The organism is Kitasatospora sp. NPDC051170 (assembly GCF_044455705.1).
Classification (GTDB): Bacteria; Actinomycetota; Actinomycetes; order Streptomycetales; family Streptomycetaceae; genus Kitasatospora.
In genome coordinates this window covers 1-228,850 of the sequence record NZ_JBITFA010000003.1, presented here as the reverse complement: position 1 = coordinate 228,850, position 228,850 = coordinate 1, and the positions used below count along the sequence as shown (strand labels likewise).

Annotated in this window: 198 protein-coding genes, 1 tRNA gene, 1 rRNA gene and 4 riboswitches (1 of these 204 cut by a window edge); of the genes, 120 read left to right on the top strand and 80 right to left on the bottom strand. The window is 73.6% G+C overall.

Annotated features, from left to right (window positions below; all coding sequences use genetic code 11):
* The 6 genes from ACIBCA_RS08080 to ACIBCA_RS08055 form a co-directional block, all read left to right on the top strand.
* Positions 1–2,665, top strand: the 3' portion of a protein-coding gene (locus ACIBCA_RS08080) for a nitrate- and nitrite sensing domain-containing protein (protein ID WP_396282003.1). Its footprint begins 251 nt before the window's first position; 2,665 of the gene's 2,916 nt are visible here — the last part of the coding sequence; its start codon lies off the left edge, out of view; it ends in the stop codon at positions 2,663–2,665.
* A complete protein-coding gene (locus ACIBCA_RS08075; RefSeq protein ID WP_396282002.1) occupies positions 2,662–3,081 on the top strand; it encodes a roadblock/LC7 domain-containing protein in 420 nt (139 codons plus the stop codon). Before ACIBCA_RS08080 ends, ACIBCA_RS08075 begins: the two co-directional genes overlap by 4 nt.
* A 278-nt stretch (positions 3,082–3,359) precedes the next feature.
* The gene (locus ACIBCA_RS08070; RefSeq protein ID WP_396282393.1) at positions 3,360–3,689 is read left to right on the top strand and encodes a DUF742 domain-containing protein; all 330 of its coding nucleotides are present in this window, start codon (positions 3,360–3,362) and stop codon (positions 3,687–3,689) included.
* Positions 3,670–4,305 carry a GTP-binding protein gene (locus ACIBCA_RS08065; RefSeq protein ID WP_396282001.1) on the top strand — a complete coding sequence of 212 codons (636 nt, stop codon included), beginning with the start codon at positions 3,670–3,672 and terminating at the stop codon, positions 4,303–4,305. Before ACIBCA_RS08070 ends, ACIBCA_RS08065 begins: the two co-directional genes overlap by 20 nt.
* Before the next feature lie 255 nt (positions 4,306–4,560).
* Positions 4,561–4,686: a hypothetical protein gene (locus tag ACIBCA_RS08060; protein WP_396282000.1), complete on the top strand. Its 126-nt coding sequence runs from the start codon at positions 4,561–4,563 to the stop codon at positions 4,684–4,686.
* 544 nt (positions 4,687–5,230) lie between these two features.
* Positions 5,231–5,974 carry a winged helix-turn-helix domain-containing protein gene (locus ACIBCA_RS08055; RefSeq protein ID WP_396281999.1) on the top strand — a complete coding sequence of 248 codons (744 nt, stop codon included), beginning with the start codon at positions 5,231–5,233 and terminating at the stop codon, positions 5,972–5,974.
* Positions 5,975–6,099: 125 nt separating this feature from the next.
* Here the strand turns inward: ACIBCA_RS08055 and ACIBCA_RS08050 are convergent, their stop codons facing one another.
* Positions 6,100–6,885, bottom strand: coding sequence for an IclR family transcriptional regulator (locus ACIBCA_RS08050; protein ID WP_396281998.1), 786 nt, complete (start codon positions 6,883–6,885; stop codon positions 6,100–6,102).
* Between the two features lie 411 nt (positions 6,886–7,296).
* On the opposite strand from ACIBCA_RS08050, the gene ACIBCA_RS08045 reads away from it, so the two are divergent.
* The 6 genes from ACIBCA_RS08045 to ACIBCA_RS08020 all read left to right on the top strand — a co-directional run bounded on the left by ACIBCA_RS08045 (position 7,297) and on the right by ACIBCA_RS08020 (position 13,251).
* Positions 7,297–8,349 (top strand): ABC transporter substrate-binding protein, encoded by a 1,053-nt coding sequence (locus tag ACIBCA_RS08045; protein ID WP_396281997.1) that lies wholly within the window; start codon positions 7,297–7,299, stop codon positions 8,347–8,349.
* Positions 8,350–8,536: 187 nt separating this feature from the next.
* On the top strand, positions 8,537–9,562 hold the full coding sequence (locus ACIBCA_RS08040; protein WP_396281996.1) for an NrtA/SsuA/CpmA family ABC transporter substrate-binding protein: 1,026 nt from the start codon (positions 8,537–8,539) through the stop codon (positions 9,560–9,562).
* Positions 9,559–10,422 (top strand): ABC transporter permease, encoded by an 864-nt coding sequence (locus tag ACIBCA_RS08035; protein ID WP_396281995.1) that lies wholly within the window; start codon positions 9,559–9,561, stop codon positions 10,420–10,422. The genes ACIBCA_RS08040 and ACIBCA_RS08035 overlap by 4 nt, the downstream gene beginning before the upstream one ends.
* Positions 10,419–11,204 carry an ABC transporter ATP-binding protein gene (locus ACIBCA_RS08030; RefSeq protein WP_396281994.1) on the top strand — a complete coding sequence of 262 codons (786 nt, stop codon included), beginning with the start codon at positions 10,419–10,421 and terminating at the stop codon, positions 11,202–11,204. Before ACIBCA_RS08035 ends, ACIBCA_RS08030 begins: the two co-directional genes overlap by 4 nt.
* 64 nt (positions 11,205–11,268) lie before the next feature.
* On the top strand, positions 11,269–12,174 hold the full coding sequence (locus ACIBCA_RS08025) for an ABC transporter substrate-binding protein (protein ID WP_396281993.1): 906 nt from the start codon (positions 11,269–11,271) through the stop codon (positions 12,172–12,174).
* 3 nt (positions 12,175–12,177) lie between these two features.
* Positions 12,178–13,251, top strand: a complete 1,074-nt coding sequence (locus ACIBCA_RS08020; protein ID WP_396281992.1) for an LLM class flavin-dependent oxidoreductase — start codon at positions 12,178–12,180, stop codon at positions 13,249–13,251.
* Positions 13,252–13,360: 109 nt separating this feature from the next.
* Here ACIBCA_RS08020 and ACIBCA_RS08015 read toward each other — a convergent pair whose 3' ends face one another.
* A complete protein-coding gene (locus tag ACIBCA_RS08015) occupies positions 13,361–14,350 on the bottom strand; it encodes an aldo/keto reductase (RefSeq protein ID WP_396281991.1) in 990 nt (329 codons plus the stop codon).
* A gap of 273 nt (positions 14,351–14,623) precedes the next feature.
* On the opposite strand from ACIBCA_RS08015, the gene ACIBCA_RS08010 reads away from it, so the two are divergent.
* From ACIBCA_RS08010 to ACIBCA_RS07975, 8 genes are all read left to right on the top strand, one after another.
* A complete protein-coding gene (locus ACIBCA_RS08010) occupies positions 14,624–15,199 on the top strand; it encodes a TetR/AcrR family transcriptional regulator (RefSeq protein WP_396281990.1) in 576 nt (191 codons plus the stop codon).
* Positions 15,200–15,233: 34 nt separating this feature from the next.
* Positions 15,234–15,890: a DUF4865 family protein gene (locus ACIBCA_RS08005; protein WP_396281989.1), complete on the top strand. Its 657-nt coding sequence runs from the start codon at positions 15,234–15,236 to the stop codon at positions 15,888–15,890.
* Positions 15,891–15,907: 17 nt separating this feature from the next.
* Positions 15,908–16,435, top strand: coding sequence for a carboxymuconolactone decarboxylase family protein (locus tag ACIBCA_RS08000; protein ID WP_396281988.1), 528 nt, complete (start codon positions 15,908–15,910; stop codon positions 16,433–16,435).
* Positions 16,432–17,370 carry a phosphotriesterase gene (locus tag ACIBCA_RS07995; protein ID WP_396281987.1) on the top strand — a complete coding sequence of 313 codons (939 nt, stop codon included), beginning with the start codon at positions 16,432–16,434 and terminating at the stop codon, positions 17,368–17,370. Before ACIBCA_RS08000 ends, ACIBCA_RS07995 begins: the two co-directional genes overlap by 4 nt.
* 117 nt (positions 17,371–17,487) lie before the next feature.
* Positions 17,488–18,150: a Pr6Pr family membrane protein gene (locus ACIBCA_RS07990; RefSeq protein WP_396281986.1), complete on the top strand. Its 663-nt coding sequence runs from the start codon at positions 17,488–17,490 to the stop codon at positions 18,148–18,150.
* Between the two features lie 10 nt (positions 18,151–18,160).
* Positions 18,161–18,634 (top strand): GNAT family N-acetyltransferase, encoded by a 474-nt coding sequence (locus tag ACIBCA_RS07985; protein WP_396281985.1) that lies wholly within the window; start codon positions 18,161–18,163, stop codon positions 18,632–18,634.
* Positions 18,635–18,786: 152 nt separating this feature from the next.
* A complete protein-coding gene (locus tag ACIBCA_RS07980; RefSeq protein WP_396281984.1) occupies positions 18,787–19,887 on the top strand; it encodes an ArsR/SmtB family transcription factor in 1,101 nt (366 codons plus the stop codon).
* Between the two features lie 126 nt (positions 19,888–20,013).
* Positions 20,014–21,174 (top strand): alpha/beta hydrolase, encoded by a 1,161-nt coding sequence (locus tag ACIBCA_RS07975; protein WP_396281983.1) that lies wholly within the window; start codon positions 20,014–20,016, stop codon positions 21,172–21,174.
* 146 nt (positions 21,175–21,320) lie between these two features.
* Here the strand turns inward: ACIBCA_RS07975 and ACIBCA_RS07970 are convergent, their stop codons facing one another.
* On the bottom strand, positions 21,321–21,650 hold the full coding sequence (locus ACIBCA_RS07970; RefSeq protein ID WP_396281982.1) for a MoaF-related domain-containing protein: 330 nt from the start codon (positions 21,648–21,650) through the stop codon (positions 21,321–21,323).
* Between the two features lie 349 nt (positions 21,651–21,999).
* Positions 22,000–22,166: riboswitch (cyclic di-AMP (ydaO/yuaA leader) on the top strand.
* A 1-nt stretch (position 22,167) separates the two neighbouring features.
* Between ACIBCA_RS07970 and ACIBCA_RS07965 the strand changes: the two genes are divergently transcribed.
* The gene (locus ACIBCA_RS07965) at positions 22,168–23,451 is read left to right on the top strand and encodes a family 16 glycosylhydrolase (RefSeq protein ID WP_396281981.1); all 1,284 of its coding nucleotides are present in this window, start codon (positions 22,168–22,170) and stop codon (positions 23,449–23,451) included.
* 89 nt (positions 23,452–23,540) lie between these two features.
* Here the strand turns inward: ACIBCA_RS07965 and ACIBCA_RS07960 are convergent, their stop codons facing one another.
* A complete protein-coding gene (locus ACIBCA_RS07960; RefSeq protein ID WP_396281980.1) occupies positions 23,541–24,191 on the bottom strand; it encodes a hypothetical protein in 651 nt (216 codons plus the stop codon).
* Positions 24,192–24,269: 78 nt separating this feature from the next.
* Entirely contained in the window at positions 24,270–25,067 is a 798-nt protein-coding gene (locus ACIBCA_RS07955) for an IclR family transcriptional regulator (RefSeq protein ID WP_396281979.1), read from the bottom strand.
* 168 nt (positions 25,068–25,235) lie between these two features.
* On the opposite strand from ACIBCA_RS07955, the gene aceB reads away from it, so the two are divergent.
* The gene (gene aceB, locus ACIBCA_RS07950) at positions 25,236–26,855 is read left to right on the top strand and encodes a malate synthase A (RefSeq protein ID WP_396281978.1); all 1,620 of its coding nucleotides are present in this window, start codon (positions 25,236–25,238) and stop codon (positions 26,853–26,855) included.
* A gap of 101 nt (positions 26,856–26,956) precedes the next feature.
* The gene (locus ACIBCA_RS07945; protein ID WP_396281977.1) at positions 26,957–27,343 is read left to right on the top strand and encodes a gamma-glutamylcyclotransferase; all 387 of its coding nucleotides are present in this window, start codon (positions 26,957–26,959) and stop codon (positions 27,341–27,343) included.
* A 245-nt stretch (positions 27,344–27,588) separates the two neighbouring features.
* On the opposite strand, the gene ACIBCA_RS07940 is transcribed toward ACIBCA_RS07945, so the two are convergent.
* The 7 genes from ACIBCA_RS07940 to ACIBCA_RS07910 all read right to left on the bottom strand — a co-directional run bounded on the left by ACIBCA_RS07940 (position 27,589) and on the right by ACIBCA_RS07910 (position 33,401).
* Complete coding sequence (locus ACIBCA_RS07940; protein ID WP_396281976.1) at positions 27,589–28,974, bottom strand: 8-oxoguanine deaminase; 1,386 nt, start codon at positions 28,972–28,974, stop codon at positions 27,589–27,591.
* Positions 28,975–29,073: 99 nt separating this feature from the next.
* Positions 29,074–30,558: a nucleobase:cation symporter-2 family protein gene (locus ACIBCA_RS07935; RefSeq protein WP_396281975.1), complete on the bottom strand. Its 1,485-nt coding sequence runs from the start codon at positions 30,556–30,558 to the stop codon at positions 29,074–29,076.
* A gap of 124 nt (positions 30,559–30,682) precedes the next feature.
* Complete coding sequence (gene pucL, locus ACIBCA_RS07930; RefSeq protein WP_396281974.1) at positions 30,683–31,603, bottom strand: factor-independent urate hydroxylase; 921 nt, start codon at positions 31,601–31,603, stop codon at positions 30,683–30,685.
* 27 nt (positions 31,604–31,630) lie between these two features.
* The gene (gene uraH, locus ACIBCA_RS07925; RefSeq protein WP_396281973.1) at positions 31,631–31,966 is read right to left on the bottom strand and encodes a hydroxyisourate hydrolase; all 336 of its coding nucleotides are present in this window, start codon (positions 31,964–31,966) and stop codon (positions 31,631–31,633) included.
* Between the two features lie 90 nt (positions 31,967–32,056).
* Entirely contained in the window at positions 32,057–32,560 is a 504-nt protein-coding gene (gene uraD, locus ACIBCA_RS07920) for a 2-oxo-4-hydroxy-4-carboxy-5-ureidoimidazoline decarboxylase (RefSeq protein WP_396281972.1), read from the bottom strand.
* A gap of 218 nt (positions 32,561–32,778) precedes the next feature.
* Positions 32,779–33,159 carry a helix-turn-helix domain-containing protein gene (locus tag ACIBCA_RS07915; RefSeq protein WP_396281971.1) on the bottom strand — a complete coding sequence of 127 codons (381 nt, stop codon included), beginning with the start codon at positions 33,157–33,159 and terminating at the stop codon, positions 32,779–32,781.
* Positions 33,156–33,401 carry a thiamine-binding protein gene (locus ACIBCA_RS07910; RefSeq protein WP_396282392.1) on the bottom strand — a complete coding sequence of 82 codons (246 nt, stop codon included), beginning with the start codon at positions 33,399–33,401 and terminating at the stop codon, positions 33,156–33,158. Before ACIBCA_RS07910 ends, ACIBCA_RS07915 begins: the two co-directional genes overlap by 4 nt.
* 211 nt (positions 33,402–33,612) lie before the next feature.
* Here ACIBCA_RS07910 and ACIBCA_RS07905 point away from each other — a divergent pair, with 211 nt between their 5' ends.
* The 12 genes from ACIBCA_RS07905 to ACIBCA_RS07850 all read left to right on the top strand — a co-directional run bounded on the left by ACIBCA_RS07905 (position 33,613) and on the right by ACIBCA_RS07850 (position 48,118).
* Positions 33,613–34,458 carry a hydroxypyruvate isomerase family protein gene (locus tag ACIBCA_RS07905; RefSeq protein ID WP_396281970.1) on the top strand — a complete coding sequence of 282 codons (846 nt, stop codon included), beginning with the start codon at positions 33,613–33,615 and terminating at the stop codon, positions 34,456–34,458.
* A gap of 80 nt (positions 34,459–34,538) precedes the next feature.
* Positions 34,539–35,426: a 2-hydroxy-3-oxopropionate reductase gene (locus tag ACIBCA_RS07900; RefSeq protein WP_396281969.1), complete on the top strand. Its 888-nt coding sequence runs from the start codon at positions 34,539–34,541 to the stop codon at positions 35,424–35,426.
* A 266-nt stretch (positions 35,427–35,692) separates the two neighbouring features.
* Positions 35,693–36,835 (top strand): glycerate kinase, encoded by a 1,143-nt coding sequence (locus ACIBCA_RS07895; protein WP_396281968.1) that lies wholly within the window; start codon positions 35,693–35,695, stop codon positions 36,833–36,835.
* A gap of 205 nt (positions 36,836–37,040) precedes the next feature.
* Entirely contained in the window at positions 37,041–38,471 is a 1,431-nt protein-coding gene (gene allB, locus ACIBCA_RS07890; protein ID WP_396281967.1) for an allantoinase AllB, read from the top strand.
* 9 nt (positions 38,472–38,480) lie between these two features.
* A complete protein-coding gene (alc, locus tag ACIBCA_RS07885) occupies positions 38,481–39,710 on the top strand; it encodes an allantoicase (RefSeq protein WP_396281966.1) in 1,230 nt (409 codons plus the stop codon).
* A gap of 68 nt (positions 39,711–39,778) precedes the next feature.
* Positions 39,779–41,239: a catalase gene (locus ACIBCA_RS07880; RefSeq protein WP_396281965.1), complete on the top strand. Its 1,461-nt coding sequence runs from the start codon at positions 39,779–39,781 to the stop codon at positions 41,237–41,239.
* 210 nt (positions 41,240–41,449) lie between these two features.
* Positions 41,450–42,229, top strand: coding sequence for an IclR family transcriptional regulator (locus ACIBCA_RS07875; protein ID WP_396281964.1), 780 nt, complete (start codon positions 41,450–41,452; stop codon positions 42,227–42,229).
* Between the two features lie 246 nt (positions 42,230–42,475).
* Positions 42,476–43,390, top strand: coding sequence for a metal-dependent hydrolase (locus ACIBCA_RS07870; RefSeq protein ID WP_396281963.1), 915 nt, complete (start codon positions 42,476–42,478; stop codon positions 43,388–43,390).
* A 190-nt stretch (positions 43,391–43,580) separates the two neighbouring features.
* Complete coding sequence (locus tag ACIBCA_RS07865) at positions 43,581–44,669, top strand: PDR/VanB family oxidoreductase (RefSeq protein WP_396281962.1); 1,089 nt, start codon at positions 43,581–43,583, stop codon at positions 44,667–44,669.
* A gap of 16 nt (positions 44,670–44,685) precedes the next feature.
* Positions 44,686–45,588, top strand: coding sequence for a M24 family metallopeptidase (locus ACIBCA_RS07860; RefSeq protein WP_396281961.1), 903 nt, complete (start codon positions 44,686–44,688; stop codon positions 45,586–45,588).
* Entirely contained in the window at positions 45,585–47,309 is a 1,725-nt protein-coding gene (locus ACIBCA_RS07855; RefSeq protein ID WP_396281960.1) for an SDR family oxidoreductase, read from the top strand. Before ACIBCA_RS07860 ends, ACIBCA_RS07855 begins: the two co-directional genes overlap by 4 nt.
* A gap of 194 nt (positions 47,310–47,503) precedes the next feature.
* A complete protein-coding gene (locus ACIBCA_RS07850; RefSeq protein ID WP_396282391.1) occupies positions 47,504–48,118 on the top strand; it encodes a LysE family translocator in 615 nt (204 codons plus the stop codon).
* Here ACIBCA_RS07850 and ACIBCA_RS07845 read toward each other — a convergent pair.
* From ACIBCA_RS07845 to ACIBCA_RS07820, 6 genes are all read right to left on the bottom strand, one after another.
* Complete coding sequence (locus tag ACIBCA_RS07845) at positions 48,099–48,416, bottom strand: hypothetical protein (RefSeq protein WP_396281959.1); 318 nt, start codon at positions 48,414–48,416, stop codon at positions 48,099–48,101. The two genes, ACIBCA_RS07850 and ACIBCA_RS07845, sit on opposite strands and share 20 nt — an antisense overlap.
* A gap of 84 nt (positions 48,417–48,500) precedes the next feature.
* Complete coding sequence (locus tag ACIBCA_RS07840; protein ID WP_396281958.1) at positions 48,501–49,685, bottom strand: XdhC family protein; 1,185 nt, start codon at positions 49,683–49,685, stop codon at positions 48,501–48,503.
* A gap of 107 nt (positions 49,686–49,792) precedes the next feature.
* Entirely contained in the window at positions 49,793–51,217 is a 1,425-nt protein-coding gene (locus ACIBCA_RS07835; RefSeq protein WP_396281957.1) for an NCS2 family permease, read from the bottom strand.
* A gap of 166 nt (positions 51,218–51,383) precedes the next feature.
* Positions 51,384–53,717, bottom strand: a complete 2,334-nt coding sequence (gene pucD / locus ACIBCA_RS07830) for a xanthine dehydrogenase subunit D (RefSeq protein WP_396282390.1) — start codon at positions 53,715–53,717, stop codon at positions 51,384–51,386.
* 29 nt (positions 53,718–53,746) lie between these two features.
* The gene (locus tag ACIBCA_RS07825) at positions 53,747–54,256 is read right to left on the bottom strand and encodes a (2Fe-2S)-binding protein (protein WP_396281956.1); all 510 of its coding nucleotides are present in this window, start codon (positions 54,254–54,256) and stop codon (positions 53,747–53,749) included.
* Entirely contained in the window at positions 54,253–55,140 is an 888-nt protein-coding gene (locus ACIBCA_RS07820) for an FAD binding domain-containing protein (RefSeq protein ID WP_396281955.1), read from the bottom strand. The genes ACIBCA_RS07825 and ACIBCA_RS07820 overlap by 4 nt, the downstream gene beginning before the upstream one ends.
* Before the next feature lie 342 nt (positions 55,141–55,482).
* Between ACIBCA_RS07820 and ACIBCA_RS07815 the strand changes: the two genes are divergently transcribed.
* Positions 55,483–57,141, top strand: a complete 1,659-nt coding sequence (locus ACIBCA_RS07815) for a PucR family transcriptional regulator (protein WP_396281954.1) — start codon at positions 55,483–55,485, stop codon at positions 57,139–57,141.
* Between the two features lie 72 nt (positions 57,142–57,213).
* Here the strand turns inward: ACIBCA_RS07815 and ACIBCA_RS07810 are convergent, their stop codons facing one another.
* On the bottom strand, positions 57,214–58,341 hold the full coding sequence (locus tag ACIBCA_RS07810; RefSeq protein ID WP_396281953.1) for an alpha/beta hydrolase: 1,128 nt from the start codon (positions 58,339–58,341) through the stop codon (positions 57,214–57,216).
* A gap of 309 nt (positions 58,342–58,650) precedes the next feature.
* Here ACIBCA_RS07810 and ACIBCA_RS07805 point away from each other — a divergent pair, with 309 nt between their 5' ends.
* From ACIBCA_RS07805 to ACIBCA_RS07775, 7 genes are all read left to right on the top strand, one after another.
* Positions 58,651–59,670, top strand: coding sequence for a substrate-binding domain-containing protein (locus ACIBCA_RS07805; protein WP_396281952.1), 1,020 nt, complete (start codon positions 58,651–58,653; stop codon positions 59,668–59,670).
* Positions 59,667–60,704, top strand: a complete 1,038-nt coding sequence (locus ACIBCA_RS07800) for an ABC transporter permease (protein ID WP_396281951.1) — start codon at positions 59,667–59,669, stop codon at positions 60,702–60,704. Before ACIBCA_RS07805 ends, ACIBCA_RS07800 begins: the two co-directional genes overlap by 4 nt.
* Positions 60,701–61,531 (top strand): ATP-binding cassette domain-containing protein, encoded by an 831-nt coding sequence (locus ACIBCA_RS07795; RefSeq protein WP_396281950.1) that lies wholly within the window; start codon positions 60,701–60,703, stop codon positions 61,529–61,531. Before ACIBCA_RS07800 ends, ACIBCA_RS07795 begins: the two co-directional genes overlap by 4 nt.
* Entirely contained in the window at positions 61,528–62,634 is a 1,107-nt protein-coding gene (locus ACIBCA_RS07790) for an ROK family glucokinase (RefSeq protein ID WP_396281949.1), read from the top strand. The genes ACIBCA_RS07795 and ACIBCA_RS07790 overlap by 4 nt, the downstream gene beginning before the upstream one ends.
* A 234-nt stretch (positions 62,635–62,868) precedes the next feature.
* The gene (gene ggt / locus ACIBCA_RS07785; RefSeq protein ID WP_396281948.1) at positions 62,869–64,656 is read left to right on the top strand and encodes a gamma-glutamyltransferase; all 1,788 of its coding nucleotides are present in this window, start codon (positions 62,869–62,871) and stop codon (positions 64,654–64,656) included.
* A gap of 220 nt (positions 64,657–64,876) precedes the next feature.
* Positions 64,877–65,680: an exodeoxyribonuclease III gene (locus tag ACIBCA_RS07780; protein ID WP_396281947.1), complete on the top strand. Its 804-nt coding sequence runs from the start codon at positions 64,877–64,879 to the stop codon at positions 65,678–65,680.
* A gap of 168 nt (positions 65,681–65,848) precedes the next feature.
* The gene (locus ACIBCA_RS07775) at positions 65,849–66,451 is read left to right on the top strand and encodes a hypothetical protein (RefSeq protein ID WP_396281946.1); all 603 of its coding nucleotides are present in this window, start codon (positions 65,849–65,851) and stop codon (positions 66,449–66,451) included.
* 70 nt (positions 66,452–66,521) lie between these two features.
* Here ACIBCA_RS07775 and ACIBCA_RS07770 read toward each other — a convergent pair whose 3' ends face one another.
* On the bottom strand, positions 66,522–67,229 hold the full coding sequence (locus ACIBCA_RS07770) for a lysoplasmalogenase (RefSeq protein WP_396281945.1): 708 nt from the start codon (positions 67,227–67,229) through the stop codon (positions 66,522–66,524).
* A 212-nt stretch (positions 67,230–67,441) separates the two neighbouring features.
* Here ACIBCA_RS07770 and ACIBCA_RS07765 point away from each other — a divergent pair, with 212 nt between their 5' ends.
* Entirely contained in the window at positions 67,442–69,151 is a 1,710-nt protein-coding gene (locus ACIBCA_RS07765) for a DUF2398 family protein (protein ID WP_396281944.1), read from the top strand.
* Between the two features lie 79 nt (positions 69,152–69,230).
* On the opposite strand, the gene ACIBCA_RS07760 is transcribed toward ACIBCA_RS07765, so the two are convergent.
* From ACIBCA_RS07760 to ACIBCA_RS07745, 4 genes are all read right to left on the bottom strand, one after another.
* Entirely contained in the window at positions 69,231–69,416 is a 186-nt protein-coding gene (locus ACIBCA_RS07760) for a hypothetical protein (protein WP_396281943.1), read from the bottom strand.
* Positions 69,417–69,537: 121 nt separating this feature from the next.
* A complete protein-coding gene (locus ACIBCA_RS07755; protein WP_396281942.1) occupies positions 69,538–71,181 on the bottom strand; it encodes a BCCT family transporter in 1,644 nt (547 codons plus the stop codon).
* Between the two features lie 209 nt (positions 71,182–71,390).
* Entirely contained in the window at positions 71,391–72,044 is a 654-nt protein-coding gene (locus ACIBCA_RS07750; protein WP_396281941.1) for a TetR/AcrR family transcriptional regulator, read from the bottom strand.
* Positions 72,045–72,195: 151 nt separating this feature from the next.
* Positions 72,196–73,092, bottom strand: coding sequence for an acyl-CoA thioesterase (locus ACIBCA_RS07745; protein ID WP_396281940.1), 897 nt, complete (start codon positions 73,090–73,092; stop codon positions 72,196–72,198).
* Between the two features lie 170 nt (positions 73,093–73,262).
* On the opposite strand from ACIBCA_RS07745, the gene ACIBCA_RS07740 reads away from it, so the two are divergent.
* Genes ACIBCA_RS07740 through ACIBCA_RS07730 form a run of 3 tightly spaced genes read left to right on the top strand, consistent with a single transcriptional unit; the run spans position 73,263 to position 77,527 of the window.
* Positions 73,263–74,675, top strand: coding sequence for an SWIM zinc finger family protein (locus tag ACIBCA_RS07740; protein ID WP_396281939.1), 1,413 nt, complete (start codon positions 73,263–73,265; stop codon positions 74,673–74,675).
* 3 nt (positions 74,676–74,678) lie between these two features.
* Positions 74,679–74,807 carry a hypothetical protein gene (locus ACIBCA_RS07735; protein WP_396281938.1) on the top strand — a complete coding sequence of 43 codons (129 nt, stop codon included), beginning with the start codon at positions 74,679–74,681 and terminating at the stop codon, positions 74,805–74,807.
* Complete coding sequence (locus ACIBCA_RS07730) at positions 74,804–77,527, top strand: DUF6493 family protein (RefSeq protein WP_396281937.1); 2,724 nt, start codon at positions 74,804–74,806, stop codon at positions 77,525–77,527. The genes ACIBCA_RS07735 and ACIBCA_RS07730 overlap by 4 nt, the downstream gene beginning before the upstream one ends.
* 83 nt (positions 77,528–77,610) lie before the next feature.
* On the opposite strand, the gene ACIBCA_RS07725 is transcribed toward ACIBCA_RS07730, so the two are convergent.
* The 3 genes from ACIBCA_RS07725 to ACIBCA_RS07715 form a co-directional block, all read right to left on the bottom strand.
* Positions 77,611–78,780: an MBL fold metallo-hydrolase gene (locus tag ACIBCA_RS07725; RefSeq protein ID WP_396282389.1), complete on the bottom strand. Its 1,170-nt coding sequence runs from the start codon at positions 78,778–78,780 to the stop codon at positions 77,611–77,613.
* A gap of 306 nt (positions 78,781–79,086) precedes the next feature.
* Positions 79,087–79,539, bottom strand: coding sequence for a MaoC family dehydratase (locus ACIBCA_RS07720; protein ID WP_396281936.1), 453 nt, complete (start codon positions 79,537–79,539; stop codon positions 79,087–79,089).
* Positions 79,540–79,674: 135 nt separating this feature from the next.
* A complete protein-coding gene (locus ACIBCA_RS07715) occupies positions 79,675–80,118 on the bottom strand; it encodes a pyridoxamine 5'-phosphate oxidase family protein (protein ID WP_396281935.1) in 444 nt (147 codons plus the stop codon).
* A 187-nt stretch (positions 80,119–80,305) separates the two neighbouring features.
* On the opposite strand from ACIBCA_RS07715, the gene ACIBCA_RS07710 reads away from it, so the two are divergent.
* The 13 genes from ACIBCA_RS07710 to ACIBCA_RS07650 all read left to right on the top strand — a co-directional run bounded on the left by ACIBCA_RS07710 (position 80,306) and on the right by ACIBCA_RS07650 (position 94,483).
* A complete protein-coding gene (locus ACIBCA_RS07710) occupies positions 80,306–81,151 on the top strand; it encodes a hypothetical protein (protein ID WP_396281934.1) in 846 nt (281 codons plus the stop codon).
* A gap of 352 nt (positions 81,152–81,503) precedes the next feature.
* Positions 81,504–81,911, top strand: a complete 408-nt coding sequence (locus tag ACIBCA_RS07705) for a hypothetical protein (RefSeq protein WP_396281933.1) — start codon at positions 81,504–81,506, stop codon at positions 81,909–81,911.
* Entirely contained in the window at positions 81,905–82,849 is a 945-nt protein-coding gene (locus ACIBCA_RS07700; RefSeq protein ID WP_396281932.1) for a hypothetical protein, read from the top strand. The genes ACIBCA_RS07705 and ACIBCA_RS07700 overlap by 7 nt, the downstream gene beginning before the upstream one ends.
* A gap of 164 nt (positions 82,850–83,013) precedes the next feature.
* The gene (locus tag ACIBCA_RS07695; protein WP_396281931.1) at positions 83,014–83,883 is read left to right on the top strand and encodes an SAF domain-containing protein; all 870 of its coding nucleotides are present in this window, start codon (positions 83,014–83,016) and stop codon (positions 83,881–83,883) included.
* Positions 83,883–85,241 carry a hypothetical protein gene (locus ACIBCA_RS07690; RefSeq protein WP_396281930.1) on the top strand — a complete coding sequence of 453 codons (1,359 nt, stop codon included), beginning with the start codon at positions 83,883–83,885 and terminating at the stop codon, positions 85,239–85,241. Before ACIBCA_RS07695 ends, ACIBCA_RS07690 begins: the two co-directional genes overlap by 1 nt.
* Positions 85,231–86,904, top strand: a complete 1,674-nt coding sequence (locus ACIBCA_RS07685; RefSeq protein ID WP_396281929.1) for a CpaF family protein — start codon at positions 85,231–85,233, stop codon at positions 86,902–86,904. Before ACIBCA_RS07690 ends, ACIBCA_RS07685 begins: the two co-directional genes overlap by 11 nt.
* Entirely contained in the window at positions 86,901–87,857 is a 957-nt protein-coding gene (locus tag ACIBCA_RS07680; RefSeq protein WP_396281928.1) for a type II secretion system F family protein, read from the top strand. The genes ACIBCA_RS07685 and ACIBCA_RS07680 overlap by 4 nt, the downstream gene beginning before the upstream one ends.
* Complete coding sequence (locus ACIBCA_RS07675) at positions 87,854–88,732, top strand: hypothetical protein (RefSeq protein WP_396281927.1); 879 nt, start codon at positions 87,854–87,856, stop codon at positions 88,730–88,732. Before ACIBCA_RS07680 ends, ACIBCA_RS07675 begins: the two co-directional genes overlap by 4 nt.
* 19 nt (positions 88,733–88,751) lie before the next feature.
* On the top strand, positions 88,752–89,072 hold the full coding sequence (locus ACIBCA_RS07670; RefSeq protein WP_396281926.1) for a hypothetical protein: 321 nt from the start codon (positions 88,752–88,754) through the stop codon (positions 89,070–89,072).
* A 38-nt stretch (positions 89,073–89,110) separates the two neighbouring features.
* On the top strand, positions 89,111–89,485 hold the full coding sequence (locus tag ACIBCA_RS07665; RefSeq protein ID WP_396281925.1) for a TadE/TadG family type IV pilus assembly protein: 375 nt from the start codon (positions 89,111–89,113) through the stop codon (positions 89,483–89,485).
* Positions 89,482–89,973: a TadE/TadG family type IV pilus assembly protein gene (locus ACIBCA_RS07660; RefSeq protein ID WP_396281924.1), complete on the top strand. Its 492-nt coding sequence runs from the start codon at positions 89,482–89,484 to the stop codon at positions 89,971–89,973. The genes ACIBCA_RS07665 and ACIBCA_RS07660 overlap by 4 nt, the downstream gene beginning before the upstream one ends.
* Positions 89,974–90,158: 185 nt before the next feature.
* Positions 90,159–90,635 (top strand): hypothetical protein, encoded by a 477-nt coding sequence (locus ACIBCA_RS07655; RefSeq protein ID WP_396281923.1) that lies wholly within the window; start codon positions 90,159–90,161, stop codon positions 90,633–90,635.
* Complete coding sequence (locus tag ACIBCA_RS07650; protein ID WP_396281922.1) at positions 90,635–94,483, top strand: LysM peptidoglycan-binding domain-containing protein; 3,849 nt, start codon at positions 90,635–90,637, stop codon at positions 94,481–94,483. Before ACIBCA_RS07655 ends, ACIBCA_RS07650 begins: the two co-directional genes overlap by 1 nt.
* A 39-nt stretch (positions 94,484–94,522) precedes the next feature.
* On the opposite strand, the gene ACIBCA_RS07645 is transcribed toward ACIBCA_RS07650, so the two are convergent.
* Positions 94,523–95,128: a dienelactone hydrolase family protein gene (locus ACIBCA_RS07645; RefSeq protein WP_396281921.1), complete on the bottom strand. Its 606-nt coding sequence runs from the start codon at positions 95,126–95,128 to the stop codon at positions 94,523–94,525.
* A gap of 99 nt (positions 95,129–95,227) precedes the next feature.
* Positions 95,228–95,647, bottom strand: a complete 420-nt coding sequence (locus ACIBCA_RS07640; RefSeq protein WP_396281920.1) for a hypothetical protein — start codon at positions 95,645–95,647, stop codon at positions 95,228–95,230.
* A 180-nt stretch (positions 95,648–95,827) separates the two neighbouring features.
* Here ACIBCA_RS07640 and ACIBCA_RS07635 point away from each other — a divergent pair, with 180 nt between their 5' ends.
* On the top strand, positions 95,828–97,855 hold the full coding sequence (locus ACIBCA_RS07635) for a hypothetical protein (RefSeq protein WP_396281919.1): 2,028 nt from the start codon (positions 95,828–95,830) through the stop codon (positions 97,853–97,855).
* 151 nt (positions 97,856–98,006) lie between these two features.
* Here ACIBCA_RS07635 and ACIBCA_RS07630 read toward each other — a convergent pair whose 3' ends face one another.
* The 4 genes from ACIBCA_RS07630 to ACIBCA_RS07615 all read right to left on the bottom strand — a co-directional run bounded on the left by ACIBCA_RS07630 (position 98,007) and on the right by ACIBCA_RS07615 (position 102,887).
* Entirely contained in the window at positions 98,007–99,401 is a 1,395-nt protein-coding gene (locus tag ACIBCA_RS07630) for a S8 family serine peptidase (RefSeq protein ID WP_396281918.1), read from the bottom strand.
* Positions 99,402–99,677: 276 nt separating this feature from the next.
* Positions 99,678–100,436, bottom strand: coding sequence for a 3-oxoacyl-ACP reductase FabG (fabG, locus tag ACIBCA_RS07625; RefSeq protein WP_396281917.1), 759 nt, complete (start codon positions 100,434–100,436; stop codon positions 99,678–99,680).
* Positions 100,437–100,480: 44 nt separating this feature from the next.
* Complete coding sequence (locus tag ACIBCA_RS07620; RefSeq protein ID WP_396281916.1) at positions 100,481–101,680, bottom strand: thiolase family protein; 1,200 nt, start codon at positions 101,678–101,680, stop codon at positions 100,481–100,483.
* Positions 101,681–101,723: 43 nt separating this feature from the next.
* Complete coding sequence (locus tag ACIBCA_RS07615; protein ID WP_396281915.1) at positions 101,724–102,887, bottom strand: acyl-CoA dehydrogenase family protein; 1,164 nt, start codon at positions 102,885–102,887, stop codon at positions 101,724–101,726.
* Positions 102,888–103,053: 166 nt separating this feature from the next.
* Between ACIBCA_RS07615 and ACIBCA_RS07610 the strand changes: the two genes are divergently transcribed.
* Complete coding sequence (locus tag ACIBCA_RS07610; protein ID WP_396281914.1) at positions 103,054–103,716, top strand: TetR/AcrR family transcriptional regulator; 663 nt, start codon at positions 103,054–103,056, stop codon at positions 103,714–103,716.
* Between the two features lie 5 nt (positions 103,717–103,721).
* Here ACIBCA_RS07610 and ACIBCA_RS07605 read toward each other — a convergent pair whose 3' ends face one another.
* The 8 genes from ACIBCA_RS07605 to ACIBCA_RS07570 all read right to left on the bottom strand — a co-directional run bounded on the left by ACIBCA_RS07605 (position 103,722) and on the right by ACIBCA_RS07570 (position 113,423).
* Positions 103,722–104,771, bottom strand: a complete 1,050-nt coding sequence (locus ACIBCA_RS07605) for a nitric oxide synthase oxygenase (RefSeq protein WP_396282388.1) — start codon at positions 104,769–104,771, stop codon at positions 103,722–103,724.
* Positions 104,772–105,202: 431 nt separating this feature from the next.
* Positions 105,203–106,630: a sugar porter family MFS transporter gene (locus ACIBCA_RS07600; protein ID WP_396282387.1), complete on the bottom strand. Its 1,428-nt coding sequence runs from the start codon at positions 106,628–106,630 to the stop codon at positions 105,203–105,205.
* Between the two features lie 119 nt (positions 106,631–106,749).
* Positions 106,750–107,724, bottom strand: a complete 975-nt coding sequence (gene egtD, locus ACIBCA_RS07595) for an L-histidine N(alpha)-methyltransferase (protein WP_396281913.1) — start codon at positions 107,722–107,724, stop codon at positions 106,750–106,752.
* Positions 107,725–107,790: 66 nt separating this feature from the next.
* On the bottom strand, positions 107,791–108,612 hold the full coding sequence (gene egtC, locus ACIBCA_RS07590; RefSeq protein ID WP_396281912.1) for an ergothioneine biosynthesis protein EgtC: 822 nt from the start codon (positions 108,610–108,612) through the stop codon (positions 107,791–107,793).
* On the bottom strand, positions 108,612–110,027 hold the full coding sequence (gene egtB, locus ACIBCA_RS07585; protein WP_396281911.1) for an ergothioneine biosynthesis protein EgtB: 1,416 nt from the start codon (positions 110,025–110,027) through the stop codon (positions 108,612–108,614). Before egtB ends, egtC begins: the two co-directional genes overlap by 1 nt.
* Complete coding sequence (egtA, locus tag ACIBCA_RS07580; RefSeq protein WP_396281910.1) at positions 110,024–111,418, bottom strand: ergothioneine biosynthesis glutamate--cysteine ligase EgtA; 1,395 nt, start codon at positions 111,416–111,418, stop codon at positions 110,024–110,026. Before egtA ends, egtB begins: the two co-directional genes overlap by 4 nt.
* Positions 111,419–111,634: 216 nt before the next feature.
* Positions 111,635–112,786: a MalY/PatB family protein gene (locus tag ACIBCA_RS07575; protein WP_396281909.1), complete on the bottom strand. Its 1,152-nt coding sequence runs from the start codon at positions 112,784–112,786 to the stop codon at positions 111,635–111,637.
* Positions 112,787–112,901: 115 nt separating this feature from the next.
* Complete coding sequence (locus ACIBCA_RS07570; RefSeq protein ID WP_396281908.1) at positions 112,902–113,423, bottom strand: SRPBCC family protein; 522 nt, start codon at positions 113,421–113,423, stop codon at positions 112,902–112,904.
* A gap of 218 nt (positions 113,424–113,641) precedes the next feature.
* Here ACIBCA_RS07570 and ACIBCA_RS07565 point away from each other — a divergent pair, with 218 nt between their 5' ends.
* The 3 genes from ACIBCA_RS07565 to ACIBCA_RS07555 all read left to right on the top strand — a co-directional run bounded on the left by ACIBCA_RS07565 (position 113,642) and on the right by ACIBCA_RS07555 (position 120,239).
* Positions 113,642–114,448, top strand: coding sequence for an SAM-dependent methyltransferase (locus ACIBCA_RS07565; protein ID WP_396281907.1), 807 nt, complete (start codon positions 113,642–113,644; stop codon positions 114,446–114,448).
* Between the two features lie 79 nt (positions 114,449–114,527).
* Complete coding sequence (locus ACIBCA_RS07560; RefSeq protein WP_396281906.1) at positions 114,528–116,657, top strand: putative bifunctional diguanylate cyclase/phosphodiesterase; 2,130 nt, start codon at positions 114,528–114,530, stop codon at positions 116,655–116,657.
* 183 nt (positions 116,658–116,840) lie between these two features.
* The gene (locus ACIBCA_RS07555) at positions 116,841–120,239 is read left to right on the top strand and encodes a hypothetical protein (protein WP_396281905.1); all 3,399 of its coding nucleotides are present in this window, start codon (positions 116,841–116,843) and stop codon (positions 120,237–120,239) included.
* 130 nt (positions 120,240–120,369) lie between these two features.
* Here ACIBCA_RS07555 and ribA read toward each other — a convergent pair whose 3' ends face one another.
* Positions 120,370–120,999, bottom strand: coding sequence for a GTP cyclohydrolase II (ribA, locus tag ACIBCA_RS07550; RefSeq protein ID WP_396281904.1), 630 nt, complete (start codon positions 120,997–120,999; stop codon positions 120,370–120,372).
* Between the two features lie 251 nt (positions 121,000–121,250).
* On the opposite strand from ribA, the gene gdhA reads away from it, so the two are divergent.
* The 4 genes from gdhA to ACIBCA_RS07530 all read left to right on the top strand — a co-directional run bounded on the left by gdhA (position 121,251) and on the right by ACIBCA_RS07530 (position 125,627).
* Positions 121,251–122,642, top strand: coding sequence for an NADP-specific glutamate dehydrogenase (gene gdhA / locus ACIBCA_RS07545; protein WP_396281903.1), 1,392 nt, complete (start codon positions 121,251–121,253; stop codon positions 122,640–122,642).
* A 114-nt stretch (positions 122,643–122,756) separates the two neighbouring features.
* Positions 122,757–123,632 (top strand): GyrI-like domain-containing protein, encoded by an 876-nt coding sequence (locus ACIBCA_RS07540; RefSeq protein ID WP_396281902.1) that lies wholly within the window; start codon positions 122,757–122,759, stop codon positions 123,630–123,632.
* Positions 123,633–123,909: 277 nt separating this feature from the next.
* Complete coding sequence (locus tag ACIBCA_RS07535) at positions 123,910–124,818, top strand: NADP-dependent oxidoreductase (protein ID WP_396281901.1); 909 nt, start codon at positions 123,910–123,912, stop codon at positions 124,816–124,818.
* Positions 124,819–124,850: 32 nt separating this feature from the next.
* Positions 124,851–125,627 (top strand): VOC family protein, encoded by a 777-nt coding sequence (locus tag ACIBCA_RS07530; protein ID WP_396281900.1) that lies wholly within the window; start codon positions 124,851–124,853, stop codon positions 125,625–125,627.
* Here the strand turns inward: ACIBCA_RS07530 and lnt are convergent.
* From lnt to ACIBCA_RS07515, 3 genes are all read right to left on the bottom strand, one after another.
* Positions 125,603–127,114 carry an apolipoprotein N-acyltransferase gene (gene lnt / locus ACIBCA_RS07525; RefSeq protein WP_396281899.1) on the bottom strand — a complete coding sequence of 504 codons (1,512 nt, stop codon included), beginning with the start codon at positions 127,112–127,114 and terminating at the stop codon, positions 125,603–125,605. The genes ACIBCA_RS07530 and lnt overlap by 25 nt on opposite strands.
* Before the next feature lie 273 nt (positions 127,115–127,387).
* Positions 127,388–131,026 (bottom strand): cobaltochelatase subunit CobN, encoded by a 3,639-nt coding sequence (gene cobN, locus ACIBCA_RS07520; RefSeq protein WP_396281898.1) that lies wholly within the window; start codon positions 131,024–131,026, stop codon positions 127,388–127,390.
* On the bottom strand, positions 131,023–131,247 hold the full coding sequence (locus tag ACIBCA_RS07515; RefSeq protein WP_396281897.1) for a hypothetical protein: 225 nt from the start codon (positions 131,245–131,247) through the stop codon (positions 131,023–131,025). The genes cobN and ACIBCA_RS07515 overlap by 4 nt, the downstream gene beginning before the upstream one ends.
* A gap of 47 nt (positions 131,248–131,294) precedes the next feature.
* A riboswitch (cobalamin riboswitch) is annotated at positions 131,295–131,379 on the bottom strand.
* Positions 131,380–131,556: 177 nt separating this feature from the next.
* Between ACIBCA_RS07515 and ACIBCA_RS07510 the strand changes: the two genes are divergently transcribed.
* From ACIBCA_RS07510 to ACIBCA_RS07500, 3 genes are read left to right on the top strand one after another with little or no spacing between them, the layout of a single operon-like run.
* A complete protein-coding gene (locus tag ACIBCA_RS07510; protein WP_396281896.1) occupies positions 131,557–132,879 on the top strand; it encodes a hypothetical protein in 1,323 nt (440 codons plus the stop codon).
* Complete coding sequence (locus ACIBCA_RS07505; protein WP_396281895.1) at positions 132,876–133,502, top strand: precorrin-8X methylmutase; 627 nt, start codon at positions 132,876–132,878, stop codon at positions 133,500–133,502. The genes ACIBCA_RS07510 and ACIBCA_RS07505 overlap by 4 nt, the downstream gene beginning before the upstream one ends.
* 8 nt (positions 133,503–133,510) lie before the next feature.
* Positions 133,511–135,064: a precorrin-2 C(20)-methyltransferase gene (locus ACIBCA_RS07500; protein WP_396282386.1), complete on the top strand. Its 1,554-nt coding sequence runs from the start codon at positions 133,511–133,513 to the stop codon at positions 135,062–135,064.
* Positions 135,065–135,227: 163 nt separating this feature from the next.
* Here the strand turns inward: ACIBCA_RS07500 and ACIBCA_RS07495 are convergent, their stop codons facing one another.
* Complete coding sequence (locus ACIBCA_RS07495; RefSeq protein WP_396281894.1) at positions 135,228–136,976, bottom strand: TIGR03767 family metallophosphoesterase; 1,749 nt, start codon at positions 136,974–136,976, stop codon at positions 135,228–135,230.
* Positions 136,977–137,290: 314 nt separating this feature from the next.
* Between ACIBCA_RS07495 and ACIBCA_RS07490 the strand changes: the two genes are divergently transcribed.
* Complete coding sequence (locus tag ACIBCA_RS07490; protein WP_396281893.1) at positions 137,291–138,433, top strand: cobalt-precorrin-5B (C(1))-methyltransferase; 1,143 nt, start codon at positions 137,291–137,293, stop codon at positions 138,431–138,433.
* Positions 138,434–138,606: 173 nt separating this feature from the next.
* The gene (locus tag ACIBCA_RS07485; protein WP_396281892.1) at positions 138,607–140,136 is read left to right on the top strand and encodes a UDP-N-acetylglucosamine 1-carboxyvinyltransferase; all 1,530 of its coding nucleotides are present in this window, start codon (positions 138,607–138,609) and stop codon (positions 140,134–140,136) included.
* 25 nt (positions 140,137–140,161) lie between these two features.
* Here ACIBCA_RS07485 and ACIBCA_RS07480 read toward each other — a convergent pair whose 3' ends face one another.
* The 7 genes from ACIBCA_RS07480 to ACIBCA_RS07450 form a co-directional block, all read right to left on the bottom strand.
* Positions 140,162–140,677: a protein phosphatase gene (locus tag ACIBCA_RS07480; RefSeq protein ID WP_396281891.1), complete on the bottom strand. Its 516-nt coding sequence runs from the start codon at positions 140,675–140,677 to the stop codon at positions 140,162–140,164.
* A gap of 76 nt (positions 140,678–140,753) precedes the next feature.
* A complete protein-coding gene (locus ACIBCA_RS07475; RefSeq protein ID WP_396281890.1) occupies positions 140,754–141,269 on the bottom strand; it encodes a DUF4913 domain-containing protein in 516 nt (171 codons plus the stop codon).
* A 98-nt stretch (positions 141,270–141,367) separates the two neighbouring features.
* Positions 141,368–142,108, bottom strand: coding sequence for a cobalt-precorrin-6A reductase (locus ACIBCA_RS07470; RefSeq protein WP_396281889.1), 741 nt, complete (start codon positions 142,106–142,108; stop codon positions 141,368–141,370).
* A complete protein-coding gene (gene cobM / locus ACIBCA_RS07465) occupies positions 142,105–142,866 on the bottom strand; it encodes a precorrin-4 C(11)-methyltransferase (protein WP_396281888.1) in 762 nt (253 codons plus the stop codon). Before cobM ends, ACIBCA_RS07470 begins: the two co-directional genes overlap by 4 nt.
* A complete protein-coding gene (gene cbiE / locus ACIBCA_RS07460; protein ID WP_396281887.1) occupies positions 142,863–144,140 on the bottom strand; it encodes a precorrin-6y C5,15-methyltransferase (decarboxylating) subunit CbiE in 1,278 nt (425 codons plus the stop codon). The genes cobM and cbiE overlap by 4 nt, the downstream gene beginning before the upstream one ends.
* Positions 144,141–144,316: 176 nt before the next feature.
* A complete protein-coding gene (locus tag ACIBCA_RS07455) occupies positions 144,317–144,766 on the bottom strand; it encodes a gamma-glutamylcyclotransferase family protein (RefSeq protein WP_396281886.1) in 450 nt (149 codons plus the stop codon).
* An 87-nt stretch (positions 144,767–144,853) separates the two neighbouring features.
* The gene (locus tag ACIBCA_RS07450) at positions 144,854–145,447 is read right to left on the bottom strand and encodes a dihydrofolate reductase family protein (protein ID WP_396281885.1); all 594 of its coding nucleotides are present in this window, start codon (positions 145,445–145,447) and stop codon (positions 144,854–144,856) included.
* Between the two features lie 164 nt (positions 145,448–145,611).
* On the opposite strand from ACIBCA_RS07450, the gene ACIBCA_RS07445 reads away from it, so the two are divergent.
* Positions 145,612–146,187 carry a TetR/AcrR family transcriptional regulator gene (locus tag ACIBCA_RS07445; RefSeq protein WP_396281884.1) on the top strand — a complete coding sequence of 192 codons (576 nt, stop codon included), beginning with the start codon at positions 145,612–145,614 and terminating at the stop codon, positions 146,185–146,187.
* 37 nt (positions 146,188–146,224) lie between these two features.
* Here the strand turns inward: ACIBCA_RS07445 and ACIBCA_RS07440 are convergent, their stop codons facing one another.
* The 7 genes from ACIBCA_RS07440 to ACIBCA_RS07410 all read right to left on the bottom strand — a co-directional run bounded on the left by ACIBCA_RS07440 (position 146,225) and on the right by ACIBCA_RS07410 (position 153,934).
* Complete coding sequence (locus tag ACIBCA_RS07440; protein WP_396281883.1) at positions 146,225–147,265, bottom strand: linear amide C-N hydrolase; 1,041 nt, start codon at positions 147,263–147,265, stop codon at positions 146,225–146,227.
* Between the two features lie 86 nt (positions 147,266–147,351).
* The gene (locus ACIBCA_RS07435; protein ID WP_396281882.1) at positions 147,352–147,915 is read right to left on the bottom strand and encodes an EF-hand domain-containing protein; all 564 of its coding nucleotides are present in this window, start codon (positions 147,913–147,915) and stop codon (positions 147,352–147,354) included.
* A gap of 250 nt (positions 147,916–148,165) precedes the next feature.
* On the bottom strand, positions 148,166–149,821 hold the full coding sequence (locus ACIBCA_RS07430) for a dipeptide ABC transporter ATP-binding protein (RefSeq protein WP_396281881.1): 1,656 nt from the start codon (positions 149,819–149,821) through the stop codon (positions 148,166–148,168).
* Entirely contained in the window at positions 149,815–149,949 is a 135-nt protein-coding gene (locus ACIBCA_RS07425; protein WP_396281880.1) for a hypothetical protein, read from the bottom strand. The genes ACIBCA_RS07430 and ACIBCA_RS07425 overlap by 7 nt, the downstream gene beginning before the upstream one ends.
* A gap of 24 nt (positions 149,950–149,973) precedes the next feature.
* Positions 149,974–150,966, bottom strand: a complete 993-nt coding sequence (locus ACIBCA_RS07420; protein WP_396281879.1) for an ABC transporter permease — start codon at positions 150,964–150,966, stop codon at positions 149,974–149,976.
* A gap of 120 nt (positions 150,967–151,086) precedes the next feature.
* Positions 151,087–152,835: an ABC transporter substrate-binding protein gene (locus ACIBCA_RS07415; RefSeq protein WP_396281878.1), complete on the bottom strand. Its 1,749-nt coding sequence runs from the start codon at positions 152,833–152,835 to the stop codon at positions 151,087–151,089.
* A gap of 94 nt (positions 152,836–152,929) precedes the next feature.
* Positions 152,930–153,934: an ABC transporter permease gene (locus tag ACIBCA_RS07410; RefSeq protein ID WP_396281877.1), complete on the bottom strand. Its 1,005-nt coding sequence runs from the start codon at positions 153,932–153,934 to the stop codon at positions 152,930–152,932.
* Positions 153,935–154,250: 316 nt separating this feature from the next.
* Positions 154,251–154,349: riboswitch (ZMP/ZTP riboswitch) on the top strand.
* Positions 154,350–154,370: 21 nt separating this feature from the next.
* Between ACIBCA_RS07410 and ACIBCA_RS07405 the strand changes: the two genes are divergently transcribed.
* On the top strand, positions 154,371–155,858 hold the full coding sequence (locus ACIBCA_RS07405) for a glycine hydroxymethyltransferase (RefSeq protein WP_396281876.1): 1,488 nt from the start codon (positions 154,371–154,373) through the stop codon (positions 155,856–155,858).
* 54 nt (positions 155,859–155,912) lie between these two features.
* On the opposite strand, the gene ACIBCA_RS07400 is transcribed toward ACIBCA_RS07405, so the two are convergent.
* Both ACIBCA_RS07400 and ACIBCA_RS07395 read right to left on the bottom strand, forming a co-directional pair.
* Positions 155,913–157,697 (bottom strand): APC family permease, encoded by a 1,785-nt coding sequence (locus ACIBCA_RS07400; RefSeq protein ID WP_396281875.1) that lies wholly within the window; start codon positions 157,695–157,697, stop codon positions 155,913–155,915.
* A 226-nt stretch (positions 157,698–157,923) separates the two neighbouring features.
* A tRNA-Leu gene (locus tag ACIBCA_RS07395) sits at positions 157,924–158,008 on the bottom strand.
* A gap of 370 nt (positions 158,009–158,378) precedes the next feature.
* Between ACIBCA_RS07395 and ACIBCA_RS07390 the strand changes: the two genes are divergently transcribed.
* Complete coding sequence (locus tag ACIBCA_RS07390) at positions 158,379–158,879, top strand: ATP-binding protein (protein ID WP_396282385.1); 501 nt, start codon at positions 158,379–158,381, stop codon at positions 158,877–158,879.
* Positions 158,880–158,943: 64 nt separating this feature from the next.
* On the opposite strand, the gene idi is transcribed toward ACIBCA_RS07390, so the two are convergent.
* Complete coding sequence (gene idi, locus ACIBCA_RS07385) at positions 158,944–159,588, bottom strand: isopentenyl-diphosphate Delta-isomerase (RefSeq protein WP_396281874.1); 645 nt, start codon at positions 159,586–159,588, stop codon at positions 158,944–158,946.
* Positions 159,589–160,133: 545 nt separating this feature from the next.
* Between idi and ACIBCA_RS07380 the strand changes: the two genes are divergently transcribed.
* The 15 genes from ACIBCA_RS07380 to ACIBCA_RS07310 all read left to right on the top strand — a co-directional run bounded on the left by ACIBCA_RS07380 (position 160,134) and on the right by ACIBCA_RS07310 (position 177,856).
* A complete protein-coding gene (locus ACIBCA_RS07380) occupies positions 160,134–160,889 on the top strand; it encodes a sugar phosphate nucleotidyltransferase (protein WP_396281873.1) in 756 nt (251 codons plus the stop codon).
* On the top strand, positions 160,877–161,938 hold the full coding sequence (locus ACIBCA_RS07375) for an iron-containing alcohol dehydrogenase family protein (RefSeq protein ID WP_396281872.1): 1,062 nt from the start codon (positions 160,877–160,879) through the stop codon (positions 161,936–161,938). Before ACIBCA_RS07380 ends, ACIBCA_RS07375 begins: the two co-directional genes overlap by 13 nt.
* 91 nt (positions 161,939–162,029) lie before the next feature.
* Positions 162,030–162,767, top strand: coding sequence for a CDP-alcohol phosphatidyltransferase family protein (locus tag ACIBCA_RS07370; RefSeq protein WP_396282384.1), 738 nt, complete (start codon positions 162,030–162,032; stop codon positions 162,765–162,767).
* Positions 162,764–163,663, top strand: a complete 900-nt coding sequence (locus ACIBCA_RS07365) for a glycosyltransferase family 2 protein (RefSeq protein ID WP_396281871.1) — start codon at positions 162,764–162,766, stop codon at positions 163,661–163,663. Before ACIBCA_RS07370 ends, ACIBCA_RS07365 begins: the two co-directional genes overlap by 4 nt.
* Positions 163,664–163,842: 179 nt before the next feature.
* Complete coding sequence (locus ACIBCA_RS07360) at positions 163,843–164,784, top strand: ABC transporter permease (RefSeq protein WP_396281870.1); 942 nt, start codon at positions 163,843–163,845, stop codon at positions 164,782–164,784.
* Complete coding sequence (locus ACIBCA_RS07355; protein ID WP_396281869.1) at positions 164,777–165,586, top strand: ABC transporter ATP-binding protein; 810 nt, start codon at positions 164,777–164,779, stop codon at positions 165,584–165,586. Before ACIBCA_RS07360 ends, ACIBCA_RS07355 begins: the two co-directional genes overlap by 8 nt.
* A gap of 235 nt (positions 165,587–165,821) precedes the next feature.
* Positions 165,822–166,823 carry a squalene synthase HpnC gene (gene hpnC, locus ACIBCA_RS07350; RefSeq protein WP_396282383.1) on the top strand — a complete coding sequence of 334 codons (1,002 nt, stop codon included), beginning with the start codon at positions 165,822–165,824 and terminating at the stop codon, positions 166,821–166,823.
* Positions 166,824–166,864: 41 nt separating this feature from the next.
* Entirely contained in the window at positions 166,865–167,722 is an 858-nt protein-coding gene (gene hpnD, locus ACIBCA_RS07345; RefSeq protein WP_396282382.1) for a presqualene diphosphate synthase HpnD, read from the top strand.
* Between the two features lie 139 nt (positions 167,723–167,861).
* Positions 167,862–169,295, top strand: coding sequence for a hydroxysqualene dehydroxylase HpnE (hpnE, locus tag ACIBCA_RS07340; RefSeq protein WP_396281868.1), 1,434 nt, complete (start codon positions 167,862–167,864; stop codon positions 169,293–169,295).
* Between the two features lie 254 nt (positions 169,296–169,549).
* Positions 169,550–170,638 (top strand): polyprenyl synthetase family protein, encoded by a 1,089-nt coding sequence (locus ACIBCA_RS07335; protein WP_396281867.1) that lies wholly within the window; start codon positions 169,550–169,552, stop codon positions 170,636–170,638.
* 7 nt (positions 170,639–170,645) lie between these two features.
* Positions 170,646–172,697: a squalene--hopene cyclase gene (shc, locus tag ACIBCA_RS07330; RefSeq protein WP_396281866.1), complete on the top strand. Its 2,052-nt coding sequence runs from the start codon at positions 170,646–170,648 to the stop codon at positions 172,695–172,697.
* On the top strand, positions 172,694–173,374 hold the full coding sequence (locus ACIBCA_RS07325) for a 1-hydroxy-2-methyl-2-butenyl 4-diphosphate reductase (protein WP_396281865.1): 681 nt from the start codon (positions 172,694–172,696) through the stop codon (positions 173,372–173,374). The genes shc and ACIBCA_RS07325 overlap by 4 nt, the downstream gene beginning before the upstream one ends.
* A gap of 2 nt (positions 173,375–173,376) precedes the next feature.
* On the top strand, positions 173,377–174,405 hold the full coding sequence (gene hpnH, locus ACIBCA_RS07320) for an adenosyl-hopene transferase HpnH (RefSeq protein ID WP_396281864.1): 1,029 nt from the start codon (positions 173,377–173,379) through the stop codon (positions 174,403–174,405).
* 126 nt (positions 174,406–174,531) lie between these two features.
* On the top strand, positions 174,532–176,442 hold the full coding sequence (gene dxs / locus ACIBCA_RS07315) for a 1-deoxy-D-xylulose-5-phosphate synthase (protein WP_396281863.1): 1,911 nt from the start codon (positions 174,532–174,534) through the stop codon (positions 176,440–176,442).
* Entirely contained in the window at positions 176,432–177,856 is a 1,425-nt protein-coding gene (locus ACIBCA_RS07310; protein WP_396281862.1) for an aspartate aminotransferase family protein, read from the top strand. The genes dxs and ACIBCA_RS07310 overlap by 11 nt, the downstream gene beginning before the upstream one ends.
* 2 nt (positions 177,857–177,858) lie before the next feature.
* Here ACIBCA_RS07310 and ACIBCA_RS07305 read toward each other — a convergent pair whose 3' ends face one another.
* From ACIBCA_RS07305 to fabG (ACIBCA_RS07295), 3 genes are all read right to left on the bottom strand, one after another.
* Positions 177,859–178,131, bottom strand: coding sequence for a DUF6343 family protein (locus tag ACIBCA_RS07305; RefSeq protein WP_396281861.1), 273 nt, complete (start codon positions 178,129–178,131; stop codon positions 177,859–177,861).
* Between the two features lie 50 nt (positions 178,132–178,181).
* Positions 178,182–179,099 (bottom strand): phosphatase PAP2 family protein, encoded by a 918-nt coding sequence (locus ACIBCA_RS07300; RefSeq protein WP_396281860.1) that lies wholly within the window; start codon positions 179,097–179,099, stop codon positions 178,182–178,184.
* Between the two features lie 245 nt (positions 179,100–179,344).
* Entirely contained in the window at positions 179,345–180,112 is a 768-nt protein-coding gene (gene fabG, locus ACIBCA_RS07295) for a 3-oxoacyl-ACP reductase FabG (protein ID WP_396281859.1), read from the bottom strand.
* Between the two features lie 462 nt (positions 180,113–180,574).
* Between fabG (ACIBCA_RS07295) and ACIBCA_RS07290 the strand changes: the two genes are divergently transcribed.
* The gene (locus tag ACIBCA_RS07290; protein WP_234327222.1) at positions 180,575–181,375 is read left to right on the top strand and encodes a MarR family winged helix-turn-helix transcriptional regulator; all 801 of its coding nucleotides are present in this window, start codon (positions 180,575–180,577) and stop codon (positions 181,373–181,375) included.
* A gap of 321 nt (positions 181,376–181,696) precedes the next feature.
* On the opposite strand, the gene ACIBCA_RS07285 is transcribed toward ACIBCA_RS07290, so the two are convergent.
* Positions 181,697–182,563 (bottom strand): aldo/keto reductase, encoded by an 867-nt coding sequence (locus ACIBCA_RS07285; protein WP_396281858.1) that lies wholly within the window; start codon positions 182,561–182,563, stop codon positions 181,697–181,699.
* A gap of 450 nt (positions 182,564–183,013) precedes the next feature.
* Here ACIBCA_RS07285 and ACIBCA_RS07280 point away from each other — a divergent pair, with 450 nt between their 5' ends.
* From ACIBCA_RS07280 to ACIBCA_RS07225, 12 genes are all read left to right on the top strand, one after another.
* Positions 183,014–184,804 carry an ABC transporter transmembrane domain-containing protein gene (locus tag ACIBCA_RS07280; protein WP_396281857.1) on the top strand — a complete coding sequence of 597 codons (1,791 nt, stop codon included), beginning with the start codon at positions 183,014–183,016 and terminating at the stop codon, positions 184,802–184,804.
* 11 nt (positions 184,805–184,815) lie between these two features.
* Positions 184,816–186,573, top strand: coding sequence for an ABC transporter ATP-binding protein (locus ACIBCA_RS07275; protein WP_396282381.1), 1,758 nt, complete (start codon positions 184,816–184,818; stop codon positions 186,571–186,573).
* 157 nt (positions 186,574–186,730) lie between these two features.
* Positions 186,731–186,976: a lipopolysaccharide assembly protein LapA domain-containing protein gene (locus ACIBCA_RS07270; protein ID WP_396281856.1), complete on the top strand. Its 246-nt coding sequence runs from the start codon at positions 186,731–186,733 to the stop codon at positions 186,974–186,976.
* Between the two features lie 47 nt (positions 186,977–187,023).
* The gene (locus ACIBCA_RS07265; RefSeq protein ID WP_396282380.1) at positions 187,024–187,752 is read left to right on the top strand and encodes an amino acid ABC transporter ATP-binding protein; all 729 of its coding nucleotides are present in this window, start codon (positions 187,024–187,026) and stop codon (positions 187,750–187,752) included.
* Positions 187,753–187,762: 10 nt separating this feature from the next.
* Entirely contained in the window at positions 187,763–188,689 is a 927-nt protein-coding gene (locus tag ACIBCA_RS07260; RefSeq protein ID WP_396281855.1) for a glutamate ABC transporter substrate-binding protein, read from the top strand.
* A gap of 12 nt (positions 188,690–188,701) precedes the next feature.
* A complete protein-coding gene (locus ACIBCA_RS07255; RefSeq protein ID WP_396281854.1) occupies positions 188,702–189,346 on the top strand; it encodes an amino acid ABC transporter permease in 645 nt (214 codons plus the stop codon).
* Positions 189,343–190,212, top strand: a complete 870-nt coding sequence (locus ACIBCA_RS07250) for an amino acid ABC transporter permease (RefSeq protein ID WP_396281853.1) — start codon at positions 189,343–189,345, stop codon at positions 190,210–190,212. The genes ACIBCA_RS07255 and ACIBCA_RS07250 overlap by 4 nt, the downstream gene beginning before the upstream one ends.
* Positions 190,213–190,364: 152 nt before the next feature.
* Positions 190,365–191,270, top strand: a complete 906-nt coding sequence (locus tag ACIBCA_RS07245) for a LysR family transcriptional regulator (RefSeq protein ID WP_396282379.1) — start codon at positions 190,365–190,367, stop codon at positions 191,268–191,270.
* A 136-nt stretch (positions 191,271–191,406) separates the two neighbouring features.
* A complete protein-coding gene (locus ACIBCA_RS07240) occupies positions 191,407–191,988 on the top strand; it encodes a cysteine dioxygenase (protein ID WP_396281852.1) in 582 nt (193 codons plus the stop codon).
* A gap of 86 nt (positions 191,989–192,074) precedes the next feature.
* A complete protein-coding gene (locus tag ACIBCA_RS07235) occupies positions 192,075–193,091 on the top strand; it encodes a YeiH family protein (protein WP_396282378.1) in 1,017 nt (338 codons plus the stop codon).
* Between the two features lie 140 nt (positions 193,092–193,231).
* A complete protein-coding gene (locus ACIBCA_RS07230; RefSeq protein WP_396281851.1) occupies positions 193,232–193,945 on the top strand; it encodes a spermidine synthase in 714 nt (237 codons plus the stop codon).
* Between the two features lie 47 nt (positions 193,946–193,992).
* A complete protein-coding gene (locus ACIBCA_RS07225) occupies positions 193,993–195,006 on the top strand; it encodes a TetR/AcrR family transcriptional regulator C-terminal domain-containing protein (RefSeq protein ID WP_396281850.1) in 1,014 nt (337 codons plus the stop codon).
* A 121-nt stretch (positions 195,007–195,127) separates the two neighbouring features.
* Here the strand turns inward: ACIBCA_RS07225 and ACIBCA_RS07220 are convergent, their stop codons facing one another.
* From ACIBCA_RS07220 to ACIBCA_RS07210, 3 genes are all read right to left on the bottom strand, one after another.
* Positions 195,128–196,930 (bottom strand): hypothetical protein, encoded by a 1,803-nt coding sequence (locus ACIBCA_RS07220; protein ID WP_396281849.1) that lies wholly within the window; start codon positions 196,928–196,930, stop codon positions 195,128–195,130.
* Positions 196,931–197,077: 147 nt separating this feature from the next.
* A complete protein-coding gene (locus tag ACIBCA_RS07215) occupies positions 197,078–197,929 on the bottom strand; it encodes a TetR/AcrR family transcriptional regulator (RefSeq protein WP_396281848.1) in 852 nt (283 codons plus the stop codon).
* 62 nt (positions 197,930–197,991) lie between these two features.
* On the bottom strand, positions 197,992–198,501 hold the full coding sequence (locus ACIBCA_RS07210; protein ID WP_396281847.1) for an NUDIX hydrolase: 510 nt from the start codon (positions 198,499–198,501) through the stop codon (positions 197,992–197,994).
* A gap of 83 nt (positions 198,502–198,584) precedes the next feature.
* Here ACIBCA_RS07210 and ACIBCA_RS07205 point away from each other — a divergent pair, with 83 nt between their 5' ends.
* Positions 198,585–199,787: a serine hydrolase domain-containing protein gene (locus tag ACIBCA_RS07205; RefSeq protein WP_396281846.1), complete on the top strand. Its 1,203-nt coding sequence runs from the start codon at positions 198,585–198,587 to the stop codon at positions 199,785–199,787.
* 195 nt (positions 199,788–199,982) lie between these two features.
* Here the strand turns inward: ACIBCA_RS07205 and ACIBCA_RS07200 are convergent, their stop codons facing one another.
* Both ACIBCA_RS07200 and ACIBCA_RS07195 read right to left on the bottom strand, forming a co-directional pair.
* Complete coding sequence (locus ACIBCA_RS07200; RefSeq protein WP_396281845.1) at positions 199,983–201,506, bottom strand: aldehyde dehydrogenase family protein; 1,524 nt, start codon at positions 201,504–201,506, stop codon at positions 199,983–199,985.
* A gap of 280 nt (positions 201,507–201,786) precedes the next feature.
* Positions 201,787–202,734, bottom strand: a complete 948-nt coding sequence (locus ACIBCA_RS07195; RefSeq protein ID WP_396281844.1) for a terpene cyclase — start codon at positions 202,732–202,734, stop codon at positions 201,787–201,789.
* Positions 202,735–203,043: 309 nt separating this feature from the next.
* Here ACIBCA_RS07195 and ACIBCA_RS07190 point away from each other — a divergent pair, with 309 nt between their 5' ends.
* The 7 genes from ACIBCA_RS07190 (at position 203,044) to ACIBCA_RS07160 (ending at position 213,721) form a co-directional block, all read left to right on the top strand.
* Entirely contained in the window at positions 203,044–206,046 is a 3,003-nt protein-coding gene (locus ACIBCA_RS07190; protein ID WP_396281843.1) for an ATP-binding protein, read from the top strand.
* 181 nt (positions 206,047–206,227) lie between these two features.
* Positions 206,228–207,310, top strand: a complete 1,083-nt coding sequence (locus tag ACIBCA_RS07185; protein WP_396281842.1) for an aldose epimerase family protein — start codon at positions 206,228–206,230, stop codon at positions 207,308–207,310.
* Between the two features lie 312 nt (positions 207,311–207,622).
* Positions 207,623–208,900 (top strand): extracellular solute-binding protein, encoded by a 1,278-nt coding sequence (locus ACIBCA_RS07180; protein ID WP_396281841.1) that lies wholly within the window; start codon positions 207,623–207,625, stop codon positions 208,898–208,900.
* Between the two features lie 80 nt (positions 208,901–208,980).
* Complete coding sequence (locus ACIBCA_RS07175) at positions 208,981–209,982, top strand: carbohydrate ABC transporter permease (RefSeq protein WP_396281840.1); 1,002 nt, start codon at positions 208,981–208,983, stop codon at positions 209,980–209,982.
* A 41-nt stretch (positions 209,983–210,023) separates the two neighbouring features.
* Positions 210,024–210,929, top strand: a complete 906-nt coding sequence (locus tag ACIBCA_RS07170) for a sugar ABC transporter permease (protein WP_396281839.1) — start codon at positions 210,024–210,026, stop codon at positions 210,927–210,929.
* A 46-nt stretch (positions 210,930–210,975) separates the two neighbouring features.
* The gene (locus tag ACIBCA_RS07165) at positions 210,976–212,676 is read left to right on the top strand and encodes a glycoside hydrolase family 13 protein (RefSeq protein ID WP_396281838.1); all 1,701 of its coding nucleotides are present in this window, start codon (positions 210,976–210,978) and stop codon (positions 212,674–212,676) included.
* Between the two features lie 25 nt (positions 212,677–212,701).
* A complete protein-coding gene (locus ACIBCA_RS07160) occupies positions 212,702–213,721 on the top strand; it encodes a LacI family DNA-binding transcriptional regulator (RefSeq protein ID WP_396281837.1) in 1,020 nt (339 codons plus the stop codon).
* A 61-nt stretch (positions 213,722–213,782) separates the two neighbouring features.
* On the opposite strand, the gene ACIBCA_RS07155 is transcribed toward ACIBCA_RS07160, so the two are convergent.
* The 3 genes from ACIBCA_RS07155 to ACIBCA_RS07145 all read right to left on the bottom strand — a co-directional run bounded on the left by ACIBCA_RS07155 (position 213,783) and on the right by ACIBCA_RS07145 (position 216,943).
* A complete protein-coding gene (locus ACIBCA_RS07155; protein ID WP_396281836.1) occupies positions 213,783–213,983 on the bottom strand; it encodes a hypothetical protein in 201 nt (66 codons plus the stop codon).
* 141 nt (positions 213,984–214,124) lie between these two features.
* Positions 214,125–215,420 (bottom strand): transglycosylase family protein, encoded by a 1,296-nt coding sequence (locus tag ACIBCA_RS07150; RefSeq protein WP_396281835.1) that lies wholly within the window; start codon positions 215,418–215,420, stop codon positions 214,125–214,127.
* Positions 215,407–215,572: riboswitch (cyclic di-AMP (ydaO/yuaA leader) on the bottom strand. It overlaps the preceding gene by 14 nt.
* A gap of 438 nt (positions 215,573–216,010) precedes the next feature.
* Positions 216,011–216,943, bottom strand: a complete 933-nt coding sequence (locus ACIBCA_RS07145; protein ID WP_396281834.1) for a hypothetical protein — start codon at positions 216,941–216,943, stop codon at positions 216,011–216,013.
* A 571-nt stretch (positions 216,944–217,514) separates the two neighbouring features.
* Between ACIBCA_RS07145 and ACIBCA_RS07140 the strand changes: the two genes are divergently transcribed.
* Positions 217,515–217,778, top strand: a complete 264-nt coding sequence (locus ACIBCA_RS07140; RefSeq protein ID WP_396281833.1) for a DUF397 domain-containing protein — start codon at positions 217,515–217,517, stop codon at positions 217,776–217,778.
* Between the two features lie 370 nt (positions 217,779–218,148).
* On the opposite strand, the gene ACIBCA_RS07135 is transcribed toward ACIBCA_RS07140, so the two are convergent.
* The gene (locus ACIBCA_RS07135) at positions 218,149–218,670 is read right to left on the bottom strand and encodes an ATP-binding protein (RefSeq protein ID WP_396281832.1); all 522 of its coding nucleotides are present in this window, start codon (positions 218,668–218,670) and stop codon (positions 218,149–218,151) included.
* A 421-nt stretch (positions 218,671–219,091) separates the two neighbouring features.
* Between ACIBCA_RS07135 and ACIBCA_RS07130 the strand changes: the two genes are divergently transcribed.
* Positions 219,092–219,958 (top strand): helix-turn-helix domain-containing protein, encoded by an 867-nt coding sequence (locus tag ACIBCA_RS07130; protein ID WP_396281831.1) that lies wholly within the window; start codon positions 219,092–219,094, stop codon positions 219,956–219,958.
* Positions 219,959–220,014: 56 nt separating this feature from the next.
* On the opposite strand, the gene ACIBCA_RS07125 is transcribed toward ACIBCA_RS07130, so the two are convergent.
* Positions 220,015–220,620 carry a TetR/AcrR family transcriptional regulator gene (locus tag ACIBCA_RS07125; RefSeq protein ID WP_396281830.1) on the bottom strand — a complete coding sequence of 202 codons (606 nt, stop codon included), beginning with the start codon at positions 220,618–220,620 and terminating at the stop codon, positions 220,015–220,017.
* Between the two features lie 237 nt (positions 220,621–220,857).
* Complete coding sequence (locus tag ACIBCA_RS07120; protein WP_396281829.1) at positions 220,858–222,402, bottom strand: MFS transporter; 1,545 nt, start codon at positions 222,400–222,402, stop codon at positions 220,858–220,860.
* A gap of 87 nt (positions 222,403–222,489) precedes the next feature.
* Between ACIBCA_RS07120 and ACIBCA_RS07115 the strand changes: the two genes are divergently transcribed.
* Positions 222,490–222,930, top strand: a complete 441-nt coding sequence (locus ACIBCA_RS07115) for a MarR family transcriptional regulator (protein ID WP_396281828.1) — start codon at positions 222,490–222,492, stop codon at positions 222,928–222,930.
* 79 nt (positions 222,931–223,009) lie between these two features.
* Here ACIBCA_RS07115 and ACIBCA_RS07110 read toward each other — a convergent pair whose 3' ends face one another.
* Both ACIBCA_RS07110 and ACIBCA_RS07105 read right to left on the bottom strand, forming a co-directional pair.
* Positions 223,010–223,957 carry a M56 family metallopeptidase gene (locus ACIBCA_RS07110; RefSeq protein WP_396281827.1) on the bottom strand — a complete coding sequence of 316 codons (948 nt, stop codon included), beginning with the start codon at positions 223,955–223,957 and terminating at the stop codon, positions 223,010–223,012.
* 192 nt (positions 223,958–224,149) lie between these two features.
* Complete coding sequence (locus tag ACIBCA_RS07105) at positions 224,150–224,749, bottom strand: DUF5134 domain-containing protein (protein WP_396281826.1); 600 nt, start codon at positions 224,747–224,749, stop codon at positions 224,150–224,152.
* Between the two features lie 337 nt (positions 224,750–225,086).
* Here ACIBCA_RS07105 and ACIBCA_RS07100 point away from each other — a divergent pair, with 337 nt between their 5' ends.
* The 4 genes from ACIBCA_RS07100 to ACIBCA_RS07085 all read left to right on the top strand — a co-directional run.
* Positions 225,087–226,487 (top strand): DUF6421 family protein, encoded by a 1,401-nt coding sequence (locus tag ACIBCA_RS07100; protein ID WP_396281825.1) that lies wholly within the window; start codon positions 225,087–225,089, stop codon positions 226,485–226,487.
* Positions 226,484–227,242: an SDR family NAD(P)-dependent oxidoreductase gene (locus tag ACIBCA_RS07095; protein ID WP_396281824.1), complete on the top strand. Its 759-nt coding sequence runs from the start codon at positions 226,484–226,486 to the stop codon at positions 227,240–227,242. Before ACIBCA_RS07100 ends, ACIBCA_RS07095 begins: the two co-directional genes overlap by 4 nt.
* On the top strand, positions 227,239–228,315 hold the full coding sequence (locus ACIBCA_RS07090; protein ID WP_396281823.1) for a threonine aldolase family protein: 1,077 nt from the start codon (positions 227,239–227,241) through the stop codon (positions 228,313–228,315). The genes ACIBCA_RS07095 and ACIBCA_RS07090 overlap by 4 nt, the downstream gene beginning before the upstream one ends.
* A gap of 443 nt (positions 228,316–228,758) precedes the next feature.
* A 16S ribosomal RNA gene (locus ACIBCA_RS07085) occupies positions 228,759–228,850 on the top strand; the annotation flags it as partial.

The following is a 228,850-nucleotide window of genomic DNA, read 5'->3' as shown; positions in this document are numbered from 1 at the left end:
CTTCGACCGCGCCAGGGCCGCCACCGACCGCAGCCTCGACGTGCTGCGGCAGAAGAAGGACAACTCCTCCGAGCAGCTCTCCCAGGGCCAGCGCGGCCGCTACCTGCAGATCATCGCCGCCGCCGACCAGCTCGGCCCGCTGCGCGCCCAGGTTGCCCGCGCCGCGCTCAACTGGGAGTTCGCACTCGTCCAGTACGGGGACCTCGTCAAACCCGTCTTCGGCTTCCGCTCCGCCTTCGTCGCCCGGCAGAGCGGCCAACTCCCGCGCCAGGGCACCATCCTGATCGAGCTCGTCCGCGCCCGCGAGTACCTCTCCCAGGAGGACGCGGCGATGGAGGGCCTGCGCACCAGCACCACCAAGCCCACCGCCGAGCAGTACCAGGTCGCACTCGACGCCCTGCACAACCAGCAGGCCCTGTTCACCGTCTACGTCGCCGAACTCGAAGCCGCCGACCAGTCCGACTACATCGCCCTGCGCGGCGGCGACGCCTGGTCCGCCCTCGCCCGCGCCGAGGCGGACTTCGTCGGCGCCGGCGGCCCCGACCGCGTCGCCCAGGCCCTCGCGGGCGACAACTGGCGCGAGACCGCCGACCGTTCCCTCGGGGACCTCAGCGCCATCAACGGCCGCATCGCCGCCGGGATCGACGAACGCCAGAACGCCGCCTCCATGTCCGCCCTGCTGCGCGGCGGCATCGCCGGCGCCGTCGGCCTCGTCGCCGTCGTGCTGTCCATCGTCATCTCCCTGCGGATCGGCCGGGGTCTGGCCCGCGAACTCATCGGCCTGCGCAACGCGGCCAACGAACTCGCGAGCACCCGGCTGCCGTCCGTCATGCTGCGCCTGCGCAAGGGCGAGGCCGTCGACGTGGCCGCCGAGGCACCCGAACTCCACTTCGGGGACGCGGAGATCGGCCAGGTCGGCCAGGCGTTCAACGCCGTCCAGCGCGCCGCCGTCGAGGCCGCCGTCGAACAGGCCGACCTCAGACGCGGCGTCTCCGCCGTCTTCGTCAACCTCGCCCGGCGCAGCCAGGTGCTGCTCCACCGCCAGCTCACCCTCCTCGACACCATGGAGCGCCGCACCGAGAACCCGGCGGAGCTGGAGGACCTCTTCAAGGTCGACCACCTCACCACCCGCATGCGCCGTCACGCCGAGGGCCTGATCATCCTCGCGGGCGGCTCGCCCGGGCGCGCCTGGCGCAAGCCCGTGCGGATGGTCGACGTGGTGCGCGCGGCGGTCGGCGAGGTCGAGGACTACGCCCGCGTCACCGTGCGGCCCTTCCCCGGCACCGGGCTGCTCGGCAGCGCCGTCGCCGACGTCACCCACCTGGTGGCCGAACTCGTCGAGAACGCCGCCGTGTTCTCCCCGCCCAGCACCCAGGTCACCGTCCAGGGCGAGGTGGTGGCGCACGGCTTCGCGCTGGAGATCGACGACCGGGGGCTCGGGCTGAGCGAGCAGCTGCTCGCCGAGATCAACGAACGCCTCGCCGTGGAGCAGGAGTTCGACCTCGCCGACACCGACCGCCTGGGCCTGTTCGTGGTCAGCCGGCTCGCGCGGCGGCACGGCATCCGCGTCCACCTGCGGCCCTCGCCGTTCGGGGGGACGACGGCGGTCGTGCTCATCCCGCGCGAGCTGCTCGCGGAGGCGCCGGACGGGCGGGCGGAGCCGCCGGGGGCCGAGGGGGCCTCGGGCGGGCGGCGCGGGCAGCGGGAGCTGGTGGCGGTGCCGGGGGCGGCTGCGGAGAGCGGTTCGGCGGGGCGTACGCGCAGTGGCGCGGCCGGCTCGGGTAGCTCGGGCAGCGGGGACGGCAGTGGCAGTGGCAGTGGGAGCGGCAGCGGGGGCAGGCACCGGGTGGCCGGTGGGCCCCGGCCGTCCGCGCCGGAGAGCGGGCGGACGGCGGGCGGGCTGCCGCGCCGGGCCGCGCGCGGGCGGGGCGGGCCGACGCTGGTCCCCACCTCGGACGGTGTGCCGGTCGGGCTGAACGGTGCGAACGGCTCGTCCGGGGCGGGCAGGCACCGGCGGTCGGAGGAGGCCGTGACGGGCTCCCCGGTGCCCGTGGACGACGCCGCGCTCGCGTCCACGCCCGTGTCCGCGCCTGTGTCCACGCCCGTGTCCGCATCCCGGACGGAGGGTGGGCTGCCCCGGCGCGTCCGGCAGGCGAACCTGGCGCCGCAGCTCAAGGAGCAGCGGGCGGAACGATTCCGCAGCGGTGGTGGTGGCGGCGAGCCCGAGGGCGGCCCGGCCGACGCGACCGACGGAGCGGAGACGCGGGAGCGCTCGCCGGAGGAGGCACGGGCGACCTTCGCCTCCTTCCAGCGCGGCTTCACCCGTGGGCGCGGCGCCACCGTGCCGTCCGCACCCGCACCCGCACCCGCACCCAGCCCCGCTCCCGTCCCGGCCTGGCAGCCGCCCGACACCTCACGGCGCGCGATCAGCCCCGCGCCCGCCCCGGCCGCACTGTCCGCCCCCACGGACGGCGCGGGCGCCAACGCGGCCCTGGCCCGCCGGGTGCCGCCCGGCCCGCCCGCCGTACCGCTGCGCCCGGGCGGCCCCGGGCCGTTCACGACTCCCGCAACACCGGCTCCATCCTCAACATCCTCAACACCCTCAATGCCCTCGGCACCGGCTTCACCCGCACCACCCGCTCCAGCGGAAGGAACTGACTCATGACCACTTCGACGCAGCCGCCCGGCGACCTCAACTGGCTCCTGGACGACCTGGTCGGACGCGTGGCGGCGCTGCGGCACGCGGTGATCCTCTCCAACGACGGCCTGGCCACCGGCGCCTCCCGCGACCTCGACCGCGAGGACGCCGAGCACCTGGCCGCCGTCGCGGCCGGCTTCCACAGCCTGGCCAAGGGCGCCGGCGGGCACTTCAAGGTCGGCGGCGTCCGCCAGACCATGGTGGAGCTGGACGAAGCCTTCCTGTTCATCACAGCCGCCGGCGACGGCAGCTGTCTGGCCGTACTGAGCGAGGCCGAGGCGGACATCGGCCAGATCGCCTACGAGATGGCGCTGCTGGTCAAGCGGGTCGGCGAGCACATGGCCGCCGAGCCGCGCACCGAAGCCGCGCCGCCCGGGAGGTAAGCGGTCCGATGGCGGATTCGAACGGCGAGACGGACGGGCCCCAGGTGCCGGTCATACGGGTGGTACCCGACCTACCGGACGGGCCGGACGGGCCGGACGCACGGGACGTCCCGGAGGTCCCGGACGTGCCCGGTGTTCCGGACGGGCCGGCCGCGGCGGCGGTGTTCGGGGAGCCGGCGGAGGACGACGACCCCGAGGTCGACCTCTTCCGCCCGCGCGCCCCGGTCGAAACACACTGGTTCGACGACGAGGCCGGCCCGGTCGTGCGGCTCTACTCGATGACCAGGGGCCGCACCCGGCCCGTCGAGGAGGGCCTGTTCGACCTGATCTCGCTGATCACCGCCGTCGAGCCCGGCCCCGCGGCCGGGGCCGTGCCCGCCCACGTCCTCGACCCGGAGCACCAGACCATCCTGGCCTGGTGCCGCCGCGAGCCGTTGTCCGTCGCCGAGCTGGGCTCGTACACCGACCTGCCGGTCAGTGTCGTACGGGTCCTGCTCGGCGACCTCTACGACGCGGACCTCATCAGCGTCACCCGACCCGTCCCGCTCGCCGAACTGCCCGACGAGCGACTGCTGCGAGACGTGATCAATGGACTCCGTGCGCTCTGACCAGGCCCGCTCTGACCAGACCCCCGCCACCGGCCCCCGCTGGCGGGGCGGCCCGGCCGCCGCCGTGAAGATCCTGGTCGCCGGGGGTTTCGGCGCGGGCAAGACCACCCTGGTCGGGGCGGTCAGCGAGATCCGCCCGCTGCGCACCGAGGAGGAGCTGAGCGAACTCGGCCGCCCGGTCGACGACACCTCGGGCGTGGAGACCAAGCGCACCACGACGGTGGCGATGGACTTCGGCCGGATCGACCTCAACGCCGGCGTCGCCCTCTACCTGTTCGGCACGCCCGGGCAGGACCGGTTCTGGTTCGTCTGGGACGAGCTGGCCCGGGGTGCGCTCGGCGCGGTCGTGATCGCCGACACCCGGCGGCTCGCCGACTGCTTCCCCTCCGTGGACTTCTTCGAACAGCGCGGCATCCCGTTCGTCGTCGCGGTCAACTGCTTCGACGGCGCCGAGCGGTTCGCCCCCGAGGAGGTCCGCGACGCGCTCGACCTCGACCCCGCGATCCCCGTCGTGCTCTGCGACGCGCGGCAGCGGGAGGACGGCAAGGAGGTGCTGGTCACCCTGGTCGAGCACGCCGCCGTGAACCGCCGTCGCGCCGCCCACGCGCGGGCCTGACCTGCGGTCATATCCTCACCGTCTCATTCCGGCGTCCACATTCCGGACGCTCGGCGTCCGGAAGGTTGCCTAGACCGGCCCGGCCGTGGAAGGCTCTGTCGACGAAGGCCGCCCCCGGCCGTGCCGTGGGGAGGGTCGCGCTCCCAGGGCGTGGCCGACCGGACTTCGACGAACCGGTGAGGCGACGCCGGCGCGCACCCCGTCGGGGTGGCCGCCGCGCGGACCGAGGGCAGGACGAAGGGGGAGGGCAGCAGGATGACCGTCGACCGACGACGCGAGACCGTCGCACCCGCACCCGAGATGTCCGCCGCCGTAGCCCCGGTGCTCACCGTCCGCCGCTACATCGACCACGCGCTGATCTGCAGCGCCTGTTGTCGCTGACCGGCCGACCCCATCCCCGCGGTACGTCCTAGGCGCCGAACTCCTTCCGGCGCCCTGCGACCTGCCGCCGATCCCGTCGACCAGGCCGTGGCGGACGTGTCGGACCAGCCGCCGACGCGTCCGCGGCCTTCCCGTAACCGGCCCCGCCTAGCGGAGAAACCACCAGTGAACAACGCCTGCTCCAGACCCGCCGCCCCCGGCACCGCCCGCCGCCGACCCCGCACACCCGGACGGCCGGCCCCCGCGATGCCCGTCGGCGACCGGCCCGGTCGCTCGCACGCCCACTGGCCCGGCCGGACGAGCGGGTGCGGACGCCACGCCCCGGTGCGCGGCGGCTCCGGCCGCACGGGCCTGACGGACCTCGAGCCGTTCTGGCCCTCGCGGCAGCCGCACCTGTTCGACCAGACGTGTCCGGGCTCGCCCGGCGCGTCCCGGCCCTCCGCCCGCTGACTCGGTCTCACCTCCGAGCCTGCACCCGCGGAACAGCCCGGTCGACGCGCAGACGACTCCACCCCGTCCGTCACGCGCGAAATGAGCGGTCACCATGTCTTCCTCCTCCACGGCCACCCTCCCCCTGCCCGCCGCGACCCCGCACCTGCGCGCGGTCCGGTCCTTCCCCAACGTCCTCCCCTCCGGCGGCGCGGTGCCGCAGGCCGGGCGCGGCCTGCCCAACTCCCATGCAGGGCACGGCCGTCCGGCTTCCGGCCCGGCTGCTCCCGCTGCGCCCGTCGTTCCCTCCGTGCCCTCCGTGCCGGTCGTGCCCGCCGCGCCGCAGGCGCTGCTCGCCGCGCTGCCGGAGGGGGCGACCGTCGTCGCGGCCCTGCCGCAGGGTGCGCTGCCGCAGGGTCTGCTCGCCCAGTACGGCGGGCAGTTCACCGGCGCGGCCGGCCAGCCGATGGTCGGGTACCTGGTGCTGGTGCCGGCCGAGAGCCCGGCCGCCGTGGCTCCGGCCCCGGCTCCTGCGGCTCAGGCGGCGGCGCCGCGCCCGGTGCGTCCGGTCGGGCGCGGCATCACCGTCGACACCGAGCGGCGCAACGCCTACGTCGACGGGCGGCTGCTCGACCTCACGTACCTGGAGTTCGAGCTGCTCTCCCACCTCACCGAGCACCCGCAGCGGGTGCACACCCGGGACCACCTGGTCTCGGCGGTGTGGGGGTACGGGCACGTCGGCGACGGCCGTACGGTCGACGTGCACGTCGCCCGGCTGCGGCGCAAGCTCGGCGCGGCCTACCGCGACAGCATCGTGACGGTCCGCCGGGTCGGCTACAAGTACACCCCGGCGAGCTGACCGGCCGCTCTTCCCCCGGCGGCGTCTCCTCGACCGCGCTTCCTCGACCGCTACGGCGGGTCGCCCCGGACGCTCGTCCGGCGGGCGGCCCGCCGTAGCGCGTTTTCGGAGGTCGGGGGCTCGGCTCAGGCGCGCTGGTCGGGCGGCAGCAGCAGGACGGCCAGGGCGTCGGCGCAGGCGCGGGCGTGGCCGAGGAACCAGTCGAGACGGTCGTCGGTGAGATGGGCCGGGGTCGAGCGGACGGCCAGGGCGAAGCGGGCCTGCCCGGTGATGTCCAGGACGGGCACCGCGACCGTGCGCACCCCGGCGGCCGACTCACCGTCGTTGACGGCGTACCCGAGGGCCCGGACCTTCCCCAACTCCTCCTCCAGCAGTGCCGGTTCGGTGATCGTCCGGTCGGTGAAGGAGCTCAGCCGGCCGAGGGCCGACAGCGCGGACTCGCCCGGGCGCGGCCAGGCCAGCAACACCTTGCCGAGCGCCGTGGAGTGCAGCGGCCGGCGCAGGCCGAGGCCCGTGTCCGGGCGGACGGAGCCGCCCACCAGGATCACCGCGTGCGAGCCGCTGCGGATGGCCAGGTCGGCGGTGGCGTTGGTGCGCTCGGCGAGGCGGTTCAACTCCGGTGCGGCCAGGTGGAGTCCGCGCTGGTGGAAGGTGAGCTGACCGAGTTCGGCTACCGCCGGGCCGAGCCGGTAGCGCGCCGTCTGCTCGTCCTGCTCCAGGAAGCCGGCGCTCACCAGCGTGCGGGCGAGCCGGTGCGCGGTCGAGACCGAGAGGTCCATCCGGCGGGCCAGGTCCGAGGCGCTCAGGTCCGGTCCGTTGTCGTGGAAACAGTGCAACAGCCCCAGCGCGCGCTGGACGGCCTGCGCACCGGCCGGCGGACTCTGGACGGCGGCGGTCGCGGCCTCGGCCATGGCACCTCGCGTTTCGGTTCGACGACTTCGAAGATCCGGCCGGTCCGCCGGAGGAAGTCTCAGCGTAGGCCAGCGGGTGCTGCGGGATTGTGTCGGCGTGGTTGCAATGGGATGGCGTTCGTGAACAACAGATCCCACGATGTGGCAAACCCTTGCCCCGGGCTCCGCCACCGTGGAACGCTCGACGCATCGCCCCGGAAGCCCTCGGCCCGGGCGTACCCGATTCGCGCCGACCGGCATCAACCGGCATCAACCGGCATCAACTCGCAGGAAGGAGAGGAGCCGTGACCATGCACCGGTGTCCCTCGCCCTGCGTCTGTCGTCCCTGACGCCACCCCTTCACACCGGTCGGGTGTCCGACCGCGCGTTCCCCGATCTCCGGCCTTCGACTTCCGCAGAGGACCACATCCCGTGTCCAGCCGTGCCCTTGGTGCCCGTGACTCCGCCCCCGACTCCGCCCCCGACACCCTCTGGTTCACCCGCTGCCCGGTGCCCACCGCGACCGGCATCGCCGCCGACCAGGGCTGGCTCGCGCGGGAGTTCGCCGCCGACGGGATCACCGTCCGCTCCCTGCAGGACGCGCCTCCGGAGGAGGCGGCCGACCACCACTACACCCACGCGCTCCCGGGCCTGTTCCGCGAGGGCGGCAACGTCCCCGCGCTGTGGGCGCGTTCGCGCGGCGAGGCGACCCGGCTGATCGGGCTCACCTGGATCGAGGAGCGCCAGGTGGTGCTGGTCCGGGCGGGCAGCGGGATCACCGAGCCGGCCCAACTGCGCGGTCTGCGGCTGGCGATCCCACATCATGGCATCGCCATCGACTTCTGGCGGGCCATGGCCCTCGCCGGCTTCCACGGCGCCCTGGGCCTCGCCGGGCTCACCCTGGACGATGCCGAGTTGGTGGACGTCCCCGCGCCGCGCGGCGGCGGGCAGTGGGCGGGCGAGCTGGCGGCGCTGCGGGACGGCGTCGTGGACGCCGTGTACGTGAAGGGGGCGCTCGCCGTGGAGGCGGCCCGGCGGATCGGCGCGGAGGTGGCCGTCGACCTGGACACGCTGCCGGACCGCCGGGCCCGGGTCAACAACGGGACGCCCCGGCCCGTGACCGTCCACCAGCGGCTGCTGGACGAGCGCCCCGATCTGGTGACCCGCTTCCTGGCCGTCCTGCTGGACGCCGCCGACTGGGCGGCCGACCGCCCGGAGGAGGTGGCGCGGATCCTGCGGGCCGAGACCGGCGCGGGCGCCGAGGGAGTCGCCGGAGCCTACGCGGCCGGCGGCCACCGCACCCTGCACCTCGACCTGTCGGGGGAGCGGCTGGACCTCCTGGCGCAGCAGGAACGTTTCCTCAGGGGGCGGGGATTCCTCGCCGCCCCGGTGGACATCGCCACCTGGGCCGCCCCCGAACCGCTGCGCGCCGCCCGTGAACTGCTGCGCGAGCGGCGGGCCGGGTTGAGCGCCGTGAACACCTGACGGCTGACAGCTGACAGCTGACAACTGACGACTTGCAGCGAACAGCTGACAGATGACAGCGAACGGATGTCAGCGAACAACCACTGAAATCCGTCATCCGACACCCGTCGTTTGACATCCGTCAGCTGCGACCCGCCCTTCCCCGCCCCCCGACTTCCGCCCCCCGACCTCCCCTGGAGTTCCTCGCATGACCCCCTCCGCCCGCCTCGCCCTCGCCGCCACCGCACTGCTCGCCTCCACCGCCCTGGCCGCCTGCGGCTCCTCCACCGAGGGGGGCAAGGCTTCCGCCGGCGGGGCCGGTGGGGCGGAGGTGGTGCTCCGGCTGCCCGATCCCGGCAACAACGGCTTCCTCGCCCGTGGCAAGAAGGACGGCACGCTCGACAAGGCCCTCGCCGCCGTCCACGCCAAGGTCGCCTGGACGGGCAGCGCCGGGCCGTTCGCCCCGGCCGCGCAGGCGCTCTCCGCCGACCAGCTCGACATCGCCCAGGGCTCGATCACCTCGGCGGTGGCCGCGCTCGCCCAGAAGCCGGGCTTCAAGCTCTTCGCCCAGACGGCCCCCGACGGCGTCGGCGAGGGAATCCTGGTCAAGAACGACTCGCCCATCAAGTCCGTCCAGGACCTGGTCGGCAGGAAGGTGGCCGTCTCCCAGGGCGGCACCAGTGAGTACCTGCTGCTCAAGGCGCTGGAGAAGAACGGCATCCCGGCCGACAAGGTCGAGCGGGTCTACCTGCGCGCCGACCAGACCTCCGGCGTCTTCAACTCCGGCCAGGTGGACGCCTGGGCGACGTGGAACACCTTCTCCACCCCCGCCGTCGCCAACGCCGGGGCCCACTTCCTGGTGAACGGCAAGGAGATCGGCTCCGACAACTACGCCGTCTGGGCGGTGCGCAACGGCTTCGCCGACAAGCACCCCGAGGTGGTGAAGACCTTCTACGCCTACCTGCGCGACAACGGCCAGAAGGAGAAGGCCGATCCGGCCGGATACCTCAACGTCTTCACTGACGCCGGCCCGACCGCCGTCACGCCCGCAGAGAAGGAGATCGCGGTGAACGTCAGCCGCCAGGGCGCCGTCGCCGACGTCATCTCCGAGGCCGACACCGCCCGCTTCGGCGTCGTCGCCACGTTCTTCGCCGACCAGAAGGTCACCAAGCAACTGGTCGACGTCAAGCCGTACCTGATCGACGTCAACAAGCTCGGAGACGGTGCCAAATGACCACCGCAACCCGTACCACCCCCGCCGACACCGAGGCGGCCCTCGCCGCGGGCCTGGTCGAGCCGCGCGCCAGGCGCCGCAGGCCCCGGTCCCGCGCGCTCGCGCTCACCCTGCGTACCCTCGGGCCGCTGGCCCTGCTCGCCGCCTGGTTCATCGCCTCCGCCACCGGCGCGCTCACCCAGGACGTCCTGGCCTCGCCCGCCCAGGTCGCCGAGGCGGTGGGGGAGTTGTGGGGCAACGGTCAGCTGACCGACGCCCTCGCCGTCTCCCTCACCCGCGCCGGACTCGGCCTGTTCTTCGGCGCCTCCGTCGGCCTGGTCCTCGGCGTGGTCACCGGATTCACCCGCCTCGGTGAGGAGTTGCTGGACTCGGCGATCCAAGTCCTGCGTACCGTCCCGTTCCTGGCGCTGGTCCCGCTGTTCATGGTGTGGTTCGGCATCACCGAGACCGCCAAGATCGCCCTGATCGGCGTCGCCACCAGCTTCCCGATGTACGTCTCTGCCTCCGGCGGCGTCCGCAGCACCGACCGCAAACTGGTCGAGGCCATGCACAGCTTCGGCCTCGGCCGCTGGGCCGTCGTGCGCACCGTCGTCCTGCCCGGGGCGCTGCCCTCGCTGCTCTCCGGGCTGCGGCTGTCGATGACGCTCAGCGTGATCGCCCTGATCGCCGCCGAGGAGATCAACTCCACCGAGGGCATCGGGTACTTGATGGCCCAGGCCCAGAACTACTCGCGCACCGACGTCCTCGCCGTCTGCATCCTGATCTACGGGCTGCTCGGCCTCGCCGCGGACCTGATCGTCCGCATCCTGGAACGCCTCCTGATGCCGTGGCGCCAGGCAGTCCAGGGAGCAGCCCGATGACCACGACCGTCCCGCCCCTCACGGACCCCGCCGAACCCGACCCCGAACCCGAACCCGACCCCGAACCCGACCCCGCCGCCGAGGTCGCCGCCCCGGCCGTCCATCTGCGGGGCCTGCGCCGGGAGTTCGGCACCCGGGCCGTCCTCGACGGCGTCGACCTGTCCATCGCCCGGGGCGAGTTCGTGGCCCTGCTCGGTGCCAGCGGCACCGGGAAGACGACCCTGCTGCGCATCCTCGGCGCGCTCGACCAGGCGGACGCGGGCACGGTGCTCGTGCCGCCGGTGCGGACGGTCGTGTTCCAGGAGCCCCGGCTGGTGCCGTCCAAGCGGGTGCTGGCCAATGTCACGGTCGGCCTGCCGCGCGGCGCCGCCACCCGGGAGACCGGGCTGCGGGCGCTCGCCGAGGTCGGCCTGGAGAAGCACGCCGACGCCTGGCCGGCGACCCTGTCGGGCGGGGAGGCGCAGCGCGTCGCCCTGGCCAGGGCGCTGGTGCGGGAGCCGCAACTCCTGCTCCTCGACGAGCCGTTCGCGGCGCTGGACGCGCTCACCCGGCTGCGGATGCAGGACCTGGTGGGGGACCTGGTCCGCCGCCACCGCCCCGCCGTCCTGCTCGTCACCCACGACGTGGACGAGGCCGTGCGTCTGGCGGACCGCGTGGCCGTCCTGCGGGGCGGCCACCTGATCCGCGACGAGGCGGTCGCCGTCGAGCACCCCCGCGACCCGGCCGATCCCGCCTTCGCCGCCCTGCGCGCCCGCCTGCTCGCCGACCTCGGCGTCCACTGACCCGCCCCGAAACACCCCGCCCCCCATCCCCCGTTCGCCGCACGTACCACCGGAGTTGAGAGCCATGACCGTCACCCTCGGCGTCCACGCCAGTAACCCGTCCCTCTACTATCTGGCCCGACTGCCCTACCTGGACGAGGAGTTGGCCCCGCTCGGTGAGAGCGGCGCCTTCCACCACTACACGGACGGCACCCGCACCGGCGCCCTGCTCGCCGAGGGCACCATCGACTTCGGCGGCACCGGTTCCACCCCGCCGATCACCGCCCAGGCGGCCGGCCACGACCTGGTGTACGCGGCCGTCTCCGCGCCCCGCCCCGACCACGGCGCCCTGCTCGTCCTGGACTCCGGCCCGGTTCGCACGGTGGCCGACCTCAAGGGCGGCACCGTCGTCCTCGGCATCGGCTCCTGGCAGACCCACCTGCTCGCCAAAGCCCTGGACGCGCAGGGGCTCTCGTACGGCGTGGACGTGACGCCCGCCCGCCCCGAGGCCGGGGCCGACCAGGCACAGCGGCTGCGCGACGGCGAGATCCTCGGGTGGATCGCCCAGGGCGCCGAACTCGCCGCCGCCCGCCGTGGCGGTGGGTTCCGGGAGCTGATCCGCACCGGCGACGTCATCACCGACCGCTCGGTGTTCTTCACCCGCCGGGACTTCGCCACCGCCCGCCCCGAGGTGGTCGCCGCGATCGCCGCCGCCCTGCGGCGGGCCGACGCCTGGGCGGCCGCCAACCCGGCCGAGGCCGCCGCGATCGCGGCCGAGGAGCTGGGCGGGCAGGCGGCCGACTGGGAGACCGCGCTGACCGCGCTGCCCTGGGAGTTGGAGCCCGCCACCGCCGGGTTCGTCGCCGAGCAGCAGGAGGCGGCGGACATCTTCCACCGGGTCGGGTTCGTCGACCGCGCGCTGACCGTCGCGGACGCCCATCTGCCCTCCCTCGAGGGCCCGGTGGCGGCCGCGCTCGCGAAGGCGGTCTGAGTCATGGCCTCCGAAGTCCTCTGGTACATCATCCCGCGCGAGGGCCACTACCCGTGGGAGCCCGCCGGGCGTCGCCCCGTCGACCTGCGCTACCTCCAGCAACTGGCGGGCAGCGTCGAGCGGTTGGGCTACACCGGCGCTCTGCTGGCCACCGACCTGTACGACGTCTGGACGCTCGGCAGCGCCCTCGCGGCCGCCACCACCCCGGCGTTCAAGCCGCTGCTGGCCGTCCACCCCGGGCTGATCTCGCCCACGTTGCTGGCGAAGTCGGCGCTCAGCTTCGACCAGCTGCACGGCGGCCGGCTGCGGTTCAACGTGGTCAACGGCTCCACCGCGCAGCTGCGCGAGTACGGCCTCGACGTGGAGCACGACGACCGCTACCGGCTCAGCGCCGAGTACTGGTCGATCGTCAAGCGCCTCACGGCGGGCGAAGTCTTCGACCACAAGGGCGAGTTCTACGACCTGAAGAACGCGGGCGCGAGCCTGCGGGAGCTCACCCCGGTGCAGCCGGGCGGCATCCCGCTCTGGTTCGGCGGCAGTTCGGCGGCCGGCATCGAGATGGCGGCGCAGCACGTGGACGTCTACCTGACCTGGGGCGAGCCGCCGCACCTGCTCAAGGAGAAGCTCGACCTGGTGCGCGAGCGGGCCGCCGCCCACGGCCGGAGCCTGCGGATCGGCCTGCGGCTGCACCTGATCGTCCGCGACACCGAGGACGAGGCGTGGGCGGCCGCCGACCGGCTGCTGGACGTCACGAGCGAGGCGACGTACGCGCGCCAGCTGGGCGGGGCGAAGGGCGAGGACGGGGTCGGCTGGCAGCGCCAGTTCCGCCAGCACGGCGGCAAGGTCCCGGCTCGGGCCCGGGAGCTGGAGTCCTCCCCGAACCTGTGGCCCGGGATGAGTCTGTTCCGCCCGGGCCCCGGCACGGCGGTGGTGGGTTCGACGGCGCAGGTCATCGAGCGGCTCCAGGAGTTCGAGTCCCTGGGCGTGGACACCTTCATCCTCTCCGGGAACCCCCTGCTCGAGGAGGCGCACCGGGTGGCGGAAACGGTTCTGCCGGCCCTGGGCATCAAGCGCTGACGGGACGCGGCGGGGTACGGCAGGCCCTGACGCGGCAGGACAGGACGGGACGCGGCAGGTCGGGACGGAACGAGGCGGGGGCCGGTGCGGTGGCCCCCGCCTCGGCGCCTCAGGCGCTCAGCCGGTCGATCTCCGCCAGCTCCTCGGCCGTCAGCGGGCCGCCGGCCAGCGCGTCGAGGTTCTGGTCGAGCTGGGCCACGCTGCTCGCGCCGATGATCACCGAGACCACCCGCGGGTCGCGCAGCACCCAGCTCAGCGCCAGCTGCGCCAGGGTCTGACCTCGGCCCTCGGCGACCTTGTTCAGGGCGCGCAGCTGCTCCAGCTTGGCCTCGGTCAGGGCCTCCTCCCGCAGGAACTTGCCGACCGACATCCGCGACCCGGACGGCACCTTCCCGGAGAGGTAACGGTCCGTCAGCAGCCCCTGGGCGAGCGGCGAGTAGGCGATCAGGCTGGTCTGGGTGTCGCCCACCGCCTCCAGCACCCCTTCCTCCACCTTGCGGTTGAGGATCGAGTACACCGACTGGTTGAGCAGCACCGGGGTGCCCATCTCCCGCAGGATCGCCACCGCCTCGCGGTGCTGCTCCGCCGGGTAGTTGGAGATCGCGGCGTACAGCGCCCTGCCCGAGCGAACCGCCGTGTCCAGCGCCCCCATGGTCTCCTCGACGGGGGTCTCGGGGTCGTAGCGGTGCGAGTAGAAGACGTCGACGTAGTCCAGCCCCATCCGGGCCAGCGACTGGTCGAGGCTGGCGAGCAGGTACTTGCGGCTGCCGCCGTCGCCGTACGGGCCGGGCCACATGTCCCAGCCCGCCTTGCTGGCGATGAACAGCTCGTCGCGGTACGGCCGGAAGTCCTGCGCGAACAGGTACCCGAAGTTGCGCTCCGCGCTTCCGTACGGCGGGCCGTAGTTGTTCGCCAGGTCGAAGTGGGTGACTCCCCGGTCGAAGGCGCGGCGCAGCACCGCGCGCTGCACGTCCAGCGGCTGGGCGTCGCCGAAGTTGTGCCAGAGCCCGAGGGAGACGGCGGGCAGCCGCACGCCGCTGCGGCCGGCCTTGCGGTAGGTCATCGAGGCGTAGCGGTCATCCGAGGCGAGGTAGGTCATGGCGGACATCCTGCCAGTCGCGTCCCGCCGGGCGCCCTGCGCCGACCGGCCTTCTGCGCGTCGCCGGAACGGGCCGGTCTGCAGGTCTCACGGACCGTCACGAGAACCACCGTGCGTGACGTGACGTGCGCCACCCGGTGAGGCGGAATGCCGCCTCGCAGTACGGGGGATGACGAACGGTCGAGGGGCCGTGGCCGCCGGGGGGCGGCGCACGGCCCTCGGTCGTGAATCGGTACTGGCGCTCTGTACCTACTGGTATGTACAGTGATCCACGTGACCACCCAGGACCGTCTCATCGAGAGCACCCAGGCCCTCCTCTGGGAGCGCGGCTACGTCGGCACCAGCCCCAAGGCCATCCAGCAGCGCTCAGGCGTCGGCCAGGGCAGCATGTACCACCACTTCACCGGCAAGCCCGACCTCGCCGCCGCCGCTCTGCGCCGCAGCGCCGACCAGATGCGCGCGATCGCCGAGGCCGACCTCGCCACCCCCGGCAGCGCCCACGACCGCATCGCCGCCTACCTCCGCCGCGACCGCGACGTGCTGCGCGGCTGCCGGATGGGCCGGATGGCCCAGGATCCGGACGTCGTCGCCGACCCGCAGCTGCGCGCCCCCGTCGAGGAGACCTTCGACTGGCTGCGCGGCCGCATCGCCGAGCTGATCGCCGAGGGCCAGGCGGGCGGCGAGTTCACCCCCGGGCTCGACCCGGCCGACACCGCCGCGGCCCTGGTCGCCGTCGTCCAGGGCGGCTACGTGCTCGCCCGCGCGGCGGACGGCCCGGAGCCCTTCGAGCAGGCCGTCCGAGGGGCGCTCGGCCTGCTCGCCGCCCACCGGGCCCCGGCCCGGTCGTAGCACCGGAACCCCCAGTGATCAGGGAGACCATGCCGTGCACGCCATGCAGTACGAGATCACCCTCCCCGCCGACTACGACATGGGGATCATCCGCCGACGCGTCGCCGAACGCGGCCACCTGCTCGACGGCCACCCGGGGCTCGGCCTCAAGGCGTACCTGATCCGCGAGCGCGGCCGCGACGCCTCGCCCGTCAACCAGTACGCGCCGTTCTACCTCTGGCGTACGGCCGAGGGCATGAACGGCTTCCTCTGGGGCCCCGGATTCCGCGGCCTGAGCGCCGACTTCGGGCGGCCCGCCGTCCGGCACTGGCTCGGCGCGGGCCTCGCGCACGGCTTCGGTGGCGACAACGGCGGCGACAACGGTGGGCAGGCGCCGAACAACGGACAGGATCTGCAATCTGTTCGGAGTCCGGATGCCGGCCGGATGCCGACCACCGCCACCCGCGACACCGTCCGGCTCCCCGAGGCCTCCGACCCGGCCGAGGCGGTCGAACGCGCCCTCGCCGAACTCCCCACCACACACCCCGCCCTGCACACCGCCGCCGTCGCCGTCGACCCCGACCGGTGGGAACTCCTCCGCTTCGCCCTCTGGCACGGCCCGGCCCCCGAGGACGTCCCCGGCACCCGGTACCAGGTGCTCCACCTCTCCCGCCCCGAACTCACCCGGCTGCCCGCCGGCCGTCACTGGTGAAAGGACCCACCACCACCATGTCCGCAGACATCGCCGACCTGACGCCCACCGACCTCGCGCCCACCGACCTCGCCCCCACTGGCCTGACGCCCGCAGGCCTGACGCCCGCCCCGCTCGACCGCGCCGCCGGCTACGCCGCGCTCGCCGAGTACGCGGGCCCGGCCGCCGCCGGCACCCTCGGCGGCCTCGAGGCCATAGCCCCCGGCTTCCCCGACTGGATCGTCACCGCCCTCTTCGGCGGCACCTACCAGCGCCCCGGCCTCACCCCGCGCGACCGCCAGGTCGCCAACCTGGCCGCCCTCACCGCCCTCGGCGGCGTCGAACCCCAGCTCGCCGACCACGTGCGCAACAGCCTGCGGATCGGGCTGAGCCGCGAGGAGATCACCGAGGTGATCGTCCACCTCGCCCCGTACGTCGGCGTCCCCAAGGCCCTCGCGGGCCTGCGCGTCGCCACCGCCACCTTCACCCAGGTCGAGCAGGCCGACCAGGTCGCGCAGGCCGCGCAGGCCGCCCAGACCTCCCAGGCCGAGCAGGCGAAGGCATGACCCCCGCCGCCCCCGCCGCCCGTACGGTCCGCACCGTCCTCGGCGACCTCGACCCCGCCGACCTCGGCCCCACCGACTCCCACGACCACCTCTTCATCCGCAGCCCCCTCCTGCCCGGCGAGGAACTGGACGACCCGACCGCCGCCGCCGAGGTCCTGCACGCCTTCGCCGAAGCCGGCGGCCGCACCCTCGTCCAATGGACCCCGTACGGCATGGGGCGCGGCGCCGCCCACCTCGCCGAACTCTCCCGCGCCACGGGCGTCCACCTCCTCGCCGCCACCGGCACCCACCAGGCCGCCCACCACGTCCCGCACACCACCCCGTACGGCACGCCGTACGAGAACCTCGCCGCCCGCTTCGTCGCCGACCTCACCACGGGCCTGCCCGGCGCCCCCGAGGGCGTCCGGGCCGGGCTGATCAAGATCGCGAGCGACCCCGGGCCGAGCACCGCCCACGCCCGCCGGGTCCGCGCCGCCGCGGCCGAGGCCCACCACGCCACCGGCGCCCCGATCGCCGTCCACCTGGAGGCCGCGGGCGACCCGCACGAGATCCTCGACGACCTGCGCGAGCACCACGGCGTCCCGGCCGACCGGATCGTCCTCGGCCACCTCACCCGGCTCACGGACCCGGCCCTGCACCGCGGCCTCGCCGCCGAGGGCGTCCACCTCGCCCTCGACAGCCCCTCCCGCGCCGGCCACCCCACCGACCTCCAGGCGTTCGACGTCATCGCCGACCTGGTCGACGCCGGCCACGCCGACCGCCTCCTCCTCGGCGCCGACACCACCACCCGCACCGCCCGCCGCCTCGGCGGCCCCGCCCGCCTCCTCACCGACCTCGCCCCCCGCCTGTCCCGCACCTTCGGCCCCGATCTGCCGCACCTGCTGCTCACCACCAACCCGGCCACCGCCTTCGCCACCGCCTGGCGCCGGCCGTAGCGGCACCCGCCGTAGCGGCGCCCGCCCGCACAGCGGACCACGCCTCCTGTGGCCGCCCGCCGCCACCCGGGTTTCAATCCGAGTAGCCCTGCCGGCCCCAGAGAGGCGGACCCGACGATGCCCCCGAGCACCCACGCCCGGCTCGCGCCCGTCCGGCTCGCCGTCGCCGCGTTCACGGCGGTCGCGCTCTGCTTCTCCGGGTACCACGCCGCCACCGACGTGACCGGGGTGGTGAACTTCTTCGGGTACTTCACCAACCTCAGCAACCTCGCCGCAGTCGCCGTGCTCGGCTACGGCGGCTGGGCCGGGCTCACCGGGCGGCCGCCGGTGCCGGGGGCGGTGCGCGGGGCGGTGGTGCTGTACCTGGTGATCACGGGGCTGGTGTACGGCACGCTGCTGCTCAAGTACCCGGACCTGCAGGTCATCCCGTGGGTCAACGACGTCGTCCACCGGGCGATGCCCCTCGTCCTGCTCGCCGACTGGGTGATCGACCCTCCGGCACGGCGCGTCGGCCCGAGGGCGGTGGCGGCCTGGCTGGTGTTCCCGCTGGTCTACCTGGTGTACAGCCTGCTGCGCGGGCACGCCGTCGACTGGTACCCGTACCCCTTCCTCGACCCGGCGCTGCACGGCGGCTACCGGCGGGTCGCGGGGGCCTGCGCCCTGCTGGCGGCGGCGTTCCTGCTGATCGGCGCGGGCATCGCCGCCCTCGGCAACGCCCTGGCGCGGCGGCGCCGGACGCGGCAAGGGGCCGTGGTCCGGCGGCGTCACGCCCGGGCGTAGCCTGGCCGTCGTGACCGATCTGCGCACCCTCACCCCCGCCGACGGCCCGCTCTGGCACGACCTGCGCGTCGCCGCGCTGACGGACGCGCCGCAGGCGTTCAGGGCGAGCCTGGCCGACTGGCACCACGGCGGCGCGCAGCGCTGGCGCGCCCGCCTCGACGATCCGCGCGCCCACCAGGTGGCGGCCTTCCTCGACGGCGCGGCGGTCGGCCTCGCCGCCGGCATGCCGGGGCCGGCGCCCGAGGTCCGGGAACTGCGCTCGCTCTGGGTCGCCCCGAAGGCGCGCGGCCGGGGAGTGGCGGACCTGCTCATCGCCGAGGTCGAGCGCTGGGCTCGCGAGGACGGCGCCACCACCCTGCACCTCGGCGTCCTCCCGGCGAACGAACCCGCTCTCGCCCTCTACCGCCGCCACGGCTTCACCCCGCTCGCCGAGCGTGCGGGCGAAATCGTCCTCGCGAAGCCGCTGCGCCCCGCCCACGCCTGACAGCGGACCCCGGCACCCCGGCACCCCGCCCGGTTCCCCGGCTCCCCGGCGCCCCCCGGCGGAACGGAATCCGGGGAACCGGGTGACGTGTCCACCCCCGGGTGATTCGATGCCTTCCGAGACTGTTCGAAGCCGTCCGAGGGGGCCCGCCCGTGATCCGGATCGACCTGGGCGTGCGAGGTCTGGGCAGGGTCCGGTTCGCGGCCTCGCCCCTCGACACGGCCAAGGATCTGCTCTTCACCCTCGCCCGCACCCCGCAGGTGCTCGGCCCGCGCTGGCGGGACAACGCCGTACGGGCCCTGGCGGAACGGAAGTTGGGCCTGCTGGCCGCCGTCGCGGGCGGCGGTCCGCTCGGCTATGCGCCCGACTTCCTGCGGCCGGAGTCGACGGGCTTCGACATGACGCTCACCGGCGGTCTGCACCTGGTGGCCACCACCCCGGCCGAGCGGGTCCGCTACGAGCTGTCGGCGGCGCTGGAGGGCCACGCCTGGGACCGCAGTCCGGCGCACCGCCCGCCCCGGCTGCTGCTGGCGGCCCTGGACCGGGGCGAGGAGTACCTGGCGCAGCGGATCGCCGGGGAGATGGAGCAGTTCTGGCACGCCGCCCTCGCCTCGCACTGGCCGGGCATCCGCGCCCGCCTGGAGGGCGAGGTCGCCATCCGCGCCTCCGCGATCGTCACCCGGGGGATCTCGGACACCCTCGACAGCCTCGCCCCCAACCTCCGGGAGCGCGACGGCGTCCTCATCCTGACCCCGCTCGTCCCCGACTCCCACCGCATCGACCTCGAGGCCGACTCGGCGGTGCTCGTCCCCAGCGTCTTCGCGGGAAGGGCGATCTTCTGCGGCGGCGAACCCCCGGGCACGCCCGCGCGCCGCGGGCCGCTGATCGTCTACCCGGCCGCGCCGACCGACTGCCTGCCGCGCACCGGCCGCGACGAACTCCTCGGCGCGACCAGGGTGAAGCTGCTCGCCGAACTCTCCCAGCCGCACTCGACGGCGGAGCTGGCCACCCGCCTGTGCCTGAGCCCCGCCACCGTCTCGTACCACCTGCAGATCCTCCACCGTGCCGGGCTGGTGCAGCGCACCCGCCGCTCGCGTACGGTGCTGTACCAGAGGCTGGTGCGCACCCCCGGATCCGCCGCCGTCCCCGGAGCCGCCGTTCCCGGATCCGCCGTCCCCGGATCCGCCGTTTCCGGAGCTGTCGCCGCCCCCGGATCCGCCGCCGTTCCCGACCGGGAGCACCCCTCGACCTGACATCCAGCTTTCTCCCAGGTGACGCTAGGGTTGGACCTCACGCCCCGGCGGGGGAACCGGGGTGACCTCCCCGGATGTCCTCCGCCCCGGGGGCGCGGAGGTACGAGGCGTGGGAGCAAGTGGGACATGGGTCTGACGAGCCACAAGGTGCTGGCACTGACCGTTTTGATCGCCGTCGTGATGATGATCGGCACGGTCTGGCTGTGGCCCAGACTGGCGGGGAAGAGCTGGCAGGCGGTGCTCGGCCGGATCGGCGCGCTGCTCGGCACCCAGCTCACCGTGCTCGCGGCGCTCGGCCTGGTGGCCAACAACTACTTCGCGTTCTACAGCAGTTGGGACGACCTGCTGGGCACCGGTGAGACCGGCCCGGTGGTCATCCACAACAAGGCCGACGCCTCCGGCCGCCTCGTGGTGGACACGATCGGCACCGCCTCGGTCAAGGGCGGCGGCGCGATGGGCCGCGAGCCCGCCCAGTCCGGCGAGATCCGCAAGGTCCGCATCGACGGGAGGATCAGCCGCCTCTCCACCGAGGGCTACGTCTACCTGCCGCCGCAGTACTTCCAGCCCGCGTACGCCGACAAGCAGTTCCCGGCCGTGATCGTCAGCACCGGCTTCCCGGGAATCGCCGAGAACCTGATCACCCGCTTCAACTACCCGGGCGCGGCGCTCAAGCTCCTCCAGGAGGGGAGGATGCAGCCGACCGTCATGGTCCTGGTGCGCCCCTCGCCGGCCCTGCCGCAGGACACCGAGTGCGAGGACGTCCCGAACGGGGCGCAGTCCGACACGTACTTCGCCAAGGACGTGCCCTCCGCGATCCAGGCCAGCTACCGGGTCTCCACCGATCCGCAGGCGTGGGCGTTCATGGGCAACTCCACCGGTGGCTACTGCGCCCTCAAGCTGGCCATGCGCCACCCGGACGTCTTCCCGACGGCCGTCGCCCTCTCCGCGTACTACGACGCCCCGACCGACGACCCGACCACCGGCGACCTCTTCGGCGGCAGCGAGCAGCGCCGCCACGAGGCGAACCTGCTGTGGCGGCTCAGGAACCTGCCGCAGCCGAAGGTGTCCGTGCTGCTGGCGGGCACCAAGAAGGGCGACGGGAACTACCGGCAGGAGACCGAGGCGTTCGTCGACGCGGTGCAGAGCCCGATGAAGGTCTCGTACAGCATGCTCGAGAACGGCGGCCACAACTTCGAGACCTGGAGCGCGCTGCTGCCCTCCTCGCTGGAGTGGCTCTCCCAGCACCTCAAGGTCCCGGACCGGCCGGCCGCGTCCGCCACCGCCTGACAGGGCAGCGGCGGGGCCCGGGACCGTACGCCGGTTCCGGGCCCCGCCGCCGTTCCGTTCGTACGGGAAGGCGCTCGGGAAAGCGCTCAGGCGGGCGCTCGGGAAGGCACTCGGGAAGGCGCCCAGGAAGGCGCTCAGGCGGGTGCTCAGCCCACCCGCTCCAGGGTCCCGGTGTGCAGCTGGCCGACGCGGCCGCCCTCGCCCTCGAAGGTCCAGAACGCCCGGACGGTGAGCCTGGCCAGGTCCATCACGTGGCTGACGGTGATGCCGCTGCGCTCCGTCCAGCTCACGAAGTAGATCTCCGGCGCGACCTCGGCCACATGCAGGCCCACGTCCTCCCACTGGCCCGCCGACTCACCGAGGCCCTCCCAGCGCAGCCGTGTGCCGTCGGCCGAGTAGGTGTTGCGGAACGCCGCGCCGTTGTCGACCCGGAAGACGTAGGTGCGGCCGGCGAAGCCGGGCAGGGACGTGGTCATGGTGGGGCGGCTCCTCGGTCGGGAGGTGGGCGGGCAAGGCGTCGGGCTGGTGGTCCCGGTGTTCCCACGCGCTCTTGTGCAGTGCGTAGGAGGACAGGCCTCCAATTTATCCGACTGGGCCCACACGGGCGGCGCCATTCTCCGGTATGGAGTCGGCCGGGCCCGTACGCGCCACCCCGGCGTGATCAACTCGCCCGCCACGCAGCGTGGTTGATCGACACCACTGTGAGGTGCGCGACAACGGGCCCCGGAGAGTTGTCCGCCCACGGACGAGTTGCCTAGCCTGCAACCGTCGTCCGCCCCCGCGGACCCCGCCGCCGGGACGCCGAGTCCCGTCCACCCGCCGGCGGGCAGTCGAGCACCACAGTGGACGGGAGCGGGGGAACCAAGGTCAGTGCCCGGCCCTGCGCTCCCGCGCAGCGGCCGCGGCTTGGGGTGAAGCCGCCTCCCACAGGCGGCCGGGCTTCCTCGGCCCGAACCCGACAGCTCACCTCGCAGGCGTCGCAGAGGACACACCATGCTCAAGCCTGCCCGGGCCCGCCGCGTCGCGCGCCACGCCCGCCCCTCCCACCGCGGCCGCAACGCCGCCCTCGCCGCCACCGGCGCGCTCGCCATCGGAGGCGCCGGCCTCCTCGGCCTCCCGGCCGCCACCGGCGCCCAGGCCGCGACCGCCCCGACCGTCACCCAGGACCGCCTGGCCCCGGCCACCATGGTCGCGAACAAGGCCACCACGGCCTCGCTCACCCTCCACTCCTCGGCCTGCTTCACCGCGAAGACCGTGGGCGTGGGCGTGCGCGACGCCGCCGGCACCAACCTGGACTTCCCCGGCAACGCCTCCAACGTGCGGATCTGCCCCAGCGGCCTGAGCTTCACCAGCGCCGCCCGCACCCTGCCCGCCGGCACGTACACCCAGTTCGGCTTCTGGCAGGACCAGGCCGGCGCCTGGCACAACCTGGCCTCGCAGAAGCTCGTGGTCTCCACCACCGCGACGCCCACCCCGAGCCCGACCCCGACCCCGACCCCAAAGCCCACGCCCACGCCCACGCCGACTCCGACTCCGACTCCGACGCCCACCCCGGCCCCGAACCCGCAGGCCGCGCCGATCGCCGGCAAGTCGATGGCCTTCTACGAGGAGTTCAACGGCCCGATCGCGTACGGCTCCCGCTGGACCGGCGACCAGAGCAGCTCGTACCACTACAAGACCCACAACCCGGACGACAACAAGCTCGACTGGATCGACCAGAGCAAGGTCTCCGTCTCCGGCGGCGTCGCCACCTTCACCGCCGCGCCCGGCAGTCACACCCTGGAGAACGGCAAGCAGGCGTGGGACGCGGGCCTGCTCACCACCGAGTACTCCAGCCAGGGCTTCAAGGTGAAGGCCGGCGACTACGCCGAGACCCGCGTCAAGCTCCCGGCGGGCACCGGCGCCTGGCCGGCGCTGTGGACCTGGAACGGCGACAGCGGCGCGCACGGGGAGATCGACTCCTTCGAGTACCACCCCGACAACCCGAACCTGCTCGAGCTGACCAACCACGTCAACCCCAGCAACCCCGAGTACTGGACCAACCCCAAGACCGTCGCCAAGGATCAGTGGGTCACCATCGGCACCTACTACGGCGCCAACTCGGTGGACTGGTACGTCAACGGCGTCAAGGTCCACTCCGACGGCAAGGGCGTCGGCGCCAACTGGTCCGCGTACCTGATCCTCAACCTGTCGGTGTCCGCCGGGAAGTACCACCCCTCCCCGCAGGGCAACACCCCGATCACCATGGCCGCGGACTACGTCCGCGTCTACCGCTAGGAAGCGCGGACGGGACGTACGGACTGTCAGGACGGACAGGTAGTACGGACTGTTGGGACGGACTGTCAGTACGGACGGCCCGGAGGACGTCACCCGGCAGCCGGTTCGGCGACCGTGAGGTCGTACGGCTGCCGGGTGCCCGCGTCCTCCGGGTCGTCCGCGCTGCGCACCGCGACCCAGCCGCCGCCGAGCCGGCCCGGGCGCAGCTCCGGGTCCAGGCGCACCGGCACCAGCGCCGTCGCGGTGCGCAGTGGCGGCAGCCCGGGGCCGAAGACGCAGCGCACCAGGCGGCCGCGGCGCAGCACCTCGCAGTCGGCGGGGAAGTACGGGCCCTGCGGGGAGACGCCCTGCGGCAGTGCGACCAGGACGGTGAAGGGGGAGGCCGTCGTCTCCGGGCCGCGGTTGGCGACGAAGGCGTGCACGGTGGTGGTGCCGCCGGGCGGGGCCGGGTCCGGGTCGATCCGGACGACCTCCAGCTTCGAGTCGGAGGCCGCGGGGGAGGGCGCGGGGGAGGCCTGTGCGACCAGGACGGGCGCGGGCGGTGCCAGGGACGACCCCGGGGTCAGGAGGGCGGCCGCGCAGACCGCCGCCGCGACGGTCCTGCCGACGACGACGCCTCCCTGTGCTCGTCCGCGCACCACCATGTCCGGCTCACCCTGCTCTCGTGCCGCGCCCGCCCGCACCGTCGCGGGCGGCGTCCGCACCAGGGTGGCGCAGCCGCCGCCGCGGCCCGGGTGCAACCCGCCCGTCGTCCGCCCGAAAGGGGGAGCGGGGGAGCGGGGACGGGGGAGCGGGCGGTTTGTGGTCGCGCCGGAGCGTCAGGGCGCGAGGACCTGCCCGAGCCGTGCGGCGATCCCTTGCATCACCGGCACCAGCGCGGCCGCTCCGGTCTGTTCCTCCAGCGCCCGGACGCGGGCCTCGGGGCCGGAGACGGACAGCGCGGTGGGCGTCGGCGCGCCCGGGACGGCGAGGGCGATGCAGCGTACGCCGATCTCCTGCTCCTGGTCGTCGACCACGTAGCCGCGCTCGCGGGCCTCGGCGAGCTGGCGCATCAGCTCCTGCGGGTCGGTGACGGTGAACCGGGTGTGCGCGGGCAGGGGGTTGGGGCCGAGGACGGCGCGTGCCTCGTCCTCGGGGAGCTGGGCGAGCAGCGCCTTGCCGACGCCGGTGCAGTGCGGCTGCACCCGGCGCCCGACCTCGGTGAACATCCGCATCGAGCGCCGCGACTGCACCTGCCCGACGTACACCACCTCGCCGCCCTCCAGCACCGCCAGGTTGGCGGTCTCGCCGGTGGCCTCCATGAGCTCGGCGAGGTACGGGCGGGCCCAGCTGCCGAGCAGGCGTCCGGCGGTCTCGCCGAGGCGGATCAGCCGGGGGCCGAGGGTGTAGCGGCGGGCGGTGTCCTGGCGGACGTAGCCCTGCTGGACGAGGGTGCGGACCAGCCGGTGGATGGTGGGCATGGGCAGGCCCGAGCTGCCGGAGAGCTCGCTGAGCGTGGCCACGCCGCCGGAGTCGGCCAGTGCCTCCAGGAGCTGGAAGGCGCGTTCGACGGACTGCACGCCGCCACTCGCGCGGTCGGCGCCGGTCGTCGATGCTGATTCGGGGGTACGGGCCACCGGAGTTCCCTTCGCTGTCGGGGCGGAGTAGAGTCCCGGCGATCTTTCAACAACCCGTTGAAATTCTGTATCGCGGAAACTAGTGTCCACCTTACAGAATCGGACTCGCCGACAGGTGGGTTCCGACCGCGGAAGTCAGGCTCAACCGTCTCTAGGAGTGTCCTGCTCATGGCTGCAGATCCCGTCACTGTCGCCGGTCCGAACATCCCCCGGGCGCAGGAGGTGCTCACCCCGGAGGCGCTCGACTTCGTCGCCGGACTCCATCGCGCCTTCGAGGGGCGACGGCAGGAACTGCTCGCCCGGCGCCGGGCCAGGCGCGCGGAGATCGCCGCCACCGGTACCCTGGACTTCCTCCCCGAGACCGCCGGCATCCGCGCCGGGGACTGGAAGGTCGCCGAGGCGCCCCGCGCCCTCCAGGACCGCCGGGTCGAGATCACCGGGCCCACCGACCGCAAGATGGTCATCAACGCCCTCAACTCCGGTGCGCGGATCTGGCTCGCCGACTTCGAGGACGCCACCTCCCCGACCTGGGAGAACGTGATCGGCGGTCAGATCAACCTGACCGACGCCTTCGAGGGCCGCATCGACTTCACCACCTACGCCGGCAAGTCCTACACCCTGAGGCCCGCCGCCGAACTCGCCACCGTCGTCGTGCGCCCGCGCGGCTGGCACCTCGACGAGAACCACCTGCTGGTCGACGGCACCCCGGTCGCCGGCGCGTTCGTCGACTTCGGCCTCTACTTCTTCCACAACGCCGCCCGGCTGCTCGCCAGGGGCGCCGAGGACCCGAACTCCGGCCCCTACTTCTACCTGCCGAAGACCGAGAGCCACCTCGAGGCCCGGCTCTGGAACGACGTGTTCACCCACGCCCAGGCCCGACTCGGCATCCCGCCCGGCACGATCCGCGCCACCGTGCTGATCGAGACCATCACCGCCGCCTTCGAGATGGACGAGATCCTCTACGAGCTGCGCGAGCACGCCGCGGGCCTCAACGCGGGCCGCTGGGACTACCTGTTCTCGATCGTCAAGAACTTCCGCGACGCCGGGCCGAACTACATCCTGCCCGACCGCAACACCGTCACCATGGCCTCGCCGTTCATGGCCGCCTACACCCGGCTGCTGGTGCGGACCTGCCACCGGCGCGGCGCCCACGCCATCGGCGGCATGGCCGCGTTCATCCCCAGCCGCAGGGACCCGGAGGTCAACGCGGTCGCCCTGGAGAAGGTCCGGGCGGACAAGGACCGCGAGGCCGGCAACGGCTTCGACGGCTCCTGGGTCGCCCACCCGGACCTGGTGCCCGTCGCCCGCGCCTGCTTCGACGCCGTGCTCGGCGAGCGCCCGCACCAGAAGGAGAACCCCGGCCCTGCGGAGCCGGTCACCGCCGCGCAACTCCTCGACATCGCCGGCGCCGGAGGCCACTGCACCCGTGCCGGGCTGCACAACGCCGTCCAGGTGGGCGTCCGCTACATCGAGGCGTGGCTGCGCGGGCTCGGCGCCGTGGGCATCTTCCACATGATGGAGGACGCGGCCACCGCCGAGATCTCCCGCTCGCAGATCTGGCAGTGGATCCACAACGGCGTCGTGCTCTCCGACACCGGCGAGAAGGCCACCGCCGAGCTGGTGCGGGGCCTCGTGGCCACCGAACTCGCCGAACTGCAGGAGGAGTTGGGTGAGGAGGAGTACGGGGCCGGCCGCTGGGAGGAGGCTGCCCGGCTCTTCGAGCAGGTCGCCCTGGCGGAGGAGTTCGTCGACTTCCTGACCCTCCCGGCCCTGCCGCTGCTCGGCTGAGCGCGACGCCCTTCCCCCCAACTCCGTTCCGTGCGGCGGTGATTCCGACTGTCCTCATCGCCGCCGTACGGAACGGCCCTCGGCAGCAGAGGAGTTCACGTATGGCGCGCATCTTCTTCAACGGGCAGGCGATGGTCGGCGGACCGTTCCACGCCAAGGTCGCCGACGGTCTGATCGGGCCGGCCAGGACGGCCCCCGGCTACCGCTTCTTCTCCATCGACGACGTCTGCCCGGGGCTGCTCGCCGACCCGGCCGTGGACACCGCCATCGAGGGCGAGCTGTACGAGATCACCCTGGAGCACCTGCGGGACGTCATCCTGCCCGGCGAGCCCCGGGAGCTGGAACTGGGCGTGATCGGGCTGGACGACGGCTCGGCCTGCCTGTCCATGCTGCTCGCCCGGGGCGAGCTGGAGCGTGGCGTCCACCGGGAGATCACCCACCACGGCGGCTGGCGCGCGTACCTGGCGACGCTGGGGCGCACGGCCTGAGGACGGCGGCGAACAGCTGACGGGTTTCAGCGAACGGATGACAGTTGGCAGCTGACGGATGTCACCGAACAGACGATGTTCGCTGACATCCGTCAGCTGTCAACTGTCGCCTGTCACGTGTCACCCGCCCGCATCGCGGCCCCGAACCCTCGCCGTGGGTTCGGGGCCGCGCTCCGTCCGTACCTGCCGGCCGGGCGGAGTCCGGGTCACGCACCGTCCCTGGGCGCCCCGGAGTCGTGGGGGTGTCACACCGGCCGGGCGGCCAGCTCCCGGGCGGCGCGGGCGCAGGCGAGGGCGATCCTGTCCTCGTCCACGGTGGTCAGCACGCCCTTCTCGACCACGGCGTTGCCGTTGACGAACAGCACCGACAGCGGTGGCAGCGCGCCGAAGGTCAGCGCCGCGACCGGGTCGGCGATCGAGGAGTGCATCACCCCGTCGACCTTCCACAGCGCCAGGTCGGCGAGCTTGCCCACCTCCACCGACCCGATCTCGTGCTGCCGCCCGAGCACCCGGGCGCCGCCCATGGTGCCCAGCCGCAGCGCCTGGCGCCCGGTGAGGGCGGCGGGGGAGCCGTGCAGCCGGTTGATCAGCAGCGCGTTGCGCAGTTCCGTGCCCAGCTCGCCGGACTCGTTGGAGGCGGTGCCGTCCACCCCGAGCCCGACCGGCACCCCGGCGCGCAGCATGTCGGGCACCCGCGCGATCCCGGCGCCGAGGCGGGCGTTGGAGGAGGGGCAGTGCGCGACGCCCGTCCCCGTCTCGGCGAACTTGGCGATGTCGGAGTCGTTCATGTGCACGCAGTGCGCCATCCAGACGTCCTCGCCGAGCCAGCCGACCGACTCGAAGTAGTCGGTCGGCCCCATTCCGAACAGCTCCTTGCAGAACCGTTCCTCCTCAGCCGTCTCCGACCCGTGGGTGTGCAGCCGCACGCCCTTGCGGCGGGCCAGCTCGGCGGACTGCCGCAGCAGGTCGGTGGAGACGGAGAACGGCGAACAGGGCGCGAGCGCCACGTGCAGCATGGAGCCGAAACCGGCGTCGTGGTAGCGGTCGACGGCGGCCTCGGAGGCGGACAGGATCGCGTCGAGGTCCTCGACGGCGTGGTCCGGCGGCAGCCCGCCGTCCTTGCGGCTGCGGTCCATCGAGCCGCGCAGCGCCGTGAAGCGCAGCCCCAGCTCCTGGACGGCCTCGACGGAGGCACCGAGCACGTCCCCGCCGTCCTTCGGGAAGACGTAGTGGTGGTCGGAGGCGGTGGAGCAGCCCGACTTGAGCAGGGCGGCGGCCGAGCCCTGGGCGGCGGCGTGGACGAGGTGCTCGTCGATGCGCGCCCAGGTCGGGTAGAGGGCGACCAGCCAGTCGAAGAGGATGGAGTTCTGGGCGAGGCCGCGGGTGATCCACTGGTAGAAGTGGTGGTGGGTGTTGACCAGCCCGGGGGTGACGAGGTGCCCCTCGGCGTTGATCCGCCGTACGACATCGTCCAGCCAGGCGGGCGCGGGGCCGTCGCCGACCGACTCGATCCGGTTGCCGCGGATCACCACGTGCCCGCGGGCGTACTCGGTGTCCTGGGCGTCGACGGTCGCGATGGCGGCGTTCTCGATGACGATCCGCTGCTCGGCGGGCGGTGGCTGGACGGACATGGTGTGACTCCTTGGGGGCGGGCCCGCGAGGCGCGGGCGGGGGCCGGGAGAGGCGCGTACCGGGGGCGTACCGGGGGGCGTGCGCCCCTCCCGGGCCGGTCAGGACGGTGTCGCCGTGGGCACCTTCGAACCGGAGGCCCGGCCGGATCCGGACCGGCGGGCGGCTCCGACGTGGTGGAAGAGCAGGTTGAGCAGGACGGCCGTCACGCAGCCGGCCGAGATCCCCGAGTGCATCAGGGTGCGGACGGCCTCCGGGAAGGCGTCGTAGAAGGTCGGTACGGCGATCGGCACGATGCCGACGCCGAGCGAGACCGACACCAGGATGGTGTTGCCACCGGATTCCATTCCGGCCTCCGCGAGGGTGCGGATGCCGCTGGCCGCGACCGTGCCGAAGAGCACGATCCCGGCGCCACCCAGGACGGGCTGCGGCACCACGGAGACGAGTGACCCGAGCACCGGGAAGAGCCCCAGCAGGATCAGGATGCCTCCGCCGGCCGCGACCACGAAACGGCTGCGGACCCGGGTCAGCGCCACCAGCCCGATGTTCTGGGCGAAGGCGCTGGCCGCGAAGCCGTTGAGGACCGGGCTGAGCGCGGTGGCCAGCCCGTCGGCCCGCAGGCCCGCGGCGAGGACGGGTTCGTCCGCCTCGCGGCCGACGATCCTCCCGAGGGCGAGCATGTCGGCGGTGGACTCGGTCATCGAGACCACCATGACGATGCACATCGAGGCGATCGCGGCCGCGTCGAACTGCGGGGCGCCGAAGTGGAACGGCGAGGGGAGCGAGAAGACCCGGGCGTCCCGGACGCCGCCGAAGTCGGTCAGGCCCAGGGGGAAGGCGGCCAGGGTGCCGACCGCCAGGCCCAGGAGCAGGGACAGCCGCTGCCAGAACCCGCGCAGCAGCCGGTTGCCGAGCACCACCGCGGTGAGGGTGACCGCGGCGAGGCCGATGGCCCGCATGGAGCCGTACCCGGGCGCGGACGGGGAGCCGCCGCGCGCCCAGTTGACCGCCACCGGCAGCAGGGACACCCCGATGAGGGTGATCACGGTGCCCTGGACGACCGGGGGGAAGAACCGGATGAGCTTGCAGAAGTACGGCGCCGCGAGGAAGCACAGGCTCCCCGCGACGATCACGGCGCCGAAGATCACCGGGAGGGCGTTCTGAGCGCCCCCGTCATGATCGATGCTGCCCCGTGAGACGGCGACCATGGGCGCCACGCCGGCGAAGGAGACGCCGTTGACGAACGGCAGTCGCGCGCCGATCCGCCAGACGCCCAGGGTCTGGAGCAGGGTGGCCAGCCCCGCGGTGAACAGGCTGGCCGATATGAGCAGGGCGAGGTCGGCGGGCGACAGCCCGACCGCGGCGCCGACGATCAGCGGGGGTGCGACGACTCCCGCGTACATCGCGGCGACGTGCTGCAGACCGGTGGTGAACAGCTTCACCGGCGGCAGCATCTCGTCCACGGGGTGGATCCCGGTCGTCCGGTCTGGCCCGGTCGTCCGGTCCGGCCCGGCCGGTGAGTCCGGCCCGGGGGTTCTCGCAGGGGTGGAGCCGCCGTCTGTACTGCTGGTGGTGCTGGGTTCCATGTCGAGCCCCTCTTGTGCCCGTGGTTCCCGGCGCGCCGAGGGCGCTGGAGACCGGCTGACGATGTGGGGGAGGCCGAGGGCGGGACGGCGGTGCAAGGGTCCCTCGGCCGGGGGTGGGCCTGGGTCAGACCACCGGGATGACCGGGGTGACGCCCTCGCGGTGCACGGTGCCCTCGATCAGGCCGTACATGCGGTCCGCGGCGTAGTAGACCTCGTTGTCGTTCTCGAGCCCGAAGGGTTCCAGGTCCACCAGGAAGTGGTGCTTGTTGGGCAGTTCGAGGCGGACCTCGTCCACCTCGGGGCGGTTGTTGAGGACCCTGGTGCCCATCGCGTGCAGGGTCTGCTGCAGCGAGTAGGAGTAGGTCTCGGCGAACGCCTCCAGCAGGTGGCGCCGCACCTGGGTGTAGGAGCGGTTCCAGTGGGGCTGGGCCTCGCCCTCGCGGCCGCTGTAGCCGTACTTCCAGCGGGCGGTGACCTGGGTGGCGAGGATGCGGTCGTACGCCTCCTTCAGGGTGGTGTACCGGTCCTTGATGTAGCCCCAGAACTCCGAGTTGGTGGAGTTCATGACGACCAGGTCCTTGAGGCCGGAGATCACCTGGACGCGCTCGCCGTCGTAGACGACCTCGGTGGTGCGGACCTCCTGCCCGCTGCGGACGAAGGAGTGGCCGATCTCCTCGGAGCCTATGAAGCGGGCGGAGCTGTCGGGCGTGCTGATCCGCTCCCAGGCGTACTCCTCGATCCGGATGCGGGCGCCGTGGACGACGCCGCGCTCGGTGTCGTCCACGAAGTGCCGGGCGAGGAGGACGCCGAAGGCCTCGGCGGACTCGATGCCGTGCGTCTTGGCGAAGGCGTACACGGTGTTCTTGGTGGTGTCGGTGGGAAGGCAGTTGGCGTTGGAGCCGGTGAGGTGGACATCCTCGAACTCGCCCTGGAGGGAGACCGAGACGTTCAGGTCCTTGATCTCGTGCCGGGTGGAGTCGCGCGTGACCCGGACGATGCGGTTCTCCGCCTTGCCGTACTGGTTCTGACCGAGCACGTGGGCCATGACTGGCTCCTAGGGTTCCAGGTCGGTCTAGCTTCCGCGGTAGACCGAGTATCCGAACGGATTGAGCAGCAGCGGCACGTGGTAGTGCGGCTGCGCGGGCGCGACCGTGAAGACGATCGAGACCTCGGGGAAGAACGGCGGCTCGGCGGACGCGCCCGCGTGGTACGCGGCCGTGTCGAAGAGCAGCCGGACGACCGAGCCCGCCTCCACGGCCGGCAGGTCCCTGACCCGGCCGTCGGAGTCCGTGGCGGAGGTGCCGAGCACCTTCCAGCCACCCTCGGTGCGCAGTGCGAGCTCGACGGGGACGCCCTCGGCGGGGAGGCCGAGGCTGGTGTCGAGCACGTGGGTGGAGATGCCAGTCATGGGCGAAGTGACCTTACTGATGGCAGAGGTGACGATGTGTCAGATCAGAGAGTGCGAGGGTTCGCCTCAGGGGGCATTCTTGACGATCCGTCAGGAAGCGTCGAGGAGGCGGCCCAGCCGGATGTCGTTGATCCTGCGCAGCTCGCCCCGGACGATCTCCGCCTCGGTGGCGGGGTCGTTGGGGTGGCGCTCGCGCAGGGCCGCGAGCATGGTGGTGGCGGTGCGGCCGGTCGCGCAGATGAGGAACACGTGGCCGAACTTCGCCTCGTAGGCGGCGTTGGCCGCGTGCAGGTCGTCGAGGACGGCGCGGTCCACGCCCCGGACGCCGGCCTGTTCGCGCTCGGAGGCGGCGTCGCCCGCCTTGGGCTCGCCGATCCGGGCGTGGCCGGACATCGCGTCGTGCAGGTCCTCGGTGGTCAGCCGCGCCATGGCCGCCGCGTTGGCGGCGAGCAGGGCTTCACGGCTGGACCAGGGCTTCGCCTCGGCGACCGCGGCGGCCCAGCGGGGGCTGGAGCATACCTCCAGCAGGATCTCGTCCAGCTCGGCCGGACCGGCCGCGGCCAGGGAGTCGAGGGTGTGGGGGTGGTTGGTCACGGGTGGACCTCCTGAAGAGTGGTGCCACCCGCAAAAGCTAGATCGACCCCACCCGGCCGTCAACAGTTTGTTGAACGGTTGGTTGTTACGTTTTGAATTTGCCCTTCCGGACCGGTGTCGGCCGGTGCTCCTCGAGCCGGCGCTTTTCGAGCCGGCGCTTTTCGAGCCGGCGCTTTTCGAACCGGCGTTTTTCGAACCGGCCCGCGCCGCCGGGTCGTTCAGGGCTTCGAGCCGTCCTGGCGGTTGAGGTAGTTGTACACGGTGAAGCGGCTGACGCCCAGGGCCGTGGCGACCGTCTCCACGCCGTGCCGGACGGTGAAGGCGCCGCGCTCCTCCAGCAGGGCCACCACCCGCTGCTTCTCCAGGCGGTCCAGCTCGGCGAGCGGACGGCCGTCGAACTGGCGGGCCATCTCGGCCAGCAGCCGGTCCAGGGCGCTGCTCAGGTGCGGTAGCCGGACGGCCAGGGCCGGGGTGCCCTCCCACTCCAGGACGACGTCCTCGGCCCGCGCCTCGTCCAGGGGGACGGGCGTCGCGCCGACCGCGTCCAGCAGCGGCTTCACGGCCGCGACGAGCGGGTGCTCCACGTGCTGCCCGCTCACGCCGTACCGCCCTCCTCGCCCAGCACGCTGACCTGGACGGAGATGCGGGTCGCCCCGGCGTCCAGGGTCTCGCGGAGCAGCTTGGTCACGGCGGCGAGCACCTGCTCGGCCTCGCCCTCGGCGCCGGTCCCGAACGGGCCGACCGAGACGTCCAGGCCGGCCGCGTCGACGGCCTCGCGGGCCGCCACGGCGTGCGCCGGGAACGTGTCCAGTTCGAACGGTTCTGTCGTGAACTCCACCATCAATCGCACGTGCTCACTCTAGCGAGCGGCCCCGGGGCGGGGCAGGGCCCGGCGCGGGCGCGGCGTCCGGCTGCTTCAACAAATTGTTGCGAGGGGCCTTGACACTCCTCCGGGCATCCGGAGATGCTTCCACCACACAGAATCCATCTTCCGCATCGTGGAAATCATCGATGGCGGAAGAGCCGCAAGAGAGTGCGGAAGAGAGTGAGAGGTGAAGGACGTGACGGCAGCCGCCAGACACAGCTTCACGGTCAACCTGTCGATCCTGTTCGGCGAACTCCCGCTGCTGGAACGCCCCGCCGCGGCCGCGGCCGCCGGCTTCACCGCCGCCGAACTGTGGTGGCCCTTCGGAGCCGAGCACCGGCCCGCGCAGGCCGAACTCGACGCGCTGCGCAAGGCGTTCACCGACGCGGGCGTGCGCCTCACGGGCCTCAACCTCGTCGACGACCTCAGCCTCGGCGCCCGGGGCACGGTCTCGCTGCCCGCCGAACGCGAGCGCTTCCGCGCCAACGTCCCGGTCGCCGCCGAGCTCGCCTCCTCCCTCGGCGCCACCGCCCTCAACGCCCTGTACGGCAACCGGATCGCCGGTGCCGACCCGGCCGAACAGGACGCCCTCGCCCTGGAGAACCTGGTGATCGCGGCGAGGGCCGCCCACGAGATCGGCGCCGTCCTCCTGGTCGAGGCCCTCAACGCGATCGAGTCCCCCGACTACCCGCTGGTGACCTCCGCCGCCGCCGTCGAGGTGGTCGACCGGGTCAACGCCGCCACCGGCCTGGGCAACGCCCGCTTCCTGTGCGACCTCTACCACCTGGCCCGGGGCGGTGAGGACCTGGCGGCCGTCATCGACGCGTACGCCGACCGCATCGGCCACGTCCAGATCGCCGACACCCCCGGCCGGGGCGAACCCGGCACGGGCGAGCTGGACTTCGAGGACCTCTTCGCCCGGCTCTCCGCCGCCGGGTACTCCGGCCCGATCGGCCTGGAGTACCGGCCCGCGGGCGGCGCCGGCTCGGACGCCTTCGCCTGGCTGCCGCGCGAGCTGCGTGCCTCCAGGTAGCCGGGGCCGAGCCGCGTAGCCGGCACCCAGCCGCCCGGCCCGGACCGGGCCACTCCCTCCCTCACGTAAGGAACCACGCGATGAGCCGCAAGATCGCCTTCGTCGGCCTCGGCATCATGGGCAGGCCCATGGCCGTCAACCTCCTCAAGGCCGGTCACCGGGTGACCGGGTTCGACCTCTCCCCGGCCTCCGTCGAAGCCGTGGTCGCGGCCGGTGGCCAGGGTGCCGGAAGCATCGCCGAGGCGGTGGCGGAGGCCGAGGTCGTCATCACGATGGTCCCGGCCGACCCGCACGTGGAGGCCGTCATCCTCGGCGAGGGCGGCGTCCTGGAGAACGTCCGCCCGGGCACCCTGCTGATCGACATGTCCTCGATCACCCCGCAGACCTCGATCAAGGTCGGCAGGGCCGCCGCCGAGAAGGGCGTGCGCACCCTGGACGCCCCGGTCTCCGGCGGCGAGGCGGGCGCCGTCGAGGCCGTTCTGTCGATCATGGTCGGCGGCGAGGCGGCCGACTTCGCCGAGGCCAAGCCCCTGTTCGACGCGCTGGGCACCACCGTCGTCCACGTCGGCCCCGCCGGCGCCGGGCAGACCGTCAAGGCCGCCAACCAGCTGATCGTCGCCGTCAACATCCAGGTGCTCGCCGAGGCCGTGGTGTTCCTGGAGAACGCGGGCGTGGACCTCACCGCCGCCCTGGACGTGCTCGGCGGGGGCCTGGCCGGGTCCACCGTGCTCGACCGCAAGCGCGAGAACATGCTCAAGCGCGAGTTCGCCCCCGGCTTCCGGATCGACCTGCACCACAAGGACATGGGCATCGTCACCGACGCCGCCCGCGCCGTGGGCGCCGCGCTGCCCGTCGGCGCCGTGGTCGCCCAGCTCGTCGCCTCCGCCCGCGCCAACGGCGACGGCTCGCTCGACCACTCCGCCCTGCTGCGCGGCGTCGAGCGGCTCTCGGGGCGCGAGGTCGCGTAGTCCCACGGGCCTCACAGGCTCCTCCTGGCGGCGTGTACCCATCCGGTCGTGCCCGCGCCGCCAGGAGGCACAACCCGACCGGTGGACGGACCGGGGCTCATCCGCCCGTCCGCCGGTCGACCCGACGCAGCGGCGGGGCCGCCGCCGGGCCTGATCCGGGCCCGGCCCGCGCCGAAGCCGGGGCTGGACCCGCGGCACGACCCACGGCACGATCAGGGGCACGCCGACGAACCACCGCCAGACCGTACGGAAGTGAGGACCGCGCCATGCCCGTCACCCCCCACCAGGGTCATGTGGTCGTAGCTCCCGACAAGTTCAAGGGCACCCTGGAGGGCGCCGAGGCCGCCGCCCGGATCGCCGCCGGCATCCGCCGCGCCGCGCCCGGCACCGAGGTGCGCGAACTGCCCGTCGCCGACGGCGGCGAGGGCACCCTGGCCGCCGCGCTGGCCGCCGGGTTCGCCCGCGTGCCCGTCAAGGTGGCCGGGCCGACCGGGCTGCCGGTGGACGCGGCGCTCGCCGTCCACGGGGACACCGCCGTGGTCGAACTGGCCCAGGCGTGCGGCCTCGCCCGGCTCCCCGGCGGCCGCACCGCCCCGCTCACCGCCGGCTCCTACGGCGTCGGCCAGCTGATCGGCCGGGCGCTCGCCCAGGGCGCCGAGCGGATCGTGCTGGGCCTGGGCGGCAGTGCGAGCACGGACGGGGGCGCCGGCATGCTGCAGGCCCTCGGGGTCCGGCTGCTGGACGCCGAGGGCGTCGAACTGCCGTCCGGGGGAGAGGCGTTGCGCCGACTGGCCGAGATCGACCCCGGCCCGCTGGCCGAGGTGCTGGCCGGGGTGGAGATCGTCGTCGCCTGCGACGTGGACAACCCGCTGCTCGGCCCGCGCGGAGCGGCGGCCGTCTACGGACCGCAGAAGGGCGCGGAGGACGAGGAGCTGGCCGTCCTGGAGGAGGGGCTGACGCGCTTCGCCGACCAGGTCGCCGCGCTGACCGGGCGCGACGTGCGCGAGGCCTCCGGCGCCGGGGCCGCGGGCGGGGTGGGCTTCGCCGCCCTCGCCCTGCTGGGCGCCACCATGCGGCCCGGCATCGAGCTGCTGCTCGAACTGCTGGGCTTCGACGCGGCCGTGCGGGGGGCACGCCTCGTCGTCACCGGCGAGGGCTGTCTGGACGCCCAGACGCTCCACGGCAAGGCCCCCGCCGGGGTCGCCGCCGCCGCCGCCCGGGCGGGGATCCGGGTGGCGGCGGTGGCGGGGAGGCTGGAGCTGTCCGAGGCCGAGTGGCGCTCGGCGGGCTTCGCCGCCGCGATCGCGCTGACCGACCTGGCCGAGGAGCCGGGGGACAGCCTGACCAGGGCCGGTGAGCTCGCCGAGGTGGCGGGGGAGCGGCTGGCGGCCGAGCTGCTGACGCGCTGATCGACTCCCCGTTCGGGGCCCGCACTCTCGTACGTTCCTCCATTGACGTTTTGTTGAAGGCGGGCCTAGGCTCCCGGCAATCCTTCGGTTCCACCTTGCTCCAGTGCGCCCACCGAGGGCCCCAACGGCCCTGCCACCCGGCGCTGTTCGGCGTGCCCGCTTCTCCTCTCCTCCTACGCACCCTCGTCCTGGTTTCGGAGGCCCCATGTCTGTCAGCACGCCCGTGGTGATCCGCTCCCTGAGGGTGGTCCTGCCCGAGGGTGAGCGCCCCGCGGACGTCCTGGTCCGGGACGGGCGGATCGCCCGGATCGCCGCCCACGGCACGCTGGCCGTGGACCGGACCGTCGACCACCCGGCGCAGCTCGTCGACCTCGGCTCCACCGCCCTGCTGCCCGGCCTGGTCGACACCCACGTGCACGTCAACGAACCCGGCCGCACCGAGTGGGAGGGCTTCGCCAGCGCCACCCGGGCCGCCGCCGCCGGAGGCGTCACCACGATCGTCGACATGCCCCTCAACTCGATCCCGCCCACCGTCACCGTCGAGGCGCTCGCCCTCAAGCGCAAGGCGGCCGAGGGGCGCGCCTTCGTCGACCTCGGCTTCTGGGGCGGCGCGATCCCCGGCAACACCGCCGATCTCGAACCCCTGCACCACGCGGGCGTGTTCGGCTTCAAGAGCTTCCTCGCCCCCTCCGGCGTCGACGAGTTCCCGCACGTCGAACCGCCGGACCTCGAAGCCGCGCTCGCCGAGCAGGCCAGGATCGGCGCGATGGCGATCATCCACGCCGAGGACCCGGCCGTGCTCGCCGCCGCACCGCAGCAACCCGGCGGCCGCTACCGGGACTTCCTCGCCTCGCGCCCCGCCGAGGCGGAGACCGGCGCCGTCGCCCGCCTGCTGGAGGCCGCCCGGCGCACCGGCGCCCGGGTGCACGTCCTGCACGTCTCCTCCTCCGCCGTCCTGCCGCTGCTGCGCCGGGCCCGCGAGGAGGGCGTCCGGGTGAGCGCCGAGACCTGCCCGCACTACCTGACCCTCGCCGCCGAACAGGTGCCGGACGGCGACACCGCCTTCAAGTGCTGTCCGCCGATCCGCGACGAGTCCAACCGCGACGCGCTCTGGCAGGCCCTGGCCGACGGGGAGTTCACCGCCGTCGTCTCCGACCACTCGCCCTCCACCCCCGACCTCAAGCTGCTGCCCGAGTACGGCGGCAGCGGGGACTTCGCCGCCGCCTGGGGCGGCATCGCCTCCCTGCAACTGGGCCTGCCCGCCGTCTGGACGGAGGCCCGCCGCCGCGGCCACACCCTGGCCGAGGTGGTGCGCTGGATGTCGGCGGGGCCGGCCGAACTGGTGGGCCTCTCCGCCGTCAAGGGCGCCATCGCGGTGGGCCGCGACGCCGACCTGGTCGCCTTCGACCCCGAGGCCGAATTCGCCGTCCGGGCCCACGCGTTGCACCACCGCAACCCCGTCACCCCGTATGCGGGGCGGACGTTGGCCGGCGCCGTGCGCACCACCTGGCTGCGCGGCCGGGAGGTCGACACCGGCCCCGGCGCCGAACCCTTCGGCCGGCTGCTGACCCGCCCGGTCAACCCCAGCCCCGCCAACCCCCGCCCCGCCAACTCCATTTCGCCCCAAGCCTTCTGAGGAGAGCCAGTGACCACTGCCGACACCCCGGGCGCCCCGTTCACCGAGCTGGTCAACCTGGCCTCCCGGCTGCTCGGCGCGGGCGTCGTCGCCACCAACGAGGACACGTTCGCGGACGCCGAGAACCTGCTGGTCGCCAGGCCCGCCGAGTTCCGCCCGCACACCTTCGGCCACAAGGGCCAGATCATGGACGGCTGGGAGTCCAAGCGCCGCCGAGGCGTCTCCGCCGGGCAGCCGCACCCCACCGACGAGGACCACGACTGGACGATCGTACGGCTCGGCGCCGCCGGTGTGATCCGCGGCGTGATCGTCGACACCGCGCACTTCACCGGCAACTACCCCGAGAGCGCCGTCGTCGAGGCCGCCTCCGTACCCGGCCACCCCTCGCCCGAGGAGGCGCGGGCCGCCGACTGGACCGTCATCGTGCCGCGCACCCCCCTGCGCGGGGACACCGTCCACGAGTTCGCCGTCGCCGACGACACCCGCTACACCCACGTGCGGCTCTGCATCTACCCGGACGGCGGCGTCGCCCGGCTGCGGGTGTACGGCGAGGTGCTGCCCGACCCGCGCGAACTGGACGGCCTCACCTTCGACCTGGCCGCCCAGGAGTACGGCGGCGTCGCCGAGGCCGCCTCCGACCGCTACTTCTCCTCCCCGCACAACCTGAACGCTCCCGGTCGCGCCACCGTCATGGGCGACGGCTGGGAGACCCGGCGTCGGCGCGACAAGGCCAACGACTGGGTGCAGATCGCCCTGGCCGGGGGCGGTGAGGTCCTGGCCGCCGAGGTGGACACCTCCCACTTCGTCGCCAATGCCCCCGGCTGGGCCGACCTGATCGGCTTCGACGCCTCGAGCGGACGCAGCCCGGCGGAGGGCGACTGGTTCGAACTCCTGCCCCGCACCCGCCTCCAGCCCGACACCCGGCACCGCTTCCGGCTGCCCGCCGGCCGTCCGGTCACCCACGTGCGGATCAACGTCCACCCGGACGGCGGGCTCGCCCGCCTGCGGCTCACCGGCCGCCTCACCGGGCCCGGCCGTGCGGCGCTCGCCCTGCGCTGGTTCGACGCCCTCCCCGCCGCCGAGGCCCGCGCCGCCCTCACCGAGGCCGGCCTGACCGGCGAGGACGCCGACGCGCTGACCGCCGCCCGCCCGCTGGCGCGGGGCGGCGTGGCCTCGCGGGCCCTCGCGGCGCTGGCACCCGCCGCCCGAGAGGCGGCGGCGGGCCTGCTGGGCCCCTGAGCCCGCTCCCTGCGATCGGCCGACTCCCCCTCCACGCACCGCCTGTATCGACATCCGAAGGACCCTCCATGTCCAAGATCCTGACCACGGAGTCCGGCGCGCCCGTCGCCGACAACCAGAACTCGGCCTCGGCCGGCGCGTACGGACCGCTGCTGATCCAGGACCAGCACCTGCTGGAGAAGCTGGCCCGGTTCAACCGCGAGCGCATCCCGGAGCGCGTCGTGCACGCCCGCGGCTCCGGCGCCTACGGCTACTTCGAGGTCACCGACGAGGTGACGCCGTACACCCGCGCGGCCTTCCTCTCCGCGGTCGGCAAGCGCACCGAGGTGTTCCTGCGCTTCTCCACCGTCGCGGGCAACCTCGGTGCCAGCGACGCGGTGCGCGACCCGCGCGGCTTCGCGCTGAAGTTCTACACCGAGGACGGAAACTACGACCTCGTCGGCAACAACACCCCGGTGTTCTTCATCAAGGACCCGGTCAAGTTCCCCGACTTCATCCACTCGCAGAAGCGCGACCCCTACACCGGTGTGCAGGAGGCGGACAACGTCTGGGACTTCTGGGCCCACTCGCCCGCCTCCACCCACCAGATCACCTGGCTCTTCGGCGACCGCGGCATCCCCGCCTCCTACCGGCACATGAACGGCTACGGCTCGCACACCTATCAGTGGGTCAACGCCGAGGGCGAGGCGTACTGGGTGAAGTACCACTTCAAGACCAACCAGGGCGTCCGCTCCCTGGACGGCGAGCAGGCCGCCGAGGTGGTCGGCGCCGACGCCGACTCGCACCAGCGCGACCTCCACCAGGCCATCGAGCGCGGGGTGTTCCCCTCCTGGACGCTGTACGTCCAGCTGATGCCCGTCGCCGAGGCCGCCGACTACCGCTTCAACCCCTTCGACCTCACCAAGGTGTGGCCGCACGCCGACTACCCGCTGGTCAAGGTCGGCCGCCTGGTGCTCAACCGCAACCCGGAGAACGTCTTCGCCGAGGTCGAGCAGGCCGCGTTCTCGCCGAACAACTTCGTGCCCGGCATCGGCCCCTCCCCGGACAAGATGCTCCAGGGCCGGCTGTTCGCCTACGCCGACGCCCAGCGCTACCGCCTCGGCGTCAACCACACCCAGCTGCCGGTCAACGCCCCGCGCGCCACCGAGGCGAACAACTACGGCCGCGACGGCCTCGGCGCGCTCAACAGGGGCGGCCGGGAGAAGAACTACGAGCCCAACTCCTTCGACGGGCCCGCCCAGACGGACGCCCCGCTGGCCGCCCCCGTCCGGGTGGAGGGCCACACCGGTACCTCCGTCACCCCGGCGCACAGCAAGGACGACGACTTCTTCCAGGCCGGGGAGCTGTACCGGCTGATGTCGGAGGGGGAGAAGGGCCGGCTGATCGGCAACATCGCGGGCTTCCTGGCGCAGGTCTCCCGCGACGACGTCGTCGAGCGGAACCTCGCCCACTTCCGGGCCGCCGACGAGGAGTACGGCGCCCGGCTGGAGGCGGCGGTCGCCGAGCTCCGTGCGGGCGACGAGGGCTGACACTCCGCCGGAGTCGGCCGCCGGGCCTCTGCGTCTCCGGCGGCCTCTTCGACCTCTTCGGCTTCTTCGGTCCGGGGCATTCTCGTGGGTGGTACGGCGACTGCACGGAATGTTCACCGATATTCACGGACAGCAGTTGCCGGGCCGTCGCGCTCGATAGGCTGGAGGGTGCCCGCGGTCGCTCCGTGGGGGACATCGGAAGGGGACGACATGTCGACACCAGCCACGGGTCGTCACGCCGCACTGGACCAGGGCCTCAGCGGCCCGTTCACCTCCCTGCGGTACGCCCTCAGACTGCTGGAGGCGGTCGACCGGCACCCGGACGGTGCGACGCTGGTCGCCCTCGCCCGGGAGACCTCCCTCGGCCTGCCCACCGTGCGCCGGCTCGCCGAGCTGCTGGAGGTCGAGGGCTACCTCCAGTGCCAGGACGGCGGTTGGGTGCTCGGCGGCACCTTCGCACTGCTGGGGCAGCACAACCGGGAGCAGCTGGTCAAGGCCCGCCTCAACCGCAAACTCGCCGAGCTGCGCGACGAGTTGGGTGCGGCCGTCTACTTCAGCCGGTACCACGACGGGGAGTTGTCGGTGGAGGCCGTCTCGGCCGCCGACCACGCGCCCGCCGTCCAGGAGTGGGTGGACTTCCGGGCCACGGCGCACGCCAGTGCGATCGGCAAGTGCCTGCTCGGCCAGCTCGACGCCGACGCCCTGCGTGACCACCTCTCCCGCCACCCGGTGGCCCGGCTCACCTCCCGTACCGTCACCGACGCCGACCAGCTGATGCACCGGCTGGAGCGGCAGCCGGCCACCGTGCCGGTGCTGGACCTCCAGGAGTACGCCCTGGGCACGGTGTGCGCGGCCGTGCCGATCACGGCGGGCAGCACGGTCGGCTGTCTGGCCACCTCGATGCCGGCGGACAACCTGCACAAGCTGAAGGCCGCCGCCGAACTGCTGGCGGCCCGGGCGGCGCCGCTGATGCTGGCGATGGCGGTCTGAGGACCCTCCTCGACGGGCCCTGTTCGGACGTTTCCCGTCCGGCGGGGTCCGTTCGCTTTCCGGTTGCGCTCCGGTTGCGTTCCAGCTGCTTTCGCGGGCCTTTCGTTTCCGATCGATTGGCATCGGCACCCCGGTCACTTATTAGACTCGATGTCGATAAGGGTGGTCGAAACTCTTGTCCCGGGAGCTACCCGCGAGTACGTTGCCCAGAGTCGAGCCGTCGCCCCCAGGTCAGGAGGGCCCCTCATGCCCCGAACCACCCCCGTCCCCGCCCTCGCCGCCCCCGCCGCGCGCGTGCACGACAGTCTCGTGCTGGAACCCCGGGACGTCCGCTTCGACTGGGCCCAGCTGCCGCTGCACTGGATTCCCGACGAGCCCATGGCCACCCACGTCATCAACGTCCTGCACCTGCTGCTGCCCGAGGGCGAGCGCTGGTTCGTCAAGGTGTTCAAGGAGGCGCTGCCGCTCATCCGGGACGAGGAACTGCGCGAGGAGGTCCTCGGGTTCATCGGGCAGGAGGCGATCCACGCCGAGGCGCACCAGGAGGTCCTCGACCACATGCTCGGCCAGGGGCTCGACCCGCGCCCGTACGTGCGTCAGATCGCCTGGCTCTTCCAGCGGGTCCTCGGGGACAAGCCCGGGCTGTCGGCCCGGCGGCGGCGCGAGAACGTCATCGAGCGGGTCGCCTTCATCGCGGCCATCGAGCACTTCACCGCCTTCCTCGGCGACTGGGCCCTCAACTCCCCGGGCCTGGACCGGGCGCAGGCCGACCCGACGATGCTCGACCTGCTGCGCTGGCACGGCGCCGAGGAGGTCGAGCACCGCAGCGTCGCCTTCGACCTGCTGGTCCACCTCGACCCGGGCTACGTGCGCCGGGTGCGGGGGATGCTCGTCTCGGGCCCCCTGCTCGTGCACCTGTGGGTGCGCGGCGCCCGCTTCCTCCTCGCCGCGGACCCGACCCTCCACGGCCGGCTCAGGCCCACCTGGCGCGAGGCCGGCCGCATCGCCCGCCGCGGGCTGCTGCCCGACCCGATCCGCTCGGTGCGCTCCGGGCTGCGCTACCTTCGCCCCGGCTACCACCCCACCCAGGAGGGGTCCTCCAGCCAGGCCATCGGCTACCTCGCCACCTCCCCGGCCGCCCGCGCCGCCGCCGGGCGCTGACAGCCGTCGGCGAACGGCTAACGACGAACAGCTAACGGCGAACGGCGAACGGATGACAGCGAACAGCGAACAGATGTCAGCTGACGAAAACCGTTCGCCGACATCTGACATCTGACATCTGCCATTCGACATCTGAAACCCGTCTGCTGAAACCCGTCACCCCCGACCCCACCCCAAGGACCCGCCCCGGATGGACCTGCTCACCCCGCCCCCCGACCTCTACGGCCGCCCCCGCGCCGACACCTTCATGCGCCGGCTCACCGCCTTCGCCGACCGCTACAGCCCCGCCCTGGGCTCGCCCCTCCTGCGCCGCAACCCGCGCCGCCCGTACAGCCGCCCCACCCCGCTGCTGCAGCTCGTCGTCACCGGCCGCCGCACCCTCGCCGCCGACGTCGTCGAGCTGACGCTCGCCGACCCCTCCGGCGGCCCCCTGCCCCACTGGCAGCCCGGCGCCCACCTGCGCCTGGCCCTGCCCTCCGGCCGCGAGCGCCACTACTCCCTCAGCGGGGACCCGGCCGACCGCACTGCCTACCGCATCGCCGTTCGCCGCCTGCCGGGCGGAGGCGGAGGTTCCGTCGAGGTCCACGACGCCCTCCACCCCGGCCGCCGGGTCACCGCCCGCCGCCCCCGCAACGGCTTCGCCTTCTGCGCCGAACCCGCCGTCCTGCTCCTCGCCGGCGGCATCGGCATCACCCCGCTGCTGCCCATGGCCCGCGAGGCGCAGCGCCACGGCCTCGACTGGCACCTCGTCCACGTCGGCCGCAGCGCCGACACCCTCCCGTACGCCGACGAGCTGCGCGCCCTCGACCCCCGACGCGTCCTGCTGCGCACCGACGACGAGCACGCCGGCGTCCCCACCGGCGCCGAACTGCTCGCCCACGCCCCGCGCGGCGCCGCCGTCTACTGCTGCGGCCCGGCCCCGATGCTCGCCGCCGTCCAGGGCGCCCTGGAGGAGTCCCCGGCCGCCTCCCTGCACTTCGAGCGCTTCGGCGCCGCCCCGGTCACCGGCGGCGCGCCCTTCGCGGTGCGCCTCGGCGCGGACGGCCCGACGCTCGACGTCCCCGCCGACCGCTCCGCCCTGGACGTGCTGCGCGAGCGGCGCCCGGACCTGCCGTACTCCTGTCACCAGGGCTTCTGCGGCACCTGCGAGGTCCGCGTGCTGTCCGGCACCCCCGAGCACCGGGATCGCCGCCTCACCCCCGACCGCCGCGAGGCCGGCGCCCTGCTGCCCTGCGTCTCCCGGGCCGCCGAGGGCGAGACCCTCGTCCTCGACCTCTAGAAGGAGAAGCCCCCCGATGGCAGCGACCCCCGCCTTCCGCTACACCGAGCGCGACCTCGCCCGCTTCCGCGAGACCCAGCAACTCGCCTACCACTGCGCCGAACAGGTCGCCGCCTGGATCGAGCCCGGCGTCACCGAGCGCCAGGCCACCGCCGAGCTGCGCCGCCGCCTGGTCGCCGCCGGGGTGCAGGACTTCTTCCACGTCCCCTTCGCCTGGTTCGGCGACCGTACGGCGTTCCGCCACTTCCACACCCCGCTGCAGTTCTTCGCCGGCAACCGCCGCCTGGAGGAGGGCATGCCGTACGTCCTGGACTGCGCCCCGGTCGTGGACGGCTACACCGCCGACATCGGCTACGGCGGCAAGGTCGGCGAGAACAGGGTCTGGGACCGCCTCGCCGCCGACCTCCAGGTCTACCGCGAGCTGATCCTCGCCGAGGTCCGCGCCCGCAAGCCGCTGAACGAGGTGTACGCCGCCGTCGACGCCCAGATCGCCGCCCACGGCTACGACAACCGCCACCAGGTGTACCCGGGCCGGGTGATCGGCCACCAGGTGACCCGCAACACCGCCCGCGGCCCGGCCGGGGTGAACGTGTTCGGCTTCGGCGTGCGCACCCTTCAGACCCTCGGCCGCGAGCTCATCTCCGAGCGACTGCACGGCCGTTCACCCCTGTGGGCGGACGGCCGCTCCTCCCGGCACGCCCCCACCCCGGGCCTGTGGGCGGTCGAGCCGCACATCGGCTTCCGCGGCGTGGGCATCAAGTTCGAGGAACTGCTGGTGGTCACCGAGGACGACGCCTACTGGCTCGACGACGACCTCCCGCACGTCCGCCGCTGGACCGGTACCGACACCGGCGCGAAGATCGACGCGACCGAAGCCACCGCCGAGCCCGCCGAGCCCGCCGAGGAGCCCGCCCGATGAGCAGCACCCCGCCCGTCCGCCGCCGGACCGTCCACTCCGGCGGCCTGCCCCTGGCCGTCTTCGAGCAGGGCGACCCGGACGCCCCCACCGTCCTGCTCGTCCACGGCTACCCCGACACCCACGTCGTGTGGGACGAGATCGCCGCCGATCTCGCCCGCGACCACCACGTCGTGCGCTACGACGTCCGCGGCGCCGGCGAGTCCGCCGCCCCCGCGGGCCGGGACGGCTACCGCCTGGAGCACCTCGCCGCCGACCTGTTCGCCGTCGCCGACGCCGTCAGCCCCGACCGCCCGGTGCACCTGCTCGCCCACGACTGGGGCTCCGTCCAGTCCTGGGAGGCCGTCACCGCGCCCGGCGCCGAGAGCCGGATCGCCTCCTACACCACCATGTCCGGCCCGAGCCTGGACCACATGGGCCACTGGCTGCGCCACCGCCTGCGCCGCCCCACCCCGCGCCACCTGCGCCAGATGCTGAACCAGGGCCTGCACTCCTGGTACATCACCGCCTTCCACCTGCCCTACCTCGCCCCCGGCGTCTGGCGCCTGGGCCTGGCCCGCGCCTGGCCGAGGGTGCTGCGCGACCTCGAGCACGTCACCCCCCGCGCCGGCCACCCGCAGCCCACCCTGCGCCGCGACGCCGTCCGCGGCATCGAGCTGTACCGCGCCAACTTCCGCCCCACGATGGGAAGTCCGCGCGAGCGGCGCACCGAGGTGCCGGTCCAGCTGATCACCCTCACCCGGGACCGCTACGTCGCGCCCTTCCTCTCCGAGGGGCTCGAACGCTGGGTGCCGAACCTGACGCGACGCACACTGCACGCCGGCCACTGGTCGGCGCTGCTGGAGAAGGGAGCCACCGTGGCCGGCCTGGTCCGCGAGTTCACCGCCCGCATCGAGCAGGGCGGTTCACCGGAGAAGGACGGCCGCCTGGTCGTCGTCACCGGAGGCGGCAGCGGCATCGGACGGGCCACCGCGCTCGCCTTCGCCGAGGAGGGCGCCCGCGTCGTGGTCTGCGACCTCGACCTGCCCGCCGCCGAGCGCACCGCCGAACTCGCCTCCCTGATCGGCCCGCAGGCCCACGCCTACCGGGTGGACGTCTCCGACGGCGCCGCGATGGACGCGTTCGCCCAGCAGGTCGCCGCCGAGCACGGCGTGCCCGACGTGATGGTCAACAACGCCGGCATCGGCCACTCCGGCACCTTCCTGCAGACCACCGAGAAGGAGTGGCAGCGCGTCCTGGACGTCAACCTGTGGGGCGTCATCCACGGCTGCCGCGCCTTCGGCACCCTGATGGCCGACCGCGGCCGGGGCGGCCACCTGGTCAACGTCTCCTCGGCCGCCGCCTACCTGCCCTCCAAGGCGCTCACCGCCTACGCCACCAGCAAGGCCGCCGTCTTCATGCTCTCCGACTGCCTGCGCGCGGAGTTCGTCGAGCACGGCATCGGCGTCTCCACCATCTGCCCCGGCATCGTCAACACCAACATCACCCACACCTCCACCTTCTCCGCCACCACCGCCACCGAACAGGCCGCCAAGCAGGCCCGGGCGGCCCGCCTCTACGCCCGCCGCGGCTTCCCGCCGGAGAAGGTCGCCGCCGCGATCGTGGGCGCCGTGCGCAGCGGCAAGCCCGTCGTCCCCGTCACCCCCGAGGCCAAGGCCGCCCGCTTCCTGAGCCGCCTCAGCCCGGGCCTGCTGCGCCTGGCGGCGCGCCTCAATGTCACCTGAAACCCTGGGAGTCGCAGGAACCCGCCAGACCCCGAGGAGCGCACGGCGCCACCCGTACGCTCCATCGGCAGGTCATCGACAGGTCGCCGACAGGTCGTCGGCAGGTCGCCGGCAGGTCACCGACGAGGGGAACAGGGACCAGCCCCGCCGCTTCGACCTGGGGGCCTCCTCGTACGATGCCTTCCATGGAGGAGATGACAACCGCTCTGTGGTCCTTCGCCCTCGTCGTGGGGCTGTTCACGCTCACGCCCGGGATCGACACCGCGCTGATCCTGCGGACGTCCGCGCTGGGGCACCGGCGGCAGGCGTGGGGGGTGGTGCTCGGGGTGCAGACCGGGTGTCTGCTGTGGGGGACGCTGACGTCGGCCGGGGTGACGGCGCTGCTGACCGCCTCGCAGGTGGCGTACGAGATCCTGCGGTGGGCCGGGGCGGCCTATCTGGTGTGGATCGGTGTGGGCCTGCTGCGCAGCCGCGCCGGTGGGGCGGCGGACGAGGAGGGCGGGCCGGCCGAGGGCGGGTTCGTGTACGGGTGGCGGCGCGGTACGGTCACCAATCTGCTCAACCCCAAGGTCGGCGTGTTCTACGTGGCCGTGCTGCCGCAGTTCATCCCGGCCGGGGTGCCGCACTTCGCCGCCGGTGTGGCACTGACCTGCGTCCACGTCGTGGAGGGCGTGCTGTGGTCGGCCGTCCTGGTCGCCTTCGCCCGGGCCCTGGGCGGCTGGTTGCGCCGTCCGGCCGCCCGGCGCCTGATGGACCGGGTGACCGGCACGGTCGTGATGGGTCTCGGTGTCAGGCTGGCGCTGGACTAGCGTCGGCCGCCGCGAGCCGCTTCAGTCCCTCGGCGAGGTCGTCGGCGTTCATGCACGGGTACAGCTCGACCTCGGCGCCGAGCTGTACCCAGAACGGCTCGCAGGTGGTGACGACGGACGGTTCGTCCTCCAGGTCGACGATCAGCACCATCGAGCGGCGGCCGTTGCGGGCGTGGAAGTAGGAAGCCTCGGGCTTGAGTTGGCCGAGGATCTGTTGGATGGCCTGGGCGGCCGTGCCGTCCTTGATGAGTTTGTTCGTGGTCTCGGTGTCGAGGTCGATCTCCAGCAGGGCACGCATGATCCCCTGCTCCTTCCCCGGGCTCGGGGCGAGTCCGCAACTCCAGCCTCCCGCCGCTGCGGTGGCCACGCAACGTGACGCGGTTCAGGCGGCGTGCGCCCCGGGCGCCGCGCCGTCGTCCTCGGCGGGGCGCGCGGCGTCGTGGTGGATCGGCCCCTCGCCCGCGCTCAGCGGCAGGCAGCTGCCGCCGCGCCGGTGGGCGACGATCTCGGCGGCGACGGAGACGGCCGTCTCCTCCGGGGTGCGCGCGCCCAGGTCGAGGCCGATGGGGGAGCGCAGCCGGGCCAGTTCGGTGTCGGTGAGGCCGGCCTCGCGCAGTTTGGCCAGCCGTTCGCGGTGGGTGCGCCGCGAGCCCATGGCCCCGACGTAGCCGACGGGCAGCCGCAGGGCGCGCTCCAGCAGCGGGACGTCGAACTTGGCGTCGTGGGTGAGCACGCACAGCACGGTGCGCCCGTCGATCCGGCCGAGCTGGGAGTCCAGGTAGCGGTGGGGCCAGTCGACGACCACCTCGTCCGCGTCGGGGAAGCGCCGCTTCGTCGCGAAGACGGGACGGGCGTCGCAGACGGTGACCCGGTAGCCGAGGAAGGCGCCGATCCGCGCCACCGAGGCGGCGAAGTCGATCGCCCCGAAGACCAGCATCCTGGGCGCGGGCACGTAGGACTCGACGAAGCAGGTGACGGTGCCGTGCCCGTGCTCGTCGCAGGGCCGCCCGTCGAGGCCGAGGACGAGCTGCCCGGTGCGCCCGGCGTCCAGCATGGCGCGGGCCTCGGCGGCGATGGCCCGCTCGAGCGGGCCGACGGTGGACGGCCCGACGGCCAGCGCCCCGTGCTGCCCGGTGGCGGTGACGGCCAGGGCCGCGCCGACGAGGTCGCCGGGCCCGGCGATGACGCGGGCGAGGGCGACGGGCTCGCCGTCGGAGATGAGCGCGAAGGCCGCGTCCAGGGCGGTGTCGGCGCCGGGGACGACGGGCTGCACGAACACGTCGAGGACTCCGCCGCAGGTCAGCCCGACGGCGAAGGCGTCCTCGTCGCTGTACCCGAAGCGTTCGAGCACCGGCTCGCCGCTCTCGACGGCCGCCCGGCACAGCTCGTACACCGCGCCCTCCACGCACCCGCCGGAGACGCTGCCCACCGCCTCGCCGTCAGCGCCGACGGCCAGCGCCGCCCCGGGATCGCGCGGGGCGCTGCCCGTCACCCCGACGACGGTGGCCACGGCGAACGCGCGCCCGGCCGCGTGCCAGGCCCGTAGCTGTTCGGCGATGTCCTGCATGACGTACCGCTCTCCTCACACATGGTCGACAGTAGCGGGGGCGCCGCCGTACGGGAAACGATCCCGTACGGCGGCGGGTGCCGGGGGGAACGCCCAGCCGGAACGATCTACTGAACGCCCAGCCACGACTTCACGGGCGTCAGCGCGAAGTACCCGACGAAGACGAGGGTCAGCACCCACATCAGCACCCCGGGCTCGCGCCACCGCCCCCGTCCGGCCTTGATCACGGTGTACGAGACGACCCCGGCCGCCACGCCCGCGGTGATGCTGTACGTGAACGGCATCAGTACGCAGGTCAGGAACGCGGGGACGGCGACGTCCCGGTCCGCCCAGTCGATGTGGCGGGCCTGGCTCATCATCATCGCGCCGATCACCACCAGCGCCGCCGAGGCGACCTCCACGGGGACGATCCCGGCCAGCGGCGAGAAGAACAGCATCAGCGCGAACAGCGAGCCGGTGACGACGGAGGCGAGCCCGGTGCGGGCGCCGTCGCCGACGCCGGTCGCGGATTCGACGAACACCGTCTGTCCGGAGGCGCCCGCCAGGCCCCCGACCGCGCCGCCGGCGCCGTCGACGAGCAGCGCCCGGGAGAGGCCGGGCATCCGGCCGCGGTCGTCCGCGAGCCCGGCCTCGGTGCCGACGCCGATGATGGTGGCCATGGCGTCGAAGAACCCGGCGAGGACGAGGGTGAACACGGCGACGGAGGCGCTGATCGCCCCCATCCCCCCGCCGCCCGAGCCCTGCGCGCCGAAGGCGCCGAACAGGTCGATGTGGCCGAAGAGTCCGAAGTCGGGGGCGGAGACCGGACTTCCCGGCCATACGGGCACGGAGCTCTTCCACTCCGAGGCGGGCACGTGGGCCAGCCTGTTGACGGCCACGGCGAGCACCGTCCCGCCGGCGATGCCGAGCAGGATCGCGCCCCGGACGCCGCGCGCCATCAGCACGAAGATCGCCAGCAGGGTGGCGCAGAAGACCAGCACCGGCCAGCCGGTCAGCTCCCCGGCGGGGCCGAGGGAGAGCGGGGTGGGCCCGCCGGTGTGCACGAACCCGGCCTTGTAGAGGCCGATGACGGTGACGAACAGGCCGATGCCGATGGTGATGGCGTGCTTGAGCGGCAGCGGGATCCCGTTCATGATCCTCTCGCGCAGCCCTGAGACCACCAGCAGCACGATCAGCAGCCCGTAGATCACGCACAGGCCCATGGCCTGCGGCCAGGTGGTGTGCGGCACGACGAGCGCGGAGACGGCGCCGGAGACGGACAGTCCGGCGGCCAGCGCCAGCGGCACGTTGCCGACCAAGCCCATCAGCAGGGTGGTGACGGCGGCGGCGAAGGCCGTGGCGGTGGTCAGCGCGGCGTGGTCGAGCTTGGCGCCGGTGACGTCGGCGCCGCCGAGGATGAGCGGGTTGAGCAGGATGATGTAGGCCATCGCCATGAACGTGGTGAGTCCACCGCGCAGTTCGGAGGCGAGGGTCGATCCCCGGGCGGAGATCTTGAAATAGGCGTCCAGAGCTCCGGTGGGTATCCGGGTCATGTCCACTCCCAAGTGTCAATGGGGGTTGGGGTGGGCGAGCCGACCTGACGGCTCGTCAACTCCGGACGGCGGTGCAGGGGGACGCTTCGGCTCACGATGGGTGGGGGTGTTCGGTGGCGTCGCCGCGCGCCCCGGCGTGGGCGCACGGCGACGGCAACTCCCGGAGCTAGCCGGGCTGTTCGGTGGTCAGGTGTTCCGGCCGGACGGGAATCCGGTTCAGGGCCAGACCGGTGGCGTTGCGGATCGCCGCCACGATCGAGGGCGTCGCCGAGACGGTCGGCGCCTCGCCGACCCCGCGCAGCCCGTACGGCGCGTGGGGGTCGGGCAGTTCGAGGATCTCCACCGGGATCGGCGGGGTGTCCAGGATGGTGGGGATGAGGTAGTCGGTGAAGGAGGCGTTGCGCACCTTGCCGTCCTTCACGATGATCTCCTCCATCACCGCGAGCCCGAGCGCCTGCGTGCAGCCGCCCTGGATCTGGCCGACGACGGAGAGCGGGTTGAGCGCCCGGCCGACGTCCTGGACGGCGGTCAGTTCGACGACCTTGACCAGGCCCAGCTCCACGTCCACGTCGACGACGGCGCGGTTGGCGCAGAAGGTGTACTGGACGTGGCCGAAGCCCTGCCCGGTGACCTTGTCGAACGCCTCGGTGGGCCGGTGGTGGTGCTCGCGGGTGAGGTCGATCGCCTCGTCCCCGAGCAGGTCCACGACGGAGGTGAGCACGCCCGCGCTCGCCGAGACGACCTTGCCGCCGGCCAGCGAGAGGTCCTGCTGCGTCCAGCCGTAGCGCCGGCGCCCCTTGTCGATCAGCTCGTGCCGTACGGCCTCGGCGGCCAGCTTCACCGCGCCGCCGGTCATGTACGTCTGGCGCGAGGCGGAGGTCGAACCGGCCGATCCCACCTCGGTGTTGGCGGGGTGGATGGTGACCCGTTCCACGCCCAGCTCGGTGCGGGCGATCTGCGCGTGCACGGTGACGCCGCCCTGCCCGACCTCGGCCATCGCGGTGTGCACCAGGGCGACGGGCTCGCCGCCGATCACCTCCAGCCGCACCCGGGCGGTGGAGTAGTCGTCGAAGCCCTCGGAGAAGCCGACGTTCTTGATGCCGACGGAGTACCCGACCCCGCGCACGATGCCCTCGCCGTGCGAGGTGTTGGAGAGCGCGCCGGGCAGCCGCCGCACGTCCGGGTGATCCGTGTCCAGCGGCGGAGGCAGCGGCATGTCCTTGACGCGGCGCAGCAGTTCGGCCACCGGCGCGGGCGCGTCGATCTCCTGCCCGGTCGGCATCCGGTCGCCCTGGGTGACGGCGTTGAGCTGCCTCAACTCGACCGGGTCCATGCCGAGTTCGGCCGCCAGCTTGTCCATCTGCGACTCGTAGCCGAAGGCCGCCTGCACCGCCCCGAAGCCGCGCATCGCCCCGCAGGAGGGGTTGTTGCTGTAGAGCGCGACGGCGTGCATCCGCACGTTGGGGATGACGTACGGGCCGTGCCCGAGCGAGGCCGCGTTGCCGACCACGGCCGGCGAGGCGGAGGCGTACGCGCCGCCGTCCAGCACGATCCGGCAGTCCGCGTAGACCAGCTTGCCGTCGCGGGTGGCGCCGTGCTCGTAGTGCATCCGCGCCGGGTGGCGGTGGACGTGGCCGAAGAAGGACTCGTCCCGGGAGTAGACGATCTTGACGGGCTTGCCGGTGTGCAGCGCCAGCAGGCAGGCGTGGATCTGCATCGACAGGTCCTCGCGGCCGCCGAAGGCCCCGCCCACCCCGGCCAGGGTCAGGCGGACCTTCTCCTCCGGCAGGTCGAGCACCGGGGCCATCTGCTGGCGGTCCACGTGCAGCCACTGGGTGGCGATGTACAGGTCGACGCCGCCGTCCTCGGCCGGCACGGCCAGGCCCGACTCGGGGCCCAGGAACGCCTGGTCCTGCATGCCGACCTCGTAGTCCCCGCTGACCACGACGTCCGCCAGGGCCCGCACCTCCTCGCTGACGCCGAGGCCCGAGACGAGGTGCTGCTCGTGGCAGATGTTGCCGTGCGCGTGGGACTTGTACTCGTGGGGCTCGTGCACGTACCCGTAGGTCTCCGGGTGAAGACACTGCTCCTCGGTCACGATCGGGTCGAGCACCTCGTACTCGACGGCGATCCTGGCCACCGCCCGCCGGGCCGTCTCCGGGTGGTCGGCGGCGACCAGGGCGATCGCCTCGCCGTGGTAGCGGACCTTGTCGATCGCCAGCGCGGGCTGGTCCGCGATCTCCAGGCCGTAGTACTTGGCGCCGGGGATGTCCTCGTGGGTGAGCACCGCGTACACCCCGGGCACCTTCAGCGCCTCGGAGATGTCCACGGACAGGATGTTCGCCCGGGGGTGCGGCGAGCGCAGGGCCATGCCCCAGAGCATGTCCTCGTGCCACAGGTCGGAGGAGTACGCGAACTCGCCGCGCACCTTGAGCGCCCCGTCCGGGCGCAGCGGCGAGCCGCCGATGCCGTCCCCGGCCGCCTGGTGGATGTTCTGCAGGTTCTTCTGGCCCTGGAGGCTGCGCGTGCTCACTTCGAACTCCCAGCGCTCTTCGAACTCCCGGTGTGCCCGGCGCACTTGCGGGCCGAGGCGAGCCGCACCGCGTCCATGATCTTCTCGTAGCCGGTGCAGCGGCACAGGTTGCCCGACAGCGCCTCGCGGATGTCGTCGTCGCCCGGCTGGGCGTCGCGCTCCAGCAGCGCGTCGGTCTGCACCAGCAGCCCGGGGGTGCAGAAGCCGCACTGCACGGCCCCGGCGTCCACGAACGCCTGCTGGACGAGGCCGAGTTCGCCCTCCTCACCGGCCAGTCCCTCGACGGTGCGCACCTCGCGGCCCTGCACCTGCCCGGCCGCGACCAGGCAGGAGCAGACCGGCACGCCGTCCAGGTAGACGGTGCAGGAGCCGCACTCGCCCTGCTCGCAGGCGTTCTTCGACCCGGGCAGCCCGACGCGCTCGCGCAGCACGTACAGCAGGCTCTCGCCCTCCCACACGTCGTCGGCCTCGACGGGCCTGCCGTTGGCGGTGAACGTGACCCTCATGCCGCGCTCCCAATCTGCTTGCGGTAGTCGTTCCAGCACCAGGTGAGGGTGCGCCGGGCCATGACGGCCAGCGCGTGGCGCCGGTACTCGGCGGTGCCCCGGACGTCGTCGATGGGGGAGGCGGCGGCCCTGACCAGCTCCCCGAAGCGCCGGACCACCTCGGGGCCCAGCAGGGCGCCGGTGGCCCACAGGCCGCGCTCGGCGAGCACGCCGGCCAGGTACTCCTCGGCCTCGACGGCGCGGCGCGGGGTGGGGGCGGCCGAGCCGATGCCCGTGCCGACCGTCCCGTCCTTCGGGTGCAGGGCGAAGCCGAACGCGCAGACCGCGATGACCATGGCGTTGCGGGTGCCGATCTTCGAGAACTGCTGCGGCCCGTCGGCGACGGGGATGCGCACCGCCCTGATCAGCTCGTCCGGCTCCAGGCTGTTGCGCTTCACGCCGACGTAGAAGTCGTCGATCGGGATGAGCCTGGTGCCGCGCACCGAGGCCGCCTCGACGTACACGTCCCGCCCGGCCGCCAGCAGCGCCGGGTGCGAGTCGCCGGCCGGGGAGGCGGCGCCCAGGTTGCCGCCGACGCTGCCGCGGTTGCGGATCTGCGGCGAGCCCACGGTGTGGGCCGCGAGCGCCAGCCCGGGCAGCGGCCCGGACAGCTCCTCGATGATCCTGGCGTACGGGACGGCGGCGCCCAGGCGTACGACGCCCGCCTCGATCGACCACTCGGTGAGCTCGGTGACGCGGTTCAGGTCGAGGATCGCGGCGGGCCGGTGCACGTCGAAGTTCAGCTCGACCATCACGTCCGTGCCGCCCGAGATCGCCGTCGCGCCCGGGTGAACGGCCTTCGCCGCGAGCGCCTCGTCCCAGGTGGCGGGCCGAAGGAACTCCATGCGGGTGTCTCCTCAAGTTCTCGCCCGCCGGGGCTCCGGCGGCGTGTCGCCCAGTGAACCGCTGTGACGCGGCCCACTGGCAGTCACCGGATGTATGAAGCCCCGGCTGTGGTCGGGCCCGGCATCCTGTACGTTCCTCTAAGCGGCACGTCTGCCGCGGCGCGGACGTTCTCCGGGTGCCACCTACGACCGTAATCCGGCCGTGACGAAGGGGCCACGGGCCCGTGATCCGATGGGTTCGCCGACTCGCTCACCCCGGCCCGGACGATCGGGCACACTGTCACCCCACCCCACCCCACCCCGACACCCCCACACCCCCAGCCCGTCCTAAGGAGTCCGCGGATGCGCGTCCGTGACCTGCTCGCCCCCGGCGCCCCCCGACTGCGCCTGCTCGCGGCCGAGGAGGAGCTGGACCGGCAGGTCGGCGGCGTGATGACCACGGACCTCCAGGACCCGGGCCGCTACCTGCACGGCGGCGAACTGGTGCTCACCGGCATGCTCTGGCGCACCGGCCCCGCCGACTCCGAGCGCTTCGTGCGCACCCTCGCGGCCGGCGGCGCCGTCGCCATCGCCGCCGGGGAGGCCGAGGTCGGCCCCGTCCCCGAGGACCTGGTCGAGGCCTGCCGCCGCCACCGGATGCCGCTGCTCGCCGTCCCCGACGACATCGCCTTCGGCACCGTCACCGAGTTCATCGGCCGCCAGGTCTCCGCCGACCGCGCCGCCGACCTCTCCGCCCTGGTCGACCGCCACCGCCTGCTGGTCTCCGCCGCCGGGGGCGGCGGGCTCGACGCCGTCCTCGACCTCCTCGGCGGCGACCTCGACCTCGACTGCTGGGTGCTCACCCCCACCGGCGCCGTGATCGCCGGCCCCGCCGAGCGGCTGAGCGGGGCCGACCGCGACCAGCTGGTGCGCGCCCACCTCGGCGCCCAGCGCCGGCGCAGCCGCCCCCCGCACCGGGCCCGCCTCGCCGACGGCTTCTACTCGCTGCTGCCCGCGCCCGCGCCCGTCCCGTCGGCCCCCGTCCCGTCAGCCCCAGTCCCGTCGGCCTCCGCCTCGGCCGACCCCGAGCGGCCGCCGGTCGACTGCCCGCTGGCCGACTGGATGCTCGTCGTCGCCGGGGACGTCACCGAGTGGACGCCCAAGCGCCAGCAGCTCGCCGAGAACCTCGCCCGCCTCGTCGCCGCCGAGCGCCACCGCCGCGACGAGGGCCGCCGGCTGCGCCGCCGCATCGCCGACGAGCTGCTCGCCCTGCTGCGCCGCGACGCCGACCCGGCCGAGATCGGCCGCGCCCTCTACGCCTCCTCGGCGATGGCCGCCCGCTACGAGGCCGCCGACCCCAAGTCCGAAGAGGGGGAGGGCTCCTGGCTGGTCCTCAGCGCCGAGGGCACGGGCCTGCCCGAGGGCGCGGTGCGGGCCGTCCTGGAGGAGGCGCTCGGCGGCACCACCGACCGCGCCCTGGTCGCCGGTACGGGCAGCGGCGCCGTGGTGGTGCTGCCCGCCGAGGAGGGCCCGGTGCCCGCCGACGCGCTGCGCGCCCTGCTCGCCCCGCTGGAGGCCGGGCTCGGCTCCGAGGGCCGCATCACCCTGGGCGTCTCCGCACCCGCGGCCGAGGCCGGGGGCCTGCGCGGCGCCCTGGAGGAGGCCCGCCACGCCCGCCGCATCGCCGCCGCCCGGATCGGCCGGGTCTGCGTGGCCGGCCCCGAGGAGCTGGCCTCGCACGTCCTGCTGCTGGCCGCCGTCCCGGACGAGGTCCGTCGGGCCTTCCGCGCCCGGCTGCTGGACAGGGTGATCGCCTACGACCTGGAGCACCAGGCGGACCTGGTGCGCACCCTGGAGGCGTTCCTGCGCTCGGACGGCTCCTGGACGCGCTGCGCCGGGCAGCTGCACGTCCACGTCAACACGCTGCGCTACCGCATCGGGCGGATCGAGGAGCTGACCGGCCGGGACCTGTCCCGGCTGGAGGACCGGGTGGACTTCTACCTGGCCCTCGAACTGGCCTGAGCCGCGGCCCCCGTACGCGGCAGGGCCCGCCGCGATCGCTCGCGGCGGGCCCTGCTCTGCTTACTGCGGCTGCTACTGCGGCGGGATGACCGTGGTCAGCCACTCGAAGACGCCCGGCACCATCGTCTTCCACATGTCGGTGGTGTGCGGGCCGTTGGTCTCCTGGATCTGCACCTTCGTCGGCTCCTTGGCCGCCGCGGCGACCGCCTGGGCGTCCTCCAGGCCGTCGCCCTTCTTGCCGGTGATCAGCAGCGAGACCTTCGGCGGGGTCTGGGCGGTCTTGAGGATGGTGACCGGGTTGTTGGCCTCGCGCAGCTTCGGGTCCTTGCCGACGAGGGAGTCCGGCTCGTTGGCCGGGTCGTTGTAGCCGGACAGCGAGATCGCGGCGCGGTAGCGGTTGGGGTGGGCCACCGCCAGCTTGATCGCGCAGTGGGCGCCCGCGGAGTAGCCGGCGATGCCCCAGCGGTCCGGGTTCGGGTCGGCGCGGAAGTTGTCCAGCACCATCTGCGGCACGTCCCGGGTGACCCAGGCGTCGGCGTTGATCTTGCCGGCGATGTCGGTGCAGCCCGCGTCCTGGTTGCTGCCCAGGAGCACGGTGCGCGGGGTGACGAGGATGAAGGGGGCGACCTTGCCCTGCTGCATCAGCGGCTTGAGCTGCTCGGAGACCTTGAGGCTGCCGTACCAGGTGGAGGAGGAGCCGGGGAAGCCGGGGATCAGCTCGACGACCGGGAACTTCTTGTCCTTGAACGCCGGGTCGTCGTACTGCGGCGGCAGCCAGACCAGCACCTCGCCGTCGACGCCGGAGACCTGGCCCTTGAGGTCGGTCTTCTGGACGTCCTTGGGGACCAGCCGGTCGTCGACCGAGCTGAACTTCTGGGTCACCTTCGGCTGCTTGGCGGGGTCACCGCCGCCGGCCTGGTGCCCGTTCGGGTCCAGCGGGGCCACCGAGGGCACGGCCCGGACGTGGTCGCCGGTGCCGAGGAGGTCGTCCCAGTTTCCGTAGATCAGGTTCGCGTTGTTCACCATCACGAAGACCATCAGCACGGCCGTCACCTGGCAGAACATGATCATGACCAGGCGGGAGAGGATGCGCACCGGATTCGGGCCGCGGACCTTGCCCCAGAACAGCAGCGCCACCGCGATGGACACCGGCACGAGGATGACGGTGAGGATGAAGAATGGCGTACCTGTGAGTTGCATCAAGTTCTCGTATCCGGGTAGCTGGCCGCCCGGGCCCCACTCGCCCGAACGCACTCCAATACATCAGACGGTGAGAAACCGGTGATCGGTTGCCGTCCGAATCTGGGCGGAACCTGAGAGGAACATCACGTGACCGTGCCGCCCCCCTTTCGGGTCGGCCCATAGTCTGCCACCCGGACGGAGGACGTCCCGACCGGATGCTCAGCGAACTTCCAGAATCCGTCCCCGGAGAACCCTACCCCGGGCGCGTCGCGCGCCACCGGGCGAGGCGGTGCGCACCCGCGCGGCCCGGGCAGAGAGACTATGGGGATGAGCACAACCCGCTTTCGCCCGTCCCGCCGCTTCTGGCCCGTGTGCGCCGTCCTGGCCCTCGCGGTCACCGCGGCCGGTTGCAGCAGTACCGGAGGCAGACGCGCCGAGGAGGCCCGCGCCAAGGCCGCGGCCGCCGGCGGCGGCGCCGTCACCACCCCGCGCTGGAAGGTCGCCATGGTGACCCACGCCGGAGCCGGCGACGCCTTCTGGGACAGCGTGCGCAAGGGCGCCGAGCAGGCCGCCGCCAAGGACAACATCACCTTCCTGTACTCCAACGACGCGCAGACCCAGAACCAGGTCCAGCTCGTCCAGGCCGCCATCGACCAGAAGGTCGACGGCCTGCTGGTCACCCTCGCCAAGGGCGACGCCATGGCCGAGGTCCTCGGCAAGGCCAAGGCCGCGGGCATCCCCGTCATCACCGTGAACTCCGGCCAGGAGTTCTCCGCGAAGTTCGGCGCCCTGACCCACATCGGCCAGGACGAGACCACCGCCGGCCAGGCCGCCGGCACCGAACTGGCCGCGCGCGGGCGCAAGAACGTGCTGTGCGTCATCCACGAGCAGGGCAACGTCGGCCAGGAGCAGCGCTGCGGCGGGGCCCAGGCCAAGGCCGGCGCCGGCTTCCAGACGCTCTACGTCAACGGCGTCAACATGCCCGACGCCCGCGCCGCGATCTCCGCCAAGCTCCAGGCCGACCCGTCCCTCGACACCGTCCTCACCCTCTCCGGCCCCATGGCCGCCACCGGTCTGCAGGCCGTCCAGGACGCCCACCGGGCCGTCGAGCTGGACACCTTCGACCTCGGGCCGCAGGTCGTCTCCGGGCTCAAGTCCGGCGCCGTCGGCTTCGCCGTCGACCAGCAGCCCTACCTCCAGGGCTACGAGGGCGTCGACCTGCTCTGGCTCTACCGCTCCAACCTCGACATGCTCGGCGGCGGCAAGCCCGTCGAGACCGGCCCGCAGATCCTCACCAAGGACGACGCCGACAAGCTCGCCGAGTACGTCGCGAGGGGGACCAGGTGAGCACCGCCGCCCCCGACCTGCTCGTCCAGGACCGCCCGGCCGCCCTGCGCCGCCTCCTCGCCCGGCCCGAACTCGGCTCGCTGATCGCCGCCGTCGCGGTGTTCACCGTCTTCGCCGCCGTCGCCGAGCCCTTCCTGCGGGTCTCCTCGCTGGGCACCGTGCTCTACGCGGCCTCCACCATCGGCATCATGGCCGTGCCCGTAGCCCTGCTGATGATCGGCGGCGAGTTCGACCTGTCGGCCGGCGTGCTGGTCACCACCGCCGCGCTGACCTCCTCGATGGTCTCCTACCAGTTCACCGCCGTCACCTGGGTCGGCGCCCTGGTCTCGCTGGCCGTCACCCTGGCGTTCGGCTGGTTCAACGGCTGGATGCTCGGCCGCACCGGGCTGCCCAGCTTCATCGTCACGCTGGGCACCTTCCTGATGCTCACCGGCGCCAACCTCGGTGTCACCAAGGCGATCTCGGGCACCGTCTCCACCAAGTCCATCGCCGACATGCAGGGCTTCGAGACCTGCCGGTGGCTGTTCGCCTCCGAGGTCGACCTCGGCGGGCTCACCGTCAAGGCCACCGTCTGGTGGTGGCTTGGCCTGCTCGCCGTCGGCAGCTGGGTGCTGCTGCGCACCCGCTTCGGCAACTGGGTCTTCGCCGTCGGCGGCGACGCCGAGGCCGCCCGCGCCGTCGGCGTGCCCGTCGCCCGGACGAAGACCGTCCTCTACCTCGGCGTCGGCTTCGGCGCCTGGGTGCTCGGGCAGCACCTGCTGTTCTCCTTCGACACCGTGCAGTCCGGCGAGGGCGTCGGCAACGAGCTGATCTACATCGTCGCGGCCGTCATCGGCGGCTGCCTGATCACCGGCGGCTACGGCTCGGTGGCGGGCTCCGCGCTCGGCGCGCTGATCTTCGGCATGGCCAGCAAGGGCATCATCTACGCCCAGTGGAACCCGGACTGGTTCAAGTTCTTCCTCGGCGCGATGCTGCTGCTGGCCGCGCTGCTCAACGCCTTCGTCAAGCGCCAGGCCGAACGGGGGCCGCGATGAGCACCGAACAGACGGGCACCTCGGAACTCCTCTCCCTCGACGGCGTCGGCAAGACCTACGGGACGGTGCGCGCCCTCCAGGACGTCTCGCTGACCCTGCACGCCGGCGAGATCAGCTGCGTGCTCGGCGACAACGGCGCCGGCAAGTCCACCCTGATCAAGATCATCGCGGGGCTGCACCGGCACGACGAGGGCGTCTACACCGTCGGCGGGCAGGAGGTCCGCCTCGACTCCCCGCGCCAGGCCCTGGACCTCGGCATCGCCACCGTCTACCAGGACCTCGCCGTCGTCCCCCTGATGCCGGTCTGGCGCAACTTCTTCCTCGGCTCCGAACGCGGCCTGCGCCGCTGGGGCGGGCTGCGCCTGGACGCCGACGGCATGCGCGCCACCACCCGCGAGGCGCTCGCCGCCATGGGCATCGACCTGCACGACGTCGACCGCCCGATCGGCACCCTCTCCGGCGGGCAGCGCCAGTGCGTGGCCATCGCCCGGGCCGTCCACTTCGGCGCCAAGGTGCTCATCCTCGACGAGCCGACGGCGGCGCTGGGCGTCAAGCAGTCCGGAGTGGTCCTCAAGTACGTCACCGCCGCCCGCGACGCCGGGCTCGGGGTCGTCCTGATCACCCACAACCCGCACCACGCCTACCTGGTCGGCGACCACTTCACCCTGCTCAAGCGGGGGAGGATGGCCGGCAGCCACCCGCGCGACGCGATCGGCCTCGAACAGCTCACCACCGAGATGGCCGGCGGCTCCGACCTCGCCGAGCTCTCCCACGAGCTGGCCCGACCCTCTGCCACCGACCCCCGTGAGGAGCGCCCGCAGCCGTGACCACCGCCCACGGCGGCACCCGGCCGCCCGTCCTGCCCACCCTGCTGGGCCTCGGCCCGCGCGCCGAGCGCCGCCGCCGCGCCCTGCCCGCCGGGATACTGCGCCTGCCCACCATCGGTGTCGACATCGGCGGCACCAAGGTCGTCGCCGGAGTCGTGGACGGAGAGGGCAAGGTGCTGGAGAAGCTGCGCACCGACACCCCCCACAAGAGCAAGAGCGCCAAGGTCGTCGAGGACGTCATCGTCGAGCTGGTGCTCCAGCTCGCCGACCGCCACGACGTCCACGCCGTGGGCATCGGCGCGGCCGGCTGGGTCGACGCCGACCGCTCCCGGGTGCTGTTCGCCCCGCACCTCAACTGGCGCAACGAGCCGCTCCAGCAGGCCCTCAGCGAGCGGCTGCGCTTCCCGGTGATCGTCGAGAACGACGCCAACGCCGCCGCCTGGGCCGAATGGCGCTTCGGCGCCGGCCGGGGCGAGGACCACATGGTGATGCTCACCCTCGGCACCGGCATCGGCGGCGCCGTCGTGCGCGACGGGTACGTCGACCGGGGCAAGTACGGCCTGGCGGGGGAGTTCGGGCACATGCAGGTGCTGCCCGGCGGCCACCGCTGTCCCTGCGGCAACCGCGGCTGCTGGGAGCAGTACTCCTCCGGCAACGCGCTGGTGCGCGACGCCCGGGAGCTGGTCGCCGAGGAGTCCCCGGTGGTGCAGCCGCTGCTCGCCCGGGCGGGCGGGTCGGTCGAGGGCATCACCGGACCGCTGGTCACCGAGGCCGCGCAGGACGGCGACCCGACGGCGACCGAGCTGCTCTACGAGGTCGGCACCTGGCTGGGCGTCGGCATCGCCAACCTGGCCGCCGCCCTCGACCCGGGCCGCTTCGTCATCGGCGGCGGCGTCTCCGAGGCCGGTGACCTGCTGCTCGCCCCGGCGCGCGACACCTTCCGCCGCACCCTCACCGGGCGCGGCTTCCGGCCGGAGGCGACGATCGTCCACGCGGCCCTCGGCAACGAGGCGGGCCTGGTCGGCGCGGCCGACCTCGCCCGGCAGGTGGCGCGGCGCTTCCGCACCATCAAGCGGCGGCGGGTGGAGCGCAGCGCGCTGTAGGTCGGCGGACGGGTTTCAGAAGTCGGCGAACAGAAGTCGGCGAACAGATGTCAGATGTCGGCGAACAGAGAACGTTCTATGTTCGCTGACATCCGTTCGCTGACATCTGTGCGCTGACATCTGTGCGACGACATCCGTTTCCCGTCCACTGTCATCTGTTCGTCACACCAGGCGGTTGTCCCATCGACGGGCCCGGGGTAACAACGGAGATGACGTCGACTCAGGAGGACTCGCATGAGGGCTCTGGCCCGTCTCGTACCGTCACTGTTAGCCGCCACGGCCCTGGTCTGGGCCACCACCGGCCCCGCCGGCGCGGCCGCGCCGCCGCCCAAGGCCCCCGAGGCGGTGGGCTGGGGCGGCGCGGTGTCCACCGTCGACGCGGACGCCACGGCCGCCGGCATCGAGGTGCTGCGTCAGGGCGGCAACGCCGTGGACGCCGCGGTGGCCGCGGCCGCCGCCCTCGGGGTCACCGAGCCGTACTCCTCCGGCATCGGCGGCGGCGGGTACTTCGTCTACTACGACCACGCCACCGGCCGGGTGCACACCATCGACGGCCGGGAGGTCGCCGGCCGCACCGCCGACTCCGGGCTGTTCCTGGAGGACGGCAAGCCGCTGCCCTTCGCCGACGCCGTCACCAGCGGCCTGTCCGTCGGCGTCCCCGGCACCCCGGCCACCTGGGACGCGGCGCTGCGCCAGTGGGGCAGGCGCTCGCTCGCCGAGAACCTGCGCCCCGCCGAGCGGATCGCCGACGACGGCTTCGTCGTCGACGACACCTTCCGGGGCCAGACGGCCGACAACCTCGCCCGGTTCAAGGACTTCCCCGCCACCGCCAAGCTGTTCCTCCCCGGCGGCAAGCCCCCCGAGACCGGCAGCCTCCTGCGCAACCCCGACCTCGCCGCCACCTACCGGCTGCTCGGCAAGGACGGCGTGAACGCCTTCTACCGGGGCCAGTTGGCCCAGGACATCGCCGCCACCGTGCAGCACCCGCCGGTCGACCCGGCCTCGGGCCGCAAGGCCCGCCCCGGCAAGGTGGACGCCGCCGACCTCGCCGCCTACCAGGTGCGCCGCCAGGCCCCCACCCACGTCGCCTACCGCGACTACGACGTCTACTCGATGGCCCCCTCCAGCTCCGGCGGCACCACCGTCGGCGAGGCGCTGCACATCCTGGAGGACGGCGAACTGTCGGACTACAGCGCCACGCAGTACTACCACCACTTCCTGGAGGCGTCCCGGATCTCCTTCGCCGACCGCAACCGCTGGGTCGGCGACCCGGCCTTCAGCGACGTCCCGACCAGGGAACTGCTCTCCGAGCGCTACGCCGCCTCCCGGGCCTGCCTGATCAGCCCCGACCGGGCCCTCACCAGCCCGCTCGCCCCCGGCGACCCGCGCCACCCCGCCGACTGCGCCGACACCGGCCAGGCCGTCCCCGAGCCGTACGAGGGCCCCAACACCACCCACCTGACGGTCGCCGACCGCTGGGGGAACATCGTCTCGTACACCCTCACCATCGAGCAGACCGGCGGCAGCGGCATCACCGTCCCCGGCCGCGGCTTCCTGCTCAACAACGAGCTCACCGACTTCGACTTCGCCCCGCTCGCCCCCGGCGTCCCCGACCCCAACCTGCCCGGCCCCGGCAAGCGGCCGCGTTCCTCGATGTCGCCGACGATCGTGCTGCGCGACGGCGAGCCGCTGCTCGCCACCGGCAGCCCGGGCGGCGCGACCATCATCACCACCACCCTGCAGGTGCTGCTGGGCCGCCTCGACCGGGGCCTGAGCCTGGAGCAGGCGATCGCCGCGCCGCGCGCCAGCCAGCGCAACAGCGCCGCCACCCAGGCCGAGCCGGGCTTCCTGGCCCTGCCCGAGCGGGCCCGGCTGGAGGCACTGGGGCACACCTTCGCCTCCACCCCGGAGATCGGCGCCGCCACCGGCGTCGAGCGGCTGCCGGACGGCCGCTGGGTCGCCGCCGCCGAGCCGGTGCGGCGCGGGGGCGGCTCCGCGGCGGTGGTCACGCCCGCGCGCTGACGGCCGCGGGCGCGCTGTGACGGGCGCGGGCGCGCTGACAGCCGCAGGCGCCCCGACGGCCGGTCGCGCGCCGGTCGGGCGCCGGTCGGGCGCTGCGGGATTCCCGGCCCGGAACGCCGGGGCCGCCGGACCTGTCGGTCCCGGGCGGTATGTTCGGGGTGGTCCTCCCGCAGGGGAGGCCCACCCCGTCCGCGTCGAACCACCGGGAAGGCCGCCCGCAGTGACCGTCCGCATCGCCACCTGGAACATCAACTCCGTCACCGCACGGCTGCCCAAGCTCCTGGAGTGGCTGGAGAGCGCCAAGCCCGACGTGCTCTGCCTCCAGGAGCTCAAGTGCGCGGCCGACGCCTTCCCGTACGAGGAGGTGCGCGCCCTCGGGTACGAGACGGCCGCGCACGGCACCGGCCGGTGGAACGGCGTGGCCATCGTCTCCCGCCTGGGCCTCGAGGACGTCGTCCGCGACCTGCCCGGCCAGCCCGGGTACCTCGCGGACGGCGCCCTGCTGGCCGACGTCGAGCCCCGCGCCATCGCCGCCACCTGCGGCCCGGTGCGCGTCTGGTCGGTCTACGTGCCCAACGGCCGCGAGGTCGACCACGCGCACTACCACTACAAGCTGGAGTGGCTGGAGGCCCTGCGCGCGGCGAGCGTCGAGGACGCGGCGGGGGAGCGCCCCTTCGCCGTCCTCGGGGACTTCAACATCGCCCCCACCGACGAGGACGTCTACGACGTCGCCGCCTTCGAGGGCCTGACCCACGTCACCCCGGTCGAGCGCGCCGCCCTGGCCGCCCTGGGCGGGATCGGCCTGCAGGACGTGATGCCCCGTCCGCTCAAGTACGACCACCCGTACACGTACTGGGACTACCGCCAGCTGGCCTTCCCCAAGAACCGCGGGATAAGGATCGACCTCACCTACGCCAACAAGCCCTTCGCCGACGCCGTCACCGACAGCTACGTCGACCGGGAGGCCCGCAAGGGCAAGGGCACCTCGGACCACGCCCCGGTCGTCGTCGACCTGGACCTGTGAGCCGCGGTCCCCGGTCTCACGCGGTGTGACGGGCGGTAACCCGAACGGTCCTGAGCGGTGGCCGCACCCCTGGTGGCTGCCTACCTTCAGGGAGTGACCGGGCACGGTTGTTCGACTACGGAGACATGGGAGTCCCCGGCCGTGCCCGAGAATCCCGGAGGTTCCGGCATGCGCCCCACGTGTACGGCCGCCGCCGCTCTGATCGGCGCCGCGGTGCTGACCGGTCTGACGGCCCCCCTCGCATCGGCCAGGGACGGCTCGGCCTCGGTCAGCCCGTCCCAGGCCGCACCGGGCCAGACCGTGACGGTCACGGTCTCCTGTGAGAAGTCGGACAAGCCCGACGCCAAGACCATCACCGCCCGCTCCGCCGCCTTCGAGGGCGGCCCTGCCACCCTCACCCTCGGCGCGGACGGCAGGCACACCGGCTCCGCCCGGCTGGCCGGCGAGCACGCCGGGGACAGCAAGGTGGACGGGACCTGCCCGGACGGCGGCGCCTTCTCGACCAGCGTCACCGTCACGGTCAGCAGCCTCACCTCGCCCGACAAGGGGCTGGGCGACAAGGGGCTGGGCGATTGGGGCAAGGCGGCCGGGGAGTGGGCCGGTTCGCTCGGCCAGTCCGGCGCCGCGAGCCAGCAGGTCGCCCCGCACGGCGCCGTCCAGACGGGCCTCGGCGGCTCCGTCGCCGCGGACCCGGCGGAGCTGGCCGGAGGACTCGCCCTGGTGGCGGGCGGCGTCGGCGGCTTCTGGCTGCTCCGGCGGCGCGGTGCCTGAGGCCGACGCCCCCACCGCGCCGCATCCACCGCGCCGCCGGAGCCCGTGAGGGACCGGTGGCGCGGTGCTGCTACGCGGAAGCCGAAGCGGAAAGCTCCTCGTCGTGGCGCAGGGTGCCGGTGGCCAGCAGGTACTGCGCCAGCACGTACGTCGCCATGATCCAGAACTGATGGCCCGGCAGCTCCCGCCACTTCGCCAGCTGAGTGGCGATCAGCGTGTCGGAGAGCAGGAACAGCGCCCCGCCCAGGCCCGTGCGCCAGCCCAGGCCGGCCGAGGTGACCGCCGTGGAGGCCAGCAGCAGGCTGTAACCGGCCACCGGCACGCGAAGGTCCCCCAGATCCGGCCACAGCTGCCCGACCATCGCCGCCCAGGCCGCCGCGTACGCGGCCGCCACCACGAAGGCCCGGCGGCGGTCCGTCAGCGCGCCGCGCCGTACGAACATCGCCACGTAGCAGACGTGGGCCGCCGCGAAGGAGCCCATCCCGGCCAGGAACGCGGTGTCGTCCTTGAGCTGGAGCAGCACGTCCCCGCCCGCGCTCAGCAGCAGCGCCGGAGCCAGCAGTTCCGGCGCCCTGCGCCCCTCCTCGGCGGCGGTGGTCACGCTGTGCGCGGCCAGCAGCGGCATCAGCGCGGGCTTGGTCGCGTTGCGCAGCACGGAGGACCCGGCCAGGATCGCGCCCAGGTGCGTCGCGGATGTGGTGGCGTAGCCGCCCAGCAGGCTCGAGGCCGAACGCAGGCGCGCGCCGAGGACGGCACGGGTGGTCGTGCGAAGAGTCATGCGGGTCGCCTTCGTGATCGGACGCGGGACGGTGGGGGAGGCTTCGAGCCCGTTCGAGCCTAAGGGAGCAGGTCCGGCGGCCGAAAGGCGGGGTTACCCGCGCGTAACCCCGGCGTGGCCAGGGGCGGACGGTGGTGGCCGGGTGCGCATTTCGCCACGGCCTCCGTTGGTGCCACCGGGTGACCCGGGCAGCGTCTAGTCTGGTCCCCGACATGGAGCAGCAGGAGTACGCGATCGGCGCCACCCGGGTGGCCGCCGGTCGGACGGACGGGCGCAAGGGCGGGGTGGGGGCCACCGACGCCGCCGTCGCCGTACGCGAAGCGGCCCGCCCGGGCGGGGCGGCTGACGGTGCACCCGATGCCGTTCCCCCGGCCCGTGCTGACGCCGAGCAGGCCCTGGATCCCGAGCTCTCGCCCGACCCGGGCCTGCTGCGCCTGGCCCACTGGTTCGCCGCCGCCACGCCCGGCACCGCCGACGACCTGTGCGCCGCCTCCTTCGGGCTGTACCCGGCCCGGCACTTCGGGGCCCCGGCGGAGCCGTCCGCCACCGGGCCCGCCGATCCCGACGTCAGCTGGTGGCACGGCCCGACGGCCCACGCCACGGCCAGCCGCCGCACCCGCGAGGCCCAGGACTCCCGGGCCGAGGGCGCCCTGAGGCGGGCCCGGCTCGACGAGGCGGCGCTGCCCGTCGTCCGCTCGGGCGCCAAGCCGGGCCGCCCCGGCCGGCACCGCCGGCCCGAACGCGGGCAGCCGGGCGCGCGCCCCGCTCAGGACCGCTCGGCTCCGGCGGGAGCCGGACAGGGCGCCGTGGGGCTGCCGGAGGCCGAACGGCGGATCGCCGCGCGGCTGCTGCTCGCCCACCCGCTGGTCACCGCCTCCGGCCCGCACGCGGACGGCTTCCCGCTGATCCGCCGTCACCGCGACTGGCTCACCGAGCGGTTCGACACCCTGCTCGGCTACCGGCTGGTCGTCGGCCCCTGGCACGCCCGCCTGTTCAAGGCGGGGCTGGGGCCCGGCGGTGCCCGCCGCCTCGAGAATCCCGCCACCGGCGCGCCGTTCACCCCGGCCGCGTACGGTCAACTCGCGCTCGCCCTGGCCCTGTTGGTGGACGCACCCGAGCAACTGCCGTACCGGCGCCTGCTCGACGCGATGCGCGCCGCCGCCCCCGAACTCGCCGCCGTGCCCGCCGACACCACGGCGGCGCTGGCCGCGCTCTCCGGCTGGCAGATCCTCGGGGACCTGCCCGAGGACCCGGCGGACAGCGCCTTCGTCCTCACCGTCGACCGCGAACTCGCCCGCGCCGTCCCGGCCGGTCCGCCCGCCCTCGCGGACGGCCCCGCCGACCTCGTCCGCCGCGCCTGCGAGGCGGAACCCGCCACCGCCGTACGGCGGTTGCTCGCCGAGACCCCCGCCGTCATCGCCGCCGACCTGCCCGAGGACCGCCGCGCCTGGCTGCACGAGCACCGGCTGAGCGGACCGGCCGCGCTGGCCGAGTTCCTGGGCCTGGAGACCGAACTGCGGGCCGAGGGCGTCGCGCTGCTCGACCCCGCCGAGGAGCTGACCGACCTCGCCCTGCCCGGCACCGGCACCCTGGCCCGGGCGGCGCTGCTGCTGGTGGAGCGCCTGGTCGAGGAGGTCCGGCCGCTGCCAGGGGAGGCGGCGGAGGGGGACGTTCCCGTCTCCGACGCGCTGATAGACGGCGTCCTCGGCGACATCGCGGACGACCACGCCCTCCCGTCCCGCTACCTCGCCGACCGCACCGCCCTGCGCCGTGACGCCCTGGACCTCCTCCACCGCCTGGGCCTGATCACCCCCACCCCGCGCACCACCTGGCGCCTGCGCCCCCCGGCCGCCCGCTACGCCCCGGCCCCGGACCTCCACCCCACCCCCGGCACCGGCCGCCACTCCCGCCCCAACGCCTGAAGCACCCGGGGGAAGGCGAAAGCACCGCCGTCCCGTCGGGAACAGCGGTGCTCGAAGCACTGCGGTGGGTCTTGGGGTCTTACTTGCCCGTGCTGCCGGTGGCGGTCGTGGTGACCCCGTGCTGGACGGTCTCCACGGTGGCGCCGACGCCGAGCGTGCCCAGGAGGATCGAGGCGAGCACGGCGGAGCAGGCGAGCAGGCGGCGGTGGCGCTGGGGGAGCGGGAAGCGCTGTTCCTCGAAGGGCGCCGGAGGGTTGGCGGTCATGTCAGGGAGGGTTCCAGGGCGGTGTGAACGGTCGGTACGCGCGGGTGAAGTCCGGACGGGGGTTGGGCGTCGGTTGGCCGCGTACACCCCAACCCGGTGCCGGGCGGGGCGTACGCGCAGGTCAGAGGCGGCTCCGGCGCTCGGCGAGGGCCTCGCCGACGGCCACCCGTACGGCGTCGCGCAGGCCGTGCGCGGGGTGGAAGCGGGAGGGGCCGGCGGCCGGGTCCTCCCGCAGTTCCTTGATCAGGGAGACGCACAGCAGCAGCATCACCACGACGAAGGGCAGCGCGACCAGGATCGTCGCGTTCTGCAGCGCGGTGAGCCCGCCGGCGAGCAGCAGGGCGGCGGCGACCCCGCCCATCAGGACGCCCCAGACGACCACCAGCCAGGTGCGCGGATGCAGGGAGCCCCGGCTGGAGAGGGAGCCGAGCACCAGGGAGGCGGAGTCGGCGCTGGTGATGAAGAAGGTCATGACGAGCAGCACCGCGACGACGCTGGTGAAGGAGCCGAGCGGCAGCGCGTCCAGCATCTCGAACAGCGACGCCTCCGCGCCCCGGGGGATGGTGGCGACGAGGTCGGCCGCGCCGGTGGTGACGAGCCGGATGGCGGTGCCGCCCATGACGCAGAACCAGATGACGGTGGCCCCGCTGGGCACCAGCAGCACGCCGAGCAGGAACTGGCGGATGGTGCGGCCGCGGGAGATGCGGGCGATGAAGGTGCCGACGAAGGGGGCCCAGGAGAGCCACCAGGCCCAGTAGAAGATCGTCCAGGAGCCGAGCCACTTCTCGTCGGTCAGCGCCCCGGTCTGGGTCGACATGGCGAGCAGGTCGGAGAGGTAGCCGCCGACGGTGGCGGGGACGGAGTCCAGGACGAAGACGCTCGGCCCGAAGACGAAGACGAACAGCATGATCAGCGAGGCGAGGACGACGTTCGCCGTGGAGAGCCACTTGACGCCCTTGTGGACGCCGGAGAAGGCGGAGAGCACGAACGCGGCGGTCAGCGATCCGATGATGATCATCTGGACGTTCTGGGTGCTGCGGACGGAGGAGATGTACCCGAGCCCGTCGGCGACCTGCAGCGCGCCGAGGCCGAGGCTGGTCGCGGAGCCGAAGACGGTGGCGAAGACGGCCAGCAGGTCGATGGCCCGCCCCGGCCAGCCGTCGGCGCCGCGTTGCCCGAGCAGGGGCACGAACGCGGCGGAGATCCGGTTGCCGCGGCCCTTGCGGAAGGTGGTGTAGGCCAGCGCCAGGCCCCCGACGGCGTAGATCGCCCACGGGTGCAGCGTCCAGTGGAAGAGGGAGAACTCCAGCGCCTGCTGGGCGGCGGCCGCGCTCTGGGGCTCGAGGCCGGAGCCGGGCTGCGGGGCCGCGAAGAGCTGGAGCGGCTCGCCCACGCCGTAGAACATCAGGCCGATGCCCATGCCGGCGCTGAACATCATGGCGACCCAGGCGAGGGTGGAGAACTCCGGCTCGTCGTCGTCGCGCCCGAGGCGGATGCGGCCGAAGCGGCTGAAGGCGAGCAGCACGGTGACGGCGAGGAACACATCGGCGGCGACGACGAACAGCCAGCCGAAGTTGTGCAGCACCCAGCCCAGCGCGCTGCCCGAGGTGCTGCCGAGCGAGTCCTCGGCGAAGACGCCCCAGGCGACGACCCCGAGCACGAGCACGGCGCTGACGCCGAACACCCACCGGTCGGTCGGGAGGGTGGCGGCGGGTTCGTCGGGCTCCTTCGCGCGCTGCTCGGTCTGCGGGGGCTGGCTGCTCATCGGGCGGACCTCTCGACATGCGGGGTTTCAGAGGGCATGTCGCACTATGTCCAGTTCCTCCCGGAAGCGGCGGGAGGGCGCGCCGGAGAGGCGGCGGGTGAGGACTTACGTCCCGTCAGCGCCGCCGCCCGGCCGCTCAGCCGCTCGGCCGCCTCGCCCCCGCCTCCCGCCCCGTCTGCTGCCCCCGTCTGCCGCCCCCGTCTGCTGCGCTAGGGACGGGCCGGCTGGATGTCGTACGGGGCCGGGTATGGCGTCTCGTACGGGTTCAGCACCAGCCGCACCACGTCCTCCAGCCTGCGCCGGGCGTCGCCCAGGGTGGTGCGGCCGGTCACCCAGGCCGTCAGCTCGCCCTGCCAGGCGTGTGCGACGATGTGCCGCACCAGGTCGCTGGCGGCCGCGGGCACCTCGGCCGTGACCGCCTGGAGGGCGGTGCTGTCGGCTCTGGCCATGCCCTGGAGGGCCTCGCTGGCGAAGGGGTCGGTGGAGGCGGCGACGGCCACCCGGAGCCGGGCGAGCTCGGGTTGTCGCTGGTAGGCGCGCATCCCTCCGCGGACGAACCGAACCGCCCGGTCGGTGGCGCCGAGTCCGGCGCGCGGGCCGCGCAGCTCGGCCACCAGGTCCGCCAGCAGCAGCCGGTGCCATTCGGCGATCGCCGCGGCCAGGAGGTGGTCCTTGGAGGAGAAGTAGCGGTACGCCGTCCCCAGGGCGACTCCGGACCGCTCGCAGACCTGCTTCATCTGCAGCCGCTCGACGCCGATCTCGTTCACCAGGGCGAGCGCGGCCGCGATCAGATTGTCGCGGCGTTCGAGCTGGCGCGGAGACATCGCCTCCACCGGCCGTGGTGACAGGTCAACCTTGGTCACCCGCACCATGATACGGGCCGGGGCCGCTCAGGAGTATGACGCCGACCGGCCCCCTTCCGTTCGTACGGCCGTCACCGGTGTTCGCCGGGTGCCGCCGCCGGTCGTACGGGCGTTCGTGCCGCCGTTCGTACCGCTGTTTGTACCGCGTTCGCTAGCGCCGTTCGCGGATCAGCGCCTCCTGGACGGCGGAGGCGACCAGCCGGCCCTCGCGGTCGTAGAACTCGCCCAGGGCCAGGCCCCGGCCGTCGGAGGCGGAGGGGCTGCGCTGGGCGAACAGCAGCCACTCGTCGGCCCGGAACGGGCGGTGGAACCACATCGCGTGGTCCAGGGAGGCCATCAGCAGCCGGGGCGGCTCGGTGCGCTGGAAGAAGTTCGGCTGGCGGTGCAGCCCGGCGGTGGAGGCGAGGGTGAGGTCGGAGAGGTAGGTGAGGGCGCAGACGTGCAGCAGTGGATCCCCCGCGGGCAGCGGGGAGGCGATGCGGAGCCAGACGAACTGCTGCGGCATCCCCGGCACGGCGGGCGGCACGCCCGGGGCGTCCGAGGGGACGAAGCGCAGTTCGAGGTCACGGAACCCGCTGCCGGTGATCGCGGCGCGCAGCCCCTCGTCCAGGGGGGTGAAGGCGTCGGGCAGGCTCTCGGGCCCGGGCAGGTCCGGCATCTCGCGGTGGCGGTCGTCGGCCGTCTCGGGGCGCTTGAGGGAGGCGGAGAGAGTGAAGATCGCCGCGCCGTTCTGCACCGCGGTGACGCGCCGGGTGGTGTACGAGAGGCCCTCGCGCACGCGCTCGACCTCGTAGTCGATCGGCTGGGTCGGGTCGCCGGGCAGGAGGAAGTAGCCGTGCAGGGAGTGCACGGCGCGGTCGCCGCCGCAGGTGCGCCCGGCGGCGGTGAGGGCCTGCGCGGCGACCTGGCCGCCGAAGGCCCGCATCGGGGCGCCGGCGTGGCAGCGGCCCCGGAACGTGTTCTTGTCCAGCGGCTCGATCTCCAGCAGCCCGGCGAACGATCCGGTGGGGCCGGCGGTGCGGATGCCGTGGTGGGTCAGGTCGGTCACCCGCTCATAGTGGCAGACGGCGGGGGCGGGGTGGTGTGACCTGGGTAACGATCGGGGCATCTCGGGATGGTAGAACCTGTTCCAGTCGTGGCCCAGTCACGGTCCAGTCATGGTTCAGAAGCGGGGTTGGCGGGGGCGGGATGTCGGTCCCCTCACCTAACGTGCTCGCCATGACGCAATCCGCACACGCGTACGCCTACCTGCGCCCGTCGGCCGTCCTGGACGGCGCCGGCGGCCGGCGGCTCGACCTGGCCACCTCCGGCGGCGCCACCCCGCTCGGGGCGGCGGCCAACCCGCGCTTCTTCGCGGGCTTCCTGGCCGACCCCGCGCCGGCGGCGGCCGCGCTGCTCGCGGTCGCGGACGTCGCCGCCGCCCGGTACTACCAACCACAGCTGCGCGCCTCGCTCGACCCGGTGGTCACCGCCAACGGGGACCGGCTGCGCTTCGAGTCCTTCTCCGGCTGCTGCGGCGTCTACGCCCGCCTCGACGTGCTCCAGGCCGGGCTGGACGGCGACGAGATCGGCCACGGCACCACCAACGTGGACGTCAACAACCCGCTGCGTGAGGCGCTCACCAGGATCGGGCCCTCCGACCCGCTGCACCTGGCCGTCGGGCCGGACGCGCTGGAGGTCTCCACCTTCGACGGACCGCTGGTCGAGAAGAAGGTGCCGCTGCCCGAGCGCTGGCTGCGCGGCTTCGCCGAGACGCAGGTGATCGCCTCCGGCTTCGACCTGCGCGCCGAGCTGCCCGCCGCGGAGGCCGTGCGCTTCCTGCGCTCGCTGCCGCGCGGCGGGCGGGCCGGCGCGAGCTGGGTCGTCCCGGCCGGGCGGACGCTGCGGCCCACCACCCGCCCGGTGCCCGGCGCCGTCTGCCTGCCCGGCCCGGAGCGGCTGGTGGCGCTGCAACGGGTGCTGCGGCACGCGCTCGCCCTGCGGGTGTACGGGCCGGCGGCCTCCTCCGGGCCCGCCGCCTCCGCCTGGGAGGTGGTGCTGCCCGGGATGCGGCTCACCCTGACGCTCTCCCCGGACGCCTCCCGGGGCTTCTCCGGCGAGGGCGGGGTGCTCGGCGCGCTGGCGACGGGCACCGTCGAGCAGGACGCCGAACTGGTCGCCGTGATGCTCGCCTGGGAGCCGAGGATCGAGATCGCCGACCTCGCCGAGCAGTGCGGCATCGGCACCGACCGGGTGCGGGCCGCGCTGACCCGGCTCGGCACCGCCGGGCAGATCGGCTACGACACCGCCGAGGCCGCGTACTTCCACCGGCAGCTCCCCTACGACGCCGGGCGGGCCGAGGCGGCCAACCCCCGGCTGCGGGCCGCCCGGGCCCTGGTCGAGACGGGCGCGGTGCGCATCGAGGACGGCGGGGCGACGGCCGTGGTCACCGTGGACGACCACATCCAGCGGGTGCGCACCGACGCGGACGGGCGGGTGAGCTGCACCTGCCTGTGGTGGGCCAAGTACCGGGGCGGGCGCGGGCCGTGCAAGCACGCGCTGGCGGTCACGATGACGCGACAGGTCGAGAAGAACGTGCAGGTCGAGAACGTGCAGGTCGAGACCGTGCAGGGCGAGAACGTGCAGGGCTAGACCGTGCAGGGCGAGAACGTGAAGAGCGAGAACGTGAAGAGCGAGAACGTGAAGAGCGAGAACGTGAAGAGCGAGAACGTGAAGAGCGAGAACGTGAAGAGCGACGAGAACGGGCAGGGCGTACGGGCATGAGCGGTGGCGAGGAGACGGCGGCGGTGCTGACCGTGATGGAGGCCGAGGAGGGCCCCGAGCGGCTGCTCGCGGCCGTCAGGGCGGGGCGGACGTCCTGGATACCCGTGCTGGTCGGCAAGCTGGACGCCGCCCAGCGCCGCGCCGCCCTGGCCGGGCTCAAGGAACTGCGCAAGGAGATGCGCGACCAGTGGTCCCGCGAGAACCTCGCCGTCCGGGGCGCGCTGCTGGTGGCCGGCGCCGGCTGCCACACCGGCCCGGCGGGCGCCGCCACCTGGATGTCCGGCAGCGACTTCTCCGGCCGCGACTGGGCGCGCAGCCGCGAACTGGCCAAGGTGGTGGAGGCGCAGCCCGTCGAGTGGCAGATCGAGGTGGCCACCCGGCTCGCCGAGCGGCCCTCCCCGCGCTGGGGCTGGTGGCTCTACTACCCGCTCGTCGACTCCGTGGTGAAGCGCACCGGCTGCCCGGTGCCGACGAGCGAGGCCTTCGTTCGCGCCTGGCTGGTCCAGGACTTCCAGGAGGGCCGCAGGGGGACGGCCCTCGTCGAGCGGCTGCGGGCCGACCCGTACACCCCGGTCCTCGTCCCGCGGCTCTTCGAACTCTCCGACGTCGCCCACGAGTTGTCCCGCAACCTCAACGGTGACGCGGGCGACTCCTGGGCGACGGCGATCGCCGCCCTGGCCGCCACCGGTGAACTGGACCGTGCCGGGCTGCTCGACGGCTGCCTGGCCCGGCTGCTGCGGGGAGGCAAGGCGCCCGACCAGAAGGAGTTCCTGGAGATCCTGAGCGCGCTCGACCCCACGCCCGAGGAGTACGCGGCGCGGGCGCGGGACCTCCTGGCGCTGCTGGACGGGCCCTCGGTGCTCGCCGGGCACGCCCAGGAGGTGCTCGCGGGGCTGGACGAGGCCGGGCTGATCGAGCCCGAGGCGCTGGTCGAAGCCTCCGCCGTGGTGCTCTTCCGTACGGAGAAGAAGCTGGTGCGCGCCCAGCTGGGCTGGCTGGAGAAGGCCGCCCGGCGCTCGCCCGAACGGGCCGGGCCCGCGGCGCTCGCGGCGGCCGAGGCATTCGGGCACCCGGACGCGGGCGTGCAGGAGCGGGCGCTCAACGTGGTGGCTCGCCAGCTCAGGGCGGCCGGCGAGGCGGTGCTGCCCGAGCTGCGGCAGGCCGCCGAACTGCTCAGCCCGGTGCACCACGCGCGGGCCGGCGAGCTGTTCGGCGCCCCGGTCGGCGGCGAGGCCGCGGCGGACACCGAGGAGGTGCTCCCGCCCGTCCCCGTGCCGCTCCCGCTCGGGGAGCCCGTCGCCTCGGCGGCCGAGCTCGCCGAGGAGCTGTCCGCGCTGCTCGCGCAGGAGCGGCCGGAGGTGGCCGTCTTCGAGCGGGTTCTGGACGGGCTGATCCGGCAGACCCACCTGGACCGGGAGGGGCTGCTCGCCGCGCTGGAGCCCGTCCGCCGCGCCCACCCGTGGAACGGAGGCGGCCACTGGGGCGACTGCGTGCCCCAGGACGTGCTCTACGTCGTCGCCTCGATCGCGGGCGAGACTCCGCCGCACCGGCTCTGGGACGCCCTGCGCGGAAAGAAGCGCTCCCCGCTGCGCAGCGGGTACTCCACCGTGCACGGCAGCGCGCTGGCGGCCCGGCTGGAGGAGGCGGCTTGGCAGGTCACGGCCACCCGGCCGCCCTACCTGCTCGCCACCCCGACCGACGCCTCCGGGGCGCTCGACCCGGCCGCGCTGGTCGCCCGGCTCGCCGGGTACGAGTCGGCGGGCATGACGCCGGGCCACGCCGACCTGAGCGCCGCCCTGCTGAGGGTCGGTCCGCTGCCCGCCGACGAGGCCGTGCTGCGGGCGGCCGGGGCGCTCACCTCCCCGGCCGGGCAGGAGCTGGCGCAGTGGCTGCGGGGCGGGGGCCTGCCCGCCCAACCGTCCGAACGGGTGCTGTTCGAGCCGGCCAGGGCGTCGGGGCGGAGCCTGCGTCCGGGCGAGCACTGGTTCGAGGACGTACGGCGGGTGGCCGTCGCCCAGCCCGGGATCGGCGCGGACGTGGCCAAGCGCCTGGCCGCCGAGTTCCGGGAGCTGCTCGCGGCCACCGAACCCAGCGTCGCCCGGTCCAAGCGGAACTACGACTGGGCCTGGCGGCCCATCGCCCACTGGGCCGCGATGCTCCCCTGGCACCGGGAGGAGCTGGCCGCCCGCTGGCTCGACCACTTCGCGGAGGCCGCCGACCGCGACCAGCGCGGCCCCGGCCGGCTGCTGCCGCAGCTCGCCGAGGCGGGCGGTCCGGCCGGGCTCGCCGTCCACCTGGCGCTGGCGTACTGCCTGGGCTCGGCCACGGCCGAGGACCGCACCGGCGCCGTCGACGCCCTGCTGGTCCTCGCCGCCCGCGGGGACCTGGACCCGGGCCTGCTCGGGCGGGAGCTGGGCGAGCTTGCGGTTCTGGGGACGGTCAAGACCAACCGGCTCGCGGCCTCCCTGGCCCTGGCGGCCGAGACCGGGGCCCACCGTACGGTCTGGTCGGTCCTCGCGGCGGTCCTCCCCGTGCTCCTGGCCTCGGCCGACCCGGCGCCCCGGGGCGTCGGCGACCTCCTCACCGTCGCCGCCGACACCGCCCGCCGCACCCCCGACCGCGAGCCGATCGCGCAGGTGACGGCCCTTGCCGCCCGCACCGGCTCCAGCCGGACGGTCAAGGCGGCCCGGACTCTGCGAGACGTCCTCGGGGACAGCTGACGGAGTTCGGCGAAGAGAGAACAGCAGACACCGAACAGCAGACACCGAACAGCGGACAGCGGACAGAAAACAGCGAACAGATGTCAGCGGGCAGATGATGAAATCTGTTCGCTGACATCCGTCTGCTGTCCGCCCGCCACCGCCGCCACGGGCTCCGGCGTGGCGCCGCCCGGGGCGGCCGCAGCGACGGCGCGCCACCACAGGCGCAGGGCCGGCGGGGCGGCGGGTTCGAAGGGCTTGCCCGGGCGGGGTACGGCGAGGCGGGCGCCGAGGGCCTGGGCGGCGGCGACCACCCGTTCCGCGGGCTCCTCCCAGGGGTGCATGGCGAGGTTGAAGGTGCACCAGTGGATGGGCAGCAGCAGGTCGCCGCCCACGTCCAGATGGGCCCGGACGCCCTCCTCCGGGGTCATGTGCACCTCGGGCCAGAACCGGCTGTACGCGCCGACCTGCATCATCGTCGCGTCGAAGGGGCCCAGGCGCCGCCCGATCTCGGCGAACCCGGGGAAGTACCCGGTGTCCCCGCTGTGGAAGATCCGGTGTCCGCCGCCGGCCACCACCCAGGAGGCCCACAGGAACAGCGGGCTGGTGCGCGGCCCGCGCGAGCAGTAGTGGCGGGCCGGGGTGGCCGTGAGCGTGAGCCCCGCGACCTCGGCGCTCTCCCACCAGTCGAGTTCGACGATCCGCGCGGCCGGCACCCCCCAGTGCTCCAGGTGCGCCCCGACGCCCAGCGGCACGGCGAACACCGCCTCCGTCGCGGTCAGGGCCCGCACCGTCGCCATGTCGAGGTGGTCGTAGTGGTCGTGGGAGACCACCACCACGTCCACCGGCCCGAGTTCGGACAGCGGCAGCGGCACCGGGTGCAGCCGCTTGGGGCCCGTCCAGGAGAACGGGGAGCAGCGCTCGCCCCAGACGGGGTCGATCAGCACCCGCCGCCCGCCGATCTCGGCGAGGACGGTGGCGTGGCCGAGCCAGGTCAGCCGCAGGCCGGAGGCGGGCGGGGCGGCGAGGTCGGCGGGCAGGAGGCGGTGGACCGGTACGGCGGCGGCGGGGGAGCGGCGCGTCTTGTCGCCGGTCAGCTGGGCCCGGGTGATCTCCAGCGGGCTGCGCTCGTACACCAGGCGCCGGGTGGGCAGCGGGTTGCGGAAGGCGCCGTCGGCGAACTGGGGCGAGCGGCGGATGCGGGCCAGCCGCTCGCCCCGGGGCTCGGCTCCGAAGGCGTCGGTGCGCACGCGGTGCCAGGCCGCCCGGGGCAGCCCGGCGAGGCCGGGGACGGCGCGGGCGGCGGCGGGGGTGCTCGGGGGGACGAAGAGGGCGGACAGACCGGCGAGGCGGGAGAACCAGGGGACGGGGCGGGGCACGGCTCCTCCAAGGACGGTCACGGCTACCGGGCGTGCCGGGGCGCGTACCGCGTGACCAGCGGGGTCACTGCGGTACGACAACCATCTCGTCGGAGGTTACTCGCCGTGCGCCGTTCGGACCTGGTGGAGGCCCGGGCGCGGGCCGAACGGCGTACGCGGGTGCGTGGGAAGCGCTCGGGTGTCCCCGGCGTTCCAGGTGCCTCAGGCGTAGAACCGGGTGATCGTCTCCGCGACGCAGTGCGGCTTGGTCCCCGCCTCGCTGGTGATGGTGAAGCGCACCACCGCCTGGACCCCGCCCGGCACCTCGGTGGCCGACACCAGCTCGGCCGTGGCCCGGATCGCCGTGCCGACCGGCACCGGTGAGGGGAAGCGCACCTTGTCCGAGCCGTAGTTCAGCGCCATCCGCACGCCCTCGACGCTGTAGCACTCCTTCGCCAGCACCGGGATCATCGACTGGGTCAGGTAGCCGTGCGCGATGGTCGAGCCGAAGGTGCTCTCCTTGGCCCGCTCGGGGTCCACGTGGATCCACTGGTGGTCCCCGGTCGCCTCGGCGAACAGGTCGATCTGCCGCTGCTCGATCGTGTGCCACCGGCTGGTGCCCAGTTCGGTGCCGACGGCGGCGGTCAGCTCGGCGAGGGAGGCGAAGCTCGTCACGTGCGCTCCTGGAGGGGGAGGGGGCCCGGGGCGGGGCCAGGACGCCGGAAGCGTATGCCTACCCGTCGGTATCTGTCAGGAGCAGGAGGGAAAGCAGGAGGAAAGCAGGAGCGAAAGCAGGAGGGAAACCGAAGCTCAGGACCGCAGCGTGGCCCGCCCAGGGGCGCCGAGCCCGGCCGGGAACAGCCTTCGGCCGCTGACCAGTTCCGGCACCAGGGAGACGAACACCGGCGAGGTGCCGCCCACCCACGGCCGCAGCCCGCTGCGCCGTACCCGCTCCACCTGCTCGGTACCCCGCAGCACGTCGGCGCGCCCGTGCACCAGCACGCTCCAGCCCGTCCTGGTGACCGGGTCCAGCAGGTCGGCCTGGAAGGCCACCACCGTGCCGTCCAGGCCCCGCGCGGTGCCGCTGTCGCGGCGCAGGGCCAGCACGAGCCGCCCGTCCAGCACCTCGAACGACACCGGCAGCACGGCCGGCAGCGCGTGTTCGGTGTACACCACCCGCCCCACGGGCACGGTGCTGAGCAGCCGCAGGCACTCCGCCTCGCTCAGGGTCTCCGTCCGGTCCTCACGCTCCATGCGTCCGATCGTCCTCCGGTCGGCGGGCGCGCCGATAGGGCCCATGGTCCCTGGGCGGAAGGGTCGGGAGCCCCGCCGACGGCCGCCCGGACGGGGCCCGTGGGAGGTAGCCTGCCCGGCGGCGGACGTACGGGCGCCGGGCCGCGGAGTCGACGCGGTACGGAGCACGAGCAGGAGGGGCGGACGCATGGCGGGCGGGGTCGATCTGGTGGTGATCGGGGCGAACGGCGGGCCCGACCGGGCCTTCGGGGGGTCGGCGCACGCGCCGCAGGGCGCGCTGCAGCTCGCCGAGGTGCTGCCCGGGATGTTCTTCGACACCGGCGCGGCCGGCTGCCGCGTCAGCGCCGTCGCGCCCGACGCGGACGCCAACGCGATGCTCACCGCCGTGCGCGACACCGCCCAGCACCCCGGCCGCTGGCTGGTGGTGTGCCTGGTCGGGCAGTTGGTCGCCGACCCGCGCGGGCGCCGCCTCGCCCTGGTCACCGCCGGAAGCACCGGCGACAACGCCTACCGCCGGGGCCTGGCCTGGGACTGGGTGGTCAGCGCGATGGTGCACGGCGACCACGAGGAGACGCTGCTGATCGTCGACGCCGTCGCCGACAAGGACACCTGGGCGGCGCTGGAACGCGGTGGAGGCGAGGACGGCGCGGGCGAACTGCTCAGCTACCCGAGGGTGCCGCTGTGGGGCAGAGTCGGCCGCTTCACCCCCGGCAGACGCGGCCGGGACGCCGTACTCCCGGGCGACGAGGGCTCGTTCAGCCAGGCGCTGGCCACCGTCCTGCGCCACGGCGTCCCGGGTGTTCCCGCCGCCGTCGCCCCGCTGGACCTCCAGCCGGCCGTCGCCGCCCTGCTCGACGGCTCCCGGCCCTCCGCCGCGCCCGGCGCACGCCTGCTCGTTCCGCCGCACGGCGGGCGCCTGTTGATGCGCAATCGGGCCGCTGTTCGGGGCGCATTGGCCGGATTGTCGCTTTCCGAAGAACTGTTGGCCGTCCTGTGGCGGGAAAGTGCCCCGACGGAACCGCCTTCCGCGTAAGGTCAGGGGGCCTGAGGTGTTGCCGTGTCGGGGTGGGTTGGCGAAGAATCGATCCCCGGCGGAAACTCCGGCGGGACGACGGAATTCCTGAGGCGGCCGTGACTCACGGATCGGTTCGGTCGCGACGAGGTGGGCGATGCGGCAGCGCGGAAATGTGTTGCGCCCTGGGGCGGTTGGGGTCGGTGGGGCGGTTCTGGTGTTACTTCTCGGTGCGTGTGCGAGCGGTGGTTCCGAAGGGTCCGCCGATCGTCTCGGGACGAGTGCGCCGACCGTTGCGGGCGTGAACCCGCTCACTCCTTCGGGTGGTTCGCGGCCCGGCACCACGGCGCCCACCGACGGTCCGGAAGGCGCCATGGCCAGACTCGCCCTGAGCACCTATCAGGACTGGTGGAAGGCCCAGGCCGACGCCTTCGGCAGCACGGATTCGGACGGGATCGCCCTGGAGGCGTACTCCTCCGGACGGGCGCTGACGGACACACTGGTAGGGCTGCGTCAACTCCGCGACGCCAGAATGGTCATGACCGGAACGCCGCGCAATTCCCCGGTGGTCACCTCCGTCGACCTGAAATCCGATCCGCCGGCCGCCGTGATCGAGGACTGCGTCGACGTTTCGGGCTGGCAACGGGTCGACGCCGCGAGCAAGGCCGTACGGGAACCGAGTGGAGCGCTGCGCCGGTACGTCGCGACGGCGTCCCTGCACAGGTTCCAGGAGCACTGGCTGATCTACGACTTCAAGCGAGAGGCGGGCCGGACATGCTGAATTCGCGTAAACCCGGCGCACGGTCGGTGGTCGTCGCATCGCTGTCCGCCGGACTGCTGATCTTCCAGGCGGTCCCGGCGATGGCGGACGACCCGGGGGACGCCGGCGCCGACAGGTGTTTTCCGAATCTGATCTGCGAATGGGCCGACGGCGGCACCAAGACCCCGGGCCCCGGCTCCACCCAGCCGGGCGGCGGAGGCGGGGGCGGTGGTGGCGGCGTGCCGGTGTGCAGCTACCACAACGTCGAGTGGCCCTGCCATGACCCCGAGCGGGGCTGGTTCGACAGCGGCGACGGCTGCTACTACCGGGTGCTGGACAAACAGCCGGACCCGAGCGACCGGGTCTGGGACGGGCACACCAGCGCCGACGGCTCGGTCTACTCCGTCATCTGCCTCAGCGACGGCGGCGGTTACCAGGACCCGGCGATCAGGTTCGTGGACGCGGCCAAGGCGCCGAAGGTCGTCTCCCCGGAGGACGTCGCCCGCGACCTCGTCTATCACAAGATCCACTTCCCCGACCCCGTCCCGGGCCTCGCGCCCAAGGAGACGGCCGTGGTGAACAGCCCGGTCTGGCTCTGGGTGGAGAACTCGGCCACCCCCGCGCCGAAGACCGCCAGCGCCGGAGCCTCCTCCGTCACCGTCACGCCCCGCCTGGCGAAGGTCACCTGGGACTTCGACGGGCAGAAGGTCGAGTGCGCCGGCGTCGGCACGCCGTACGACCCCAAGTACGGCGCTTCCAAGTCCCCCGACTGCCCGACCGAGTTCAAGACCGGCTCGGGGACGCGGAGGAACGGGGTCTTCGCCGGCTCGGTGCGGACCTCCTGGGTGGCCGACGTGGTCGTCTCCGGGCCCGGGGCCAGGAAGTTCACCATCGGGGGCCTGGACCGGGACAGCGCGATCTTCACCTTCAAGGTGGCCGAGGTGCAGGTCCTCAACTGACCCGGCGGCCCGGGCGGTTCGACCACGACCGCCCGCGGCACGGCCGCGGCGACCGACGAACGACCGGCAGCAGCGACGATCAGCGGTAACGAGCAGCGGTAACGATCAGCGGTAACGAGCAGCAGCGACGAGCAGCAGCGATGACGAAAAAGGGGCGGAACCCGGTGGAGAACCGTACGTTCGCGACGCCGGGACCCGGCGCACCCGCAGGCGCCGCGGCGTCCGTGGCCGTGCCCGAGCAGCAGGAGCAGGGCGGCGGGCGCAAGGGCCGTACCGCGCCCCACACCCCCGGCCGGGCGATGGGCGCCCGGCGCCGGCGACCGGCGGTGCTGGCGATGGCCGTGGCACTGATAGCCGGCGGCGGGCTCGGCGGCGCGGCCCTCTACAACAGCACCGGCCAGCGCGTGGCCGTGCTGGCGCTCGCCCGGGACGTGCCCTGGGGGCAGGTGATCACCGAGGACGACCTGGCGGTCGCCCGCATCGCCGGGGATCCGGCCCTGCACCCGCTGTCCGCCCAGGACCGCGGCCGGGTGATCGGCATGCGCGCGGCCACCGACCTCAAGCGCGGCGCCATGCTCACCGGCGCCGACCTCGCCCAGGGGCTCAGCGTGCAGCCCGGGCAGATCGTGGTCGGCGTCTCCGCCAAGCGCACCCAGCTGCCCGCCGGCCGGCTCCAGCCCGGGATGCAGGTCGTCGTGGTCTACACCCCGGACACCGGGCGGGCCGACTCGCTGCCCGCCACGATCATCACGGTCGGGCGGGTGGACACCGACGGCAGCCAGGTGATCGACGTCGCGGTCGGCACGGCGGACGGGCCGCGGCTGGCCCAGTGGGTCGCCGCCGGACGCATCCAGGTGCTGCTGGCCCCGCGCGCCACCACGGCCGGCGGGGCGGGCGCGGCCGGTACGGGCGACGCGGCCGCCCCCGCCCCCGCGGCGACCGCCGCTCCGACGGGCGGCGCCGCCCCGACCGGCGCCGCCGCTCCCGGGACGTCCTCGACCCCCAAGCCCCCGGTTGCGACGGGCGGCCCCTGATGGCCGTGATCGCGGTGGCCGGCGGCCCGGGCGCCCCCGGGGCGACCACCACCGCCCTGGCCCTGCTGCTGGCCTGGCCGCTCCCGCCCGGCCGCCGCGTGCTGCTCGTCGAGGCCGACCCGGACGGCGGCGCGATCCTCGCCGGCGCCCTGGAGGGCCGCGTCGAGGCCGTGTACGGGCTGCGCAACCTCGCCGTCGCCGACCGGCGCGGCCTGCTCGCCCAGACCATCTGGGAGCAGCTGATCGACCTCTCGCCCGAGGGCGACGCCCGGCGCCTGCTGCTGCCCGGACTCACCGACCCCGCCCAGGCCCCCGGCCTCGCCTACACCTGGGAGCCGCTCGCCGAACTGCTGCACGGGCTGGAGGCGCAGGGCTACGACGTCATCGTCGACCTCGGGCGCTCCGGCACCACCGGCGCGAGCGCGGTCCTCGCCCGCCGGGCCGACGCGGTGGTGGCCGTCGTGCGCACCACCCTGCGCGGGCTCAGCGCCGTCCGGCCCCGGCTCGCCGCCCTCGCCGAGGACCTCGCCGCCGGCGGCACCGGGGCGGACGCGCTCGGGCTGCTGCTGGTCGCCGAGGGGCCCTACCCGGGGGCGGAGGTCTCCCGCGAGTTCGGGCTGCCGGTGCTCGGGGTGCTGCCGCACGCCGTCCGCACGGCCCGGGTGCTCTCGGACGGCGGGGACACCGCCGACCGGCGCTTCGTCCGTTCGGAGCTGATGCGCACCGCGCGCTCGGCGGCGGACGAGGTGCACCTGCTCGTGCGCCGTCGTCGCCAGCGGCTCGCGCCCACCGCTGCGGCGCTGCCGGGGGCCTCGCCCGCCTCCGCCTCCGCGCCCGCGCCGGGGCCGATACCCGGGCCGGTCGCCGCGCCGATGCCGGTGCCGCCCGCGCCCGCTCCGCCCGCGCCCATGCCTGCGTCGCCCATGTCTGGGTCGGCCGTGTCTGGGTCGGCCATGTCTGGGTCGGCCGTGCCGCCCGCGCCCGTGCCGGGCCCGGTGTCGCCGTACGGTGCTCCGGCGACGTACGGGACGGGTGAGGCCGAACCGCCCTCGTACAGCCAGCCCTCCTACAGCGCGCCTTCCTACACCGCGCCTTCCTCCACCCAGCCCTCCTACACCCCGCCGGTGATCACCACCGGCCCGGTGGCGCCGCTCGCCGGGCTGGCCCCGCAGCCGGCCGCGCCCGCGCCGTTCCCGGCGCACGTGCAGACCGGGCAGGCCTGGCCGCCCGGACAGGGTGGCCAGGGCGGCCTGGAAGGCCACGACCCGCTCCGGCAACCCGTGGTGACGAATCGTCAGGAATCTGTCAACGGGCAGTATCCGCCGTACGACCCCGAGGAGGTGCTCCGTGCGCGGTAGCCCCCTGCACCAGCACCCCTCCGCCGACCCGGCCGCGCTGCCCTGGGCGGCGCCCGCCCCTGCCGCCGCGCCCGCGCCCGCCGCGCCGGCCGCCCAACAGCCGTACCGCCCGGGCCCGGTGGCGCCGCAGCCCGTCGTGAACCAGCCCGCCGCGCCGCAGCCCGTCGTGAACCAGCAGGTCGTGAACCAGCAGGTCGCGAGCCCGTCGGCCGTGAGCCGCCCCGAGGCCGTCCCCTCCCAGCTGCCCTCGCTGGACCTGCGCGGCGCCGGCACCCGGCCGACCGTCGACCCGCAGGTCGCCCGCGAGCTCAAGCGCCAGGTCGCCTCCGAACTCCACCAGCAGATAGCCCGGTTGACCTCCGCCTCCGGCTCCGAGCCCGACCGGGCCACCCGTCGCCAGCGCGGCCGCGCCCTCATCGAGGAGGCCGTCGCCCGCTGGTCCGACGCCTACGCGCAGACCCACGGCATCCCGCCCACCCGTGACCAGGACCGCGCCCTCTCCGAGGCCGTCTTCGACCTGCTCTTCCGGGCCGGGCGCCTCCAGCCCTACCTGGACGACCCGGAGATCGAGAACATCCTCATCAACGGCTGCGACGACGTCTGGGTCTCCAAGGTCCACCAACCCCTGCGCCAGGTACCGCCGGTGGCCGACAGCGACGCCGAACTCATCGAGCTCCTCCAGGACCTCGCCCGCCAGCACGGCGGCGGCGAACGCAGCCTGTCCACCGCCAGCCCCACCCTCGCCCTGCGCCTCGAGGGCGGCATGCGCCTCCAGGCGCTCACCGAGGTCACGCCGCGCCCGTACGTGGCCATCCGCCGCCACCGCGTGGCCTCCGCGACCCTGCCCGAGATGGTCGAACTCGGTACCCTGGACGCCACGTTGGCCTCCTTCCTGGCCTCCGCCATCCGGGCCCGCAAGAACGTCATGATCACCGGCACCCAGGGCGTCGGCAAGACCAGCCTGCTGCGCGCCATGGCCGCCGAGATCCCGTCGGACGAGCGGATCGGCACCCTCGAGTCGGAGTTCGAGCTCTGGCTGCACACCCTCGGCCACCTGCGCCAGGTCGTCCCCATGGAGGCCCGCGAGGGCAACGGCGAACGCGTCGACGGGCGCCTGGCTGGGGAGTTGACGCTCGGCGACCTCATCCCCGCCGCCCTGCGGATGACGCTCTCGCGCATCATCGTCGGTGAGGTCCGCTCCGGCGAGGTCGTCCCCATGCTGCGCGTCATGACCAACGGCGAGGGCGGCTCCATGTGCACCCTGCACGCCCGCGGGCCGCACATGGTCGTCGACCGCATCGCCGAACTCTGCCTGGAGTACGGCTCGCACATGACCGACGCCCTCGCCTACCGGCTCACCGCCAACGCCCTGGACCTCATCGTGCACGTCACCATGGTCGACGAGACCGCCGTCGGCGGCCGCCGCCACCGCTTCGTCTCCCACGTCCTCGAGGTCACGGGCCTCGGCGAGAGCGGCCGCCCTGCGCTGAACACCGTCTTCGGGCCCAGGCCCGAGTACGGCGAGCCCCGGGCCGTCCCGCACACCCCGCCGCAGTGCCTGGACGACCTGCGCCGCGCCGGCTTCGACGCCTCCCTCCTCGGCTCCCGGTACGGCAGTTGGGCCGCCCCGCTCAACCTGCGGATCGGCGGTGGCGCCCGATGATGCTGCTCTACGCCCTGTGCGGGCTCGCCGTCACGGCCGGGATCGTCGCCCTCGTCGTCTGGGCCCGCGGCAGCGAGCCCGTCGCCGAGGAGCAGGAGGACCGCAACCCGCTCGCGACCCGCCTGCACGTCCTCTGGTACGGCGCCCCCGGCTCGGCCAACCCCAGGATGGTGCGGCTGCGCCGCCTCCAGCTGCCCGTCGCCCTGGTCGGCGGTCCGCTGGCCTGGCTGTTCACCGGCATCCCGCTGACCGCGCTGCTGGTGCCGCTCGGCGTCTTCGGCCTGCCCTGGCTCTTCGACACCACCCGCCCGGACACCCACCGCATCGAGCGGCTGGAGGCGCTGTCCGAGTGGACCCAGCGCATCGCCGACGTGCTGCTGCTCGGCGTCGGCCTCAACCAGGCCATCGTCACCAGCCGCCGCACCGCCCCCGCCGCCCTGGAGGAGGAGATCGGCGAACTCGCCTCCCGCCTCCAGGCCCGCTGGCGGCCCGAGGAGGCGCTGCGCGCCTTCGCGGACAGCGTCGCCGACGCCACCGCCGACAAGGTGCTCGCCGCCCTCGTGCTGCGCGCCGGGGACAGCGGCCCCGGTCTGGCGCGGGCGCTGTCCGACATGGCCGACTCGGTGCGCGAGGAGGTCCGCCAGCGCCGCGCCATCGAGGCCGACCGGGCCAAGCACCGCACCACCATCCGCTGGCTGGTCGGCATCATCGTGCTGGTCGTCACGATCGGCTCGTTCAACACCGAGTACACCCGGCCCTACGGCACCGTCCTCGGCCAGGTCGTGCTCGCCGTCGTCGCCGCCCTGTTCGTCGCGATCATCGCCTGGATGCGGGCGCTGGCCTCCCACCCGCCCGTGCCCCGGCTGCTCGTGCCGGACCGCCGCAGCAAGAGCGGACGCCGCCTGCGCGTGCGCACCGAGGACAGTGCCGAGCGGATGGAGGAGGCCCGGTGATCTCGCCCTGGTCCGTACTGGCCGGCGCCGTGGCCGCCGGTGGCCTCGCCCTGCTGATCTCCGAACTGCGGCCCGCGCCACCGGACCTGCACCAGGCCATGGACCGGCTGCACCGCACCCCCGCCGACCGGCCGGAGGACCCGGACGCCCGCCCGAGCTGGTACGACCGGATCGGTGAGCGCACCCTCGAGGTCCGCGGGATCAGCGTCCCGCGCCGTGAACTCTCCCTGATCGGGCGCAGCCCCTCCCGGTTCATGGTGCACAAGCTGCTGTTCGCGGCCCTCGGCCTGGTGCTGCCCGCCTACCTGGGCGCGCTGGCCGCGATGATGGACTTCGGCCTCTCCTTCGCCCTGCCGTTGGTCGTCGGCCCGCTGCTGGCCGGGCTGCTCTGGTTCGTCCCCGACGCCATCGTGCGCGGCGAGGCCAAGCAGGCGCGCACCGAGTACCTGCACGGCATCGCCGCCTACCTCGAACTCGTCGCCATGGAACGGGCCGCCGACTGCGGACCGGCCGAGGCGCTGCGCCGCGCGGCCTCCGTCGGGCGGGGCGTGGTGTTCCTGCGCATCCGCGACGCGCTGGAGCGCGCGGCCACCGACCGCCTCCCGCCCTGGGCCGGACTCGACGCCCTCGCCGAGGAGTTGGGGCTCAGCCCGCTCCAGGACGTGGCCGACATCATGCGGATCTCCGGCACCGACGGCGCCGCCGTCTACGACACCCTGCGCGCCCGCGCCAAGGGCCTGCGCGGTGAGCTGCTCGCCGAGGACCTCGCCCGGGCCAACGCCGACAGCGAGCGGATGGTCGCCCCCGGGGCGGCGCTGACCCTGCTGATGACCGTGCTGATCGTGTTCCCCGCCCTCCACCAGATGCTCAACTGACCCGGGAGTGACTGACCTGATGACCGTCCGAACCGTCCACCAGGCCGCCGCCAGGACGCTGCACAGCGTCCTGCGGCCGCTGCTGCTGCCGGTGCAGTTCGCGCTGCTGCTGTTCACCTTCCGCCTCGGCCGGCTGCGCGCCGCCCGGGCGCGCGGCGACCGCGGCGCCATCAGCATCGAACTCGCCCTCGCCATCATCGCGTTGGTGTTCGTGGCGGGCGCCGTCGCGACCGCGCTCTACCTGCTCAAGGACAAGGTGGTGACGAAGGTCCAGCAGGACCCGAACCTGCCCGGCGGCGGTGGCGCCGCTGCGGGCGGCGCAGCGGGCGGCAGCAAGTAGTGGTCCGCCGTCCTCGCCGCCGCGGCGACCGGGGGTCGATGAGCCTGAGCCTGGCCTTCGTCTTCCCGGTCGTCCTCTTCCTCCTGCTGCTGATCGTCCAGGCCTCCCTGTGGTGGTACGAACGGCAGTTGGCGCTGACGGCCGCCCGCGAGGGGGTGGACGCCGGGCGGGTGCAGGGGAACGCGACGGACGAGGTCAAGAACGAGGCGGCGCGCCGGCAGGCCAGTGGCTTCCTGGAGCGCCAGGGCGCCCACTCCTACTCCGTGCTCACGGACGGCAGTTCGCCCGACACCATCCGCGTCACGGTGGAGGTCACCCCGCCGCTGCTGCTGCCCGGGCTGCACGCGCCCACCATCCGGCAGTACGCCGAGGCTCCGCGTGAGCGGTTCATCCCGCCGGTGGTGACGCGGTGAGCGGGCGGTGGGAGCGGCCGCGCCCCCGGCTGCGGCGCCCCCGGTGGCTGCGGCGTCCCCGGCTTCGGCGCAGGGACGGCGGCGGGCTGGCCATCGAGGCCGCGCTGATCACGCCGAGCGTGGTCGCCCTCGTCCTGGTGGCCGTCGCCGCCGGGCGGGTGCAGACGGCGGCCGGCACCGTCGAGGCGGCGGCCCGCTCCGGCTCCCGTACGGCCTCGCTGCAGCGCGACCCGGCGGCGCGGGAGAAGCCGGCCAGGGAGTCCGCCCTGGCGACGCTGAGGCAGCAGGGCGTGGTGTGCAGCAGCAGCGAAGTGCACTACACCACCGGGGAGTTGGTTCTTCCCGGCGGTAACGTCACGACGGTGACCGTCACCGTGGTGTGCGAGGTCGAGCTGAGCGATCTGCTCGGAGGGCCGACCGGGCTGGGCGTGACCAAGCGCCTCGAGGGCCGGTTCACCTCCGTGGTGGACCGCTACCGGGGGCAGTGACGGTGCCCGGGGCGTCGGTGGAGCGACGGATCGCGGGCCGCGCGGGGGGATTGGGGACCGCCCGGGCGGGGGAGACGCAAGCGGAGAGCGCCCGGGGGAGCCGGCGGGGGTCGGTGGCGCTCGGTGGCGCTCGGTGGGACGGTACGGCGTGGTGCGGCGGTCGGAAGCGGGATGGGGGCGACGGGATGACCTTGATGACGGGGATCGGTGGGGGGCGCCTGCGCGCCCGGCTGCGGCGCCGCAGCCGGGGCGACCGGGGTGCGGTGTCCCTGTTCGTGGCGCTGTGCGCGGGCGGCCTGGTGGTCGTCATCGCCCTGGTGATCGACGTCGGCGGCCGGCTGCGCGTCGCCGAACGGACGGACGCCTGCGCCCAGGAGGCCGCTCGCGTCGGCGGCCAACAGCTGGACCAGGCCGCGGTGTTGCAGGGCCGGGGCGTCAAGGTCCAGCAGGAGTACGTACGTCAGGCGGCCAACGCCTATCTGACGGTGTGCGGGGGCCTCAGCGCCGGGGACATCGCGTTCTCGGACGACGGCAGGATCGTCACCGTCACGGTGCAGGCGCCCTTCCAGCCGGTGCTGCTGGCCGGGCTCGGAAAGCGGATGGTAACGGGCAAGGGCAGTGCGACCCTCGTCCACGGAGTCGAGAAAGCGGAGACCGACTGATGGCCGCGCCACGTGCCAAGGACCAGCGCGCCAGGGACCGGCGCGTCAACGACCAGCGCGTCAACCGGCGTGCCGAGGACCGGCGCGTCGATGACCGGGCCCGCACCGCCAGGAGGGGCGGGCGCGGCGCCGGGGTGGTGACGGCGCTCGCCGCGCTGGTCACCCTGCTCGCCCTGCTGATCGGGCTGCCCGCACTCCTGGTCTACGGCACCCAGGCCGTCGCCGGGATGGGCGAGGTCGCGCCGAACGGCGTCGGCCAGGCGCTCACCAGCGCCGACGACGGGCAGCTGTTCCTGTGGGTGCTGGTCGGCGTCGGCTGGCTCGCCTGGGCCTGCTTCGCGCTGTCCGTCCTGCTGGAGATCCCCGCCCAGCTGCGCGGCCGGATCGCCCGGCGGATCCCCGCCTTCGGCTGGAGCCAGCGGATCGCCGCCGGACTGGTCGGCTCCGTGCTGGCGCTGCTGCCGGTGGCCGGCTCCGCGTTCGCCGCCGTCCCCGAGCTCGGCCACTCCGCCGCCGCCCCGGCCCGGTTGACGGCCTCGGCGCCGCGCGCCGCGCTGCCCGCCGCCGTCCACGCGGCGCCCGCGCTGGCACCGGCCGCCGAGCAGCAGCCCACCTACACCGTGCGCGACAGCCGGCCCGCCGACAGCCTCTGGTCCATCGCCGAGCACCAACTCGGCTCGGGTGAGCGGTGGGTGGAGATCGCCAAACTCAACGACGGCCGGGTGATGGACGGTTCGGGCCTCCGCTTCGACGCGGACCGGCCGATCCAGCCCGGCTGGGAACTGCTGATGCCCGCCGACGCCAAGCCGGACGCGGCGAAGACCCCCGCGCCCGCGCCCGCGCAGCCCGCGCCCGCCGATCCGGCACCCGCTCCCGCCCAGACGCCCGCGCCCTCGGCGGGCGGTGCGGCGGCCGGGCACGCCACGGTGACCGTCCAGGAGGGCGACAGCCTCTCCGCCATCGCCCAGCGGGAGTTGGGGGACGCGGAGGCGTGGCCGAAGCTGTACGAGGCCAACAAGGGCGTGCAGGCGCCCGACGGGGAACGGCTCACCGACCCGGACGTGCTGGCGCCCGGCATGGTGCTCGCCGTCCCGGGGGCCGCCGTGCCCGCCCAGCCGGCCCCTCCGGCCACGCCCGCCCCTCCGGCCACGCCGGCTCCCGCGCCTTCTCAGGAACAGCAGCCGCCCGCCACGCAGGCCCCGGCCCCCGCGCCCTCGCAGGCCGCGCCCGCCCAGTCCGCACCGGCGCACAAGCCCGCCCCCGCGCCCGCCGCGCACGCCGAGACCGGGCCCAGCGACGACTACACCGTCGCCCTCGCCGCCTCCACCGTCGGCGTGCTGCTGGCCGCCATGATGATCGGCACCGTCGCCTACAAGCGCGGCACCCAGCTGCGCGCCCGCCGCCCCCGGCACCGGATCGCCATGCCCGAGGCCGAGGCCGCCGCCTTCGAGAACGAGCTGCGCGCCCGCCAGGACGGCGTCGGCCTCGACCTCCTCGACCGCGCCCTGCGCACCCTCGCCCGCAACACCGTGCGCGGCGGCAAGCGCCTGCCCGCCATCGTCGCCGCCCGGATCACCCCCGCCGGCACCGTCGAACTGCACCTGTCCGGCCCCGCCACCCCCATCGCGCCGTTCCGCGCCGCCCACGCCGCCAACGTCTGGTGGTGCGGCGACGACGCGCCCGACCTGCTCAGCGCCGCCCAGGCCCGCAAGACCGCCGCGCCCTACCCCGCGCTGGTCACCCTCGGCGCCGCGCCGGACGGCTCGGTGGTGCTCGCCGACCTCGAGGCCGTCCGCCTGCTCCACCTGTCCGGCCACCCCGACGACGCCCGGGACGTGCTGCGCACCCTCGCCATCGAGCTGGCCCACAGCCCGCTCGCCGACCGGCTGCACCTGCACCTCGTCGACCTCGCCGAGGAGGTGCCGATCACCGGCCCCGCCGCCGAACGCGTCCACCGCCACCCCACCCTGGAGGCCGCGCTCGCCGCCCTCGGCCCGCGCACCGCCAAGGCCCGGGCCACCCTCGTCGCCGCCGACGCCGCCGGCCCCCGCGAGGCCCGCAGCCGGGGCCAGGCCGACGAGGCGTGGACGCCGGAGATCGTCCTGTGCGCCCACCAGCCCGGCGGGGAGATGCCCGCCGAGCTCGGCCGCCTCCTCGACGCCCGTCCGCGCACCTGCGTGGCCGTCATCACCCGCGCCCCCGAGCGCGGCACCGGCCCCGTCGCCCGCTGGACCCTGCCGACCACCGGCCAGGCCACCATCCCCGGACTGCACCTGACCGTCGAGCTCCAGCGGCTCGACGGGCACCAGTACGAGCAGGTCGCCGAGCTGCTCCGGGTCGCCGAGGACACCACCCAGCACCCGGCCCCGGCCTGGACCCTGGACGGGCCGGGGCTCGACCAGGACACCGACGCCGACACCGCCGAACTGCCCCGGGCCGTACCGGTCCTGGCGGCCGTCGGGGCGGGCCCGGCCGGTGCGGCCCAGGCTAGTTCGGCGGTGGCGGCGATCGACGGGGAGTCGGGCCCGGCCGCCGGGCCGAGGATGCTCGCCCGGGTCATCGGCACCGGCGCCAGCCCGTTCGCGGGCACCGACCCGCTCGCGCCCGCGCCCGCGCCCGTGCTGACGAAGGCCTCCACCCAGGTCGCGCCCGGGGCGGTCGCGGTGGGCGGGGGAGTGCCCGCGCAGGCGGCGCCCGAGGCGACGCCCGCCGGACCCGCCCGCTACGCCGTCAACGGTCAGGGCCGACAGGCCGCGACGGAGGCCGACGAGACCACCCTCGGTCTGCGCGTGCCCGGGGCGCCGTCGGTGCCCTCCGCCCCGGAACCGGTGGAGGCGGGGGAGGCGGGGGAGCCGGTGGAGTCCCCGGTCGAGGAGCCCCTCGCCGCCGCTGCCCCGGCGCCCGTGCCCGTCGTCCAGCCAGTGCGGCCCGCCGAGCCCGCCGAGCCCGCCCCCGCCGTCGGCCCGTCCCCCGAACCGGAGCCCGGCCCGGCCGCCGTCGCCCCCGTCGCCCGCACCACCCCCGGGCGCACCGACAGCGACGACCTGCTGGCCATACTGCGCTCCCCGGAGGCGCACGCCACCCGCAACGCCCCGCGCATCCGGCTGCTCGGCCCGGTCGACGTGTCCGGCCTGCGCGGCAGCGCCGAGCCGGGGGCCCTCCTCCCGCTCACCGAACTCGCCGTCTACCTGGCCCTGCGCCCCGGCGCCGACCACGTCGCCCTGGACCACGACCTCCACCCCGGCGCCGCCCACCTCGACCCGCACCCCACCACCATCGCCGGGGCCGGAAGCCCGCTGCCGACCAAACTCGCCGACCTGGCGGGCTGGTTCGGCACCTCGCCCGAGGGCAGGCCCTTCCTGCCGACGGACTCCACCGAGGGCTACTCCTTCAGCCCGGCCGTCACCTGCGACTGGGACGAGTTCCGCAGCCTCTACCGGCGCGGCATGCGCAGCACCAGCGCCACCGCCGACGCGGCCCTCGCCCACGCCCTGGCCCTGGTGCGCGGCGCCCCGTTCGCCGAGGCCCCGCCCGCCGCGTACGGCTGGGCGGAGTCGGAGCGCCAGGACATGATCGCGGCGATCGTCGACACCGCGCACGAACTGGCCGCCCGCCGCCTGCAGTACGGCGACCACCGCAGCGCCGAGGCCGCCGTCTTCCGGGGCCTGGCCGTCGCCCCGGACGTCGAACTGCTGCACCGCGACCTGTTCTACGCCTACGCCTCGGCCGGCGCCAGGGACCAACTCCTGCGCGCCGTCAACCGCCTGGACGCGCTGAGCCGCCGCACGGGCCGCGAGCTCGACGCCGACACGGTGGCCCTCCTGCGCGACCTGCTCGCCGGCTCCTGAGCCGGGCGGGTGCCCGGCTCAGGAGCCGAAGGAGAGGGCCTACCCGGCCTCGTCGAGTCGGTCGAGTCGGTCGAGGCGGTCGAGGAAGCCGAGCACCCGCTCGGCCACCTGCGCGGCGGCCCGAACCTCGTACGAGGGGAGGCCGGGGTCGGTGAACAGGTGCCGTTCGCCCGGGTAGAGGAACAGCTCGGCGTCGGACGCGGCCCCGACGAGCGCGCGGGCCGCGTCCAGGTCACCCTCACCGGCGAAGAACGGGTCCGCGTCCATGCCGTGGACTTGGACCGGGACGCCCGCCGGCCAGGAGGCGCCGAACTCCGTTACGGGGACGCAGGCTTCGAGCAGCACCGCGCCCCTGGCGCCGGGCCGGGTCTGGGCCAGCCTCTGCGCCGGGAGGACGCCGAGGGAGAAGCCCAGGTAGACGAGTCCGGCGGGCAACTCCCGGGCGGCGGCGGTCCCGCGCTCGACGATGGTGGCGAACCCGGCCCGCTGGGCGTAGCCGACGCCCTCCTCCAGGCCTTCGAACACCCGCCCCTCGAACAGGTCGGGCGTGTGCACGGTGTGCCCGGCCGCGCGCAGCCTCCCGGCGAACCCGCGCACGCCCTCGGTCAGCCCGTACGCGTGATGGAAAACCAGCACCTCGGCCATGTCGCTCCGCTCGTACCACTCGTACCGCTCGTTTCGCGACACCCCGACGGCGCCGCCGCCCGAGTATCACGCGTCCCACCGACACCGGCGGCCCGGTTGTCAGCGCAGCCACGCCTCGATGTCGGCGAAGTCGCTCTCCCCCAGGCCGCGTTGGGGTCGACGCGGTGGAGCAGCGCCCGGGCGGGGGAGCGGGCGGGTCTTCCAGTGCAGTCCCGCCGGGCCCTCCTCGCCCTCCACCGGCCAGGCGACGAAGGGCAGTCGGGGCAGCCCGAGCCAGGGCGCGAGGCGGTCGTTCGCCTCGCCCTCCCAGGTGGTCGCCCAGACCAGGGTGCAGGGCAGGGCCAGCAAACGGGCCCCGAGTGCCGGATTCGCCCGCGACAGTAGGGGGTTGTCGTCCGGTTGCGGCCGACGGCCGTGCGCGCCCCGGTAGTCGGGGCGCCCGCCCGGCGGGGGCGGGCCGAAGGGGATCAGGGGGCCGTCGACGTCGAGGAAGAGCAGCGGGTCGTCGGCAGCGGACATGACGGCACGATAGCGCGGCCACGACAGCGCGGTGCGGCACGCCGATCGGCCACCCGGCCTGGAACCCCCGTGCTCGGATCTCGTAGGGTGGCGAGAACGGGAATGTGGTGGCGAGGCACGCACCACGCAGCAAGGGCATCAGACGCCGCGACAGCGGCGGGGCGGGGCGGTGACCAGAAGATGGCGGAGACGACTGCTGTTTCCGGAGGCCCCGACCCGGCTGCGGACTCGGGCCCCTGGGACGCCGTACCGCCGCCTTCCGCCGAGGAGCACCCGCTCGGGCCCGCCGCGCTGTACGAGCCGCCGCCCGCGCCCCCGGCGCCGCCCACCGGGTGGACCCTCACCGGGATGCCCGCCGCGGGCCCGGCCCCCGCGCCTCTTCCCACCGCCACGGTCACGGGCGGGTTCGGGGCCGCGCCGCGCGGCCGCGTGCTGGTCGTCGAGGGTGGCTACGGCGGCTCCGGCCGCCGGACCTGGGGCGGACGCGGCGGAGCCGGTCACGCGTCCGTGCTGTCGGCGATGCTGGCGGCCGTCTCGCCGCAGGTGCTGCTCGCCGCGGACGCGGTGGACGCCGTCCACCTGCCCGGCGCCGTCGACCCGCAGACCGTCCTCGCCCACCTGCGCGCCGCCGCCCTGCACCCCGGGCCGCTGCTGGTGCACCTGGGCGGGCACGTCGTCGCCGACAAGCGCGGCGGGCAGCTCCAGCTCACCCTGCGCGACTCCCGGCAGGAGGGCCTGCCCTGGCAGGCGGTCGCCGCCGAGCTGAGCAGCCGGCCCGCCGAATGGCAGACCCTCGTCATCGCCGACCTGAGCGCCGACCAGAACGCCTGGCCCTACCTCCAGGGCACCGTCTCGCCGTTGAGCGAGGGCATCCCGCTGTGGGCGGTCGTCAGCCCGGACCCGGAGCAGATCGGCACCTTCACCCGGGCCCTGATCGAGGCCCTGCACGGCGGACGCCCGGGCGCGGGGGAAGTGCTGGCGCCGGAGGAACTGCGCCAGCAGGTGTACTCGGTGCTGCGGCCGGACGTGATCATCCTCGCCACGCACGCCAAGGACCGGCCGGTGTTCCGCAACACCGCCCGGCGCGCGGACGCCCCGGTGGCGGACGCCGTCCCGGTGCCCGTGCCCGCGCCCGTGCCCTTCACGCCGCCGCTGCTGCCGCTGCCGGTGCCGCGTCAGGAGGAGCCCCGGGACGCGGTCGTGGAAGCTCCCGCACCTGCCCCTGCTCCCGCCCCTGTCTCCGCCCCTGAGCCGGTCGTCCCGCCCCGGCCGCGCGTCGCCGGTGAACCGGTGAGCCTGGTCAAGGCGCATGTGCCGCCGACCCCGCCGCGGCCGTCCCGCCCGGTCAGCCTCGCGAAGGCGGAGCCGGTGGAGGACGCGGTCGAGGGCGCGGTCGAGGACGTGCAGGCGCCGGAGGCGGTGTCCCTGGACAAGCCCGTCCCGGCCGACGCGATCCCCTCGGACGCCGCGCCCGCGGCCGGCGTCACCCTGGCGAAGCCGGCCCCCGAACCGGAGGAGCAGCCCGAACTCCCGGAGCCCGCACCCGAGCTGGAGGAGGCGCCCGAGGTCCCGGAGGAGCCGACGCCGCAGGACGCCGTCCCCGCCGACGCCGTGCCGGAGCCGTCGGACGCGGTACCGGCGGATGCCGTCCCGGCCGACGAGACGCCCGCCGACGAGGCGCCTGCCGACGAGACGCCCGCCGACGCGGCGCTCTCCGAGGAGCTCCCCGCCGACGAGGCGCCCGCCCCGGCGGCCGACGAACCGCGCGAGGACTACCGCGAGGTGATCGGACGGATCGTCCGCAGCGCCGACGCGGGCGACCACGCGGCCGCCACCGACCTCGCCTTCGCCCTCGAACTGGAGGCCATCGCCGAGCACGGCGCCGTCTCCGAACCCGTCCTGCAGGTGCGTCAGGTCCGCGCCCACGTGTGCCGCCTGGCGGGCCGCCTCGGAGAGGCCGCGATCATCTACCGCGAGGTGGCGCTGACCATGCTGCGCTCGCGCGGCGCCGACAGCCAGGAGACCCAGCAGGCGGCGACCAACGCCGAAGCCTGCTGGCGCAAGATCACCGACCGGGACGAGGCCGTCCGCATCGCCCCCGAGATCATCGAACTGCGCGCCCACCTCCCGGGCCCCGACGGCCGCAAGCTGCGCGCCGCCGAGCGGTACCTCGCCCAGCTGGTCGCCACCCCGGCGGCGGGCAGGTAACAGCGGACGGAAGTCAGCGAACGGCTGACAGCTGACAGCTGACGGTTGACGGCTGACAGGGGACAACAAACAGCGAACGGATGACAGATGGTGAAATCTGTCATCCGTTCGCTGTCAGGCGTCACCCGTCATCGAACCGACGGGCCGTCGCCTACTGCTCGTTCTGGTCACCCTGGAAGTCACCCGCGAGCGCGTGGACGAACGTGGTGGCGTCGATGGTGCCGAGGCCGCTGGCGAGGTCGTAGCCCGCGGTGGCGTTGTAGCCGGTGACGCCGTTCCAGCCGTTGTCACCCTCCTTGACGTCCACGATGCCGCTCCACTTGCTCGGGAGCATGCTCAGGCCGTACAGGCGACCGTTGATCTGGCCGATGCGGTGGCCCGCGAGCTGGTCGGCGAGGGCGACGATGCCGGAGAACAGCGGGGTGGCCTCGCTGGTGCCGCCGGTGAGGTGCCAGCCGACCGCGGTCGGGTCGTAGGACTCGTACGTCCAGGCGGCGCCGTCGACGGCCGCGCTCATGCTGATGTCGGGGGTGCCGCGGTGGTTGCCGGTGACGTTGGCGACGCCGGTCTGGTACCACGGGCGGGAGAAGACGCCGGAGACACCGCCGCCGCCCGCACCCGACTTGTCGTGCCACACCTTGTCGGCCGCGGTGCGCTTGCCGTTGTCGTCCAGGGTGAGCTGGGTGCCGCCGATGGAGGTGACCAGCGGGTCGGAGGACGGCCAGGAGTTGACCTTGAACGGGTACAGGTCGGACCCGTTGGCCTGCGCGTCGGTGGCGCCGTTGTCGCCGGAGGCGGCGAGCACGGTCACGCCGCGGTCGGCGGCGGCCCTGAAGGCGTAGCGCAGGTCGGTCAGCGACTTGAAGTCGCCCTTGTCGTAGCCCGGGAAGGTGTTCTCGGTGGCGCCGAAGCTCTGCGAGATGACGTCGCCGCGGCCCTTCTTGATGAGGTCCTTCTCGGCGTCCATCATCTCGGGCAGGCCCGTGGTGCCCTCGGTCTCGGCGACACCGGTCTCGACCAGGACGATGTGGGCGTCGGGGGCGATGGCGTGGGCGTACTCGACGTCCAGCGTGGTCTCGCCGGCCCAGCCGGTGTGGTCGGGGTTCTTCGGGTCGAAGACGGGGACGTTGCCCCACTTGACGACCTCGACCTGGGTGTCCTGGATGCCCCACTGCTTGTCGAAGACCTCCAGGTCGTGCTGGATGGTCGGCGAGCCGAAGGAGTCGACGATGACGATCGTGCGGCCCTTGCCCGTCACGCCCTCCTTGTAGAGGGGGTTCAGGTTGTAGGCGTTGCGGTACTGCAGCGGCGAGTAGCAGTGGATGCCGATCTTGCTGACGCACTCGGTGGTGCTCAGCGGGGCGACGCGCCCCTGGGCGTCGTGGTGACCGAAGGAGGCCGGGCGCACGTGGACGCCCGAGTAGTCGTGCGTGGTGGGGGCGGCGGTCGCCATACCGGCAGGTACGGCGACGGTGCCGGCCGTGAGGGCGGTGGCCCCGACGGCGAGCAGAGCCAGGGCGCGGCGGAGGGTGGCGGGGCTGCCCATGGGACTCCTTGGGACGCAGGGCCCGACCGGGGTCGGTCGGGTCGGTTGGGCCATCCCATCGAGCGCCGCATGATCATGCCATAGTCATTCGGTGTGGTCGTTCGATCAACGCCATGGTCATGTTCGGCCACGCGGAAAGGTAAAGGCCGTCCCACGCGAAGGTAACCGCTCGCGGGGGACGGCCATGTGATGACACGTCAGTAATATTTCTCTGGTCGGCGCACCGTTCGCCGCACCCGTCGGCACACCGGCCGGAGCCCCGGCCGGAGCCCGTGCCTAGCGCGCGCCCCCGTTGACGTACAGGGTCTGCCCGCTGACGTACGAGGCGTCCTCGCTCGCCAGGAACGCGACCACCGAGGCGATCTCCTCCGGCTGCCCGACCCGCCGCAGCGGCGTACGGGCCGCGACCTCGCCCTGGTGGTCCTCGGCCGTGGCGCCGACCCGCTCGGCGGTGGCCGCCGTCATCGCGGTGGCGATGTACCCGGGCGCCACGGCGTTGACGTTGACGTTGTACGGCCCCAGCTCGATCGCCAGGGTCGCGGTGAGCCCCTGGATGCCGGCCTTGGCGGCGGCGTAGTTGGCCTGGCCCCGGTTGCCGAGGGCGGAGCGCGAGCTGAGCGAGACGATCTTGCCGAACTTCTGCGCCACCATGTACTTCTGAGCGACGTGGCTGCAGTTGTAGGCGCTGGTCAGGTTGACCGTCAGCACCGCGTCCCAGTCGGCCTTGGGCATCCTGAAGAACAGGTTGTCCCGGGTGATCCCGGCGTTGTTCACCAGGATGTGCAGCCCGCCGAGGTCCTGCGCGACCTGCGCGAACACCCGCTCCACCTCGTCGTAGTCCGCCACGTCGCAGCCGTAGGCGCGCGCGGTGCCGCCCTTGGCCGTGATCTCGGCGACCGTCCCCGCCGCCCGCTCGGCCGTGAGGTCGAGGACGGCGACCGTCGCCCCCTCCTCGGCGAGCCGGCGGGCGGTGGCCGCCCCGATCCCCTGCGCGGCGCCGGTCACCACGGCGACCCTGCCCTCGAAACGTGCCATGCCACTTCCTCCGATCAGTTCCATGCTCACGACCACCCGACTTCTCAGACGCCTTCGACCAGCACGGCCGTACCCTGCCCGACCCCGACGCACATCGTGGCCAGCCCGCGCCGCGCGCCCGTGCGGTTCATCCGGTGCAGCAGGGTGGTGAGGATGCGCGCGCCCGAGCCGCCCAGCGGGTGGCCCAGGGCGATCGCCCCGCCGCTGGGGTTGACCAGCTCCTCGGCCTGCTCCGGGCTGAACCCGATGCCGTCCGCCGAGGCCAGCGCCTGGGCCGCGAACGCCTCGTTCAGCTCGGCGGTGTCCAGGTCGGCGAGCGACCAGCCGGCCCGGCCGAGCACCTTGCGGGTCGCCGGGACGGGCCCGATCCCCATGACGTCCGGGTGCACCCCGGCCGAGGCGCCGGCCACGTACCGTCCGAGCGGGTGGAGCCCGAGGTCGTTCAGCGCCTCCTCGCTCACCAGGACGAGCCCGGCCGCGCCGTCGTTCATCGGCGAGGCGTTGCCCGCGGTGACGGTGCCGCCAGGGCGGAAGGCGGGCTTGAGCGAGGCGAGCTTGGCGAGGCTGGTGTCCTCGCGGATGCCCTCGTCCCGGGTGACGGTGACGCCGTCCGGCCGCTCGACCGGGATCAGCTCGGCGTCGAAGTGCCCGTCCTTGCGGGCGGCGGCGGCCCGCTGGTGGCTGCGCAGCGCGAAGGCGTCCTGCCGTTCGCGGGTGATGCCGAAGCGGCCGGCCACCTCCTCGGCGGTCTCGCCCATGCCGAGCACGCCGTGCAGTTCGGCCATCCGCGGGTTGGTGAGCCGCCAGCCGAGCCTGGTGTCGTACGTCTCGATGCGGTGCGGCAGCGCCTCGTCGGGGCGGGGCAGCACGAAGGGGGCGCGGGTCATGGACTCGCAGCCGCCCGCGAGCACCACGTCGGCCTCGCCGGAGCCGATGGCCCGGGCGGCGAGGGTGACGGCCTCCAGGCCGGAGGCGCAGAGCCGGTTGACGGTGGCGCCCGGGACGGTCTCGGGCAGGCCCGCCAGCAGGACGGCCATCCGGGCGGCGTTGCGGTTGTCCTCGCCGGCCTGGTTGGCGGCGCCCCAGTAGACGTCGTCGATCCGGGCCGGGTCCAGGGCGGGGGCGTCGGCGAGCAGGGCGCGCAGCACGGTGGCCGAGAGGTCGTCCGGCCGGACGGTGGCGAGCGCTCCCCGCAGCCGGCCGATGGGTGTGCGGCGGGCTGCGGCGAAGTAGACAGGACGCACGGCGTGCTCCTAATCGAAGGATCGAAAGCGAGGAGGTACGGGGTCAGAAGGCGTTGACGCCGGTGAGCGCGCGCCCGATGAGCAGCTGGTGGATCTGGCTGGTGCCCTCGTAGAGGGTCATCACCCGCGCGTCGCGCAGGTACTTGCCGACGGGGTACTCGTCGATGAAGCCGTACCCGCCGAACACCTGCAGCGCGTTGTTCGCGGCCCGCACGGCGGCCTCGCTCGCGTAGAGCTTGGCCATCGAGGACTCGGTGGCGAAGGGCAGGCCCCGCTCGATGTGGTCGGCGACCTTCCAGGTGAGCAGCCGGGCCGCCTCGACGTCGACGGCGATCCCGGCGAGCAGTTCCTGGACGAGCTGGTGCGCGGCGATGGGCTTTCCGAACTGCTCGCGCTCCCCGGCGTAGCGGACGGCGGCCTCCAGGCAGGCGCGGGCGATGCCCACGCAGCCGGCGGCCACCGACATCCGGCCCTTGGCGAGGGCGCCCATGGCCACCGAGAAGCCCTTGCCGACCTCGCCGAGCCGGGCGGAGTCGGGCACCCGGACGCGGTCGAGGGCGAGTTCGGCGGTGGCCTGGCCGCGCAGGCCGAGCTTGCCGTGGATCTCGGTGCGGCCGAAGCCGGGCAGGCCGGTGGGCACGAGGAAGGCGGTGATGCCCCGGTGGCCCGCGAGCGCGGGGTCGGCGCCGCCGGTGCGGGCGAAGACCAGGGCGACGTCGGCCCAGGTGCCGTTGGTGATGAACGTCTTGGCGCCGCTGATCAGCCAGTGGTCGCCGTCGCGCTCGGCCCGGGTGGTGAGGTTGGCGGCGTCGGAGCCGGTGCCGGGCTCGGTGAGGGCGAAGCAGCCGAGGGCCTCGCCGGAGGTGAGCCGGGGCAGCCAGTGGCGCTTCTGCTCCTCGGTGCCGTGGGCATTGATCGACTTGGCGACGAGCCCGAGGGTGACGGAGACGATCCCGCGCACCGCCGAGTCCCCGCGCCCCAGCTCCTCCAGGACCAGGCAGTAGGCGAGGTGGTCGCCGCCGCTGCCGCCGTACTCCTCGGGGATGGTCAGCCCGAGGAAGCCGAGCTTCGCGAGCTTGCCGACGATGGCGCGGTCCACGGACTCGGCGCGGTCCCAGGCGGCGGCGTGGGGCGCGATCTCGCGGTCGACGAAGGCGGCGGCCACGTCCCGGACGGCGCTCTGCTCCTCGGTCAACTCCAGGTTCACGGCAAGGTCACCTCGATCGGGCTCGACGGTCGACGAACCAGCGCACAATAAACTAGCGCTGCAAGTTTTACGGTGACTGTAGCCCCGACGGCCCCCGCGGGGAAGGGGGCTCCTCGGGCCGCCTGCCAGAATCGGCCCCACCCCACCCGACCGGAGGAACCCCTCGATGGCCCGCCCGCGCACCCCGCTGCTCAACCGCGAGCGCATCGTCACGGCCGCCCTGCGGCTGATCGACGAAGAGGGCCTCGCCGCCCTCTCCACCCGCCGCCTCGCCACCGAGCTGTCGGTGAGCGGGCCCTCGCTCTACAACCACTTCGCGACCAAGGACGAACTCCTCGACGCCGTCGTGGACAGCGTCATTGGGGAAGTCGACCTGTCGATGTTCGGCGAGGCCGCCCGGCAGTCCGACGGCGACTGGCCGGAGGCCCTGCGCGACTGGGCCCGCTCCTACCGCGCCGCGCTGGCCGCCCACCCCAACATCGTCCCCGTCCTCGCCCAGGGCCCCGGGCGCCGGCCGAACGCGCTGCGCCTGGCCGACGCCGTCTTCGGCCACCTCGTCGGCGCCGGGTGGCCGCGCGGCCAGGCCACCCGGATCGGCGCGCTGATGCGCTACTTCGTCACCGGCTCCGCGCTCGCCTCCTTCGCGGCCGGCTTCCCCGCCGACGCCGAGGTGTACGACGCCGCCGACTACCCGCACCTGGGCGAGGCCCACCGGCTGGCCGGGCACCGGGGGGCGGTCGACGAGGGCGCCTTCGAGACCGGCCTCGAGGCGCTGCTGGACGGGCTGGCGCTGCGCTACGAGCGCCTCGCCGCCCGCCGGAGCACCTGAGCCGGCTACCAGGGCTCGCGGGCCACGAAGGCCGGCCGCAGCGAGGCGTCCACCGGGTCGTAGTAGCGGTGGTAGACCGGCGTCAGCCCGCCCGAGACCGGAGGAACGATCCAGCTCCAGTCCGCCGGGGTGGGCCGCCCCAGCCGCGCCTCCTGGGCGACGTGCTTGAGGAAGCGGTGCGACTCGGTGTGGTGGTCGGCCATCGTCACCCCGGCCTCCTGGAAGGAGTGCAGCACCGCGAGGTTGAGCTCGACGAGCGCCCGGTCGCGCCAGAGCGTGCGGTCGTGGGAGGTGTCCAGGCCCAGGCGCCCGGCGACGGTGGCCAGCATGTCGTAGCGCTCGGCGTCGGCGAGGTTGCGGGCGCCGATCTCGGTGCCCATGTACCAGCCGTTGAAGGGCGCCGTCGGGTAGCGCACACCGCCGATCTCCAGCGCCATGTCGCTGATCGCGGGCACCGCGTACCAGCGCAGGCCCAGCTCGGCGAACCAGTCGTGCTCGGGGTGGGTGAGCGGGACCTCCAGCGCGGCGTCCTCCGGCACCTCGTACCAGGACGGGCGCTCGCCGGGGCGCTCCTGGACCAGCAGCGGCAGCACCTCGAAGCGGTCCTCGGCGCACTTCCAGCCCAGGTCGCGGGCCCGGGCCGTGAGCGCGGCGCCCGCCGGATCGCCGACCACGGCGCCGTCGACGTGGTGGCCGGCGTAGCGGACGAGCTGCTGGTTGAGGATGCGCGGGGCCGGGCGGCCCGGGCGGTCCGGGGCGAACACCGAGATCACCGGGCGGATCCGCCCGCCGTTGCCCGCCAGCCGCAGGTGCTCGAAGCACTCGGCGGCCACGTCGTCGGCCGAGGAGAGGTGGCGCAGGTCGCGCACCACCAGGCTGCGCCAGTACAGCCGGCCGATGCAGCGGGCGGCGTTGCGCCAGGCGAGCCTGGCGCCGTAGGCGAGTTCGGCGGGGGTGTGGACGTAGGTGCCGGTGCGCCCGATCTCGTCCAGGACGGCACGCAGCCGCTCCTCGGGCGCTCCGGCGGCGGGCTGCTCCTGGTGGAAGCGCCGCACGAACTCGGTGGCCTGCCCGGGGTCGGTGAACGGCGGCGGCGCGCTCGGCGGCCGGACCTCGGGTACGGGTGGGGGCGCGGGCGCCGGTGTCTGCGCCGGTCCTTGCGCTGGTGTCTGCGCCGGTGTCTGCGCCGGTGTTCGGGTCGGGTGCGCGCCGGGGCCGCCGTGTGTGTGGGTGTGGGCGTACGGGCAGCCGCCGGCAGGGGCGGCGGCGGGTCTGCGGGTGCGAAGCCGGTCGAAGATCAAGGACACATCCCTCCTGGCGAACAGGAGTACCCCAGGTGTCCGGGCCGCCGCAGAGAGTGAACGATTCGGCCCCGCACCCGCGCGGATCGCGCTAGGGTGCGGGGCCGGTCGGACTGTCAGACCTGTCAGACCTGTCAGATCTGTCGGACCTGTCGGACCTGTCAGACCTTTCGGGGTCTGTCGGATCAGCCCATGTCCTCCAGGCGGATGCCCTTGGTCTCCTTCATGAACCTCGCCACGAAGACGATGGACAGCGCCGCGAAGGCCGCGTAGACCAGGTACGTCGCCGACAGGTTCCAGCGCGACAGCGACGGGAACGACACGGTGATCGCCCAGTTGGCGATCCACTGCGCCGAGGCGGCGACGGAGAGCGCGGCCGCGCGGATCCGGTTGGGGAACATCTCGCCGAGCATCACCCAGACCACCACGCCCCAGGACATGGCGAAGAACAGCACGAAGGCGTTGGCGGCGATCAGCGCGACGGTGCCCTGGAGGTCGGGCAGGGTCACGTCGCCGCCGCTGCCGGTGGCGGAGGAGAAGGCCCAGCCGGCCGCGGCCAGCGAGACGGCCATGCCGGCCGAGCCGATCAGCGCGAGGGGCTTGCGGCCGACCCGGTCCACGAGCAGGATCGCGATCACGGTGCCGAGGATGTTGATGACCGAGCCGATGAAGCTGATCAGCAGCGAGTTGCTCTGGTCGATGCCGACGGACTGCCACAGGATCGACGAGTAGTAGAAGATCACGTTGATGCCGACCAGCTGCTGGAAGACCGACAGGCCGATGCCGACCCAGACGATCGGCAGCAGGCCGAAGCGCCCGCCGAGCAGGTCGCGGAAGCGCGGGCGGTGGTCGGAGGCGATCAGGCCCTGGACCTCGGCGATCCGCGCGTCGGCGTCCACGCCCTCGCCCTCCACGGCGGCGAGCACCTTGCGGGCCTCGTCGAGGCGCTCGGCCTGGATCAGGAAGCGCGGCGACTCGGGGATGACCGAGGCGAGCACGAAGTAGACGGCGGCCGGCACGACGCAGACGCCGAGCATCCACTGCCAGGCTTCGAGGCCGAGCAGGTGGCCGCGGGTGTCGCCGCCGGCGGACTGCGCCAGCCCCCAGTTGACCAGCTGGGATATCGCGATGCCGAGCACGATCGCGGCCTGCTGGAAGGAGGCCAGGCGGCCCCGGTAGCGGGTCGGCGCGACCTCGGCGATGTAGGTGGGGGCGATCACCGAGGCGATGCCGATGGCGGCGCCGCCGAGGACGCGCCAGAAGGCGAGGTCCCAGGCGGAGAACGGCAGCATCGAGCCGACCGCGCTGACGGCGAACAGCAGCGCGCCCGCCTTCATCACCTTGATGCGGCCGTACCGGTCGGCGAAGCGGCCGGCCAGCGCGGCGCCGATCGCCGAGCCGAGCAGGGCGGAGGAGACGATCAGGCCGGTCACGCCGTCGCCGACCCCGAATCTGTCCTGGATCCCGGAGACGGCGCCGTTGATCACCGAGCTGTCGTAGCCGAACAGGAAGCCGCCGAGGGCCGCGGCGGCGGTGATGAAGACGACGAATCCGAGGCGGCCGGGCGCGGAGGCCTCGACCGCCCCGGAGGGCTGCTGGGTGACACTCACGATCTCTGCTCCTGTAACTCAACTCTGAGCTTGGTAACGGAGATCGTAACCCTCAATCGTTCAACCCTTGTACGTCAGTTCCCCGATTTCCACTTCGAGAATTCGTAAGGTGAACTAGCAAATTACCCGACCGGGGAGGCGAGCGAGAGACCGAAGCGGCCCTCCTCGTCCGTCCACCAGTGCTCCAGCCGCAGTCCCGCGGCGGCCAGCTCCCCGGCCACCCGCTCCCGGCGGAACTTGGCGGACACCTCGGTGCGCAGCTCCTCGCCCCGGTCGAAGTGCAGCGGCAGGTCCAGCGCCGGGATCTTCACCGTCTGGGTGCGCAGCGAGCGCAGCCGCATCTCGATCCACTCCTGCTCGGCGTCCCAGAGCGCGACGTGCTCGAACGCCTCCGGGTCGAAGTCGGCGCCCAGCTCCCGGTTGAGGACGTTGAGCACGTTGAGGTTGAACGCGGCCGTCACCCCGGCCGCGTCGTCGTAGGCGGCGACCAGCACGGCCGGGTCCTTGACCAGGTCGGTGCCCAGCAGCAGGGCGTCGCCCGGTTCGAGGGAGGCGCGCAGGCCGCGCAGGAACTCCGCGCGCTCGGCGGGCAGCAGGTTGCCCAGGGTCCCGCCGAGGAAGGCGATCAGGCGGGGGCCGCCGCCGGGCGGCACGCCCAGGCGGGAGGTGAAGTCGGCCAGCACGCCGTGCACGGCCAGGCCCGGGTACTCGGTGGCGAGGGCGAGGCCGGCCGCCGTCAGCGCGCTCTCGCTGACGTCCACCGGGACGTACGTCTCCAGGGTGCCGAGCCCGCGCAGGGCGTCGAGCAGCAGCCGGGTCTTCTCGGAGGAGCCGGAGCCCAGCTCGACGAGGGTGCGGGCGCGGGTGGCGGCGGCGATCTCGCCGGCCCGGGCGGTCAGGATGGCCCGCTCGGCGCGGGTCGGGTAGTACTCCGGCAGCCGGGTGATCTCCTCGAACAGCTCGCTGCCCCGGGCGTCGTAGAACCACTTCGGCGGCAGCCACTTGGGGGTGGCGGTCAGGCCCTGGCGCACGTCGTGGTGCAGGGCGGTGGTGAAGTGGTCGGCGGGCAGCAGTCGGATGAGATCGAACGTGTCCATGGCGGGGCGGTCCTCTGTTCAGAAAGTGAAGGGTGAAGGGGGTGGGTGTGGGGGTGGAGGTGGGGATCAGCGGCCGGGGAGTGGGTGCACGGTGACGCCGCCGGAGTCGGCCAGCAGCAGGGAGCGGTCCGCGGTGCGCTGCCAGGGTGAGTCGCCGGCCCGAGGTCCGTCGGCCTGAGGTCTGCCGGTGTGAGGTCCGTCGTCCTGAGGTCCGTCGTCCTGAGGTCTGTCGTCGTACGGCTCGGAGGCCACCACGGTGCCGAGGCCCGGCAGGGTGCGGTGGTACAGGGTGTCGCCCCAGGCGGTCGCGGCGATCGAGCGGCCGTCGGTGAGCAGCAGGTTCAGCCGGGCGGTGGTGTGCGCGGCGACGTCCGCCACGGTGCCCGTCAGTGCCTCGCCGAGCGGGGCGCCCGCGCGTAGCCGGTGCAGGGTCAGTCCCCACAGCAGCGCCGAGTCGGTGTGCGCCTCCAGGGCCAGCAGTTCCTCCGGGGGCAGCAGGGCGGCGAGCGCGCCCAGGTCGCCGGGCCAGCCGGCCACCGCGCCGTTGTGGCTGAACAGCCAGGGCCCGGCCGCGAACGGCGCCGCCGCCGCCTCGCCCGCCGCGCAGCCCGTGGTCGCGGAGCGGACGGCCGCCACCAGCGCCCGGGTGCGCAGGACCCGGGCGAGGTCGGCGAAGGCGGCGTCCGCCCAGATCGGCCCGGCGCGGCGGTAGCGGGCGGGCACCTCGTCGCCGTCCGCGTACCAGCCCAGGCCGAAGCCGTCCGCGTTCACCGTGCCGTGCCGCTGCTCCCGGGGCGCCCAGGACTGCCGGTACAGCGCGTACGGCGGTGTCACCAGCAGGTCCTGCGGTGCCAACGGCTCGCCCAGATAGGCGAGGTGACGGCACATCAGGGGTTCTCCGCGTCGCGGGCGGTGCGGAATCCGGAGAAGATCTGCCGCCGGACCGGGTAGTCCCAGTTGCGGAAGGTGCCCCGGCAGGCGACCGGCGCCACGGCGAAGCAGCCGCCGCGCAGCACCTTGTACTCGGGCCCGAAGAACACCTCCGAGTACTCCTTGTACGGCCAGGCCCTGAATCCCGGGTAGGGGAGGAGGTCGCTGGCCGTCCACTCCCACACGTCGCCCATCAACTGCCGTGCCCCGTACGGGGAGCGGCCCTCGGGGTAGCTGCCGGCCGGGGCCGGGCGCAGGTGCCGCTGGCCGAGGTTGGCGTGCTCGGGGCCGGGGGCCGCGTCGCCCCACGGGTAGCGGCGGGAGCGGCCCGTCGCCGGGTCGTGCCGGGCGGCCTTCTCCCACTCGGCCTCGGTCGGCAACCGGCGCCCCGCCCAGCGGGCGTACGCGTCGGCCTCGTACCAACTGACGTGCAGCACCGGCTCGTCGGCCGGGACGGGCTCGACGGTGCCGAAGCGCCGGCGCAGCCACTGCCCGTCCTCGCGGCGCCAGAACAGCGGGGCGCTCAGGTCGGCGCGCAGGCGGTGCTCCCAGCCCTCGGGCGTCCACCAGCGGGGGTCCTCGTAGCCGCCGTCCTCGATGAAGCGCCGGTAGGCGGCGTTGGTGACGGGGGTGGTGTCCAGGAAGTAGGCGGGCAGGTCGACGGTGTGCGCCGGGCGTTCGTTGTCCAGCGCCCACGGCTCGGTGTCCGTGCCCATGGTGAACGGGCCCGCGGGGACGAGGACTTCGGCGGGCAGCGTGACGGCGTCGGCCGGGGCCGGCGGGGGCGGGGGAGCGGCCAGGGCCGGCTCGCCGCGGCGCAGCTGGTGGGTGATCAGCATCGTCTCGTCGTGCTGCTGCTCGTGCTGGGCGATCATCCCGAAGGCGAAGCCCGCGTCCAGCAGCGGCGCCCCCTCCAGCGGGCTGGCGGCGAGCAGGTCCAGGACCCGGCCGCGCACGTCCTCGGCGTAGCGGCGGGCCTCGGCGGGCGGTAGCAGCGGCAGGGTGGGGCGCTCGGCGCGGGGGTGCTGGAAGGCGTCGTAGAGCGGGTCGATCTCCGGATGCATCGGGTCGCGGCCGCCGACGTTGCGCAGCAGCCAGAGTTCCTCCTGGTTGCCGATGTGCGCGAGGTCCCAGACCAGCGGGGACATCAGCGGCGAGTGCTGGGCCGTCAGGTCGCGGTCGTCGACGCAGTCGGTGAGGGCGGCGGTGCGGGCGCGGGCGGCCAGCAGCTCGGCGGCGATGGTCTCGCGCAGCGCCTCGGTGCTCCCGGGGAGGTCGTCGGGACGGCGCTCGGGGCGGCGCTCGGGACGCCGCTCGGGACTGCGCTCGGGACGCTCCTGGGAGAGGTCGGCGCGGGGGCTGACGTCGGTCATGGTGCGGGCTCCTCGGGGGGAGTGCGTCGGGTGCCGGCGCGCAGGGCGTCCAGCTGGTCGTCGGCCGGGCAGCGGCCGCGCGCGGGGTAGCGCTCGGCGAAGGCGCCGACGGTGGCGCGCAGTCGCTCGGCGCCGGGCATGCGGCCCAGCGCGGCGTCGGCGGCGGCGAAGCAGGCCAGGGTGGCGCGGCGCAGCTCGGGGTCGGCGACGGCCAGCGTCGCGGCGCGGCGCCAGGCTTCGCTGCGCGGGGCCCGGGCGGCCGGGTGCTCCCGGCCGTCGGGGCGCTGCGGATGCCCTCGGCGCTCCAGGCGCTCCAGCGGCTCCAGGGCGGCGAGCGTGGCCTCGGCGGCCAGCGGGTCGTCCAGCAGCGCGGTGACGAGGGCGGCGGGCACCATCCAGCCGTCGCCGGGCTGGGCGTCGATCATCCGCAGCTCGAGGTAGCCGTGCGGGCGCACGGGCGGGAACAGCGTGGTGCGGTGGTAGTCCAGGTCGGCCAGGGTGGGCGGGCGTTCGCCGCCGCCGCGGATCCAGTCGCGGAAGGTGAGGCCGGGCGGTGCCGTCCACGGGAGGCCCTCCGGCCGTCGCATGCACAGCACTTGGGCGTCCAGCACGTACTGCGCCCAGGCCTCGCCGGGATCGCCGTGATCGGGGGCGGGGGCGAGCGTGCGGGTCGGGTCCATCCGGGACCAGACGGTCTGCCGGGTGGAGCGGTGGCCGGTCGCCTTGCCGTCCAGGACGGGGGAGTTGGCGAAGGCGGCGACCAGCACCGGACCGAGCCGGTGGACCAGCTGCCAGCGCCGGGCGACGGCCTGCGGGCCGTCCGCGTCGCCGGCGTCCACGCACACCTGCACGGAGGCGGTGCCCGTCATCATGATCCGGCCCCAGGGGCCGGCGGAGCTGAAGAAACGTTCCATCGCCAGGTAGCGCGGGTGGTCCAGCACCATCTCTCGCGGACGGGCTGACGGGTCGGTCCCGGTGCCGGTGAGGCGCAGGCCCCGGGCCGCGAAGGCGGCGCGCAGGGCGGTCAGATCGCGTCGGGTGTCGTCGACGCAGGCCATCAGGCCCGAGGCGGGCGGGGAGCTGAGCTCGACCTGTCCGCCGGGTTCGAGCGTGAGGCGCGAACCGGAGGGGAGGGAAGTGCCGTCGGGGCCGCCCAGGGGCAGCGAATCCAGTGCGGAGCGGATCAGTTCCGGGGGTACGGGTCGATCGGGACATCGGTCGTCGTGGACGAACCACTCGATCTCGACGCCCACTAGTTCGGGCGGCCCGATCTTGAAACAGACCCCCGACACGTGGCTCCGCGCGCCGGACTCCGTCAGCGGAGTCACCCCGCTCTGGGGCGGCGGCGCGCTGGGCCGGTCGGCGGGTGTGGTGCGGGAGACGGGTATCACCGGACTCACCATCCTCGGGATCACGAATTGCGGCCCGGTCTACCTTGCCCAGTCTGCTACGGAGCATGCGAAGGCGCTCCGCAAAAATCGCGTAGGCGTTCGTTTGCGCAGGTCGGAGGTGGTGCGATCGGGTGATTCAGGGGATCGCGGGGCGCTTTCGGTCGCCTTTCGGGCGGCTTTCGGAAGGGTTCCGTGCGCGGGGCGCGAAGGGCGCCCTCAGCTCCTTCCCAACCGGGCGAGCCGTTCCAGGACGGTCTCCAGCAGGGGCCCGGGGAGGGCGTAGTCGAGGCGCAGGAAGCCCTCTCCGCCCGGGCCGAAGGCGTCCCCGGCGGTGGCCTCCAGGGCGCAGCGCTCCAGCAGCGCCCGCTCGGCGCCCACGGGCGGCAGGCCCAGGGCGGCGGCGTCCAGCCACAGCAGGTAGGAGGACTGCGGCGCGGAGGGCACGGCCGGGCCGAGCAGGCGGGTCAGCCGGTCGCGGGCGCGGGTCAGATGGGCGAGCAGGGCGTCCAGCCAGGGGCCGCCCTCGCTCAGCGCGGCCCGCTGGACGGTCTGCTCCAGCAGCCCGCCCTCCCAGAGGCCGTAGCCGGCGAGCTCCTCGGTGAAGCGGGCGCGCAGCGCGGGGTCGGGGACGAGGGCGAAGGCGCTGGGCAGGCCCGAGCAGTTGAAGGTCTTGCCGACGGAGTTGAGGGTGACGGTGCGTGGGCGCAGCTCCGGGTCCACGGTGGTGACGGCCACGGGGTGGCGGTGACCGGGGTGGGTGAGGTCGCCGTGCACCTCGTCGGAGACCAGCAACGCTCCCGCCTCGGCGGCCCGTTGGGAGAGGGCGCGCAGCTCCTCGGCGGGCCAGACCCGGGCGGAGGGGTTGTGCGGGCTGCTCAGCAGCACGGCCGACGTGGGGCCCGGGAGGGGGCCGTCGGGCAGGTGGTAGCCGTCCGGGCCCAGGGGGAGCGGCAGTTCGCGGTACGGGAGGCGGGCGGCGCGGCACAGCTGGGCGAAGCCGCCCCACTCGGGGGTGGGGAAGGCGAGGGGTGCCTGCGGCCGTACGGCCTCGAGGAGGACGCGCAGCGCGGTGCGGGGGCCGCAGGGCAGCAGGACCACCCAGTCCGGGTCCACCTCGGCGCCGTGGCGGGTGCGGTACCAGCGGGCGACCAGCTCGCGCCCGGCCGGGTCGCAGACGGTGTAGCCGTAGGCGGGATGGTCGGCGCGGCGGCGCAGCGCCTCGGTGACGGCGGGCGGGCCGGGCAGGTCCATGTCCGCGAGCCCGAGGGGGATCACCCCGGGGGCGGTGGCGCGGGCCCACTTGGCGCTGCCGGTGCCGGCGCGGTCGAAGGGGGCGGCGAACAGAGGTGGGAATTCGTCCGCTGACATCTGTTCGCTGTTACCTGTCATCTGACATCTGTCGTCCGTCGCCTGTGATCTGTCCGCTGTCCGCTGTCCGCTGTCCGCTGTCCGCTGTCATCTGTCAGCCGTCATGTGTCCGCCGTCATCCGCCGATCGTCCGCTGTAGGCCGCCGTCCGCCGCCCGTGACCCGTCGCGCTGCGCCGGAACCGTGCCGCCCGCGAGGTGCGCCGCGAGCCCGCGCCGCCCACGCCACATCATCACCGCGTGGTTGGCGCGGAACACCGGGTGCAGCGGCAGCGCGAGGCGGCGCAGCAGGGCCTTGCCCGGCCGGGCGTCCTCCTCGAACAGCACCCGGCTCCCCGCGCCGCCGGGCCCGTCAGGGGTGACGGTGAACCGCGTCCAGCCAGCGAGGTCGCCGCTCATGGCCACCTCCAGCACCCCGGCCGCCGGGTCCCGCCGGCGCGCCTCCAGGGAGATCACCAGCCGGTACGGCAGCACCGCGCGTACCACCACGTCCCCGGTGTCCGGTCCCGTCCGCCGCACCTCGCGGACCTCCGGCCACCAGCGCGGGTAGCCGCCCACGTCCTCCAGCGCCGCGTACACCGAGGGAGGGGGTGCGGGGAGGTGCCAGAGGCCGCGGAATCGGTAGTGATTGGGGTTCACACGCTCCCCCTGCCCCGCTGCGAGCCGTCCATGCGCCGCCCCGGAAAGCCGAGGGACGGCCGGTGAATTCCCCGTGACGGTGAACCGTCGGGAGCCAGGCATTCCGCTTGCAGCCGTTCGGGGGGAGAGGGAGCATCTTGTCTGCTTGTAGTCTCATCTGTCACAGCGGTAGTCATCAGACACTGCGCCCCCGTAACCGGAGTGAAGGAGTCACAGGCATGCGGCGACCGAGCTGGGTACCGGAGGGCACGGACCTGGACAAACCGAACGCCGCGAGGGTCTACGACTACTACCTCGGAGGCTCCCACAACTTCGAGGTCGACCGCGAGATGGCCCGCAAGGCCCTGGCGCTGTGGCCCGAACTCCCGCAGATCATGCGCTCCAACCGGGCCTTCCTGCGCCGCGCCGTCGTCCAACTCGCCGAGCGCGGCTTCTCCCGCTTCCTCGACATCGGCTCCGGCATCCCGACCTTCGGCGCCGTCCACGAGATCGCCCGCACCGTCCGGCCCGAATCCCAGGTCGTCTACGTGGACCGCGACCCCGTCGCCGTCGCCCACAGCCGCCTGCTGCTCGCCGAGGACCACGGCTGCTCCGTCGTCCAGGCCGATCTGCGCCACGTCGAGGACCTGCTCGCCCGCCCCGAGGTCGTCGAGATCCTCGCCGCCGGAGAGCCCGTCGCCGTCCTGCTGGTCGCCGTCGCGCACTTCGTCACCGACGAGGAGGACCCGTGGAAGCTCATCGCCACCGTCCGTGACGCCCTCCCGCCCGGCAGCGCCCTCGTCCTCTCCCACGCCTCCCTGGAGGGCCGCCCCGACCAGGCCGAGGACCACCAGCGCCTCTACCGGATGACCCCGACCCCGCTCACCATGCGCACCCACGAGCAGATCACCGCCATGTTCGAGGGCTTCGAGCTCCTCGAACCCGGCGTCGTCTACCTGCCGCAGTGGCGCCCCGACCAGCCCGAGTCGGTCGGCGAGCACCCGGAGCGGATGACCGGGGTGGCGGGCGTGGGGCTGCTCCCTTGAACGGCCCCCGCGCGAACGGCTTCCGCGCGAACAGCTTCCGCGCGAACGGCTTCCGCGCGAGCGTGACCGGAGCGCCCGCATGAGCACCCCCTCGGTGCCGGGCAGCGCCGAGCGGTTCCACGAGGACTGGTCCCGGCTGCTCTCCGCGGACCACGGCATCGCCGTGCGCCCCGACCTGCTCGACAGCCTCACGGCCCGCACCGCGGACCTGCTCCACCGCGCCCAGCGGGACGAGCCCTTCGACCCCCGCCTCGCCTCCCGGGCCGGCGCGGAACTGGTCGACGCCCACTTCACCGACCCCGTCCTGCTCGCCCGCGCCGTCGAACTGCTCCAGGCCCAGACCGCCGCCGACGAGCGCGGCCCCGCCCTCACCGGCGCCTTCGCCGCCGGCTGGGCCGCCGCCCTGCGCGAGCGCACCCTCAGCGAGCAGGAGGCCATCCGCACCGCCGCCGACGCGGCCCAGAAAGAGGCCGAACGGGCGCTGCGCGCCTCCGAGGCCCGCTTCCGCGCGCTGTTCGAGAGCGCCGCCATCGGTATCGGCATCGGCGACACCGACGGCAACATCCTCGCCGTGAACAAGGCCCTCCAGGACCTGTTCGGCGCCGGCCCGGCCGACATGATCGGCCGCCGCGTCGGCGACCTCGTCCACCCCGAGGACACCCCGGGCGTCTGGGAGGCGTACGAGGAGCTGATCAGCGGCAAGCGCGAGTACTTCCAGGTCGACAAGCCGTACTACCGCCAGGACGGCGAGATCGTCTGGACCCACCTGACCGTCTCCCTCATCCGGGACGACGACGGCGCCCCGGTCTACCAGGTCGCCATGCTGGAGGACATCACCGACCGCTACCGCCTCCAGGAGAGGCTGCGCCACCAGGCCACCCACGACCCGCTGACGGGCCTGCCCAACCGCGCCGCCTTCTTCGAACGCCTGGAGAAGGTCTTCGAGGACCCGGAGCCCGGAGCCCGCTTCGGCCTCTGCTACGTCGACCTCGACGGCTTCAAGGTCGTCAACGACAGCCTCGGCCACGACATGGGCGACGAACTGCTCTCCGCCGTCGCCGACCGCCTCCAGGCCGCCCTCACCCCGCTCGGCCATCTCGTCGCCCGGCTCGGCGGGGACGAGTTCGTCGTCCTGCTGGAGAAGTGCCGGGGCGAACAGGAGGCCGTCGCCGCCGCCAAGACGGTGCTCAAGGCCCTGGCCGGGCCGGTGCTGATCGGCGACCACAAGCTCGCGGTCGGCGCCAGCGTCGGCGTCCTGGAACGGCGGGTCTCCACCACCACGCCGGGCGCCGCCGTACGCGCCGCCGACCTCACCCTCTACCGCGCCAAGGAGGCCGGCCGCGGCCGCTGGACGCTGTTCGACCCCAAGGAGAACGCCCGCGCCGTCAGCCGCTACGCCGTCTCCGTGCGGATGCCCGCCGCCCTCGACCGCGGCGAGTTCTTCATCGACTACCAGCCGCTCTACAGGCTCGCCGACGGTCGGATGGCCGCCGTCGAGGCCCTGGTGCGCTGGCGCCACCCGCAGCTCGGCGTCCTCGGCCCCGACGAGTTCGTCACCACCGCCGAGGAGACCGGGCTGATCATGCCGCTCGGCCGCTGGGTGCTGGAACAGGCGTGCGGCCAGGCCGCCGAGTGGGTCAAGCGCTACGGCGACGCGGCCCCCCAGCTCAACGTCAACCTGGCCGTGCGCCAGGCCCGCAGCGCCGCGCTGGTCACCGACCTCGCCCGCATCCTCGACGGCACGGGCCTCGACCCGGCCCGGCTGCAGCTGGAGATCACCGAGTCCACGGTCGTCGGGCCCGAGGACGAGGCGCTGCGCACCCTGCACGGGCTGGTCGACCTCGGCGTGTCGCTGGCCGTGGACGACTTCGGCACCGGCTGGTCCAACCTCGCCTACCTGCGCGACCTGCCCGTCTCCGGGCTCAAGGTCGCCGGCTCCTTCGTCGGGGACCTGCACGACCCCGCCAAGGACGAGTCCACGGGCTGGCGGATCGTCAGCGGCCTGGTGTCGATGGCGCACGCGCTCGGACTGACCGTCACCGCCGAGGGCGTGGAGACCCGCAAGGACGCCGAGCGGCTGCGCACCATCGGCTGCGACTGGGCGCAGGGCTGGCACTTCGGCCGGCCCGTGCGCCCGGCGGAGATCGTGCGGCGCATCGTCGAGGAGCCGCAGGGGCGCCCGGTCGGCGGGGGCGGGGAGCAGGGCTGAGGACCGGGGCCGGGACGGGGTGGGCGGGCGTCCGTCCGGGTTCCGTCCCGGTTCCCGGAAAGGGCCGACACGCCGCCCCGTCTGCGGCATGATGGCGCGTCTGGATCACGACCCGGCTCCCGTGCGCGCGAGGACGACCCACCGCCCCGCACCGGCCCCGGGGAACGGGAGGGAACGCCTTTCATGCGCACACCGGGGGACGACGGGCGGGGGCCTCGGGAGATGCCGGGGGAGACGGCTCGGGACGCGGTTCGGGAGACGGCGCGGACCAGGGTGGACCGGCGGCCGTGGTGGCGCCGGGACGTCCCCGGTGAGGGCCACGGGCCCGACGCGGCCGGCGCCGACCGCCCGTCCCGGCTCGGCCGCCGCCCCGACCCGGCGACCAGGGTCGACCCCGACGCCACCACCATGCGGCGCCCGGGCGTCCGCGCGGACCCGGAGGCGGCGACCACCGTCCTGCCGCCGCCCCGCTGGGCCGCCGGCATGGGTCCCGGGCCGCACCGGGCCGACACCGCGCCGGAGGCCCCCACCCTGGTCCGGCCGTTCGAGGGCCGGCCGTCCGACGACCAGCCCTTCAACGACCAGCCGCTCCAGGGACAGCCGTTCGAAGGGGCCTTCCCCGACGCGCTGCGCGGCCGCTTCGCGCCGCTGGAACGCGCCGGCTCCGGCTCCGAGGGCACCGTCTGGCGAGTGCGACGCGCCGCCGGGGGCGAGGCCGCCGTCAAGGTCGCCGCCGCCGGACACCCGATGGACGCCACCCTCCTCGCCCACCTGGGCAACGACCGGTTCCGCCGGCACGTCCCGCACCTGATCGACTACGGCAAGGTCCGCCACAACGGCGCCGAGGTCGACTGGGTGGCGATGGAATACCTGCCCGTCACCCTCTCCGCGCACTTCGCCGCCCTGCGGCGCGGCGGCCACCACACCGACCGCTGGCTCACCGAGCAGATCGTCCGCGAGCTCGTCTCCCTGCTCGACTTCTGGCAGCGCTCCATCGAGCGCAACCCGCTGGACTTCAAGCCCGCCAACATCCTCGTGCGCCCCGGCGAGGGCTCGGGCCCCGGCCAGTTCGTGATCGCCGACTTCGGCGGCGTCGACCGGCTCACCGCCAGCCGCCGCTTCACCTCCCAGATGACCGTCACCATCGCCTACATGGCGCCCGAACAGCTCGCGGGCAACAACCACCGCGCCGGGCCCTGGTGGGCGCTCGGCAACGTGCTCTACGAACTCTTCGTCGGCCGCCCCCGGTTCGTCGGCGCGGACGGCCGGGCGGCGCCGGACCGCGAGATGGAGCTCGAACTCGTGGTCGGCGAGGAGGCCGACCTCAGCGCCCTCAGCGACCCGCGCCAACTCCTCCTCCTGCAAGGGCTGTTCACCAGGCAGCCGGACGACCGCTGGACGGCGGACGAGGTCCGCTCCTGGCTGGAGGGCGCCAGCCCGCCCGTGGTGCGCCGCCGTCCGCAGTCCCACCGGCCGATCAGCTACCACGGCGCCTCGTACAGCGACCCGGCCCGCCTCGTCGAGGTGCTGCTGCGCGACTCCCTCGCCTCCGCCGAGTGGCTGGCCACCGGGGGAGCGCAGCGGCTGCGCACCTGGCTGAGCGAGGACGTCCGCGACACCGTCTTCGACCTGCACTACCTCACCGAGGTCGTCCAGGCGCCCGGCTCCCAGCGCACCGAACGCGCGGGCGTCGCCGTCCTGGCCCTCGGCGTCGCCTTCCTCCAGGCCGCCACCCCGCAGTACCTGGGCCGCCGGATCGACACCACCGGGCTGGAACACATCGCCGCCGAGACGGCCGCGGACGGCTACGCGTTCATCGAACAGCTGGTGTCCTGCGGGGCGGCCTCCGTCGCCGCCCGCTACGACTGCTTCCACCCCGAGTGCGCCGGGGACCACTGCTCGCGGCTGCTGGCCCTGGCCGCGCTCCCGCAGGTCATGGTCGAGGTCGAGCGGGCCGCGCGGACGGTCGGCGGCGGGCGGCGCGGCGGGGACGGCCTCAGCCCCGGTGAGCGTGAGGAGGCGCGGCGCCTCGCCGTCTGGCTGAGCCTGCGGCCCCGGGAACGCGAGCGCGTCCTCGGGCGGCTCTCCCCGCTGCCGGCCGCCCTCCACCGGCTGCCCCTGCCCGTCCGGGCCTCGGAGCTCGCCGCCGTCGTCGCCTCGGCCGTGGTGGACGCGGCCCTCGCCGCCGGCGCCAGGGCCCGTACGGCGGTGCGCGCCGCGGCCCGCCGACCGGCGGAACCCGAGGGCGGCGAGCGCGCCGAGGCCCGTCCGGCGGTGCGCCGGCGCTGGTCCGCGCTGCGGCGGCGGGCCCTGGGCGCCGACCCCGCCGAGGCCGGCGGGCGGGCGGCGCTGATCGCCGCCGAAACGCTTCGCCCCCGCTCCAGGGCGCGGGACGAACCCGCGGGCCCGACCGAGGGCGTGACCGGTACGGCCCGGCCCGGGCGCCTCGCCCGCTGGTGGCAGGACCGGCGGCGACCGCCCGTGGACCTGCGCGGCCGGGTGCGCGCCTGGTGGCCGCACGCGCGGCGGGCGCTGCCCCGGCGGGCCGTGGCCGCGCTGCTGCTCCTGCTCGGGTTCGGGCTGCTGCTGTGGGCGGGGGCGGTGATCCGGCACCCCGTCGAGGCGGGCGAGCAGCTGAAGATCCTCCCGAACGGGGCCTTCGGCGGGCCGCTGCGCACGGTCGGCGAACAGGCGGCCCGGCAGGTGGTCGGGCAGCTGGGGGCGGCGTTCACGGCGGCCGTGCTGCTCGCGTTCTTCCCGGCGCGGGTGGGGGTCGGCACCGCCCTCCTGACCGGCGCCGGGGCCTTCGCCATCGGCTACCTGCGGCTCGGGCCGCCGCTGCTCGTGGTGGAGGCGCCGGGGCCGGTGGCGGACCGGGTGGTCATGTTCGAGGGAGGGATGGGCAGTTGGGCCGGGATCATCGCGGTGGTGGCGGTGGTGCTGTCCCTGGCGCTGCTGGACCGGGCGGCCCGGCGCTTCCTGCGGCCCGCGCACGAGGCGCGGCGGCTGGTGCGGACGGCCTGGCGGCAGCAGGAGCGGCGGTCGGGCGGTGGCGGCGGTGGCGCGGGTGCGGCGGGCCGCCGGGTGCCGTCGGCCGCCGAGCGCAAGCAGCGGCAGAAGCAGTGGCGCCCGGGCGGCGCGGGCACCCGGGACCGGCTGCGGTTCGCGCTCGTCTCCACCGGGGTGCTGGTCCTGCTGCTGTGGGCGGCGGTCGAGGTGCGGCTCGCCGTCACCGGACACCACCCGACCGCCCTCTCCTGGGGCACCGGCCAGACCGGCGCGGCCTACCAGGCGGGATTCTTGATCCTGCTGGCCGTGGCCTCGCTGGCCTGCACCTTCGGCACGCCGGTCACCGCGCGGGTGCTGTTCGGCGTCTGGATCCTCGGCACCCTGTTCCTGGGCGCCTGGCCCCGCGCGCTCGGCCCGATCGAGGCCCTGCGGATCCCGGTGCTGGAGGGGTTGTTCGGCGGCATCGCCGAGTGGTGGGGGCACGCCGCGTTCTGGGCGGCCCTGCTGATCGCCCTGCCGCTCGCGGGGTACGGGGTGCTGCGGACGATGCGGTGGCCGGAGGTGGAGCACTGACGGCGGACAGGGAACAGATCACAGGTGGCAGCGAACAGATGACGGAATCGGTCAGCTGTCATCCGTTCGCCGTCATCTGTGATCTGTTCCCTGTCCGCTGTTCCCTGTCCGCTGTGTCTGTTCGCGGCCCTCAGCCGACCAAGCGCGGCAGCGCGATCGAGTGCCCCGTCCGCTCCACCTTCGCCGTCAGGTAGCGCACATTGCTCGCCGACAGGTGCACGCCGGTGGGCACCCGGCGGTGCACGGTGACGCCGAGCCCGGCCAGCTGCTCGGCCTTGTCGGGGTTGTTGCTCAGCAGGTCGACGTCCGTCGCGCCGAGGGCGGCGAGCATCTGGGCGGCGGCGGTGTAGTCCCGGCCGTCCTCGGGCAGGCCCAGGGCCGCGTTGGCCTCGTACGTGTCGAGGCCCGAGTCCTGGAGGGCGTACGCGTCGAGCTTGTTGTAGAGCCCGATGCCCCGGCCCTCCTGGCGCAGGTAGAGCAGGTACCCGCCGGCCTCGGCTATCCGCTCGACGGCCTCGCGCAGCTGCGGCCCGCAGTCGCAGCGGTCCGAACCGAAGACGTCGCCGGTCAGGCACTCGGAGTGCAGCCGCACCAGCGGCGTCGCGCCCTCCGCGACGGTGCCGAAGGCGAGCGCGAGGTGCTCCGCACCGTCCACGAGGCCGTGGAAGGTGGTGGCCTCGGCCTCGGCGCGGTAGCCGTCCGGGAAGGTCAGCGGGATGCGCACGCGCGAGCGCACCGTGGCGGGACCGGGCTGCGGCATGGGTGTGCCTCCGTCGTTCGAGGTGGATCGGGGTTGATCGGGTCGACCGGGTGTCGACCGTACTCTTTAGTTCCAATTTGAACAACTGGATGCCACTGGTGCACGAGGGGTTCGCCGGACGTTCCGGCCCGTGGACGGGTGTGGGCGTTTCGCTGGACACGGCACCGCTTCGTCCCGTTTCCTGTGCGCGGGACACCTGAGCGACCGCGACCGCCGACGAAACCCCGACGACCATGGAAGGGCCCCAACGGATGCCCACCAGCCGCCCCACCCTCACCACCACCCCGTCCGGACTCGAGGCCGAGCAGCGCGCGATCGAGTCGCTCTACGCGGACGTGGTCCGCCGCAACCGCGGCGAGGAGGAGTTCCACCAGGCCGTCCACGAGGTCCTGGAGCCCCTCGCCCCCGTGCTGGCCCGCCGTCCCGAACTGATCGACGCCCGGATCGTCGAGCGGATCTGCGAGCCCGAGCGGCAGCTGATGTTCCGGGTGCCGTGGACGGACGACTCCGGCGCGATCCACGTCAACCGAGGCTTCCGGGTGGAGTTCAGCAGCACGCTCGGCCCCTACAAGGGCGGGCTGCGCTTCCACCCCTCGGTGAACCTCGGCATCGTCAAGTTCCTCGGCTTCGAGCAGATCTTCAAGAACGCGCTCACCGGGCTGGCCATCGGCGGTGGCAAGGGCGGCTCGGACTTCGATCCCAAGGGCCGCTCGGACGCCGAGATCATGCGGTTCTGCCAGTCCTTCATGACCGAGCTGTACCGCCACCTCGGCGAGCACACCGACGTCCCCGCCGGGGACATCGGCGTCGGAGGCCGGGAGATCGGCTACCTGTTCGGCCAGTACAAGCGCATCACCAACCGCTACGAGGCCGGCGTGCTCACCGGCAAGGGCCTCGGCTGGGGCGGCGCGCGGGTGCGCACCGAGGCCACCGGCTACGGCTGCGTGCTGTTCACCGCCGAGATGCTGCGCGCCCGGGGCGAGAGCCTGGAAGGCCGCCGGGTGGTGGTCTCCGGATCCGGCAACGTCGCGATCTACGCGATCGAGAAGGCGCAGCAGCTCGGCGCGACGGTGCTCACCTGCTCGGACTCCTCCGGCTACGTGGTCGACGAGAAGGGCATCGACCTCGCCCTGCTCAAGGAGGTCAAGGAGGTCCGGCGCGGCCGGGTCTCCGACTACGCCGAACTGCGGGGCCCGCACGTGAGGTTCGTCGAGGGCCCGGGCGTGTGGGCCGTGCCCTGCGAGGTCGCGCTGCCCTGCGCCACCCAGAACGAGCTGACCGAGACGGACGCGCTCGCGCTCGTGCGCGGCGGCGTGCTGGCCGTGGCCGAGGGCGCCAACATGCCCACCACTCCGGAGGCGGTGCGGGTGCTCCAGGAGGCGGGCGTGGCCTTCGGCCCGGGCAAGGCGGCCAACGCGGGCGGTGTGGCGACCAGCGCCCTGGAGATGCAGCAGAACGCCTCGCGGGACTCCTGGAGTTTCGAGCGCACCGAGGAGCGGCTGGCCTCGATCATGCGGCACATCCACGAGTCCTGCTTCACCACCGCCGAGCGCTACGGGCGCCCGGGCGACTACGTGGTGGGCGCGAACATCGCGGGCTTCGAGCTGGTCGCGGACGCGATGCTGGCGCAGGGCCTGGTCTGATCCCGTACGCCCGAACCCACCCTGTCGTACCCGACCGCAGCGGGCACCGATCGTCGGGTACGGCAGGGTGGGTCCTTCCTACGGTGGAGATCAACAAGGGAAGGACGGGGCGTAGTGCTGGAGCACCTGAACCGGGCGATGGACCGGATCGAGGAGGACCTCGACCGCGAGATCGACGTGGCCGGGCTGGCGCGGATCGCGATGACGTCGGAGTACCACTTCCGGCGGCTGTTCTCGATGCTCGCCGGGATGCCGCTCTCGGAGTACGTCCGGCGCCGGCGGCTGACCGTCGCGGGAGCCGAAGTGCTCGACGGCCGGCGGACGTTGATCGACATCGCGGTGAGCTACGGCTACACCTCGGGCGAGGCGTTCGCCCGGGCGTTCCGGGCGATGCACGGGGTCGGCCCCGGCGAGGCCCGGCGCGAGGGTGCGGTGCTCACCTCACAGCCCCGGATGTCCTTCCGACTCGTCGTGGAGGGAAGCAGCAGCATGGATTACCGGATCGTCGAGAAGCCCGGGTTCCGGGTCGTCGGCCGGAAGGCGCGGGTGCCCGTGATCTACCAGGGGGTCAACCCGCACATCGCCGAGTTCATCAAGGGGCTCGGCAAGGAGACCGTCGAGCGGATCACGGCCCTGACGGGTTCGGACCCGGTCGGCATCGTCTCGGTGAGCGACGACTTCTCGCCCAACCGGGAGGAGGGGTCCGAACTCGACTACTGGCACGCGGTGGTGGCGCGCGAGGACGCCGTCGTCCCGGAGGACCTGGAGGTGCTGGCCGTCCCGGCGGGCACCTGGGCGGTGTTCACCAACAACGGGGCGTTCCCGCAGGCGCTTCAGGAGATGTGGGGGGACGTCGCCAGCCAGTGGTTCCCGTCGAACCCGTACGAGGCCCGGCCGGGCCCGGAGATCCTCCAGGTCCGGTTCGTGCCGGGTACGGCCGACGCCGAGGCCGAGCTCTGGATCCCGGTGGCCCGGGCGGTGCGTGGCTGACGGTCGACGGATAGCAGTCGACGGATAACAGCCGACGGCTGACGGATGACAGCTGGCGGACAACAGCTGACGGATGACGGCGAACGGATTTCAGAATCCGTCCGCCGTCATCCGTTCGCTGTCTTCTGTTCTCCGTTCTCCGTTCGTCGTCATCCGTCAGCCCACCCCCGTTCGGCCCACCAGCGCCCGTCGCAGCTCCCGCCCGCCCCGCATGCTGGGGCGGGGGAGAGCGAGGGCGCGCGGCGGCGCGGCCGCTACCCGAGGAGTGGGATCACCGATGGCCAAGGCGTTCGGTTTCGTCGACTACGGGGGCCCGGAGACCCAGGAGTTCCTGGACCGCCCCGAGCTCGCCCCGGGCCCCGGCCGGATCGCGATCACGGTGCGCGCGGCCGGGGTGAACCCGGTGGACTCGAAGGTCCGCCGGGGGCTGCTCGGCCGCGAGCGGCAACTGCCCGCCGTCATGGGGCAGGAGGCGTCCGGTGTGGTGCAGCGGGTCGGTCCCGGTGTGGACGGCTTCGCCCCGGGCGACGAGGTGTTCGGCGTGGTGGCCGCCGGGGCGTTCGCCGAACAGACCCTCCTGCGGGCCGAGTCGAGCGCCCGCAAGCCGTCCGCCGTGGGATTCGACCAGGCCGCCGTCCTGGCCGTCGCGGCCGCCACCGCCGACGACGCCCTGCGCGACCTCGGCCTCGCCGCCGGGCGCACCCTGCTGATCGTCGGAGCCTCCGGCGGCGTCGGCGGCGCGGCCGCCCAACTCGCCCGCCGCCAGGGCCTGACCGTCCTCGGCACCACCGGCGAGAAGGGCCGCCCGTACCTGGAGTCCCTCGGCGCGGTGCCCGTCCGCTACGGCGAGGGCGTCGCCGAGCGCCTCGCGGCCGCCGCCCCCGAGGGTGTCGACGCCGTCCTCGACCTGGTCGGCGGCGAGGCCCTGCGCGCCGTGGCCCCGGCCCTCACCGACCGCGCCAACCTGGTCAGCACCGCCGACCCGGTCACCGCCGCCGACCTCGGCGGCCGCTACATCACCCGCTCCACCACGTCCGCGACGCTGGCCGCCCTCGCCGCCCTCGTCGCCGCCGGTGAGCTGGACCCGCACATCGTCGCCCGCTACCCGCTCGCCCACGCCGCCGAGGCCGTCGCGCTGGTCGAGTCCGGCCACCCCCAGGGCAAGGTCGTCCTCGAAGTCTCCTGAAGGCACCGGACGAAGACATCGGAAGACACAGGATGGGCAGAACAGTGAAGCAGACCACCGTCACCACCAATGGCCCCTGCTGGGTCGAGCTCGGCACCTCCGACCCCGACGCCGCCAAGGCGTTCTACGGCGAACTGTTCGGCTGGCGCGCCGTCACCGACGTCCGCCCCGAGGCCGGCGGCTACACCCAGATGCACCTGGGCGAGGCCCCGGCCGCCGCCATCACCCCGATCTACGCCCCGCAGCAGCCCGTGGCCTGGACGGTCTCCTTCGCCGTCGCCGAGGCCGACGCCACCGCCGCGCGCATCGAGGGCGCCGGCGGCCGCCTGCTGATGGGGCCCGCCGACGTGTTCGACCTGGGCCGCTTCGCGGTGGCCGCCGACCCCTCGGGCGCCGTCTTCACCCTCTGGCAGGCCCGCGCCTTCCCCGGCGCCGGGGTGTTCGACGCGCCGGGCTCGCTCGGCTGGGTCGAACTGCTCACCCGCGACCGGGAGAGCGCCCTCGCCTTCTACCCGAAGGTGTTCGGCTGGTCGGTGGCCCCGTCCGAGCAGTACACCCAGTGGGGCCTGGCCGGCCAGGACTTCGGCGGGATGCTGGTCATGGGCGAGGACTTCCCGCCGCAGGTGCCGCCGCACTGGCTGCCGTACTTCAGCGTCGCCGACGTCGGCCTCACCGTCAGCCGGGCCACGGGCCTCGGCGCGGACGTCCTGATGCCCGCCACCGACGTGCCGGACGGTCCGCGCATCGCCGTGCTCCGCGACGGCCAGGGCGCCGCGTTCGGCGTCTACCGCGCGGGAACCGAAGGCTGACCGGCAGAACCCCGAGCAGCGCCCCGGCCGCCGGGGCGCGTGCGCCAGGCCGCCGCGCCCGCGCCCGCCGTGACCAGCAGCGCGCCCACCGGCACCACGTCGCCGATCCGGTCGTACCAGGTCAGCGTGCCGGGCGCCGTGAGCGGCAGCCGTACGGTCAGCGCCCCGGTGTCGCCGGTGCCGAGCCGGGCGAGTTCGCGCCCCTGCGCGTCGAAGGCGGCCGACACCCCGGTCAGCGACGCCTGGACGGCGGGTCGGCCCGTCTCGGCGGCCCGGATCGCCGCCAGGGAGACGTGCTGCTCGGGCGCCCAGGTGTGCTGGAAGGTCGAGGTCGAGGACTGGTACACCAGCACCCGGGCTCCGTCCCGCGCGGCGGTGCGCGACATGTCGGGGAAGGCGGACTCGAAGCAGACCAGCGCCGCCACCGGCAGCGGCCCGCCGGCCCGGTCGGTGACGGGCAGCAGGTGGAAGGCGGTGCCGGGCGCCCGGTTCTCGCCCGCCGCCCGGCTGACCCCGGAGATCCAGCCCAGCAGCGGCCGCAGCGGGATGTACTCGCCGAAGGGCACCAGCCGGATCTTGCGGTAGCGGTCCAGCACCCCGGCGGGGGAGACCAGCACCGCGTCCTTGGAGATCCGCCCGTCCGCCTTGCGGGCGTCCTCGCCGGCGATCAGCTGCGCGCCGGTGGCGGTGGTGAGTTCGCGCAGCCGGTCCAGCGAGGCCGCGTCCTGGTCGAGGTCGGCGGTGGTGCTGCTCTCGCCCCAGACGACCAGGTCAACGGGGTGCCCGGCCAGTGCGGCGGTGGCGCGGGCGCTCGCGTCGAAGCGCTCCTGCGGGTCCTCCACGATGCCCGGCTGGACCAGTGCCACCGTCATGGCCCCGCTGCGCACCGGCGCCTCCCGCAGGGCGAACAGCAGGGGGCCCGCCGCCAGCACGGCCACCACGCTCACCGCCGCGACGGCGCGGGGCGCGCGGTGCACGGCGGTCAGCAGCACCAGCACCCCGGTGTTGACGGCCGCTACCGCCGCGCTGACCAGCCAGATCCCGCCCGCCGAGGCCAGCGCCAGGACGGCGGGGTGCTGCCACTGGGTGGCGCCGAGCAGCGCCCACGGCCCGCCGAGGGCGTGCCAGGAGCGCGCGTACTCGGTGGTCACCCACACCGCCGGGACGACCAGCAGCGCCAGCAGCGCCCGACGGGTGGTCAGCGGCGGGCTCAGCAGCCGGTGCACCGCGTACCCGAGGCCGCCCTGGAGCGCGCCGAACAGCACGGCGATCACCGGCAGTCCGGGGCCGATGGACGGCAGCAGCCAGTACATCGCCGTCAGGATGAACCCGGCGCCGAACCACCATCCCCGTACGGCCGCCTCGCGCGCCCCCGGCGCCCGCTGCATCAGCAGCAGCCCGGGCACCAGCGCGACCCAGGCCAGCCACGCCTGCCCGGCCGCCGGGAACGCCAGCACCGGCACCGCCCCGCAGGCCAGCGCCCCCACCCGCCCCCGGTACCGGTGCCGGGGCCGGTGAGGAAGCGGCGGGCGCGGCGCCTGCCCTCGCGCGGGGGCCGTGCTCAGGGCTGGGCTGGAGGGAGCGGTGCGGCGCGACATGCCCCGTATTGTCCGCCCGCCCCGCCGTCCGTGCCAGACGGCGGCACGCCAGGTTGACGCGGACCGGTGGACCGGTAGACCGGCGGACCGGCGGACCGGCGGACCGGCCACCGACCGCCGCCGGCATGAGGGTCGACGAGCGGTGGCCGGTCCCGAGGGCCGTCAGCCCTCCTCGCCCTCCAGGTCCCCCTCGGTCTCCAGGAACGCGGCCTGGAGCTGCTCGATCAGCTCCGGGTCGGGCTGCTCCCACAGGCCACGGCTCGCGGCCTCGAGCAGCCGCTCGCTGATGCCGTGCAGGGCCCAGGGGTTGGCGCCGGCGAGGAACTCGCGGTTGACGGGGTCGAGGACGTACTCCTGGGTGAGCTTCTCGTACATCCAGTCGGCGACCACGCCCGTGGTGGCGTCGTAGCCGAACAGGTAGTCCACCGTCGCGGCCATCTCGAAGGCGCCCTTGTAGCCGTGGCGGCGCATCGCCTCGATCCAGCGCGGGTTGACGACCCGGGCGCGGAAGACGCGGGCGGCCTCCTCGGTCAGCGTCCGGGTGCGGACGGTCTCCGGGCGGGTGGAGTCGCCGATGTAGGCGGTGGGCGCCTTGCCCGTGAGGGCGCGGACGGTGGCCACCATGCCGCCGTGGTACTGGAAGTAGTCGTCCGAGTCGGCGATGTCGTGCTCGCGGGTGTCGGTGTTCTTCGCGGCGACGGTGATCCGCTTGTAGGCGGTCTCCATCTCCTCGCGCGCCGGGCGGCCGTCGAGCCCGCGCCCGTACGCGTAGCCGCCCCAGACGGTGTAGACCTCGGCGAGGTCGGCGTCGGTGCGCCAGTCGCGGCTGTCGATCAGCTGGAGCAGGCCCGCGCCGTAGGTGCCCGGGCGGGAGCCGAAGACGCGGACGGTGGCCTTGCGCTCGTCGCCGTGCACGGCGAGGTCGGCCTGCACGTGGGCGCGGACGTAGTTGTCCGATGCGGGCTCCTCCTGGGCGGCGGCCAGGCGCACCGCGTCGTCCAGCAGGGCGACGACGTGCGGGAAGGCGTCGCGGAAGAAGCCGGAGATGCGAAGCGTCACGTCGATGCGCGGGCGGCCCAGTTCCTCCAGCCCGATGGCCTCCAGGCCCGTGACCCGGCGCGAGGCGTCGTCCCAGACCGGGCGCACGCCCAGGAGGGCGAAGGCTTCGGCGATGTCGTCGCCGGCGGTGCGCATGGCGCTGGTGCCCCACAGCGAGAGCCCGACCGAGGGCGGGTAGGCGCCGTCGTTGTCGGCGGTGTAGCGCTCGACCAGGGAGGAGGCGAGGGCCTGGCCGGTCTCCCAGGCGAGCTTGCTGGGGACGGCCTTCGGGTCGACGGAGTAGAAGTTGCGGCCGGTCGGCAGCACGTTGACCAGGCCGCGCAGCGGGGAGCCGGAGGGCCCGGCGGGGACGAACCCGCCCTGGAGGGCGTGCAGGACGGCGTCCAGCTCGTCGGTGGTGGCGGCCAGGCGCGGCACCACCTGGGTGGCGGCGAAGGCCAGGACGTCGCGGACGGCCTCCGGGTGTCCGGCGGCGACCTTCTCGACGGCCTCGGGGCGCCAGTCCTCGGCCTCCATCGCCTCGACCAGGGCGCGGGCCTGGGCCTCGGCGGCGTCGGTGGCGCCCAGGGTGAGGGCCGCCTCGTCCAGGCCGAGCGCCTCGCGCAGGCCCGGCAGGGCGCTGACGCCGCCCCAGATCTGGCGGGCGCGCAGGATGGCGAGCACGATGTTGACCCGGTCGACGCCGGCGGGCGCCTGGCCGAGGACGTGCAGGCCGTCGCGGATCTGGGCGTCCTTGACCTCGCAGAGCCAGCCGTCGACGTGCAGCAGGAAGTCGTCGAAGCCGTCGTCCTCGGGGCGCTCGTCGAGGCCGAGGTCGTGGTCGAGCTTGGCGGCCTGGATGAGCGTCCAGATCTGGGCGCGGATGGCGGGCAGCTTGGCCGGGTCCATCGCGGCGATGTTGGAGTGCTCGTCGAGGAGCTGCTCCAGGCGCGCGATGTCGCCGTAGGAGTCGGCGCGGGCCATCGGCGGCACGAGGTGGTCGACGAGGGTGGCGTGGGCGCGGCGCTTGGCCTGGGTGCCCTCGCCCGGGTCGTTGACCAGGAAGGGGTAGATCAGCGGCAGGTCGCCGAGGACGGCGTCGGGGCCGCACTCGGCGGACAGCGCGGCGGTCTTGCCGGGCAGCCACTCCAGGTTGCCGTGCTTGCCGAGGTGGATGGCGGCGTGGGCGCCGAAGCCGCCGTCGGCCTGCGAAGCCTCGATCCAGCGGTAGGCGGCCAGGTAGTGGTGGCTCGGCGGGAGGTCGGGGTCGTGGTAGATCGCGACGGGGTTCTCGCCGAAGCCGCGCGGCGGCTGGATGAGGACGAGGAGGTTGCCGGAGCGGATCGCGGCGAGCACGATGTCGCCGTCGGGGTTCCGGGAGCGGTCGACGTACAGCTCGCCGGGGGCCGGGCCCCAGTGCTCCTCGACCCGCTCGCGCAGCGCCTGCGGGAGGGTGGCGTACCAGCGGCGGTAGTCGGCGGCGGGGATGCGCACCGGGTTGCGGGCGAGCTGGTCCTCGGTCAGCCAGTCCTGGTCGTAGCCGCCGGCGGCGATCAGGGCGTGGATGATCGCGTCGCCCTCGTGGCCGCCGTCCTCGTCGTGGCCTCCTCCTTCCGTCTCGCTCCGCGAGAACCCGGGGACGCCGTCGCCGAGGTCCATGCCCTCCTCGCGCAGCCGCTCCAGCAGGCGCACCGCGCTGGCCGGGGTGTCCAGGCCGACGGCGTTGCCGACGCGGGCGTGCTTGGTCGGGTACGCGGACAGGACTAGCGCCAGGCGCCGCTCGGCGGCCGGGATGTGGCGCAGCCGGGCGTGGCTGACGGCGGTTCCGGCGACGCGGGCGGCGCGCTCCGGGTCGGCGGCGTAGACGGTGAGGCCGTCCTCGTCGAGCTCCTTGAAGGAGAACGGGACGGAGATCAGGCGGCCGTCGAACTCCGGCACGGCGATCTGGGTGGCGGTGTCCAGCGGGGAGAGGCCGTCGTCGCTGGCCTCCCACTGGGCGCGCGACCAGGTCAGGCAGAGCGCCTGGAGGATCGGCCGGTCGAGGGCGGCGAGCGCGCCCGCGTCCCACGCCTCCTCGTCGCCGCCGGCCTGGGCGTCGGCCGGGCGGGTGCCGCCGGCGGCGAGGACGGTGGTGACGATCGCGTCGGCCTCGCCGAGCGCGGCCAGCAGCTCGGGCTCGGCGCCGCGCAGCGAGGCGCAGTAGTACGCCCTGGCCCGCGCGCCCTTGTCCTCGATCGCGCGGCAGAGCGTCTCCACGAAGGCGGTGTTGCCGCTCATGTGGTGGGCGCGGTAGTAGAGCACCGCGACGGTCGGGCCTTCGGCCGTACGGGCTTCGCGCTCCAGCGGCCCCCACGCGGGCGCGGAGGCGGGCGGGGCGAAGCCGTGGCCGGTGAGCAGCACGGTGTCGGAGAGGAAGGCGCCGAGCTCGGCCAGGTTGGCGGCGCCGCCGTGGGCGAGGTAGGCGTGCGCCTCGGCGGCGATGCCGGCCGGGACGGTGGACAGCTCCATCAGCTGGGCGTCGGGGGCCTGTTCGCCGGTCAGCACCACCACCGGGCGGGGGCCGGCGAGCAGCGCGTCCAGGCCCTCCTGCCAGGCGCGGCGACCGCCGAGGAGGCGGACCACGACCAGCTCGACGCCCTCGAGCAGCGCGGGCAGCTCCTCGGGCGAGAGCCGGGCGGGGTTGCCGAGGCGGTAGGGGACCGGGCCGTCCGAGGCGCGGGCGCTCAGCAGGTCGGTGTCGGACGTCGACAGCAGCAGGATCATAGGAAGGCCCTCCCGGCCTCGTCGGTGGCCAGGATGGCCGCGGTGATGGCCGGGGTGGCCGAAGTCTGGGCCTGGGCGGCCGTGGTGACGGCCCTGGTAACGGTCGTGGTGACGGTCATGGCGGCGGTCGTGGTGACGGCACGGTGGACCGCGGTGACGGCCCGGGGTGCCGGACGGGCGCCCGGGGACGCGGGCGCGCGCAGGCGACGGCGCTGGTGCATAGCTGCCTTCCTCGGGGTCCGCGCCCCGGGCCGGTGGAGGACGGCAGGAGTTCCTGGCTCCCGCGGCCACCGGTCGTCCGGTGCGCCGCGGTCACAGTGGCGGGACCGCACCGGGCTCACACCGGTTTCCTCCCCTGCGCCGTCGCTGGCGTGGACGGTCCGCCGGGACCGTCCGCCCAGCATCGTACGGGGTACGGCTGACCTGCGGGAGAGCCCGCCGGAGCGCGACGGGGGCGGACCGGGGAGCACGGGCGGGATGTGACGCGACGGACGGAGGCAACCGATCGGATCATCTGTATGCTCGCCGCCATGCCACCGACACCCGACCCCACCTCGCCGGGCGCCCCGGTGCCCGGGCGGGCGGTGTCCGACCGGGCCCGAGCGGACGTCTGCCCCGGCGCGCTGCGCCTGCACGCCGCCGACGACGGCGCCCTCGCGCGCATCCGGCTGCCCGGAGGCGAACTGACGGACCGTCAGGCACTCGCCCTCGCCGAGGCTTCCGAAGCCCTCGGCGACGGCTCCCTGGAGACCACCTCGCGCGGCAACGTCCAACTGCGCGGCCTGGGTTCGCACTGTGCGGGCGAACTCGCCGAGCGGCTGCGGGCGGTGGGGCTGCTGCCCTCCGACACCCACGAGCGGGTGCGCAACATCGTCGCCTCACCGCTGGCCGGGCTCCCCGGCACCGCCGGGCCCGGCGTACGGGACTGGACGCGGGAACTGGACGCGCGGCTGTGCGCGAGCGACTGGGCGGCCGGGCTCTCCGGCAAGTTCCTGTTCGCCCTGGACGACGGGCGGGGCGACGTCGCGGCGCTCGACGCCGATGTGACATTGATCGCAGGCTCGCCGGGCGGGAGCGCCGGGGGAGCGGGGGGAGCCGGCGATGCCGGGAGCTCTCGGGGTACCGGGAGCGCCTCCCCACTGCTGCGCCTCGGACGCGCCGCGTACGGCCACCCCGTGGAGCCCGGCCGGGAGGTGACGGCCGTCCTCGACGCTGCCCGCGCCTTCCTCGACGCGCTGCGCACCACCGGCCGCCGGGCCTGGCACCTGCGCGAGGTGCCCGACCTGCTGCCCGCCGGCGCCGTGGCGCTGCCCGAGTTCGCCGGTGAGGCGCCCGCCCTCGGCGCGCTGCCCGGCGCGCTCTCGGTGGGCCTGCGCTTCGGCCGGGCGAGCGCCGCGCAGTGGCGGGCGCTGGTCGCCGCCTCGGCGGGCGAGCTGCGGCTGACGCCCTGGCGCGGCGTGGTGCTGCCGGGGGCCGACGCCTCCGGGCTCGCGCAGCTGGCGGAGGCCGGCTTCCGTACGGAGGCGGGCTCGGCCTGGGAGCGGGCCAGCGCCTGCACCGGGCTGCCGGGCTGCGCCAAGTCGCTGGCCGACGTCCGGGCGGACGCGGCCTCGGCGCTGGACGCCGCGCCCGGTGCCGTGGGTACAGGGGCGGCCGCGGGACTTCCCGTGCACTGGTCCGGCTGTGAGCGGCGCTGCGGACACCCGGCCGGACGGTGGGTGGACGTGCTCGCCACGGGGCAGGGCTACCGGGTGACGGTGAACGGGCCGGCGGGCGCCTCCGGGGCGGCCGTCGACGTGAGGAACGAGCAGACGGCCGAGGCGGTCGCCACGGCCAGGAGGACCACCAAGTGATCGAGTACGAGAAGGACGGCGCGTCCATCTACCGCCAGTCCTTTGCCACCATCCGCGCGGAGGCCGACCTGGCCGCCCTCCCGGCGGACGTCTCCCAGGTCGCGGTGCGGATGATCCACGCCTGCGGGATGGTCGACCTGGTCGAGGACCTGGTGTACTCGCCCGGCGTGGTCGCCTCCGCGCGCGCCGCCCTGAACGCCGGTGCGCCGATCCTGTGCGACGTCAACATGGTCGCCAGCGGCGTGACCCGCAAGCGGCTGCCCGCCGACAACGAGGTGATCTGCACCCTCACCGACCCCTCCGTGCCCGAGCTCGCGCGGCAGATGGGCAACACCCGCAGCGCCGCCGCCATGGAGCTGTGGCTGCCCCGGCTGGAAGGCGCCGTGGTGGCCGTCGGCAACGCGCCGACCTCGCTGTTCCGGCTGCTGGAGATGATCGAGGCGGGCGCACCGCGACCGGCCGCGGTGATCGGCGTCCCGGTCGGTTTCATCGGCGCCGCCGAGTCCAAGCAGGCCCTGGCCGAGCACCCCGCGGGCCTGGAGCACCTGGTGGTGCGCGGCCGACGCGGCGGCAGCGCGATGGCCGCCGCCGCCATCAACGCGATTGCGAGCGAGGCAGAGTGACGGACAGTCTGAACGCCGACCGCCAGAACGCCGACCGCCAGAGCGCCGACCGCCGGGATGCGGGCACCGGACGGCTGTACGGGGTCGGGCTCGGCCCGGGCGACCCCTCGCTGGTGACCGTCCGCGCGGCCGAACTCATCGGCAAGGCCCACGTGGTGGCGTACCACAGCGCCCGGCACGGCCGCTCCATCGCGCGCTCCATCGCGGAGCGGTACCTGACGGGTGGTCAGATCGAGGAGAAGCTGGTCTACCCGCTCACCGTCGAGACCACCGACCACCCCGGCGGCTACCGGGGCGCGCTCGACGAGTTCTACGAGGAGGCGTCCGCCCGGCTGGCCGCCCATCTGGACGCCGGACGCGACGTCGTCGTCCTCGCCGAGGGGGACCCGCTCTTCTACGGCTCTTACCAGCACATGCACAAGCGCCTCGCACACCGCTACCCGACCGAGGTCGTGCCCGGCGTGACCTCGGTGAGCGCGGCGGCGGCCCGGCTGGGGCAGCCGCTGACCGAAGCCGAGGAGACGCTGACCGTCATCCCGGGCACGCTGCCCGAGGAGGAGCTGACCGCGCGGATCGCCGCCGCGGACTCGGCCGTGATCATGAAGCTGGGCCGCACCTTCCCGGCCGTGCGCCGCGCGCTGGAGCGCGCCGGGCGACTGGAGGACGCGCAGTACGTGGAGCGCGCCTTCATGGAGGGCGAGCGGATCGCCCCGCTGGCCGAGGTCGAGGGCGAGAGCGTCCCGTACTTCTCGGTGGCGGTACTGCCGAGCAAGGTCGCGCCGCTGGAGCCGGTCGTACGGCCGGCGGCCGGCATGGGCAGCGTGACCGTGGTCGGCACCGGCCCGGCCGGGCCGCTCTGGCTCACCGCCGAGGCGCGCGGCGCGCTGTCCGAGGCCACCGACCTGGTCGGCTACACCACCTACCTGGACCGGGTGCCCGAGCGCCCCGGGCAGCGGCGGCACGGCTCGGACAACAAGGTGGAGTCGGAGCGCGCCGAGTACGCCCTCGACCTCGCCCGGCGCGGGCACCGCGTCGCGGTGGTCTCCTCGGGCGACCCGGGGGTGTTCGCGATGGCGACCGCCGTCCTCGAGGTCGCCTGCGAGCCCGACTACCGGGACGTGCCGGTGCGCATCGTCCCCGGGATGACCGCCGCCCACGCGGCCGCCTCCCGGGCCGGCGCCCCGCTCGGCCACGACTACGCGGTGGTGTCGCTGTCGGACCGGCTCAAGCCCTGGGACGTGGTGGCCAAGCGGCTGCGCGCCGCCGCCGAGGCGGACCTGGTGCTGGCCCTGTACAACCCGGGCTCCAAGTCCCGCACCACCCAGGTCGGCCTGACCCGGGACCTGCTGCTGGAGTACCGCTCGCCCGAGACCCCGGTCGTCATGGCCCGCGACGTCGGCGGCCCGACCGAGCGCGTCCGCATCGTCCGGCTCGGCGAGCTGGACCCGGCGCTGGTCGACATGCGCACGATCCTGCTGATCGGCTCCTCGCAGACCCGGGCGGTCGAGCGGGGCGGCGGCGTGGAGGTCGTCTGGACGCCCCGGCGGTACCCGGAGGACTGACGGCGGACGGGGTTCGGCGAACGGCTGACGGGTGACAGCCGACATCGAACAGCCGATCTCGAACAGCTGACAGCTGACAGCTGACAACGAACAGCGAACAGCGAACGGATGACGGCGAACAGATGGTGACATCTGTTCGCCGTCATCCGTCATCCGCCGTCCGTCACCGCGTCGGCTTGGCGATCAGCAGCTCGGTGTTGTGGTCCTGGCCCGAGCCCAGCAGCGCCGCCGGCCGCCCGTTCGGGTCGTTGTACGACAGCTCGCGGTACAGCGCCGCCAGGTTCGCGTCCGAGGTGCTGGTGAAGTCCGTCCCGTACGGGGCGGAGGACTCGATCAGCGTGGTGAACAGCGAGAGCGTCCCGTCCCCGTTGTCCGCGACCTCGATGATGCGGCCGTGCTGCGGGTAGTCTATGTGCGAGGCGGTGTTGATCTCCCAGAACGCCCGCTCCGGCACCGCGTGCCCGTGCGGAGTGATCTTGTTCATGTGGGTGTGCCCGTTCACCCAGCCGACCACGTTCGGGTAGCGCTGCAGCAGCGCCACCAGCTCGTTGCCGTCGTGCCGCTTCTCGAAGATGTTGCGCGGGTCCGGCAGCAGGTTGCCCATGCTGGTGCTGGTGTGGTGGCTGAAGACCAGCACCACGTCGTCCGTGCTCCCGCCCGTCACCCGGCGTCCGCCGCCGTCGTACCAGTGCCCGCTGTGCGCCTGCAACTGCTGCTCCAGCCAGCGCAGTTGGGCGGTGCCGAGCGAACCGTCCGCGAACCCGGCCTGGTTGGTGGTGTCCAGGCTGATGCCGACGACCTTCTCCGAGATGCGGAAGGTGTAGTAGAGCTTGCCGCTGCCCACCATGTCCGAGGTGAACCCGTGCCCGTACGGCCCGGCGCCGGTGACCGCCGGGTTGAGGTGGGCCTTGGCGAACTCCTTGAGGGTGAACGGCTTGCGGCGCGCGTCGGGGGTGACCTCGCGCACCGCCTCGCCGTCCACGAGCAGCTTGGCGAGCAGCAGCACCGCGCCCGCCGGGTCCCGCCGCAGGGAGTCCATCAGCTGCGCCGCCGTCGCGTCGTCGCAGCCCTCCAGCTTGTAGCGGCCGGTGTAGAGGTCGTTCAGCAGCCCGAAGTCCGGCAGCGAGCCCTCGATGCTGTCGTCGTGGTTGCCGACGGTGGTGTACCAGGGGGTGCGCAGGCCCGGGGCGTCGAAGGGCCGCCCGGCGGCGGAGAGGAAGCCGGGCACCTGCGGGAAGCCCGCCGCCTTGTAGACGTCGGAGTAGGAGAGTTCGGGGTTCCAGAAGCCGGCGTTGCCGGAGTTCTGCACGCCCTCGTAGCGGCTGGTGTCGCCGGTGTTCTGGGCCAGGCGCCCGCCGCCCATGAGCGTGAGGTACCAGTCGAGTTCGGCCAGCTCGTGGTTGTCGGTGTTGTCGCCGGTGGCCATCACCATGCTGAACGGCAGGCCCGTGTAGGGGCCGCCGGCCAGCGAGTTGACCCGCTCGACGAGCGAGGAGACGCCGCGCGCGTTGAGCGCCTCCTGCGGCCGGTAGGCGCTGCCGTTGAACTTGGCCAGGTACTCGAAGCGCACCGGGGACTCGGTGTCCACCAGGTGCAGGTCGCTGAACTGGACGAAGCTGGCGAGCCCGGTGCGGCGGTCGTCGCGTCCGTCGGCCGGCGCGGCGAGGTCCCCGCGGACCATCAGCGGCCAGCCCGGTCCGGCCGTCAGCCGCTTGTAGCCGCCGGTGCCGACGGGCGTGGCCACCTGCTCCAGCGTCGTGCCGGTCACCGAGACCGCCCGCGCGGCCGTGGCCGCCAGTGCCTTCTCCCGCACCGCCGCCGAGGCGAGCTGCGCGCCGCCCAGCGACAGGGCCGACCAGGCCGCGGCCACCGAGGTGCCGGTGAGGAACGTGCGCCGCTTCATCCCTGCCATGCGAAAACCCCCACAAACCGAAGGCCCGGCCGGGTGTCCCCGCCGCCGGACCATGTGATGAACCCGTATGAACCCATGAGTAACGGAGCGATAGATTACTGGCTGGTAGCCCGTACGGGGAGCCCCGTGCGGCGAACAGTTCGAGAACGGGCGGAAGCGCCCGGTCCCCTTCGCCTCCCTTCGGCCCCCCCTTCGGCCCCTCCTCTCCCCTCCTCTTCGCCTCCCCGGTCGACGCCCACCGGGACGGATGGGGGAAAATCGGCGGGTGCGGCCGCGGTGGCCGCGGCGCGGCAGGGTTCGGAGGCGAGGCACAGGTGGCCCCAGCGGGAGCAGCAGCGGGAGGCCGGGCCGGCCAGCTGAAGAGCAGCGGCCTGCGGCCGGGCTGGACGACGGGCGCCTGCGCCACCGCCGCCACCAAGGCCGCCTACACCGCCCTGCTCACCGGCGACTTCCCCGACCCGGTGACCATCACCCTCCCCAAGGGTCAGCAGCCCGCCTTCGCGCTCGCCGCCGAGCGGCTGGCCGTCGTCGAGGGGGAGGCCACGGCCATGGCCGGGGTGGTCAAGGACGCCGGTGACGACCCCGACGTGACCCACGGTGCGCTGATCCGCTCGACCGTCCGGGCCGGCGAGCCCGGTACGGGCGTGGTGTTCCGGGCGGGCTCCGGCGTGGGCACGGTCACCAAGGCGGGCCTGCCGCTGCCGGTCGGCGAGCCCGCGATCAACCCGGTGCCCCGGCAGATGATCCGCGACGCCGTCGCCGAGGTGGCGGCCGCGCACGGGGGCGCCGGGGACGTGGTGGTGGAGATCTCCGTGGACCACGGCGAGGAGATCGCCCGCTCGACCTGGAACCCCCGCCTCGGCATCCTCGGGGGCCTGTCCATCCTCGGCACCACCGGCATCGTCGTCCCCTACTCCTGCTCCGCCTGGATCGACTCGATCCGCCGCGGGGTGGACGTGGCCCGCGCCGCGGGCCGTACGCACGTGGCGGGCTGCACCGGTTCGACCTCGGAGAAGGTCGCGGTCGCGGTGCACGGTCTGCCCGAGGACGCGCTGCTCGACATGGGCGACTTCGCCGGCGCCGTCCTCAAGTACCTCAAGCGCCACCCCGTGCCCCGGCTGACCATCGCGGGCGGCTTCGCCAAGCTCTCCAAGCTCGCCGCCGGCCACCTCGACCTGCACTCGGCGCGCTCCCAGGTGGACAAGGGGTACCTGGCGGACCTGGCCAGGCGCGGCGGCGCGGACGAGGAGCTGGCGCGGGCGGTGGCGGAGGCCAACACGGGCCTGGAGGCGGTGCAGTTGTGCCGGGCGGCCGGGGTGCCGCTGGGGGACCTGGTCGCGGAGGCGGCCCGGGCGACGGCGCTGGGCGTGCTGGTCGGCTCGCCGGTGGCGGTGGACGTGATCTGCATCGACCGCGCGGGCACGATCGTGGGCCGCGCGGAACCGCTGGGGCCCTGAACGGCGTCGTCCCGAGCGCCCCCTCGGATGCCCCGCTGGTACAGCAGAAGCTCAGTAATATCGCGCGGTGATGTGAAGATCTGACGGTCATACGAGGGGAGAATCGGACAAAAGTAGCGCCACGCCCGCCCTTGATTCTGTCGTCATCTCAACCATGAGATATGGTCTGCCGAGTGACAGGCGACTATCTCAACCGTATCGGCACCCTCATCCGTACCGCGCGCCAGCACCGCGGCTGGTCCCAGGCGCAGCTCGGAGAGGCCCTCGGAACCAGCCAGAGCGCGGTCAACCGCATCGAACAGGGCAAGCAGAACGTCAGCCTTGAGATGATCGCCCGCATCGGCGAAGCCCTCAACAGCGAGATCGTCTCCCTCGGCTACTCCGGCCCGATGCACCTGCGCGTCACCGGCGGCACCCGGCTCTCCGGCGCCATCGACGTCCGTAGCAGCAAGAACGCCTGCGTCGCGATCCTGTGCGCCTCGCTGCTCACCACCGGCCGCACCACGATCCGCAGCGTCGCCCGGATCGAGGAGGTCTACCGCATCCTCGAAGTCCTCACCAGCATCGGCGTCAAGAGCCGCTGGATCAACGAGGGCCGCGACCTCGAACTCACCCCGCCGGCCGAGCTCGACCTCGCCGCCATGGACGTCGAGGCCGCCCGCCGCACCCGCAGCGTGCTGATGTTCCTCGGCCCGCTGATGCACCGCGCCGAGCGCTTCGCCATCCCGTACGCCGGCGGCTGCGACCTCGGCACCCGCACCGTGCAGCCGCACCTGACGGCGTTGCAGCGCTTCGGCCTCGAGGTCGCCACCACCGGCGGCGCCTACCACGCCTCCGTCCAGCCCGGCGCCCCGATGGACCGGCCCATCGTGCTGACCGAGCGCGGGGACACCGTCACCGAGAACGCCCTGCTCGCCGCCGCCCGCCACGACGGCGTCAGCGTCATCCGCAACGCCTCGCCCAACTACATGGTCCAGGACCTGTGCTTCTTCCTGGAGAAGCTCGGCGTGCGGATCGAGGGCATCGGCACCACCACCCTCACCGTCCACGGCGTCCCGCAGATCACCTGCGACGTCGACTACACCCCGGCCGAGGACCCGGTGGAGGCGATGAGCCTGCTGGCCGCCGCCGTCGTCACCTCCTCCGAGCTGACGATCCGCCGGGTGCCGATCGAGTTCCTGGAGATCGAACTCGCGGTGCTGGAGGGCATGGGCCTCGACTACGACCGCACCCCCGAGTACCCGGCCCACAACGGCCACACCCGCCTCGTCGACCTCACCGTGCGGCCCTCCAAGCTGACCGCGCCGGTCGACACCATCCACCCGATGCCCTTCCCCGGCATCAACATCGACAACGTGCCGTTCTTCGCCGCCATCGCCGCGGCCGCGCACGGCACCACGATGATCCACGACTGGGTCTACGACAACCGCGCCATCTACCTCACCGAACTCACCCGGCTCGGCGCGGACGTCAAGCTCCTCGACCCCCACCGCGTCCTCGTCCAGGGCCCCACCCGCTGGCGCGCCGCCGAGATGATCTGCCCGCCCGCCCTGCGCCCGGCCGTCGTCATCCTCCTCGCCATGCTCGCCGCCCAGGGCACCTCCGTACTCCGCAACGTCTACGTCATCAACCGCGGCTACGAGGACCTCGCCGAGCGCCTCAACTCCATCGGCGCCCAGATCGAGACCTTCCGCGACATCTGATCAGCCGTCAGCACCCTCTCCGGCCTCACCCATTGAGGCCGGAGAGGCCGGAGAGCAGCTCCGCCACCTCCAGCCCGGTGTTCAGGTACTCCACGAACACCGGGTTGTTCAGTGCCCAGGGCGAGCGCCGCTCCCGCACCAGCCGTACCGCCTCCCCGGCGTCGCTGCCGAGCGCCATCAGCGCCTGTGCGGCCACCAGCCCCGAGCGGTTGTAGCCCGAGTGGCAGCGCACCAGCGTCCGCCGTCCGTCCCGCAGGGCCTGCGCCGTCAGCTCCGCCGCCTCGGCCACGGCCCGCAGTTGGCCGGGCGAGAGCACGTCGTCCGGCACCTCGCGCACCACGTGTTCCACGCCGGGGGCCGGGCCGTGTCCGGGCAGGGTGAACAGGCTCACCACCAGGTCGAACTCCCGGCCCACGACGACGGGTTCCAGCTCGCCGCCGGGTGGGGTGCAGTAGTGCCCGCCCATCCACAGGCCTGGCGTGATCGGGCTCCAGGGCTCGGTGGGGCCGCCGGTGTCCCGTTCCTTCTGGCGCGTGCGCATGGTGGGGTGCTCCTCCTCGGCGAGGTGTCTCGGGAGGTCCAACGGCGGCGTGGCGTCGGGGAGTTCCGGGATCAGGTCAGGGGTGGCGGGTTGGGGTTGGTGTGGGCGATCCAGCCGGGCCGGGGGGCCTGGGAGCGGCGGATGGTGTCGGGGGCGGGCCGGGGTGGTTCGTGTGGAGGGTGAGGGCGGGGTGGTTCGTCAGGGTGTCGGGGGCGGGGTCGACCGGGAGGGGGGCGGGGTCGACGTGGCCGCCCGCGCAGCCGGCGAACGCGCCTGTGTCGGGGTCCCTCAGGACGGCGAGGTGGGGGTCGGCGTGCTGGGTCCACCAGGTGGACAGGCCCAGGGCCGGGTCGGCGCTCAGGTACTCGAACGACCGCCACAGCGTCGCCAGCCGGGCGACCGCGTCGGCGTGCCGCCACCACTGGCGGCACCAGGTCCCCCGCCGCCCGCCGTGGTGCTCGGGCAGCACCCCGGCGAGGTACTCGCGGACGAAGGAGTCGAGGCTCGTGAACAGCGGGGGCCGTGCGGCCCCCTCCGGTTCGGGCTCCGGCCGGCCGTCGAGGTCGCGCCGCGTGGACTCGTCGTTGCTCATGTGCCACCCCTGTCCACGCGTTCCCCGGGCCGAACGGCTCTGCCGCGTACGTGACTTCGCGCGTGCAGGCGTCATCCCCGGGCGGGCGCGGCCGAAAACTACCCGAGGCGCTCCAGCCAGCGCAGAGCGCCCTCGACGTCGGGGGTGACGGGCACGCCCTCCGGGAGCGGGGGGCGTTCCACGAGGACGACGGGCAGGGCGAGTTCGCGGGCGGCGGTCAGTTTGGGGGCGGTGGCGGCGCCGCCGCTGTCCTTGGTGACGAGGACGTCGACGCGGTGGGTGCGCAGCAGCGCGCGTTCGTCGTCGAGGGTGAACGGGCCCCGGTCCAGGAGGACTTCGAGCGAGGGCGGCATCGGCGGCTCGGGCGGGTCGACCGAGCGGGCGAGGAAGTGCAGGTCGTGGAGGTGGGCGAAGGCGGCGATGCCCTGGCGGCCGGTGGTGAGGAGGACGCGGCGGCCGAGGCCGGGCAGCAGGCCGGCCGCCTCGGCGAGGGAGGCGGCGCGGTGCCAGCGGTCCCCGGGAGCGGGGGTGAAGCCGGGGCGACGCAGCACTAGCAGGGGGACGCCGGTGGCGGCGGCCGCGAGGGAGGCGTTGCGGGAGATCCCGGCGGCGAAGGGGTGGGTGGCGTCCACGACGGCGTCGACCCGTTCGGCGCGCAGCCAGTCCGCCAGGCCCTCGGGGCCGCCGAAGCCGCCGATCCTCACCTCCCCGGCGGGTAGCCGGGGCCGGGCGACGCGCCCGGCGAGGGAGCTGGTGACCCGGTGCCCGGAGGGGACGAGCGCGGCGGCCAGCGCCCGTCCCTCCGTCGTCCCGCCGAGGACCAGGATGTGCCGGGTCATGCGCCGCAGGGCTCGTGCGGGCGCTCGCGGTCCGTCGAGTAGAGGTGGCTGTCGCGGAACTGTTCGGCGGCCAGGGTGCGGCCGACGATGATGACGGCGGTGCGCACCACGCCCGCCTCCTTGACCTGCCCGGCGATGTCGGCGAGCGTGCCGCGCAGCACCAGCTCGTCGGGGCGGCTGGCCATCGCGACCACGGCGGCGGGGCAGTCGGCGCCGTAGAGGGGGAGGAGCTGCTCGACCACGTCGTCCATGTAGCCGGCGGCCAGGTGCAGCACCAGCAGGGCGCCGCTGCGGCCGAGGGTGGCGAGGTCCTCGCCCTCGGGCATGGGGGTGGCGCGCTTGGCGATCCGGGTGAGGATGACGGTCTGGCCGACGGTCGGCACGGTCAGCTCCCGCTTGAGCGCGGCCGCGGCCGCGGCGAAGGCGGGCACGCCGGGGACCACCTCGTAGGGGACGCCGGCCGCGTCGAGTCGGCGCATCTGCTCGGCGACGGCGGAGAAGACGGACGGGTCGCCCGAGTGGAGCCGGGCGACGTCCTGGCCGGCGCGGTGCGCGGCGACGAGCTCGGCGGTGATCTGGTCGAGGTTGAGCTGCGCGGTGTCGATCAGGCGGGCGCCGGGCGGGCACTCGTCGAGCAGCTCGCGCGGCACCAGGCTGCCCGCGTACAGGCAGACCTCGGCGCGGGCCAGGATGCGCTGGCCGCGCAGGGTGATCAGGTCGGCGGCGCCCGGGCCGGCTCCGATGAAGTGGACGGTCACGAGGCGTTCTCCTGAGGGGTGTCGGACGGGGCGTCGACGGGCGCGCCGGCCGGGGTTTCGGGCTTGACGACGGACCACTGGGTGACGGGCATCGCCTGGCGCCACCCGGTGAAGCCGCCGACCGGGACGGCGTGGGCGACGGCGAGCCTGACGAGGTCCCCGCCGTGGCGGCGGTACCACTCGGCGAGCAGCGCCTCGGATTCCAGCGTCACGGTGTTGGCGACCAGCCGCCCGCCGGGGCGCAGCGCCGACCAGCAACTCGCCAGCAGGCCGGGCGCGGTGAGGCCCCCGCCGATGAACACGGCGTCGGGGGCGGGGAGTCCGGCGAGCGCGGCGGGGGCGCGGCCGGAGACCACGCGCAGGCGGGGGACGCCCAGGGCGGCGGCGTTGCGGCTGATCCGCTCGGCGCGGGCGGGGTCGCGCTCGACGCTGACGGCCCGGCAGTCGCGGTGGGCGCGCAGCCACTCGACGGCGATCGAGCCGGAGCCGCCGCCGACGTCCCACAGCAGTTCGCCGGGGGAGGGGGCGAGGACGGCGAGGGTGGCGGCGCGCACGTGGCGCTTGGTGAGCTGGCCGTCGCTCTCGTACGCGGCGTCGGGCAGGCCCGGCACGAGGGAGTTGTGCGGGCCCTCGCCGAGCTGGACGGCGATGAGGTTCAGCGGGTCGCCGGGGGTGTGCGGCCAGTCGTCGGCGCGGCCGAGGAGGTGGCGCTCGGAGGCGTGGCCGAGCTTCTCCAGCACGGTCAGGCGGGCGGCGCCGTGGCCGCGTTCGGTGAGCAGCGCGGCGACGGCGGCCGGGGTGGTGGCGTCGGCGCTGAGCACGAGCAGGCGGCGGCCGGGGTGCAGGGCCAGGGCGAGGCCGTCCAGGGGGCGGCCGACCAGGCTGACGACCTCGGTGGACTCCACCGGCCAGCCGAGGCGGGCGCAGGCGTAGGAGACGGAGGAGGGGTGTGGCAGGAAGCGCAGCCGGTCGGGGGCGTCGACGAGTTCGGTGAGGGTGCGGCCGATGCCGTAGAACATGGGGTCGCCGCTGGCCAGGACGGCGATCCGGCGGCCCGCGTGCTCGGCGAGCAGACCCGGGACGGCGGGGCGCAGGGGGGAGGGCCAGGCGATGCGCTCGGCCTCGACCTCGGCTTCGGGGAGGAGGTCCAGCTGCCGGGTGGCGCCGAGGACCACCTCGGCCTCGAGCAGGGCGTCGCGGGAGGCGGGGGCCAGACCGGGCCAGCCGTCCGCCCCGATCCCGACGACGGTGATCGGGGGTGGCTGCTCGGGCACCGGGGGGCTCCTCGTCGTTCGGTCCTGTGTTCCCGCATTCCTGCTGGTCGGGGCAGCCTACCTGGCGGACGGAATTCAGCGAACGACAGGTGAAAGCTGTTCGCTGACATCTGTCGGCTGTGATCTGTCGGTTGTCATCCGTCAGCTGTCAGCTGTCAGCCGTCATCCGTCGGGTGTCAGCCGTTCGCCGCCGACCAGTCCCCCGAGACGATCAGCGCCGGCCGCTCGCGCAGCCGCGCCGCGGCCACCGGCCCGGCGAGGTACACCCACGCCTCCCGCGTCCCGTCCGCTCCGCTCCCGACCCGGACCGCGAGCCGCCGCCGCACGTACAGGCCCGTGTCGTCCTCGCGGCAGTCCTCCAGCCGGTCCAGCGAGGCGAGCGCCTCCGCGTACGCGCCGGGCCGGACGGTGATCAGCTCGCCGAGCACCCGGCGTCCGGGCGTCGGGTCCGGCACCGCGTACGGGTACCCGGGGCCCTCGTGCAGCGCGGCGCCGTCCAGTACCGCCGGCCGGACGTCCGCGCAGCGCCCGGCGAGGTGGGCGGCGTGGTTGTGCCCGCCGCTGCGCAGGGTGCCGTAGACGAAGAACGGCAGAGCGTCACCGGAGACGGGCGCGGAATCGGACACGGGTGCGGACCTCCAGAGCGGGGCCGCCCACGGTACGCCCCGCACCCGTCCGGCGGTACCGGCGGTGTCGGCGGTACCTGCTGCCCGTCACGACTCCGCGGCCGCGCGCTCGTACGTGAGCACCACGTTCCCGCGCTCGAAGATCCGGCTGTCCGTGAGCGTGAAGGCCCGCGGCTGGAACCCCGCGCGGAACAGGGGGACACCCGCCCCGGCCACCACCGGGTACTGCTTGACGATCAGCTCGTCGATCTCGGGCAGCAGTTGCCCCGCGAGGTCGGCGCCGCCGCAGAGCCAGATCCCGAGCCCGCCTTCCTCCCGCTTGAGCCGGCGTACGAGCGCCGCCGGGTCCTCCGAGGTGATCTCCACCTCCGGGTCCAGCGCCGGGTCGAGGGTGCGCGAGAGCACGATCTGCCGCAGGTGCCCGTACGGGCTGGTGAGGCCGACGGCCAGTCCGGGTTCGTAGGTGCCGCGCCCCATCAGGACGGTGTCGAAGCGCTTGTTGGGCGCCTCGGCGATGCCGACCGCGGCGCGGGCGGGGGTCGGCAGGGTCTCCGGGTACTCGCCGAACAGCGTGGGGGCGTAGTCCTCGGTGACGAAGGGGTTGAAGAAGTCGAAGCCGCCGTCCGGGTCCGCGATGAAGCCGTCGATGGTGGCGCCGATGAGGTAGGTCAGCTTGCGCATACAGGTCCTTGGGGTCGGGGACGCGAATCGGTCGGCCGGGCGGGGCGTTTCGGCCCGCCGCGCCAACCACTCCAGGTAGAGTACTCCATCCGTAGTGGTTGTCCAGCCGCAAGGAACCCGGGGCCGGGAAGAGCCCCCGAATCCGTGGAAGAGAGAATCGGCCCATGGTCCAGAACCCCGCCCGCCGCACCGCCCTCGCCGACGCCGCCATCGAGGTCCTCGCCCGCGAGGGCGCCCGCGGCCTCACCTTCCGCGCGGTCGACGTGCAGGCGGGCGTGCCCAACGGCACCGCCTCCAACTACTTCACCAACCGCGACCACCTGCTCAACCAGACCGCCCGGCACATCCACCACCGGCTCACCCCGGACCCGGTGATGATCGCCGAGCTGCTGCTGGCCCCCCACGACCGCGAGCTGGTCAAGGCCCTGGTGCGCGACATCTTCCGCCGCATCTCCGAGGACCGCGCCGGCTACGTCGCCCTGCTGGAGCTGCGCCTGGAGGCCACCCGCCGCCCCGAACTGCGCGCCCGCCTCACCGAGGCCGTCCGGGAGGAGCTGGACGCCAACGTCTCCTACCACCTCGGCCAGGGCCTGCCGGGGGACCGCGAGACCGTCGTCGTGCTCTACCTCGCGATGACCGGCCTGATCCTCGAACACCTCACCCTCCCCGAGGTGCTCGGGACGGACGGCCTCACGGCGCTGATCGACGCTCTCGTCGAGCGGATCGTCCCGGCCGCCTGACCGGCCCGCACGCAACGGCCCGCACGCAACGGCCCCGCTACGCCGACATCGCCTCGAACACCTCCGCCGCCTCGAAGCGCCCGCTCACGTCGCCCACCAGATCACTCAGCCCGTCAGCACCGGCACCGCCACCGCCACCGGCACCTCCACCAGCGCCGACCGAGGCCGGATCGGCCGCCGAGAGGTCGAGCCGCGCGGCCCGGGTGAAGTCCAGCCGGTCCAGCCGCACCCAGACGATGTTCGGGCTGAACGAGGACTCGAAGACGTAGACCCGGTTGGTGAGGTCGCTGAGCGTGCGCCAGATCGTCGAGGAGATGTTCGGCCGCTGCGGGTCCGGCGTCCCGAAGGGCTGCGCGGCGTTGCGCATCACGCTCAGCAGCGCCGCGTACGCCCGCGCCGTGCTCCCGTCGGTGGGCGGCAGATGCTCCAGGTAGTACGCGGCCCGGGCGAAGCGGTCGGCGGCGGCCGTGGTGCCGGGCAGGGGCTGGTCGCCGCCGAAGCCCTGGTACTGCCGCAGCAGCTCCAACTGCTCGTCGAACGGCGGGGAGTTGGTCATCACCGTGTACTGCCGGCCGTGGTGCACTCTCGGCTCGCCGTCCAGGAACTCGATGATCGCGCTGTCCCCGGCCGCGTCGTCCAGCGCGAGGTGCACGGTGGAGACGGTGTCCGAGTGCGCGTCGTACTGCGGGCGCACCTGGAACGGGTGCTCGGCCAGGTGGGCGAGGGCCTCGGCGACGCTGGCGAAACGGTCCAGGAACAGCTGCGCCCAGGATGCCACGCTCACCGCCGGCAGGGCCGGGTCGCGCTCACCGAAGTCCGACTCGGCCAGCCACAGCACGTGCACGGCCAGCCCGGCCTCGTTGATGCCGTCGGTCGTTGCCGAGTCGTAGGCGGCGGCCACCAGGCTGCCGTAACGGGCCGTCCACGTCAGCGGGTTGGGGTCCTCGGCCCCGATCCCGATGCGGTCGACGCCACGCGGGAGCACCCACAGATTGGTGCCGAGGCTCTGCTTCCAGTCCATGTTCCGGCCGACCAGCACCGGCTGGCCGTCCCGCTGCCACAAGACGCGAGTGCACATGGCCGGAACTATAGCCACAATTCGGACATTCGGCTCGACCGCCCCGGCCCGACTGCCCCGGGCCGGCCCCGGATCGACCGCCCCACTCAGAGCTCCGAGGGGGCCACTCCCGTCCACCAGTTGCCGGGCGCGTCCGGGTCGCGGCTGGTCCAGTACTCGATGATCGCGCGCTGGAACTCCTCCGCGGAGAGCACGCCGTCGCCGTCCAGGTCCAGGTGGCGGAACGCCTCGTCGGCGTCGTCGCGCGAGAGGCCCGCGAAGTGGCCGCGCTGGAAGACGAAGAACTCACCGGCGTCGATCGTCCCGCTGCGGTCGGCGTCCGCGACGGCCAGGAAGGCCGCGGCGAGGGCGCCGTAGCAGTACCGGGCGGCCTCCGGGTCGTCCGCGACGGCGGCGGTCGTGCGCAGGAACTGCTCGCGGGTGACCTCCTCCGTCCCGACGGGGAGACGGGACAGGTGCAGGTCCTGCCAGATCGTCAGATAGGCGCGGACGATGACGGCCTCGGCCTCCGAGCCCTCGCGGTGGCCGAGCGAACGGGCCACCGACTGGCCCATCAGCATGTGGTCCCGTTCGGTGATCAGCCCGTCTCCGTCGGCGTCGAGGTGGTCGAAGCCGTGGTTGATCTTCGCGAGGAGCAGATCGTCCGGCAATGTGCCTCCTTGGCGGTGACCACTGCGCAGGCACCGTCGCGCTTGCGCCACATCGCCAGCACGCTAACGCGTGGGCCCGCCCCCGCGCAGCAGAACGACGAGTGAACAGATGCACCACACATTCCGCACTCCGAGACCACACCCCGAGACCACACCCCGAGACCGCGCCCCGAGACCGCGCCCCGAGACCGCGCCTCAAGACCGGACCCCGGGCCCGGCGTCCGGTCTTGAGGCGCGAACCCCGCGCGGCTCAGTGCGCGGCCGCCGCCAGCAGCTCCCGGGTGTACGCCGTGTGGGGCGCCGCGAACAGCCGGTCCCGGTCCGTGGACTCGACCAGGCGCCCCCGGTGCATCACCGCCACCCGGTCGCAGAAGTGCCGCACCACCGCCAGGTCGTGGGAGACGAACAGGAAGGCCACGTCCAGCCGTTCGCGCAGCTCCATCAGCAGATTGAGCACCTGCGCCTGCACCGACACGTCCAGTGCGGAGACCGGCTCGTCCGCGATGATCAGCCGTGGCCCGGGCGCCAGCGCCCGGGCGATGCCGATCCGCTGGCGCTGCCCGCCGGAGAACTCGTGCGGGTAGCGGTCCAGATGGTCAGGGGAGAGCCCGACCTGCTCCAGCAGCTCCGCCGCCCGCTCCCGTCGCCCGGCCGCGTCGAGCGGGGTGTGCAGCCGCAGCGGGGTGTCCAGCGTCCCGCCGATCGTTCGGCGCGGGTTGAGCGAGGCGTACGGGTCCTGGAAGACCAGCTGGATCTCGCGGCTGAGCCGGCGGCGCAGCTCCCGGTCCGGCCGAGTGATGTCCAGCCCGTCGTAGCACACCCGCCCGCCCGTGGGTGCCTGCAGCCCGGCCAGGACCCGCGCGGTGGTGGACTTCCCGGAGCCGGACTCGCCGACCAGCCCGAGTGTCTCCCCGGGCGCGATCCGCAGCCCGACGCCGTCCACCGCCCGTACGGGCGGTGGACGCAAGGAGGAAAGGCTCCGCCGCCCGGGGAAGTGCACGGACAGGTCCTCCACCTCCACCAGCCACCGCTCCTCCGCCCGCCGGCCGGATCCGGCCTCCCGCACCCGGAAGCGCGCCGCAGGTGACGGATCGTCAACTGTCGGCAGTGCACTGCCCGGTACGGAGTCCAGGCGCAGCGCCGCGCCCACCAGTGCCCGGGTGTACGGCTCGCGCGGCGCGGCCAGCAGCTCGGCGGTTGGCGCGGACTCGACCTGCGAGCCGCCGCGCAGCACCAGCGTCCGGTCCGTCCGGCCGGCGACCACGCCCAGGTCGTGGCTGACCAGCAGGACGGCCGTCCCGTGCTCGCGCCGCAACTCCTCCAGCAGGTCGAGGACTTGCCGCTGCACGCGGGCGTCGAGGGCGGTGGTCGGCTCGTCCGCGATGATCAGCCGAGGGTCGTTCATCAGCGCCATGGCGATCATCACCCGCTGGCGCATGCCGCCCGAGAACCGGTGCGGGTGGTCGCCGGCCCGGGCGGCGGCGATGCCGACGCGGTCCAGCATGGCCGCCGCCCGCCGCCGGGCCTCGGCGCGCGACGCTCCCGGGTGGTGCAGCCGGTACATTTCGGCGAGTTGGGCGCCGACGCCGTGGAACGGGCTGAGCGAGGTCAGCGCGTCCTGGAAGACCAGCGCCGCCCGCCCGCCGCGCACCTCGCGCAGTTCGGACTCCTCGGCGCCGACCAACTCCCGTCGGTCCAGGCGGATCGATCCGGTGACGGTGGTGGTGCGCGGATCGTGCAGGCCGAGCACGGCCAGCCCGACCGTGGACTTGCCCGAGCCCGACTCCCCGACCAGGCCCAGGACTTCACCCGGTGCGAGGTCGAAGGAGACGCCCTGCACGGCGGTGACGGGCGCGCCCCCGCGCGGGTCGGCGAAGCTCACCGTCAGGTCGCGCACACTCAGCACCGGCTCCACCACCCAGCCGGAACCCCCGGAACGGACGACGGAATCAGCGAGAACAGCAGGACCGGCGAGAGCAGCGGGGCCAGCAGGACCAGCGAGATCAGCGGGACCAGCAGGACCAGCGAAATCATGCGACGTCATCGGAGTCGACTCCCTCAGCTCAGCCGGATGCGCGGATCGAGCCAGGCCACCGCCAGGTCGGCCAGCGCGACGAACAGGACCATGAAGCAGGCGGCCAGCAGCACCGCGCCGACCACGGCCGGGAGGTCCTGTCCCTCCACGGCCTCGGCGGCGAACCGCCCGACCCCGTTCAGCCCGAACACCGTCTCGGTGATCACGGCCCCGCCCAGCAGTACCCCGGCCTCCAGCCCGAGCAGCTGCACCAGCGGCCCGGCCGCCCCGCGCGAGGTGTACTTGAGGTGGGCGCGCAGGCGCCCCAGCCCCTTGGCCCGCGCGGTGCGCACGTACTCCTCATTCATGGTCTCCAGCAGCTGCGCCCGTGAAAGCCGGGCGAACACGGCCGAGTTGACGAACCCGAGCACCAGCCAGGGCAGCAGCATCCCGCCCGCCCAGGCCGCGAGGTCCTCGGCCGGAGGGGTGTACGAGGGCAGCGGCAGCAGGCCCGTGGAGTACACCAGCGCCCACTGGGCGACGTACCCGAGGAAGTAGATCTGCACGCTGGCGCCGACCAGGGTGAAGCCGGCGAGCAGCCGGTCCGTGCGCCGGCCGTGGCGCAGCGCGGAGACGAACCCGGTGCCCAGGCCCAGCACCACCAGCACGGCGAGCGCCCCGGCGGTCAGCGAGAGGGTGACGGGCAGGTGGTCGGCCAGCGCCTCGGTGACGGGCTGGTGCAGCCGGTAGGAGTAGCCCAGGCAGGGCGCGTCGCAGTGGATGACCGAGCCGTCGACGTCGCCGATGTCCCGCCCGGCGACGGCCCCGCGCAGGTAGTCGGTGTACTGGGTGAGCAGCGGCTGGTCCAGGCCCATGCTCTGGCGCACCGCCGCGACCTGTCCGGCGTCGCAGCGCGGGCCGCAGGCGGCGCGGGCGGGGTCGGCGGGCGCGGCGTAGAAGAGGGCGAAGGCGGCGGCGGAGACCGCGACCAGGACGGCGAGCGCCTGGAGGAGGCGCCGCAGGGCGAAGGAGAGCATGGCCGATCCGGGGGTCGACGAAAAGGGGAGGTGAAAGGGGGAGACGAAGACGGGAAGTAGGGGGCCGTCCGCCCGCCCCCGCGCCGGGGTCGCCGGGCGCGGGGGCGGGCGCAGGGCGCGTCAGGACTTCAGGTACAGCCAGCCCAGCCCGATCGTCCCGTAGATCGGGTGGATGAACGCCCCGCCCAGGTTGGCGCCGCGCAGCTGGTTGACGGTCGGGTACGCGTACGGCAGCACCGGCACGTCCTTCATGACCGTCTGCTCCAGCGCGTACAGCTCCTTGGCCTTGGCGCGCGGCTCGCCGATCCGGTTGATCCGGTCGATCTCCTTGTCCACCTCGGGGTTGCGGTAGCGCGCCGCGTTGAGGTCGCCGCCGGCGCGGCCGTCGAAGGAGAAGGGGATCAGGGTGGAGGGCGTCGGCCAGTCGACGGAGGAGGTCTCCTCGAACAGGTCGTACGGCGAGTCGGTGCGGTGCACCTCGTCCAGGAAGGACTTGGGGTCGATCGGCTTGGGGACGACCGTGATGCCCGCCTTGCCGAAGCCGTCCACGAGCACCTGCGCGACGCGCTGCCCGTTCGGGGTGTTCCTGTACCCGTACGTCAGGCTCGCGGGCGCCTGCTTGGCCTTGGCGAGCTCGGTCCTGGCGGCCTCCGGGTCGCCCTCGGGCTTGGCCGGGAACAGGTCGTACTTCTGCCACTCGATGAGCGCGGGCGAGCTGAGCGTGGTGGCCAGTTCGCCGGTGCGGGAGCCGCCCTGGACCTGCCGGGCCTGCTGGCGCGGGTAGGCCAGGTGGAGGGCCTTGCGCACCGCGACGTCCGGCACCCGCTCGTTGTTGATGACCAGCTGGGTGACGAAGGCGCCCTGGCGGCCGGAGACGACGAGTTCCTTGGTCTTCGGGTCGGTGTCGGCGCTCTGGTACAGCTCGGGGGAGAGGGTGTCGGCGGCGGTGGTGGCGTCGGCGCCGCCGTCGCGCCCGGACAGGATCTGCTGGTTGATGCTCAGCGTCTCCTTGCCGTACGTGAAGACGAACTTGTCGGGGTACTGGTTGCGGATCGGGTCGGTCTCGGCCTTCCACGCCGGGTTGCGCTCCAGCACCATCCGGGTGTTCTGCACGTGCTCGGCGATCCGGTACGGGCCGGTGGCGAACGGCAGCCGGTCGTAGTCGGTGCCGGTGTCCTTGTCCCGGCGCACCGGGGAGGAGGAGGACTGCGCGGCCATGTACGGCACGTCGGCCTGCGGCTGCGGGAAGTGGAAGACGATCGTGCGCTCGTCCGGCGTCTCGATCGCGGCGAGGTCGCCGGACTGCGGGCCCGGGTACTTGGCGACGGCCGCCTCGTAGCTGGCCTCGCCGGTGAGCCACTGCGGCCAGTACGGCGGGCCGACCTCGTAGCCCTTGCCGAAGGTGCGCTCGATGCCGTACTTGACGTCCTGGGCGGTGATCGGCTTGCCGTCCTCCCAGGCGACGCCCTGCTTGAGCTTGTACGTCCAGGTGCGCCCGCCGTCGGCCGAGGTGCCGGTGTCGGTGGCGAGGTCGCCGACCAGCTTGGCCTTGCCGTCGACGACCTGGTACTGGGTCAGCTGGCGCCCCCAGAGCAGGGAGGCGCTGTAGGTGGCGCCCGCGTAGACCTTCTGCGGGTCCAGGTGGCGGAACTCCGTGGCGTTGTACACGTTGACCGTGCCGCCGGACCGGGCGCCGGCCACGGCCGGGGCGGGGCCGGCGCTCTCCTTCTCGGTGCCGAGCGCGGCGGTCAGCGGCGAGGTCTCCTTGGCCTGGGCGCCGCCCGAGCCGCTGTTGCTCGCGCCGGCCGAGCAGGAGGTCGCCAGCAGGGCGGTGGCGATGACGGCGAGCGACGGTTTGGTCCAGCGCATGGCGAATCTCTCCTCGGCCCCGGCGGATCGCGCCGGGGCTCTGCTGCGGGAAGGGGTGAACGGAAGGAAGGGGCGAACGGAAGGAGCGGGGGCTTCAGCGCCCGCCGGACCGCGGATCGAGCGCGTCCCGGACGGCGTCGCCGAGCAGGTTGAAGGCGAGGACGAAGACCAGCAGCGCCACGCCGGGGAAGACCATGTACGTCGGGTCGGCCTGGAAGACCTCCGAGCCGCGGGCGATCATCCGCCCCCAGTCCGGTACGGGCTCGGTGACGCCGACGCCGAGGAAGGACAGCGCGGCCTCGGAGGCGACGAAGGTCGGCACGGCCATGGTCGCGTGCACCAGCAGCTGCGAGCGGACGTTGGGCAGCAGTTCGCGCACGACGAGGTGGTAACGGCCGGCTCCCTGTGCCCGGGCGGACTGCACGAAATCCCTTTCCCGCAGCGACCGGACGGTGGCGCGCAGGGAAAGCGCGAGCGGAATCCAGCCGAACGCGGAGAAGACGAGAATCAGCACCAGGAACTGCATCCATTCCGGCTCCGCGCTGCCCGGATCGACCAGCCGGGACTGGATGACCGGGCTGAGTGCCAGCAGCAGGAGCAGGGTGGGAAAGGCGAGCAGCACATTGGCCAGGAATCCGAACAGCCGGTCCGCGATCCCGCCGAGGTAGCCGATCGCGACGCCGGCGAACACCCCGAGCGAGGTGGTCACGACGGCGGCGGCGCCCGCGATCAGCAGCGAGGTGCGGATGCCGTACAGCAGCTGGGTGAAGACGTCCCGCCCGAGCCCGGGCTCGAGGCCGAACCAGAAATCGCCCGAGATCCCGCCGTTGGGGGCCATCGGCAGTCCGCTGTCGCTGAGCAGGCCGGGAGTGTTCTGGCCGTAGTGCTCGAGCGGGTTCCTGCCGTACAGCGCGGCGACGAGCGGAGCCGCCGCGGCCAGCAGCAGGAACAGCAGGACGACGGCGAGGGAGGCGGCGCCGACCCGGTCGCGCAGCAGCCGGCGCAGCAGGCCCGGCGCGGCGGGCGCGGGGCCCGCGGCGGCCGGGCCGGCCGGGACGGGGGGCGTGGTGGGATCTGGGACGGTGTCGACCACTGCCATGAGAGGCGTACTCCCCGAATTCTCGGCCGCCCCATGGGTGAGGGTGCGCTGATGGGTATTTCCGGTGGGGGCTCCCGGGGTTTTCCCGTCGGCCTCACGGGTCACATCAGATCGGATACATCGGATGCCAGGCAAATCCCTTCACAGCGGCTCGGGGGAATTCCTGCCGCATTGTTTCCGGAAATATGGCGGCTTCATTTCGCCGCAACACCGCCGCAACGGAACGACATCCGAGGAACGGACAAAAGCCCTGAATCCCTCCTCCCGTCCCGCATTCTGAGACCTCCGCCACAGCCCCCGCGAGGTTGGTACGATCCCGGTGGGCCGCGACTGGCGCGCACGGATGGAATCGACCATCGGGAAGCGGCCCCGTGAATCCTCACGCCTGAAGTCGCCGAGCGCCTGGGCCGCCCCGCATCGCCGTCAGGAGACCGCCATGGCCCAGCAATCCCCGTTCCCCACCCCGGATGCGGCCGCCCCGCACACCGCCGCCGGCGCGGCCGCCAACACCGCCTTCCGCAACGCCCTCGACGTGGTCGCCGAGGTCGAGCCGCGCATCGCCGCCGCCATCGGCCAGGAGATCGAGGACCAGCGCGCCTCCCTCAAGCTGATCGCCAGCGAGAACTACGCCTCCCCGGCCGTCCTGCTCGCCATGGGCAACTGGCTCAGCGACAAGTACGCCGAGGGCACCGCCGGCCGCCGCTTCTACGCCGGCTGCCGCAACGTCGACACCGTCGAGACGATCGCCGCCGAGCACGCCCGCGAACTCTTCGGCGCCGACCACGCCTACGTCCAGCCGCACTCCGGCATCGACGCCAACCTCACCGCCTTCTGGGCCGTCCTCTCCCAGCGCGTCGAGAGCCCCGCCCTGGAGCGCGCGAAGGTGCGCAACGTCAACGACCTCACCGAGGCGGACTGGGCGCAGCTGCGCCAGGAGCTCGGCAACCAGCGGATGCTCGGCATGTCCCTGGACACCGGCGGCCACCTCACCCACGGCTTCCGCCCGAACATCTCGGGCAAGATGTTCGAGCAGCGCAGCTACGGCACCGACCCGGCCACCGGCCTGATCGACTACGACGCCCTGCGCGAGAGCGCCCGCGAGTTCCGCCCGCTCATCCTGGTCGCCGGCTACTCGGCCTACCCGCGCCGGGTGGACTTCGCGAGGATGCGCGAGATCGCGGACGAGGTCGGCGCGACCCTCATGGTCGACATGGCGCACTTCGCGGGCCTGGTCGCGGGCAAGGTGTTCACCGGCGACCACGACCCGGTCCCGCACGCCCACATCGTCACCACGACCACCCACAAGTCCCTGCGCGGCCCGCGCGGCGGCATGGTGCTCAGCACCGCCGAGCTGGCCGAACACGTGGACCGCGGCTGCCCGTTGGTGCTCGGCGGCCCGCTCTCCCACGTGATGGCCGCCAAGGCCGTCGCCTTCGCGGAGGCCCGCCGCCCCGAGTTCCGGGCGTACGCGCAGGCCGTGGTGGACAACGCCCAGGCGCTCGCCGAGGGCCTGCGGCGGCGCGGTACGGCGCTGGTGACCGGCGGCACCGACAACCACCTCGTGCTCGCCGACGTCTCCGGTCACGGCCTGACGGGCCGTCAGGCCGAGGCGGCGCTGCTGGACTCGGGCATCGTCACCAACCGCAACTCCGTGCCGCAGGACCCGAACGGCGCCTGGTACACCTCGGGCGTGCGCCTGGGCACCCCGGCCCTGACCACGCGCGGCCTGGGCGCCGCCGAGATGGACGAGATCGCGGGCCTCATCGACACCGTCCTGCGCGCCGCCACCCCGACCACCACCGCCAACGGCGCCGCCTCCAAGGCGGGTTACACCCTGGACGCCACCGTCAGCGAGGGCGTCGCCAAGCGCGCCGCAGACCTGCTCGCGCCCTTCCCGCTCTACCCGGGCGTCGACCTGGCCTGATCAAAACCAGGGGGCCGGTCGGGATCCCGACCGGCCCCCTCGCGTACCCGGGTCTCAGCTCCGCCGCGAAGCCGCGCCCGCAGCCGCGCCGCCCACAACCGCGTCGCCCACAACCGCGTCGCCCACAACCGCGTCGACCGGAGCCGCCTCGCCCCGAGCCGCTTCGCCCGAAGCCTGCTCGGCCTCGATCTCCCGGCGCACCTCGGCCAGCGAGGGGTTCGCCCAGGCGCTGGCGACGCCCCAGTAGTAGAACGCCAGGCCGATGCCGGCCACGATCAGCATGTCCCAGCCCTCGGGCAGGCGCCCGTTGCCGCCGAAGTCCTCGCTGCCGGCCCAGGAGACGCCCGCCATCACGAACAGGTAGGTCACCATCCAGGCGCCCGCCTTCAGGTGCGGCTTGAGCTCGGCGAGGGGCTTGCGCAGCTCGTACCAGGCCCAGATCGGCACGCCGGCGGCCATCAGCAGGATGACCTTGCCGGTGAGCGGCCAGCGGGCCCAGTAGAGCACCAGCGAGCCGAAGACCATCGCGACGGGCGCGATCACCGGCATGGCCCGCAGCTTCACCGGCCGCGGCAGGTCGGGGGCGAGGCGGCGCAGCGACATCACGGCGACGGGGCCGGTGATGTACGAGATGACGGTGGCCACCGAGACGATCTCGGCGAGCGAGCCCCAGCCGCGGAAGACGGCGAGGAAGCCGAAGGCGACGACGAGGTTGAGCACCAGCGCGGGGCGCGGGATGCCGGTCTTGGCGTCGACCCGGCCGAAGAGCTTGGGCAGGTGGCCGTTCTCCTGCACGCCGTGGATCATGCGCGAGGTGGTGGCGGCGTAGATCATGCCGGTGCCGGAGGGGGAGATGAACGCGTCCGCGTACAGCAGGATCGCCAGCCAGTTGATGCCCCAGGCGATGGCCAGGTCGGCCAGCGGCGAGGTGTAGGACAGGCTGCTCCAGCCGCCCGACAGGTCCGCGGCGGGGATGGCGCCGAGGAAGGCGATCTGCAGCGCCACGTAGATGACCAGGGCGATGAGGATCGAGCCGATGACGGCCTTCGGCAGGGACTTGCCGGGGTCACGGGCCTCGCCGGCCATGTTCAGCGGGGACTGGAAGCCGTTGAAGGCCCAGACGATGCCGGAGACGGCGACGGCGGTGAACACCGCGCTCCAGCCGTTCGGCGCGAAGCCGCCGTGGTCGGTGAAGTGGGCGGTGTCGAAGTGGGCGAACAGCAGCGCGCCGGCGGTCAGCGTCGGCACGACGACCTTGAAGACGGTGATCGCGGTGTTGGTCTTGGCGAACAGCGTGATCGCGAACCAGTTCAGCGCGAAGTAGACCAGCAGCAGCACGCTGGCCAGGCCGACCCCGCTGAGGGTCAGCTCCTTGCCGTCGTACAGCCCCTTCGCCCAGCCGAAGTCCCAGGAGCTCATGTACTGGACGGAGGCGGTGGCCTCGCCGGGGATCACGGAGACGATGGCGATCCAGTTGGCCCAGGCGGCCAGGTAGCCGGCCAGCGAGCCGTGCGAGTACTGCCCGAAGCGGACCATGCCGCCGGCCTTGGGGAACATCGAGCCGAGCTCGCTGTAGGTGAGCGCGATGGTCAGCGCCACGGCGGCCCCGATCACCCACGCGAGGATCGACGCGGGGCCGGCCAGCTTGGCGGCGCGCTCGGCGCCGAAGAGCCACCCGGACCCGATGATCGACCCGAGCCCGACGGCCGTGAGGCTGATCGTGCCGAGGGACCGGCGGTAGTTCTTGTGTGACGCCGTCGACGTGTCGGGCTCACTCAACGTATCGGTCCCCTCGCTCGCGGTCCATCGGGTGGAGTCGGTTTTCCATCGGGTTTCCATGCATTCGCCCGGTTGTTCCGGGCAAACGGAAAGCAGCCTATGAGCCGAAATCGGGCGAATACCTCATGGGAAGCTCAAACGGCTCGATCGTTGCCATCTCGTGTCCGAACTTTTCGGGCGAGGAGGCGGCCCGGTATGCGGTCGGCGCGCGGTCGGCACGGGTCTGCGGCGGGAAACGAAAAATTCCCCGTGGAATCCTTTGGGGATTCCACGGGGAATTCGACTGTGTCCGAGGGGGGACTTGAACCCCCACGCCCGATAAAGGGCACTAGCACCTCAAGCTAGCGCGTCTGCCATTCCGCCACCCGGACGGGGTGTGTGCTTCGGGGGCTTTTCGTTCGCCCCCTCGGCGACAGAGAGAACATTACCAGGGTTCCGGAGTGCTTCTCACCAGCGTTTCCGCCGGTGGGGACGGGCGGAGTGGCCGGGGTGGATGGGACGGCTCGCGAACGTGCTCGAAAACGGGCCGAAGCGGCGCCGAGCGCGAAGCAAGCGGTCGACTTCGGGGGTGCGCGCGATCGGTTCCCGACACAACCGGTCCGACACGGGCAACTTGTCGCCGGTGCCACGGCCGCGGGGGCCGCTCTCCTAGCCTCTGTGCACCGAGGGCGCCCCGAGTGGAACGCCTGGTTCCCGGACGGTTCCCGGGTCGCGGACGAAGGGCGGCTGGACGTGGAGCAGATCAGCGGGACGGCGAAGGCCGAGCCGAGACGCGGCGGCCCGCGCCGCGTGCCCGCCGGGCCGCCCGGACCGGTCGAGGGCGTCTGGCGCTTCCCGGTGCCCGCCGAGCAGGCCTCCGTGCCGCTCACCCGCCACGCCGTGCGGGACCGGCTGCTCGCCCAGGGCATGACGGGGGTGCGCTACCAGGAGCTGGTGGACGACCTGCTGCTGATCGTCTCCGAGCTGGTGGGCAACGCGGTCACCCACGCCGCCGAGCTGACCCCCCAGGTCACCACCGAGCTGAGCGTGCGCCGGGGCTGGGTACGGGTCTCCGTCGAGGACGGGGACCCGTACCACCCCAAGGCGCTGGAGAGCGACACCGGCCGCACCGGCGGGCGGGGCCTGCTGCTGGTCAAGAGCGTGACCCTGCAGGCGGGCGGGGTCTGCGACGTGGAGCGGACGGGGGAGGGCGGCAAGGTGATCTGGGCCTCGCTGCCCGTTCCCCCGGAGCCCGAGGACTGACTGACTGACTGACGGCCGGACTGACGGGCGGCCGGGCGGCCGGCGGGAGGACCGCCGGACCGGCCTACCAGTCCCGCCCGGCGATCTCCCGGATGCCCGGCAGCGCGGCCTCGAAGACCGTCTCGAACCACACCGAGAACGGCCGCTCGGCCCGCAGCTCCCGCAGCTCCTGCGCGGTCACGAAGGCGAAGTCGTCCACCTCGTCCGGGTCCGGCACGACCGGCGCGGTGACCAGCCCGACGAACAGGTGGTTCCACTCCCGCTCGATCAGCCCGGACGCCTCGTCCGGCAGGTCGTAGCGCACCGTGCCGGCCTCGCACAGCAGCGCCGGCGCGACGCCCAGCTCCTCGGCGGTGCGGCGCGCGGCGGCCACGAAGGGAGGTTCGTCCGGGTACGGGTGGCCGCAGCAGGTGTTCGACCAGACGCCGGGGGAGTGGTACTTGCCCAGCGCCCGGCGCTGGAGCAGCAGCCGGCCCTGGCGGTCGAACAGGAACACCGAGAAGGCCCGGTGCAGCCGGCCCGGCTGCTGGTGGGCCCAGAGCTTCTCGCCGGTGCCGATCGTCACGCCCTCGTCGTCGACGAGCTCCAGCAGGATCTCGGTGCCCGTACCCGAGGCGGCGGCCACCGAGACATCGGTCTCCACGTCGAGACCGGTGTCGATCTCCGCTGCGAAGTGCGTCGGGTCGGTCGGCAGACTCTGGGGGGGCATGGGGCCTCTTTCGGGAGCGGGACCAGGAGCGGGACCAAGCGGAACGCGCCCGGCGGACCGGCCGGGCGCGGCGGACGCGGCGGGGGGTGCCGGCGCCGTCACCGGGGGTCAAGTGTGCCGTATGGGTGGTGTCCGGCACCGGCTACACGCACAATCGGGCGGATCATGACCCGGAGGAGTTTCGGTCCGTGCAGAGACGGGCGGAACCTTCCCCCGAACGCCGGATTTCCATCGAAGATCCATGCGATTAACGTTCGAATTCCGTTCGGTCCGCCGTGCGGCCGCCGTACCGCCGCCCACCCCACCGCCGTACCGCCGTCCACCCCGCCGCCGTACCGCCGCCGCGCCGCCGAAACGCGGCCCGCGGCCCGCCGCAACGCCCCCGGCCGCGTTCCGGCTGGTCGCCCGGGTCGCCTACCATCGCATACGACGCGGTGACCGCATCCACGCCCGTACGGGCGCGCCGCCGCCCGGTCGGGCGAAGCGGCACCGGCGTCCCTCGGCACACCCCCCTGTGCACCGCACGACGGATCAGGAGACCCCGCATGATCGGCCTCGTTCTCGCAGCCGGCGCCGGCCGCCGGCTGCGCCCGTACACCGACACCCTGCCCAAGGCGCTGGTGCCGGTCGACGGGGAGCGGACCGTCCTGGACCTCACCCTGCGCAACTTCGCCGAGAACGGCCTGCGCGAGGCCGCGATCGTCGTCGGCTACCGCAAGGAGGCCGTGTACGACCGCAAGGACGCCCTCGAGGCGAAGTACGGCGTCAAGCTCCACCTGGTCGAGAACGACAAGGCCGAGGAGTGGAACAACGCCTACTCCCTCTGGTGCGCCCGCGAGCTGTTCGCCGAGGGCCTCCTGCTCGCCAACGGCGACACCGTCCACCCCGCCTCGGTCCAGCGGACGATGCTGGAGGGCAACCGCCAGCTCGCCGAGGCCGGCCGCGCCCCCGGCATCCTGCTCGCCCTCGACACGGTGAAGAAGCTCGCCGACGAGGAGATGAAGGTCGTCGTCGACCCGGCCGCCGGCATGCGCCGCATCACCAAGCTGATGGACCCGGCCGAGGCCACCGGCGAGTACATCGGCGTCACCGTGATCAACCCCTCCGCCGCCGCCGACCTCACCGACGCGCTGCGCGCCACCTACGAGCGCGACCCGCAGCTGTACTACGAGGACGGCTACCAGGAGATGGTGGACCGGGGCCTGCGCATCGACGTGCAGCCCATCGGCGAGGTCTCCTGGGTCGAGGTCGACAACCACGACGACCTGGCGAAGGCGCGGGAGATCGCGTGCCGGTACTGACCCGACTCGTCCCGTCGCCGCTGTTCGTCGAGATCCGCCCGGGCGCCCTGGACGCGCTCGGCGGCATCCTCGCCGACCAGAGGCTGTCGGCCTCGGGCCGGATCGCGGTGGCGATCAGCAACGGCTCCGGCGCGGCCATGCGCCGCCGCCTGGAGCCTGCCCTGCCCGGCGCCGACTGGTACAACGTGGACGACGGCAGCCTCGACAGCGCCGTCAGCCTGGCCGAGTCGATGCGCGGCGGCCACTACGACGCGATCGTGGGCCTGGGCGGCGGCAAGATCATCGACGCCGCCAAGTACGCCGCCGCCCGCGTGGGCCTGCCGATCGTCGCCGTGGCCACCAACCTGGCCCACGACGGCATCTGCTCGCCCGTCTCCACGCTCGACAACGACGCCGGCCGCGGCTCCTACGGGGTGCCCAGCCCGATCGGCATCGTCGTCGACCTCGACGTGATCCGCCAGGCGCCGCAGCGCTTCGTCGCGGCCGGCATAGGGGACGTGGTCTCCAACATCTCGGCCTGCGCCGACTGGGAGTTGTCACACGCCGTCACCGGCGAGCCGGTGGACGGACTGGCCGTGGCGATGGCCCGCTCGGCCGGCGAGAACCTCCTGCGGCACCCGGGGAGCACGCAGGACCAGGACCTCCTGACGGCCCTGGCCGAAGCCCTGGTACTGTCCGGCATCGCGATGAACATCGCCGGCAGCACCCGGCCTTCCTCGGGCGCCTGCCACGAGATCTCGCATGCCCTGGACGTGCTGCACCCCAAGCGCTCCGCCCAGCACGGCGAACAGGTCGGCCTCGGCGCGGCGTTCGCCAGCTTCCTGCGGGGCGAACGCGAGCTGTCCGGTCTGATCGTGGAGCGCCTGGCGCGCCACGGCCTGCCGGTGACCGCAGCTCAAATCGGCTTCACCGATGCGGAGTTCACCGAAGCGGTGCACTACGCTCCGAACACCCGGCCGGGGCGCTTCACCATCCTGGAACACCTCGACCTCTCCCCCTCCGCGATCAGGGACGCGTACGCCGACTATGTCCAAGCCGTCAACAGCTGACCCCTCCACCGCGGGCGCCGCACCGCCCCCGGTCGACCTGACCCGCCGGCCCTCCATCGAGGAGCTGCGCGCGGTGATCCACCCGGAGGGCATGCTCCAGCGCCGCAGCGCCGAGCACTGGGCCGGGCGCCTCTACATGCGGAGGATCTCGCTGCGGATCACCCGCGTGCTCTCCACCATGACGGCGATCACGCCCAACGGCCTGACCTACCTGATGATGCTCACCGGCGTCCTCGCCGGCGCGGCCCTCGTCCTGCCGGGCCTGACCGGCGCGATCCTGGGCGCCCTGCTGATCCAGGTCTACCTGCTGCTGGACTGCGTGGACGGGGAGGTGGCCCGCTGGCGCCGCCAGACCTCGCTCACCGGCGTCTACCTCGACCGCGTCGGCCACTACATGTCCGAGGCGGCCCTGCTGACGGGCCTGGGCCTGCGCGCCACCGACCTGTTCCACCGCGAGGGCGCCGGCTCCCACTGGGAGTGGGCCTTCCTCGGCACCCTGGCCGCCCTCGGCGCGATCCTCATCAAGTCCGAGACGGACCTGGTGGACGTGGCCCGCGCCCGCAGCGGCATGACGGCCGTCGAGGACAGCGCCTCGGTGCCCCGCTCGGCCTCGGTCGCCCGGGCCCGCCGCGCCGCCGCCTTCCTCAAGTTCCACCGCCTGGTCGGAGCCGTCGAGGCGTCGCTGCTCGTCCTGGCCGCCGGCATCGCCGACGCCGTCCACGGCGGGCTGCTGTTCACCCGCCTCGCGGTCGTGGTCCTGGCGGCGATCGCCATGCTCCAGACCGTGCTGCACCTGCTGAGCATCGTCCTCTCCAGCAGGCTGCGATGAGCGCCCCGGCCGCCGCGGACGCCTTCCGCCTCGGCGCGGTGATCATCACCATGGGCAACCGGCCCGCCGAGCTCAACGCCCTGATCGAGTCCGTCCGCGCCCAGGAGGGCCCGGCCGTCGAACTGGCCGTCGTCGCCAACGGCGCCCCGCTGCCCCCGCTGCCCGAGGGCGTGCGCACCGTCGAGCTGCCCGAGAACCTCGGCATCCCCGGCGGACGCAACGTGGGCATCGAGCTCTTCGGCCCCGACGGCCGGGACGTCGACGCCGTCCTCTTCCTGGACGACGACGGCCACCTGCCGCGCACCGACTCGGCCCGCCTGCTGCGCGAGGCGTTCACCGCCGACCCGGAGCTGGGCATCGTCTCCTTCCGGATCGCCGACCCGGACACCGGCGCCACCCAGCGCCGCCACGTCCCCCGGCTGCGCGCCAGCGACCCGCTGCGCTCCTCCCGGGTGACGACCTTCCTGGGCGGCGCCAGCGCCGTGCGCTGCAAGGTGTTCGAGAACGCGGGGCAGCTGCCCGGAGAGTTCTTCTACGCCCACGAGGAGACCGACCTCGCCTGGCGCGCGCTGGACGCCGGCTGGGCCATCGACTACCGGGCGGACGTCGTCCTGCACCACCCGACGACCTCCCCCGCCCGGCACGCCACGTACTTCCACAACGTGGCCCGCAACAGGGTCTGGCTCGCGAGGCGGAACCTTCCGGCCCCGTTGGTGCCTCTCTATCTGGGAACCTGGTTCCTGCTGACCCTGGCCCGACGCCCCTCCCCGGAGGCGCTGAAGGCCTGGTGGGGCGGATTCCGGGCGGGCTGGCGCGAACCAGGCGGTCCTCGTCGGCCCATGCGATGGCGTACCGTTTGGCGACTGACCAGGCTGGGACGCCCCCCGATCATCTGATCCGTCCGGATCACGTCCGGTCCCGGACGTGATTCGGACGTGATCGGACGACCGATCGCCACGGCCGGTGGCCCCCCACCGGCCCTTCTCTCCCGTGATCCCAGTGGATCCCCATCGGCGCAAGGCCGGCGGACCCCCGCCGACCGGCCGCCCCGACCGATCCCGCGTGAAGGACGAATGTGTCGACAGTGAGTGAACCCGTCAGCCTCTCAGCCCCCACGGGGGCGGACGCGGGATTGACCCCCAAGCAGCTTGCGGACAAGTACGGCCTGTCGGTGAGCGGCGCCCGTCCGGGCCTGGTCGCCTACACCAGGCAGCTCTGGGCCCGGCGCCACTTCATCTGGGCCTTCGCCACCGCCCGACTGGTGGCCCAGTACACGGACGCCAAGCTCGGCCAGCTGTGGCAGGTCGTCACCCCGCTCCTCAACTGCGGCGTGTTCTACCTGGTCTTCGGCGTCATCCTGGCGAACAAGCAGGGTTTCCCCGGCCACACGTACATCGCCTGGCTGTGCATCGGCGTCTTCGTCTTCCAGTTCACCCAGAACGCGGTCCAGTCCGGCACCCGGGCGATCTCCGACAACCTCGGCCTGATCCGGGCGCTGCACTTCCCGCGCGCCAGCCTGCCGATCGCCTTCACGGTCATCCAGCTCCAGCAGCTGCTGATCTCGATGGTGGTGCTGGTCGTCACCGTGCTGTCCGCCGGGATCGCTCCGGGCAGGACCTGGCTGCTGATCATCCCCGCGCTGATCCTGCAGACCCTGTTCAACACCGGCGTCTCCCTGGTGTTCGCCCGGATCGGCGCCAGGACCAGCGACATCTCCCAGCTGATCCCGTTCGTGATGCGCGCCTGGATGTTCCTGTCCGGCGTCATGTTCAGCATCCAGGAGAAGAGCCAGCACTGGGATCCGATCATCCAGAAGATCGTGGCCGCCAACCCGGCCTCGGTCTACATGGACCTGCTGCGCCACGCGTTCGCACCGGTCATCTACGACACGCACCAGAGCGCCTACCAGAAGCTCCCGCCGCACCTGTGGGCCTACGGCCTCGCGTGGGGCGTCGGGATGTTCGTCATCGGATACGTCTTCTTCTGGAAGGCTGAGGAGGAGTACGGCCGTGGCTGACACCGACCTGAGCAAGCGCGACGCCGTCCCGGCCGTGGACATCGCCCGCGAGCCCACCGTCGTCGTCGACGACGTGCACATCGTCTACCGGGTGCACGGCGCCGGCTCCGGCAAGGGCAGCGCCACCTCGGCCCTGAGCCGCATCATCAGCCGCAGGCGCGCCGCCGGCGTGCGCGAGGTGCACGCCGTGCGCGGCGTCAGCTTCACCGCCTACAAGGGCGAGGCGATCGGCCTGATCGGCTCCAACGGCTCCGGCAAGTCGACCATGCTGTCCGCCATCGCCGGGCTGCTGCCCACCGAGAAGGGCGGTATCTACACCAACGGCCAGCCCTCGCTGCTGGGCGTCAACGCGGCGCTGATGAACGAGCTGACCGGCGAGCGCAACGTCATCCTCGGCTGCCTGGCCATGGGCATGTCCCCGGCCGAGGTCCGCTCCCGCTACCAGGACATCGTCGACTTCTCCGGCATCAACGACAAGGGGGACTTCATCTCCCTGCCGATGCGCACCTACTCCTCCGGCATGGGCGCCCGCCTGCGGTTCTCCATCGCCGCCGCCAAGACCCACGACGTGCTGCTGATCGACGAGGCCCTCGCCACCGGCGACCAGGCGTTCCAGCAGCGCAGCAAGAAGCGGATCGAGGAGCTGCGTGCCTCGGCCGGTACGGTCTTCCTGGTCAGCCACGACAACAACTCGATCCGCGAGGTCTGCGAGCGCACGATCTGGATCGAGCACGGCGAGCTGGTCATGGACGGCCCCACGGAGGAGGTCGTCGGCCGCTACGAGCGCGGCGAGCGCCCGTAGCGAGCCCGCCCTGACCAGGGGCCGGTCCCGGAAACCCTCCGGGACCGGCCCCTGGTCCGTCGTGCCCCCGCCCGTACCCCCGGCGGGGTGAGCGCCACCGTGCGCCGGGCGGGGCGCCCTTTCTCCGCGCGCCCCGGGGTGCGAGGCTCGTGTGTCGGACGTGGCGCCCGCGCTCGGACGCGTGTCCGAGTCGGACCGCTCATACCGAGCGGTGTAGAACGGGGGAGTGACAGCAGTGTCGGCTTCGGCCCAGCCCAGTGAAACCCCTGAAACCCCGCAGAGCCCGTCCACGGGCCAGACCCTGGCGAAGGCGGGGGCCGAGAACTTCCCGGTCGCCCCGTTCTTCCTGCCCGGGGCCTGGCGCGACGACCTGATGGCGGTCTACGGCTTCGCCCGGCTGGTCGACGACTCCGGCGACGGCGACCTCGCCGACCCGGGCGCCACCGCCGCCCTCCTCGGGGCCGGCCAGGCACCGCCCGCCACCCCTTCGGCCACCCCTTCGGCCCAGTCCGGCCCGCCGAGTCCGGCCGAGACCGCCTTCCGGCTCTCCCTGCTCGACGCGCTCGAGCGCGACCTCGACCGGGTGTTCGAGACCGCCCTGCACCCGGCGGAGGCCGAACGGCCCCGCCACCCGCTGCTGGCCGCCCTCGTCCCCGTCGTCGACCGGCACGCACTCACCCCCGAGCCGTTCCGCCGTCTGATCGAGGCCAACCGGGTGGACCAGACCACCACCCGCTACGCCACCTACGACGACCTGGTCGGCTACTGCACCCTCTCCGCCGACCCCGTCGGCCGCCTCGTCCTGGCCCTCGCCGGAGTCTCCACCCCCGAGCGCATCGCCCTCTCCGACGCGATCTGCACCGCCCTCCAGCTGGCCGAGCACCTCCAGGACGTGGCCGAGGACCGCGCGGCGGGCCGGATCTACCTGCCCCAGGAGGACCTCGACCGCTTCGGCGTCACCGAGGAGGACCTCGCCGCCCCCACCGCGAACGGGGCCGTGCGGGAACTGATCGCCTTCGAGACCGAACGGGCCCGCACCCTGCTCGACCGGGGCGCACCATTGGTAGGTACGGTTCGGGGAAGGCTTCGACTGCTCCTGGCGGGATTCACCGCAGGCGGCTACGCGGCCCTGGCGGCCGTCGAGGACGCCGGGTACGACGTGCTCGCCCGGCAGGCGAAGCCGGACAAGCGCCGCCTCGCAGCGAAGGCGGCGGCCATCTTCGCGAAGGGAAGGTGAACGCCCGCGTGGCGGCATCACCACTGGCGTCGGCCCAGGTCATGGCGGCATACCGGTACTGCGAGGCGGTGACCGGCCTGCAGGCGCGCAACTTCAGCTACGGCATCCGGCTGCTGCCCGAGCCCAAGCGGCTGGCCATGTCGGCCCTGTACGCGCTGGCCCGCCGGGTGGACGACATCGGCGACGGGGACCTTCCGGCCGACCGCAAGGCCGAGGCGCTGCTGCGCACCCGGGAACTGGTCGACGAGGTCCGCGCCGGGACGGTCGCCGAGGACGACACCGACCCGATCAAGGTCGCCCTGGCCGACACGGCCCGGCGCTTCCCGATCCCGCTCGGCGGCTTCGACGAGCTGATCGACGGCGTCGAGATGGACCTCAAGGGCGCCGAGTACCAGACGTACGAGGAGCTCAAGGTCTACTGCCGCTGCGTGGCCGGGGCCATCGGCCGGCTCTCGCTCGGCGTCTACGGCTGCGAGGACTTCGAGCGCGGCGGGCACTACGCCGACACCCTGGGCCTGGCCCTGCAGCTCACCAACATCCTTCGCGACCTGCGCGAGGACGCCCTCAACGGCCGCACCTACCTGCCCACCGAGGACCTCGTCCGGTTCGGCTGCCAGCAGGGCTTCGCCCTGTCCAAGCCGCCCGTCGGCGCCGACTTCACGGGCCTGGTCGCCTTCGAGGCCGCCCGCGCCCAGGCCGCCTTCGAGGAGGGCCTGCGGCTGCTGCCGATGCTCGACCGCCGCAGCCGCGCCTGCACCGCCGCGATGGCCGGGATCTACCACCGGCTGCTCGGCCGGATCGCCGCCGACCCCGAGTCGGTGCTGCGCGGCCGCGTCTCGCTGCCGGGCTGGGAGAAGGCGTACGTGGCGCTTTCCGGGCTCGCCGGGGGGCGTTCTTGATTCTCACCGCACTTCTGTCACGCTGTGTCAGCGGGGAATCACATCCGGGCAGGCCGTTGACGGAAACGGCCGTGCCGAGACGCGTGCCGACCACGGCGACCGCCCCCGGGCGGTCCACCGACTTCGAGGGGGAGGACCGATGACCGGGCGAGCCGCTGCCGCACGCCCGGCCGCCGTGGTGGTCGGCGGGGGCCTGGCCGGCATCACCGCGGCGCTGCGCCTGGCCGAGGCCGGCCGGCGCGTCACCCTCGTCGAGGGCCGCCCCCGGCTCGGCGGCCTGGCCTTCTCCTTCAAGCGCGGCGAGCTGACCGTCGACAACGGCCAGCACGTCTACCTGCGCTGCTGCACCGCCTACCGGGGCCTGCTGGAACGCCTCGGCGCGGCCCGGCTCACCCGTCTGCAGGAACGCCTGGACGTCCCCGTCCTGTCCGTCACCGGCCCCGAGGGCGCGCCCGTGCGCACCCTCGGCCGGCTGCGCAGGGCCGCCCTGCCCGTCCCGCTGCACCTGGCCGGCAGCCTCGCCCGCTACCCGCACCTGTCGCCCGCCGACCGGGCCCGGGTGGTGCGCGGCGCGCTCGCCCTCAAGGGCCTGGACCTGGACGACCCGGCGCTGGACGACATCTCCTTCGGCGACTGGCTGCGCCGCCACGGGCAGAACGCCGCCACCACGGCCGCCCTGTGGGACCTCGTGGGCGTGGCCACCCTGAACGCCAGGGCCGACCAGGTCTCCCTGGCGCTGGCCGCGATGGTGTTCAAGACGGGCCTGCTCTCCGACCCGGGCGCCTCCGACATCGGCGTCGCCGCCGTCCCGCTCGGCGAGATCCACCACGACCGGGCGCTGGAGGAGCTGGAGCGCGCCGGGGTGAAGGTGCTGCTGCGCGCCCGCGTGGCGGAGCTCAAGCCCGGCGCCCCCCAGCACGCCCTGCGCCTGGAGGACGGCGAACTGCTCACCGCCGACACCGTCGTCCTCGCCGGAGCCCAGGACACCGCGGCCGCCCTGCTGCCGCCGGGCGCGATCCCCCGCCAGGAGCGCCTCGCCGCGTTCGGCACGGCGCCGATCCTCAACGTGCACGTGGTCTACGACCGCACGCTGCTGCGTCAGCCCTTCTTCGCCGCCCTCGGCTCGCCCGTGCAGTGGGTCTTCGACCGCACCGCGCACTCGGGCCTGGCCGGCACCGAACTGGGCCGGGCCCACCCCGGCGCCCAGTACCTGGCGCTGTCGCAGTCCGCCGTCCAGGACGAGATCGACCTGCCGGTGGCCGAACTGCGACGGCGCTACCTGCCCGAGCTGGCCCGGCTGCTGCCGGCCGCCGCCGGGGCCGAGGTGCTGGACTTCTTCGTGACCCGCGAGCGCACCGCCACCTTCGACCCGGCCCCGGGCACCGCGGCGCTGCGCCCCGGGGCCCGCACCGAGGTTCCGGGCCTGCTGCTCGCCGGCGCGTGGACGGCCACCCGCTGGCCAGCGACCATGGAGGGCGCGGTGCGCAGCGGCCACGCCGCCGCCGACGCGGCCCTCGCGGCCGAGGGCGCCCGGGTGCCGGTGGACGCGGGCGACGGAAGGTGGCCCCGGTGACGCCGGGCCCCCTCGCCGGGGACCCCGCCAGAGCCCGGGGCCCGCGCACCGGCGCCGAGCCGGGCGGGACGGGCCGTACCGACACCGTTCGGCCCGACACGATCCGCACCGGGATCCGTACCGGGATCCGTACCGACACGACCGGTACCGAGACGACCGGTACCGACACGGTCCGTACCGACACCGGCCGCGCCGAGAACGCCGCCATCCGGCCGCCAGGGGCGGCTCGGCAGGACGAGGGAGAGGGAACGCACGTGGAGTCTCGTACCGGTTTCGCCGCCTCAGGCACGGCGCACGCCGAACCGGTCTCGGTGCCGGAGCTGCTCGCCCGCAGCCGTACGCTCTGCGGCCCGCTGCTGCGCGGCGCGGTCGCCCGTTTGGCCGCACCGATGGACACCGTCGCCGCGTACCACTTCGGCTGGATCGACCGGGACGGCACGCCGGTGGAGGGGGACGGCGGCAAGGCCGTGCGCCCGGCCCTGGCGCTGCTGTCGGCGCTGGCCGCGGGCGCCGACGCGCAGGCCGGGGTTCCCGGGGGTGTCGCCATTGAACTGGTGCACAACTTTTCCCTGCTCCATGATGATCTGATGGACGGTGACGAGACCCGCCGGCACCGGGCCACCGCCTGGACGGTCTTCGGTCCTGCCCAGGCGATCCTGGTCGGCGACGCCCTGGCGACGCTCGGCACGGAGGTGCTGCTCGACGCCGGTGAGACCGGCGGCGCCAGCCCCGCCGACGCCGCGCGGGCCGTCCGGCTGCTCACCACGGCCACCCGCCGTCTGATCGACGGCCAGGCCATGGACGTCTCCTTCGAACAGCGCGACAGCGTCACCGTCGCGGAGTGCCTCGAGATGGAGGGAGGCAAGACCGCCGCCCTGCTGGCCGCGGCCTCGGCGATCGGCGCCGTCCTGGCCGGGGCCGACGACGAGGTCTCCGAGGCGCTCCAGCGCTACGGCCACCACCTGGGCCTGGCCTTCCAGGCGGTGGACGACCTGCTCGGGATCTGGGGCGCCACCGAGGTCACCGGCAAGCCGCACTGGGGCGACCTGCGCCAGCGCAAGAAGTCCCTGCCGGTCGCCGCGGCGCTGGCCGAGGGCGGTGCGGCCTCGCGCCGCCTCGCCGCGGAACTGGCCGACCCGAAGGGCCGCGGCGAGGAGAGCGAGCCCGAGCTCGCCGCCCGGGCCGCCCTGATCGAGGAGGCCGGCGGCCGGGCCTGGACGCAGGAAGAGGCCCGGCGTCAGCACACGACTGCCCTCGCCGCCCTGGACGAGGTGCCCATGACCGACGAGGTGCGCGAGCACTTCGTCGCACTCGCCGAATTCGTGGTGGTACGAGAGAGGTGACGTTACGTTGACAGCAACCGCGGACGGCCGGCTCGACCCTGAGTACGATTCCGAGCCGGTCGCGGTGGGCGACCGCCCCGCCGCCCTGCTGGGCGCGGGGCGGTGGGAGCCCGGGGCCGCCGGCCCGGCGCGGCCGGCGGGCGAGGACCAGGGACCGGCCGACGCGCGCGAGGCCCTGGCCCGCGCCACCGCCCACCTGCTCTCCCTGCAGTCCCCCGAGGGCTGGTGGAAGGGCGACCTCGAGACCAACGTCACGATGGACGCCGAGGACTTACTGCTCAGGCAGTTCCTCGGCATCCGGACCGAGGAGCAGACCGCCGCCACCGCCGAGTGGATCCGCTCCCAGCAGCGCGAGGACGGCACCTGGGCCACCTTCCACGGCGGCCCGGCCGAACTGTCCACCACCGTCGAGGCGTACGTCGCCCTCAAACTCGCCGGGGACGACCCGAACGCCCCGCACATGCTGGCCGCCGCCCGCCACATCCGCGCCGCCGGGGGCATCGCGGCCGCCCGGGTGTTCACCCGGATCTGGCTGGCGCTGTTCGGCTGGTGGCCCTGGGAGCGGCTGCCCGAGATGCCGCCCGAGATCATCTTCCTGCCCAAGTGGCTTCCGCTGAACATCTACGCCTTCGGCTGCTGGGCCCGTCAGACCATCGTCCCGCTGACCGTCGTCTCCTCCCACCGGCCCGTGCGCCCGGCGCCCTTCGCCCTGACCGAGCTGCACACCGACCCGGCCGACCCCTACCCGACCCGGCCGCTGGCCCCCGCCACCAGCTGGGACGGCCTCTTCGAGCGCCTGGACAGGGTGCTCCACGCCTACCACCACCGGGCCTTCCGCCCGCTGCGCAAGCTCGCCGTCACCCAGGCCTGCCGCTGGATCGTCGAGCGGCAGGAGGCGGACGGCTGCTGGGGCGGCATCCAGCCCCCGGCCGTCTACTCGCTGATCGCCCTGCACCTGGAGGGCTACGAGCTGGACCACCCGGTCATGAAGGCCGGGCTCGCCTCCTTCGACCGCTTCACCGTCCACACCGAGGACGGCATGCGCTGGATGGAGGCGTGCCAGTCCCCGGTCTGGGACACCTGCCTGGCCACCATCGCCCTGGTCGACGCGGGCCTGCCGCGCGACCACCCGGCGCTGGTCGCCGCCGCCGACTGGATGCTCGACGAGGAGATCACCTCCCGCGGCGACTGGTCCGTCCAGCGGCCGGGCCTGCCGGCGGGCGGCTGGGCCTTCGAGTTCGAGAACGACACCTACCCCGACATCGACGACACCGCCGAGGTGGTGCTCGCCCTGCGCCGGGTCGGCCACCCGGACCCGGCCCGGCTGGACGCGGCCGTGGACCGGGCCGTGCTGTGGAACCTCGGCATGCAGTCCAAGAACGGGGCCTGGGGCGCCTTCGACGTCGACAACACCAGCAAGCTGCCCAACCGGCTGCCGTTCTGCGACTTCGGCGAGGTGGTCGATCCGCCCTCCGCCGACGTCACCGCCCACGTGGTGGAGATGCTCGCCGAGACGGGCCTCGCGACGGACCGGCGCACCCGGCGCGGCATCGAGTGGCTGCTGCGCAACCAGGAGGCGGACGGCTCCTGGTTCGGCCGCTGGGGCACCAACTACATCTACGGCACCGGCTCGGTGCTGCCCGCCCTCGCCGCGGCCGGCGTCCCCGACGAGCACCCGGCCGTGCGGCGCGCCGTGCGCTGGCTGGAGGACCGCCAGAACGCGGACGGCGGCTGGGGCGAGGACATGCGCTCCTACGAGGACCCGGCGCGCTGGGCCGGGCGCGGCGACTCCACCGCCTCGCAGACCGCCTGGGCGCTGATGGCGCTGCTCGCGGCCGGCGAGGGCCCGGGCGGCCGGGCCAACCCGGCCGTGGAGCGCGGCGTGGCCTGGCTGGTGCGCACCCAGCTGCCCGAGGGCACCTGGGACGAGCCGCAGTTCACCGGCACCGGCTTCCCGTGGGACTTCTCCATCAACTACCACCTCTACCGGCTGGTCTTCCCGGTGACCGCGCTCGGCCGCTACCTGGACGTCGCCCCGGCGATCGGAGCGGCACGGTGACCAGCGCGCCCCTGCTGGTGCTCTGCGCCCTCGGCCCCGAGGTCTGGGCGCTGCGCGGCGGCGACTGGCGGGGCGCGGCCGGGGGGCCGCCGGTGCTGGTGCGCACCGGCGTCGGCCGGCGCCGGGCGGCCGTGACGGTGCGCCGGCTGCTCGGCTCGGCGCCCACCGCGTACGGTGCCGTGGTCGTGGCCGGCTTCGGCGCGGCCGTCGGCCCCGGGATCCGGCCCGGGGAGGTCGTGGTCGCCGACGGCGTGCGCGACGCGGAGGGCCACCACCACCGCGTCGACTCCGGCCCGGAGCTGACCCGGGCGCTCAAGGAGTGCGGGATCGTCGCCCACACCGGGGTGCACCACACCGCCGACCACGTGGTGCGCGGCCTGGAGCGGCGGGCCCTGCACGTCCAGGGCGCGCTGGCCGTGGACATGGAGGCGTCCGGCGTCCTGTCCGCGCTGGCCGAGGTGCGTCCGGCGCTGCCGACGGCCGTCCTGCGGGTGGTGGTGGACACCCCCGAGCACGAACTGCTGCGGCCCGGCACCCTGCCCGCCGGGGTACGGGCCTGGCGGACGCTGCGGGCCACCGTGCCCGCCCTCGTCGACTGGTACCGGCCCGGGCAGGGGCCCGGCCCCGCTGACCTGAACCACCCGACATCCTCGACGCTCAGCCAGGAGGCGAGCTAGCCATGGCCATGCCGTTGCGCCAGACCGTGCGGGTCGGCACCTACCTCATGCAGCAGAAGCTGCTCAAACGGCGCGACAAGTTCCCGCTGATCGTCGAGCTGGAACCGCTGTTCGCCTGCAACCTCGCCTGCGAGGGCTGCGGCAAGATCCAGCACCCCGCGGGCGTCCTCAAGCAGCGGATGCCCGTCGCCCAGGCGGTCGGCGCCGTCCTGGAGTCGGGCGCGCCGATGGTCTCCATCGCCGGCGGCGAGCCGCTGATGCACCCCCAGATCGACGAGATCGTGCGCCAGCTCGTCGAGCGCCGCAAGTACGTCTTCCTCTGCACCAACGCCCTGCTGCTGCGCAAGAAGATCGACAAGTTCAGGCCCTCGCCGTACTTCACCTTCGCCGTGCACATCGACGGCCTGCGCGAGCGCCACGACGAGTCGGTGGCCAAGGAGGGCGTCTTCGACGAGGCGGTGGCCGCGATCAAGGAGGCCAAGCGGCGCGGCTTCCGGGTCACCACCAACAGCACCTTCTTCAACACCGACACCCCGCAGACCGTCGTCGAGGTGCTGGACTACCTCAACGACGAGCTCAAGGTCGACGAGATGATGATCTCCCCGGCCTACGCCTACGAGAAGGCCCCCGACCAGGAGCACTTCCTCGGCGTCGAGCAGACCCGCGAGCTGTTCCGCACAGCCTTCGCCGGCGGCAACCGGCGGCGCTGGCGGCTCAACCACAGCCCGCTGTTCCTCGACTTCCTCGAGGGCAAGAAGGACTTCGAGTGCACCCCATGGGGCATCCCCAACTACTCGCTGTTCGGCTGGCAGCGCCCCTGCTACCTGATGGCGGACGGCTACGTGCCCACCTACCGTGAGCTGGTGGAGAAGACCGACTGGAGCAAGTACGGCCGCGGCAAGGACCCGCGCTGCGCCAACTGCATGGCGCACTGCGGCTACGAGCCCACCGCCGTCCTCGCCACCATGGGCTCGCTGCGCGAGTCGCTGCGCGCCATCACCGAGACGGTGAACCCGGGCAAGAGCCGCTGAGAACGACCGGTCCGGCCCGGGCGGCGTGCCCGGGCCGGACCCGCCCCCGCCGGGCCCAGGCACCAGGAGGCCCAGGCACACCGGTGGGGCCCACCACCGCACCACTGAACGTCGTGAGGTGTACCCATGTCACTGCTCTCCCGCGTCACCTCCCCGGCCGAGCTGCGCAGGCTCCCGGCGGCCGAACTCCCGCTGCTCGCCGAGGAGATCCGCGACTTCCTGATCGACGCCGTCACCCGCACCGGCGGCCACCTGGGCCCCAACCTCGGCGTCGTCGAGCTCACCATCGCCCTGCACCGGGTCTTCGACTCGCCCCGCGACCGGATCGTCTTCGACACCGGCCACCAGAGCTACGTCCACAAACTCCTCACCGGGCGCCAGGACTTCACCAGACTCAGGATGAAGGGCGGCCTGTCCGGCTACCCCTCCCGGGCCGAGTCCGAGCACGACCTCGTCGAGAACTCCCACGCCTCCACCGCCCTCTCCTACGCCGACGGCCTCGCCAAGGCGGCGCAGCTGCGCGGCGAGCACGACCGCCACACCGTCGCCGTCATCGGCGACGGCGCGCTCACCGGCGGACTCGCCTGGGAGGCGCTCAACAACATCGCCGATGCCGAGAACCGGCCGCTGGTCATCGTCGTCAACGACAACGAGCGCTCCTACGCCAGGACCATCGGGGGCCTCGCCCACCACCTCGCCACCCTGCGCACCACCCAGGGCTACGAACGCTTCCTCGCCCTCGGCAAGGGGGCGCTCCAGCGCACCCCGCTCGTCGGCCAGCCGATCTTCGACGCGCTGCACGGCGCCAAGAAGGGCTTCAAGGACGCCTTCGCCCCGCAGGGCATGTTCGAGGACCTCGGCCTCAAGTACCTCGGGCCCATCGACGGGCACGACCTGGGCGCCGTCGAGCAGGCGCTGCGCCAGGCCAAGGGCTTCGGCGGCCCCGTCATCGTCCACTGCCTCACCGTCAAGGGCCGCGGCTACCGGCCCGCCGAACAGGACGAGGCCGACCGCTTCCACGCCGTCAACCCGATCGACCCCTACACCTGCCTGCCGATCTCGCCCAGCGCCGGCGTCTCCTGGACCTCCGTCTTCGGCGAGGAACTGCTCGCCCTCGGCGGCGAGCGGCCCGACCTGGTGGCGATCACCGCCGCGATGCTCCAGCCCGTCGGCCTCGCGCCCTTCGCCAAGGCGTACCCGGACCGCACCTTCGACGTCGGCATCGCCGAGCAGCACGCCGTCACCAGCGCCGCGGGCCTGGCCACCGGCGGGCTCCACCCGGTGGTCGCGGTGTACGCCACCTTCCTCAACCGGGCCTTCGACCAGGTCCTGATGGACGTGGCCCTGCACCGGCTCGGCGTCACCTTCGTCCTGGACCGCGCCGGGGTCACCGGCCCGGACGGCGCCTCCCACCACGGCATGTGGGACCTGTCGATCCTCCAGGTCGTCCCCGGACTGCGCCTGGCCGCACCCCGGGACGCCGAACAGCTGCGCGCCCAGCTGCGCGAGGCCGTCGCCGTCGAGGACGCGCCCACGGTGATCCGCTTCCCCAAGGGCACCATCGGCCCCTCCGTCCCCGCGACCGAGCGCATCGGCGGGGTGGACGTGCTGCTGCGCACCGGGCCGCTGCCGGAGATCCTGCTGGTCGCCGTCGGCACCACCGCCCCCGCCTGCCTGGACGCCGCCCGGCTGCTGCTGGCCGAGGGCTTCACCGCCACCGTCGTCGACCCGCGCTGGGTCAAGCCCGTCGACCCGGCGCTGCCCCGGCTGGCCGCCGCCCACCGGCTGGTGGTCACCGTCGAGGACAACGGCCGCACCGGCGGCGTCGGAGCGGCCGTCGCCCAGGCGCTGCGCGACGCCGACGTGGACGTGCCCGTCCGGGTGCTCGGGCTGCCGCAGGAGTTCCACGGCCACGCCTCGCGCGGGGAGATCCTCGAGGAGGCCGGGCTGACCGGCACCGGGGTCGCGGCCCAGAGCGCCGTCTTCGCCAAGAACCTGCTGCCGACCCGAGGAGCGAACCCGCGCCATGCCGGCTGATCCCGACCCCGCCCGAGCCGCCTCGGAGCGACCTGTTCTCGACCTCGCCGCGCTCCTCGCCGAACGCGGGTGCGAGCGCTACGAGTTGAACAGCCGCTACCTCAACCCGCAGCTGTCGCGGATGCTGCACACCATCGGCTTCGACAAGTTCTACGAGCGCGCCGAGGGCCCGTACTTCTACGACGCCGAGGGCCACCAGTACCTCGACATGCTGGCCGGCTTCGGGATCTTCGCCCTCGGCCGCCACCACCCCGTGGTGCGCGCGGCCGTCCAGCAGGTCATGGACCTCGACCTGCCGGACCTGGTGCGCTTCGACTGCTCGCCGCTGGCCGGGCTGCTGGCCGAGAAGCTGCTCTCCTACACGCCCGGGCTGGACCGGGTGTTCTTCGGCAACAGCGGCACCGAGGCCGTGGAGACGGCGCTCAAGTTCGCCCGCTACGCGACCGGACGGGGGCGCGTCCTCTACGCCGACCACGCCTTCCACGGGCTGACCACCGGCTCGCTGTCCGTCAACGGCGAGAAGGGCTTCCGCAAGGGCTTCGACCCGCTGCTGCCGGACACCGCCATCCCGCTGGGCGACATCGGGGCGCTGGCCAAGGAGCTGAAGCGCGGCGACGTCGCGGCCCTGATCGTCGAGCCCATCCAGGGCAAGGGCGTGCTCGCGCCCCCGCCGGGCTGGCTGCGCGCCGCGCAGGCGCTGCTGCACGAGCACCGGGCGCTGCTGATCTGCGACGAGGTGCAGACCGGGATCGGGCGCACCGGCGAGTTCTTCGCCTACCAGCACGAGGACGGGGTGCTGCCCGACCTGGTCTGCGCGGCCAAGGCGCTCTCCGGTGGGTACGTGCCGATCGGGGCGACGCTGGGCAAGAGCTGGATCTTCGAGAAGGTGTACTCCTCGATGGACCGGGTGCTGGTGCACTCCACCAGCTTCGGGGCCAACAACCAGGCCATGGCGGCGGGGCTCGCGACGCTCGCGGTCATGGAGGACGAGCGGGTCGTGGACAACGCCCGCAAGGTGGGCGACCAGTTCCGGGAGCGGCTGGCCGCGCTCGTGGACCGGTACGAGATGCTGGCCGAGGTGCGCGGGCGCGGTCTGATGATCGGCATCGAGTTCGGCCGGCCCAAGTCGCTCAAGCTGCGCACCGGGTGGACGGCCCTGCAGGCGGCGCGCAAGGGGCTGTTCGCCCAGATGGTCGTCGTCCCGCTGCTCCAGCGCCACCGCATCCTGACCCAGGTGTCCGGTGACCACCTGGAGGTGATCAAGCTGATCCCGCCGCTGATCATCACCGAACGGGACGTGGACCGCTTCGTGGACGCCTTCACCGACATCATGGACGACGCCCACCGGGGCAGCGGGCTGATGTGGGACTTCGGGCGGACGCTCGTCAAGCAGTCGCTCGGCAACCGGCCGTGACGTCAGAGTTCGGTGCGGCGGCGCCGGATCACCACGGCGAGGTCGATCGCGGCGAACACCGTCAGCAGGCCGCAGGCCACCGCGAAACCGGTCAGGGTGCCGCTGCTCGGCGCGCCGTACGCGGGGGAGGCGGCCGCCCACAGGGCGAATCCCGCGGTGGCGAGGGCGAACAGCGGGGTGAAGGTCAGCGACAGCAGGTAGCGCAGCTTGAGGTCGCTGCGGGCGTTGGCCGGTTCGGTGCCGCTGCGCCAGCGCCTGGGAGTGGTGGTGCGCATGGCCTGGCACCTCCGGGCCGCGCGGGTGGGGGCTTGGCCCTGGAGAGGGCCTAGGATTCCAGCGTACGTCCGAGCAGCGGGGCCGGGGAGGGCCGATGGACGCCGAGCGGTACGCGGGGATGACGGTCGAGCGGGCCCGGGAGGCGGCCGGCCTGGACGGCTGGGCGCTGGTGCGGGAGCTGGGGCCGCAGGACCGGATCACCCTGGAGTACCGCGAGGGGCGGCTCAACCTGCTGGTGGACGGCGGCCTCGTGCAGCGCGCCTGGGAAGGTTAGCCTCCGCCGCGGTCGGCGGTCCGGGAGGCGGGGGAGCCGCTGTTCGGCGGCGGTGACCAGGGGCTCCAGCAGCGGAAGCGAGAGCAGCACCAGGGCCCCGGCGGCCCAGCCGGCCAGCACGTCGGTGACCCAGTGGGTGCCCAGGTAGACGGTGGTCAGGCCGATCGAGCAGGCGGTGGCGGCGGCGATCACCGTGCCGGTGCGCCGCCAGCGCCCGGCCAGGTAGGCGAGCACGCCCCAGGTGACCACGGCGTTGGCGGTGTGGCCGGAGGGGAAGATGGTGCCGCCGGAGAACAGCTCGGGGGAGCCCACGTACTGGGCGTAGTGGGGGCCGAGGCGGCCGGTGACGATCTTGACCGCGCCGACGGTGACGTTGAGCAGCAGCAGCGCGACGGCCATCACCAGCAGGGGGCGCAGCCGGCCGGTCCGGTGGGCGCGCCAGGCCAGCCAGGCGAAGGCGGCGATCGCGGAGGGCCCGCGCTGGCCGGCGACCACCCAGGTGTCGAGCAGCGGCTCGAGCCGGGGCCAGCGCTGGTAGGGGCGCAGCAGTCGCACCGACCAGTCGAGGTCCACGAGCGAGGTGTTGAGCGCGACCCCGGCCAGCACCAGCAGGTAGACCACGGCGGTGGCGGCGAGCAGGGCGGCCTGGCGGCGGCTCGGGGGAAAGGGCGCACGGGTACTTCTGGCTTGCACGGGGGTGACCTTACCCAGGCGGGCGGGGCCGTTTAGGGGGGAATTGTCATTTTCCCGGGAAATCGACAATCGGCCCGCGCGGGGCGTGGCCCGGGGAGTGATTTCCAGGTTTCCGGTATCGAATGCCCGTGCTCCTCTCGAATGGTGATGCAAAAGCCCCGGTAAAGGAAACGGAGTGGGCGGCCGGTGCGACCGGCTTCCCACTCCGTGGTAACCCTGTGTAGGTTCCGTGCTCAGGCGAAGCCCTAGTCGAGGGGACCGCCCGCCACGTAGATCACCTGGCCGGAGACGAAGCCGGCGCCCTCGCTCGCGAGGAAGGAGATGGTGTGGGCCACGTCCTCAGGCAGACCGACCCGCTGGACCGGGATCTGAGAGGCGGCGGCCCGCTTGAAGTCTTCGAAGTCCATGCCGACGCGGGCGGCGGTGGCGGCCGTCATGTCCGTGGCGATGAAGCCGGGGGCGACGGCGTTGGCCGTGACGCCGAACTTGCCGAGCTCGATGGCCAAAGTCTTGGTGAAGCCCTGGAGGCCCGCCTTGGCGGCCGAGTAGTTGGCCTGGCCGCGGTTGCCCTGGGCCGAGGAGGAGGACAGGTTGACGATGCGGCCGAAACCGGCGTCGACCATGTGCTTCTGCACCGCGCGGCTCATCAGGAACGCGCCGCGAAGGTGGACGTTCATGACCGTGTCCCAGTCGGACTCGGACATCTTGAAGAGCAGGTTGTCGCGCAGGACCCCGGCGTTGTTCACCAGCACCACGGGGGCGCCGAGCTCGGCCGCGACGCGGTCCACGGCGGCCTGGACCCGGCCGGCGTCGGAGACGTCGGCGCCGACGGCCAGGGCCCGGCCGCCGGCGGCGGTGATCGTGTCGACGGTGTCCTGGCAGGCGCTCTCGTCCAGGTCCAGCACGGCGACGGCGTAGCCGTCCTCGGCCAGCCGTACGGCGGTGGCGGCGCCGAGGCCGCGGGCGGCGCCGGTGACGACGGCGACCCGGGGGGCGGTGCTCTGCTCGGTCATGCTCGCTCTCGTCTCTGTCGGTCTCTGTCGATCACTGTCGGAGGTGGCCACACCTTACCGGCGGGTAGGGAGGGCGGCCAGGGTGGAGAGCCCCAGGTGTGACGGTCGGTAAGGACCGACCGGTCGGCTTTCTGCTGAATCCGGGTTACCGGGAGCGAGTCGGAGCGCGTAAATATGCCAATGTTGCCGAACCTGCGTCTACTATCCGCCCCTGCCTGCCAGCAAGGCCCCGCCGTTTGTATAGTGTCCGCCAGCAGCCACCGGCTGCACGGCTGGAGCGCCCTCCCTCATAGCTGGACGCCCACTCGCCGTAACTGCCCCACCCGGGTGTCCCACACACACCGGGTGTGACATCGGGACGGATACATGGTGCTGGGGGAGATCCCGACAACCCGCGTGTCCGCGCGACTGCAGCAGTCGCCCGGACACCTCATTCGTGTTGCGCAACAGGTCCACACGCGGTTGTGGTCCGAGCACGTCGGAGCCGATCTCACGGCTCCGCAGTTCGCCGTGCTGCTGGTCCTCGCCCTGGAACCGGGCGCGGACCAGCGGACCGTCGGCGAGCGAGCCTCGCTCGACAAGGCGACGATGGCCGAGATGGTCGCGCGGCTGGTCAGGCGCGGTCTGGTGCTGCGCAGGCGAGACCCGGCCGACGGCCGGCGCAAGTTGCTCGCTCTCTCGCAGAGTGGCGCCCAGGCGGTGCGCGAGGCCACCGGAGGAGTGGTCCGCGTGCAGCGCGTCCTGTTCGAGCCGCTGTCGGCGGAGGAGCAGGTCGAGATCGTGCGGGTGATGGCCAAGATAGCCAGGCTGGAACCCGCCGCGGTCGCCGTCTTCACGGACGCGCGGCCGATACTGGACGCCCAGCGGGCGATCGGCTACCTCATCAGGGTCGGTCAGCAGGTGCACACCAAGCTCTGGTCCGAGCACGTCGGGGCCGAGCTGACCGCACCGCAGTACGCGGTGCTGGACGCCCTGGAACAGGAACCGGGCGCCGACCAGCGCACGGTCGGCGAGCTGGCCTCGCTGGACAAGGCCACCATGGCCGAGATGGTCAGCCGGCTGGTGCGCCGCGGTCTGGTGCAGCGCCGGCGCGACCCCTCGGACGGGCGGCGCAACCTGCTCTCGCTCTCACCGGCGGGACAGGACCTGCTCCACCGCTCGGCCGCCGGCGTGGCCGAGGTCCAGCGGCTGCTGCTCGCCCCGCTGGACGAGGACGAGCACGCGACGGCGCTGGCCCTGATCGCCAAGGCGGCCAGGATTTAGCGGTCGTCGCCTAAATCACAGCCAAAACGATTCGCCAACGTAGTGGAGACTTCCGATCGTTCGGGAATCTTTCGTGGGCGATCGTGACGGCCGTGGTGACCGCGGGTGTCGTCCGGCCGTCGTGACGCCATCACGGCGGCCCGTGACCCACCGAGGACCGCCCGCCCCGACGAGGGGCGGGCGGTCCTCGGCATGAGGGCGTGACGGCCGCTCAGGGCAGGGCCGGGCCCGCACGGGCCACCACAAGGCCCACACAGGCCACAACGGGACCGCACGGGCGCGCGCAGGCCGCTCTGAGGCCCGCTCACGCCCGATCGGGCGTCAGTTCCAGTCGAAGCCCTGCGGGTCCGGACCGATCCGCTTGCCGGTGGCCACGCCGGCGATCGCGGCGAGGTCCTCGGCGTCCAGCTCGAAGCCGGCGACGTCCAGGTTCTCCCGGATGCGCGAGGGGGTGACCGACTTCGGGATGGCGATCACGCCGCTCTGCAGGTGCCAGCGCAGCACCACCTGGGCGACCGTACGGCCGTGCTTCTCGGCGATCTTCACCAGCGCCGGCTCGGCGAGCAGCTCGCCGCCCTGGCCCAGCGGGCTCCACGCCTCGGTGGCGATGCCGTGCTCGGCGTGGAAGGCGCGCAGCTCCTCCTGCGGGAAGTACGGGTGCAGCTCGACCTGGTTCAGCGCCGGGACGACGGAGGACTCGTCCAGCAGACGGGTCAGCTGCTCGGTGCCGAAGTTGGAGACGCCGATCGAGGTGGCCCGGCCGTCGGCCTTGATCCGCTCCAGGGCCTTCCAGACGTTGGCGTAGGTGCCGTGCATCGGGCGCGGCCAGTGGATCAGGTACAGGTCGACGTGGTCGAGGCCGAGCTTCTCGAGCGAGGCGTCGAACTCGCGCAGCACCGCGTCGCGGCCCTGCTCGCCCGACCAGTCGCGGGTGCCGGAGTTCCACAGCTTGGTGGTGATGTACAGGTCGGCGCGGGAGACGGCGCCGGCGGCCAGGGCCTCGGTGACGGCGCGGCCGGTGCCCGTCTCGTTCTCGTAGACGGCGGCGGTGTCGATGGAGCGGTAGCCCGTCTCGATCGCCGTGCGGACGGCGGCGGTGGCCTCCGCGTCCGGGACCTGCCAGACGCCGAAGCCGAGCTGCGGGATCCGGGTGCCGTCGTTGAGGGTGATGCCGGGGATGGTGCTCACGGGGTAGCTGTGCCCTTCTGGGGGTGTCCGGGGGTGCGCGCTTGGGGGTGCGTGCGGATTCCATCGGGGGCAACTGGTGTTCCCCCGGGATTGTTCCCGCCGTTCGAGGGAATCTGCTTCGGCCCGTCAGGCTTTTGACCTGCGCATGAAGGGGCCGGGTTCGGGGCCCGAATCGCCGGAGGAACTTCCGGTGCGTGGCTGGTGGGGCGGAAGTGCTGTGTGGGTTTGGTGTCGATGGGTGGGAAAAACCCCTTGCACTGCTCACAATGCGATTGGCAGTCTCGCGGCCACAGCCTCCTGAGACCCGGGCCCCTTCGCGCCCTGCCCATGCTCACCCGGTGCCCCACCCCGGGATCGATGACGTGCGCCCGCCGCCCCATGCGTTCGGCCGCCGTCCGCCGCTCTCACGACAGAGCTCCCGTACGTCCCAACCTTCCGCATCGGAGTGTCATGCTTCTCACCTCCCTGCCACCGGCCGATCCCGGCCCACCCGACCTGAGCTCGCCCGTCGCCTTCCTGCGCCGCCTCAGGCGCGGCCAGCGGCGCGGGCAGACGCTCGCCACCTGCTGGGCCCTGCTGGAGATGGGCGGCAAGGCCTCGCTGCCGATCCCGCTCGGGCTCGGCGTCCAGGCCGCCGCCGAGGGCGACGCGGCCGGCGTCTGGCGCGCCGCGGGCCTGGTGCTGCTGTTCGCCGTCCTCGGCTCCGCCGGAGCCGTCCTGCTGCACCGTCAGGCCATCTGGAACTGGATCGACGCCGCCTGCCGGGTGCGGCAGTTGGTGGCCCGCCGGGCCTCGGCCGTGGGCGCCGGGCTCTCCCGGCGGATCGCCACCGGCGAGGCCGTCGCCGTCGGCGGCGGGGACGTCGAGCGGATCGCCTGGTACGTCGAGCTGGTCGCCCGGGTGCGGGGCGCGGTGATCACCTGGCTGGCCGTCAGCACCACCGTGCTCCTGGTCGAACCGGGCCTGGGCGTCTGGGTGTTGCTCGGGGTGCCGGTGCTGGCCGTCTCCATGTGGCCGCTGATCGGCCCCTTGGAGCGGCGTTACGAGCGCCAGCGCGCCTACGGCGGCCGGGCCACCGAACTGGCCGCCGACACCGTCGCCGGGCTGCGCGTGCTGCGCGGCATCGGCGGCGAGGCGCTGTTCCTGCAGCGCTACCGCGCCGCCTCCCAGGAGGTGCGCGCCGCCGCCGTCCGCTCCGCCCGCTTCTCCTCCCTGATGCAGACTCAGCAGGTGCTGCTACCGGGCCTGTTCGTGGTCGGCGTCACCTGGTACGGCGCCCGGCTGGTGGCCGACGGGGAGCTGGCCGTCTCGACCCTGATCGCGGTCTACGGCGCCACCGCCTACCTGGCGGCCCCGCTGCGCATCCTCGGCGAGGCCGCCCACGCCTGGAGCGTGGCCCGGGTCTCCGCCGGACGGGTCGTACGGGTGCTCTCGCTCCGGCGCACCGACAGCCCGGGCGACGCCGTGCTGATACGGCCCGAGAAGGGCGACCTGCACGACCCGGAGACCGGACTCACCGCCCGGGCCGGGGAGTTGACCGCCGTGGTCTGCGGGGACCCGGACTTCGCCGGCGTCCTCGCCGAGCGCCTCGGCGGGCACGTCCCCCTCGGCGAGGGCGAGACGCCCCGGCCCTCCGTACGGCTCGGCGGGACGGACCTGGACGCGGTGCCGCTCGCCGAGGCCCGGGAGGCGGTGCTGGTGCAGGACAAGGAGCCGGTGCTGCTCTCCGGCACGCTGGGCGAGCTGTTCGACATCCCCTCCTCGGGGCGGGTGCCGGTGGCCGAAGCCCTGGCCGCCGCCCGCTGCGACGACGTGCTGCACGCCCTCGCGGCCTCGGGCGCCGTCCGCGACGGGGACGCCATGGGCGCCCGGATCGCCGAGCGCGGGCGCTCGCTGTCCGGCGGGCAGCGCCAGCGGCTCGCCCTGGCCCGCTCGGTGCTGGCCGACCCGCCGGTGCTCGTCCTGGACGAGCCCACCAGCGCGGTGGACGCCCACACCGAGTCGCGGATCGCCGCCGGGCTGCGCGGCGTACGGGCCGGGCGCACCACCGTGGTCTTCGCCACCAGCCCGCTGCTGCTCGACCAGGCGGACCGGGTGGTGCTGCTGCGCGGCGGCCGGGCCGTCGCCGCCGGGCGCCACGGCGAGCTGATGCGGGCGGAGCCCGCCTACCGGGCGGTGGTCGCCCGGGAGGACGAACCGGCGTCGGTCAGCGGCGCCCCAGCTGTGAGGAGGATGTCGTGAAGCCGCCCCCGATGCACGAGCAGGAGCCGGCCACCACTCTGCCGGTCGGCTCCCCGGCCGCCGTACGCGGGTACCTGCGGGTGCTCGCCGGGCGCCACCGCCGGGGATTCTCCGCCGTGGTGGGGCTGCACTCGGTCGCCACGCTGGCCGGGCTCGTCGGCCCCTGGGTGCTCGGCACCCTGGTCGAGTCCCTGGCCACCGGCACCACCGAGGCGGCCATCGCCTCGGCCGTCGGCTGGTACCTGGCCGCGCTGCTGGTGCAGGCCGCGTTCACCGGCTGGTCGCGCATGCGCGGCGCCGTCCTCGGCGAACGGGTGCTCGCCGACCTGCGCGAGGACTTCCTGGTCCGCTCGGTCACCCTGCCCACCGGCGTGCTGGAGCGGGCCGGCACCGGGGACCTCGTCTCCCGGGGCACCACCGACATCGACCGGCTGGACAAGTCCGTCCGCGAGGCCCTACCCGAACTCGCCGTCGCGCTCGTCTCCCTGCTGCTCCTGATGGGCGCGCTGCTGGTCACCGCCCCGCCGCTGGCGCTCACCGCGCTCACCGGCCTGCCGCTGCTCGTCCTCGTCACCCGGTGGTACTTCCGGCGCGCGCCGCGGTCCTACCGCAGCGAGTCGGCCGCGCACGCCGAGGTGAGCAACGTCCTGGTCGAGACGGTGGACGCCGGGCGCACCGTCGAGGCGCTGCGCCTGGGCGAGCGGCGCGTACGGCTGATGGACCGCAGGCTCGGCGAGTGGGTCGCCTGGGAGCGGTACACCCTGTGGCTGCGTTCGGTCTGGTTCCCGAGCATCGACGCGGTCTACGCCTCGGCGCTGCTGGCCACCCTCGGCCTGGGCGCCCTGTTCACCCTGCGCGGCTGGATCACCGTGGGTCAGCTGACCTCCGGCGTGCTCTACGTCCAGATGCTGACCGGCCCTGTGGACCTGATCCTGCGCTGGCTCGACGAGCTGCAGATCGGCCAGGCCTCCCTGGCCCGGCTGGTCGGGGTGCAGGAGGTGCCCCGGCACGAGGGGGACGAGGACGCGCGCCCGGACGGCCGCAGGGTCGAGGCCCGGGACGTGCGGTTCGGCTACCGCGAGGGCGTGGACGTGCTGCACGGGATCACCCTGGATGTCGCGCCGGGCAGTCGCGTCGCCCTGGTGGGGCCCTCCGGCGCGGGCAAGTCCACCCTCGGCCGGCTGCTGGCCGGGATCTACGCCCCCGGCCGGGGCAGCGTGACGCTCGGCGGCGCGGCGCTGGCCGATATGCCGGCCGAGCGGGTGCGCGCCGAGGTCGCCCTCGTCAACCAGGAACACCACGTGTTCGTCGGCACCCTGCGGGACAACCTGCGCCTGGCCGCGCCGGGGGCCGACGACACCGAGCTGCGTGCGGCGCTCGACGCGGTGGACGCCGGTGACTGGGCGCACGCCCTGCCGAAGGGCCTGGACACCGAGGTCGGCTCCGGCGGGGCGTCGCTGACGCCGCCGCAGGCGCAGCAGCTCGCCCTGGCCCGGCTGGTGCTGGCCGATCCGCACACCCTCGTGCTGGACGAGGCCACCTCCCTGCTGGACCCGCGGGCCGCCCGGCACCTGGAGCGCTCGCTCTCCAAGGTGCTGGAGGGCCGCACCGTCATCGCCATCGCCCACCGGCTGCACACCGCGCACGACGCGGACGTGATCGCGGTGGTCGAGGCCGGGCGGATCAGCGAGTACGGCAGCCACGCGGAGCTGGTCGCGGCCGGCGGCCCGTACGCGGCGCTGTGGCGCTCCTGGCGGGACGAGAGGTAGGACCCTCGAGTCCGCGGACGGTGCGGCGTCCGCGGGGCTCGCGCGTTCTCACGGGGTTCAAACCTGCGTGGCGGCGGATTGCCCCGTGCGGGTTACTCCTCGCCCCTGGAGGGCGCGTAACCGGGCAAAACGGCGGCAAGGCCCGCAGACTGCTCCGGTGACCAAGACTTCAGACGGCTCGTCCGGTTCCCAGCGCAGCGAGATCGGCGGGATCCCCACCCGGTGGATCGGGATCGGCGTGATCGTGATCCTCGCCGTGTGGTTCCTGTTCGCCAACCTCGACAAGGTGAAGATCCAGTTCTGGGTGTTCACCGTCACGGCGCCGCTGTGGATCGCGCTGCTGGCCACGCTGGTCGCCGGCGCCGTGCTGGGCTGGCTGCTGAAGGGGCGGCGCAACCGGTGACCACGGACCCCGGACCGGCCGCGGCCGGTGCCTCCGCCTTCACGCCGCTGATCGAACTGCGCGGCGTCAACAAGCACTTCGGGGACCTGCACGTGTTGCAGGACATCGAGCTGACCGTGGGCCGCGGCGAGGTCGTCGTCGTCATCGGCCCCTCCGGCTCGGGCAAGTCCACGCTGTGCCGGGCGATCAACCGCCTGGAGCCGATCGAGCGGGGCACCATCCTGATCGACGGCGAGCCGCTGCCCGCGGAGGGCAAGGGGCTGGCGAAGCTGCGCGCCGAGGTCGGCATGGTGTTCCAGTCCTTCAACCTGTTCGCGCACAAGACCGTGCTGCAGAACGTCTCGCTCGCCCAGATCAAGGTGCGCGGGCGGGCCAAGGCCGAGGCGGACACCAAGTCCCGCGCCCTGCTGGAGCGCGTGGGCCTGGCCTCGCAGGCCGACAAGTACCCGGCGCAGCTGTCCGGCGGCCAGCAGCAGCGCGTGGCGATCGCCCGGGCGCTGGCGATGGACCCCAAGGCGCTGCTGTTCGACGAGCCCACCTCGGCCCTCGACCCCGAGATGATCAACGAGGTGCTGGACGTCATGCGCCAACTCGCCCACGAGGGCATGACGATGGTCGTGGTGACCCATGAGATGGGCTTCGCCCGGGCCTCCGCGAACCGGGTGGTGTTCATGGCGGACGGCCGGATCGTCGAGGACCGCGCCCCGGAGGACTTCTTCGGCGCCCCGGAGAGCGAACGCGCCCGGGACTTCCTGTCCAAGATCCTGAAGCACTGAGGCGGGCGCCGTGAACCGTACGAGGACGCCCTCGCGCGCCCGCCCGCTCGCCGCCGCCCTGCTGGCCGCCTCCCTGGTGGCCTCGCTGGCGGCCGGCTGCGGCAAGGCCGGCACCCCGCCGCCCAAGGGCCCGCAGCCCAGCGCCCTGCCCACCTACCAGGTGCAGGACGCCGCGAGGATCACCGGCTCCTCCACGCTGGACGCCGCCCGGAGCCGGGGCCACCTGGTGGTCGGAGCCAAGGAGGACCAGCCGTACCTGGGCCAGAAGAACCCGGCCACCGGCGTGTACTCCGGATTCGACATCGAGATCGCCAAGATGCTCGCCGCCTCGCTCGGCTTCCCGCCCGACAAGGTGCAGTTCAAGACCATCGCCTCGGCCAACCGTGAGACCGCGCTGCAGAACGGCCAGGTGGACTACTACGTCGGCACGTACACCATCAACGACAACCGCAAGAAGCTGGTCGGCTTCGCCGGGCCGTACTTCGTCGCCGGGCAGTCGCTGCTGGTGCGCAAGAACGACAAGGCCATCCACGGGCCGCAGGACCTGAACGGTAAGAAGGTGTGCTCGGCCGCCGGGTCCACGCCCTACCAGCGCATCAAGTCGACCTACCCCGAGGCGCACCTGATCGGCTACGACACCTACTCGGCCTGCGTGGATAACCTGATCACCGACCAGGTCGACGCCGTCACCACCGACAACGCGATCCTGCTCGGCTACGCGGCCAAGGTGCCCGACGAGCTCAAGGTCGTCGGCCCGCTGTTCTCCTCCGAGCCGTACGGCATCGGGACCCCGAAGAACGACACGGTGCTGCGCGGGGCCCTGAACGACGCGCTCGCCGCGCACGAGCAGAACGGCGACTGGAAGAAGGCGTTCGACGCCACCCTCGGGCTGTCCGGGGAGTCCGCGCCCAACCCGCCGCAGATCAACCGGTACTGAGAGGGCCGCGCCGTGAAAACGCTGACCGACAACTGGTCGACCTTCTGGGACGGCTTCCTCGGCACGCTCTCGCTCTTCGCGGTGAGCGGCGTGCTGTCGCTGGTGCTGGGCGTGCTGATCGCGGGCTTCCGGGTCTCGCCGGTGCGCCCGCTGCGGCTGTTCGGGACGGTCTGGGTGACCGTCCTGCGCAACACCCCGCTGACCCTGCTGTTCTTCATCGTGGTGCTGGGCCTGCCGAGGTTCCACATCACGCTGCCCTTCTACACCTTCGCGGTGCTGGCGCTGGGCTGCTACACCTCCGCCTTCGTCTGCGAGGCGATGCGCTCGGGCATCAACACCGTGCCCACCGGTCAGGGCGAGGCGGCGCGCAGCCTCGGCATGAACTTCGGCCAGACGATGGGCCTGGTGGTGCTGCCGCAGGCGTACCGCTCGGTCGTGGCGCCGATCGGCAGCGTGATGATCGCCCTGGCGAAGAACACCGCGATCGCCGGCTCGTTCAGCGTCACCGAACTGCTGGGCACCTACCGGACGATCAACGAGCTGGGCTACAGCATCATCTGGACCTTCTTCTGGATCGCCGTCGGCTACCTGGTCATCACCCTGGCCGTCAGCGCCGTCTTCAACCTGCTGGAACGACGAGTGGCGGTGTCCCGATGACGGTCGAATCCTCGGCCCTGTACGACATCCCCGGCCCGAAGGCGCTGGCCCGCCACCGGCTGTACGGCTCGATCGCGCTGCTGCTGATCGCGGCGCTGATCGGCTGGGTCGTCTACATGCTGTTCCACACCCACCAGTTCACGTACGCCAAGTGGGAGCCCTTCGAGTACCGGGGCGTGCAGGACCTCCTGCTGCGCGGGCTCGGCAACACCCTGCAGGCGTTCGGCTGGACGGTGCTGTTCGCGCTGCCCTTCGGTGCGCTGTTCGCGGCCGGGCGGCTGTCCGACCACCGGGTGGTGCGCTGGTTCTCCGGGCTGGTGGTGGAGTTCTTCCGGGCCATGCCGCTGCTGGTGATGATCTTCTTCGTGTTCGTGGCGCTCAAGGTGCAGCCGCTGTGGGCGCTGGTGGCGGGCCTGGTCCTCTACAACGGCTCGGTGCTGGCCGAGGTGTTCCGGGCCGGCGTGCTCGCCGTGCCCAAGGGGCAGCGAGAGGCCGCGTTCGCGCTGGGCATGCGCAAGACGCAGGTGATGACGTACGTGCTGGTGCCGCAGGCCAACCGGGCGATGCTGCCGGCGATCATCAGCCAGCTGGTGGTGGCGCTCAAGGACACCTCGCTCGGGTTCCTCATCACCTACGAGGAGTTCCTGCACGCGGGCAAGCTGATCGCCACCAACCTGGACTACGACCTGCCGTTCATCCCGGTGGTGATGGTGATCGCGCCGATCTACATCGGCATGTGTCTGCTGCTGTCCTGGCTCGCCCGGTGGGTGGAGCGGCGCAGCCGGCGCAGCCCGAGCATGAAGGGCGGGGCGCCGGTGGTGAAGGCGGGGGTGGCGATGGGGCTGCCGCCCTCGGCGCAGCGGTGAGGCCGCTCCTGGTGGAGATGGTTCGCGGCTGAACCATAGGTGCGGGTGAGGTCGGGGCGGCCACCTCCAAATTCCTCTTATGATTGCCCGGGCCGGCCGGTCACGGGGACCGGTCGCGGACGACCCGACCGGGCGGAGGGGCCATGGAGCCGGTGTTCGACTCGCGGCACATCAGGACGTTCCACGAGGTGGTCCGCGCCGGCTCGTACTCGGCCGCCGCCCGGGAACTCGGCTACACCCAGCCCGCCATCACCCAGCAGATGAAGGCCCTCGAACGCACCGTCGGCGTACCGCTGTTCACCCGCGCCGGACGCGGACTGCGGCTCACCGAGGCCGGCGAGGCCCTCTCCCGGCACGCCGAACTCATCCTCGGCAGCCTCTCCGCCGCCCAGCAGCAGCTCGCCGCCCTCGCCCGGCTGCGCGCCGGGCGGGTGCGGGTGTGCGCCTTCCCCAGCGCCAACGCCACCCTCATACCCGAGGCCATGGCCCGCCTCCTCTCCGAGCACCCCGGTGTGCGCGTCGAACTCCTGGAGGCCGAGCCGCCCGACTCCGTCCAGCGGCTGCTGCGCGGGGAGTGCGACATCGCCCTCGCCTTCCGCTACGCCGGGGCGCCCGGCGAGGTGCCCGAGGGGCTGGACGAGATCCCCCTCATGGAGGACCTGCTCACCGTGCTGCTCCCCGTCGGCCACCCGCTGGGGCGACGGCACGCCGTACGGCTGGCGGACCTCGACGGCGAGCGGTGGATCGCCGGCTGCCCGCGCTGCCGGGCCAACCTGCTGCACGTCTGCGCGGAGGAGGGCTTCGCCCCCGACATCGTCTTCTCCACCGACGACAACCTCGCCGTGCAGAGCCTCGTCGCCGCCGGGGTCGGCATCGCGCTGATGCCCGCGCTGGTGCTCTCCTTCATGTGCCACCGCAAGGTCACCGGGCGGGCCGTCGAGCCGCACCTGCGGCGGCAGGTCAGCGCGTACGTGCTGCGCGAGCACCGGCGCATCCCCGCCACCGCCCTGGTGCTGGACCACCTGCGGCGGGCGGCGGCCAGCCGGGTGGGGTGCTGAGGGGGGCGGGTGTTGAGGGGATCGGGCGGTGAGGGGTCGGGTGCTGAATCCCTGCGGCAACCCATAAGCGGTGATGGGGGTTCGGCTTAGAAACCCTCCTTGGACGTGATAGGTCGTCCAGGCCGAACCTGCTCGCATGACACCCTCAGCGATCGTCGGCAGCGACCGGCTCACCGAGCGGATGACCGCACTCATCGGCGAGATCCGCGCCGTGGTGGACCGGGGCCTGCCGCCGGAACTCACCGCGTACCTCGTCGGCGAACGCCTCGCCCCCCACCTGCGCGCCGAGGCGGACGGGCCCGGCGCGCTGCTCACCCCCGCCCAGTGCGAGGGCGACCCGCAGCGCTACCGCCAGCACGTCCTGCACGCCGAGGAGGACGGCGGCTTCTCCGTCGTCGCCCTGGTGTGGCTGCCCGGGCAGCAGACCCCGATCCACGACCACGTCTCCTGGTGCGTGGCCGGCGTCCACCGCGGCCAGGAGAGCGAGACCCGCTACCGGCTGGTCTCCGACGGCCGCACCGCCCACCTCGTCGAGACCGACCACGTGGCCGGCCCCGCCGGGACGGTCGCCGCCTTCGCCCCGCCCGGGGACATCCACCTGGTGCGCAACGCCTGCACCAGCACCGCCATCTCCATCCACGTGTACGGCGCCGACGTCTCCCGGCTCGGCACCAGCATCCGGCGGGTCTACCGGCTGCCCGCCGACCAGGACCGGTGAGGGGCGGCGTGGCGCCCGGACAAGCACTGGCCGCACCCACCCGGCGCCTCGCGCGCACCCGCGTCCGGGCCCGCTTCCTGCCGCCGATGCGCGGGGACGCGCCCGGGCTGCTGCTCGCCGCGCTCGGGGTCGCCGCCGCGCTCGGCGTGCACGCCGCGGTGCCCGCGGTGCCCAAGCTCACCGCCGCCGTCGTGCTCGGCATGGCGGCCGCGCACCTGCCCGGGCTGCGCCCGGTCGTCAAGGGGGTGGCCCGGTCCGGGCTGTCCACGGCCGGCAAGCGGCTGATGCGGATCGGGATCGTGCTGCTCGGGCTCAAGCTCAGCCTCGGGGACGTCCTCGGCCTCGGCTGGGCGACCGTCGCCATGGTGCTCACCGTCGTCGCGGCCACCTTCGCGGGAACGCTCTGGCTCGGACGGCGCCTCGGGCTGCCCGGGGACCAGCCCCTGCTCGTCGCCACCGGGTACTCGATCTGCGGGGCCTCGGCGATCGGCGCGGTCAGCCAGGCGGCGGGCAGCGACGAGGAGGACGTCGCCGCGTCCGTCGCGCTCGTCACCCTCTGCGGGACGCTGGCGATCGCCGTGCTGCCGCTGCTCCAGCACCCGCTGGGGCTCGGGGAGACGGAGTTCGGGCGCTGGGTCGGCGCGAGCGTGCACGACGTGGGGCAGGTGGTCGCCACCGCGCAGACCGGCGGGGCCGCGGCGCTGCGGGAGGCGGTGCTCGTCAAGCTGATGCGGGTGGTGCTGCTGGCGCCGCTGGTCGCGGGTGTGGCCGTGGCGGTTCGGCGGGGCGTGCGGGCGCGGGGCTCCCGGGAGGCGGGGGAGGAGGGGGAGGCCAAGGGCGGCCGGCCGCCGATCCTGCCGCTGTTCGTGGCCGGGTTCCTGGCGATGATCGTGCTGCGGACCACCGGGGTGCTGCCCGAGCGGGCGCTCGGGCTGGCCGGGGACGCGCAGGAGCTGCTGCTGGCCGCCGCGCTCTTCGGGCTCGGCAGCGCCGTGCACCTGCCGACCATGGCCCGCACCGGTGGGCGGATCGCGCTGCTGGGGCTCGGCTCCTGGGTGGTCGTCGCGGGCGTCTCGTACGCGGGGGTGCTGCTCACCGCCTAGCGAGGGCCCGGCGGTCGGGGCGGCGTGCTCGGCGCCTGGGCTCCGCTATTGTCGGGCGGGTACCCGGTGTCGGGCGGGGTCCGCGTGCGTGATCCGTCCGGTCGGGACGGCCCTGCACCCGAGTTCGCCGAGGAAAACGGATGAGCACCGCACTGCCCGAACGGGACGGCCACGCGGCCGTCGTCACGCTCGACCGGCGGGAGGGACCGTACGGCGAGGTGGTGTTGCGGCAGCGCGGGCGGGACTTCGAGATCATCGCCAACGGCTGCTTCCTGATGGACACGGCGGACGGGCGCTCCGAGCGGCTGCTGATCCAGGCGGCGCTGGACGAGCTGGACCGGACCGGCGCTGCCCGTGAAGGCGGTCCCTCGGTGCTGATCGGGGGGCTGGGCGTCGGCTTCTCGCTCGCGTACGCGGCCGCCGAGCCGCGGTGGGGGCGCATCGCCGTCGTCGAGCGGGAGACGGCGATCATCGACTGGCACCGCGGGGGGCCGCTCGGCGCCTTCTCCGCGGGCGCGCTGGAGGACGCGCGGGTCGAGGTGCTGCACACCGACCTGCTGGAGTACCTGGCGGCCGCCGACGGCGAGCGGTACGACGCGCTGTGCCTGGACATCGACAACGGGCCGGATTGGACGGTCACCGAGTCCAACGACGGGCTCTACGGGGCCGACGGCCTGGCCGTGCTCTGGCACCGGCTGCGGGCGGGCGGGGTGCTGGCGGTGTGGAGCGCGCAGCCGTCCTCGGCCTTCGAGGAGGCGCTGCGGGCGGCCGGGTTCTCGGACGTGGTGACGCACGAGATCCCGGTGAGCCGGGGTGTGCCGGACGTGGTGCACCTGGCGCGGCGGGCGGGCTGAGGGGCGAGGGTCCAGGGCTGACTCGGGTGTGAGGGCGGGGAGTTGAGGTGACGGAGTCCGGATCGTCGGAGGCGCCGGGGTCGCCTTCGGAGCGGATCGCGGCCGAGCTGCGACGGCGGATCGCCGTGGGGGAGCTGGCGCCGGGGGCGCGGGTGCCGTCCACGCGGCGGATCACCCAGGAGTGGGGCGTGGCGATGGCCACCGCGACCAAGGTCCTCAACCGGCTGCGGGAGGAGGGGCTGGTCCGGGCCGTGCCCGGGGTCGGGACGGTGGTGGCCGGGCAGGCCCGTCGGCCAGCCGCGGCGCCGAAGCGGAAGCCGGCTCCGGCGGACGCCGTGAAGGCCGAGGCCGCGGCGCGGCGCGGGGGAGGGGACGGGGAGCTCGGGCCCGATCGGATCGTCCTGGCGGCGATCCGGCTGGCGGACACCGAGGGGCTGGCGGCGCTGTCGATGCGCCGCATCGCGACCGAGCTGGACGTGGCGACGATGTCGCTCTACCGCCATGTGCCGAGCAAGGACGAGCTGTTGAGGCTGATGACGGGCGTCTGCTTCGCCGAGCAGCCGCTGCCCGCCCCGCCGCCGCCCGGGCAGTGGCGGGAGGGGCTGGAGGCGGTCGCCCGGCTCCAGTGGGCGATCTACCGGCGGCACCCGTGGCTGGCGTCCACGATGTCCTTCACCCGGCCGACGCTGGTGGCGGACGCGGCGCTGCACACCGAGCGGTCGTTGGCCGTGCTGGCGGGGCTGGGGCTGAGCGGGGAGGAGATGGCGCAGGCGGCCGTCACCCTGGCGGCCTTCGCCTGCGGGCTGGCCGTCCACTTCGAGCGCGAGGTGCAGGCGGAGCAGGACAGCGGGATGTCGGCGGACGAGTGGATGGACGGCCGGCACGGCGGCGAGGACCACACCGAGCTGATGACGGACACCGAGCGGTTCCCGATGTTCGAATCGCTCCACCGGGGGCCGGAGATCGACATGAGCCTGAACGCGCTGTTCGAGTTCGGGCTGGTGCGGATGCTGGACGGGATCGGGGCGTTGGTCGGGAACCGGGGTGGGGCGGACGGCTGACGGGATTCAGCGGACAGGGTTCAGCGGACAAGGTTCAGCAAACAGATGACGGCTGACAGATGATGAAATCTGTCAGCCGTCATCTGTTGTCTGTCATGTGTTCGCGCGCCGGCGTCCGAGCTCAGCCGAACGGGCGGTGCTCCGGCTCCCGGTCGGCCTCGGGCGCCTCCTCGGGCTCCGGGGCCGCGGCGGGCTTGGCCGGCATGCTCTCCGGGGAGAACGGGTTGAATTCGGGCGGCGGGATCATCACCGGGGTGCCCTTGCGCGGAGGCGCGTCCTCGGACGCCTGCGCGACGGGTTCGGCCTGGGCCGGGATGCGCGGCGGGGTGGAGGGCGGCGGCGGGACGGCCGGGCCGTCGGAGGCGATCCTGGTGCCGAACGGGTCTGGCTTCTGTTCGGCCGCCACCGTCGTGCCGAACGGGTCCGGCGCGGAGGCCGCCGCCACGGCCGCCGGAGCGGCGGCGGCGGTCGGCAGGCTCTCGGGGGCGAAGGGGTTGAAGTCCGGCGGCGGGATCATCACCGGGGTGCCCCTGAGCGCGGGATCCCTCTCGGCGGCCTCCTCGGCCGTCTCCGCAGCCGTCTCCGCAGCCTCTTCCTCCTCGGCGATCGGCGCGAAGGGGTTGAAGTCCACGGGCGGGATCATCACCGGGGTGCCGCCCTGGTCCAGCGGCCTCCCCTCGGGCTCCCCGACCGGCACGGGCGCCTCCACCGGAACCTCGACCGGCACCGCGACCGGAACCGGCGCCACGGCGACGGCCCCCGCCACCGGCACCCCGTCCCAGCCGAACTGAACGCTCTTCAGCAGCTCCGCGAACGCCTCCGTGTACAGCTCCCAGTCCTCCGGCTGCGCCGTCGAGAGCTGCACGCACAGCACCGACCCGCCGTCCGGCAGCGGCACGAACGCCTGGACGGCGGAGGTGACCACCCAGCGCCGCTGCCCGTCCCCGGTCAGCGGTCCGGGCACCGGGACGGTGCGCCCCTCGACCAGGACGGCGGCCGGTCCGGCGGGCAGCAGCACCGTCCACACCTCGGCGTGCCGCCGTACGGTGGCCAGTTCGGTGGCGAGTTCGGTGATCGGCAGCGGGTGCCGGGCGAGGGAGACGACGAGCGCCGCGTCCGTCCGGCGGCCCTCCGACTCCAGGGCGCAGACGCCCGCGTACACGGTGCCGGAGTCCTGCACCACGTCGGTGAGGGTGGCGCAGATCACGGCGAAGTCGCGGCGCTGCTCGCGGCCGGCGGCGGCGAACAACTCCTCGGAGACCTCGGCCAGATGGCCCGTCAGCTCCGCGGCGGCCGCGAGGGTGGCCGGGTCGGTGCCGTCCGCGTCGGTGCGCTGCGCGGGCACCGTACGGGCGGTGGCCCCGGCGGGGCCACCGGGGGAGGTCAGCGGGTGGAAGGCGGGCGGGACGACGAGGCGGACCTCGGTGCCCGCGCCGGTGGGCAGTTCGACCGGCTGGCGGGTCTGCTGACCGGCGGCCAGCGCGGCCAGCGCCGGGGCGAAGGGCGGGCGCAGCTTGGCGTCCGCGAACTCGCCGTTGACGGGCAGGTGGAACAGCGCGGCCGAGGTGGTGCCCCGGTCGGCGATGGCGCCGCGGACGGCTCCGCCCCCGAAGCGGGCGTGCAGGGCGGTGGTCACCCGGTCGGCGAGCCGCGCGCCGGTGCCCGGGCGGGCGGTGCCGGCGGTGACGACCGTGCCGAGCCCGTGCAGGGCGGTGTGCACCGGGCCGTTGGGGGCCAGCGGCAGCCCGAACAGGGCCTCGGCGTCCGGGTGTTGCGTTGTGCGCGGGGTACTCAGCGAGGACGCCGGGTGGCGGGAGGCGTGTTCGTCGAAGAGGGCGTCGGTGAGCGTGCCGAGGGTCGCGCAGACCTGCTCGGCCGCGGCGAAGGGGTTGGCCTCCGCACTGAACTGGACGTCCTGGGTCACCTGGTGAGCCCCCCGCTCTGCTCCGTGCCGTCGGTGGTTCGGTCGTTCGGCTGGGATTCGGCCCGTCGTCCGGTCCCCGCCCATTCCTATCAGAGCGCGCTGCTCCGGCAGAACCGGTGGATCACCCGTTGGGGGATCATGAGCGGATCATGGGGAGTCGGCCGTGGCCTGGGCGGACGATTCACCGCCGGCGGCGGTGTCAGCCCCGGGTTCGGCGGTGGCGAGGGCCGTGACGGCCTCGACGATGCCGGGGACGGCGAGGAGCGCGGCGAGGTCGCGCACCAGCCGTCCGGTGGGCCCGTCGGGGCGCTCGCCGGCGAAGAAGCCGGCCAGTTCGGCGGCGAGCGCGGGCTCCCGGGCGGCGGTGAGGGTGAGGGAGGCGACGAACTCCTGCACCAGGTGCAGCTGCAGTTCCTCCAGCGGCAGCGACCGCTCGCCCAGCCACTCCAGCGAGGTGATCTCGGCGTTGGCGATCCAGGCCCGGACGGTCAGCCGCAGGCCGGGGCTCGGCGCGGGGATCGCCAGGTGGGTGAGGATCTGGTCGTGCGCGGCCCGGCGGACCTCGTCGATCACCGCCGAGGTGCCGGGGCTGGCCGCGACCGACCCGCCGCGCAGCAGCGCCGCGAAGCCGGGCCCGTGGCTCTGCACGAAGTCCAGGTAGCGGCCCATGACCCGGTACAGCCGCTCCGACAGCGGCCCTTCCATCGGCTCCTCGAACCGCGCGGAGAGCTCCCGCCCGGCCCGGCGCAGGGACTCCTCGTACAGGGCCTGCTTGCCGGGGAAGTAGTGGTAGACCAGCGGCCGGGAGGCGCCCGCGGCGGCGGCGATGTCGTCGATCGACACCTCCTCGGGAGGGCGCCTGCTGAACAGCTCCAGCGCGACGGCGATCAGCTGCTCGCGCCGCTCGTCCACGCTGAGGCGCCGGCGCGGCCGGTCGGCGGTCCGCTCGGTGGTCCGGTCGGCGCGGTCGGCCGTCGTCGACGGCGTACGGGAGGCCATGCGCGCCACCCTATAAGGCCGCGCGTTCGAACCCGCCGCCGCAGGCACACCTCGAGGGCTCCTCAGGCGGCCCGGAGCTCCAGGTAGCGCCGGTACGCCTCCAGGCCGTCGGACACGAAGGCCTCCCGGGCGAGGAGGCCGTCCAGCTCCTCGGGCGTGAGCCAGGTGTGCCAGGCCACCTCGGACTCCTGAGGGTGGACGGGGCCGTCCCACTCGGCCTCGTACATGTCGCACCACCAGGAGAGCTTCTCCTCCCGGTACAGGAACTTGAACAGGTGCCTCGGCGCGATGCCGCTCACCCCCAGCTCCTCCTCGGCCTCGCGCACGGACGCCTCGGCGTACGTCTCCCCGGTGCCGACCACGCCGCCGACGAACATGTCGTAGGCGCCGGGGGCGAACAGCTTGGTGTCGGTGCGGCGGTGGACGAAGATCCGGCCGGCCGGGTCGCGGACGAGGACGAAGACGCACCGGTGGGTCAGGCCCAGCCGGTACACCTCCCCGCGGGGGGCGGTTCCGAGGACCCGGTCCTGCTCGTCGACGACGTCCAGTACTTCTTCGGCGGGGTTGCTCATGGGGGACACGTTAGGGTTTCGGAGGCCCGATCAGTACGAAGATCGGGATGTCATGGCGGAATTCGAGGGCAGGGCGGCGCACGGTGGTGCAGATCTGGGGTGACACGGCCGAGGGCTTCGAGCCCGTACGGGAGGCCTTCGCGCGCAACTTCGCCGCGTACGGCGAACTCGGCGCCGCCTTCGCGCTCTACGTGCACGGCCGCAAGGTCGTCGACCTGTGGGGCGGCGACGCCCGGCCCGAGGTCGGCAGCCGGCCCGCGCCCTCGGCGCCCTGGACGGCGGACACCGCCCAGGTGCTGCGTTCCGTCACCAAGGGCCTGACCGCCACCGCCGCCCTGCTGCTCGCCGAGCGCGGGAAGCTGGATCTGGACGCGCCCGTCGCCTCCTACTGGCCCGAGTACGCGGCTGCCGGCAAGGGCGCGACCACGGTGAGCCACCTGCTCTCGCACCAGGCCGGGGTGCCGGCGCTGGACGTGCCGCTGCGTCTGGAGGACGTGCTGACCTGGGAGCCCGCGGCGGCCGCCGTCGCCGCGCAGGCGCCCGCCTGGGAGCCCGGCACCGCGCACGGCTACCACCCGTACACCTTCGGCTGGCTGGTCGGCGAGGTGGTGCGCCGGGTGAGCGGCCGCACCCTCGGGCAGTACCTCGCCGAGGAGGTCGCCCGCCCGCTCGGGCTGGACCTGTGGATCGGGCTGCCGGCCGAGGTGGCGCCGAGGGTCGGCCGGCTGGTCGACCTGCCCGCCCCCGAGGCGGCCCGGACGGGGCCGACCGGGCTGCGGCTGCGCCCCAAGCAGAGCGTCCGGGACGCCTACCGGGACCCGGCCTCGCTGACGGCCCGCTCCTTCGCCTCGGTGCGCGCCCGGGTGGACCTCAACGACCCCGCGGTGCAGGCCGCCGAGATCCCCGGCGCGGGAGGCATCGGTACGGCCCGCTCGCTCGCCCGCTTCTACGCGGCGCTGATCGGCGCGGACGGTTCGGCGGCGCCGCTGCTCGGCGACGAGGTGCTCAAGCGCGCGCTCGGGCCGGTGGTCAGCGGGCCGGACCGGGTGCTGATCGTCAACTCCACGTTCGGGCTTGGCTTCTGGCGCCACGGCCCGACGGCGCCGATGACCTCCCCGGCGGCCTTCGGCCACCCGGGCAGCGGCGGTTCCCTGGGCTTCGCCGACCCGGACCTGGGGGTGGGGTTCGGCTATGTCACCAATGGCATGCAGCCGGGCGTCACCGGGGACCTGCGCTCGCGCGGCCTGATCCGCGCCGTCCGCTCCTGCCTCGGGCTCGACCGGTAGGGCGGGCCGGCGGCGCGTCGGCGGCACATCTGCGCGCATGCCCGATTCATGTGCTTTGATCCCGAAAGTGGGCGATTCGCCCGACGAGCCCGCCGCGGGGAGTGGCGATGGAGCGGGAGACCGGACCGGTCTCCCGCTCCACTCATGCGTCGGCCCGGAAAAGGGTCCGGCGGCGGGCTAGTGCCGCGTCAGGCACTAGAACAGGCCCGTCGGGTCCGCGGAGTAGCTCACCAGCAGGTTCTTGGTCTGCTGGTAGTGCTCCAGCAGCGCCTTGTGGGTCTCGCGGCCGATGCCGGAGTTCTTGTAGCCGCCGAAGGCCGCGTGGGCCGGGTAGGCGTGGTAGCAGTTCGTCCACACCCGGCCGGCCTGGATGGCCCGCCCGGCCCGGTGGGCGGCGTTGACGTCCCGGGTCCACACGCCCGCGCCGAGCCCGTACTGGGTGTCGTTGGCCAGGGCGACGCCCTCCTCGAAGCCGTCGAAGCGGGTGACGGAGACGACCGGGCCGAAGATCTCCTCCTGGAAGACCCGCATGCTGTTGACGCCCTCGAAGACGGTCGGCGTCACGTAGTACCCGCCCGCGAGCGCCCCGCCGAGGTCGGCGCGCTCGCCGCCCGCCAGGACCTTGGCGCCCTCGGCCTGCCCGATCTCGAAGTAGGAGAGGATCTTCTCCAGCTGCTCCACGCTGACCTGGGCGCCGATCTGGGTGTCGGTGTCCAGCGGGTTGCCCTGGCGCAGGGAGCGGACCTTGGCGAGGCCGTCGCCCAGCAGCCGCTCGTAGACCGGGGTCTCGATCAGCGCCCGGCTGGGGCAGGTGCAGACCTCGCCCTGGTTGAGGGCGAACATCGCGAAGCCCTCGACGGACTTGGCGTAGAAGGCGTCGTCCTCGGCGGCGACGTCGGCGAAGAACAGGTTGGGGCTCTTGCCGCCCAGCTCCAGGGTGGCCGGGATCAGGTTCTCGGCGGCGGCGCGGGCGATGAGGCGCCCGGTGCTGGTCTCGCCGGTGAAGGCGAGCTTGCGCACCCGGGGGCTGGCGGCCAGCGGGGCGCCGGCCTCCTCGCCGAAGCCGGTGACGATGTTGACCACGCCGGGCGGCAGCAGGTCGGCGGTGAGCTCGGCGAGCAGCAGCACGGAGGCGGGGGTCTGCTCGGCGGGCTTGAGCACCACCGCGTTGCCGGCCGCGAGGGCGGGGGCGAGCTTCCAGATCGCCATCAGGATCGGGAAGTTCCACGGGATGATCTGGCCGACCACGCCCAGCGGCTCGTGGAAGTGGTAGGCGACGGTGTCCTCGTCCAGCTGGGAGAGGCCGCCCTCCTGGGCGCGCAGCGCGCCGGCGAAGTAGCGCAGGTGGTCGACGGCCAGCGGCAGGTCGGCGGCCAGCGTCTCGCGCACCGGCTTGCCGTTCTCCCAGCTCTCCGCGACGGCCAGCTGTTCGAGGTTGGCCTCGATCCGGTCGGCGACGCGCAGGAGCACCTGGGCGCGCTCGGCGGCGGGCGTGCGCCCCCAGGCGGGCGCGGCGGCGTGGGCGGCGTCGAGGGCGGCCTCGATGTCCTCGGCGGTGCCGCGGGCGACCTCGGTGAAGACCTCGCCGGTGACGGGCGTCGGGTCGCCGAAGTACTCGCCGCGTACGGGCGGGCGCCACTCGCCGCCGATCCAGTGCTCGTAGCGGGGGCGGTAGGCGACGATGCTGTCGGGTGCACCGGGGGGCTGGTAGACCGTCATGCTCAGGTGTCTCCTCGCGACGTCGGGCGCCGCCGGTGGCCGCGAGGGCCCGGCGGCGCGCCGGACCGCGCCCGGTGGGGGGCGGTCCGGCGGGAGGGTGCGGGCTCGTGCGGCGAGCCCCTGGACACGCGTGCGGGTCGGGCGCCCCGAGGGGGCGTCCGCCGCCCTGCACGATAGCCGCCGGGCGGCCGCGCGGCTACGGTCCGTACCTCCCCTCCGTACGGACGGTGCGCGTTCAGGCCGATCGCGGGCGGCCAGGCCGTGAGCCGAAAGACACGGCCTAGGCGGCCTGGTAGCGGCCGGTGCGGGCCTCCCAGCTGAGGTAGCCGGCGAGCCAGGTGATCAGTCCATCCGCGTACCGCTGGGCGATGGCGCGCTCGATCCGCGAGAGGCCCAGCTCGGCGTAGACGTCGGGCAGGGACTCGTGCAGCGCGCGGCAGCGCTCGACCATCAGCTGGGCCTCGTCGAGGACCAGCGCGCACGCCTCCTCGGCCGAGCAGCGGCGTTCGCGCTGGACGATGATCACGAGGTTGTACACGTCGCCGCGCGGGGCCTCCAGCGGGAAGGAGCGCACGTCGTTGCTCAGCGAGGGTATGTCGGCGGCGAGTTGGCGCAGCTGGCGCAGGACGGGGTGGTGCAGCACGGCGGCGGGGACCTCGAAGCGGCCGAGGCGCTCGACCATGTCGAAGACCGTCTCCATCGCGGCGGTGCCCCGGCGCAGGACGAGGTAACCGTCCCGGTCCGGCGGGCGGTTGGAGATGCGGCCGGCGGCCTCGGCGGGGTGGCTGGCGAAGTACCACTCCCAGTTGTAGGCGGCGCGGGCCTGCCAGCGGGCGGACATGCCCTGGACGCTGCGCGTCCACAGGTCGGCGAAGGCGGTCTCGACGGGGGAGGACTGCTCGGGCGGCGCGCCGTGCAGGATGGCGATGAGCCGTTCGCAGATCGGCGCGACCTCGCTGGGGCGTCTGCCGAGCGGGCCGTCGAACTGGTCGTCGAACAGGAAGTAGAAGCCCATGAGGTCGGCTCCCAGGGCGACGTCGTCCGGGCCGGCGTCGGGGTAGCCCAGCGCGGCCAGGTCGACGACCTCCCAGTGGGCGTAGCCGGGGTGGTCGGCGTCGGGGAGCAGGGGGTGGCGGGTCAGCCAGTCCCGGTGCAGGCCGGCGGCGTAGGGGCCGTGCAGGCTGCGGCGGTACGGGAACGGAATCTGAAGTGAGGTGTCGTCAGACATCGGACTCCCGGTGCGGCGGATGGTGGGGGTGTCGGGTGTTCGGGCACTGAGGGTGGGGGAGTTGACGGTGCGGGCGCCTTCGGGGAGGGTGAGAGCACAAGATCATCCGCACCTCGCGGGCCGTAGGGTATCGGATGTAATGATCGGACGTTAGGGATATAGGGCAATTGCCCCTGGCAAGCCGTTCGAACCCTCCCCGTCCGTCCCAGCCTGCGCGAATGCCCCACGGCGGACCGTACGCAGCGCTAACCTCTGCTGCACGAGCAGTGATGGAACCGTGAGGTAAGCGGGCGAGGCGGAGGCGCGACGGTGACCGAGCAGGACAACGAACTCCGGGCGGGGACCGCTCCCGGCCAAGGGGGCGACGCCACCGCGCCACGCGTCAGGCTCCGCGACCGCGACTCCGAACTGCGCTCCGTGGACGCCGCCGTGGACCGCCTCTGCCGCGAATTCGCCGCCGGCGGCACCGAGATCGGCGACCTGCTCGCCTTCACCGGCCGCCCCGGCATCGGCAAGACCAGCCTCCTGCACGAGGTCCGACGCATCGCCAGGCTCCGCGAGGGCGCCACCGTCCTGTTCGCCCGCGGCGGCGAACGCCAGTTCAAGGAGCCCTACCACGTCCTGCGCCAGCTCCTCCAGCCCGTCCTGACCACCCTCGCGGACGACGAGTTCCGCCAGGTCATGGGCACCTGGGAGGAGGTCGTCGGACCGGCCATGGGCCTCAAGCAGCCCAAGGCCGGCGCCCGCCGCCTCGACCCCCAGGGCGTGCGCGACGGCCTCGACTACGTCATCACCCAGCTCGCCCCGCGCCGCGCCCCCATGGTGATGATCGTCGACGACCTGCACTGGGCCGACGCCGAATCCCTCGCCTGGCTCACCAAGTTCGCCGTCCGCTCCGGCGAACTGCCCGTCCTGCTCGTCTTCGCCTTCCGCGAGGACGAGAACGACTGGCCCGGCGAGACCCACCAACTGCGCCGCGAGGTCACGGGCCTGCGCGGGCGCAAGCACGAGCTCAACCGCCTCAACCTCGGCTCCGTCACCGACATGATCCGCTCCGAACTCGGCGACAAGGCCGAGGACGCCTTCTGCTACGAGTTCTGGAACGTCGTCAACGGCAACCCCTACGAGGTCGTCGCCCTCCTCGACCAGGTCCGCGACCAGGACCTCGAACCCGTCGAGGAGAACTCCCGCCAACTGCGCGAACTCGCCGTCGACGCCACCGGGATGACCCTCAAGTCCTGGCTCGACCGCCTCGGCGCCGCCACCCTGCGCTTCGCCTGGGCCTGCGCCATGCTCGGCACCGACGTGCGCGTCGACCTCGCCACCCGCATCTCCACCCTCAGCACCGAGGGCGCCCGCGAGGCCATCAAGCAGCTGCGCAAACAGCGCGTCCTCACCCAGAGCCCCAACGGCACCCTGGAGTTCGTCCACCCGCTGATCGCCAGCTCCATCTACAACACCATGCCCGACGCCACCCGTCTGGGCATGCACGGCATCGCCGCCGCCGAGATCGAGAACGCCGGACTCGGCCTGCTCGCCGCCTCCCGCCACCTCGTCGAGACCCACTCCGGCGAGGGCGACGACCGCATCGTCAAGAAACTGCGCCGCGCCGCCGTCGAACACCAGCTCATCGGCGCCCCCGAGGCCGCCCAGCGTTGCCTGCACCGCGCCCTCAACGAGCCGCCCGCCGACGAGATCAAGGCCGAGGTGCTCTACGAGCTCGGCTGCTCCGCCCTGCTCACCGACCCCGTCGCCACCGTCAACCAGCTCAAGCTCGCCCTCGACCCCGACGAGGGCCCGCTGCGCCCCGAACTGCGCGTCGACGCCACCTTCCGCCTCTCCGAGGTGCTCGCCCACAGCGGCGAACTCGGCCAGGCCGCCCTGGTCTGCCAGCAGGAGGCCGAGCTGACCCTCGACCCGGCCGGGCGCCAGCGGCTGCTGGCCGCCTCCTTCATGTGGCACGCCTTCCGCAAGTCCGAGACCGACGGCCCCGGCCGCTCCCTGCGCCTGGAACGGATGTGCCGCGGCCTGAGCGGCCGGGACGCCTCCGACCGGGCCGTCCTCGCGATGCGCGCCTGGGACCTCACCCTGCGCGGCGAGTCCTCCGTCGAGGCGCTCGCCCTCGCCGACGAGGTCCTCGACGGCGGCCGCCTGCCCAAGGGCCTCGGCTGGACCGACACCGCCTGGGGCTTCGAACTGCCCGCCATGCTCGGCCTCACCTACATCTACAACGACCGCATCGCCCAGGCCGAACGCCTGGCCGCCGACGCCATCATCCAGTTCGAGATCGCCGGCTGGAGCGGCGCCCACCGCGGCTTCGCCTACTTCCTCATGGGCCTGGCCCGCTTCCGCCGGGGCCTGCTCGCCGAGGCCGAGGACTTCCTGCGCCGCGCGCTGCGCATCTCCAACCGGATCGGGGAGCGCCTGCCGCTGGCCTGGGACGCCGTCGGCGTCCTGGTGGACACCCTCATCGCCCGCGGCCGGATCTCCGAGGCCTCGGACCTGGCGGACGGCTTCGGCTTCCACCCGCCCTACCACGACACCGCGATGGTCCTGCCCGACGCCGCCTCGCTGTACGGCAAGCTGCTCGTCGCCAAGGAGCGCTACGCGGGCGCCGCCGCGGCCCTCACCGAGGCGGGCGGCCAGCTGGAGGTGCGCGGCTGGCACAACACCGTCTGGGCGCCCTGGGCCGGCCACCTCGCCGTCGCGATCGCCGGCGACGAACCCGAGCGTGCCCGCACGTACGCCCAGAAGGCCGTCGCGGACGCCCGTAAGTTCGGCACCGCCTCGGCGATCGGCAGCGCGCTGCGGCTGCACGCCGCCATCGAGGACGGCCAGACGGCGGTCGACCTGCTGGAGAAGGCGGTGGGCCACCTCGGGCAGTCCCCGGCCGGCTACGAGCACGCCGTCGCCCTGGTCGACCTCGGCGCCGCGCTGCGCCGCGTCGGGCGTCTGGAGGACGCCCAGGAGTACCTGTACCAGGGCATCGAGCTGGCCCAGCACTGCTCGGCGGAGGGCCTCGTCGACCGGGCCCGGCGCGAGCTCGCCAACTACGGCCTGCGGCCCAACCGGCTCGGGCCGCGCGATCTCGGCGAGACCCTGGAGACGCTCAGCAACCCGGAGTGGGAGGTCGCCAAGCTGGTGGTGCAGGGCGTGCCGCCGCAGCGGATCGCCGACGAGCTGGGCGTCCCCCTGAGCCTGGTCAACCGCCGCCTCGCCGCCGTCTACCGCAAGGCGGGCAGCGGGCCGGACGGCCTCGCCTCGGCGCTGGGCCTGCCCCAGCAGCACCGCCGGGAGGACGGGCAGGGCTGACGGGCAGGGCTGACGGCTCGCCGCTCCCGGCCCGCGGGGGCGGCGGGTGGTGGTGACCGGGCGGCGCGCGAGTGCGCGGAAGCGCCCCCGGGGCCGCCACGATCGCTAGGCTGCCGCAGGGGCGGGGGCACGCCGAGCCCTCCGGGGAACGTCGAGGAACTCGAGGAACGAGGAGCAGGCCATGGCCACCAGCGCCACCAGCGTGCGGCACCAACCCCTGACCCCCTCGGGCGCGGGCGCCGCGATCGAACGCTGGACGCTCACCGCCGGCCCGTACGAGGCGAGCGTGCTCACCCTCGGCGCCACCCTGCACACCCTCAGCGCCCCGGACCGCTCCGGCGCCATCGCCCAACTGCTCCTCTCCACGGACGAGTTGACGCAGATCCTCGGCCCCGCCCGGCACTACGGCACCGTCGTGGGCCGCTACGCCAACCGGATCGACCACAGCTCCGTCACCATCGACGGCGAGGAGCACCCGCTCGCCCCCACCGGCGGCGGCCTCACCCTTCACGGCGGCCCGGACGGCTTCGCCAACCGGATGTGGACGGCCGAGCCCGTCGAGGGCGGCGTACGCCTGCGGCTGCACAGCCCGGACGGTGACCAGGGCTTCCCCGGCGCGATGGACGTCACCGTGACCTACACGCTGGCGGCGCTGGACGGCCCGGACGCCGGCTGCGAGGTGGTCATCGACTACCACGCCGTGACCAGCGGGCCCACCGTCGTCAACCTCACCAACCACGCGTACGTCAACCTCGCCGGCGAGGGCCGCGGCGACGTCCTCGGCCACCTGCTCACCCTGGACGCCGACGCCTACACCCCCACCGACGAGCGGCAGATCCCCTACGGGCGGACCGAACCCGTGGCCGGCACGCCCTTCGACTTCACCACGGCCACCCCGATCGGCAAGTCCCTGCACGCGGACCACCCGCAGCTGACCGGTCCCGGCGGCTACGACCACAACTGGGTGCTGCGCCCCCGCCCGGCCGACGGGAGCCCGGCCCGGGCCGCCCTGCTGGAGGACCCGGGCAGCGGCCGCACCCTGGAGGTGCTGACCACCGAGCCGGGCGTGCAGGTCTACACGGCGAACGGGTTCCAGGGCGCCGTCACGGGCGCGAGCGGCACCGCGTACGGCCCGTACGCCGGGATCGCGCTGGAGACCCAGCACTTCCCGGACTCCCCGCACCACCCGGAGTTCCCCTCCACCGTGCTGCGGCCGGGGGAGGAGTTCCGCTCGACGACCGTGCTGCGGCTGGGCGTCAACTAGGCCCCCTCTTCGGGTCTTGCAGGGCTTGCAGCCACGCAGGGTGGCGCGGCCGGGCCAGGGGACCGGGGGAAATCGGACGAACCGGGGCGCTTCGCCCTGCCGTCAACTACCGTGCGGCAACATCCAGGACACGCGGCTGTAACGATCCCCGTTTCTTGCAGAAACTTTCTGCAAGGACTTTCCGTCGATCTTTCGCCGCTGTTAACTTCCTTCCCGAGCCCGACGACAGCTTCGGTGCGGTCGGACGAGGCAGCCCATTATGCGCCTGCCTCCGAACCATCTCGGGCACCCCCACCCTCCCAAGGAGTTCTCATGCGGCGTGGCATCGCGGCCTCTGCCCTCGTTGTGGCCCTCGCGGTCTCGATGGCTGCCTGTGGCAGCAGCGGCTCCAGCTCCGACGGCAAGGCCGACGGGCCGGTCACCCTCACGTACTGGGACACCTCGAACGCCACCAACGAGGCGCCGAACTACAAGGAACTGGTCAAGAAGTTCGAGGCGGCCAACCCGAACGTCAAGGTCGACTTCGTCAACGTCCCCTTCGACCAGGCCCAGAACAAGCTCCAGACCGCCATGGGGGCCAAGGGCGCTCCGGACGTGTTCCGCTCCGAGGTCGGCTGGACCGCCGCCTTCGCCAAGGCCGGCTTCCTCGAGCCGCTCGACGGCACCCCGGCCGCCGCCGACACCTCCGCCTTCCAGCCCAGCCTCGTGCAGCAGGCCAAGTACCAGGGCAAGCTCTACGGCGTCCCGCTGGTCACCGACACCCTCGGCCTGATGTACAACAAGGACCTCTTCGCCAAGGCGGGCATCACCGAGGCGCCCAAGACCTGGGACGAGCTCAAGACCGACGCCGCCGCGATCAAGGAGAAGGCCGGCGTCGACGGCTTCTGGCTGAAGGCCGCGGACGGCTACTACGCGATGCCGTTCCTGTTCGGCGAGGGCACCGACACCGTCGACGCCCCCGGCAAGAAGATCACCGTCACCTCGCCCGAGGCCGTCAAGGCCGTCGAGACGTACAAGACGATGTTCACCGCGCCCGGCACCGCCAAGGCCGACGTCACCACCGACGCCTACGCCCACATGATGGACGCCTTCAACAGCGGCAAGGTCGCCGCGATCATCCAGGGCCCCTGGGAGATCACCAACGTCTACAAGGGCTCCGCCTTCGCCGACAAGAAGAACCTCGGCATCGCCGCCGTCCCCGGCGGCTCCGCCGGCAAGTCCGGCGCCCCCACCGGCGGCCACAACATCTCCGTCTACGCCGGCGCCGACAAGGCCCACAAGGCCGCCGCGGAGAAGTTCGCCGCCTTCATGACCTCCGCCGAGAGCCAGGCGTTCATCGCGCAGAAGAACTCCACCCTGCCGACCCGCTCCGACGCCTACACCGCCGAGGTCAAGGCCGACCCGGGCATCGCCGGCTTCCAGGCCATCCTCCCCAGCGCCAAGCCGCGTCCCGAACTGCCCGAGTACAGCTCGCTGTTCTCCTCCCTCGGCGACAACCTCGGCAAGGCCACCCAGGGCACCGGCACCCAGGACGCCCTGAACACCGTCGCCACCGACTACGCCAAGCTCCTGCCGGGCTTCGCCAAGTAGCCCCCACGAGCCCGGCCCGCCACCCCTACGGCGGGCCGGGCCCTTCGGCAACCCCGAGAACTCCGCGAGAAGGTGTGAAGATGTCAGTCGCCGTGCAGGGCGCCACCGGCAAGGGCAGCCGGGACCGCGAGCAGCGCCCCGGCCCGTGGGAACGCCTCAAGCGCTCCTACGCCAAGAACTGGTACGCCTACGCGATGACCGCCCCGGTCGTCCTGGTGCTCGGCGTCCTGGTGCTCTATCCCCTCGGCGAGGGCCTCTGGCTCACCCTCACCGACGCCAACAGCCTCAACATCGCCCGCACCATCGGCGTCAACGAGATCCCGGCCAGCTACGAGTACGTCGGCTTCCACAACTACGCCGACATCCTCTGGGGCCCCGGCTCCTACGACCGCTTCTGGTCCCACTTCGTGTGGACCATCGCCTGGACGGCGATCTGCGTCTTCCTGCACTACACCCTCGGCCTCGGCCTCGCCCTGCTGCTCAACAAGAAGCTGCGCGGCCGCTCCGTCTACCGGCTGCTGCTCATCCTGCCCTGGGCCGTGCCCACCTTCGTCACCGTCTTCTCCTGGCGCCTGATGCTCGCCGACGGAGGCGTCGTCAACGGCCTGCTCGGCGCCCTGCACCTGCCCGAGCCCGGCTGGCTCACCGACCCCTGGGCGCAGAAGGCCGCCGCCATCCTGGTCAACACCTGGGCCGGCGTGCCGTTCATGATGATCTCCCTGCTCGGCGGCCTCCAGTCGATCCCCGCCGAGCTGTACGAGGCCGCCGAGATGGACGGCGCCACGCCCTGGCAGCGCTTCCGGCACGTCACCCTGCCCGGGCTGCGCTCCGTCTCCTCCACCGTCGTCCTGCTCGGCGTGATCTGGACGTTCAACCAGTTCAACGTCATCTTCCTGCTGTTCGGCTCCGGCGCCCCCGACGCGCAGCTGCTCGTCACCTGGGCCTACCGCCTCGGCTTCGGCCAGATCCCCCGGGACTACGCGCAGTCCGCCGCGTACGGCGTGATCCTGCTGTCGATCCTGATCGTCTTCACCGCCTTCTACCGGCGCTGGCTCGCCCGCAACGAGCAGGCCAACGGCTGAGCCGCCGGACCGAGTCGACCTTACGAAGGCAGGAAACGCCCATGACCACCACCACCGAACTCCCCGCCCCCGCCCCGGCGAAGGCCCCGGCCGCCCGGCCCGCGAAGTACCGCCGACGCGGCGAGAGCAGCCCCCTGGCCCGCGCCCTCTCCCACGGCGTCCTGACCGTCGCCGGACTGATCGCGCTCTTCCCGGTGGCGTGGATCCTGTTCGTCTCCCTCGGCCCGGACAAGAACGACTACCTCCACCCGGGCAAGATCCTCGACAAGATCACCTTCGCCAACTACCAGCACGTGCTGTTCGACACCGACTTCTTCACCTGGTTCGGCAACGCCCTGCTGGTCTCCGGCGTCACCACCGTCTTCGGCGTCCTGCTCGCGGCCACCACCGGCTACGCCGTCTCCCGGATGAAGTTCCCCGGACACCGGCCCCTGATGTGGTCGCTGCTGCTCACCCAGATGTTCCCCATCGCCGTGCTCATCGTGCCGATGTACACGATGCTCTCCTCGCTCGGCCTGCTCGACAGCTACCTGGGCCTGATCCTGGTCTACTCGACCACCACCGTGCCCTACTGCGCCTGGCTGCTGAAGGGCTACTTCGACACCATCCCGGTGGAGATCGACGAGGCCGGCCGCGTCGACGGACTCACCCCGTTCGGCACCTTCTGGCGCCTCGTGCTGCCCCTGGCCCGCCCGGGACTGGCCGTCGCCGCGTTCTACTCCTTCCTGACCTACTGGGCCGAGGTGCCCTTCGCCTCCACCTTCATGCTCAGCTCCGACAAGTACACGCTGGCCGTGGGCCTGCAGACCTTCGTCAGCGAGCACGACGCCCAGTGGAACCTGATGGCCGCGACCGCCGTGCTGATCGCCATCCCCTCCGCCGCCTTCTTCTACCTGGTGCAGCGCCACCTCGTCACCGGCCTGACCGCCGGCGCCGCGAAGTCCTGACGCACCCGCACGCCCCGCACTCCTCCGATCCCGAGGGATACCGTCCATGACCCAGAACCTGGCCGACACCTCCCGGCCCGCCGCCGACGCGACCGCTCACGAGGCGAACGCCGGCGCGTCCAGAGGCTGGTGGCGGGACGCGGTCATCTACCAGGTGTACCCGCGCAGCTTCGCCGACTCCAACGGCGACGGCATGGGCGACCTGCCCGGCGTCCGCAGCCGCCTGCCCTACCTGCGCGACCTCGGCGTGGACGCCGTCTGGCTCTCGCCGTTCTACGCCTCCCCGCAGGCGGACGCCGGCTACGACGTCGCCGACTACCGCGCCGTCGACCCGATGTTCGGCACCCTCCTGGACGCCGACGCCCTCATCCGCGACGCCCACGCCCTGGGCCTGCGCATCATCGTCGACCTCGTCCCCAACCACTCCTCCGACCAGCACGAGTGGTTCCAGCGCGCCCTGCGCGAGGGCCCCGGCTCCCCGCTGCGCGAGCGCTACCACTTCCGCCCCGGCAAGGGCGAGAACGGCGAACTGCCGCCCAACGACTGGGAGTCCATCTTCGGCGGCCCCGCCTGGACCCGCACCGAGAACCCGGACGGCACCCCCGGCGACTGGTACCTGCACCTCTTCGCCCCCGAGCAGCCCGACTTCGACTGGGACAACCGCGCCGTCGCCGACGAGTTCCGCTCCATCCTGCGCTTCTGGCTCGACATGGGCGTGGACGGCTTCCGCATCGACGTCGCCCACGGCCTCGTCAAGGCCCCCGGCCTGCCCGACCTCGGCGGCGCCGACCAGCTCAAGCTGCTCGGCAACGAGGTCATGCCCTTCTTCGACCAGGACGGCGTCCACGAGATCTACCGCAGCTGGCGCCGGATCCTCGACGAGTACCCCGGCGAGCGCATAGGCGTCGCCGAGGCCTGGACCCCGACCGTCCAGCGCACCGCCAACTACGTGCGCCACGACGAACTCCACCAGGCGTTCAACTTCCAGTACCTGGGCACCGACTGGGACGCCGCCGCGCTGCGCGAGGTCATCGACCTCTCCCTCGACTCCATGCGCCCCGTCGACGCCCCCACCACCTGGGTGCTGTCCAACCACGACGTCACCCGCCACGCCACCCGCTTCGCCAACGAACCGGGCCTGGGCACCCAGATCCGCACCCCCGGCGACCGCGCCCTCGGCCTGCGCCGCGCCCGCGCCGCCACCCTGCTGATGCTCGCCCTGCCCGGCTCCGCCTACGTCTACCAGGGCGAGGAACTCGGCCTGCCCGACGTCACCGACCTGCCCGACGAGGTCCGCCAGGACCCGTCCTTCTTCCGCCAGGCCGGCCAGGACGGCTACCGCGACGGCTGCCGCGTCCCCATCCCCTGGTCCGGCACCGAGGCCCCGTACGGCTTCGGCCCCACCGCCGGCGGCCCCTCCTGGCTGCCCCAGCCCGCCGACTGGGCCCAGCTCAGCGTCGAGGCCCAGACCGGCGACCCGACCTCCACCCTGGAGCTCTACCGCAGCGCCCTCGCCCTGCGCCGCTCCCGGCCCGAACTCGGCGCCGGCACCGGGGTCGAGTGGCTGGACGCCCCCGAGGGCGTGCTCGCCTTCCGCCGCGGCACCTTCGTCTGCACCGTCAACACCACCGGGCAGCCCGTGCGCCTGGCCGCCCCCGGCGAGCTGCTCCTCGGCTCCACCGACCTGGCGGTCGAGGGCGGCGAGACGGTCCTCGCGCCGGACAGCACCGGCTGGTGGGCGGTCTGACGTGGGTGCAATAGGCTCTGGGCCCGTGACTACGGCGCGACTCTCAGACATCGCGGCGCAGGCGGGGGTCAGCGAAGCCACCGTCTCCCGCGTACTCAACGGCAAGGCGAACGTCTCGGCCGCCACCCGGCAGACCGTCCTGGCGGCCCTCGACGTGCTCGGCTACGAGCGGCCGACCCGGCTGCGCCAGCGCAGCGCCGGACTCGTCGGACTGATCACGCCCGAGCTGAGCAACCCGATCTTCCCCGCCCTGGCGCAGGTCATCGAGCAGGTGCTCAGCCGCCACGGCTTCACCCCGGTGCTCTGCACCCAGACGCCGGGCGGCTCCACCGAGGACGAACTGGTGGAGATGCTCGTCGACCGGGGAGTGGCGGGCATCGTCTTCGTCTCCGGCCTGCACGCCGACAGCACCGCCGACCACGACCGCTACGCCCGCCTCGCCGGGCGCGGCGTCCCGTTCGTGCTGATCAACGGCTTCAGCGAGCGGATCGACGCGGCGTTCATCTCGCCCGACGACCGGGCCGCGATGTGGATGGCCGTCCAGCACCTGGCCGAACTCGGCCACGAGCGCATCGGGTTGGCGATAGGCCAGCAGCGGTACGTCCCCGTGCTGCGCAAGATCGAGGGCTTCACCGCCGCGATGCGCGAGGTGCTGGGGTTCGGGGCCGAGGAGGCCGCGGGGCTCGTCCACCACACGCTGTTCAGCGTGGAGGGCGGGCACGCGGCGGCCGGCGCGCTGCTGGACAAGGGCTGCACGGCGATCGTCTGCGGCAGCGACATGATGGCGCTCGGGGCGATCCGGGCGGTGCGCCAGCGCGGCCTCGCGGTGCCGCAGGACGTCTCGGTGGTCGGCTTCGACGACTCGCCGCTGATCGCCTTCACCGACCCGCCGCTGACCACGATCCGCCAGCCGGTCGAGGCGATGGCCACGGCGGCGGTGGACGCGCTGCTGGAGGAGGTGGGCGGGAACTCCGCCCAGCGCGGGGAGTTCGTCTTCCAGCCGGAGCTGGTGATGCGCGGCTCCACGGGGGCGCGTACGCGCTGAGCCCCGGTACGGGAGGGCCCCCGGAGAGCGATCGCTCTCCGGGGGCCCTCCCGTCGTGCGTTCAGCCCTCCTGGGAGGTGGGGCGCTCGACCGTGAGGCGGTGGCCGTCCGCGGACTCACCGGTACGGGTCTCGGTGCGGCGGCCTCGGGCCAGGTAGTCGCGCAGGACGAGTTCGACGGCGTCCTGAGGGTTCTTGGTACCGGCGAGCATCATCACGTCGATCGCGAGATTGGCGTCGAGCGTGACGGTGACCTGGGCCATGGTGACTCCTCCTCGGGGTGCAGAGCAGCAGCATGCCCGTTGGCCCGGGGTTTGACCATGCGAATGCCGAAGCCCCCCGGGGAGAGTGGCAGGACTCTCCCCGGGGGGTCACCTCGGCGCTTCATCGGCGCCCGGTGTGCGTCAGACGCGGCCGGCGAAGTCCGGCGCCCAGTTGGCGACGGTCTGCACGCGCACGCCCGAGGACGGGTTGGCGGCCTCGACGTACTGGCCGCCGCCGATGTAGATGGCGACGTGGTAGACGCCCGAGTCCTGGCCGTTGTTGGACCAGAACAGCAGGTCGCCCGGCTGCAGGCTGTCCAGCGAGACGTGGGTGCTCGCGGCGGCCTGGTCGGCGGCGACGCGCGGGACGGAGATGCCCGCGGCGCGCAGCGCGGCCTGGGTCAGGCCGGAGCAGTCCCAGCCGCCGTTGCCGGTGCCGCCGTAGACGTACGCCTGGCCGACCTTCGACTGGGCGAAGGAGACGGCGGCGGCCATGCTGCCGGTGGCGGCCTGGGTCTGCTGGGCGGGGGCGGCGGGCTTGGCCGGCTTGGCGGCCTGCTCCTGGGCGGCCGGCTTGGCGTTCACGGTACCGCTGCCGGAGGAACCGCCGTTCGTGGAGCCGGACTTCTGGGAGCGGTCGAACCAGGAGAAGTCCGAGCCGGACTTGGCGGCGGTGCCGGCCTCGTCGAAGCTGAGCTTCTGGCCCGGGTAGATGGTGTCCGGGCCGTCGGTGAGGGTCGAGCGGTTGAGCTCGTACAGGTGCTGCCAGCCGCCGCGGACGTTGTGCTTGTCCGCGATGGTGGACAGCCAGTCGCCCTCGACCACGGTGTAGGCGCCCTGGGTGCCCTGGGCAGCCTGCGGGGCCTGCTGGGCGGGGGCCTGCGGCTGGGCCTTCTTCTGGGCCCAGGCGCCCTTGCCGCCCTGGGCGGGGGTCTGGGTCTGCGGCTGGGTCTGCGCCTGGGCCTGGTCCTGCGCGGGGGCGGCCGGCGCGGCGGGCTTCGCGGCGGGCTTGGCGGCCGAGGTGTCGACGGCCGGGGCGCCGCCGCCCTTGGTCAGGCCGGCCTGGACGGAGCAGACGGGCCAGGCGCCGGGGCCCTGCGAGGCGAGGACCTTCTCGGCGACGGCGATCTGCTGGTCCTTGGTGGCCTGGTTCGCCTGCGGGGCGTACGAGGTGCCACCGAAGGCGGCCCAGGTGCTGGAGGTGAACTGCAGGCCGCCGTAGAAGCCGTTGCCGGTGTTGATGCTCCAGTCGCCGCTGCTCTCGCACTGGGCGACCTTGTCCCAGGTGGCCACGGAGGCGGCGGAGGCGGTGGTGGTGGTGAGGCAGGGGATCGTGAGGCCGACGCCCGCGACGCCGAGGGCGGCGATCACGCGACGGGTGCGGCTGGACAGGCGGTTGCCGTTGGTGGGCAGCATGAAGACGCGGTCCTCTCCCACGCCTGCGAGGTGAGCTGTCGGATTCGGGCTGGAGTTGCCCGGCCGCGCGCTGCGCGGCTTCACCCCTAGCCCCTGGCCGTTCCGGAGAACGGCCGAGGGCGACTTACCTGGTTCCCCCGCTCCTGCCGTGGTGCGTTTCGCGCTGCCAGGTACATCCGACGGCAGGACTCGGCGTCGCGGATGAACTGGGTCCGTGTGGTTACGAACGGGGAGCACGTTAAGCAGACCGAACTTCAATCCGCAAATAGCTGTGATGTGCATCACGGGAAATCGGAAATTGCCGAATGGGCGCATTTCAAGATCGGAAATGATCGTTTATCGGCAAGGCGGCTTCGAATTCCCGGAACTGGCTCCGCCTCAGGTCGGGAGTGACGGAGCGTCGGAGCGCGGAGGGGGCGCGCCTTTCGTGCCGGGGGAGTGTCCAGGATGCGGGCGCCGGCTCATTTCCCGTATTCATCGACATTCGTCGACAAAAGAGACCAGAACGGACATTGCGCCCCCGTCGGTGCGCCGGAACCGGAAATGCGGAGGGGGCCCGGAACCGCCTTTCGGCCGTTCCGGGCCCCCTCCGAGGGCTCGCCGCGGGCTTCTCAGCCCTCCACGGGCGCCTGGGCGGCCGCGTGGGCGCCACGGGAGCCCTGGGAGGGCTCCGCGGACGCCTCGGCCTCGGCCAGGGCCTCCGGGGAGGGCGCGGGCAGCGCGGCCAGGTAGGTGGAGGCGATCAGCTGCCCCACGCTCGGGTACGCGCCCAGCGGGGCCGCCGACGGGCAGCCGGTCTCCTCGGCGGCCGTGGCGAGCAGCTCGGAGTCCGCCTCCGGGCCGATCACCAGCGGGGCCAGCGCCGGGCGCTGGGAGCCGGTCTCCTTCAGGTGCTCGACGGCGCCGGCCACCGAGCCGGGCACGTCCAGCGCGGCCGCGACGACCGGCACGGCCAGGCGCGCGGCGAGCAGCACGCCGGTGATGCCCGCGGCGGCCGCCGCCTCCTCGCCGCCGACGACGGTCAGCACGACCCCGTCCGCGGCGGTGGCGATGGCGAACAGCCGCGCCCGGTCGGCCCGGGCCAGCCCGGCCTCGGACAGCCGCACGTGCACGGCCTCGGCCAGCAGCGGGTGCGGGCCGAGCGCGTCGGTCACGCTCGCGCCGTACTCGGCGGCGACGGCGTGCAGGTCGGTCAGGAAGCCGTGCGCGCCCGGCACCAGCGGAACCACGACGGGCGTGGGCAGGCCCGCCTCGGCGGCCGAGGCCAGCAGCCCGGCGACGGTGTGCTCGCCCTCGGCCTCGGTGCCCTGGCCGGGGAGGTAGCCGACCGCCGTCTGGACGCCGTTCTGCTCGCTGCGCACGATCGAGAGGAGTTCCTCGACGACGGAGCGGGACTCGGGCCCTGCGGTCGCGGGCACGGCCAGCACCAGGGCCGGGCTGCCGGTGGGGATCTCGGGGCGCTCGGGACGGCGGTGGCGCCCCCGCGCACGGGAGCCTGGAGTACGGACGGGCAGTGGCGCGCCCGGGATGGCTGCGGTGCTCATGCCGGAGATCGTAGGACATCGCCCCGTCAGGCCCGCAGTCGGCTGCCGTACGCGCTGCCCGGGGGCGCGTCGGCGGGTCCGTGCGCCCGCCTCCACCGCCCGGGGAGGAAGGCGTCCAAAACGGACGAATCCCCACCGGGCCCCCGTGACCTGGAGTGCAGTCGTCTGACGCGACCGCAGGGGCCGGAAGTTGCACCGGTGGCGAGTGATGTGTTTCACAGCCCGGATGTGTGGACGAGCGGGTCTGACGCAGGGTCACGGTGGTGCGACTCCCGGCGTCCGAAGATCAACATTCAGCGGAGGGATGCTCACGGTCGGTGGCCGGGCCGCCACCGATTCCATCGGCTATGTCCGTTTACGCACCGTCAGGGGAAGGGTCCGTGAAGAGTTCGCGGCTGCCCGTGAAAGGGCTTGTGCACCTGCAATGTCCCGTGCTGATGCACGTGCACTGCGGCTATCATCACGTCAAGTGAGGCGTTGTGCCGGGCCGGTACGGGGCCGGTCCGTTCGTTCGGCGCGTGCCGGGAGCGCCGCGCTGGACGACAACTCCGGATCTCTTCGGGAGATTTCTATGCACGACTCGCAGGACAAGCACGGCTCCTACGGCCCCTACAACGGGATGGCCGCCACCGAACTCCAGGGGGTGGTCTGGCAGAAGAGCCTGCACAGCAACTCCCAGGGCAACTGCGTCGAGTTCGCGGCCCTGCCCGGCGGCGAGGTCGCGATGCGCAACTCGCGCTTCCCGGAGGGGCCGGCGCTCATCTACACCCGGGCCGAGATCGAGGCCCTGCTGCTGGGTGCCAAGGACGGGGAGTTCGACCACCTGGCGGTCTGACGGGGGCCGCCGCCACCTCATCTGGGGGCCGTCGTGGGTGCTGACACCACGACGGCCTTTGTCTTGTCCGGAGCCCGCCGCGGAGTCGTCCGCGGGGTCCTCACCGGGGCGCCTCGCGCCGCGTCGAAGGGCGGCGGGCAGAGCCGGGGCACTGCGTTCGGGTCGAGCGCCGCGTAAGGATCGCGCGGTCCGTACGGGTCGATCGGGTCGATCGGCTTGCGCGGGTTGTGCGGGTAGATCGGTCTGTACGGGTCGATCGGGGCGTACGGGCAGGGAGTCCCACGGCGCCCGGGGTGTGGTCCTCCCGGGGCCTCGCCACGACCGTCCGCACCTCGGACGGCTGCGCGTCCGGCGGTGCCGCGGTGTCGGCCTAGGCCGAACGACGGTGTCGTCCACCGAGTTCGGAGCCGCTCGCGGGCTCCGCCTCGAACATGGCCCAGACCACCTTGCCGCTGCCCAGGGGGTGCCAGCCCCAGGAGCGGCTGAACGACTCGACCAGGTGGAGTCCGCGGCCGGACTCCGCGACGAAGTCCGCCTCCCGGGCCACCGGTCCGACGTTGCTCGGGTCGCTGACCGCGCACACGACCTGCGGGGCGCGGTGGACCAGGCTTATTCGGATCGGCAGTCTGCCCGCGGCCGTCGGTTGTATGGGAAAGTCGACCTCGCCCGGGGCGCCGCCCGCAGGGTCGGGCCGTGCGCCGATCGCATGCCGAAGCGCGTTGGTGACCAGTTCCGAGGCCACCAGCGCGACGTCGTCGAACAGTTCCGTCAGATCCCAGCGGTCGAGAGCGGTTCTGACGAAGTCGCGCGCGGTTCTGACGGCTTCGTAGCGAGGCGCGAGCGTACAGGTGACCACAAGGGGGTCAACCGCCAAAGCCGTACCGGTGCTCATGAAGAGCTCCTCCCATAAGGGGGCGGACACGGCTGGACCCGCCGGGGTCATGCCGGTCACCTCCGACTCGCTCGGCCGCTCGGCCGCCCCCTCGACGACCAGGCGCGCGCGCACTCGAACGCCCGCCGGCGCGGGGGACGCCGTCGGCCGGGTGCACGGAGTCGCGCGTGGGGTCGACGCGGAGCCCGCGGGATTGCCAGGGATGTGCAGGTGCACGTGCACCATGGTGGTGTGCGCTCACTGCAGATGCAAGAGTGGATTCACGTGCAGTCGCACTATTGGCATATGCAAGCGCCGTTTGCACGTGCATCCTGGTGCGGGCAGTACAGAACTGATAGGAACATCCGTCAGTATCGGCACCGTGAGCGCTCAACTGATGGCAGACTGTGCGCTGTTTGCCCTAGGTGGAGGTTTGGACCGCATGACCACAGTTCAGCCGGGCGGCGGCTCGATGGTCCGCCGAATCCTCCTCGGCTCGCAGCTTCGCCGCCTCCGGGAGGCGCGCGGCATCACCCGCGAGGACGCGGGCTACGCGATCAGGGCCTCGGAGTCCAAGATCAGCCGCATGGAGCTCGGCCGCGTCAGCTTCAAGGAGCGCGACGTCGCCGACCTGCTCAGCCTCTACGGCGTCGAGGACGGCCTGGAGCGCGAGGCCCTGCTCGGGCTCGTCCGCGAGGCCAACAAGTCCGGCTGGTGGCACAGCTTCAACGACGTTCTGCCGGGCTGGTTCCAGACGTACGTCGGCCTGGAGGAGGCCGCCCAGCTGATCCGCACCTACGAGGTGCAGTTCATCCCCGGACTGCTGCAGTCCGAGGAGTACGCACGGGCGGTTTTCGGCCAGAGCCGGCCGGTCATCTCCGACGAGGAGATCGAACGGCGCGTGAGCCTGCGGCTGCGCCGCCAGAAGCTGCTGACCGAGGGCGCCAGCCCCCGGCTGTGGGCCGTGATCGACGAGGCGGCGCTGCGCCGGCCGGTCGGCGGGCCCAAGGTGATGCGCGGTCAGGTCCAGTACCTGATCGACGTCGCCGAGCAGGCCAACGTCGTCATCCAGGTCATGCCGTTCCGCTTCGGCGCGCACGCGGGCGAGTCCGGGGCGTTCAGCATCCTGCGCTTCCCCGAACAGGACCTGGCCGACGTGGTCTACCTGGAGCAGCTGACCAGCGCGCTCTACCTCGACAAGCGCGACGACGTCGACGCGTACGTCCAGGTCATGGAGCGGCTCTGCGTGGACAGCCTCACGCCCGAGCGCACGATAGACCTGCTGGCCTCGATCCTGAAGGAGCGCTGAGCCCCCAGGCCCTTCGGACCTCCGGGCTCACCGACCTCCCAGCCGCCCACCCGCCGTCACCCGCGGGCCGGCGGCCGTTCGCGTTCCGGGGGCAGCGGCTGCGGCGGCACGCCCAGCTCCCAGGAGAGGTCGTAGCGGCGGAAGAGGTCCGCCCGGATCGGTGCCAGGGAGAGCTCGGCGCCGGGCAGCAGCACGCCTATGCAGCCGCCCATCAGCGCGCTGCGCAGCACCGCGTGCTCGGCGATCGGGTCGGGTGCGCCCCAGTCGAGCAGCAGGCCCTGGAGGATCGCGCCCAGCTGCTGCTGCTCCGGGTCCTGGACGAAGGCGCCGGTGTCCGGGTCGAGGATCAGCGCGAGGTGGGAGCGCATCACCCGGGGGTGCTCCAGGGCGAGCGCGAGAACGGCGTCGATCGCGCGGGCCAGGCGGGCCTCCGGCGAGGCGCCGGGCGGGAGTTCGGCCAGTGACGAGGCCAGGGTCCGGTGCATCAGCCGGTGGGTGGCGGACTGCATGAGCAGCCGTTTGCCGTCGAAGTAGTACGAGAGCAACCCGCGTGCGAGCCCGGCGCGTTCGGCGATGTCGGTCAGCGTGGTGCCCGCGTAACCGCGCTGGTCAACGAGTTCGACGGTGGCCCGCATGATGCGCCGCCGGGAGCGTTGCCGCATCTCCTCATTGACCGAATCCCCGCGAGGTGCCATCGTGACTGCTCCGAACGTTCGTTGGCTCCGGGCCAATATACTGGCGGAGCCGGCTGGCGGACCGCGGAGGCGCTCCCGGGCGGTCGGCCGCACGAAGACTGCCGGCTCCACCAACACGGGGGTTTGGTGGAGCCGGCTCCGGGGGCGTGTCTTTCGGATCACGCCGGGCGGGCGGCCGGGGGTCGGCCGACGGGCGTTCGCCGCTCAGGAGTTGGAGAGGATCTCGGTCCGCGCCTCGGTCCGCGCCGCGGAGAGGTCCGGGGCCTGGTCGGCCTCGATCGAGGGCTCATCATAGTGGCGCTCCGGTGCGCTCCCGCCACCGCGGCGGCGGTCCACCAGGGCGCCCAGGGCGGCGATCACCAGGCCGACCAGTGCGACCGCCGTGACGAGCAGCAGCGCCGGGCGGTAGCCGTCCAGTTGGGCCTGCGGGCTGTCGCCGCCCGCGCTGCCGGCGGTGATCATCGCGGTGGCGCCGGCCAGGACGACGGCGGTGCCCACCTGCAGCGCGGTGTTGACCAGGCCGGAGGCCAGCCCCTGCTCCTCGTCGGCCACGCCGTTGGTGGCGGCGATGTTCACCGAGGGGAAGGCCAGCGCGAAGCCCACGCCGAGCAGCAGCATCGAGGGCAGCACCAGCACCGGGTAGGAGCTGTGCTCGTCCAGGCGCAGGAAGAGGGCGAAGGCGACGGTCAGCGAGAGCAGGCCGATCGGCAGCAGCCGGCTCGGGCCGAACCGGTCGATGACCGGGCCCATGAACGGGGCGGAGAGCGCGATCAGCGCGCCGGCCGGCAGCAGTCCGAGCGCCATCTGCAGGGCGGACCAGCCGAGCAGGTGCTGCAGGTAGAGGGTGACGACGAACTGGAAGCCGCCGTAGGCGCCCGCCATCGCGAAGGTGACGATGTTGGCGCGGGCGACCGCGCCGTTGCGGAAGATGCCGAGCCGCACGAGCGGGTGGGCGGCGCGGTTCTCCGTGATCAGGAAGGCCGTGATCAGGACGGCGACCACGGCGAGCGAGCCGAGGGTGCGCGCGCTCAGCCAGCCGGCGCCCTGCGCCTCGGTGACGGTGAAGACCAGCAGCAGGACGGCCGCGGTGCCGGTGATCGCGCCGAGCACGTCGTAGCCGCCCTTCTCGCGCTCCTCGACGCGGCGCGGGAGCAGCCGGACGGCGAACGCAAGCGCCACCAGCGCGACGGGGACGGGCATCAGGAAGGTCCAGCGCCAGCCGACCTCGGTGAGCAGGCCGCTGAGCACCAGGCCGAGCGAGAAGCCGGAGGCGGCGCAGGTGGTGTAGATCGACAGCGCGCGGTTGCGGGCGGGGCCCTCGGCGAAGGTCGTGGTGATGATCGACAGGCCGGCCGGGGCGGTGAAGGCGGCGCTGACGCCCTTGAGGAAGCGGGCGGCGATCAGCAGCCCGCCGTCGTCGACGAGGCCGCCGATCAGGGAGGCGGCGGCGAAGGCGCCGAGCGCGACGAGGAAGACGCGGCGGCGGCCGAGGAGGTCGGCCGCGCGGCCGCCGAGCAGGAGCAGGCCCCCGTAGCCGAGCACGTAGCCGGAGACCACCCACTGGAGGGTGGAGGTGGACAGGTGCAGTTCGGAGCCGATGGACGGCAGGGCGACGCCGACCATGGAGACGTCCAGGGCGTCCAGGAACATGGCGGCGCAGAGCACGATCAGGGTGCCCCAGAGGCGGGGTGTCCAGCTCTGCCCGCTGGTTGACGAGGCGTCGGGTGAGGTGACGGTCGCGGTGGTCATGGGGAGGACAGTACATGCACATGCATCCAATGCAAATGAATTAGATGTGAACGCATAAAATTCATGTGCACGTGCTACCGTGGCGGAGTGGCTGAACTCGACGTTGCTGGACTCGACTCCCCGGCCCAGGCCGCCCTCGTCGCGCAGTGGCGCGACCTGCTCGCCCGCCATGCCGCCGCCTCCTGCGCCCTCGACCGCGAGCTGGGGGAGAAGTACGGGCTGGGCATGAGCGAGTTCGAGGTGCTGGAACGCCTGGTGCAGGCGTGCGACGAGGACGGCTCGCACCTGCGGGTCAGCGACCTCGCCCCCACCGTCCACCTCAGCCAGAGCGCGCTGTCCCGGCTGATCGCCCGGCTGGAGAAGCACGGGCTCGTCACCCGCTCGATGTGCGAGCTCGACCGGCGGGGCGTGGTGATCACCCTCACCGAGAGCGGACGCGGGCGCTACGAGCTGGCCCGGCCGCTGCACCGCGAGGTGCTCGGGCGCACCCTCGGCGGGGCGCCGGCGCCCAAGGGCTGCTCCGGCTGACGGTTCTTCGGCGCTTCAGCGCTTCAGGTCTTCAGCTCTTCAGGTCTTCAGCTCTTCGGGACCTTGGATCGTCAGGGCTTCACAGCAGCGAGCCGAGCCCCGGCGCGACCGCCAGCAGGACGGCGGCCGCCGGGGCGCACAGCGCCACCACGGTCAGCCGCAGCCGGTGCGGGACGGTCAGCCGCGGACGGCCCGCGAGCAGCCGGTCCACCCGCTTCGGCGACTGCGCCAGCCCCGGCGGACACGAGCCGAACACCCCGCGGTCCAGGTTCATCTCGGCCAGCGCCAGAGCGGTGGTGTGCCGGCCGTGACGCCGCGCGGCCCGGTCGTCGGCCGCCAGCTCCACCAGCTCCTCCACCTGGTCCCGGAACTCCCGGAACACCCCGACACCGGGAAAGCCCGAGGCGAGCGCCCGGGCGAACTGCTGCAGCCAGTGGTGCCGCGCCCGCACGTGCCCGCGCTCATGGCTGAGCACCGCCGCCAGCTCCCGGTCGGTCAGCTGCCGCATGGCCCCCGTGGTGACCACCAGCCGGGAGTCCGGCCCCGGCAGCGACCACGCCTCCGGCCGTACGCTCTCCAGCACCACCAGCCGCTCCCGGCGACCGCGGGCGGCATCGATCGACTCCGGCAACTCCGGCGCCCGGCTCGCCAGTTGGGCACGCCTGCGGGCCCGCGTCGCCTTCGCCGCACGGACCTCCCGGGTGAGCGCCAGCACCGTCTGCACCGCACCCGCCGCCAGCACCGCGGCCGACAGCCGACCCCACCCCTCCGCGTCCTGCAACCCGTACGCGGCCTCCACCCCGTACGGCGCCCCCCGGAACACCAGGGCACGCAACTCGGGCAGGGCGGCGGAGGCGGCCAGCAGCAGACCCAGCGCACAGCACAGCAGCACCGCCACCACCAGGCACTGCCACACCAGCAGCGCCAGCACCGGTTCACGCTCCACCCAGCGCGCCCGGGCCAGCAGCCGGGGCACGACGGTCGAGAGCAGAAGTCCGAGCAGCAGCAGGCCGATCAGGGCAGTCATGGCAGGGGCTCCCCGAGTACGCACGGAACGCGACAGCGCGCTCCCCGCCAACCTATGCTCCGGCGACGCCCGGTGGAACGGCTTTCGACGCCCCAGTGACCAACGCCACGCACCACAAAGGCCGTTGGCACACCCACCTCCGACCGGCCCACAGACACCGCCGTCGGGCGAGCCCCGGAGCCCGGCGGCCCCTCACATGGTCAGCAGCATCGCGAACATGCCGATCCCCATCGTCAGCCGGCACGCCTGCGGCAGCCCCGCCGTGCCCACGGCGAGCGACCCGGAGGGCGTGCGCAGCAGCCGGGTGCCGGTGCGCAGCGAGTAGGCGCCGAAGTAGAGCAGCAGCAGGCCCGTCAGCACCGGAGTGCCGAGCGAGGCGGCCGCATGGTGGTGGCCGCCGGGGGAGGCCGCCATCGCGAGCGCCGTGTACGTCATCGCGAGCGCTCCCACCGCGTGGTGCAGCCGATGCGCGCGACCCGCCGGGCCGTACACGGCGGCGAGCAGGAAGGCGACGGCCGGCAGGCCGAAGACCCACGCCCACACGGCGGCCGGCACGGCGGCGCCCGCGAGCGCCATCCCGGCCATGCCGAGCCCCATCAGCGCCTCGGCCGCGTCCGACTCCCGGGCCAGGCGCCCGGGGTCCGTCTTCGGGCGCCCGCCCGCGGGCGCCCGAAGACGGACCCCGGGGGCGACCACCGGACAGGGCGGGCGCCGCAGCCGGGTGAGGCAGTGCGTCCCGGCGGCGGCGGTGAGGAGGGCGAGGAGCCAGTTGACCAGGACAGGTCCGTGCAACGGAAGCCTCCCGGGGCGGTCGTTGTGTCCACGATCACCGCCGGGCCCCCGGCCCGGCCAGGGCGCGTACGGGGGCGCACTGTGGTGACCACCGTGGTGAACCCCCGCCACGCACGCCCGAGCGGTCGCCTCGCCCCGGTTTTCCCCGGTGGCGGCGGCCCACCGCACGCGGCATGGTCGGCGTAACGGGACCCGCCCCGACCCCCCTCCCACAGGACGATTCACGGCCTCACGGGTGCCGCGCCGGAGCATTGTCCGTCCGACCCCTCTTGAACAGGAGAACCTTTCGTACTTATGGTGTCCTCGTCGAAATAACTCCTGTCGAAGTGAGTCCACGATGCAGAATCTTTCGCCAAGGCTCGCTACGGCGGCCGACGCCCCGGTCTCGACCCTCGCCACCCACCCGGCCTGGCTGCGCCTGAAGGAGGCCGTCGAAGCACTGCGCCCGCTGCAGTCCAAGGACGGCTCCATCGACCTGTCCACGGTCCAGCGGCAGACCGTCGACCCCCTGGTCGACACCGTTCGCGCCGCCGTCGCGGAACTGGCCCCCCTGTTCCCCCACGACGCCGCCTACCTCGCCGCCGTCGACGCCGACCTCGCGAAATGGGCCGACACCGGCTACCGGGAACCCGACTTCCTGGACTCCCTGCTCGCCTTCCAGCCCGCCGACCAGCGCGAGGACGGGCTCGAGCACCTCGTCGTCTTCGCGATGTACACCCAGAACGGCAACCCGAACCGCAACCTGGAAGCCGTCCTGCTGCGCGTCGTCTGGCCCGACTGGCTGGCCGAGCTCGAGAGCTCGCGCTTCGACAACCCGATGTTCGTGCCGATCACCTTCACCGACTTCACGGCCGGCTACGACACCAACTCCGCCGTCCTCTTCCCCGAGACCGTCGCCGTGCGCAAGGCGCCGGAACGTTTCACCTGGGGCGGCATCTTCTGCGACCGCGAGGCCGCCCGCTTCCGCGCCGTCACCACCAGCGCCGTCCGCCAGCTCGGCCTCGACATCCCCGCCGACGCCGAGGGCCTCCTCCAGGACCAGCAGCGCGCGCAGGAGACCTTCGTCCTGTGGGACCTCGTCCACGACCGCACCCACAGCCACGGCGACCTGCCGTTCGACCCCTTCATGATCAAGCAGCGCAGCCCGTTCTGGATGTACGGCCTCGAAGAGCTCCGCTGCGACCTCACCACCTTCAAGGAGGCGGTGCAGCTGGAGACCGAGGGCAACCCCCACGCCCGCGACGTCCAGTACGCCGTCCTCTTCGACCGCCTGTTCCGCTTCCCCGTCAGCGGCGACCGCGTCCGCAACTACGACGGCATGGGCGGCCAGCTCCTCTTCGCCTACCTCCACAAGCACGACGCCCTGCGCTGGCGCGACAACCGCCTCAGCATCGACTGGGACCGCGCCCCGCAGGTCACCAACGCGCTCTGCGCCGAGATCGAGACCCTCTACCGCGACGGCATCGACCGGCCCAAGCCGGCCCACTGGATCGCCGCCTACGAGCTCGTCTCCCGCTACCTCACCCCGCACCCCGCCTCGAACTGGGCCAAGGGCCCCGAGGCACTGCCGCTCGACATCACCGACGGCAAGGCCCTCAACAAGGCGCTGTGCGACGCCGTGCTCCCGGACGAGTTCCCGCTGAGCATGTTCTACGAGGCCCTGTCCAAGAAGCTCGGCGGCGTCATCGCCGCCACCGCCGGCATCACCGGCACCGGTATCCAGGGAGCCGCCGCGTGACCACCTCCACCTCCACCAAGCTGGCCGGCAAGGTCATCGCCGTCGCCGGCGCCAGCGGCCCCGCCGGGCGCGCCGTGCTGCGCCGCCTCGCCGCCGACGGCGCCACGGTCATCGGTGCCGACATCGACGTCCAGCGCCTGGAGTCCGCCCTCGACGCCACCCGCGTCGCCGTGCGCGGAGCGAAGGTCAGCGGCCAGGTCATCGACCTCCTCGACCCGCAGGAGGTCCACGACTGGGCCGACCACCTGGAGGCCGAGCACGGCCACGTCGACGGCGTCTTCCACCTCGTCGGCGGCTGGCGCGGCAGCAAGACCTTCTTCGACAGCCGCCTCGACGACTGGGACTTCCTGCACGACACCGTCGTGCGCACCCTCCAGCACACCTCCCTGGCCTTCCAGCCCGCCCTGGTCCGCAGCGAGGCCGGCCGCTACGCGATGATCTCCGCCGCCGCCGCGCACAAGCCCACCGCGGGCGGCGCCGCCTACGCCGCCGCCAAGGCCGCCACCGAGGCGTGGACCCTCGCCATGGCCGACTCCTTCAAGAAGGAGACCACCTCCCCGGACGGCGAGCCCACCGCCGCGGCTGCGATCCTGGTCATCAAGGCGCTGGTCAGCCCCGAGATGCGGGCCGAGAAGCCCGAGGCCAAGTTCGCCGGCTTCACCGACACGGCCGACCTCGCCGACCACCTCGCGGACCTCTGGGACCGCCCCGCAGCAGAACTGAACGGACAGCACCTGTGGCTGACAGCCCGATGACCGACCCCACCCGCACGGACGCGGTACGACGGCACGACCCCGCCGTGCGCGGCTTCGCGAGCGACAACTACTCCGGCGTCCACCCGGAGATCCTCGCCGCGATAGCCCTCGCCAACGACGGCCACCAGGTCGCCTACGGCGAGGACGACTACACCGAGCACCTGCAGGACGTCTTCCGCCGCCACTTCGGCGACAAGGCCGAGGCGTACCCCGTCTTCAACGGCACCGGCGCCAACGTCGTCGCCCTGCAGGCCCTGCTCCCGCGCTGGGGCGCCGTGGTCTGCGCCGAGACCGCCCACATCAACGTGGACGAGGGCGGCGCACCCGAGAAGATGGGCGGCATCAAGCTGCTCACCGTCCCCACCCCCGACGGCAAGCTCACCCCCGAGCTCCTCGACCGGCAGGCCTGGGGCTTCGGCGACGAGCACCGCGCGCAGCCGCTCGCCGTCTCCATCACCCAGAGCACCGAGCTGGGCACCCTCTACACCCCCGACGAGATCCGCGCGATCACCGAGCACGCCCACCAGCTGGGCATGCTCGTCCACGTCGACGGCTCCCGGCTGTCCAACGCGGCCGCCTCCCTCGGCCTGCCGCTGCGCGCCTTCACCACGGATGTGGACGTCGACGTCCTCTCCTTCGGCGGCACGAAGAACGGCCTGCTGTTCGGCGAGGCCGTGGTGGTGCTCAACCCCGAGCGGGTCCGCAACATCAAGTACCTGCGCAAGACCTCGATGCAGCTCGCGTCGAAGATGCGCTTCGTCTCCGTCCAGTTCGAGGCGCTGCTCTCCGGCGACCTCTACCTTCGCAACGCCGGCCACGCCAACGCGATGGCCAGCCGGCTCGAGGCCGCCGTCCGCCAGATCGACGGCGTCGAGGTCGTGCGCCCGGCCCAGGCCAACGCGGTCTTCGCGATCCCCCCGCGCGAGGTGAGCGAGCGCCTTCAGAAGCGTTACCGCTTCTACTTCTGGAACGAGCACACCGGTGAGGTGCGCTGGGTCTGCTCCTTCGACACCACGGAGGCCGACATCGACGCCTTCGCGGCGGCGATCGTCGAGGAGATGGGCCGCGCCTGACGGCTCGTGAGTCGTGGATCGCCCCCGTCCGGATGCCCGGGCGGGGGCGATTTGCATGTGGCGGGCCCGTCCCCGTACAGTTCCGGAGTCGCCGCGGGAGACCGGGGCAACAAGGCGGAAAGTGAATCCGATGAATGAAACTCCGGAAAACGGAGCGGAAAACATCTGATAAGCTGGAAACACGAAAGAACGAAGCGCCCGGAGGGCCCGCTGGAAGGCGGCTCGAAGGAAGCGTCCGTTCCTTGAGAACTCAACAGCGTGCCAAAAGTCAACGCCAGATATGTTGACATCCCCGGCCTCGATCGTCTGATCGGGGTTGGAGATTCCTTTTGAAATAAACACTAGCGAGGACGCAGTGCGCGGGATCACCCTATTCCGGTGGTTGCCGTGCCGCTCAACGCGGGTGTGGACCGGCGCTTTTAATTAAGCACAGCCGGGAGACATTCACGGAGAGTTTGATCCTGGCTCAGGACGAACGCTGGCGGCGTGCTTAACACATGCAAGTCGAACGGTGAAGCCCTTCGGGGTGGATCAG

Excerpts from the sequence above, each read along its gene's own strand:
- ACIBCA_RS08075 (WP_396282002.1), top strand. The coding sequence starts at position 2,662 with ATGACCACTTCGACGCAGCCGCCCGGCGACCTCAACTGGCTCCTGGAC.
- ACIBCA_RS08070 (WP_396282393.1), top strand. The coding sequence starts at position 3,360 with ATGACCAGGGGCCGCACCCGGCCCGTCGAGGAGGGCCTGTTCGACCTG.
- ACIBCA_RS08065 (WP_396282001.1), top strand. The coding sequence starts at position 3,670 with ATGGACTCCGTGCGCTCTGACCAGGCCCGCTCTGACCAGACCCCCGCC.
- ACIBCA_RS08060 (WP_396282000.1), top strand. The coding sequence starts at position 4,561 with ATGACCGTCGACCGACGACGCGAGACCGTCGCACCCGCACCCGAGATG.
- ACIBCA_RS08055 (WP_396281999.1), top strand. The coding sequence starts at position 5,231 with ATGTCTTCCTCCTCCACGGCCACCCTCCCCCTGCCCGCCGCGACCCCG.
- ACIBCA_RS08050 (WP_396281998.1), bottom strand. The coding sequence starts at position 6,885 with ATGGCCGAGGCCGCGACCGCCGCCGTCCAGAGTCCGCCGGCCGGTGCG.
- ACIBCA_RS08040 (WP_396281996.1), top strand. The coding sequence starts at position 8,537 with ATGACCCCCTCCGCCCGCCTCGCCCTCGCCGCCACCGCACTGCTCGCC.
- ACIBCA_RS08035 (WP_396281995.1), top strand. The coding sequence starts at position 9,559 with ATGACCACCGCAACCCGTACCACCCCCGCCGACACCGAGGCGGCCCTC.
- ACIBCA_RS08030 (WP_396281994.1), top strand. The coding sequence starts at position 10,419 with ATGACCACGACCGTCCCGCCCCTCACGGACCCCGCCGAACCCGACCCC.
- ACIBCA_RS08025 (WP_396281993.1), top strand. The coding sequence starts at position 11,269 with ATGACCGTCACCCTCGGCGTCCACGCCAGTAACCCGTCCCTCTACTAT.
- ACIBCA_RS08020 (WP_396281992.1), top strand. The coding sequence starts at position 12,178 with ATGGCCTCCGAAGTCCTCTGGTACATCATCCCGCGCGAGGGCCACTAC.
- ACIBCA_RS08015 (WP_396281991.1), bottom strand. The coding sequence starts at position 14,350 with ATGACCTACCTCGCCTCGGATGACCGCTACGCCTCGATGACCTACCGC.
- ACIBCA_RS08000 (WP_396281988.1), top strand. The coding sequence starts at position 15,908 with ATGTCCGCAGACATCGCCGACCTGACGCCCACCGACCTCGCGCCCACC.
- ACIBCA_RS07995 (WP_396281987.1), top strand. The coding sequence starts at position 16,432 with ATGACCCCCGCCGCCCCCGCCGCCCGTACGGTCCGCACCGTCCTCGGC.
- ACIBCA_RS07990 (WP_396281986.1), top strand. The coding sequence starts at position 17,488 with ATGCCCCCGAGCACCCACGCCCGGCTCGCGCCCGTCCGGCTCGCCGTC.
- ACIBCA_RS07975 (WP_396281983.1), top strand. The coding sequence starts at position 20,014 with ATGGGTCTGACGAGCCACAAGGTGCTGGCACTGACCGTTTTGATCGCC.
- ACIBCA_RS07970 (WP_396281982.1), bottom strand. The coding sequence starts at position 21,650 with ATGACCACGTCCCTGCCCGGCTTCGCCGGCCGCACCTACGTCTTCCGG.
- ACIBCA_RS07965 (WP_396281981.1), top strand. The coding sequence starts at position 22,168 with ATGCTCAAGCCTGCCCGGGCCCGCCGCGTCGCGCGCCACGCCCGCCCC.
- aceB (WP_396281978.1), top strand. The coding sequence starts at position 25,236 with ATGGCTGCAGATCCCGTCACTGTCGCCGGTCCGAACATCCCCCGGGCG.
- ACIBCA_RS07945 (WP_396281977.1), top strand. The coding sequence starts at position 26,957 with ATGGCGCGCATCTTCTTCAACGGGCAGGCGATGGTCGGCGGACCGTTC.
- ACIBCA_RS07940 (WP_396281976.1), bottom strand. The coding sequence starts at position 28,974 with ATGTCCGTCCAGCCACCGCCCGCCGAGCAGCGGATCGTCATCGAGAAC.
- ACIBCA_RS07935 (WP_396281975.1), bottom strand. The coding sequence starts at position 30,558 with ATGGAACCCAGCACCACCAGCAGTACAGACGGCGGCTCCACCCCTGCG.
- pucL (WP_396281974.1), bottom strand. The coding sequence starts at position 31,603 with ATGGCCCACGTGCTCGGTCAGAACCAGTACGGCAAGGCGGAGAACCGC.
- uraH (WP_396281973.1), bottom strand. The coding sequence starts at position 31,966 with ATGACTGGCATCTCCACCCACGTGCTCGACACCAGCCTCGGCCTCCCC.
- ACIBCA_RS07910 (WP_396282392.1), bottom strand. The coding sequence starts at position 33,401 with ATGGTGGAGTTCACGACAGAACCGTTCGAACTGGACACGTTCCCGGCG.
- ACIBCA_RS07900 (WP_396281969.1), top strand. The coding sequence starts at position 34,539 with ATGAGCCGCAAGATCGCCTTCGTCGGCCTCGGCATCATGGGCAGGCCC.
- ACIBCA_RS07895 (WP_396281968.1), top strand. The coding sequence starts at position 35,693 with ATGCCCGTCACCCCCCACCAGGGTCATGTGGTCGTAGCTCCCGACAAG.
- allB (WP_396281967.1), top strand. The coding sequence starts at position 37,041 with ATGTCTGTCAGCACGCCCGTGGTGATCCGCTCCCTGAGGGTGGTCCTG.
- ACIBCA_RS07880 (WP_396281965.1), top strand. The coding sequence starts at position 39,779 with ATGTCCAAGATCCTGACCACGGAGTCCGGCGCGCCCGTCGCCGACAAC.
- ACIBCA_RS07875 (WP_396281964.1), top strand. The coding sequence starts at position 41,450 with ATGTCGACACCAGCCACGGGTCGTCACGCCGCACTGGACCAGGGCCTC.
- ACIBCA_RS07870 (WP_396281963.1), top strand. The coding sequence starts at position 42,476 with ATGCCCCGAACCACCCCCGTCCCCGCCCTCGCCGCCCCCGCCGCGCGC.
- ACIBCA_RS07865 (WP_396281962.1), top strand. The coding sequence starts at position 43,581 with ATGGACCTGCTCACCCCGCCCCCCGACCTCTACGGCCGCCCCCGCGCC.
- ACIBCA_RS07860 (WP_396281961.1), top strand. The coding sequence starts at position 44,686 with ATGGCAGCGACCCCCGCCTTCCGCTACACCGAGCGCGACCTCGCCCGC.
- ACIBCA_RS07855 (WP_396281960.1), top strand. The coding sequence starts at position 45,585 with ATGAGCAGCACCCCGCCCGTCCGCCGCCGGACCGTCCACTCCGGCGGC.
- ACIBCA_RS07850 (WP_396282391.1), top strand. The coding sequence starts at position 47,504 with ATGACAACCGCTCTGTGGTCCTTCGCCCTCGTCGTGGGGCTGTTCACG.
- ACIBCA_RS07845 (WP_396281959.1), bottom strand. The coding sequence starts at position 48,416 with ATGCGTGCCCTGCTGGAGATCGACCTCGACACCGAGACCACGAACAAA.
- ACIBCA_RS07840 (WP_396281958.1), bottom strand. The coding sequence starts at position 49,685 with ATGCAGGACATCGCCGAACAGCTACGGGCCTGGCACGCGGCCGGGCGC.
- ACIBCA_RS07835 (WP_396281957.1), bottom strand. The coding sequence starts at position 51,217 with ATGACCCGGATACCCACCGGAGCTCTGGACGCCTATTTCAAGATCTCC.
- ACIBCA_RS07825 (WP_396281956.1), bottom strand. The coding sequence starts at position 54,256 with ATGAGGGTCACGTTCACCGCCAACGGCAGGCCCGTCGAGGCCGACGAC.
- ACIBCA_RS07820 (WP_396281955.1), bottom strand. The coding sequence starts at position 55,140 with ATGGAGTTCCTTCGGCCCGCCACCTGGGACGAGGCGCTCGCGGCGAAG.
- ACIBCA_RS07815 (WP_396281954.1), top strand. The coding sequence starts at position 55,483 with ATGCGCGTCCGTGACCTGCTCGCCCCCGGCGCCCCCCGACTGCGCCTG.
- ACIBCA_RS07810 (WP_396281953.1), bottom strand. The coding sequence starts at position 58,341 with ATGCAACTCACAGGTACGCCATTCTTCATCCTCACCGTCATCCTCGTG.
- ACIBCA_RS07805 (WP_396281952.1), top strand. The coding sequence starts at position 58,651 with ATGAGCACAACCCGCTTTCGCCCGTCCCGCCGCTTCTGGCCCGTGTGC.
- ACIBCA_RS07795 (WP_396281950.1), top strand. The coding sequence starts at position 60,701 with ATGAGCACCGAACAGACGGGCACCTCGGAACTCCTCTCCCTCGACGGC.
- ggt (WP_396281948.1), top strand. The coding sequence starts at position 62,869 with ATGAGGGCTCTGGCCCGTCTCGTACCGTCACTGTTAGCCGCCACGGCC.
- ACIBCA_RS07775 (WP_396281946.1), top strand. The coding sequence starts at position 65,849 with ATGCGCCCCACGTGTACGGCCGCCGCCGCTCTGATCGGCGCCGCGGTG.
- ACIBCA_RS07770 (WP_396281945.1), bottom strand. The coding sequence starts at position 67,229 with ATGACTCTTCGCACGACCACCCGTGCCGTCCTCGGCGCGCGCCTGCGT.
- ACIBCA_RS07765 (WP_396281944.1), top strand. The coding sequence starts at position 67,442 with ATGGAGCAGCAGGAGTACGCGATCGGCGCCACCCGGGTGGCCGCCGGT.
- ACIBCA_RS07760 (WP_396281943.1), bottom strand. The coding sequence starts at position 69,416 with ATGACCGCCAACCCTCCGGCGCCCTTCGAGGAACAGCGCTTCCCGCTC.
- ACIBCA_RS07755 (WP_396281942.1), bottom strand. The coding sequence starts at position 71,181 with ATGAGCAGCCAGCCCCCGCAGACCGAGCAGCGCGCGAAGGAGCCCGAC.
- ACIBCA_RS07740 (WP_396281939.1), top strand. The coding sequence starts at position 73,263 with ATGACGCAATCCGCACACGCGTACGCCTACCTGCGCCCGTCGGCCGTC.
- ACIBCA_RS07730 (WP_396281937.1), top strand. The coding sequence starts at position 74,804 with ATGAGCGGTGGCGAGGAGACGGCGGCGGTGCTGACCGTGATGGAGGCC.
- ACIBCA_RS07715 (WP_396281935.1), bottom strand. The coding sequence starts at position 80,118 with ATGGAGCGTGAGGACCGGACGGAGACCCTGAGCGAGGCGGAGTGCCTG.
- ACIBCA_RS07710 (WP_396281934.1), top strand. The coding sequence starts at position 80,306 with ATGGCGGGCGGGGTCGATCTGGTGGTGATCGGGGCGAACGGCGGGCCC.
- ACIBCA_RS07705 (WP_396281933.1), top strand. The coding sequence starts at position 81,504 with ATGGCCAGACTCGCCCTGAGCACCTATCAGGACTGGTGGAAGGCCCAG.
- ACIBCA_RS07700 (WP_396281932.1), top strand. The coding sequence starts at position 81,905 with ATGCTGAATTCGCGTAAACCCGGCGCACGGTCGGTGGTCGTCGCATCG.
- ACIBCA_RS07690 (WP_396281930.1), top strand. The coding sequence starts at position 83,883 with ATGGCCGTGATCGCGGTGGCCGGCGGCCCGGGCGCCCCCGGGGCGACC.
- ACIBCA_RS07680 (WP_396281928.1), top strand. The coding sequence starts at position 86,901 with ATGATGCTGCTCTACGCCCTGTGCGGGCTCGCCGTCACGGCCGGGATC.
- ACIBCA_RS07670 (WP_396281926.1), top strand. The coding sequence starts at position 88,752 with ATGACCGTCCGAACCGTCCACCAGGCCGCCGCCAGGACGCTGCACAGC.
- ACIBCA_RS07665 (WP_396281925.1), top strand. The coding sequence starts at position 89,111 with ATGAGCCTGAGCCTGGCCTTCGTCTTCCCGGTCGTCCTCTTCCTCCTG.
- ACIBCA_RS07655 (WP_396281923.1), top strand. The coding sequence starts at position 90,159 with ATGACCTTGATGACGGGGATCGGTGGGGGGCGCCTGCGCGCCCGGCTG.
- ACIBCA_RS07650 (WP_396281922.1), top strand. The coding sequence starts at position 90,635 with ATGGCCGCGCCACGTGCCAAGGACCAGCGCGCCAGGGACCGGCGCGTC.
- ACIBCA_RS07645 (WP_396281921.1), bottom strand. The coding sequence starts at position 95,128 with ATGGCCGAGGTGCTGGTTTTCCATCACGCGTACGGGCTGACCGAGGGC.
- ACIBCA_RS07640 (WP_396281920.1), bottom strand. The coding sequence starts at position 95,647 with ATGTCCGCTGCCGACGACCCGCTGCTCTTCCTCGACGTCGACGGCCCC.
- ACIBCA_RS07635 (WP_396281919.1), top strand. The coding sequence starts at position 95,828 with ATGGCGGAGACGACTGCTGTTTCCGGAGGCCCCGACCCGGCTGCGGAC.
- ACIBCA_RS07630 (WP_396281918.1), bottom strand. The coding sequence starts at position 99,401 with ATGGGCAGCCCCGCCACCCTCCGCCGCGCCCTGGCTCTGCTCGCCGTC.
- fabG (WP_396281917.1), bottom strand. The coding sequence starts at position 100,436 with ATGGCACGTTTCGAGGGCAGGGTCGCCGTGGTGACCGGCGCCGCGCAG.
- ACIBCA_RS07610 (WP_396281914.1), top strand. The coding sequence starts at position 103,054 with ATGGCCCGCCCGCGCACCCCGCTGCTCAACCGCGAGCGCATCGTCACG.
- egtD (WP_396281913.1), bottom strand. The coding sequence starts at position 107,724 with ATGGACACGTTCGATCTCATCCGACTGCTGCCCGCCGACCACTTCACC.
- egtC (WP_396281912.1), bottom strand. The coding sequence starts at position 108,612 with ATGTGCCGTCACCTCGCCTATCTGGGCGAGCCGTTGGCACCGCAGGAC.
- egtB (WP_396281911.1), bottom strand. The coding sequence starts at position 110,027 with ATGACCGACGTCAGCCCCCGCGCCGACCTCTCCCAGGAGCGTCCCGAG.
- ACIBCA_RS07575 (WP_396281909.1), bottom strand. The coding sequence starts at position 112,786 with ATGTCAGCGGACGAATTCCCACCTCTGTTCGCCGCCCCCTTCGACCGC.
- ACIBCA_RS07565 (WP_396281907.1), top strand. The coding sequence starts at position 113,642 with ATGCGGCGACCGAGCTGGGTACCGGAGGGCACGGACCTGGACAAACCG.
- ACIBCA_RS07560 (WP_396281906.1), top strand. The coding sequence starts at position 114,528 with ATGAGCACCCCCTCGGTGCCGGGCAGCGCCGAGCGGTTCCACGAGGAC.
- ACIBCA_RS07555 (WP_396281905.1), top strand. The coding sequence starts at position 116,841 with ATGCGCACACCGGGGGACGACGGGCGGGGGCCTCGGGAGATGCCGGGG.
- ribA (WP_396281904.1), bottom strand. The coding sequence starts at position 120,999 with ATGCCGCAGCCCGGTCCCGCCACGGTGCGCTCGCGCGTGCGCATCCCG.
- gdhA (WP_396281903.1), top strand. The coding sequence starts at position 121,251 with ATGCCCACCAGCCGCCCCACCCTCACCACCACCCCGTCCGGACTCGAG.
- ACIBCA_RS07535 (WP_396281901.1), top strand. The coding sequence starts at position 123,910 with ATGGCCAAGGCGTTCGGTTTCGTCGACTACGGGGGCCCGGAGACCCAG.
- ACIBCA_RS07530 (WP_396281900.1), top strand. The coding sequence starts at position 124,851 with ATGGGCAGAACAGTGAAGCAGACCACCGTCACCACCAATGGCCCCTGC.
- cobN (WP_396281898.1), bottom strand. The coding sequence starts at position 131,026 with ATGATCCTGCTGCTGTCGACGTCCGACACCGACCTGCTGAGCGCCCGC.
- ACIBCA_RS07515 (WP_396281897.1), bottom strand. The coding sequence starts at position 131,247 with ATGCACCAGCGCCGTCGCCTGCGCGCGCCCGCGTCCCCGGGCGCCCGT.
- ACIBCA_RS07510 (WP_396281896.1), top strand. The coding sequence starts at position 131,557 with ATGCCACCGACACCCGACCCCACCTCGCCGGGCGCCCCGGTGCCCGGG.
- ACIBCA_RS07495 (WP_396281894.1), bottom strand. The coding sequence starts at position 136,976 with ATGGCAGGGATGAAGCGGCGCACGTTCCTCACCGGCACCTCGGTGGCC.
- ACIBCA_RS07480 (WP_396281891.1), bottom strand. The coding sequence starts at position 140,677 with ATGCGCACGCGCCAGAAGGAACGGGACACCGGCGGCCCCACCGAGCCC.
- ACIBCA_RS07475 (WP_396281890.1), bottom strand. The coding sequence starts at position 141,269 with ATGAGCAACGACGAGTCCACGCGGCGCGACCTCGACGGCCGGCCGGAG.
- ACIBCA_RS07470 (WP_396281889.1), bottom strand. The coding sequence starts at position 142,108 with ATGACCCGGCACATCCTGGTCCTCGGCGGGACGACGGAGGGACGGGCG.
- ACIBCA_RS07450 (WP_396281885.1), bottom strand. The coding sequence starts at position 145,447 with ATGCGCAAGCTGACCTACCTCATCGGCGCCACCATCGACGGCTTCATC.
- ACIBCA_RS07445 (WP_396281884.1), top strand. The coding sequence starts at position 145,612 with ATGGTCCAGAACCCCGCCCGCCGCACCGCCCTCGCCGACGCCGCCATC.
- ACIBCA_RS07440 (WP_396281883.1), bottom strand. The coding sequence starts at position 147,265 with ATGTGCACTCGCGTCTTGTGGCAGCGGGACGGCCAGCCGGTGCTGGTC.
- ACIBCA_RS07425 (WP_396281880.1), bottom strand. The coding sequence starts at position 149,949 with ATGATTTCGCTGGTCCTGCTGGTCCCGCTGATCTCGCTGGTCCTGCTG.
- ACIBCA_RS07420 (WP_396281879.1), bottom strand. The coding sequence starts at position 150,966 with ATGCTCTCCTTCGCCCTGCGGCGCCTCCTCCAGGCGCTCGCCGTCCTG.
- ACIBCA_RS07415 (WP_396281878.1), bottom strand. The coding sequence starts at position 152,835 with ATGCGCTGGACCAAACCGTCGCTCGCCGTCATCGCCACCGCCCTGCTG.
- ACIBCA_RS07410 (WP_396281877.1), bottom strand. The coding sequence starts at position 153,934 with ATGGCAGTGGTCGACACCGTCCCAGATCCCACCACGCCCCCCGTCCCG.
- ACIBCA_RS07405 (WP_396281876.1), top strand. The coding sequence starts at position 154,371 with ATGGCCCAGCAATCCCCGTTCCCCACCCCGGATGCGGCCGCCCCGCAC.
- ACIBCA_RS07400 (WP_396281875.1), bottom strand. The coding sequence starts at position 157,697 with ATGGAAACCCGATGGAAAACCGACTCCACCCGATGGACCGCGAGCGAG.
- idi (WP_396281874.1), bottom strand. The coding sequence starts at position 159,588 with ATGCCCCCCCAGAGTCTGCCGACCGACCCGACGCACTTCGCAGCGGAG.
- ACIBCA_RS07380 (WP_396281873.1), top strand. The coding sequence starts at position 160,134 with ATGATCGGCCTCGTTCTCGCAGCCGGCGCCGGCCGCCGGCTGCGCCCG.
- ACIBCA_RS07370 (WP_396282384.1), top strand. The coding sequence starts at position 162,030 with ATGCTCCAGCGCCGCAGCGCCGAGCACTGGGCCGGGCGCCTCTACATG.
- ACIBCA_RS07365 (WP_396281871.1), top strand. The coding sequence starts at position 162,764 with ATGAGCGCCCCGGCCGCCGCGGACGCCTTCCGCCTCGGCGCGGTGATC.
- hpnD (WP_396282382.1), top strand. The coding sequence starts at position 166,865 with ATGGCGGCATACCGGTACTGCGAGGCGGTGACCGGCCTGCAGGCGCGC.
- hpnE (WP_396281868.1), top strand. The coding sequence starts at position 167,862 with ATGACCGGGCGAGCCGCTGCCGCACGCCCGGCCGCCGTGGTGGTCGGC.
- hpnH (WP_396281864.1), top strand. The coding sequence starts at position 173,377 with ATGGCCATGCCGTTGCGCCAGACCGTGCGGGTCGGCACCTACCTCATG.
- dxs (WP_396281863.1), top strand. The coding sequence starts at position 174,532 with ATGTCACTGCTCTCCCGCGTCACCTCCCCGGCCGAGCTGCGCAGGCTC.
- ACIBCA_RS07310 (WP_396281862.1), top strand. The coding sequence starts at position 176,432 with ATGCCGGCTGATCCCGACCCCGCCCGAGCCGCCTCGGAGCGACCTGTT.
- ACIBCA_RS07305 (WP_396281861.1), bottom strand. The coding sequence starts at position 178,131 with ATGCGCACCACCACTCCCAGGCGCTGGCGCAGCGGCACCGAACCGGCC.
- fabG (WP_396281859.1), bottom strand. The coding sequence starts at position 180,112 with ATGACCGAGCAGAGCACCGCCCCCCGGGTCGCCGTCGTCACCGGCGCC.
- ACIBCA_RS07280 (WP_396281857.1), top strand. The coding sequence starts at position 183,014 with ATGCTTCTCACCTCCCTGCCACCGGCCGATCCCGGCCCACCCGACCTG.
- ACIBCA_RS07275 (WP_396282381.1), top strand. The coding sequence starts at position 184,816 with ATGCACGAGCAGGAGCCGGCCACCACTCTGCCGGTCGGCTCCCCGGCC.
- ACIBCA_RS07250 (WP_396281853.1), top strand. The coding sequence starts at position 189,343 with ATGACGGTCGAATCCTCGGCCCTGTACGACATCCCCGGCCCGAAGGCG.
- ACIBCA_RS07240 (WP_396281852.1), top strand. The coding sequence starts at position 191,407 with ATGACACCCTCAGCGATCGTCGGCAGCGACCGGCTCACCGAGCGGATG.
- ACIBCA_RS07235 (WP_396282378.1), top strand. The coding sequence starts at position 192,075 with ATGCGCGGGGACGCGCCCGGGCTGCTGCTCGCCGCGCTCGGGGTCGCC.
- ACIBCA_RS07230 (WP_396281851.1), top strand. The coding sequence starts at position 193,232 with ATGAGCACCGCACTGCCCGAACGGGACGGCCACGCGGCCGTCGTCACG.
- ACIBCA_RS07215 (WP_396281848.1), bottom strand. The coding sequence starts at position 197,929 with ATGGCCTCCCGTACGCCGTCGACGACGGCCGACCGCGCCGACCGGACC.
- ACIBCA_RS07210 (WP_396281847.1), bottom strand. The coding sequence starts at position 198,501 with ATGAGCAACCCCGCCGAAGAAGTACTGGACGTCGTCGACGAGCAGGAC.
- ACIBCA_RS07200 (WP_396281845.1), bottom strand. The coding sequence starts at position 201,506 with ATGACGGTCTACCAGCCCCCCGGTGCACCCGACAGCATCGTCGCCTAC.
- ACIBCA_RS07195 (WP_396281844.1), bottom strand. The coding sequence starts at position 202,734 with ATGTCTGACGACACCTCACTTCAGATTCCGTTCCCGTACCGCCGCAGC.
- ACIBCA_RS07185 (WP_396281842.1), top strand. The coding sequence starts at position 206,228 with ATGGCCACCAGCGCCACCAGCGTGCGGCACCAACCCCTGACCCCCTCG.
- ACIBCA_RS07180 (WP_396281841.1), top strand. The coding sequence starts at position 207,623 with ATGCGGCGTGGCATCGCGGCCTCTGCCCTCGTTGTGGCCCTCGCGGTC.
- ACIBCA_RS07175 (WP_396281840.1), top strand. The coding sequence starts at position 208,981 with ATGTCAGTCGCCGTGCAGGGCGCCACCGGCAAGGGCAGCCGGGACCGC.
- ACIBCA_RS07170 (WP_396281839.1), top strand. The coding sequence starts at position 210,024 with ATGACCACCACCACCGAACTCCCCGCCCCCGCCCCGGCGAAGGCCCCG.
- ACIBCA_RS07165 (WP_396281838.1), top strand. The coding sequence starts at position 210,976 with ATGACCCAGAACCTGGCCGACACCTCCCGGCCCGCCGCCGACGCGACC.
- ACIBCA_RS07155 (WP_396281836.1), bottom strand. The coding sequence starts at position 213,983 with ATGGCCCAGGTCACCGTCACGCTCGACGCCAATCTCGCGATCGACGTG.
- ACIBCA_RS07145 (WP_396281834.1), bottom strand. The coding sequence starts at position 216,943 with ATGAGCACCGCAGCCATCCCGGGCGCGCCACTGCCCGTCCGTACTCCA.
- ACIBCA_RS07140 (WP_396281833.1), top strand. The coding sequence starts at position 217,515 with ATGCACGACTCGCAGGACAAGCACGGCTCCTACGGCCCCTACAACGGG.
- ACIBCA_RS07135 (WP_396281832.1), bottom strand. The coding sequence starts at position 218,670 with ATGAGCACCGGTACGGCTTTGGCGGTTGACCCCCTTGTGGTCACCTGT.
- ACIBCA_RS07130 (WP_396281831.1), top strand. The coding sequence starts at position 219,092 with ATGACCACAGTTCAGCCGGGCGGCGGCTCGATGGTCCGCCGAATCCTC.
- ACIBCA_RS07125 (WP_396281830.1), bottom strand. The coding sequence starts at position 220,620 with ATGCGGCAACGCTCCCGGCGGCGCATCATGCGGGCCACCGTCGAACTC.
- ACIBCA_RS07120 (WP_396281829.1), bottom strand. The coding sequence starts at position 222,402 with ATGACCACCGCGACCGTCACCTCACCCGACGCCTCGTCAACCAGCGGG.
- ACIBCA_RS07110 (WP_396281827.1), bottom strand. The coding sequence starts at position 223,957 with ATGACTGCCCTGATCGGCCTGCTGCTGCTCGGACTTCTGCTCTCGACC.
- ACIBCA_RS07100 (WP_396281825.1), top strand. The coding sequence starts at position 225,087 with ATGCAGAATCTTTCGCCAAGGCTCGCTACGGCGGCCGACGCCCCGGTC.
- ACIBCA_RS07090 (WP_396281823.1), top strand. The coding sequence starts at position 227,239 with ATGACCGACCCCACCCGCACGGACGCGGTACGACGGCACGACCCCGCC.